This window comes from Hymenobacter sediminicola, assembly GCF_014250515.1.
GTDB classification, from domain to species: domain Bacteria; phylum Bacteroidota; class Bacteroidia; order Cytophagales; family Hymenobacteraceae; genus Hymenobacter; species Hymenobacter sediminicola.
The window spans coordinates 764,044-993,120 of record NZ_CP060202.1; the positions used below are offsets into that span (position 1 = coordinate 764,044).

Consider the following 229,077-nt stretch of genomic DNA (forward strand, 5'->3'; position numbering starts at 1 on the left):
CTGGGAGTTTGTGCTCGGCTATCAGAACGAGCTGACCAACGGCCTGACCTATACCATCTCCGGCAACCTCTCGACCTACCGCAACGAGCTGACGTTCCTGCCAGCAGAAGTAATCAACGCCTATGGTGGCAACGGCCAGGACGTCACGCGGCTGGGCCACTCCATCAACGCCGTGTACGGCTATGTGGCAGATGGTCTGTTTCAGAACGAAGGCGAGGTGACCGGCCACGCCACGCAAGTAGGCGCTGCTCCCGGCCGCATCCGCTACAAAGACCTGAACGGTGACGGCAAAGTGGACAACTTCGACCAAACCTGGATTACGGAAGGCGTCCCGGATTTCAGCTACGGCCTCAACCTGGGCGCCGGCTACAAGGGCTTTGACCTGCAGCTATTCTTCCAGGGCGTGCAGGGCATTGATGCCTTCAACAACGCCAAATTCCGCACCGATTTCGCCTCGCTGGCTTCCGGCGAAAACTGGGGCGAGCGGCTGCTGGACGCCTGGACGCCGACCAATACCGGCTCTACCATTCCGGCCGCCACGCTCATCAACACCAACAACGAGGGCCGCGCTTCCACCTACTTCATCGAAAACGCTTCCTACATGAAGCTGCGCAACCTGCAGCTGGGCTACTCGCTGCCGGCCAGCTTCGTGAGCCGCATTAAGCTACAGGGCGTGCGGGTGTATGTGCAGGGCCAGAACCTGTTCACAATCAAGAGCAAGGAATACACTGGCGCCGACCCCGAGGTGACCAACTACCAGTATCCGGTGCCCCGCATTTTCTCCACGGGTCTGAACGTTTCTTTCTAATCACTGCCAACACCACTTCCCATGAAACTCTTTAAATCCAGCGTGTTGGCCGTTTCCTTGCTCACGCTTTCCTTCGGCTGCTCCGACAAAGACTTCCTTGATGTGCAGCCCATCGGAGCCCTGAGCGACGAGCAGCTGAACACGCCTGCCAATATTGAGAAGCAAGTAATTGCGGCCTACTCGCAGCTCGGCAACGACGTGTACCGCGCCCCCTATACCAGCATGTGGCCCTACGGCAACGTGCGCGCCGGCGACGCCTACAAAGGCGGCAACGGCACCGCCGACGTAGACGCCTTCCACTTTTATGAGACGTTCAGCTTCAACCGCGTCGATGTGGGCAACACCGACGAGCTATGGTTTCTGATCTACATTGGTGTGTCGCGCTGCAATGATGCCCTGCGCCGCCTCGATGCCGTGGATGCTGCCGCCATGCCTACCAAGGCGGTGCGCCAGGGCGAGGTACGCTTTCTGCGGGGCCACTACTATTTCCTGCTGAAAGAGTTGTTCAAGCGGGTGCCCTACATCGACCAGACCGTGCCCACCGAGCAGTACGCCACGATTTCAAACGTAGCGCTAAGCAACGACGAGTTGTGGGGCAAGATTGCCGATGACTTCCGCTTTGCGGTGGCCAACCTGCCGGATACCCAGCCCGAAATCGGGCGCGCCAACAAGTCGGCGGCACAGGCCTATCTGGCCAAAACGCTGCTCTACCAGGCTTATGTGCAGAGCGACAACCACGCCGTCACTAGCATCGACCAAGTAAAGCTGAACGAGGTGGTGACGCTGACCAACCAAGTAGCTGCCTCAGGCAAATACTCGCTGCACGCCGACTACGCCACCAACTTCCTGACCGCCGGCGACAATGGGTCGGAGTCGGTATTTGCCATCCAGTTTTCGCGCAACGACGGAACCCCCAAGGGCCGCACCGACCGGGGCAACTGCCTGAATTACCCCATGAACCCCGACTATGGCTGCTGCGGGTTCCACCAGCCTAGCCAGAACCTGGTGAATGCCTACAAAACGGATGCCCAGGGCCTGCCACTGTTCACCACGTTCAACAACTCGGACCTGGTGACACCTGCCGACTTCCAGAACAACGCGGTAGACCCACGCCTCGACCACACCGTGGCCATTCCGAGCCACCCTTACAAGTACCTTCCCACGTTCGTGTTCGAGAATTCCTGGCTTCGCGACCCAAACACGTACGGCGTGTATATGTCGATGAAAGAGAATGTGTTGCCCTCGGATCCCAGCTTCCAGAAAACGCCGCCGTTCATGACGTCGTCGAAGAACTGGGCCATCATCCGCTACGCCGATGTACTGCTCTGGAAAGCCGAAGCCCTGATTGAGCTGGGCCGGCAGTCAGAAGCCTTGCCTATCATCAACCAGATCCGGCAGCGCGCCGCCAACAGCACCGCCCGCCTGAAAAACGCCAGCGGCGGCAACACCTCCAACTACCGCATTGGCCAGTATCCTTCCACCAACTGGACGCAACAGTACGCCCGCGAGGCCCTGCGCTACGAGCGTCGGATGGAGTTTGCCATGGAGGGTTTCCGCTTCTTCGACCTCACACGCTGGGGCATTGCGGCCAATACGCTGAACACCTATTTCGACCGGGAAAAAACCAAGCGCCTGTACCTGCAGACGGCGCGCTTCACACAAGGCCGCGACGAGTACCTACCCATTCCCATCAACCAGATCAACTTCAGCAAAGGCCTGTACAAGCAGAATCCGGGCTGGTAGTCAGGCTCTGATATATAGGTAGTGGCTTGCTGCAACACGCTGCTACCGGTATGCTCCACTGCTCCAGCCGCTTGGCTGGGGCGGTGTTGAGCTTCTCCTCTTACAAAGTTCAACCTGTGGCCTTCCATAAAGCTGCAGCCTAACATGACCGCCGTGAAAAACAGCAACGTATTCTTTTGGTCCCTGGTGGTGGCGCTGGGCGGCTTCCTGTTCGGCTTCGACACGGCCGTTATTTCCGGGGCCGAGAAAGCCATTCAGCAGCTCTGGGGGCTGAGTGCCGTGGAGCACGGCTTCACCATTGCCGTGGCTCTGATTGGTACCGTGTTCGGGGCCATCTTCGGCGGCATTCCGTCCGACAAGCTGGGCCGCCGTCAGACCCTGATCTGGATTGCGGTGCTCTATTTTGTGTCGGCCATTGGGGCAGCCGTTACGTCTAGCTGGGTGGCCTTCATGCTATTCCGGTTCCTGGGCGGGCTGGGCGTAGGCGCGTCGTCGGTGACGGCGCCGCTCTATATTTCCGAGGTGTCACCGGCCGAGAAGCGGGGGCAGATGGTAGCTATGTTTCAGTTCAACATCGTGTTTGGCATCCTGGCCGCCTACCTCTCCAACTACCTGCTGACCGGCGTGGGCGAAAACGACTGGCGCTGGATGCTGGGCGTGCAGGCCGTGCCGGCGCTGGCGTTTTTCCTGCTGCTGTTCCGCGTGCCCGAAAGCCCGCGCTGGCTGTTGGGGCAGGGCCGCGTGGAGGAAGGCCGCCAGGTTTTCCAGCGCATCAACCCCGCCACCGCCGACCAGGAGGTGACCAATGTGCTGACCTCCAACGCCTCCGACGATGCCATGGTAGGCGGCCGTTCGTTGTTTGCGCCGCAGTACCGCACCCCGGTTATACTGGCCGTGCTGTTTGCCGTCTTCAATCAGGTGTCCGGTATTAATGCTATTATCTACTTCGCGCCGCGTATTTTCGAAATGACGGGCTTGGGCCAGGGTGCGGCGTTGCTCTCGTCGGCGGGCATCGGGCTGGTGAACTTCGCCTTCACGCTGCTGGCCCGGCAGGTCATCGACCAGTTTGGGCGCCGCAAGCTGATGCTCATCGGCTCGTTTGGGCTGATTGCCACGCTGGGCCTGGTGTCGTGGGCCTTTTACACGCAGAGCTTCAGTGCCTTGAATGGCATGCTGGTGCCGGTACTGCTGTTCGTGTACATTGCCTTTTTCGCCTTCTCACAGGGCGCGGTTATTTGGGTGTTCATCTCGGAAATCTTCCCTAACACGGTACGCGCCAAAGGCCAGGCGCTGGGTTCCAGCACGCACTGGGTGATGGCCGCCATTATTGCCTTCGCCTTTCCGCCGCTGGCCGAGAAGCTGGGCGGCGGCCACACCTTCGCCTTCTTCTGCGGTATGATGGTGCTGCAATTGCTCTTCGTGTGGCGCATGATGCCCGAAACCAAAGGCACCAGCCTTGAACAGCTGGAAAAAACGCTCGTTATCCACTGAGTAGAGCTTAGAAGTGAGAACAAAGAGCTTAGATATCGTCGGTATTAGTCTCTGAATTCTCCTTTCTGCTCTTGCGTTTTCTAAGCTCTAAATTCTAATATCTCATGTCTAATAAGATAGCCTGCTTCGGCGAAATCCTGTGGGACGTGCTGCCAACCGGCAAGCAGCCCGGCGGCGCGCCCTTCAACGTGGCCGTGCACCTGCACCAACTCGGCCAGTCCGTGGACCTCATCAGCCGCGTCGGCGACGACGACCTGGGCTCGGAGCTGCTCGATTTTGTAGCGTCCAAAGGCCTTCGCACCGACTACGTGCAGCTCGGCAAAACCCACCTTACCGGCGTGGTGAAAGCCAATGTAGACGACGCCAACGAGGTGACGTACAAGATTGTACAGCCCGTAGCCTGGGACTATATTCAGTACGATGCAGAGCTGGAAACCCTAGTGGAGCAGGCTGAGGTGTTTGTGTTCGGTAGCCTTGCCGCCCGCCAAGCCGGCACCCGCGAAACGCTGTACCGCCTGCTCGAACACGCCAAGTTCAAGGTGTTCGACGTGAACATGCGCCCGCCGCATTACAGCAAGGAAGTGGTGAAATACCTGCTTGAAAAAGCCAATCTGGTGAAAATGAACCACCACGAGCTGGCCGAAATCATGGCGTGGTTTGGCGAAGAAACCGACCGGCCCACTGCTATGCGCTGGCTCGCCAACCGCTTCGATTTGCAAGCCGTGTGCGTAACCTGCGGTGCCGATGGGGCCCTGCTCTGGACCAACGACCAGCTCTACCGCGCCCCCGGCGTGGCCGTGGAAGTGAAGGACACCATCGGCAGCGGCGACTCGTTTCTGGCGGCGCTTCTCAAAGGCTGGCTGGCTGGCCAGGAGCCCGGCGAAATGCTGCGTTTCGCTTGTGCCACCGGCGCGCTGGTCGCCACCCACCAGGGGGCCACGCCTGCCTTCACCGAAGCTGCCGTGCAGGAGCTACTGGCCGCACAGGCGGCATAGCTCCTGGGAATTCCCAATAGCACATTCCAGTACCTCTCAATTCCCGCCTTCACCTATGAAATATCCGCTTCTCCTGGCGCTGGCCGCGGCCAGCCTCACCGCGTGCAACCCCGACACCAAAACGACTGACACGGCCGCCACGACACCCGTCGTCACTGCAAAGGCCCCAGCCGACTCAGTGCCACCTGCCACGCCACAGTACCGCCCGGCTTTCCATTTCAGCCTGGCCAAGATGTGGATGAACGACCCCAACGGCATGGTGTATCTTAACGGCACCTACCACCTGTTCTTTCAGCACTACCCCGGCGGCATGGAGTGGGGTCCAATGCACTGGGGCCACGCTACCAGCAAGGACCTGGTGAGCTGGCAGGAGCAGCCCATTGCGCTGTATCCCGATTCGCTGGGCTGGATATTCTCGGGCAGCGCCGTTATAGACAAGGATAACACGGCCGGTTTCGGCCAGAACGCCATGGTGGCCATATTCACCCACCACAACGACCCCGAGGAGAAAAAGAAAACCAACAAGCACCAGTACCAGAGCCTAGCCTACAGCCTCGACGAGGGCAAAACCTGGAAAAAATACGACGGCAACCCCGTACTGCCCAACCCCGGCATTCAGGATTTCCGCGACCCGAAAGTGAGCTGGAACGAAGTAGCCAAGAAGTGGGTGATGACCCTGGCCACCAAAGACCGGATTACGTTCTATTCGTCGCCTAACCTGAAAGACTGGACCAAGCTCAGTGAGTTTGGCGAGAAGCTCGGTGCCCACGGCGGCGTGTGGGAATGCCCCGATTTATTTCCGCTGACGCTGAACGGCAAAACCCACTGGGTGCTGCTGGTGAGCATCAACCCCGGCGGGCCTAACGGTGGTTCAGCCACGCAATACTTTGTGGGCCAGTTTGATGGCAAGACCTTCACGCCCACTACCACCACCCAGAAATGGGTAGACTGGGGCAAAGACGACTACGCCGGCGTGACCTGGGACGGTACCGGTGCCCGCAAAATCTTCCTGGGCTGGATGAGCAACTGGGAGTACGCCAACCAGGTGCCCACTTCGCCCTGGCGCAACGCCATGACCGTGCCGCGCGACCTAGCCCTCAAGCAAATCGGCTCAGAAATCTACCTGACGTCTACGCCGGTGAAGGAAGTAGCTACGCTAGGCCAAACCGGCCAGTCCCTGAAAAACCTAGTGGTGAAGTCAGAATTGAGCTTAACTGACAAAATCCCGACTCTGGCCCAACAGTTTCAACTGAAGGTGAGCACCAAGCAGCTCCAGGATTTCGCGCTGGTGCTGGGCAATCCCAAAGGCGAGGAACTGGTCATCGGCTACGACAAGCAGGCCAACCAATATTACATCGACCGGAGTAAAGCCGGCCAGATGGCCTTCAGCGACAAATTCGCGGGCCGCCACCCAGCCCCGCGCCTGGCCACAACTCCCGCCGCTGACCTTACGCTGCTCTTCGACGCTACCTCGGTGGAAGTATTTGCCGACGGCGGCCTTACCACCATGACCGAACTGTTCTTCCCCACGCAGCCTTACACTACGCTCAAGCTGAAATCAGCCAGCGGCCTTACCCTGGACAACCTGACGTACACTTCACTCAAGCCAGCTACGAAGTAACTTTTTCACGGAAGCCAGGTCCGATAGGGCCTTTCGTGGAATCGAGAACACATAAAAACAGCCACTCGCCTTTCGGGGCGAGTGGCTGTTTTTATGTGAGCGAGAAACGAGGTTCGAACTCGCGACCCTCAGCTTGGGAAGCTGATGCTCTACCAACTGAGCTACTCTCGCTAATGAATGTTGGTGAACAAAAGTACGTGGTGGAAATCAATTTGCAATCTTGGTTCGTATCACCCAATGGAACGGGTTGGCTTTTTAGCCTAACATACGTGTCGTTACGAAACAGCGTCTGACAGGTGCGGCGCAATCTTGATGCTCGGGTTCCTGCTTGACCACTATGCACGATGCCTGCCGCATCCCAGAGAAGGTATTTTATGGCTCCGTTACCCCCCGTTACCCGCCGGATTGTGGGTATGATGAACGTACTGGCTGGCTTTATGCTGCTGACGGCGCTGGCCCTGCGAATGGGCGTGACTTATGTTGCGTATCAGCAAGCAGGAATGGCCGCGCTGTACAATCAGCAGTTCTTTATCAGTCTATTGTTATTGGCTGGCGGCATGTTTCTACTGCGCTATGGCTGGCGGCTACTACGACGCAACAACAACATTATCGATTAGGCGGAATGGCTTGGCTGCTCAGGAAGGGTAGCAGATACGGCAGGACCCCGCTTACCTTTGTTGCTCCCCTTGCCTTCTGCGTATGTCTTCGCCGCTTACTATAACTCTAGCCAAACGAACCGCTGACGTTGCGGCGCAACTCGCGTCCATTGGCCGTCAGACCTTTCTGGAAACGTTTGCTGCTGACAATCAGCCAGCCGATATGGCGGAGTACCTAGAGGAGAATTTCACGCCTGAAAAGCAATTGGAAGAACTACAGGACGCGAATACCCTGTTTTTGCTGGCGCGTATGAACCAGCAGTTGGTGGGGTATGCCAAGCTGCGCCTGCACTCCCAACTAGGAAATCACCCTGACAGAACGCCAGAAGAGCGGCTAGAAATAGAGCGGCTGTACGTGCTGGAAGACTGGATAGGCACTGGTCTAGGGGCTACCATGATGTGCCGGGCGCTGGAAGAAGGGCGGCAAAACCGTTGCCGGGCCGTGGTGCTGGGCGTGTGGGAGAAAAACGTGCGCGCCTTAGAATTCTACAGGCGCTTCGGCTTTAAAGTCATTGGAGAGCATGAGTTTGTACTAGGAACTGATGTGCAGAACGACCTGATACTGCGTAAGGGATTGTAGCTGGTCAGGCAATGTGCCTGCCAAACGCCTCCCTATACCTCTTGCCGTATCTTCGCCTATTCGTCATTCAGTCGCCCGCGTGATTCCAGTCCGACCTTCCTTTTTTTTGCTCCGTATCCAGCCGCGCGCCTGGCATCTGCTACTGCCGGTGCTGGCCGGCGGAATACTGGGATGTTCGCCTGACTCGGGACAGAAAGCAGCAGTACAGCTGCCTACTGGGCACTACGAAGGAACCGTGGCGTATCAGGATACTGAGCTGGCAGTAGCACTGGACCTGCGCGAAGTAAGTCCAGGTCGGCTGGAGGCTGATGTGCGCTTTGCGCAGAACGAAGGGCTTAGCTTCCCGGCAGAAAACCTGCGCTATACTGAGCCGCAACTGCTCTTGGATAGTCCGGCCGGCGGAAGCAGCATTTCTGCCATCCGGGAAGGAGATTTTCTGCGGGGCGTATTCAGGCTAGATACCATTAAGGCCGACTTTGTGTGGGTGCGCCGTGGCAAAGCCTTGCCGCGTGCGTACCAGATAAAGCAGCTACCAGCCTCAGCCGCTGCTCAGGGCCTGCCCTCCCTAACGTTACTCATCCCGCAAGACACGCTGGCTACCCATCCGGCCGTAGCGTTGTTCGCAGAGCCGGCTACGCAGCCTGCTGCCAGATTACGGGCTGCACAGCTGGCCGGGCAAGGATTTGTTACTACTGTAATTGCGCTGCCCCACGCGCAGCAGCCCGCAGATTCAGCCATGTTGCAGTCGGCGGTACGCGTGTTGCGGGCACTGCGTCGGGAGCCTGCCGTAGATACTATGCGGATAGGACTGTGGGCGCGTGGAACTACAGCTGCTGTAGTTCCGGCAGCTGTGCTGGCGCAGCCCAAAGCCGCGTTTGTAGTGCTGGAAAATGCGTCTATCACCTCACTGGAAGAGGCCAGACCTTTCCAGTTGCTCAGCCGCCACAGAATACCGGTTCTGGGCCTATATGCCGCCGCCGATACGTCGCTGAATGCAAAGGACAGCGCCCGCCGACTACGAAATGCAGTGGGCAGCCGGCGTGGCACCCAAGTCCGGTCTTTCCCCAATGCGGATACACATTTCCTGCTACCTGGCCAAGGCAGTGCGGATGGCAAGTGGACCTGGCCAGCATCGGCCCCTGGCTACCTGCAATCCATTGCCGATTGGCTGAAATAGCACTAATGGCCGGCCATAATGCCGCGCCAGCTATGTAGGCAGAAGAGGGTGCTGAACCTTCCTCTATAATACCAGAAGCCCTTTTTCGCGTAGCAGCAGCCACGCCGCCGACTCCAGAAACCGCTCAAACGAGTGGCCGGTTGGAAAGGTGCGGGCAGCATCTTTGAGCAGCACTTTCGTGTCGTAGTCGGCTGTCAGGTCCGTGAGTAGCGTGTGTAGCCAAGGACCCACAGTTGCGGGTACGGACACTTCAAAATCTTCGGCCTGCTCGTAGAACGTCAGCACGGCCCGTGGGCCTTTTTTGCCATTCTCCTGCCGCAGTTCCGGCGCATTTCCGAGCCAAAACAGGCGCTGGTTTTGCTTGGCGAAGTCAGGTTTGGTGGGCTCCTGCAGTGCCTGCTGAACGAGTTGGCGCGGTACAGTAGGCTTGGGCACCCGGAAATCAAACCAGAAGCTGAGCGGCTCGTGCAGGGCCACACCGTGCAGGTAATTATAGAGGGCCTTGGCCAGCCCGGCCCCAAATTGCTCGTGGTTGGCGCCGGTAGGGTCGTCGTGCCACAGGTCGTTCCAGGCGAACGGGCCGGGCTCGGGGCCCACTGCCGCTACCTGATACTTCGCCGGGTTTTTGCCAACTGGTGAGTGAGCCGTCATCGAGAAGCGGTGCCAGTAGCCGCTTTGCACGATACCAGCCGCGAATAGCTGCCGCACCACTTCCAAGCTGTCCACCGTTTCTTGGGCAGTTTCGGTCGGGAAACCATACATCAGGTAGGCATGCACCATGATGCCGGCCTGCGTGAAACCGTCCGTCACGCGGGCTACCTGTGCAATAGTGACGCCCTTTTCCATCAGGGCCAGAAGCCGGTCGGAAGCCACTTCCAGCCCGCCGCTCACCGCAATACAGCCCGATGCGGCCAGCAAGCGGCACAGGTCGGGTGAGAATGTTTTCTCGAAGCGGATGTTGCCCCACCACGTGATGCTCACGCGCCGTTTCAGCAGTTCAATGGCTAGGTCACGCAGTGCCAGTGGCGGCGCGGCCTCATCTACAAAGTGAAAGCCAGTCTGGCCGGTCTGGGCAATGATTTGCTCAATCCGGTCGACGAGTAAAGCTGAAGGCGCGGTTTCGTAGCGCGAAATGTAATCCAACGTGACGTCGCAGAACGAGCAACGCTTCCAATAGCAGCCGTGCGCCACCGTAAGCTTGTTCCAGCGTCCGTCGCTCCAGAGCCGGTGCATCGGGTTCAGCACCTCAATCACCGATAAGTATTCGCTCAGCGGCAAGTCGGAGTAGTCCGGCGTGCCTACTTCAGGGTGCGGAATGTCAGGAAAAGGCTGGTTGATGTACTCTACTTCGCCCGCGGCATTGCGCAGAAAAGTGCGCTGGAAGGGGAGGGGTAGTGGCTTTGAAATGTTCGTCCGCTCTCTTATGCAGTCATGCTGAGCTTGCTGAAGCATGTCTACCGCTTCCCCTACCACGATTGAGTTAGTCAGAGGTAGAGATGCTCCGGCAAGCTCAGCATGACGATATACTGACTCCGGCTGACCTTCTTTTTCCTCGCCCAGCCATTCCAGCAACCGCAACCAGGGGCCTTCGCCGTCATCCAGCGTCAGAAAGTCAATATAGTCGAAGAAGCGGGGCTCCCGGATCTGGCGCAGCTCGGTGTTGGGGTAGCCACCGCCCATGAGTGTGTGGGTGTTCGGGCTGAGTTGCTTGATGCGCCCCGCCAGCCTTAAGGCTCCGTAGAGGTTGCCAGGGAAAGGAACCGTGAAGCCGACAACATTCGGCTCAGTACGGACCAACAACTCGTCCAGCAGTTCCTGCAGCATGCGGTCCAGCAGATTGGGCGGCGCCTGCAGTGCCTCGTGCAGCTCATCAAACGTAGTGGCCGACATAGCCAGCTTTTCGGCGTAACGCGAGAAGCCGAACTGCGGACCCACCGTTTCTTTAATCAGGTCACCCAGGTCTTCGAGGTAGAGCGTAGCGAGGTGGCGGGCTTGGTCGGTGAGACCCATCGTGCCGAAAGCGGCTTCCAGGTCGGCAACATTGTCGAAGCGGCTGGCTTCGGGCAGGAAGCGGCTATGGCAAATGCGAGGAGCCAGCGTATTATCCTTGTTCTGCAGAAAGCGCACAACAGGCCCGATGGTGCTCAGGTAGCTGTTTTTGAGCCGCAGCATCCGGCGGGCGTTGTTGCTCAACTCAAACGAGCCGGCTTCGATTTCCGTAAAAACCTGGCTCAGTCCCGCCTGCGAAAATAACTTCAGCACCAATTCCAAACCCAAATCAGCCTGCGCAACTTGGTAGCCGCGCCCACTTAGAAAGCCCTTGATGTAGGCCGTGGCCGGGTACGGCGTATTGAGCTGCGTGAGCGGCGGCGTAATGAGCAGGATGCGAAGCGGAGACGTAGACACGGGAGCAACAACCGCAACACTGCGGTAAAGGTGCCGCAAAGGTACGGCGGGCTTGGGTAGCACCTGCGGCGCAGGTAGGCTATCGGCTCATTTTCATCAACGAGGGGTTCAGCCGCAGATACACCTGGGCCGAAACGGGTGTTGAGCCGTAATACGCTTTGAGTTCAGCATCGGGGCGGTACACGGTGGCTTGGGCCCCAAACGTGAGGTCAGTTTTGGCTATCTGGGCCACGCGGTAGTTTGCTCCCAACGTTAGGGCATGTACGTTGTAGTTAGTGTGCCCTTCCTGAGCACCAAGGCGCGGAATCTGCAGTTCCTCGTCCGACTTCTGCACGAACTCATAGCGCCCGTACACGGCCGGCTTGCCTAGCTGCACGTTGGTTTCGGCTAGCACGGAGTGGGCGGCCGGGTCGGTGTGGCCGTCCGAAACGTGCTGGTTCATGCCCCATACCAGTGCCGATGTGATATATCGGTAGTCGCCCCATTGGCTGCTCTGGATGATGGATGCCGTGGTCCGCTTCACGTCTTCATCTACGTGCAATTCTTCGGGACTTTTGATGAAGGCTCGGCTGACCTGCAGCGCCAGCCCGGCCGTGGGGTTCCAGTTGAGGCGTCCAGCCCAGGAGTCCGCGCGGGGTTTGTCGAAGCCGTAGCGGTGCTCGTCGGGTTCCCGGCCTGTAAAGTTGGAGCCTTCCAGCTTAAACTGCTTATAGCGCACTCCCAGCGTAGCTACTCCAAAAGCAATGTGCGTGGCATCCTGCCAATGGTGGCCCAGCGCCGCGTCGGGGTTGGGCATGGCCGAAATACGGTGCATAAAGGCCACCGGCCCAATGGCCGGCTCGCCGGGGTAGCCAACGTACGCCGTCAGGTCCACATCATCCGACAAGGCCTGCGTGTAGCCTATGCTCAGCGCCGAAAACAGGTCGTGCGGGTGCTGGCGGTCAACCAGAGGCTGACCTTGATACGCTTCGCCGCTCTGGAACAACAAGGGGTAGCCATTGCCGCCTTCCGTGAGCGGGTCCAGCGAAATCATAGCCGTTAGGTTGAGCAAGCCTTTCTGCCCGATGGGACGCTGGGCCATGGTCATCACCCAGTTGGGCGCGTCGAAGGTGCTGCCGCCGCGCTGCCCACTGCTGCGGCCCAGGTTCTGGCGAGTGTAGCGCACATTAATGGCGCCGTGGTTCATCACCATCCAGCTGCCGTGGTGGCTCATCCACATGTACATGGGAGTATTGTCGGGGTTCCAGGCCGTGCCGGAGCCGTTGCGGCTCATCGGCAGCCGGCGCGAGTAGGCATGGCTCATTTCATCCATTGCCATTCCAGCGTGTCCCATAGCACCATGGTTCATACCAGCGTGCCCCGTGTCGCTGTGGTTCATACGGGTGCGGCTGGTATCGGTGGGAGTGGTGCCGGGCATCTGGTTGCCCTGATGCTGGCTATGGTCCATCGGCGCGGCGCGACGGGTGGTATCAGCAGATGCGGGCTTGGGCGGGGCCATCTGATGGCCTTCGTGCTGGCTGTAGCCCACAGTACTGGCGAATGGCAGCAGGGCTAGAAGAAACAGGGTGCGCTGGGAACAGGCCATAGAAAAACCGGGGTATTGCAGAGAAAGAACTCCTTGCAATACCCCGGTGGGCAGTCATTGGTTATACAGAATCCGGCTGCTGTGCGTACGAAACTCGGCAAGCCGGCTGTTGGGACGTTTTACGCCAGTTGGTCCAGCGAAAGGCGCTTGGGCAGCAACTCGCGGCGGAATTCGCTGACGGAACGGCCCGTTACCTGGCGGAACTGGTTGCTCAGGTGTTGGCCGGAGCTGTAGCGCATCTGGTCGGCAATTTCGCTCAGCGTCATTTCATTGTAGCTGAGCATTTCCTTTACCCGCTCAATTTTCAGTCGGATCAGGTATTTTTCAATGGTCAGGTTGGCTGTCCGCGAAAATACTTTGCTCAGGTGCGAATACGTAGCAGCAAATCGGTCGGTAAGAAATGCCGATGTGGTGAGCGGCATACGGGCCGTACGGAGGTGCTCCAGATATTCGACCAAGGCACCTTTAATTTGTTCGGTCATCTGCTCGGCCCGGCCCATCAGGACATCAAAACCTGCTTCGCGTAGCAGCGGAGCTACTGCGGCGGGGTCGGCGGGCGTATGCTCGTCGAGGTGGGCCTCGCCTAGCGTTACTTCGGTGGGGCGGTAGCCGGCTTTCTCAAGTACGGTACGGACGGCTTCCACGCAACGCGGGCAAACCATGTTCTTAATATGAAGCAGCGTTGTTTTCACGGGTTATGATGTTTTTCGGACCGCGTTACTGTACGCGTAGGTTTACGAACGGTTGCCGTTGCTACGGCAGGTCGGCGCTTCCGGTTGGTTTCCGGTGCAGATTCGGCCCAGCCTTTGCCAAACCAGTTGGCGGCTGCCCAGCTCACGAAAGGCACCACTCCCAGAAAAGTAACCGACAACAGCCAGAAAAATACGAAAAAAGCACCGAATAATCGCCCAAAGAATCCGTCGGCCGCGCCGAACAAGTACCCAACCAGCGCCAGCGCCATTGCAAGGCTCACGGCGGCTATAATCCCGGCCCGGCGCAGCAGGTGCGGGTAGTTGAAAGTAGGAGTGGGACGGGGTTTCATAGGCAACGCAAGGAAGGCAAATATACCAGTTCTGGTTTTTGGCTGCCAACTTGGCTGACAGCACCGCAACAACACGCGGCTGTTTCTGCCGTACCAACATTCGATTATCTTGCGTGCCAACCGCTACACTCTCCACTTCTTTCCGCTTATGAAACGTCCTCTGCTGCTCAGCCTGCTGGCTGCCACCACGCTGTTTTCCGCCTGCAACACCGGTACTTCTACTGGTGATACGAATGTGGAAACCGGTGCCTACAAGACCAAAAACCCCGACCCAGGCCAATCCACTTCCTCCGATTCGGCTACGGCCGGCCTGCAGCGCGACACCACCAACACCCCCACCGGCCGCCAGGTATATGAGAAGGCCGCCGATGCCAAAGACCGTAACCGCGACGGAATTGCTGATTAGCTTCTGCATTTCCCGCAAACAAAACAGCCGGCCCCTCAGGGGCCGGCTGTTTTGTTTGCGGGAAGCAAAAACCGTAGGCTAGTAAAACACGAAGCCGTTCGGGAGCAGGCTCACATTGAATGAGTCGATGGCAGTGCCTGTAGGCTGGTAGCGGATGAATTTGCCGGTGCCGCTGTAAGGCGCAATAGAACCGTAGATTGTGTTATCGGCTGGGTCGATGTTGAAGCCATAGAAGCTGCGCCGGATCAGGGGCGTGGTAGGCAGTGCAGCCGCGCCGGTGCTCATTTGGTACACAGCTCCTCTGTAGCGGTAGTAAAGCTGGGTTTTGGTGCTGTTCAAGCGTAGCTCCGAGGCGCCGCCACTAGTGAAGGGTAGTACCAGAGAAGCTGCCGGAGTAGTCGTATTGAGCTTTATCAGGTTGGCCGGAGTAGAGGAAAGCACCGGATAAGGCGCCGTAGTGCCGTAGCGCGTGATACCGCCGCATAGCACCCAAATGGCCCCCGTCTGGTCCTGTACCAAGCTAGTAGGACCGTCCTGCACTGGCAGCGTGGCTTCTACCACATCGGTAGCCGGATTGATTACGCTGACCGTGTTTTCGTCGGAGTTGGCCACGTACACTTTGCCGTTGGCTAGCAACATACCTTCAGGCTGGCGGCCTACTGCAATAGTTTTGGTGATGGTGTTGGTGCGCGTATCGAGTACGGCCACGCGGCCAGTGCCGCCTAAGGCTACCCACTCACTGATGTATACTTTGCCCGCGGCAGCGGCTATGGCATAACGCGGCTGTTCTAGTCCGGTTACGGTGGCAACCGCCGCAAACGTGCGCAGATTAATGACTTCTACCTTTTTGCTGTTGTTGACCACCACGTACCCCTGCTCGTCCACCACCAGCATCGACTGTACCACGTCGCCCAAGTCGCGCTGGTTCACGGTGCGGAAGGTGCTGTTGTCGATGACCGAGCGGGACGTTTTACTGAACAGGCTGACCTCGCCGTTGGGCGTGCCATACTGGCCTTCGTTCAGTACAAATACGTTGCTACCGTCTTTGCTGAGGTTATAGATAGGGGAGGTTTCGTCGTCGGAGTCGCAGCTGGCGAGGGCAAGGGCGCCAAAGCCGGCGAGGAACAGGCGGCTGAACAACGGAAAAGTGCGATACACTGGCAGCATAGAAAAGAAAGTTGGAATGAGAAAACTGGGTTAGCGCCACATCAGGCGTAGGCTCAGGCTGCCCCAGCGTGGAGGCATGGCCCGCGCTTCATACACTTGATAGTTGCGGTTCGTAAGGTTGAAGCCTTGAGCTGCTATCAGCAGGCCCAAAGAGGAACTGAGCTTTAGGGTGTAACCCATGGTGGCGTTCAGCAGCAGATAAGCCGGCAGTTGCTGGCCATTGCCCGAGTAAATGGAGCGTGAACCGGTGTAGCGCAACGTGGAAGAAAGCTGCCAGTTGCGCCAGTTCTGGTCGGTAGTGAGAGCCGCGCTGTGCAGCGGCACATAGGCCAGTTGCTTGCCAGGAGCCAGCTGGTCGGCCGCGTCGCCCTTGGTTTTCTCCGACTGCGTCAGGGCATAGCTCGCCCGGGTACTGAGGCGGTAGCGCCCCAACTGCCACTTGACCTGCGAACTGGCTTCTATGCCCTGCGCGCGTACCTGGCGTAGGTTACGAGGGGTGGTGTAGCCGGTGCGCGGGTCCGAGGTCCATTCTACCCAGTTGTCTACTAGCTGGCGGTAAGTCGTCAGCTCCGAGGTCAGGGCTAGCTGCGGGGTTGTTGCGTAGCTGTGCTGGAGGCCCAGTTCGTAACCGTAGCCACTTTCCGGAAGAAGGTTTGGGTCGCCGCCCTGGGGCCAGAACCGCTCATTTAGGGTAGGGGCACGGTAGCTGCGCGAGGTGCTGGCTTTGAGAGTAAGCTGCTGCCGGGTGGTCTGCCACACCTGCCATTCGGTGCCTAGTGTAGGCGTAAGTGGGACTGTGCGGCCCGGTAATACGGCTTGGCGCAGGTTGGCCGAGATACGTAAACCAGGGCGCGGGTCGTAGCGAAATAAGGCATAGCCAGCAAAGCGGTTTTCGGTTACTTCGCGGCGGTACAATTGCGGCTCCACAGCAAAATGCTGCGCTTCTACCCCGGCCCGCAGGCTGGCTCGGGTGCCAAAATTCACGGTGTGGTCGGCCTGAGCCTGGGTGGTGTGCACCGTAGAGTTGCTGCTCGTAGCGTCGTTACGGAAGTTGAGCACGTCTTCAAACCACGCTACTTTCACACCTGTCTCATGGCGGCTAGCCACGTGCCGGTAGCCGGCGAGTAGCCGCCGACTCTGGTCCCATTGCTGGGCGTGTGTATTGGCCGAGCCGATAGATGGCTGAATCTGGCGGTCGGCATCCGTGAGCCACGCCGAGGCCTGCACTTCGCCACGTTGGCCTACCCGCAGCACAATATCCTGCGCGAGGCTCCATTGGCGCAAAGCTGCGTTTTCCTGGCGGCGGCGCACTAGGCCGGTTATTTCGCGGGTAGAGTAGGGGAAATCATTGTCAGCAGTGCGGTACGAGGCCGCGGTGCGCACGGCAATGCGCTGGTTGCTGAAGCTGCCTTCCACACTACCCGCTTGCAAGCCGTAGCTGCCAGCATCGGCCTGGACCGTGCCTCGCAACCCTGCGCCCCATACGACCCCCGATGACAACAGCACCGTGCCACCCACTGCGCCCGTGCCATACGTAGCACCGGCCGGGCCGTGCTGCACTTCGGCGCGAGTATTTGCGCTCAGGGGTAATAGTGAAAAGTCCGTTTGCCCAAGTGTAGGCAGCATCACATTGAAGCCGTTCCAGAGCACCGCTGTATGTTGCGCCGCCGTGCCCCGAATAGAAATAGAAGCCAGCTGTCCTGGCCCGTATTCTTTCAGATACAGCGGCGTTCGGGAAGCCAATGCTTCTGCCAGCGTGCTGCCGGTCGGCAATACGGCGCCGGAATCCAGTACCGCTGTGACGCGGCTGCCCACTGCAAACCGGCTGGGGCGCACGCCCTGTACCCGCACTGCTGGCAGGCGCTGGACAGAATCGGTAAGAGGGGAGGAAGTTGGCTGCGCGAAGGCTACACCGGCAAACAGCAGAAGGCCTGCCAGCAGCAGCGCGCTTCGGTAAGGCTGGCACAACCAAGCCAGGCAGTGATGCCAGATACAGGACGCAAACACTCGAACCAAAATTTCCGAACCAGGAAAATTCAGTTCAAAACTTCAGGCAAGGAATTCCAAAGCCGGAACGCCACCCCAAAGCCGAGGCCGAAAACAGAAAATCAGGCTGCTACTAGAGCGGCCACTGCATTCATTCTCCGCCCTTCCACCGAAGGCGCTGAACATAGGAATTGCAAAGGCAGGTCTCCTGGCTTGCTTCGGGTACGCCGCCTTCCCATTTCTCGGGCCCGCACCAAGTGCAAGCTTTCTTCGAAACAGTGGCAGCTGAGGCGTACCAACTCATGAAGCGTACAGTTGCGGGGACAGCTCCGGAATTGAACCGGATTCCCTTTTCAGCCTCGCCCCGCAATTGGGGTCCGGCCACCTCTACAGCCGCGAAGGTAAGGCAATAAATTGGGAGAAATCAAAAAGCTGATGCGCGTAATGGCCAGTACTGACTTCCTACCGTACTGCCGTTGTTGTATTCTGCCTTCTTTATTCCCGTTTTTGCTTTGACCAAAATCCTGCCTCTCGAGTTTTACCAGCGCCCCGACCCTGTACAGATAGCACAGGACCTAGTAGGCAAGCACCTGTACACAAGAATTGATGGCGTGCTGACTGGTGGCCGTATTGTGGAGACGGAAGCATATGCTCACGTTAACGATTTGGCCTGCCACTCGCACTTGGGGCGCTATACTGCCCGCACCAAGGTGATGTATGAGCCCGGCGGCATAGCCTACGTGTACCTCATTTATGGCCGCTATGCCCTGTTCAATATCATCACCAACGAAGCTGGCAAAGCCGATGCCGTCCTAATTCGGGGGCTGGAACCACTAGAGGGAATCCCGGAAATGCTGTTGCGGCGCGGGTTGCCGGGCGTGCAGCGTAACCTCACGGCCGGTCCCGGCCTGCTGACCCAAGCGCTGGGCATTAGCACCAAGCACTACGGCACCGACCTTACCGGCGGCACTATCTGGCTGGAAGACGATCAGGAAGTAGTGCCCTCTGATCAAATTGTGGCCAGTCCGCGGGTTGGCATCGACTATGCCGGTAGTGATGCGGCGCTGCCTTGGCGGTTTCGGCTGGCAGGTAGTAAGTGGGTGAGCCCGGCGAAATAGAGGTTGTAGATCAGGAAGTCGGCTACTCAGATAAGGTACAGCGCCTCCTGCCGGCTCGCTGCTTTACAGCTTCTCGCACACCAGCACCATCAGCTTGCCCTCCAGATTGGTGGTGGCAAAAAGATAGATTTCACCTCCCTCACGAATGCCTGTGCGGTGCCGAAACTCCGCTACAGTATCCGGGAAGTTGCGGGTCGTCACGTGGGCACGGCCATCAGTACCTAAGTGCGCTTTGAGTGCCACACCATCATACTTTTCCACGGCTCGAATGCGGAATATGCGCCCCGGGAAGTCTGTGCGCAGTACGTCGGACGTGTAGAGGTGGCTGTGCTGGTGCAGCTTCAGCAGCTCAAACGCCGTTCCGACACTGCGAAAACCGCCCGCCTTCAGCACCGCCACATTGGGCTCGTAGAGGTACTGCTGCGGCTCGGCGTAGCGCGGTATAGCGCGGGCTTCACGGGCCCGGTTCATTCGGAATTCCTGCTGCGTACCGTCGCGGCGCAGGTTCACAGTGTAGCGCTCCGGGTCTACGGCTGGCTCAGGGCCCAGCTCATACAGTACTTCCTTGCACTCATTGTCCACGGCTACCACCCAAAGCCGCCGCACCTGCCGCAACTCCAAGATGGCCTGCTCTATATCGAGCATGGGGGAGGTTTTGAGCAATACCCGACGGCCCTTGTGCAGCAGCAGCGGCATCAGGCGCAGTACATCCGGCTCACAGTCCTGTAGCCGAAAAATCTTGCGTGCTGCCGTGTCGCGTCGGGCTGGGTCGAGGTAAATCCAGTCGAAGGTATCGGGCGTACTGCGCAAGAAGTTCACCGCGTCTACGGCATGGTACTGCACATTCCGGACACCCAAGTGGGTCAGGTTAAAGCGAACCACTTCCGCTAAAGCGGCATTGCGCTCCACGTAATGCACTTCTGCCACCTGCTCGGCGAAACACGACACATCTACCCCAAAGCCACCGGTAAGATCTACCAGCCGCTGCCCGCTCACCAACGACGCTTTGAAGGCAGCCGTGCGGGCCGAGGAAGCTTGCTCTACGGAGAGGGCCGGCGGAAAAATCAGGTCAGGATTGTCGGCCCAGGCCGGAACCTTGGGGCGGGCTTTTTGGCGGGCCTGAATCTGGCGAACCAGATCAGGGATAGGCAAACCCGGATAGCGCCGGGCCTGCAATGCTAATTGAGCGGGGTCGTCGTGCAGGTGTTCAGCAACATACTGCCGGGACGCCGCGGGAAGCGGAAATTCCATGAACTACTCGTACGAACAAACAAACAGGCGGTTCGCCTGAACTATGACTTAGCGTAGCTGCCAGCGCAATGCTAGTTGTGGCTGCCCGGTCGGAGCTACTGCCAATCCCACGCCTGAGGGCATCAGGCGCTGCAGCACACCGGTGTCATGCGCCGAAGATAGGCCAGCATTGTGTGCATCTACAGCCCGCTGGAAATGCTCGTTGGTGTGGCGCGTTATAAGAATGTTCGACAGCAGGCTGGCCGCGGCAATACCCACCGTCACTTTCTGCGGATTGCTGAAGTAATGCTGCTCACCACTTCCGCTAAATGTTTGGGCGCCATACACCGCAATAGAACCCACAAACGTCAGCCGCTCAGCCAGAAATATCCATTTCTGCCGACGGTAGCGGTTCAGGTTGCGCAACGCTTCCTGGTTGTCAGCCAAGTACGGCCGCAGTTTCTGGCCGAAATAGCCCGCGTTCTGGTAGTCAGAATCCGCCGGATTTGCCTTCGGTGAGAAATAAAAGTTCTTCTGAACCCCGTTCAGGCTTCGCTCCTTGTCTTCGGGGCTTAGCTGAATAGGAGTGCCTGTTTGCCCCATGGCGCTACCCGCCAACAGACTTAGCAACACAACCAAAGAAGGGCGGAATACCCGCGCCAGGGGCAAAGCAGAATGATACATAAAAGCAAATATAGTGAACTGCTACCAACCGGAATCATGCTGTTTAGCAGAAGATTCCGGAAGCCAACCCAACAAAAGTCGAGAGCGTTACGTTCTGTCGGCAGTCATTCAATCAACCGAACCTATGAAAACCCTCGTCCCTACCTTCCGACACTTGTTGCTGGCGGCTGCGCTGCCAGCTGCCTTTGCCTTCTCAGCCTGCGGCGATGATGACCCGGACCCAGTTCCGGTTGTAGATCAGGGCAAGGTGCTGATATCACACGCTGCCGCTTCGGCCAACACGCAAGTGAAAGCGCTGATTAATGATACGGAAGTTGGCCAGTTGAATTATGGCCAAAGCAGCGGCTATCTGAACGTGAATGCTGGAACGCCAACGCTGAAAATCAACAACAGCGCCAACCAAACGGCCGCTTCCCAGACCATTACTATTGCCAAAAACCTGAATTATTCGGCGTTTGCTTATGCCCCCACTGCTTCCACAGTAGGGCTGCTGCAGGTTACCGATGACTTGACCGCTCCGGCTTCTGGCCAAGCCAAAGTGCGCGTAGTGCATCTGGCACAGGGTGCTCCTGCTACAGTAAAACTCTCCCAACAAACCATAACTGGTCCTGTAGACATTCCAAGCGTGACGGCTACGTTCCCAGCATCGGCCACGGCCACCACGTGGGCATCCAGCTTCGTGTCGGTGCCGACTGGTACTTACAACTTGTTGGTTACTAGCGGCTCACCTTCGGTAACAGTGGTTGCTGTCGGCGACGGCACCGGCACAGGCGTGAATGGTACGGCTACGGCTACAGCTACCAAAAACTACGAATCCGGCAAGATTTACACGGTGCTTGTACGCGGTATTGTCGGTAGCATCGATCCGGCCCTGCAGCCCCGAGCTGTCGTTATTCAGCATAACTAGTTCTGGTTTCTCTTGTAATTGCTACAACCGGCTGCTCCTGTGGGGCAGCCGGTTTTGTTGTATAGCCGAACTAACATTTTGGATACCTTTGTAGTTGATTCAAAAAAAATCCAGCATCATGGTTGAGACCAAGACCACGGCCTACGTTCCGTATAAAGTAAAAGACATGAGCCTCGCTGAGTGGGGCCGCAAAGAAATTCGTCTGGCGGAGGCTGAAATGCCTGGCCTGATGGCGCTACGCAGCGAGTATGGTAACAGCAAGCCGCTGAAAGGTGCCCGCATTGCTGGCTGCCTGCACATGACCATCCAGACGGCTGTGCTCATCGAGACGCTGCAGGCGTTAGGGGCTGAGGTTACGTGGTCGTCGTGCAACATTTTCTCCACCCAGGACCATGCTGCTGCTGCCATTGCGGCCGCTGGCACACCTGTTTATGCTTGGAAGGAAATGACGGAGTCGGAGTTCGACTGGTGCATCGAGCAGACGCTGTTCTTTGGAGAGGACCGCAAGCCGCTGAACATGATCCTGGACGATGGCGGCGACCTGACCAACATGGTGCTGGACCGTTACCCCGAGCTGGCAGCCGACATCAAAGGCATTTCGGAAGAAACGACCACTGGCGTACTGCGCCTGTTGGAGCGCGCCAAAGCCGGCACGCTGCCTATGCCTGCCTTCAACGTAAACGACTCGGTTACGAAGTCGAAGTTTGACAACAAATACGGCTGCAAAGAGTCGGCAGTAGATGCTATCCGTCGTGCTACCGACGTGATGATGGCCGGTAAAGTTGCTGTTGTAGCTGGCTACGGCGACGTAGGAAAAGGTACGGCTGCTTCGCTGAGCGGTGCCGGTGCCCGCGTTATCGTTACCGAAATCGACCCAATCTGCGCGCTGCAGGCTGCTATGGACGGTTTCGAAGTGAAGAAGATGGAAAACGCCATTCCGCGCGCCGACATCGTCATCACTACCACCGGCAACTGTGACATCATTCGCGAAGAGCATTTCCGCGCCCTGCGCGACAAAGCCATTGTCTGCAACATCGGCCACTTCGACGATGAAATTGACATGGCGTGGCTCAACAAAAACTATGGCCACACTAAAGACACCGTGAAGCCGCAGGTAGATATCTACACCATTGAGGGCAAAGAGGTGATTATCCTCGCCGAAGGCCGTCTCGTGAACTTGGGCTGCGCCACCGGCCACCCCTCATTCGTGATGTCGAACTCGTTCACGAACCAGACGCTGGCCCAGCTTGAGCTGTGGCAGAATGCCGCTGCTTACGAAAACAAAGTTTACACGCTGCCCAAGCACCTCGACGAGAAAGTAGCCCGCCTGCACCTCGCCAAGATTGGGGTGGAGCTAGACGAGTTAACGCCCAAGCAGGCTGACTATATCAAAGTGCCGGTAGAAGGCCCGTTCAAGTCGGACCTGTACCGTTACTAAGCCACACTTTCAGACCAATTCGTTAGATTGTCTGAATAGCAATAAAAAAGGGCTGCCAGCAATGGCAGCCCTTTTTTATTGCTATTACATGTCTATTCTGCTGGTACTGCCACACCCAGGCGGGCACGCACCGCAGGAGCTACTACCTGCCCGAACAACTCAGTGGAGCGTAGCACCGCTTCATGCGGCATACCCTCCAGCATCAGTTGACCGATGAAGCGCGTATTCTGGAAAAGCCCATGCAGGTACACCAGCTTATCGGTGATTTCCTGCGGAGTTCCTACAAACAGCGGCCCTTGCGGACCACGCAGGTAATCGAACTGTTGCCGTGTCATTGGTGGCCAGCCCCGCTCGCGGCCAATACGGTTCATCACCGAGGAATAGGCTGGAAAGAACTCGTCGGCGGCCTGCCGGGAGTTTTCAGCAATATGAAAATGGCAATTCAGGCACAGCGGCAGCGCAGCTGTATAGCCAGCTTGCTGGGCGGCCCGGTGGTGCAGCTCGGCGAAGGATACGTACTGCGCCGGCGCGCCACCCAGGATGGCAATGGTCAGGCCCAACCCCAGCGAGCCAGTCCGGGCAGCCGAAGCCGGTGTGCCACCAACCCCAATCCAGATAGGAAGTTTGGGCTGCAAAGGGCGTGGGTATACGCCTTTGCCCGCAATGCTCGGCCGGAGCTTGCCCTGCCAGGTAATTACCTCCTGCTCGTTGAGTTGCAGCAACAGGCCCAGTTTCTCGGTGAACAGGGCGTCATAGTCGCTTAGGTCCTGCCCAAACAGCGGAAACGACTCAATAAAGGAGCCACGGCCCGCAATTATTTCGGCCCGTCCATTTGAAATCAGGTCCAGTGTAGCAAAGTTCTGGAAGGTCCGTACAGGGTCAGTGGAGCTGAGTACCGTCACAGCGCTGCTGAGTCGCACGCGGCTGGTAACGGCCGCCACAGCCGCCAGCACCATTTCCGGCGACGATACTACATAGTCGGCCCGGTGATGTTCCCCGATGGCCACAACATCCAACCCAGCCTCATCGGCGCGGCGGCCCAATGCCACAAGCTCCTGGGTGCGTTGGGCTGCCGCTGTGTCGCCGCCTGCTACATGGGCCGGTGTTACTTCACCAAAAGAGCTGATGCCAAGTTCCATAATAAGTCGAATGAGGTAGGTACATGAATTGACCCGATAACGCGGCTACCCGGCAAATAGTTTGAACGCCATCAGGCCTCACTTCTTCCTAAGGCCACCAAGTAAGCGCGAGTATGCTCGGCTACCGGCGCTCTGCTACACTGTTCCGGCACCAAACGCAGTACAAGCCAGCCGGTGGCCGTGACGCTCGCAATTACATCTACGGTCAGGCTGGAATAGATACTGCGGCAGCCAGTATCTTGTTTTCTGTACGCGAGCTATCAGTTTACACTTGCTAAAGCGTATGAGCAGCTGCGAATATCCTAGTATTGACGTCCACAGATGTTTCAGGCAGCTTGCCACGCCATCAAAATCCGGATATTTGCCTCGCCTATGCCCACTGTTCCGCTGTCCGTCGTCATCATCACCTTCAACGAAGAAGCTAATATTGCCCGCTGCCTGGAAGCAGTGCGCAGTATTGCCGATGATGTTGTAGTAGTCGACAGCTTCTCTACGGACCGGACTGTAGCTATCTGCGAGGAATTGGGTGCCCGGGTAGTGCAACACGCTTTTGAAGGCTATGTACAGCAAAAAAACTTCGCCACCGCCCAGGCCCACTACGATCATGTGCTACAGCTAGATGCCGACGAAGTCCTGACCGAAGAGCTACGCCAGAGCATCTTGGCCGCTAAAAACAATTGGCAAGGTGCCGGCTATACCCTAGCCCGCCTCACCAACTACTGTGGCTCCTGGGTGCGCCACGGCGGCTGGTATCCCGACCGTAAACTGCGCCTCTATGACCGGCGCCGTGGCCAGTGGGAGGGATTGTTGTTGCACGAGCGGTATGAAATGCAACCCGGGCAGGTCATCGGGGCTCTTCAGGGCGACGCCCTGCACTATTCCTACTACTCCATTGCCCAGCACGTCAGTCAGCTCAACCGTTTTACCAGCATTGCAGCCGACGAATTGTGGCTACGCAATAAACGGCGCGTGACGTGGTTCCATTTATTGCTCAAGCCGTGGTGGAAATTCGTTCATGGCTACTTTCTGCGGCTTGGATTTCTGGATGGATTTGCCGGCCTGAGCATCGCCCTGATTTCGGCCGTGGGGGTGTTTCTTAAATTTGCCAAGCTTAAAACCCGTTCAGCTGCTGCTGAGTAATACTTTCTGGCGGCTTTGGTCAGGTTCTTGTCTGCGTGGCGCTTCACTTAGTTTCGCTACATCCAAGAGCTTGCCGAAGCGGCACGTTGCATGAAGACAATCCTGATAAGCCGTACTGACGCCATTGGAGACGTAGTGCTGACGCTACCGGTTGCCGGGGAGCTGAAGCGCCATTTTCCTGGCTGTCGGGTGCTGCTACTGGGCCGCACCTATACGCAGGCCATTGCCGAAGCCTGCCCCTGGCTCGATGGTTTCCTCAACTACGATGACCTGCAGAAGCTGCCAGTCGCTGAGCAAGTAGCAACACTGCGCCGGCAGCACGCTGATGCCATTGTGCATGTATTCCCCAATAAAACCATTGCCCGCCTGGCCCAACAAGCCGGTATTCCTGTCCGTATCGGAACCCGAAACCGGTGGTTTCATTGGCTGACCTGCAATCGGCTGGTAGCCTTGAGCCGGCGGAACTCTCCGTTGCATGAGGCCCAGTTGAACCTGACGCTGCTCCAGCCGCTACTACCAGATGCGCTTCCGTCTCTGCACGAAGTAACCGCTTTGGTGCGACTCACGCCCCAGGAACCGTTAGCCACTGGCTTGCAGCAGGTGCTGGCTGCCAAGAGGCCCGATCAACTCAACGTGATACTGCACCCACGCAGCCGAGGTAGTGCCCGCGAATGGGGGCTGGAGCATTTCGGTATGCTGGCACGTTTGCTGCACCAGGCTGGCCATCGGGTATTCGTGACGGGTACGGAAGCGGAAGGCCAGGAATTGCAGGTGTGGCTTGCCGAATACCAACCCTATATAACTGCCGAATTAACGGGCCAGTTGACGTTGCGACAACTGCTGGCGTTCATCGGCTCCGCAGATGGGCTGGTGGCGGGCAGCACAGGCCCTTTGCACATGGCGGCCGCTCTCGGGCGCTATACGCTGGGATTGTATCCGCCTATCCGGCCTATGCACCCGGGCCGTTGGGCACCTCTTGGTCCACACGCCGACTATCTGGTGTTTGATAAACCTGCTTGCCAAGACTGCCGTCAGCAACCTGTTGCTTGCACCTGCATCAAAGCAATAGCGCCCCTGGCCGCTCTACAGCGGATAATTGCGTGGAATCCCTCTATCTTGTCCAGCTGAGCCAGCGTCTTTTTTCGATTTATGACTCAATCTGTTGCCTTCTCTTTTTCTCTGCGTCAGCTTTACCACGATGGCCGCCTGTCACAATACCTGCTGTTGCTGGCAAGCGTAGCGGCCGTTATTGGACTGTTTGCGTCGCGGGCAATGGTGTCGCTTAGTCCGGTCGTAGGGTTTCTGGCAGCAATGGCCCAGCCGCAACTAGCTGAGCGCCTACGAACCAGCGTACGTCTGCGTACTTGCTTGGCTATGGGGCTGTTGTACCTGTTTTGGCTTGTGAGTGTGGTATATACCTCTGAGCTGGCCATCTGGCGCCATGAAGTGTACCGCAAACTTCCACTTGTCATTGTGCCTCTGGCATTTGCCGTGGCGGTTCCCCTCAATCTGCGGCAGCGTTTCGGGATTGGTCTGCTGTACGTAGGGCTAGCCACTACATTGGCCCTAGGCACGTTAGGCCGCTACTTGCTCAATCCGGCCGAAGCCAACTACGAAATAAGCATCGGGCACAACGTGCCAGCCATTACGGGTATCTTTCATATTCACTTCAGCATCATGCTGGCATTGGCCTTCTTCTTTGCCTTGCTGATGCGGCGTAGCGCGCTAGCCTCATCGGCTCTGCGGTGGGGGCTGCTGGGCTGTGCTGTGGTGCTGTGCCTGATTATGCACGTGCTAGCTTACCGTACCGGGCTTCTAGTGCTCTACGGCATGCTACTACTGGATGCGGCCTTGCTGATTGTGCTGAAGCGGCGCTTCTTGCTCGGAGCCGTTCTGCTGCTAGGTCTCACAGTACTACCGTTACTTGCCTACTTCACCTTAGAGCCTATTCAGAGGCGTGTAAGCGTTTCTCTGGATGACCTGAACCAGTACAAATCGGGCCGCGACATCAACGACTATTCTATGGCAAAGCGGTTCGCTGCCTGGAAAACTGCTACCATCATTGCCAGCCAGCACCTGCTGGTGGGCGTTGCCCCCGCCGACGTTGACGCGGCCATGATAGACCAATACAGTTATCAGAACTTTGGCTTGTTGCCCAAAAACTGGGTGATGACGCACAATCAGTACTTGGAAGCCATTGTCGGAGGGGGTATTGTCGGCTTGCTGCTCTGGCTTTTGGTATTGTTTGGGCCTTTGCTGCAACCTGCCCTACGCCAAAATCCGTACGTTGTACACTTCCTGCTCATGATGGCCATTGCTAATCTGGTCGATTCGTTGTTACAGATGCAGACCGGTTTCAATATGTTCGTGTTCCTCTACGGCTTTCTGGTCGTCGATACCGAGCGGGCGGCCCGTCTCACGGCAGCCAATAGTGCCGTTTGAGTGCCATAGGATAATCAGTACATTTGTTTACACAGCATTTTTTTTCACCCCGCTGTTATTTGCCGCGCCCCCATATGAGCGACTCTCCCGAACGGGTTCCGAAGCTTAGTAAAGAAGAGAAAGACCGTCGGTTTCAGGCTGAATTAATGCCTGTAATCGATTCTCTGTACAATTTCGCCTTTCGTCTCACCTTGGACGAAGACGACGCCAATGACCTTGTGCAAGAGACTTATCTGAAGGCCTATCGGTTCTTCGAGTACTTCGAGCAGGGAACCAACGCCAAAGCATGGCTGTTTCGCATCCTGAAAAACTCGTTCATCAACGACTTTCGGAAAAAGAGTAAACAACCCGCCAAGGTCGACTACAGCGAAATTGAGGGCTACTACAATTCGGAAGACGTCGAGTCCGACAGTGACGCGGGTGGAACCTCGTCTGATATGCGGCAGCAAGCCGTGCGTGACCTCATCGGCGACGAAGTGGCCAGCGCACTTAACTCACTGCCCGTGGATTTTCGCACCGTCATCATCCTCTGCGACCTAGAAGGGTTCACCTATGAGGAGATGGCCAAAGTGCTGGATATCCCTATCGGTACAGTTCGCTCCCGCTTGCACAGGGCTCGTAATTTCTTGAAGGAAAAACTGGAAAAATATGCCCAGTCAATGGGATATGGCTCCGAAGCCGGTGCTACAGACACCGAGCTGGAAGAAGACGAAAACGAATAACCGTAACGCGTTTCACTTTATCATGGAAAAGACCTCTACTACCCAAATTCCATCTCCCACGCAGCAGGCCTCACCGCCTGCCGCCGACTGTGAACGCGTGAATACGATACTCGACCAGCTTGTAGTGGGGCAGCAACCCACCGTGGAAGACGAAGAATACATCGTTGACCATGCCGATGACTGCTCGCCCTGCTTCGACAGCATTGAAAAGCAGCGTGCCTTTATTGGCTTCCTCATGTCACATGTAGGGCGCAAAGGAGCGCCAAATTCGCTTCCTAACACCATTTTGTCGCGGTTGCAAACGGAAATGGCCTAATTTTGCCCGATGCAGGGTAAAATTATAGCGTTTTCGGCCCCTTCCGGTGCCGGCAAAACCACTATCGTCCACCGCCTGATGGCGGCCATTCCGGACCTGAGCTTTTCCATTTCGGCGTGCACCCGCGACAGACGGGGCCGTACCGAAACAAATGGAAAAGACTATCACTTCATTTCCGTTCAGGAATTCCAGGAGAAAATCCGCCACGATGAGTTTGTGGAATGGGAGGAAGTGTACGAGGGTGCCTTCTACGGCACGCTCAAGTCCGAAATTGAGCGCATTTGGGAGAGCGGCAAGCACGCCGTACTGGATGTAGACGTGAAAGGTGGCCTCAGCATCAAGGAGTTCTATAAGGACCGGGCCTTGGCAGTTTTCGTGAAGCCTCCTTCGTTGGAGGTGTTGGAAAGCCGCCTGCGCCACCGAGCCACCGATTCTGCTTCCAGCATTTCTGCCCGTCTGTACAAGGCCAATTTTGAATTGACCTTTGAAGACCGGTTTGATGTGACGGTCATCAACGATGACCTGGATGAGGCTACCGCGCAGGCTGAAAAGCTAGTGCGGGACTTCATTACGGCGGAGCCAGCTATACTATGATGGAGGCCGCTTCCGGCCACCCAACTAGGGTCGGGCTGCTATTCGGCTCCTTCAATCCCATCCATATTGGCCATTTGATATTGGCCGAGCACATGGCCACGCGCACCAAATTAGATGAGGTGTGGTTTGTCGTGTCGCCGCAGAGCCCTTACAAGGTAGGACAAGAGCTGCTGCCAGAGGCTGCCCGATTGGAACTGGTACAGGCGGCCATTTCTGATAATGAGCAGCTACGCGTGTCAGATGTAGAATTCCATTTGCCTCGTCCCAGCTACACCATTGCTACACTGGACGAGTTGCGTCAGCAGCATCCCGCCATTGCCTTTACCCTTCTCATGGGCAGCGACAATCTGGAGGGGCTGGCCGGCTGGAAGGATGCCGACCGTATACAACAGGAGTTTGACCTATATGTATACCCGCGGCCCGGTCATCCGGTAGATGAACAAGACCTTGGGTCACGTGTGCAGGTAGTTTCTGCTCCTCTACTAGACATATCCGCTACCTTCATTCGGCAAAGTATCCAGGCAGGACAATCCATCCGATATTTGGTGCCCACAGTTGTTGAGTCCTTGATCCGACAGCACCACTACTGGGTTACCTAGAAAGCAAAAACGCCCGCTCAACTTATTGAGCGGGCGTTTTTGCTTTCTAGGTAAGGGCTTAATCAGATGGTCATGATTTCAGATTCCTTCTTGCTCATCAGGCCATCAACCTGCGTGATATAGCTGTCGGTGGCTTTCTGCACCTTGGCTTCCGCATCCTTAATGGCATCTTCGGAGGCACCATCTTTCAACAGCTTCCGCAACGACTCGTTCACGTCCTTGCGGATGCTGCGGATGCGTACTTTGCCTGCTTCAGCCTCGTTTTTTACCTGCTTTACCAGTTCACGGCGTCGCTCTTCCGTCATGGGCGGAATATTCAGCCGTACTCCCTCAGCGTCAGACTGTGGGTTCAGGCCCAGGTCACTATTCTTGATGGCTTTTACTACTTCGGCAATGATATTCTTTTCCCAAGGCTTGATGAAAAGCGTGCGGGCATCGGGAGTCGAAACGTTGGCTACCTGTGAGATAGGCGTGGGAGTACCATAGTAATCAACCCGCAACGAATCGAGCATGGCCGGCGAGGCCTTACCAGCCCGGATACGGCTTAGTTCCAGGTTGGTGTGTTGAAGGGACTTGCCCATCGACTCTTCGGCTTCGCTCAGGTAAAACTGAATTTCCTCGTCCATGTGTGTAAGTGAATTAGAAATTGAAAATCAAAAATCAGGAATGCAGCCGTAAAAGCCAGTTGTTCAGCCTCGACTTACATCTTACCTGATGAATGATTCGGTTATGCTTGCTCAGTGGGAGTGTCTAGGCTAGGTTGCAGGCTGCTCTGCTTAGCATTCAGGGGCTGCGGCTCCGTTACTTTCATCGTAACCAAGGTGCCTACTGTTTCGCCATCAATCAGCCGTTGCAGGTTGCCTGCCTTGTTCATATCAAAAACAATGATCGGCAAGTTGTTTTCCTTGCACAACGTGAAGGCAGTCATGTCCATCACGTTCAGGTTCTTTTCCATCACTTCATCGAAGGTAATGGTTGGATAGCGCACCGCTGATGGGTCTTTCTCGGGGTCGGCAGTATAAATGCCATCCACACGTGTACCTTTCAGCACCACATCCGCCTCAATCTCAATAGCCCGGAGCGAAGCAGCAGAGTCAGTGGTAAAGTAGGGAGAGCCAATGCCGGCCCCAAAAATCACGACGCGTCCTTTCTCAAGGTGGCGTAGTGCCCGTCGCCGGATATACGGCTCACATACCCGTTGAATCGTGACGCCGGATAGCAACCGGGTATTTACATCCAGCTTTTCGAGTGCGCTTTGCAGGGCCATGGAATTAATGACCGTCGCCAGCATGCCCATGTAGTCGCCTTGTACTCGGTCTAGGCCAAACGCTTCGGCCTGAACGCCCCGGAAAATGTTGCCTCCTCCAATTACAACGGCTACCTGAGTGCCCGTTGCAGCTGCTCTCTTGATTTCCTCTGCGTATTGCATCAGCCGGATGGCATCGATGCCGTATTGCTGTTGGCCCATCAGCGCCTCACCGCTGAGCTTGAGCAGAATTCGTTTATACTTCAAAATCGGAGGAATTAAGTGAGAAATCGGAAAGGAGCTGGCAGTTGGAATTGTAATACCTGTACGATAGGGTTGCCCAGTAGATGCACGACTAGCCAGCACGAAACGGTTCTACTACTTAGCAGATACCACCGCCGTAGCAGTTAGGCGAATTGAATTAGCACCTGGCCTTTGTTGACATTGTCGCGGAGCCCGATTTTGATAGCTGCCACCGTTGCGTCACCGGGCGCCTTGAGTATGTTTTCCATCTTCATAGCTTCCAGAACCAGCAGTGGGTCGCCTTTCTGTACTGTCTGGCCCGGCTCTACCCGGATATCCACAATCAGGCCCGGCATGGGAGCTTTCAATTCGTTGACTTTGCTGACGGCGGCATTGCTCATCCCCAGCTTATCAAGCAGCAGATCAAACCGGTCTTTGGCCTGCAACTCCAGCAGCTGACCGTTAATCTTGAATTGAAACGTTTTGGCAGTATAGTCTGCCGATACTATTTCGGCCCCATACGAGCGGCCGTCATGCAGAATATGGAAGCGGCCCGGACCTACTACTGCCAAATCCCACTCAAACGGCTGACCATTGACAGAAACTGCGCCATTGGCACGATAGTCTACATCCCAGAAGTGAGTGGGGCTGGTGCTGACCTGTAGCATAGGGAAGGGGAGGAGTGAGCGGAAATGGGCTTAAAGATAGGCCAATTCTCAAATAATTTCGGAACTTGAGGACCCATATTCCTAGTGTATTTGCGCATGAAATACCCGATTTTCGGTATTCTGAGCCTCGTTCTGGCATGCCAGCTGGAAGCACCAGCTCAGGCGGTTAAGTCTGGTAAGCCCACCAGTAGCAAGGCCGCTACGCACAAAAAAACCGAGCAACCGGACACGCCTCCCGCTGCTACTGTAGGGGTAGTTGTGCCCTCTTGGTTACCACCCACGCATTCGGTAAAGCCGGCCGCCACCATCCTGTATGATCTGCTGGATACCAAGCTCGACGTTCGATTCGACTGGAACAAACAATGGCTGCTCGGAACGGCTGTACTTACGGTTCGTCCGCACTTCTATCCACAAAATCAGCTGCTACTTGATGCCAAAGGCTTTGAGGTGAAAAGTGTGAAGCTGCTCAACGGTAACAAGGAGAAAAACCTCAACTACACCTACGACAAAAAGAAGCTTACCATCAACCTGGACAGAGCCTACTCCCGCACGGAGCCTTGCCAGGTACGCATACAGTATGTAGCCAAGCCCAACGAACTGGAAGCCGGTGGTAGTGCGGCCATCACGCAGGACAAGGGGCTGTACTTTGTAAACCCGCTCGGTACTGATAAAACCAAGCCTCGCCAGATCTGGACGCAGGGTGAGACGGAAGGAAGCTCTTGCTGGTTCCCGACCATCGACAAGCCGAACCAGCGGATGACCCAGGAAATCAGCCTGACAGTAGAAGGAACGCTAAAAACGTTGTCTAACGGTCTGCTGGTTGGTTCCAAGAAAAACAGTGACGGCACTCGCACCGACACTTGGAAGCAGAGCCTGCCACACGCCCCTTACCTAGCTATGCTTGCCGTCGGCAACTTTGCCGTCGTGAGTGACACATGGCGCGGCAAGTCAGTTGAATACTACGTCGATCCGCAATATAGCAGCACCGCCAAAGCAGTATTCGGCAACACGCCCGAAATGCTGGATTTCTTCTCGAAGAAGCTGGGTGTTGATTTTCCATGGGAAAAGTACGCGCAGGTAGCCGTCCACGACTTTGTTTCGGGGGCTATGGAAAACACTACGGCCGTTACGTTCGAGCAAAGCTTGGTGCAGTTCACCGCTCGTGAGCTGCCCGATGTTGGCTACGATGCCGAGTCTACAGTGGCCCACGAATTATTCCACCATTGGTTCGGCGATTATGTCACGAGTGAATCGTGGGCCAACTTGCCCCTGAACGAATCCTTTGCTGATTATTCAGAGCTATTGTGGGCCGAGCACAAATACGGTGCTGATGCGGCGGCGCTGGTGCAGCAGGAGAAAATGGGCCGCTATTTAGAGGAAGCACAGAGCAAGCGTGAACCTTTGATTCGGTACCAGTATGCGCAGAACGAGGACATGTTTGACCGCCATTCCTACGACAAGGGTGGCCGGGTCCTGCATATGCTGCGCAAATACGTAGGGGACGAAGCCTTCTTCACAGCCCTGAACCGCTACTTGACCCAGAACAAATTCTCGGCCTCCGAAATAGCCAAGCTGCGTATTGCCTTCGAAGAAACGACCGGCGAAGACCTGATGTGGTTCTTTGACCAATGGTTTATGAAGCGAGGCCACCCAGAGTTGAAAGTAACTCACAGCTTCGCCAATGGCCAGGTAAGTCTACGTGTGCAACAGCTGCAAGACTCCACTTTCACCCCAATCTATCGGCTCCCGGTAGGAGTAACGGTGTGGGCCAATAACCAACCAACGGAACACCGCATCGTCATTACCAGAGCCGATCAAACCTTTCGGCTGCCTTCCTCCCAACGCCCTGCTCTGGTAAAGTTTGATAGCGACGCCCAACTGCTGGCTGAAATAGAAGAGGAACGGAGCCAGGAAGAACTTCTCTACCAGTTCAGTCACGCGCGCAACTACCTGCAGAAATACGAAGCCATTGACCGGCTTCGTACCAAAGGCGCCGACTTGGCAGTCAGCAGTATGCTACGAGCCGCTCTGAACGATAATTTCTGGGCTGTGCGTCAAACGGCAGTAGAAGCGCTGCGCCGCTATAAAGGGCCGGAGGGGGAGTCCGTCCGTAAGGAACTGCAGCGGGTAGCCGCCTCAGACAAAAAAAGCCAGGTTCGAGCCACTGCTCTTACAACGCTGTCTGCTTTCACGAATGAGAACTATAGCAGCCTCTACCTAACGGCGCTCAATGACAGTTCCTACAAAGTAGTTGGCGCAGCTATTCAGGCGCTGGCCAAAACCCCTACCGCCGATTCACAAGAGAAAATAACGGCTTTGCAGGAAACCAAGAGCCAAGAAGTGCTCAGTGCTATTTCTGCCTACTTTTCCTTGAATGGTAGCAGTACTGAGCAGTACCAATGGTTTTTGCGCCGGCTACCCGATGTAAGCGAGGCGGATCTGTATCGGAGCTATCTACCCAACTTTGCGACATTCATGCTCCGCATACCTCCCATAGAGCGGGAGAAAGGAATCCAGAAGCTGGAAAGTCTGGCTCGCAATGCCCCCAACAGTATCGTGCGATTGGGTGCCTACCGCGGCTTAAGTATTTTGGCTACCGGCATGCCTACTATCAAAACGGTTATGCAGGATATTCGCAGCAAGGAAAAAGATGAGCAGGTGAAGGCCTACTATGCGCTGATGCAATAGAAGCACGATAAATAATTCGCAACTATCTGTAGCTGCTCCTGTATGCTTTTACGCTAAGTAGTCAGTGGGTTAACTGTAGAAGTGCGAGGCATATCGAATCTAGTAACAAAAAATATTGAGCGTTTTTCAGCCTAGCGCTTGACTTGCATCGGAAAGCCACTAATTTTGCAACTCAATTCGACACAAGGGCTGCTCAGCAGGCCAGTTTTGAAGAGAGAAATTCTCTGCAGATGGCAGAGAAGTGCAACTGGGGGCGTCGCATAGCGGCAATTGCGGGTGACTGTAACTCACCTCCTTCGGGTTCAAAGGTTCGAGTCCTTTCGCCCCCACATTTATGCGTAACGACGGTAGCGAAATAGTCGCCACTTTCGTTATTCGCACACGCGGGAGTAGCTCAGTTGGTAGAGCGGCAGCCTTCCAAGCTGCAGGTCGCGGGTTCGAACCTCGTCTCCCGCTCAGTACAGTGAAGAAAAGGTAGAAGCTAAACTATCCGCTATTCGTTGTAACTTTGCCAAACAAAACCAGCCGTTTTAGCTCAGTGGTAGAGCACTTCCTTGGTAAGGAAGAGGTCATGGGTTCAAATCCCATAAATGGCTCACATTATACCCGATGGTGCAGCACGGCTGCTCTGTTTGGAACAGTCTGAAAAGAAAAGCGACGTGCAGTCCCCACTAAGCGGAGCTGCGTTTCGCTTTCTTTCAGTATAAGCACGTCGCGTTTTCCTCTTCACAACAAAGTTCCTTTAATCTCCTTTACAATGGCCAAAGAAAATTTTGATCGTTCCAAGCCGCACGTGAACATCGGTACGATCGGGCACGTCGACCACGGCAAAACCACCCTGACCGCTGCTATCACGATGGTACTGGCGAACAAAGGTTTGGCCGCCAAGCGTGACTTCTCGTCGATCGACAACGCTCCTGAAGAAAAAGAGCGTGGTATCACGATCAACACGTCGCACGTTGAGTACGCTACCGAAAACCGTCACTACGCTCACGTTGACTGCCCAGGTCACGCTGACTATGTGAAGAACATGGTAACGGGTGCTGCCCAGATGGACGGCGCTATCCTTGTGGTAGCTGCTACCGACGGCCCAATGCCCCAGACCCGTGAGCACATCCTGCTGGCTCGCCAGGTAGGTGTTCCTCAACTGGTAGTGTTCATGAACAAAGTGGACATGGTGGATGACCCCGAGCTGCTCGAGCTCGTGGAAATGGAAATCCGCGAACTGCTCTCGTTCTACGATTTCGACGGCGACAACATTCCAGTTATTCAGGGCTCGGCTCTGGGTGGCCTGAACGGCGACGCTGCTTGGGTTCCCAAGATCGAAGAGCTGATGGCTGCTGTTGACAGCTACATTCCGATTCCTGCTCGTCTGACCGACCTGCCCTTCCTGATGCCAGTAGAGGACGTATTCTCTATCACGGGTCGTGGAACGGTTGCTACCGGCCGTATCGAGCGTGGTATCATCAACTCGGGTGAGCAAGTTGAAATCCTCGGTATGGGTGCTGAAAACCTCAAGTCGACCGTAACTGGCGTTGAGATGTTCCGCAAAATCCTTGACCGTGGTGAAGCTGGTGACAACGTAGGTCTGCTGCTCCGTGGTATTGAAAAAGAAGCCATACGTCGTGGTATGGTTATCTGCAAGCCCGGTTCCGTTAAGCCTCACACCAAGTTCAAAGCTGAGGTGTACGTGCTGTCGAAAGAAGAAGGTGGCCGTCACACGCCGTTCTTCAACAACTACCGTCCTCAGTTCTATTTCCGCACCACCGACGTAACCGGCATCATCTCGCTGGGCGAAGGCGTGGAAATGGTAATGCCTGGTGACAACGTGACCATCTCGGTTGAGTTGATCAACTCGGTAGCTATGGAAAAAGGTCTGCGTTTCGCTATCCGCGAAGGTGGCCGTACCGTAGGTGCAGGTCAGGTAACTGAAATCACCGAATAGTTTCCCTAGTTTCTAGGTAATCAATACAATCCGCTCTCGATTTTTTCGGGGGCGGATTTGTTTTGTAAATAGAGTTCCATACATTTGCAGTCCCAATACAGCACCTCGCTGGTTTGGAGCGCATACACGGGCGTAGTTCAAGGGTAGAATAGAGGTCTCCAAAACCTTTGATGGGAGTTCGAATCTCTCCGCCCGTGCTTTAAAGTAAGTTGCTCAACCCGCAGCTTGCGTGAAATCAGAAGCCAATTATCAGGCGACGACAATGGATAAGAAACCGAATTACTTCCGCGACACCGTCGAGGAGATGCGCTACAAGGTAACGTGGCCTTCTCTCGAGGAACTCCAGAAGAGTGCCGGCTTGGTGCTCATTGGCTCGTTGGTATTCGCTGCTGTTGTTGGTCTGATGGACGTTGTGTTCAAAACAGGTCTAGAGGCGTTCTACAACTCATTCCATTAATCCGTAGCGAAGATGGGAGAGCTGAAGTGGTATGTGGTTCGTTCGGTGAGCGGACAAGAGAAAAAGGCCAAAACCTATCTCGAAACTGAAATCGGTCGTCACGGCCTGTCGGATTTGGTTCCGCAGGTATTGATTCCGGCTGAGAAGGTGTATGAGATGCGCAATGGCAAGAAGCGTGTGCGTGAACGGAACCTGTATCCAGGTTACATTATTATCCATGCTGACCTGACGCACGGCGAGGTAGACCACATTATCACTAGCACGCCCGGAGTATTGGGCTTCCTGAGTGATAAAGAGGGAAAGGCTGCCAACCAGAACACAAAGCCTATTCCTCTGCGTCTTTCTGAGGTAAATAACATCCTCGGTATTGTAGACGAAGCAGAAGAGCAGACAGCCACGCTGGAAACTCCCTTTGTAGCCGGTGAACTGGTGAAAATCGTGGATGGTGGCTTTGCTGGAATGCTTGGTACTGTTTCTGAAGTTTTCGAGGAGCGGAAGAAGCTCAACGTAATTGTTAAAATATTCGGCCGTAGCACTCCAATGGAGTTGAGCTACACACAGGTTGAAAAAGAATCATAGTAGAAAGTAAAATTGAGAGCTTAGCGCTCAGACGGCTAGTAAGTCTGGACGCTAAGCTCTCAATTCTACTCTCACAGCCAGAAAACGTCGTCGGTTATCGGCTCCGGACCGGCGGTGCTTCCACTCGGAGCAGTAAACTAAAACTGAGGATTTTGCGGGTTACGCCGTGACGTCCGAAGCCTTACAAACCAAATGGCCAAGGAAATTAGAGGTTATCTGAAGCTTCAGATAAAGGGAGGTGCCGCGAATCCCGCGCCACCGGTTGGACCTGCACTTGGTAGCAAAGGCCTTAACATCATGGAGTTTTGCAAGCAGTTCAATGCTCGCACCCAAGATAAGGCCGGCCAAGTTTGTCCTGTACTCATCACCATGTACACCGATAAGTCGTTTGACTTTGTGGTGAAGACTCCTCCGGTGCCGGTGCTCCTCATGGATGCTGCCAAGCTCCAGAGCGGTTCGAAAGAGCCGAACCGTAATAAGGTAGGGTCGGTATCATGGGACCAAGTGCGTACTATCGCCGAGACGAAAATGCCGGACCTCAATGCCTTCAAGGTAGAGTCGGCAATGAAGCAGGTGGCTGGTACGGCTCGCAGCATGGGCATCACCATCTCGGGTACTTCTCCCTTTGCTGAATAATCTAACGACGGAGAAGACACATGGCAAAGATTAGCAAAAAGCGCAAGGAAGCCCTTGCCAAGCACGACCTGACCGAAGTTCGGAATCTGGTTGAAGCGGCCAAAGTGGTAAAGGACATCACCTATACCAAGTTTGACGCCTCCGTAGATATCGACGTTCGTCTGGGTGTTGACCCCCGCAAAGCTGACCAGATGGTACGTGGCGTAGCTACGCTGCCCCATGGTACTGGCAAAACTGTTCGTGTTCTGGCCCTCGTTACGGCCGACAAAGAAGCCGAAGCTACTGCAGCTGGTGCTGACTATGTTGGGCTGGACGATTATATCGCCAAAATCGAAAAGGGCTGGACAGATATCGACGTTATCATCACGATGCCGTCGGTAATGGCTAAAGTTGGTCGTCTGGGCCGGGTACTGGGCCCACGTGGCCTGATGCCGAACCCCAAATCTGGTACTGTTACGACGGACGTAGCTAAAGCTGTTCAGGAAGTGAAGGCTGGTAAAATCGACTTCAAAGTTGACAAAACCGGTATCATTCACTGCTCGGTTGGCAAAGTGTCGTTTGACGACCAGAAGCTGGCTGAAAATGCCATTGAAGTAATTCAAACCCTTATCCGTTTGAAGCCTTCTTCGGCCAAAGGCACCTACATCAAGAGCATCACGCTTTCGAGCACCATGTCTCCTGCTGTTCCGGTCGACACCACGGTAACTTCCGCATAATTTAAATCAACACGACGATATGATCCGGGAAGAAAAACAAGCCCTCGTCGACGAGTTGAGCGAGAAGTTTCAATCGCACAACGCGTTCTACATTGCCGATGCATCGGGAATGTCGGTGGCGAAAATCAACGAATTCCGTCGCCTGTGCTTTACGCGCGGCATGGAGTTCAAAGTGTACAAAAACACGTTCATCCGCAAAGCTCTCGACACCCTCGGCGGCGACACTTCGGAGATGGATGCTGCGCTGAAAGGCCAATCGGGCATTCTGTTCTCGAAAGAATCGGGTAACGCTCCTGCCAAACTGCTGCAAGACTTCTATAAGTCGCAGAACTATGGCAAGAACGTAGAGCCGAAGCCTGCTTTGAAAGGTGCTTATGTAGATGCCGGCATCTACATCGGTGCTAATCAGCTCAGCGGCCTCAGCACACTTAAAGGTAAAAACGAGCTTATCGGTGACGTTATCGGTCTGCTCCAGTCACCTGCCAAGAATGTTATCTCTGCTCTGTCGAGCGGTGGCAACAAACTGGCTGGTATCATCAAAACGCTTTCCGAAAAAGAAGAGGTTGCAGGCTAACCGCTGCTCATCTTTTTCAACTTCAATTTCCTTCAACAACCCCCTTTTTAACAATCTACAGAAATGGCAGATTTGAAAGCATTCGCCGAGCAGCTCGTTAGCCTGACGGTAAAAGAAGTAAACGAACTGGCTACTATCCTGAAAGACGAGTATGGCATTGAGCCTGCTGCTGCTGCTCCGGTAATGATGGCTGGCGGTGGCGCTGCCGCTGCTGAAGCTCCTGAAGAGAAGACTTCGTTCGACGTAATCCTGAAGTCGGCTGGTGCTGGCAAACTGGCTGTGGTGAAACTGGTGAAAGACCTGACCGGTCTGGGCCTGAAAGAAGCCAAAGAACTGGTTGACGGTGCTCCTAAAGCCCTGAAAGAAGGTGTTGCCAAAGACGAGGCTGAAGGCCTGAAGAAGCAACTGGAAGAAGCCGGCGCTGAAGTAGAAATCAAGTAGTTTCTGCTGCCTGCTCTTAAAACCAGCAAATAAGGAGAGGCCTGGCAACTAAGCCAGGTCTTTTCCTGTTTGTAGGCAACAAACTAGTCGGAAGTTCGTTTGCACGCCGCTTTGCGGCTTTTCGTGCCTACGGACGCCAGAGGCGCAAGGTTCTGCTTTGCGCTTTCGTGCGCCCGAAACTTTCAAAATTCTTTCAAGGTAGTGGCTTTGCTGCTGCTCTGATATGGATTCTCCCAGTGTCCATTTCCTAACCCCACATACATTGGCTACACCGAAAGCACAGTCAGGTCTGCAAAAGCTGCAAGCTGCTGACGAGCGGATCAACTTCGCCAAGATTAAAAAGGTTATTGAGTATCCGGATTTCCTGGACGTGCAGGTTCGCTCGTTTATGGATTTCTTCCAGTTGGAAACGGCTGCCGAGAACCGTACCGATGAGGGCCTGTTCAAAGTATTCGCCGAGAATTTTCCGATTTCGGACTCGCGCGAAAACTTCGTGCTGACCTTTATTGACTACCACGTTGACCCGCCCAAGTACTCGGTTGACGAGTGCATTGACCGCGGCCTCACGTACTCGGTTCCGCTGAAAGCGAAGTTGCGCTTGGTCTGCAATGACTCGGACAACGAAGATTTCGAAACGATTGAGCAGGAAGTGTTCCTTGGGAATATTCCTTACATGACCGAAAAGGGCTCGTTCGTTATCAACGGCGCTGAGCGCGTTATCGTATCGCAGCTGCACCGCTCGCCGGGCGTATTCTTCGCCCAGAGCAAGCACACGAACGGTACCAAGCTGTATTCGGCCCGTATCATTCCGTTCAAAGGCTCGTGGATTGAGTTTGCCACGGACGTGAACAACGTGATGTACGCCTACATCGACCGGAAGAAGAAATTCCCGGTTACGACGCTGCTGCGCGCTATTGGCTACGGCACCGACAAAGACATTCTCGACCTGTTCGGTTTGTCAGAGGAAGTGAAGGCTGATAAAAAGAACCTCAAGAAAGCCGTTGGCCGCAAACTGGCCGCCCGGGTGCTGCGCACCTGGACGGAAGACTTCGTGGACGAGGATACCGGTGAGGTAGTTTCTATCGACCGGAACGAGGTGTTGCTGGAGCGCGACTCTACCATCGAGGAGGATGACATCGACACCATCCTGAATGCAGGTGCGAAGTCAGTGATTCTGCACCGCGAGAACGTAAACATTGCCGATTACGCAATTATTTACAATACGCTGCAGAAGGATAACTCCAACTCGGAGAAAGAAGCAGTGGAGCAAATCTATCGTCAGCTCCGGAACACGGAGGCTCCTGATGAAGAAACTGCTCGCGACATCATCCAAAAGCTATTCTTCTCGGACAAGCGCTACGACCTCGGGGACGTAGGCCGCTACCGTATCAATAAGAAACTGGGTATTGACACTGGTTGGGACGCCCGCGTACTGACCAATGAGGACATCGTTCTCATTGTAAAATATCTAATCGGTCTGATCAACTCGAAGGCCATTGTCGATGACATTGACCACTTGAGCAACCGCCGCGTGCGCACTGTAGGTGAGCAGCTCTACGCCCAGTTCGGCGTGGGCTTGGCCCGGATGGCGCGTACCATTAAGGAGCGCATGAACGTGCGTGACAACGAGGACTTCAAGCCGGTTGATCTGATCAATGCCCGGACGCTGTCGTCAGTCATCAACTCGTTCTTCGGCACCAACCAGTTGTCGCAGTTCATGGACCAGACCAACCCATTGGCCGAGGTGACGCACAAGCGTCGCGTATCGGCACTGGGGCCGGGAGGCCTGTCGCGCGAGCGAGCTGGTTTCGAAGTACGTGACGTTCACTACACGCACTACGGCCGCCTATGCACCATCGAAACGCCGGAAGGACCAAATATCGGTCTGATTTCGTCGCTCTGCGTGCACGCCCGGGTTAACTCGATGGGCTTCATCGAGACGCCGTACCGCACCGTAGAAAACGGCAAGGTAGATACGACGGAGAACGTGAAGTATCTCACGGCTGAGGAAGAAGACACCCACCACATTGCACAGGCTAACGCCCGTATCGATGAGTCGGGTAACTTTATTAATGACCTTGTAAAAGGCCGTTTCGAAGGTGACTTCCCAGTAGTAGGTCCCGGTGAATACAGCTACATGGACGTAGCTCCGAACCAGATTGTATCGGTAGCTGCTTCGCTGATTCCTTTTCTGGAGCACGATGATGCTAACCGCGCTCTGATGGGCTCGAACATGCAGCGCCAGGCAGTTCCGCTGCTGAAAGCCGAGGCTCCAATTGTGGGCACCGGTCTGGAAGGCCGCGTGGCTACTGACTCACGCACCTTGGTGGTAGCAGAAGGTAACGGTGTAATTGATTATGTCGATGCCAACCGCATCGTCGTGAAGTACGACCTGACGGAAGATGATATCCTCGTAAGCTTCGACGCTGAGAAGATTTCCTACGACCTAATCAAATTCCGTCGTACCAACCAGGACACCTGCATCAACCTGACGCCGCTCGTGAAGAACGGCGAGCGGGTGGTGAAAGGCCAAGTTCTGTGCGAAGGCTACGGCACCAACAAAGGTGAGCTGGCCCTGGGCCGGAACATGCAGGTGGCGTTCATGCCGTGGCAGGGTTACAACTTCGAGGATGCTATTGTCATCTCGGAGAAGGTAGTTCGCGACGACATCTTCACTTCGATTCACATCGAGGAGTTTGAGCTGGAAGTGCGCGAAACCAAGCGCGGCGAAGAAGAGCTGACCTCGGAAATTCCGAACGTGAGCGAAGAAGCTGTGCGCAACCTCGACGACAACGGTATCATCCGTTTGGGCGCTGAGGTGAAGGAGGGAGACATTCTGATTGGTAAGATTACGCCGAAGGGCGAAACCGACCCGACCCCGGAAGAGAAGCTGCTCCGCGCCATCTTCGGCGACAAAGCCGGCGACGTGAAGGATGCCTCGCTTAAGGCGCCACCATCCCTGCAGGGTGTAGTTATCGGTACCAAGCTGTTCTCACGTCCTAAGAAAGACAAAAACCTACGGGCCAAGTCGAAGAAGGAAGTAGAAGAGCTGAAGGAGTCATACGCTCGTGAGTTGCGTGGCATCAAAGCCGTAATGGTGGAGAAGCTGGTACAACTGCTGGAAGGCAAAACCTCTCAGGGCGTGAAGCACAAGTTCGGCGACGAAATCGTCTCGAAGGGAGTAAAATTCGGCAAGAAAAATATTGCTGAGAACCTCTTCCCAGAGAAGAATCCTTACAAGGACGAGAGCAACTATGCTGTGCCCGAGGAGGTGAACATGTTCAAAGACCTCGTGCTGGAAGGCTGGACCGCCGACGCCCGCGTGAACGGTATGGTGCTGCAACTGGTGAAAAACTACGCCAAGCGCCGCAACACCATAACGGCCCGCTTCAAGCGTGACCGGTTTACGCTGGAGGTTGGCGACGAGCTGCCCGCCGGTATCGTACAGCTGGCCAAAGTCTACATCGCCAAGAAGCGTAAGCTGAAGGTGGGTGATAAAATGGCTGGTCGTCACGGTAACAAAGGGGTGGTAGCCCGCATCGTGCGCGATGAGGATATGCCCTTCTTGCCCGACGGCACGCCAATGGACATCGTGCTCAACCCGCTAGGTGTACCAAGCCGGATGAACATCGGTCAGATCTACGAAACGGTACTGGGCTGGGCTGGCCTCAAGCTGGGCCGTACCTACGCTACCCCGATTTTCGATGGTGCTACCGAAGCGGAAGTATCAGCCGAATTGACGGAAGCCGGGTTGCCGACCTTCGGCCGCGCATACCTGCACGACGGCCTCACCGGCCAGCGTTTCGACCAGCCAGTAACGGTGGGTGTTATCTACATGCTGAAACTGGGTCACCTGGTGGATGACAAGATGCACGCCCGTTCTATCGGACCGTATTCGCTTATTACGCAGCAGCCGCTGGGTGGTAAGGCGCAATTCGGTGGTCAGCGCTTCGGCGAGATGGAAGTGTGGGCGCTGGAAGCCTTCGGTGCTTCCAACGTGCTGCAGGAAATCCTCACCGTGAAGTCGGATGACGTGGTAGGCCGCGCCAAAGCGTACGAAGCCATTGTAAAAGGCGACGTTCTGCCTAAGCCGAATATCCCCGAGTCGTTCAACGTACTCATCCATGAGCTACGTGGTCTGGCCTTGGAAATTACGCTTGACTAAGGTTTGAAAGTAGTGGCTGCTGATGCACAAGTATCGGCAGCCACTTTTCAAGTCTTAATCAATAGGCCAAATGAAAGAGCAGAGATTTTACTTCGACGACGAAGCAGAGGGATTGGCAATCCAAACCAGTCACCCTGATTTCACCGCTGTAGTAAAAGAAGAATTCTACTTCGACTGCGTTGACGATTTCTCTCCTTTCGGTAATGATGATGGTGCTGATGCTCTGCTTTCATTGACCGAGTGGTACCAAGAAACCAAAGGGAGAGATAAGATTATCAATTGGCTGTTCCAAACCATTGATGAATATGGGTTTGCCTATCAAAGCAAATGGGCTTCAGGCTTAACAGGTGCTGAGGAAATTCGGAAGCTTGAAGAGGAAGATCCAAGCTTCATTGGGTGCATGGACCGGACAATCATCGGCGTAGGATTTGGCCAATGCAAAATCACGGGAAGCATTAATGCAGAGTTGAAGCAGCTTGTAAAAACTGCAATTGTGCGGCAGAAAATGATTCACGAGAAAGATTTAGCGGAAGGCGAGCAAACGCAAGGTGATGTCGGGGATGATTTTGGAAACGATGAAAAGCTGCTTCAAGAATACCTAGACCGGCTTGCTATCATGGAAGGAGACTTAGCCGCATTCAAAGAAGCTTAATTGAAACACAGTAGTCATAGCTTAATAGACACTTCATATCTGATGTTCCGAGACATGGTCAGAACGTCGTCAGAGAAAATGAAATAGTCTTGCAAAGCTTGATTCGGAGTATAGACCTGGCGAAAAACTACTGCGTGGCGTACCTGTCCGACCCGCAGAGCACTTTTCGCAGAGTCGAACTGTTACGTTCTTTCCGACCATTCTTAAGACTGGCGGAACCAACGGACAGAAAACAAGCCACCAGCTAATAACAGCTACCCTACATGGCGTTTGCAAAAAACAAGAAACTGGTACAGGACTTCTCGAAAGTTACCATTTCGCTGGCCTCGCCCGAATCCATCTTGGAGCGGTCGAATGGTGAAGTAGTAAAACCCGAGACGATCAACTACCGGACGTACAAGCCCGAGATGGGCGGCCTGTTTTGCGAGCGGATTTTCGGTCCCGTGAAGGACTGGGAATGCCACTGCGGCAAATACAAGCGGATTCGCTACAAAGGCATCATCTGCGACCGTTGCGGCGTGGAGGTGACCGAGAAGAAAGTACGCCGGGAGCGGATGGGCCACATCGAACTGGTGGTGCCTGTTGCGCATATATGGTACTTCAAGTCCCTGCCCAATAAAATCGGCTACCTGCTGGGCCTGCCTACCAAGAAGCTCGACCAAATTATCTATTACGAGCGGTACGTAGTAGTACAGCCCGGCGTATTGGGCGAAGAAGGCGTGCAGCAGCTCGACTTCCTCACCGAAGACGAATACCTCGACATCATCGACAAGCTCCCCCGCGAGAATCAGATGCTGCCGAACGAGGACCCCAACAAGTTCATCGCCCGCATGGGTGCTGATGCCCTGCAACTCCTGTTGGAGCGCATCAACTTGGACGAACTGAGCTACTCGTTGCGTGACTCTGCCGCCCACGAAACTTCGCAGCAGCGGAAAGCTGAGGCGTTGAAGCGCCTGCGCGTAGTGGAAGCGTTTCGGGATGCCTCGACCCGCGTGGAAAACAAGCCCGAGTGGATGGTTATCCGCATGGTGCCTGTTATTCCCCCGGAGTTGCGCCCACTTGTTCCGCTCGATGGTGGCCGTTTCGCTACCTCCGACTTGAACGACCTGTACCGTCGCGTCATCATCCGTAACAACCGCCTCAAGCGCCTGATCGAAATCAAGGCCCCCGAGGTGATTCTGCGGAACGAGAAGCGCATGCTGCAGGAAGCCGTGGATTCGCTGTTCGACAACTCGCGTAAGGTGAATGCCGTGCGCGCCGAAGGTAACCGTGCCCTGAAGTCGCTGTCCGATATGCTGAAAGGCAAGCAGGGCCGCTTCCGTCAGAACTTGCTCGGTAAGCGTGTCGATTACTCGGGTCGTTCGGTTATCGTGGTAGGTCCTGAGCTGAAACTGCACGAGTGCGGTCTGCCCAAGAACATGGCCGCCGAGCTGTTTAAGCCGTTCATCATCCGCAAGCTCATCGAGCGCGGCATCGTGAAGACGGTGAAATCGGCTAAGAAGATTGTGGACCGCAAGGATGCTGTGGTATGGGACATCCTGGAGAACGTGCTGAAAGGCCACCCAGTGCTGCTCAACCGGGCTCCTACGCTTCACCGTCTGGGTATCCAAGCATTCCAGCCGCGCCTCATCGAGGGCAAGGCTATCCAGCTGCACCCGCTCGTTTGTACGGCCTTCAACGCTGACTTTGACGGTGACCAGATGGCTGTGCACGTTCCACTCGGACCGGCCGCTATCTTGGAAGCCTCCATGCTCATGCTGGCGTCGCACAACATCCTGAACCCTGCCAACGGCGCGCCTATTGCGGTACCGTCGCAGGACATGGTTCTGGGCTTGTACTACGTAACCAAAGGAAAGCGCAGCACCGAAGAGGAAAGCATCCAGGGCGAAGGCCGCATCTTCTACTCAGATGAAGAAGTGGTTATTGCCCTTAACGAAGGTCAACTGTCGAAGCACGCCTATATCAAGGTGCGCACGCAGGTTCGTGATGAGGAAGATAACCTTGTGACGAAGATCATCGAGACGGTTGCCGGCCGCGTGCTGTTCAACCAGCTTGTGCCTACAGAAGTAGGTTTCGTAGATGAGCTGCTGACCAAGAAAAAGCTACAGCAGATCATTTCGATGGTGTTCAAGCGTACGGGCATGGCTCGCACGGCACAGTTCCTCGACGACATCAAGACGCTGGGTTTCCAGTCGGCTTACAAAGGTGGTCTGTCGATGGGGCTGGGCGACATCCAGATTCCGAAGGAGAAGGACGCTCTGATTGCGCAGGCGCAAGCCGACGTGAAAGCCGTTACTCAGAACTACCAGATGGGTCTGATTACCGACAACGAGCGTTACAACCAGGTTATCGATATCTGGACCCGCATCAACAACCAAATCACTGAAACCCTCATGGGTCGCCTCGAAAAGGAGAACCAGGGCTTCAACTCGATTTACATGATGATGCACTCCGGTGCTCGTGGCTCGCGTGAGCAGATTCGTCAGCTCGGCGGTATGCGGGGTCTGATGGCTAAGCCACAGAAGTCGCTACAGGGTTCGGTAGGTGAGATTATCGAAAACCCGATTCTGTCTAACTTCAAAGAAGGCCTGGACGTAATCGAGTACTTCATTTCGACTCACGGTGCCCGTAAGGGTCTGGCTGACACGGCTCTGAAAACGGCCGACGCCGGCTACCTGACCCGTCGTCTGGTAGACGTATCGCAGGACGTAATCGTGAACGAAGTAGACTGCGGTACTCTCCGCGGTATCGAAACCTTCGCGTTGAAAGACAACGAGGACGTAGTAGAGCCGCTGGCTGAGCGTATCCTGGGCCGCGTAGCGGTGCACGATATCATCGACCCGCTGACGGATGAAATTATCCTGACTGCTGGTGATGAAATCACCGAGGAAATCACGCGTCGCATCGACAACACCAGCATCGAATCGGTAGAAATCCGTTCGGTACTGACCTGCGAGTCGAAGCGTGGTATCTGCGGCAAGTGCTACGGCCGTAACCTGTCGTCGGGCCGCATGGTACAGAAAGGGGAGGCTGTCGGCGTAATTGCTGCCCAGTCTATCGGTGAACCCGGCACCCAGCTGACCCTGCGCACCTTCCACGTAGGTGGTACAGCATCCAACATTGCGGTTGAAGCCAGCCTGAAGGCGAAATTCGCCGGTGTAGTAGAGTTCGAAGACATCCGGACTGTAGAAACCGCCAACCCTGATGGGGAGCCGGTGAAAGTGGTGATGGGTCGCTCGGGCGAAATCCGCATCGTAGAGAAAGGCACGGGCAAAGTGTTCATCTCGAACCACGTGCCGTACGGCTCGTTCCTGCTGGTAGAAGAAGGTCAAGAGGTAGAGAAGGGCGCGGAGCTGAACAACTGGGACCCTTACAACGCCGTTATTCTGGCCGAGTTTGACGGTACCGTTCAGTATGACGCCATTACGGAAGGCATTACCTACCGTGAGGAATCGGATGAGCAGACCGGTCACCGTGAGAAAGTAATTATCGAATCGAAGGCGAAGGATCAAAACCCTGCCATCATCGTGCGCCCTGGTAAAAAGGGCGACATGGAAGGTTCGAAGGGCTACTCTATCCCGGTAGGCTCCCACTTGAACGTGGAGAATGGCGAGAAAATCAAGGCTGGTCAAATCTTGGCTAAGATTCCGCGTGCCGTGGGCAAAACCCGCGACATTACCGGTGGTCTGCCCCGTGTTACGGAGCTTTTCGAAGCGCGTAACCCCTCGAACCCGGCTGTTGTGGCTGAAATCGACGGTGTAGTAACCTACGGTACGGTGAAGCGTGGTAACCGTGAAATCTTCGTGGAGTCGAAAGACGGCGTCAAGAAGAAGTACATGGTGCCGCTGTCCAAGCACATTCTGGTGCAAGACAACGACTTCATCCGCGCTGGCTCACCGCTTTCAGACGGTGCCATCACGCCTTCGGATATCTTGAGCATTCAGGGCCCAGGTGCCGTGCAGGAGTACCTCGTGAATGAGATTCAGGAAGTATACCGCTTGCAGGGTGTGAAAATCAACGATAAGCACATCGAAGTGGTAGTTCGCCAGATGATGCAGAAAGTTGTAATTCTGGACGCCGGCGACACAACCTTCCTGGAACACCAGGTAATCGACAAGATTATCTTCATGGAGGAAAACGATACCATCATCGACATGAAGGTGGTAACGAATGCCGGCGACTCGACCAACCTGAAGCCTGGCCAGATTGTAACGGCTCGTCGCCTGCGCGACGAGAACAGCAGCCTGCGCCGCCGCGACCTGGCCTTGGTAGAAGTGCGCGACGCACAGCCTTCGGTATCCCGTCCTACGCTGCAGGGTATCACCCAGGCTTCGCTGGGTACTCAGTCGTTCATCTCGGCCGCATCCTTCCAGGAAACGACCAAGGTGCTGTCGGAAGCTGCCATCCGTGGCAAAGCCGACGAACTGTTGGGTCTGAAGGAAAACGTAATCGTAGGTCACCTCATCCCGGCTGGTACCGGTCTGCGCGAATACACGCGTCAGATTGTGGGCTCGAAGGAAGAGTTGGAAGCCCAACAGGCTGCCAAAACCGACGATACGCCAGCTCCAGCCAAACGGGCTTCGCGCGCACCCCGCCGCGAGTCAGTTTCGGAATAAGCTAGAAGCTGAGTAAACAGGAGAAGCCGGTCGAAGCAATTCGGCCGGCTTTTTCTTTTACTTTGTTCCCGACCTACGCCTAGAGTTATACTTGTGGATAGCATAAAACAGCTTTTTGACAGACTGCCAGAAATAATTCAAGTAGTCTTTGGGATCTGCTCCGTAAGCTTCTTATTGGTGCTGGTCTGTAAAATGCTTTCGTGGTTCTGGAAAGGAGCCAGCCACTTCGCTTGGGTAAGACAAACAGAACAGTGGCTATTTCCGCGTCACCCAAGTGACCTGCAAATTATTCTTCAAGCAAGTGCCCCATTCATTATAGTAGTAGCCATAGGCATATATTCGTACATCCGCCAGAAGCCAAATCTTGACTAACCACTTCATGAACCAACCCACCCAACCCGACGCCGAAGCGCCACAACCGCAAGATCCAAACGCCATCAACATCGAGCTGTCGGAAGATATTGCCGAAGGCGAGTACGCCAACTTGGCTATGATTGCGCATAGCAGCAGCGAATTCGTTATCGACTTCATTCGGCTGATGCCCGGCCTGCCGAAAGCCAAGGTAAAATCCCGCATCATTCTCACGCCCGAGCACGCCAAGCGGCTGGTAGCAGCCCTGACAGAAAACATAGAACGGTATGAGCAGGCCAATGGCACCATTAAGCAGCAACCTGACTCCCCAATGTATCCGATGGGATTCGGAGGGAAAATAGGAGAGGCGTAATTATTGCCATAGTACCACATAAGCCAGGGCTTTTATCGGGAAGATAAAGGCCCTGGCTTTTTTAGGTGCAATTTGCAGCCAGCACATAAGCGGCATGCAATGTTCAACATGCAGAAGGATGATTGGACTGAGTGAAGCAGCTGTTGTAGGTCCAAAAACCACCTGAAACAGCTTCGGGCCCGTCTCTAAAACAAACTATTCCAACTCGTTTGCTATTTCATCCTGACTTTTCTACCTTTGCAAGCCTAATTTTTGGGAGAGAACCCTCCTTGACAAAACATACCGTAGATGCCTACCATCAACCAGTTAGTACGAAAAGGCCGCGAGAAGCTGACGACGAAGTCGAAGTCGCCGGCTCTTGACTCGTGCCCGCAGCGCCGTGGCGTTTGCACCCGTGTGTACACCACCACGCCTAAGAAGCCGAACTCGGCTATGCGTAAAGTGGCCCGTGTGCGCCTCACCAACGGCAAAGAAGTTAACGCCTACATCCCAGGTGAAGGCCACAACCTGCAGGAGCACAGCATCGTGCTGATCCGTGGTGGTCGTGTAAAAGACCTTCCCGGTGTACGTTACCACATCATCCGTGGTGCTCTTGATACCGCCGGTGTAAACGGCCGTCTGCAGCGCCGCTCGAAGTACGGTGCTAAGCGTCCGAAGCCAGGCCAAGCCCCTGCAGGCAAAGGTGGCAAACCCGCTCCCGGCAAGAAAAAGTAATTGAAACCGAGTGAGGTAGTGCGAAGTGCTGGATAGCACATGGTTCTTATCCCACTTACCCGCTACCTCAGCTCATTTCTACACCCATGAGAAAGTCAAAACCAAAGAAGCGCATCCTCCTGCCCGACCCCAAATACAAGGAGACGCTGGTAACCCGTTTCGTCAACTACATGATGTATGACGGGAAGAAAAACCTTGCTTACACCATTTTCTATGATGCCTGCGAGCTTGTTGAGCAGCGCACCAAAGAAAGCGGCGTGGAGATGTGGCGCAAAGCCCTGAACAACGTAATGCCGACCGTAGAAGTGAAGAGCCGCCGTGTAGGTGGTGCTACCTTCCAGGTTCCAATCGAAGTTCGTCCAGACCGTCGTATTGCTGTAGGTTCGAAGTGGCTGATTCAGTACGCTCGTCGTCGTGGTGAGAAGACCATGAAGGACAAGCTGGCTGGCGAAATCATTGCTGCTGCCAAAGGTGAAGGTGCTGCCGTTAAGAAAAAGGACGACACGCACCGGATGGCGGAAGCCAACAAGGCCTTCTCGCACTTCCGCTTCTAATCAGACATGGCAGGGGCTTTAGAAGTCCGAGCTTCGTCGGGAATGAGAAAAGTGATTTTCACGTTCTGCTAGCTCAACTTTTAACGTTCCTCCGTCACAATAAAGCAATGGCTGTTAACAAAGACCTGCAATACCTCCGGAACATCGGGATTATGGCGCACATCGACGCCGGTAAGACCACGACTTCGGAGCGCATTCTCTATTATACCGGTAAGACCCACAAAATCGGGGAAGTGCACGAAGGTGCCGCCACGATGGACTGGATGGAGCAGGAGCAGGAGCGGGGTATCACCATCACTTCGGCTGCTACCACCACGTTCTGGAACTACCCCACCGATGCCAACGGTGACCCAACGCCAGACACCAAACAGTACAAAATCAACCTCATCGATACTCCCGGCCACGTTGACTTCACGGTAGAAGTAGAACGCTCGCTGCGCGTACTTGATGGTGCTGTTGCTCTGTTTTGCGCTGTGTCGGGTGTTGAGCCTCAGTCCGAGACTGTATGGCGTCAGGCTGACAAGTACAAAGTGCCCCGCATTTGCTTCGTCAACAAGATGGACCGTGCCGGCGCTGACTTCTTCAAGGCAGTAGCCGAGATTAAGGACAAATTGGGTGCAAACCCAGTGCCGCTGCAAATCCCGATTGGTGCTGAAGATACCTTCAAAGGTGTTGTCGATCTGCTGACTGGCAAAGCCATCGTATGGGATGATGCTACGCAAGGCAAATCGTACCACGAAATTCCGGTTCCCGAGGATTTGGTGGAAACGGTAGCTGAGTGGCGTCAGAAGCTCATCGAGAGCGTAGCTGAGTACGATGACCGTCTGTTGGAGAAATTCTTCGAAGATCCAGAAAGCATCACCCGCGACGAAATGATGGTCGTTATCCGCCAGGCGGTTATCGACATGAAGTTCTCGCCCGTAATGTGCGGTTCGGCGTTCAAAAACAAAGGTGTACAGTCGATGCTAGATGGCGTAATGGCATACCTGCCGTCGCCGCTGGATATGCCCGCCATCATCGGTACCAACCCCGACACCGGCGAGGAAATCGAGCGTCATCCGGACAACGCGGAGCCCTTCACTGCGCTGGCGTTCAAGATTGCCACCGACCCATTCGTAGGTCGTCTGTGCTTCTTCCGCTGCTACAGCGGCGTGCTGGATGCTGGTTCGTACGTGCACAATAACCGCACGAACAAGAAGGAGCGTATCTCGCGTCTGATGCAGATGCACTCCAACAAGCAGAACCCCATCGACAAAATCCAAGCTGGTGACATTGCTGCCGGCGTGGGTTTCAAAGACATCAAAACGGGTGATACGCTGACCGACGAAAAGTCGCGCATCGTACTCGAGTCGATGTCGTTCCCTGAGCCGGTTATCGGCTACGCCATTGAGCCTAAAACTCAGGCGGACGTGGATAAGATGGGTATGGCAATTGCCAAACTTGTGGAAGAAGATCCTACCCTCGTAGTTCAGACTGACCCCGAGACGGGCCAGACGGTACTGAAAGGCATGGGCGAGCTTCACCTCGAAATCATCATCGACCGTATGCGTCGTGAGTTCAAGGTGGAAATCAACCAGGGCGCCCCAATGGTAGCCTACAAGGAGATTCTGACCAAGAAGGTAGAGCACCGCGAAACCTACAAGAAGCAGACGGGTGGCCGTGGTAAATTCGGCGACATCGTATTCGAACTCGGTCCGAAAGAAACCGATCCGGAGAAACCAGGTCTGGAGTTCGTGAACGACATCACCGGTGGTGTTATCCCTCGCGAATTTATCGCCCCAGTTCAGAAAGGCTTCGAAGAGGCAATGAAGAACGGTCCATTGGCTGGCTTTCCTATCGAAGGCATGCGCGTGCGTCTGTACTACGGTTCCTACCATGATGTTGACTCGGACGCCCTGTCGTTCGAACTCGCAGCTCGTGGCGGTTTCCGCGAAGCAGGCAAACAAGCTGGTCCTAAACTGCTCGAGCCGATCATGGCTGTAGAAGTAGTTTCTCCTGATGAATACACCGGCTCGGTAACGGGTGACCTAAACCGTCGTCGTGGTATCATGAAGGGTATGGACACGAAAGGTGGTGCCAACGTTATCAAGGCTGACGTTCCGCTGTCGGAACTGTTCGGCTACGTAACGACCCTGCGTACCATCTCGTCGGGCCGTGCTTCAGCTTCGCTGACGTTCTCGCACTACGACCAGGTGCCCAACAACCTTGCTGAGGCTATCATCGCCAAGCAAAAGGGTAACGCCATTCGCTAATACCGCTTTCATTCAATAGACATGAACCAGAAGATTCGCATCAAACTCAAATCCTACGACCACAACTTGGTGGACAAATCGTCGGAGAAGATCGTGAAGGCGGTGAAGGCTACGGGCGCTATCGTTAGCGGTCCTATTCCCTTGCCGACCGTCAAGGAAAAATTCACTGTACTTCGTTCGCCCCACGTGAACAAGAAGTCGCGTGAGCAATTTCAGCTCTGCACTTACAAGCGTCTCGTGGACATCTACTCGACTTCGTCGAAAACGGTAGATGCACTGATGAAGCTAGAACTGCCCAGCGGCGTTGACGTTGAAATCAAAGTCTGAGGACTGATTTTAGCGAATAGCTAACAAAACACCCCACTGGTTCTACGGAGCTGGTGGGGTGTTTTGCTTTTGGATACTCCTTAAAATGGTAAAAGCCAATTTTCATAGGCAATTGATCTGGAAGGGGAAGGGCAAATGAAGGCTAAAGCTGTGACACTGAAAATATTTCAGAAGGCAGCTAGAATATAACATAACAATTTCCTAGCTTTGCACTCCCATTCCGAAAACGCCACTTGGGCGTTTTCGTGTGCGTCTTTTACTAAACCCCAACAGAATGCCTGGCATCATCGGTAAAAAAATCGGTATGACAAGCCTCTTCACTCCGGACGGGAAGAACATTCCTTGCACGCTCATCGAAGCGGGCCCGTGTGTAGTGACGCAGGTTAAGACTATCGAAACGGACGGCTACACAGCTATCCAGCTCGGTTACGGCGAGAAGAAGGCGAAAAACACCACCAAAGCATTGGCTGGTCATTTCGCTAAAGCCGGAACTACTCCCAAAAGAAAACTCGTTGAGTTCCGTACCGACGAGGTAGCTAGCTTCACTGCCGGCAGCGAAATCAACACTTCCCTTTTCGAGGAAGGTGAATTCGTTGACGTAGTAGGCACCTCAAAAGGTAAAGGCTTCCAAGGCGTTGTGAAACGTTACAACTTCGCCGGTGTAGGCGGGCAGACGCACGGCCAGCACAACCGTGGCCGTCACCCCGGTTCTATTGGTGCTTGCTCGTGGCCTTCGCGCGTATTCAAAGGAATGCGCATGGGTGGCCGTATGGGTAACGACCGTGTGAAAGTGCAGAACCTGAAGGTTATGCGCATTGTAGCCGACAAGAACCTCATCGTGGTGAGCGGCTCGATTCCCGGTGCCAAGAATTCATTCGTGGTCCTGGAAAAATAACCTTGAAGATGGAACTGTCAGTATATAACATCAAAGGCGAAGACACCGGCCGCAAGGTTACGCTGTCTGACGCCATCTTCGGTCTGGAGCCGAACGAGCACGTGATGTATCTCGACGTGAAGCAGTACCTGGCCAATCAGCGCCAAGGCACGCACAAGTCGAAGCAGCGCAACGAAGTGCACGGCACCACCAAGAAGCTGAAGAAGCAAAAAGGTACGGGCGGCGCTCGTGCTGGCTCGATGAAATCGGGCGTATTCGTAGGTGGCGGCCGGATTTTTGGTCCTGAGCCCCGCGACTACGGCTTCAAGCTGAACAAGAAAACGAAGCGTCTTGCTCGTCTGTCGGCTCTCTCGACGCTGGCCAAAGACGGCAAGGTGGCTCTGGTAGAGAACATCACTCTGTCGGCTCCCAAGACCAAAGACTTCCTCAACATCCTGAACGGTCTGAAGCTGAACAACGGCAAAAAGACCCTGCTAGTAACTGGCGAAGTAGACAAGAACGTGGTGCTGTCGGCGCGCAACATTCAGAAAATCACCGTGGCTACGCCCGTTGCTCTGAACACGCACGACCTGTTGAACACCGACACGCTACTGCTGTCGGAAGCGGGCCTGACGGCATTGGAACAACTCTATACCACTGCTGAATAATGAGCACGCTGAAAAAACCCATCGTGACCGAGAAGGCCACGGGCCTGAACGAGAAAGGCCAGTACGTTTTCGAAGTAGAGCGTACCGCCAACAAGGTTCAGATCAAAAAGGACATCGAGCAGTTCTATGGTGTGACGGTAACGGGCATCAGCACGATCCGCACCAATGGAAAAGTGAAGTCCAAATTCACGAAAGGTGGTTCGGTATCGGGCCGTCGCGCACATGGCAAAAAAGCCATCGTGACCGTGAAGGAAGGCGAGGTTATCGACTTCTACAGCGGCATCTAAGCTGCGCCCTTTTCTGCATAAGAGCATTTCCTAAGCAAGAGTAATGGCACTCAAAAAACTAAGACCAACATCACCGGGTCAGCGCTTCCGCATTGCACCGGCCTTCGACGAGATTACGACGTCGACGCCGGAGAAGTCGCTGTTGGCACCCATGAAAAACTCCGGTGGCCGCAACAACTCTGGTAAAATGTCTAACCGCTACATCGGCGGTGGGCACAAAGCCAAGTATCGTATCATCGACTTCAAGCGTGACAAGGCCTCGGTGCCGGCCACGGTGAAAACGATTGAGTACGATCCGAACCGTACGGCCCGTATCGCCCTGCTTCAGTACGCCGATGGTGAGAAGCGTTACATCATCGCTCCTGCGGGCGTTGAGGTAGGTGCTACAGTCGTATCAGGTTCGGGTGTAGCCCCGGAAGTAGGCAACGCCCTGCCGCTGCGCGAAATACCGCTCGGTACCATCGTTCACAACATCGAGCTGATGCCCGGTAACGGTGCCGCTATGGCCCGCTCCGCTGGTACGTACGCTCAGTTGGTTGCTCGCGAAGACAAATACGCCACCTTGAAACTGCCTTCCGGTGAGATGCGCATGGTACTCGTTACCTGCATGGCTACGGTAGGCACCGTTTCGAACGGTGACCATATGAACGTACGTCTCGGCAAAGCCGGTCGTAACCGTTGGTTGGGTCGTCGTCCGCGCGTTCGTGGTGTCGCTATGAACCCTGTCGATCACCCAATGGGTGGTGGCGAAGGCAAATCGTCGGGTGGTCACCCACGTAGCCGTAACGGTATCTTCTCGAAAGGTCAGAAGACCCGCAACAAGAATAAGTACTCGGAGCAGCTCATCGTTAACCGCAAAGGCAAGAAGTAAACAATGGCACGTTCACTAAAAAAAGGGCCGTACATTGACTTCCGGCTCGAGAAGAAAGTAACGGCAATGGATGAAGCCGGCAAAAAATCGGTGGTGAAGACTTGGTCGCGCCGCTCGATGATTTCGCCTGATTTCGTTGGCCACACCTTCGCCGTTCACAACGGCAATAAGTTCATCCCGGTATATGTGACGGAGAACATGGTAGGACACAAACTCGGTGAGTTTGCTCCGACCCGGAACTTCCGTGGACACATTGCCAAGAAAGATAAAGGCAAGCGCTAATCATGGAAGCAACCGCTAAACTCCGCAACGTCCCCACCTCGCCGCGCAAGATGCGCTTGGTGGCCGACATGATCCGTGGTCAGAAAGTGACCCGTGCGCTTGGTCTGCTGAAATTCGAGGCTAACTCGGGTGCTGCACGCGTTGAAAAGCTTCTCCTCTCGGCTCTGGCCAACTGGCAGCAGCACAACGAGGAAGAGCGTATCGAAGACGCTAACCTCTACATCAAGGCTATCTTCGTGGATGAAGGCCGTCAGCTGAAGCGCCTGCGCCCCGCCCCCCAGGGCCGTGGCCACCGCATCCGTAAGCGCAGCAACCACGTGACGCTGGTGATTGACTCGAAAGTAGAACCGCTGGGCAGCAAAGCTGCTGCTAAGCAGGCTGCTGAAACGAAAACCACCGACGCCGCTGTTGAAGCCAAGCCGAAGACACGTCGTAGCTCGGCTAAGAAATCCACTGAAACCAAGGCAGAAGCCTCCGCATAAGCACTATGGGACAGAAAGTAAATCCGGTTGGCTTCCGTCTGGGCGTCATTAAAGGATGGGACTCGAACTGGTACGGCGGCAAGGACTTTGCTGACAAACTGGTGGAGGACGAAAAAATCCGCAAGTATATCATGGCTCGTATCCCGAAAGGTGGCATTAGCCGCATCGTGATTGAGCGTACACTGAAGCGTATCACCATTACCATCAATACGGCTCGTCCGGGTGTAGTAATCGGTAAGGGTGGCGCTGAGGTTGATAAGATCAAGGACGAACTGAAGCAGATCACCAGCAAAGACGTTCAGATCAACATCTTCGAAATCAAGCGCCCGGAACTCGACGCCAAGCTGGTAGGTGAGAGCATTGCTCAGCAGCTGCAGGCTCGTATCTCGTTCCGCCGCGCCATGAAGATGTCTATCCAGGCTGCTATCCGCGTTGGTGCCGAAGGCATCAAAATCCAGTGCGGTGGTCGTTTGGGTGGTGCTGAAATTGCCCGTTCCGAGCAGTACAAAGAAGGTCGTACGCCGTTGCATACGCTGCGCGCTGATATCGATTACGCTTTGTCGGAAGCTCAGACCGTGTATGGCAAAATCGGCATCAAAGTATGGATCATGCGTGGTGAAGTGTTCGGCAAGCCCGACCTGTCACCTAACCAGGTTCCTGCTAACCAAGGCAACGACAGCCGTGGTGGCGACCGTGGCCCACGCGGTGAGCGTGGTGACCGTGGCGGCGACCGTGGCCCGCGTCGTGACCGTAACGACCGTGGCGGTGAGAACCGTGGCGGTGGTGACAACCGCGGTGGTGCCGCTGGTGGCCAGCGCCGTGGCGGTGGTGCCCCAGGTGGTGCTAACCGTGGCGGCCAGGGCGGTGGCGCTCCGCGTCGCTAGTCGTTTCTTTTCTTCAGAAATTCAATTTCAATAACTCATGTTACAACCGAAAAGGACCAAGTATCGCAAGATGCAAAAGGGTCGCGTAACAGGCCTTGCCTACCGCGGCAGCTCCATTGACTTCGGTTCTTTCGCTATTAAGTCGTTGGAAGTGGCTTGGATTACGGCTCGCCAGATTGAGGCAGCCCGTATCGCCATGACCCGCGCCATGAAACGCGAAGGGCAAGTTTGGATCCGCATTTTCCCCGACAAGCCAATTACCAAGAAGCCTGCCGAGGTGCGGATGGGTAAGGGTAAAGGTTCGCCCGAGTATTGGGTAGCCTGCGTGAAACCCGGCACTATCATGTTCGAGTCGGATGGCGTTACGCTGGAGGTGGCTCAGGAGTCGCTGCGTCTGGCAGCTCAGAAGCTGCCCGTACGCACTCAGTTTGTTGTTCGTCGCGACTACGTAGAAAGCAAGTAAGATGAAGAACGCCGATATCCGCGCCCTCTCCGTTGAGGACCTGAAAACCCAGATCAAGACCGAACAAGCCTCTGGCCAGTCGCTGCGCTTCGCGCACGCTATTTCGCCTTTGGAAAACCCGATTCGCCTGAAGCAAAGCCGCAAGAACGTCGCCCGTCTGTTGACCGAGCTGACCCGTCGCGAGAACGAGCAGGCTAATAACACTGCTAATTAACGATGGCAAGCAACGAAGAACAGCAGGCTACCTCCGCCGTTGAGCGGAACCTGCGTAAAGAAATCATCGGGCGCGTTACCTCCTCCAAAATGGACAAGTCCATTACAGTGATGGTAGAGAGCAAAATGAAACACCCGATCTACGGCAAATTCGTTACCAAGTCGACCAAATTTATGGCCCACGACGAGAACAACGAATGTGGCGAAGGCGATACGGTTCGCATTATGTCGACCCGTCCGCTGAGCAAGAACAAGCGGTGGAGACTGGTAGAAATTGTAGAACGCGCCAAGTAAGATGATACAGCAAGAATCCCGTCTGACCGTCGCTGATAACAGCGGCGCCAAAGAAGTTCTCTGCATTCGTGTCCTCGGTGGCACGGGCAAGAAATACGCTAGTGTTGGCGACAAGATTGTAGTAGCCATCAAATCGGCTATTCCTTCCGGCAACGCTAAAAAAGGCACTGTATCGAAAGCAGTTGTAGTTCGCACGAAGAAAGAAGTACGTCGTAAAGACGGTTCTTACATTCGTTTCGACGACAACGCTGCCGTACTGCTCAACAATAACGACGAGCCCCGCGGTACCCGCATCTTCGGCCCAGTGGCCCGCGAACTGCGCGAGAAGCAGTTCATGAAGATTGTTTCGCTGGCTCCTGAAGTTCTCTAAGCAATGGCAACGAAAACGAAAGCAGCACCCGCGAAACTGCACGTGAAAAGCGGCGACACCGTTCAGGTGATTGCCGGCGACGACAAAGGCAAAACCGGCGTTATCAAGTCGGTTAACCGTTCGACGCAGCGCGTTATCGTGGAAGGCCTGAACCTGGTCACCAAGCACAACAAACCTAGTGCGAAGAACCCCCAGGGTGGCATCACCAAGATCGAAGCTGGCATTCACGTGAGCAACGTGAAAGCAATTGACTCGAAAAACGCCTAACCCGGTACGACGACAATGGCTCGACTCAAAGAGAAATATAAAAAAGAAGTAGTACCGGCGCTCCAGGAGAAATTCCAGTTCGAGAGCATCATGCAGGTACCGCGCATCACCAAGATCTGCATCAACCGTGGTATCGGTGCGGCTGTAGCCGACAAGAAGCTGGTTGATAACGGTGTGGATGAGCTGACGACCATTGCTGGTCAGAAAGCAGTAGCCACTATCGCCAAGCGTTCGGTGTCTAACTTCAAACTGCGTGAAGGCATGCCCATCGGCGCCCGCGTTACCCTGCGTGGTGAGCGGATGTACGAGTTCATGGATCGTCTGCTGACGATTGCTCTGCCCCGCGTTCGTGACTTCAAAGGCATCAACGACAAAGGATTTGACGGCCGTGGTAACTATACCTTGGGCGTTAAGGAGCAGATCATCTTCCCCGAAATTTCGATTGACAAAATTAAGTCGATTTCGGGCATGGACATTACCTTCGTAACGACGGCCGAAAACGATGAGCAGAGCTATGAGCTCCTCAAAGCTTTCGGTATGCCGTTCGCTAACGCCAAGAAACAAAACTAATGGCTAAGGAATCCGCTAAAGCAAGAGCGCGCAAGCGCATCGCTACGGTTGCCCGTTATGCTGAGAAGCGCAAAGCGCTGAAAGCTGCTGGCGACTATGAAGGTCTGGACAAGCTGCCCCGTGACGCTTCCCCCGTGCGCCTGCACAACCGGGACATGATTGACGGCCGTCCCCGTGGTTACATGCGTAAGTTCGGCATCAGCCGGGTACGTTTCCGCGAAATGGCGCTGGCTGGCAAAATCCCCGGCGTAACGAAGTCGAGCTGGTAGTTCGACATGTTGCCAGATAGCCTCGGCTGTTGACGCAACATTACTTGGCAGGTTGCCGAGAGAAACCATTGGCCGCATTCGAGTCAAGAAGTCTTAATCGAAAATTTCGCTGCCGCATTTCTGTGGCGGCGAAATTTTCATATCTTTGCGGCTCCCTAAAAAAGGGTGGCGCTTTTACTAAGTCACATGAACACAGATCCAATTGCTGACTACCTGACCCGGGTACGCAATGCCATCAAGGCAAATCACCGGGTAGTGGAAATTCCGGCCAGCAACATCAAAAAGGAAATCACGAAGGTGCTCTACAAGAAGGGCTACATTCAGAGCTACCGTTTTGATGATGCCGCTGTACAAGGCACGATTAAAATCGCACTGAAGTACAACCCGGTTACGAAACAGCCTGCTATCACCAAACTGGAGCGTGTAAGCACGCCAGGTTTGCGTCAGTATGCTCACGTAGAAAACCTGCCTCGCGTACTGAGTGGTCTGGGTGTTGCCATCCTGTCGACTTCGAAAGGGGTGATGACGGAGAAAGAGGCGAAAGCCGAAAACGTGGGCGGCGAAGTGCTGTGCTACGTCTACTAATCTGAAAGGAAACCGAGACTATGTCACGCATTGGTAAACTGCCCATCAGCCTGCCCACTAACGTGCAGATTGAAGTGAGCAACGAAAACACGGTAACCGTGAAGGGCCCGAAGGGTACTTTGCTGGTTCCAGTTGACCGCGACATTACTGTAGCAACCGAAGACGGTCAGCTAGTAGTTACGCGCCCAACTGAGCAAAAGCGTCATAAAGCCATGCACGGCCTCTACCGTTCACTGTTGAACAACGCCGTAAATGGTGTTAGCAACGGTCTGGAAGAGAAGCTTGAGTTGGTAGGTGTAGGTTACAAAGCTTCTATGGCTGGTACCACACTCGAACTGTCGCTGGGCTATTCGCACAATATCTTCCTGGCTCTGCCGAAGGAAGTAACGGCTACTGCTGTAACAGAGAAAGGTAAAAACCCTATCGTTACGCTGACCAGCATTGATAAGCAGTTGCTTGGTCAGGTAGCAGCCAAAATTCGCTCGTTGCGCAAAGTTGAGCCTTACAAAGGTAAAGGCGTGCGCTTCGTGGGTGAGCAGATTCGTCGTAAGGCTGGTAAAACAGCTTCGAAATAACATCACACCATGGCTTTCGATAAAGCAACTAGAAGAAAACGGATCCAGCGCATCATCCGCACTAAGGTGGCTGGCACGTCCGAGCGTCCACGTTTGTCGGTGTTCCGCAGCAATACGGGCATTTATGCTCAGATTATTGACGATACTACCGGCCGCACGCTGGCGTCTGCTTCCTCGAAGCACGTTTCGGTGGAAGGGGGCAACGGAGTCGCCCTCGCTGCCGCAGTCGGCAAAGAACTTGCTGCCCGTGCTACAGGAAAAGGAATTTCGAAAGTGGTATTTGACCGTTCCGGTTACCTCTACCACGGCCGCGTAAAATCATTGGCAGAAGGAGCCCGCGAAGGCGGCCTCAATTTCTAAATCATCATGGCAGAATTTAACAACGGCCCTCGTGGTGGTAGCGGCGATAACCGTGGCGGTGGCAATGACCGTCGTGGTGGTGGCAATGACCGTCGCGGCAACGACCGTAAGGAAGAATCCCGCACCGGCGATTCCGACCTGAAAGAGAAAGTGGTTGCTATCAACCGCGTAGCCAAAGTAGTAAAAGGCGGTCGTCGCTTCAGCTTCTCGGCCATCGTAGTAGTAGGTGACGGCAACGGCACTGTAGGCTACGGCCTCGGCAAAGCCAATGAAGTAACCGACGCCATTGCCAAAGGCATTGACGACGCGAAGAAAAACCTGGTGAAGGTGCCGCTGTACAAGCATACGGTTCCCCACATTATGGAAGGCAAATACTCGGGCGGCTTCGTGCTGGTTCAGCCAGCTGCGGCTGGTACGGGTGTAATTGCTGGTGGTGCTATGCGTGCCGTGTTCGAAAGCGCTGGCATCAAAGACGTACTCGCCAAGTCTAAAGGTTCGTCGAACCCACACAATGTGGTGAAGGCTACCTTCGACGCCCTGCTGAAAATGCGCGACCCGATGCAGATTGCACAGGCTCGTGGCATCACCCTCGCTCAAGTTTTTAACGGTTAAGAGACGATGGCGCAGATCCAAATCAAACTTGTAAAAAGCGTTATCGACCGCCCCGAGCGTCAGAAGCGTACTGTGCAGGCCCTTGGCCTCGGCAAAATGGGTAGCACCAAGAGCGTGGAAAACACGCCTCAGGTTGCTGGCATGATCAAAGCCGTTCAGCACCTGTTGGAAGTAACCGAACTCTAGGAATCTCCCGAAAATGAATCTCAGCAATCTCAAACCTGCCGTAGGCTCTACCCGCAATGTCAAGCGCATTGGTCGTGGTACGGGTTCCGGCCGTGGCGGCACTTCGACGCGTGGCCACAAAGGTGCCAAGTCCCGTTCGGGTTACTCCAAGAAATCGGGCTTCGAAGGTGGTCAAATGCCACTGCAGCGCCGTGTACCAAAATTCGGCTTCAAAAACATCAATCGGGTAGAGTATAAAGCTGTCAATCTTGACGTACTGGCTGCTCTCACTGAAGGTGGCATAACGACGCTGGATAATGCGTTCTTTGTGAATGCTGGTCTGGCTTCTAAAAGCGCTAAAATTAAAGTTCTGGGCCGTGGTGAAATCACTACGGCACTAGAAGTACATGCCCATGCCTTCTCGAAATCGGCTGTTGAAGCTATTGAGAAAGCAGGTGGTAAAGCAGTGACGCTGTAAGTATTTGTGGCGATGAAAAAGTTTATCGAAACGATAAAGAACATTTTTGCGATTGAAGATCTGCGTATGCGGATCTTCAACACGCTTTTTTTCATTGCCATCTACCGGTTGGGGTCTTTTGTGGTGCTGCCGGGCGTCGATGCTACCCGTTTGAAAAGCGGGGGAGCATCTGGGGTGTTCGGTATTCTGGATACTCTGCTTGGCGGTGCATTCAGCAATGCTTCCATCTTTGCGTTGGGCATCATGCCTTACATCTCGGCTTCTATTGTACTCCAACTGCTAACTATTGCAGTTCCGTATTTCCAGAAGCTACAGAAAGAAGGAGAATCAGGCCGCAAGAAGATTAACCAGTACACGCGCATTCTCACAATTCCGATTGTGATGGCGCAGTCGGTTGGCTTCATTGCTACCATCAACGCGGATGCTATTATGGCTCCGGGCACGTTCTTCACGATTTCCACAATGCTGATCATTACAGCTGGCACACTCTTTTGCATGTGGCTAGGTGAGAAAATCACGGATAAAGGTATCGGAAACGGTATCTCCATGATTATCATGATTGGGATTGTGTCGCGCCTACCCGGTGCTATTATCGGCGAGGCTGCTGCCAAGGGCATGCGAGGCTCACTGATTTTCCTGATTGAACTGGTAGTACTGTTCCTCGTGGTAATGGCCGTTATTGTCCTGACGCAGGCTGTTCGCCGGATTCCGGTACAGTATGCGAAGCAGGTAGGTAGTACTGCCCAGCTAAATGCTCAGCGGCAGTTCATTCCCATGAAAGTGAATGCAGCAGGTGTTATGCCTATCATTTTCGCTCAGTCACTTATGTTCGTGCCAGCTATTTTGGCTTCGGTGTGGCAAAATGACAGCGATGTGGCAAGCTACATTGGAGTGAAGTTTTCGGACTACACTTCATGGCAATACAACGCTGTATTTGCTCTGCTCATCATTGTGTTCACCTACTTCTATACAGCCATCAGCGTTAATCCTAACCAGATTGCTGATGATTTGAAACGGAGTGGTGGTTTCGTACCCGGTGTTAAGCCAGGTCGCGACACCTCAGAGCATATTGACGAGATTCTAACTCGCATTACCCTTCCTGGTGCGGTGGCTTTGGCCCTAATTGCCATCTTCCCTGCATTGGCGTTACTCGGTGGTGTTACGCGTCCGTTCTCGGCTTTCTACGGTGGTACTTCGCTTATCATCATGGTAGGTGTAGTATTGGATACGCTGAATCAGGTGGAAAGCTACCTGCTGATGCGTCACTATGATGGCATGATGAAAACCGGCAAAGTACGTGGCCGTTCGCAAAACATTGCAATGGCTTCGTAAGCAGCTATGCTAGTTTACAAAACCGAAGAAGAAATCGAATTCATGCGTGCCAGTGCGAAAGTATTGGCCCAAGCCCACGGAGAAGTGGCCAGCATGATCCGAGAAGGAATTACAACGCGAGAGCTGGATCAGCGCGCTGAGGAATTCATTCGGGACCATGGTGGGTCACCATCATTCAAAGGGTACAATGGATTCGAATATAGCCTCTGTATCTCTCCTAATGCGGTAGTGGTACACGGCTTTCCTAGCGACTATACACTGAAAAGTGGTGACGTCGTTTCGGTTGATTGCGGAGTTCTACTCAATGGCTATCATGCCGACAGTGCTTACACTTATCCGATTGGAGAAGTTGCACCAGAGGTATTACAGTTATTAGAGGAAACTAAAAAGTCGCTGTATCTCGGTATCGAGCAGGCAGTGGCAGGCAATCGGATGGGTGACGTCAGCTACGCCATTCAGAACCATGTTGAAAAGCAAGGCTACGGAGTGGTGAGGGAGCTAGTCGGCCACGGAATTGGCAAGAAGCTGCACGAGCGGCCGGATGTACCGAACTACGGTAAACGTGGTTCAGGGCTGAAGCTGCAAACAGGGCTCACACTTGCCATTGAGCCTATGGTGAATCTGGGAACAAAGAATGTGGTTCAGGAAAAGGATGGTTGGACTATCCGTACCAAAGACTTCAAACCTTCTGCCCACTTTGAGCACACAGTAGTAGTACGAAAAGACAAGGCGGAAATCCTTACCTCTTTCGAATACATAGAAAAAGCCTTACAGTAGCCATATGGCCAAACAAACTTCCATTGAGCAGGACGGAGTCATCCTGGAAGCCCTTTCCAACGCCATGTTCCGTGTGGAGCTGGAGAACGGTCACCAGTTGATTGCCCACATTTCGGGCAAGATGCGGATGCACTACATCAAGATTCTGCCGGGAGATAAGGTAAAGTTGGAAATGTCGCCCTACGATCTGTCGAAGGGACGAATTGTGTACCGTTACAAATAACCCGACGACATGAAAGTCAAAGCGTCCGTCAAGAAACGTAGCGTTGATTGCAAAATCATCCGCCGCAAAGGCAAACTCTACGTCATCAACAAAAAGAACCCGCGCTACAAACAGCGTCAAGGGTAGTAGCACCAGACTTTTTTAAAAAAGCACATGGCTCGTATTGCAGGGGTAGATATCCCAGACAACAAGCGCGGCGAAATCGCGCTGACCTACATTTTCGGCATTGGCCGTCCTTCTGCTCAGCAGATCCTCACCAAAGCAGGCGTTGACCTGAACAAGAAGGTGAAGGATTGGACTGAAGCTGAAGCCGGCGAAATCCGTAGCGTAATTGCTGCCGAATTCAAAACCGAAGGTGTGCTGCGCTCAGAAGTGCAGCTGAACATCAAGCGCCTCATGGACATCGGTTGCTACCGGGGTCTGCGTCACCGCAAAGGTCTGCCAGTTCGTGGTCAGCGCACCAAGAACAACTCGCGTACCCGCAAGGGTAAGCGTAAGACCGTTGCTGGCAAGAAAAAGGCTACTAAATAACCCGTAGTGGGAATCGTTGCCTGCTCTGATACGTTCAGGGCAGGCAACAACACCTCCCGCATATTTTTGCGATAACCAAATGGCACAAAAGAGAAAAGACAAAGCCAAGAAGCGCGTTGTCGTTGTCGAGCCGGTAGGCCAGGTTCACATCAAGGCCTCGTTCAACAACATCATCATTTCCATCACCAACAACAATGGCCAGGTTATTTCCTGGGCTTCGGCTGGTAAGATGGGTTTCCGCGGCTCCAAGAAGAACACGCCTTACGCTGCTCAGATGGCTGCTACCGATTGCGGTAAAGTAGCTCATGACTTAGGCATGCGCAAAGCTGAGGTGTTCGTGAAGGGCCCGGGCGCAGGCCGCGAGTCGGCTATTCGTACGCTGGGTAACGTGGGTATTGAGGTAACGACCATCAAGGACGTGACGCCGCTGCCCCATAACGGCTGCCGTCCTCCCAAACGTCGTCGCGTTTAGTTTATTGAACAGGCTGGCTCTGCCGGCCACCGGTGTCGGGTTTCTGATGCGCCTTTTCACCCCTGCAAGGTGCGCCTCCGGAGCCCGACACGCGCGGTTCAACCCCCTCAACACTCAACAACCCCGAAATGGCACGTTATACTGGTCCTAAAACCAAGATTGCCCGTCGCTTCAATGAGCCGATCTTCGGCCCAAGCAAGGCACTCACCAAGAAAGCATATCCCCCCGGCCAGCACGGCCGTGGCCGTCGTAAGAAGCAGAGCGAGTACGCTGTCCAGCTGATGGAGAAGCAGAAAGTGAAGTACATGTACGGCGTACTGGAAAAGCAATTTGAGAACCTGTTCCACAAAGCTGCTACGCTGCCCGGCATTACCGGCGACAACTTGCTGGCCTTGCTGGAGTCGCGCCTCGACAACACGGTGTACCGTTTGGGCATTGCCCCAACGCGCCGGGCTGCTCGTCAGCTCGTTCTGCATAAGCACATCACCGTTAACGGTGACGTGGTAAACATTGCTTCGTACAAACTGCGTGCTGGCGACGTTGTGGCCGTTCGTGAAAAGTCGAAGTCGCTGGAAGCTATTACCACGAGCCTAAGCGCCCGCAACGCGCGTGCTTTCTCGTGGCTGGAGTGGGACGGCAAAGACATGGTGGGCAAATTCATCAGTGCCCCCTCGCGTGACCTGATTCCGGAGAAAATCACGGAACAGCTCATCGTCGAGCTTTACTCGAAGTAATAATAAGAACGGCCCGGACGCCCGGGCCGTTCTTCTGCTTCGACTTTTTAAAAGGATTCAGGTATTGGGTAATGGGTATCAAGACACTCTGAGAGGTCTTTTTACTCACTACCCATTACTCAATACTAAAAACCGCCCCACTTATGTCAATCTTAGCTTTTCAAATGCCGGAGAAGGTGGTAATGGAGAAATCCGACGACTTCTACGGAACGTTTGAATTTAAACCGCTGGAGAAAGGCTACGGCGTCACGATCGGCAACGCTTTGCGCCGCATCCTGCTGTCGTCGCTGGAGGGCTATGCCATCACGTCGGTTCGCACCAGCAGCGTACTGCACGAGTTCATGACCATCGAAGGTGTGATTGAGGACATGTCCGAAATCATTCTCAACCTGAAGCAAGTGCGCTTCAAAAAGGTGAGCGACGCCATCGAGGACAAAATCACGGTGCGCATTAAGGGTCAGGAAACCTTCACGGCTGGCGACATTAGCAAATTCACTAATGGCTTCCAGGTGCTAAACCCGGACCTAGTGATTTGCCACGTGGACGCCAACACCGAGCTGGAATTCGAATTCACGATCCAGAAAGGCCGTGGCTACGTTCCTGCAGAGGAAAACAAGCCTGCCGATCAGGTTTTCGGTCAGATTGCCATCGATGCCATTTTCACGCCAATCAAAAACGTGAAGTACAGCATTGAAAACACTCGTGTTGAGCAGAAGACCGATTACGAGAAGCTTCTCATCGAGATTCACACGGACGGTTCTATCCACCCGGAGGATGCGCTGAAAGGTGCCGCCAATATCCTGATTCAACACTTCATGCTGTTCTCCGACAGCACCATGACTTTCGAAACAGCCAAGGCTGAAGAAGAGGAAACGGTAGACGAGGAGACGCTGCACATGCGCAAAGTTCTGAAAACGCCACTGGCGGATATGGACCTGAGCGTACGTGCGTACAACTGCCTCAAGGCTGCCGACATCAAAACCCTCGGTGATTTGGTGCAGCTGGACATGGCGGATATGATGAAGTTCCGCAACTTCGGCAAGAAGTCGCTCACCGAGCTGGAAAACCTTGTAGAAGAGAAAGGCCTGAACTTCGGCATGGATCTGAGCAAGTATAAGCTCGACGAAGAATAGATAGGAGCATGAAAATGTGCTGAATGTGGTTGATGTGCTAGGCACATATTCCACTTCAGCACATTTTTTATGCCTGTACATTCTGTACCTTTGCACTCCATTTTCATACTTTCATAACCAGTGAGCCCGAAGGGGCGACGGTTCTAATGAGAAAGGTGCTTCATAGCAGCTTTTCCGCCGTGGTCGTCGTCCGCAAGTTCACACATCTTCTTTTTTATGCGTCACGGTAAAACCATCAACCACCTCGGCCGCACGGCCTCGCACCGCAATGCCATGCTCGCAAACATGGCTTCGTCGCTGATTATGCACAAGCGTATCTCGACGACGGTTGCTAAAGCAAAAGCTCTTCGCAAGTTTGTAGAGCCTCTGCTGACCAAGTCGAAGAACGACACCACGCATTCGCGTCGTCTGGTGTTCTCGGTACTGGAAAACAAAGAAGTTCTGAAAGAACTGTTCGGTGAGGTAGCTGCTAAAATTGCTGGCCGTCCCGGTGGATACACCCGCATCATCAAGCTCAGCGACAGCCGCCTTGGTGACAACGCTGAGTTGTGCATCATTGAATTGGTTGACTATAACGAAACGCTGCTCGAGGCCAAAAACGCTGGCGAAGCTAAAACGACTACTCGTCGTTCGCGTCGTAGCGGTGCTAAGAAGGCAACAACTGGTGAAGGTCAGTCGTCGGCTGAAGTAGTTGCTGAGGCTCCGGCTGCTGCCACTACCGAAGTATCGGCTCCAGAAGACACGGCTACAGAAACGCTGAAAAACGGCGAAACCCGCGAGGAGAAAGCCGCTGAGTAATCTGAAGTTGGAAGACTATACTTCCACGACGAAGGGGACGTGCCGTAAGGTGCGTCCCCTTTTGCTTTCTCGGTGATTAATAGAAAGGAATAAACCGCACAGCAAGACGGTTAAAAGCTGATTATGCCCGATTCGGCGGATTCTACCCGCGGTTCGTGAAATAGCACTTAGCTTACTCGAATAAAAGAGGGTGCTTCAGGTCTTCTGTTCCTGCAAGCCGATGTATTACGCTGCTGGTCGCTACCCGATAGGCTACTTCAAAGTGCGTTGTGTTAGTGCTCTTGCGGTAACTGCTTCGGACACTTAATCCTAAGCCAAGCCAGTCTCAATTTCACCTGTGCTTTTCAATGCCATGCTGATTCAACGCCCTTCCAAGTCCGACTTCGCTGCAATAGTAGTCTACTGGCTGCTCGCTGCGCCTGTAGTGATGTCGGCGTACGTCTACGAATCTGGCTGGGCACGGGCGTGGATAGGGATGGGCTATACTATTGTGCTCGACACAGCGGCTGTACTCTGTCTCGTATTTCTAATTTTGCCCAAGGCGTTATCAGGGAAGCACTGGCGGAGTGCCGTAGGGGCGCTGCTCGTGTTTATGGTGGCCAGTAGCGTACTGTACCGGGAAGGCTATGGATTGATTTTCGGTAAGCCAACAGCCTGGACTATGATGGGTATGGTGGCCGGGATTCTGCGACATGCGGTCAGCTACGGTCTGTTGGGGATTTTTCTGACGGTTAAGCGCTATTTTGAGATACAGAAGCGGCTAGTGCTGATGCAAAAGGCGCAAACTGAAAGCGAATTGCGCAACCTGAAGGCCCAAATCGACCCTCACTTCCTCTTCAACAATCTGAATGTGTTGCGCGGTCTGATCCAGCAGGATCCGGCGACGGCCAACGAGTACCTAGACCGATTTGCGTCGCTGTATCGTTTTCTGATTCGACACAAAGACGAAGACTTTGTAAGTCTGGCCGAGGAACTGCAGCTTGTAGATGAGTATGTCTATCTGCTGCGCCACCGGTTTGGATCTGCGTACGACTTTCGCCGGGAGCTTCCGGTGGGCATTGATCTGAACCAGCTGCTCGTGGTGCCGGGTACGCTGCAACTGCTGCTTGAAAATGCTATCAAACACAACGCTGGCAACGAAGAGAACCCGCTCACTGTCGTTATTGAGGCCACAGAAACAGCGCTTACTGTACGGCACGCACGCCGGCCAAAGCTGACCTCGATAGATTCGATGGGAACAGGGCTGGCCAATCTGCGTGAGCGGTATCGGTTGCTGTTCAACCGCGACATTGTAGTGGTGGATACAGCAGCGCTTTTCTCAGTGTCGGTGCCAGTGCTACGGCAGTTGCAGCGCTGGTCAGCTGCATAATTAATGAGTGCCTCACTTTAGCTCTGCTCCCTTATCTGGAGCACGTTGACTCAGTTGCAGTATGCGTATTCTACTTCTAGAAGATGAAGAGCCCGCCGCCCGCCAGATGCTCCGGTTTCTGGAGCAGGCAGGAGTAACAGCCGAAACGCCCCCTGTATTGCGGAGTGTGGAAAAGGCGCTGGTGTGGCTGCAAACCAATTCGATGCCGGACCTCATTTTTTCCGATATCGAGTTGCTGGATGGCAACGCTTTCACGCTGTACGAGCGGTTCCGCGTGACCTGTCCTATCATCTTCACGACTGCCTACGACCAGTTTTTGCTGCCAGCTTTCCGAGGAAACGGAATTGCTTATCTGCTCAAACCTTTTAGCTACGAGCAAGTGCAGGAAGCGCTGGAAAAGTATAAAGGGTTGCGTGCTAGTCTGGCGGGTGGTGCTTCCGCGCCGGCCGCGCTCAGCATGGAAGTGGTGGAGGAGTTGCGCACTGCCTTACGCCAGAATGCGCAGCCACACTATAAGCAGCGCTTTTCCGTGAGGATGCGCAACAGTTTCTATGTGCTGCAGACCCACGACATAGCGTATGTACAGGCCGATGAAGGTGTGACGTTTGCCGTGGATGCGGCCGGTACGCGGTACCCGCTCAGCGGTACACTGACGGAACTGGAACGCCAGTTAGATCCGGCGTGCTTTGGCCGTCTAAACCGCTCGGAGTTGGTGAACATAGCTTTTGTGGAGCGAGTGGAGCCGTACTTCAACAACCGCTTGGTGGTAAAGCTTAGGACCGGTGGTGCTACTCTCACCACCAGCGCAGCCCAGACTCCTGAGTTCCGGCGCTGGCTGGAAGGGTAGGAGCTACGGAAGCTGGCCAATACTCCGGCAGCTTCCGTTGGCCTAGCCTAGTTAGCGGCTGGAGTATCAGGGGCAGGGGCTGAAAGGTCGGGGCTAATTTTTACCTTGCGGCGCAATGGCCAGCACCGGCCATTACCCGTACCTGACAACTGTTCAACCCCATATTCTTCCTCATGAGCATTATCACCGAAATTCACGCCCGTCAGATTTTTGATTCGCGCGGCAACCCGACCGTGGAAGTGGACGTGACTACTGATAGCGGCACGGTAGGCCGCGCCGCCGTGCCTTCGGGCGCCAGCACCGGCAAGCACGAAGCCGTGGAACTGCGCGACGACGACAAGAGCAAGTACATGGGCAAAGGCGTGCTGCAAGCCGTTGAGAATGTAAACAGCAAAATTGCCGAAGAACTGATTGGCTTTTCAGTGTTCGAGCAGGGCTTGCTCGATAAAATCATGCTGGAGCTGGATGGCACGCCGAACAAAGCCAACCTGGGTGCCAATGCAATTCTAGGGGCTTCGCTGGCCATTGCCCGCGCCGCTGCACAGGAAGCTGGTATGCCACTGTACCGCTACGTAGGCGGCGTAAATGCCACTACGCTGCCCGTGCCGATGATGAACATCCTGAATGGTGGCTCGCACGCCGATAACAGCATCGACTTCCAGGAATTCATGATTATGCCCGTGGGCGCTCCTTCGTTCTCGGAGGCGCTGCGCTGGGGTACAGAAATCTTCCATCACCTCAAAAACGTGCTCAAAAAGCAGGGTTTCAGCACCAACGTAGGGGATGAAGGCGGTTTTGCTCCAAATATCAAATCCAACGAAGACGCCATCAAGATTGTGTTGCAGGCCATTGAAACGGCTGGCTACAAGCCCGGCGACGACGTGATGATTGCCATGGACGCGGCGGCTTCGGAGTTCTACTCCGATGGCCACTACCACTTCAAGAAGAGCACCGGCGACAAGCTGACTTCTTCGGAAATGGTGAGCTACTGGACTGACTGGACCAAGAAGTATCCCATCATCAGCATCGAGGATGGCATGGATGAGGACGACTGGAGCGGCTGGAAAAACCTCACTAACAGCATCGGCAGCACCACCCAACTGGTAGGCGACGACCTATTTGTGACCAACGTAAACCGCCTGCAGCGCGGCATCGATGAGCAGATTGCCAACGCCATCCTCATCAAGGTAAACCAGATTGGCACGCTCACCGAAACCATTGATGCCATCAACCTAGGCCGCCGCAACGGCTACAAGAGCATCATGAGTCACCGCTCGGGCGAAACCGAAGACAACACCATTGCCGACCTGGCCGTGGCCCTGAACACCGGCCAGATCAAGACCGGTTCGGCGTCGCGCTCCGACCGGATGGCTAAGTACAACCAGTTGCTTCGTATCGAGGAAGAGCTGGGAGAAGTAGCGTACTTCCCCGGCCGTAAGATGTAGGCATTTACTGCCCCTGTGTTATCAAAAAGCCCGTCCAAATTATCCTGGGCGGGCTTTTTGGCGCGGTGCTACCCGCACCCAGCAGCTAATGGGAAGCTGAAAAAGGCATCAATGATTTCTGGTTGCTCAATAAAATTTTGTCAGATCTTTGCCACGTGTTTGGCAGTTGTTTATTGATGTTACCCATGAAGAAATTACTACTCTTGTGCTGGCTGCTGGTCGGGCTCGTTGTTTCATTGAAGGCTCAGACCAGACCCGATTTGATAGTTGTCGCACCATTTTCCTTGCCCACTGTTGTGCAGGCCGGGGGTACTTATTCAATGTCGGCACATATCCGCGTCAACGGAAATCCGGGTGCAGGCGCACAGTTCAACTGCGTTGGCTACTATCTGTCTACTAACTCTACCTGGGATGCTACTGATGCCTATCTGGGCAGTAGTTGCCAGAGTCTGCTGATGGCCGGCCAGTCTGGGCCCACGTCTATAACGGCTATCATTCCTGCCCTGACGAGCCCCGGTGGCTACTATCTGGTACTTGTGGCCGATCCTCTGAATGCCGAGCTGGAATCAGATGAGACCAACAATGTGGTGACGTTTCCGGTACAGGTAGCTGCGGGAAGCCCGGCGTTACCGGACCTGGAATTGTGGCGGCCTTCTATTTCCTTCAGTACTGTGCCGGCCGGCGGTAATACAGGTGCCTTTTCTTTCATTTTTAACCGGGGTGCTGGTGCTGCCAGTGCATATGAAGTAGGCTTTTATTTGTCGGCAGACACTGTGTTTTCGGCGAGTACGGATGTATTTATGGGGCAGATTACGGGCGGTAGCCTACCTGGGGCCCTCAATGGGTCAACGGGTGCTGGTACAATCTTTTCAGCCCCTTTGCTGGCTGTACCTGCCACTACGGTGCCCGGCAACTATTATCTGCTGCTGGTTATAGACCCACGCAACCAGATAGCCGAATCGAACGAGAATAATAACTCACGTGCTCTGCGCCTGATAGTGGCCGGCGCTTTGTCTGCTACGGCTGCTACGTCGTCCGATGATGCCTTACTGATATATCCTAATCCTGTAGCCCGAGGCAATAGCTTAATAATCCATACCGGAGCAGCCGGACAGGCAGCTAAGCTGACGCTGGTTGATGCTATGGGACGAGCAGTAGTGCAGCAAACGCTACGACCGACTCAAACCGAAACCTCTATCGACACCCAAAACCTGCCGGCTGGCATCTATCTGGTGCGGATGACTGTAGCAGGCGCAGAGGTTACACGCCGCGTCCTCATAAATTAAGTCGAAGCCTAAAACGGTACTTCACCTTTGAGTGAACGGCTTACGGTAGAGACCTGCCAACGGCTGCCAAAAACAGCGTCATTCATTGAGCTACATTCTTATCTTTGGCTATGCAACTCACTGACCTAACCGCCCGTGTGCCACGCTTTCTGCGCAGCTTCTATTTCTACACCGGCATGGGATTTCTGGTCTGGATGTTCCTCTTCGACGCCAACGACTTCGTGAAGCAGTACGATATGTACGCTAAGTGGCAGGAGCTGCAAACCGAGAAACAATACTACCTCGACAACATTGAGGTGGTGAAGCGTGAGCGAGCCGAGTTGCTCAGCAGCCCCGAACTATTGGAGAAGTTTGCCCGCGAAAAATACATCATGAAGCGCCCCGGCGAAGATGTTTTCGTGCTGGTACCACAGCAGGAAAACTAAGGATACTTCGTGGCTGCACCCACTGTGGCGTCAGATTTGCCGTAAGCAGATCATGCCGCAATTCCACCCCCATTGGCTTCGTTCCCCTTCCGGTTTGAGTGTAGCTCGTCGGCTGGTACTAGTCTGCCTTCTGCTCTGCCTACCGTTATCCGGAGCTTTTGCCCAGAAATCACCTTCGCAAGTACAGGTGGCACGCCAGTTTCTGTTGGCGGTGCTGGCCGGCAACTATCCGGCTGCCTATGCACTTTTGGCTCCCGAAGTAAGCGCTGCCGTACCGCTGGCACAGTTTCAAGCGGCAGCGCAGCCGTTGCAGCAGCAGGGCCTACAGCGCCAGCGTACCATCGACCTGTACAAGCTGGGTTACCGCATCAGTGACAACACTACAACCCGCTCTTTCGTGGCCTTTATGTTCCGGAGCGACACGCTGCTACCGCGCCCACAGGTGCAGCTTGATGTAACGTTCCGCGACAGTACGGCTCGGCAGGTTCTCAGCTTTGGGCTGGTTCCGGCCCCGCAATCGGTGAAATAGAAGGCTACTGTACCCTCAAGCCTGTTTCTGCAGGCTGCTGGTAAAAGGCTAAGTAGGCCAGGAAATTTTGCCCATGCTGACGGCCGGTACCCGCTGCCTGCCTGCTCCAATACTGATGGGCTGTCCCGCCACGGCTTCGTTGGCCAGCACGGCAAACAGTATGGCCTCTTTAGCGTCGGGCAGTATGCCCAATACATCTGTAGTAGCGAAGCGGCAGGCTGGCAGATGGCGCGCCAAAGCAGCCCGCAGCACAGTGTTATGCGCGCCGCCACCGCTGGTGTACACGGCCAGGGCCGGCTGAGGCCCGAATACTTGCTGTGCTGCCCGCGCTACTCCAATGGCACTTAGTTCGGCCAGAGTAGCCAGTAGATCTTCAATGCCCAGCGCCTGAGTGCCAGTGTATTCCTGTGCTTGCCGTAGATAAGTGGCGCCAAACAGTTCAGGCCCGGTGGTTTTGGGCAAGGGGGCCGCAAAAAACGGATGCTCTAGCAGCGCAGCTAATAGTGCGCTGTGTATAGTTCCGGCTGCTGCCAGACGGCCATCCTCATCGTAAGCAAGGTTTGGATAGTGGGCGCGCACCGTAGCATCCAATAGCGTGTTGCCGGGGCCAGTGTCGGTGCTGAAAGCAGTGCTGCTGTCTTGGCCGGTGCGGGGCAAGTAGGTGAAGTTGGCAATACCGCCCAGGTTGAGCAGCAGCCGCTCCTCTTCAGCACTGCTGAGGAGCAGGTAGTCGCCGTAGGCAGCTAGCGGAGCACCTTCTCCGCCGGCTGCAATATGCTTTTGCCGAAAGTCGCTGAGAGTGATAATACCGGTGCGTACGGCCAGTTGGTCGCCGTCGCCAAGCTGCAGAGTGGCATCCTGCCCCAGAAAATCAGGGTGCTGATGCTGATGTGCCGGCGCATGGTAAACGGTTTGGCCATGGCTAGCCAGCAGATCTACTTCGGAGGGCTCTACTCGCCACTGGCGCAAACAATCCAGAACCATATCGGCGTGCAAACGGCCCAGCCACGGATTCAACAGGGTCAGGTACTCCAAACTGACCTGTCCTGTTCCGCCCCCCGCAAACACCTGTCGGACGCGGCGCCGAACATCCTCATCGTACGGCACCGTTGCAAACTGCTCCAGTTCCAGCCGAGTGGCTGGCCCGTGCCCGTATAGCCGGCACAGCACCACGTCCAAGCCGTCCAGTGAGGTACCCGACATCAAGCCGATAATGCGGCGACTAGGCTGCTGGGCAATATGATGTAGGCGAGCAAGTGCTGGATTCATGTTATTTGTGCCGTTTACAACTACTGCAGAGTGGATTATCAAGCCAAAAACGTTTTTTGTACCGTTTATTACTACAGGCTCGGCAATGGCAGCGGGGAATTAACTACCGTAAATAAAGCAAAAATGCCCTACCACGCGTTGGTAGGGCATTTCGGAAGGTATTGTGCGAAGTGCTCAACGGCTACAGAGTAAGCCAACGTGACTACTCGATTTTTTTGCCGGTCATGGCCTGCTTGATGGAGATGTTCATTACCCGTTCGGCGTAAGGGCTGGTCAGGGCCTCCAGTTCATCTACCGCCTTGAGGATCGTGTCTTTATCTTTCGTCTCGAGCGACTCGCGCAGGAGTTGAGTAGCCGCCGCCGTATGCGTGATTTCGTCTTCGGTGAGATGCTGGTGGTTTTTTTCCACAAAACGCTCCACCTGATAAATCATCTGCTCTGCCACGGTACGGGCCTCAATCACCATGCGTGCCGCTACGTCTTCGCGGGCGTGCGTGAGGGAATCCATCAGCATTTGCTCTACTTGCTCATCAGTAAGGCCATACTGCGGCTTTATTTCGACGGAAGTACGGGTGTTGGAGCGCAGTTCGACGGCTTCTACTTTCAAAATGCCATCGGCATTCAGAATGAAGTTTACATCGACTTTGGGAAGGCCGGCCGGCATGGCTGGGATACCGCGCAGGTCAAATTCAGCCAGTTTGCGGTTTTCCTGCACCAAGTCCCGCTCACCCTGATACACCGAGATTTTCAGGTTCACTTGCCCGTCTATACTGGTGGTGTACTGGCGGCCAGCTTTGGTCGGGATTTTGGAGTTGCGCGGGATGATGGGGTCCATCAGGCCGCCCAGGGTTTCAATGCCCAGCGTTAGGGGCGTCACGTCGAGCAGGAGCACGTCGCGGCGGTTGCCGGCCAGTATGTCGGCCTGGATGGCGGCACCAAGGGCTACCACTTCATCGGGGTTGAGCGAGTTGTTGGCGGGCTGCTGGAAAAACGCCGACACCGAATCGTATACCAGAGGCACCCGGGTGGAGCCTCCTACCAGCAGCACCGCATCAAGGTCGGCAGGAGTGAGCTTGGCATCAGCCATGGCCCGGCGGCAGGAATCTATGGTGCGTGCTACCAGAGGGTCGGCCAACTCATTGAACTTCGCCTTGCTGAGCGGGAGCAGCGTGCCCTCGAAATCGGCTTCGAAGGATTCGTTCTGGCTGAGCTGTACTTTGGCTTCCTCCGCCAGCAGGCGTAGTTGCTGCTGCGTCTCGGGGCTCTGGTACAGCAGCGTGGAGAGCTGGTATTCGGTAGCCCAGTATTCGTAGATGGCGTAGTCGAGGTCGTCGCCGCCGAGGTATGTATCGCCGTTGGTACTCAGTACCTCGAAGATGCCCTGCTGAATGCGCAGGATGCTTACGTCGAACGTGCCGCCGCCCAGATCGTACACGGCCACGGTTTTTTCCTCGTCAGGCGAAAGGCCAATGCCGTAGGCCAAAGCCGCTGCCGTCGGCTCGTTCACGATGCGCAGCACCTCTAGGCCGGCTAGGCGGCCCGCGTCGCGGGTGGCCTGCCGCTGGGAATCATTGAAGTACGCTGGCACCGTAATAACGGCTTTGTTGACGGGCGTTTTGAGGGCGTGCTCGGCGCGGGCGCGCAACTCCCGCAGAATCTCCGCCGACAGCTCGATGGGAGAATAGAACTTGTCGCCAACCCGGATTTTAACCAAGCCTTCAGAGTTGTCATCGATGACTTTGTAGCCCAGCTCGCGGGCATGCTCGCCGAGGTCCTTGTAGCTTTTGCCCAGCAGGCGCTTCACCGAATAAATGGTGTTTTCAGAGTCGGTGAGCAGGTATTGCTTGGCTTCAGTGCCGACTATCGGCGTTTCGCCGCCCTGCGGAAAATGCACCACCGATGGCACGATGGTGCCGCGCCCCTGGTCGTTGATGGCGCGGGGCTGGCGGGTATCGGGCTGAATGTAGGCTACCAGCGAATTGGTGGTGCCTAGGTCGATGCCAACGATGATTTCTTCCTGCTGTATGCTCCCCGTGGAGAGGTTAATTGCGACTTTGGCCATAGCGAAAAGGCAGCGTACCGACGAGCGGCGCGCGGTGAGCGAAACGAATGTGGAAGGGCATAACCACCCAGATCCGCAAAGGGCACAAAAGTAACGAAGAAAACCCGGCCACGGCCGCCGATAAAAGGTGTGGTTTTTTATCGGCTGCTGCTCTCTCCTGAGTACCTTGCCAGCATGCGTATGCTTGTTGGGAAAATGCGGGGCATGCTGTGGCAACTGGTAGCCGGACTACTAGTAGGGCTCGGCCTGAGCGGGTGCCACGCTTCTGCTTCCGAAACCAAGGCCTTACCGGCTGCTATAGTTTCTGCTCCTAATACCGCTCAAACCCAGTCAGGAGTAGCCGTAGTGCCCGACTCGTTGCGCCTGACACCTATAGTGCCTCTGGCCAACGTTTCGGATTCGCTGCATCAGGCTGTGCAGCAATTGCGCGCCAAACTAGGGCCTGAGGCCGCTGAGTTGCGCCTGGAGGTGCTGGAGCGGGCCTGCGTAGGCTACCTGACGCTGCGCCAGGCCCGAAAAATCAGCCAACCTGGCATCCTGGCTGTGGCCGATATGGATTTGCCTTCCTCTGAGAAGCGTTTGTGGGTACTGGATTTGCAGAAAGGCGAAGTGCTGCACCGAAGCCATGTGGCCCACGGGCGAGGCTCGGGCAAGCTACGCGCCCACCGCTTCTCCAACGTTATGAAATCGGCGTGCACAGCGCTGGGCTTCTACCGCACGCAGGACACCTATGGCGGCAAGCACGGCCTCTCGCGCCGCCTCCGCGGCCTCGACGCAGGCCAGAACGACAACGCCCTGCGCCGCTATGTGGTGCTGCACGCCGCCGACTACGTGAGCCGCCAGCACCTGCAGCGCCACGGCCAGGCCGGTTATAGCCGCGGCTGCCCCGCCCTACCCCCCGACCAGTACCGCGCCATTATCCGCACGGTGGGGGAGGGTGGCTGCCTCTACCTCAGCGGCCCCGGTTTGGAATCAAAGTGGCTGGATGCCGCCGCCGCCGCCCGGCAATTGGCAGCGCGAGGGTGGCGGTAATTCATTTTATCAAGGTATAGCAAGATGCGTACTAGGTATAAAACCAGTATCCTGTTGTTCTGTGGCACTGTCGTCGCCATCCTCATCGACTTTACATTGTTCATGCCGGCCCGCCTCGACGATGCCAGTTGGGAAGCCTATAGCGGGCGTGATTTCACTATAGTGCACGAAGACCCTCTGTCGACTGCAAAAACAAGTAGACACGGACGGTTGATACAGCTACTCCGGACCGGCCAGCAATTCACAATCCTGTACTGCCTTGGGGGGCATGTCTGGCTAAGAAATGACAGTACCCGAGAGGTAGCGCATTACACAGAGTTATAATCTTCTCAGGAAGTGCTCTGGTGATTGAAAAAAAAGAGGCTCCCTATAACAGGGAGCCTCTTTTTGTGCCTTTATGCAATAAAGTTGATAACCTACTTCACTACCACTTTGCGGCTCAGGTGCAGTTCGGGCACATTCAGCAGGTACACGCCGGCCGGAAGGGCGCGAGTTACGCGCAGGCGCTGCTCGGTGGAGCCGGGGTACAGGCGCACCGACTGCTCGTGCACCGGGCGGCCCAGCAGGTCAACCAGCCGGAGTGTAGCCATCAGTTCCTTCGGCGACTGCAGCACCACATCAATCCGGTCAGAATTGGTGGGGTTGGGGTATACCATCAGGTCGGCGCTAGCCAGAGCCGACTGCGCTGTGGCAGCCAGCGTGCTGGCTTCGCGCAGGGCAGTAGAGGTCAGCACAGCAGGAGCCGTATAGGTGGCTTTGATGAAGGCTCGCTGACCAGGATTGGCTGCTACGGAGTTTTTAGCCCGTAACGTAATCCAGCCGGTAGCGGTAGGGGTGTAGGTTCCGGTGAGGTTGCCGGTGCCGGTTCTGCTAGTCAGAATGGTGCTTGTACCACTCACCAGCTCCACCGTGAGGCTGCGGGTGGCATCCGTCGGGAACAGGGTGTAGGTAACCGCTTTGCCTGACTCCACATAAATGCGGCCCGCCGTGCGGTAAGCTGTAGAAGAAGCCGGTAGCTGCCCGCCCTGCTTCAAGGACGACGCATGTGAGTCGCCGAGGTCATCGGCCAGTTCCCATTCCTGGGTGGTGGCCATGGCGGCGCGGGTATAGTTGGTGCCGATGCCAGTAGGAGCCCATACTGAGTAGCCACGGCGGCCGCCAGTGGCTGTGCCGTTACAGGGAGGTGTATTGATAGTTACGGTCTGCGAGCCGCTTACTGTCACAGTAGCCGTGCCATTGGCGCCCGAGTAGTCCTTCAGCACTGTGCCAGGCGCGAAATCACACGAAACCGTGCTGTTCTGCCAAGTCGAGAAGTTGTCGTTGATGCCAATGAGGGCCTTGGTGCTACGCTCAATTACGAGGTGGTCGGCGGCTTGCCAGCGCACTTTGTAGGCACCATCCTTGAAACGCAGGTTTTGGTGGCACCAGATCAGGTTTTCGATGTCGGAACGCTGAGGCAGATCCGTGGCGCTGGTAGGCTGGTGGGAATACCGCTTGCCCGTGTTGCCGATGTTAAACAGGTCTTCAAAAAAAATCTGTGGCGAGCCGTCAACAGCTAGAGCGGCGGCATACGTAGCCGACAGCCGCGGATCGAATGGGTCGATGTGTGGGGCCAGTTCCGAACCCGTGTTCCAGCCGGTGTAGTTGCCGGTACTGCTCACTTGAGGTCGGAAGGTGTCGTGGTTGTTCACGAAGGGTACCGTGCGGTGCACGTACTGCCCATTGATCTGCACCACGCGTGTGCCTTGCTGGTAGCTGGGTAACGAGCCCAGATCAAAGTTGCCACCTCCGCTCACAATGCTGTATAAGCCGTTGCGCAACGAAAAATCGAAGGTGCCGGCGCGGTTCTGCACATTACTTACCCAGCCGTCCATCTGCCCCGAGGAACCTACCCATTCGCCCACGGCGTACATGGTGGCGCCGCCATTTGCCCAGCCGGAGTTGCTCTGCATGTTGTAGAGAAAATCTTCCATGGCAAAGTCGGGGAAATGCTTCACGGCATCTAGGCGTACGCCATCAAAGCCTTCCTGCTTCTTGTACCACACCAGCCAGTTGCGCACGTTGTTGCGCATGTAGTCGGCGCTCTGGGCCGGGTTGAAAGTGGCATTGGAGCTTTGGCCATACGAGCCGCTGTAGTAGCTCACGTCGGGCCCGAAGTACACCGCATTCCAGTCGCCGGAGGTGGAGTTGTTGCCGGGGTTTGGGTTGAAGTTCTGCCAGTTTTTGGGGAAGCGGCCATTGCGGGCTAAGTAATTAGCTGCGGTTTCATCAGTGGCAGGCTTGCTGTAGCTCACATACCGGAAGTTTTTGTATTTGCTGGTCGAGCCATCTTCCCAGGCCGCTGGGTCCTGGCCGCCCGCACCGCTCTGGGAGCCGGCGCCATCATTATGATTCAGTACAATGTCCTGCACTACCTCGATGCCGTTGGCATGCAGCACCGCCACGGCCCGCAGTAGTTCATCTTTGTTGCCAAGGCGGGTGGCCGTGAAGCCCTTTTGGTACTTATCCCCTAGGTCGTAGTTGTCGAAGGGAGAGTAGCCGTTGCCTTGGTTACCGTTTTTGATGCTCGGCGGCAGCCACACGGCATCAATGCCCATTGCTTTCAGGCGCGGAGCCAGCAGCGCAATGTAGTTGGCCCAGCCATTGGGGTAGTTGGTGTTCCAATAGTCCCACCAGTAGCCTTGAAGCACTACTTTTTGGGCTTTGGCAGGTTGGCCGCCCAGAACCAGAAGGGCAGCCGCAGCCAGGGTGAGCTTGCGCCACCAGGAGTTTGTACCGTTGTACATGAGAGAATGTGGGAATTGGTTGGAAAGAAAAACGACGACTATTCTTCGCCGAAAGGAGCGGATTATAGGATTACAAAGTCGATAAATAAATGGTAAAATATTGATGGTGTATTAGCTAGTTATGGTTCTGCTTTTGCCAGTTTTCCAGGTGGCAAGGAATTTATATAGCGAAATCGGCATTATATTAGATATCAGCTAACGGGGTTCCGATGTATCTGGAATGGTCCGGTTCCCGTAAGACCACACGTAACACGGCTACTCATCCGAGCGGCCGTTTATCTGCAACCGAAACTGACTTGTGTCGATGGAAAATCAGAGTGTAGTTCATCGCCTGCGGCTGAAGCGCCGGGCGCGCCGTATGGCTCGTCGTATATTGCCTTTCGTCGCGTCGTTGTTTATGGCCACACCGCTGGCCGCGCCGGTTGTCAACAGCAAGGCCAATGCGGCTAGCATGTCGAATGCCCTGCCGTCGGCTAAAAGCCTGCAGGCTGCTTTCTTCAGTCAGCAACTGCATGATATGTACCGCGACCTGAATGTGGAAGCACAGGGCCTGCGCTACGAAGTATTTGAAAAAGCCATGACCGGCTATCTGAATCTGCAGCACGACGGCCAGCTTTCCGATGATAAGCAGTTGCTGACGGTAGTTGACTTTGAGTTGCCTAGCACCGAAAAGCGCCTGTGGGTGCTTGATCTGGAAGCTAAGCAGGTCAAGTTCCACACGCTGGTAGCACACGGCCACAACTCCGGGGAGAATGTAGCCACCAACTTCTCTAACCAGAACGAGTCGAACATGAGTAGCCTGGGCTTCTATGTGACGCAGGGCGAATACGTTGGTAAGCACGGACGCTCACTCAAGCTCAATGGCGTAGACGAAGGCTATAACACCAATGCACTGGCTCGTTCTGTGGTCATGCACGGTGCCGATTACGTGAGTGAGGAGTTCATCCAGCAGTATGGTCGCCTGGGCCGTAGCCTCGGGTGCCCGGCCTTGCCCATGGATCAGAAGGACGAAATCATTGAAGCTGTAAACGGCGGCACCTGCCTGTTTTTGAACGGCCCCGACCAATCCTACTCCTCGAAGTATTTGGACGAGGACGTAGCCATGAACACATTGCTGTCGGCCAATAGCTAACAGCCGTTCATAAAGAATAAAAAAAGGCCCGCTGACATGATTTGTCAGCGGGCCTTTTTCTGTTTGGGGTATCAAGAAGGGCCTTAAAGTTTCACTCCGAATTTGTTGCCCACCGTTTCCAGGTCTTTAAGTACTGGCTCCAGCAACGGAATGCCTTCCAGCAGTCGTACGGCAGAGGTTTCACGCTCCGGGTCACCGGGAATAAGCACGTGGCGACCTTCTACTGCCTGCGCGGCCCGGAACGTAGCAATCCAATTGTCCATGTGCGCCTTAAACTCGTCAGCCGGGCGGAAGGCATCCACGCGCATAGCCCCGAAAAAGTGGCCCAGACCCTGGCCCACGGGGTTCTCGGAAGGCTGTAGGAAGACTACGAATGGCGGCACCCATGGTCCGTAGTTCGCGCCACTCAGCACGGCGGAGAATATGTCTACCACCGCGCCCAAGCCATAGCCTTTATGCGAGCCAGTAGCGCCGCCGAGCGGTAGCAGCGCACCACCGTTTTTCACGGCGTTAGCGTCAGTGGAGCCAGTGCCAGCAGCATCCTGCGCCCAGCCTTCAGGGATTGGCAGATTTTTGCGCTGCGCAATTTCCAGCTTGCCATTGGCGGCGGTAGTCGTGGCCATGTCCAGCACAAAGTCGGGCTGCTCGCCGGCGGGCACAGCCACTGCAATAGGGTTGGTGCCCAGCAGGCGCTCCAGCGAGTAAGTGGGGGCAACCAGTGGCGAAGCGTTGGTCATGGCCACTCCAATCATGTCGTGGGCCAGGGCTTTCATTGCGTGGTAGCCCGCAATGCCGAAGTGGTTAGAATTCTTCACCGAAACCCAGCCCGACCCCACTTGTCGGGCTTTATCCATGGCTACCTGCATGGCGCGCGGCCCCACCACCAGTCCCAGGCCTCCGTCGCCGTCTACTACGGCGGTGCTGGGCGTTTCGTAGGTCACGCCCACACGGGGGGCGGTATTGATGCGGCCGGCCTCCCAAAGCCGCACGTAGCCAATCAGCCGAGCTACTCCATGCGAGTCGACACCGCGTAAATCGGCGGAAAGTAAGGTTTCGGTGGCCAGCGTGGCATCGTCGTCGGGGCAGCCCATACCGCGAAACACGGCTTCCGTGAAGGTGAAGAGCTGGTTGTAGGAGAGGGTTGTCGTCATAAAGCAGATGATACGCTACTGCCCATTCACAGGGTGGACCCCTGAGTTACAGAGCAGTCGGTATGTAAGAAACAGGGTGAGGAAGAGTAGCGCTGCACGTCATCAGGCCTGAGAAGGCGACCGTAGCATTTCGGCCAGCAGCCCTTCCTTCAGAGCGTAGGCGGAAGTACGTAGGTGCGTAATGCCCGTCAACTCCAGCACATAATCGGTAAGGATGGCGGCCACCACCAGCATGTCGGCGCGCATGGGCAGGATACCGGGCAGCGTTTTGCGCTCTTCATGCGGCAGGCTCAGTAGCTGTGTGTAGCTGCGGCGGAAACTTTCCAGTGCCAATTCAGTGCTGGGCGGCAGCTCGGCTTCGGTGCGGAGCCGGCCCAGCTGCATATCGGCCAGGCTGTCGAAGCTGCCGGATGCGCCAATCAGACCCACCGGCCGGAACTCGTCTACGGCGGCAGCCAGCGGCGTCAGCACCGTGCGCAGGTAGGCTTTTTCGGCGGCTACGGCCTCAGTAGAAATAACACCGCTGGCATCGGGAAAGAACTGGTCGAGCAGCCGCTGCGCCCCGATTTCAAAGCTTTGTTTCCAGAAAATGGTCTGCTCATTGGCAATGATGAATTCCACCGAGCCCCCACCAATATCCATGATAAGGTGCGGCTCCGGGCCCAGCGGTACGGCTTGGCGCACGCCGGCACAAATCAGCTCGGCTTCCCGGTCGCCGGCAATGACTTCTACCCGGATGCCGGTCTGCTCGAAGATGTCCTTTACCAGCTCCGGCCCGTTGGCCGTGACCCGCATAGCGCTGGTAGCCGTGGCGCGCACATCCGTTACTTGGTGCAGCTCCATTTCTTCCTTGAAGCCAGCCAACGTGTGCAGGGCCCGCGCATACGGCTCCGGCGCAATATGTCCCTTACTGATGCCGCCTTCACCAAGCCGCACGCCTACTTTGGTGCGCAACAGTACCACCGGCTGTGCGTGGCGCGCCTCCGGCAGTTCCACAATCAGCAGGTGAAACGTGTTGGTGCCCATGTCGATAAGGGCCAGCCGGCGGTGCGGCGAGTGATGCAGTGAGGACATGGACCAGGATAATAAGGTGGTAGGGTAGTGAGGCAGTAAAGGAAACACTATCGTCCTGCGCTTGCGAAGAACCCTAGTAGGATTTGCGCAATAAGCAGAAAGCAGCCTTGGTAACAGTTCATGCTTAGAGAATAAAGCTCAGGTCGACATGACCTTGTGCATCACCTAAACGAACTAGGTAGCGAACCGGCAGAATGTGCCCAGCGGCAGTTTGCGGGCGGCTTGGTCGTGCAGGTATATTTCCCCGATTTCGCGCTTATCGCGCATGTTCGGGAAGATTTCACCCACTAGATTGTCGAGAATAAGGGCTGAAAATCCCAGCGAGTACAGGTTGACGAGGAAGAAGTGGTCCTGCGGGTCGAGCAGTTCTTTGCAGAGCTTGAGCATTTCGTTAAGCTCGTCTTCCAGCTGCCACTTCTCGCCGTTGGGGCCGCGGCCGTAGGCGGGCGGGTCAAGAATGAGGCCCTGGTACTTGCTGCCGCGCTTCACTTCGCGCCGCACGTATTTCATGGCGTCTTCCACCAGCCAACGCACCCCATCTAGGTTGCTGGCTTCCATGTTGTCGCGGGCCCAGAAATTGACCTGCTTCACCGAATCCAAGTGCGTAACGTCGGCGCCGGCGGCGCGGGCAGCCAGCGTGGCCGCGCCGGTGTAGGCAAACAGGTTGAGCACGCGCGGTACGGCCGCCTTGCGCTTGCGCGTCTGGTTGTAGATGAACTGCCAGTTGGGGTCCTGCTCCGGAAACAGCCCCACATGCTTGAACGACGACATACCCAGCCGAAACCGCAGCTTCAGGCCGTCGGGCCGCTCGTAGCCAATCAGCCACTGTTCAGGTGTACCGGGCTTGATTTTCCATTGTCCTCGTTCCTGGCTGCCTTTCTCACGGGTGAACGTGGCGTTGGCGCGCTGCCATTCTGAAGCCGGCAGATGCGGGTCCCAGATGGCCTGGGGCTCGGGCCGGGCCAGAATGTGCTGGCCGAAACGCTCCAGCTTCTCGAAGTTGCCGGCGTCAATCAGCTCGTAATCGGCCCAGGGGCTCGTGGTCAGAAACGTGTACATAGAACTACTTTTAGGCTGCCGGTAGGCAGGCGGGCAAAGGTACGGCATGGCGCAGTTTCGGCCGGCACCGTATATGGCCATAAAAGAAGCAGACTGAAAATCATGCGCGAAACTCAACGAATAGCAGACCAGTTGCGGCGTGCTTTTGATGGTGATGCCTGGTCGGGGCCTTCACTGCAGGCTACACTAGCCGGAACGTCGGCCGCACAAGCCGCGGCGCACCCACTGGCCGGCGTGCACAGCATCGGGGAGTTAGTGCGACACTTGGCCACGTGGGCTGGCACCGTGGCTTGGCGTGTGGAGCAACAGCAGCAAACGCCGCTTACCAATGAGGATTGGCCGGCTTTTGCAACGGACCCCGATGAAAGGCAGTGGCAGCAGGCACAGCAGGAACTCCAAAGTGCCCACCAACGGTTACTAGCTGCCACCGAGTTCCTGACTGATACTTCGCTGGAAACCAAAGTGTTGCAAGCAGGCGGCTCCGAAGTGACGCTTTATGTGCTGCTGCATGGTAGTGCGCAACACTACCTTTACCACGCCGGCCAGATTGCCTTGCTGCGCAAATTTCTCTGATTACACCTCTGCTTCCGTGACGCTTCCCTTCTTCAAATACCAAGGCACCGGCAACGATTTCGTGATGATGGACGACCGTTCTCATCAGTTCGACGAAACCAACCACACGCTGGTGCGCCACCTCTGCGACCGGCGCCGCGGTATCGGGGCCGACGGGCTGATTCTGCTCCGCCAGCATCCGCAGTACGATTTTGAGATGGTGTATTTCAATGCCGACGGCTACTTGGGCTCTATGTGCGGCAACGGTGGGCGCTGCACCGTGGCGTTTGCGCGGCAGTTGGGCGTCATCAAAACCGACACCACATTTCTGGCCGCCGATGGCCCCCATAAGGCCCGGATAGATGCCGACGGGACCGTGCACCTGCGCATGCAAGACGTGCTGGGCCAGCAGGAAATAGAAGACTGCGGCGTGTTTCTGGATACTGGCTCGCCCCATTTGGTGCGTTTTCAACCCGCCAGTACCCTTGCTGAGCTTGATGTGTTTTCGGAAGGCCGCTCCATTCGCTACAATGAGCGTTTCCGGGAAAAAGGCACTAACGTAAATTTCGTGGAAGCTCCGGCTATAGCTGGCCAGCCCTGGCAGGTGCGCACCTACGAGCGGGGCGTAGAAGACGAAACCCTGAGCTGCGGCACCGGTGTCACGGCAGTGGCATTGGCAGCTTCGCGGCGCGGCGCGGCCAGCCCCGTGCACCTGCGCACGCCTGGCGGCGACCTGCGCGTTACGTTTGAGGCGCACCCCGACGGTACCTTCACAAACATATTCCTCAGCGGCCCTGCCACGCGGGTCTTTGAAGGGAAGGTGGAGGTATAAGCCAATCTGCTGCCGATTCTGAAATGAGGGCGTACGTCCTGCTTTCCTCTTGCGCTTATGCTCCGTTCCGACTTGGTTTTCCTGCGCCCATTGGAAGCCGAAGACCTAGAATTTCTGTACGCGCTGGAAAATGATCCGGCCGTGTGGAGCGTGTCGGATACGCTGGCGCCGGTGTCGCGCTACACGTTGCGGCAGTACCTCGACAATGCCGCTGCCGACTTTCATGAAGTGCGGCAATTGCGGCTGGTACTGTGTGCCACCGCTACGCAGGAGGCAGTCGGAACCCTCGATCTATTCGGGTTTGAGCCGTTGCACCAACGGGCCGGGGTGGGTATCATGGTGATGAGCCGGCACCAAAGGCAGGGGTATGCCCGAGCGGCGCTGGAGCTGCTGCAGCTCTATGCCCGGCAGGTATTGCGGCTGCACCAGTTGCACTGCACCATAGCTGCTGATAATACTGCCAGTTTACAGCTATTTAAGGCTGCTGGTTACAAGCGAGTAGGAGTGAGGCTGGAGTGGTTGCGTACGGCCGACGGCTGGCAGAACGCCGTGGAAATGCAGCAGTTACTGTGATAGCACAGTTGAGCTATTGGTTTTAGTGAACGAATGCCATTGTAATTAGCGTTAGCTCGTCAATATCCTTTTAAATACCCGGGCGTATAGGGTATTGTGTGTGCCAGCTAGTAGTTGCCTCTCGCGGGCAACTGGGCTTCATGTTACATCCATCTCTACTCCAATTATGCCGCTGACTCCGCCAGTGGGCTCGAAGGACTATGCCTTTGATCCTGAACCAGCTACCACTTCCGTTTCTGACGCTTCTGCTGTACCTCTCCGCTCCGCTCTACCCGATTTAGTTTGTTTTGCCCATTTGCACTGGGACTTTGTGTGGCAACGTCCGCAACACCTGATGTCGCGCTTTGCACAACAGGGTCGGGTTTTTTATGTGGAAGAAGCGTTTTTCCACAACGATGATCTGATTGAGCCGCATATAGAAGTGAAAGAGCGCCAACACGGCCTGAAAGTACTGGTCGTGCACCTGCCTGCCCGTCTGCGCACCGATGAAGCGGCTGCCGAGCAGGTTCAGTTTGAAGTGCTGAGCCGTTATTTTGATGAGCAGGGCGTCGACAACTTTATCGGCTGGTACTACACACCCATGGCATTGGGCAAGTCGCGCTTTTTCCAGCCGTCCCTGACCGTGTATGACTGCATGGATGAGCTGGCCGCTTTCAAGTTTGCGCCCCCCGCACTGCGGGAGCGTGAGCAAGAGCTGTTTGCAAAAGCAGATTTGGTATTCACTGGCGGCCACACACTCTACGAAGCCAAGCGCCAGCAGCACCCCGATGCCCATCCGTTTCCGAGTAGTATCGACAAAGACCATTTCGGACAGGCACGTGGCGAAATGACTGAACCTGCCGACCAGGCTGGCATTGCCTCTCCCCGCGTTGGCTTTTTTGGGGTAGTAGATGAGCGGCTTGATATTGAGCTGCTGGGACAACTGGCCGACGCGCACCCGGAATGGCAGTTCGTCATCATCGGGCCGGTGGTCAAGATTGATCCGGCCACATTGCCGAGCCACCCCAACATCCATTACCTCGGCGGCAAAGACTACCAGGAACTACCTGCCTACCTGCGGGGTTGGGATGTAGCTACGCTGCTATTCGCCGACAACGAAAGCACTAAGTTCATTTCGCCCACCAAAACGCCGGAGTACTTAGCTGCCGGCCGGCCGGTCGTCAGCACCCCCATCCGCGACGTGGTGCGCCCATATGGTGAGCTGAACCTCGTTCAGATTGCCGCTACCGCCGATGAGTTCGGCCAGGCCATTGACAAGGCCCTTACGCAAACCCGCGACGCCGACTGGCAGCGCCGCACCGACGAGTATCTGGCTACTATCTCCTGGGACCTGACCTGGGAGCAGATGGTAGACCTCATGCAAAGCCGCCTTCAGGCTAAAACTACGGCTGCGCCCGGCGCTGCTGCTTCCACAGTGTCTGTTTCCTGATTCTTCTTTCTATCAACCACAACACGCTTAAAACTATGTTTGATTACCTGATTGTTGGGGCCGGTTTTGCCGGTAGCGTGCTGGCGGAACGGCTGGCTACCCGTTCGAATAAGAAAGTTCTCGTTGTGGATAAGCGCAGCCATATTGCCGGCAACGCCTACGACCATTACAACGAGGAAGGCATCCTGGTCCATAAGTATGGTCCGCATATCTTCCATACCAACTCGAAAGACGTATTCGAGTACCTCTCTAATTTTACTGATTGGCGCCCCTACGAGCACCGCGTGCTGGCTTCCGTAGACGGACAGCTGGTGCCCATGCCCATCAACCTCGACACCATCAACAAGCTCTATGGCCTCTCGTTGAATAGCTTTGAGGTAGAGCAGTTTCTGGAGTCGCTGGCCGAGGAGGTGCCCGTTATCCGCACTTCCGAAGATGTGGTAGTGAGTAAGGTAGGGCGGGAGTTGTACGAGAAGTTCTTCCGCAACTACACGCGCAAGCAGTGGGGCATGGACCCGTCGGAGCTGGACAAGTCCGTGACGAGCCGCGTGCCTACACGCACCAACCGCGACGACCGGTATTTCACCGATACCTACCAGGCCATGCCGCTACACGGCTACACCCGCATGTTCGAGCGGATGCTGGACCATCCCAACATCAAGGTGATGCTCAACACCGACTACCACGACATCATCGACTTCATTCCCTTTAAGGAAATGATTTTCTCGGGGCCGGTAGACGAGTATTTCGACTTCAAATACGGCAAGCTGCCCTACCGCTCCCTGGAGTTCAAGCACGAAACTCTGAACCAGGAAAGCTACTTGGCAGCTCCCGTCGTGAACTATCCCAACGACAACCTCTACACGCGCATCACCGAGTTTAAGGCCCTAACCGGCCAGAAACACCCCAAAACGGCCATCGTGTATGAGTACCCGAAAGCCGAAGGCGACCCATACTATCCTGTGCCACGCCTCGAAAACGCTGAGCTGTACAACAAGTACAAGAAGCTGGCTGACGAAACTCCAAATGTACATTTTGTGGGCCGCTTGGCTACCTACAAGTACTACAACATGGACCAGGTAGTGGCACAAGCTCTCACGCTCTACAAAAAGCTGACAGAGAAGAGCGAAGAAGCTGTAAAAGCGAAAAAGCCTGCTATTACGGGCTCCGCTTCCATCATGGATAAGCTGGTGCCGCGCGACCCGGCCAAGGAGTAGAAGAAATGCTCTGACAAGCAGCGCACTGCCATAAAAGGCACACAGTTCTGCTTTTCCTCTTCCTGCCTGCCAAGTTCGCCGCTTTCCGAAACCCCGCACACTCTTTGAGGTAGCGGGGTTTCGTTGTTTCGGGGGTCGGGGCGACGTAAGGCGGTCTTTCGCCGGGAATTTCCCGGAAAACCCCTTAAATTTGAGGTACGCCCCGGCGTTTCAGTTAAAAATAAACAGCATGTTTGACTTTCTAGGGAAAACCGTCGCCAAGATTTTCGGAACGAAATCGGACCGGGACTTGAAGGAGATTATCCCCTACGTGGCGCTCGTAAACGCCGAATATGCCAAACTGGCACAACTCTCCGACGACCAGCTGCGCGAGCACACCAACGAGGTACGCGCCCGCATTGATGAGCGTCTGAAAAGCATCGACGACCAGATTGCCGGCCTGCACGCCCGTGTCAACGAGGACACGACGCTTGACATCGGGCAGAAAGAGCAGCTCTTCGATCAGATTGATGAGCTGGAAAAGCAGCGCAATAAAGATCTGGAAGTGGTGCTGATGGAGGTGCTGCCTGCTGCCTTTGCTACAGTGAAGGAAACGGCCCGCCGCTACAAGGAAAACGGCCAGTTGGTGGTAACCGCCACCGATTACGACCGGGAGTATTCCAAGCGCAAAAAGAACGTCACCATCGACGGCGACAAAGCCATCTGGAGCAACAAGTGGTTGGCGGCCGGTGCCGAAATCACCTGGGACATGGTACACTACGACGTCCAGATCATCGGGGGCGTGGTGCTGCACCAAGGCAAGATTTCGGAAATGGCAACGGGTGAAGGCAAGACTCTCGTTTCGACGCTGCCGGCCTTCCTGAACGCACTGTCCAAGCGCGGTGTGCACTTGGTAACCGTCAACGATTACTTGGCCAAGCGTGACTCGGAGTGGAATGCGCCGCTGTTCGAATTCCACGGCATCACCGTAGACTGCATCGACAAGCACCAGCCCAACACCGACGCTCGTCGCGCCGCCTACGCCGCCGACATTACCTACGGCACCAACAACGAATTCGGCTTCGACTACCTGCGCGACAACATGGCCCGCGAAACCGGCGAGCTGGTGCAGCGCAAGCACCACTACGCCATGGTGGATGAAGTGGACTCCGTGCTGATTGACGATGCCCGGACGCCGCTCATCATCTCCGGTCCGGTGCCCCGCGGCGACGTGCACGAGTTCTACCAACTCAAGCCCCGCATTCAGCGCCTCGTAGACGAGCAGAAGAAGCTGGTGCAGCAGTACTTGGTAGAGGCCCGCAAAGGCATCAAAGAAGGCAAAGAAGGCCCAAAGGAGGGCGAAGCCGGCCTCGCGCTGTTCCGCGCCTACCGCGGCCTGCCTAAGAGCAAGCCGCTCATCAAGTTCCTGTCGGAAACGGGCATGCGCGCCATTCTGCAGAAGGTGGAAAACCACTATCTCGCCGACAACTCGCGCCAGATGCCGCAGGCCGACATGCCGCTGTTCTTCACGATTGACGAGAAGAACAACCAGATTGAGCTGACCGAGAAAGGCATTGACCTGATTACGGCGCAGGGCGAAGACCCGCAGCTGTTCATCATGCCCGACATCGGGGTGGCCATTGCTGAAATCGAGAAAAGCACCACGCTCAAGGACGACGAAAAACTGCACCAGAAGGAACATCTGATGCAGGAATATCAGGAGAAGAGTGAGCGGGTACACACCGTGAATCAGCTGCTGAAAGCCTACACCCTGTTTGAGCGCGACGACCAGTACATCCTGACCGACGACGGCAAGGTGAAAATCGTGGATGAGCAGACGGGCCGTGTGATGGAAGGCCGCCGCTACTCCGACGGTCTGCACCAAGCCATTGAGGCCAAGGAAAACGTGCGCGTGGAAGACGCCACCCAGACCTACGCCACCGTGACGCTGCAGAACTACTTCCGCATGTACCACAAGCTGGGCGGCATGACGGGTACGGCCGAAACCGAAGCCGGCGAGTTCTGGGACATCTACAAGCTCGACGTCGTCGTTATTCCGACCAACCGCGGCATCCAGCGCAAAGACGAGCACGACAAGGTCTACAAGACTGTGCGCGAGAAATACAACGCCGTAGCCGAGGAAATCCAGACGCTGGTGCAAGCTGGCCGTCCGGTGCTGGTAGGTACCACGAGCGTGGAAATTTCGGAACTGGTGAGCCGTATGCTCAACCTGCGCAAGATTCCGCACCAAGTACTGAACGCCAAGCAGAACCAGCGCGAAGCCGAAATTGTGGCCGGCGCCGGCTACCCTGGTACCGTTACCATTGCCACCAACATGGCCGGCCGTGGTACCGACATCAAGCTGAAGGAAACCTCTAAAGAATCGGGTGGCTTGGCCATTATCGGTACGGAGCGCCACGAAAGCCGCCGCGTAGACCGGCAGCTGCGGGGCCGCGCCGGCCGCCAAGGTGACCCGGGTTCTTCGCAGTTCTTCGTAAGCCTTGAGGACAACCTGATGCGCCTGTTCGGCTCCGACCGGATTGCCAAGCTCATGGACCGCATGGGTCTGGAGGAAGGCGAGGTAATTCAGCACTCGATGATTACCTCCTCGATTGAGCGCGCGCAGAAGAAGGTGGAAGAAAACAACTTCGGCCAGCGCAAGCGCCTGCTCGAGTACGATGACGTGATGAACGCCCAGCGCGAAGTGGTGTACAAGCGCCGCCGCAACGCCCTGTTCGGTGAGCGTCTGGAGCTGGACGTATGGAACATGATTTACGACGTAGCCGAGGACATTGTGGCTAGCCACAAGATTTCCAACGACTACGAAGACTTCAAGCTGGCCATCATCCGCGTGTACGGCTACGATACCTACATAACGGAAGCCGAAATGAAGAGCATGGCGGCCGGCCCGCTGGCCCAAAAGCTCTACGATGAGGCGCTGGGCTACTACCACAGCAAGAATGACCACATTGCCAGCAACGCAATGCCGCTCATCAACAGCCTGCTGGAACAGAATGCCCCCTTCGAAAACGTGGCGGTGCCCTTCACTGATGGCCGCAAGCAGGTGTCGGCGGTAGCTGGTCTGCGCCGCGCCCAGGCCACGAGTGGTCATGAAATCATCCGGAGCATGGAGAAAGCCGTGGTTTTGTCGACTATCGACACGGCCTGGACCCAGCACCTGCGCCAGATGGATGACCTGAAACAGGTGGTGCAAAATGCCGTGTACGAGCAGAAAGATCCGCTGCTGGTGTACAAGTTCGAGAGTTTTGAGCTGTTCAAAGGCATGATTGGCAAGGTCAACGAAGACACCCTGTCGTTCCTGTTCCGCGCCGATATTCCGGTGCAGGGCGGCGCGCAGGGCACCGACGAGTCGGAGTTCTATATCGAAGACGAGCTGCCTACGCCGGCCCCTATGCCCAAGCTGAAGGCCGAGAAGGAAGTATCGTCGGTGTCGTTGGGCGCTGGCCCAGAAGACCTGGACCAGTCGGCCGCCGAGCCGCTGGTGAAGCAGACGCCGGCCCGCTCGCAGAAAGTGGCCAACCGCAACGAGAAGGTGACCGTGCAGTACATGGACGGCCGCATCGTGAGCGACGTGAAATATAAAACTGTAGAAGACGACCTGCTCAACAACCGCTGCGTGCTGGTAGACGAAGCGTAGTTTTCTTCTGATTTAGTAGCTTGAGGCAGTGGCAGACGACATTCGTCTGCCACTGTTTTTTTGTGGCGCGCTGCTTGCTCCGTCGGCGCTTTCTACCTTTGCCTCACCTATGAATCTCGCTCCTTATATCGACCACACACTGCTGCGGCCCGAGGCCACGCCGGCCCAGATTCGGCAACTGTGCCAGGAAGCGGCCGCGCAGCAGTTTGCCAGCGTATGTGTGCCGCCCTGCTACGTGCGGCTAGCCACCGAAACTCTGCACGGCAGCGGCGTGCCGGTCTGTACTGTCATCGGGTTTCCGCTGGGCTATTCGCTGGCCAAAGTGAAGTTCTTCGAAGCGCATCTGGCGTTGGCCGATGGCGCTACGGAACTAGACATGGTGATAAACGTGGGCGCGCTGAAAGCTGGCGAACTGGCGGAAGTAGAGGAGGAAATAGGGCAGTTGGCCGAGCTATGCCACTTTCGGGGCGCTATTATGAAAGTGATAATCGAAACGGCGCTGCTGACAGATGAGGAAATTGTGACGGCGTGCCGACTGTGTGCCGAAGCCGGAGCCGACTTCGTGAAGACGTCCACAGGCTTTGCCAGCCGGGGCGCTTCGGTAGCTGATATTACGCTGATGCGCCAGTCGTTGCCAGACAGTATCCGTATCAAGGCAGCTGGCGGGATTCGTACGCGGGCTGCGGCTCTGGCGCTGGTAGCGGCCGGTGCCGACCGACTCGGCTCGTCCAACAGTCTGGCTTTGCTTCAAGAAGATGATGAAACCCTACCTGCGTAACGTGCTGCTGTTTTCTGCTTTTCTGGCCCTTGGGGCGTGTGCGGCTACCGCGCCAGCCTCCACCGGCACCACGGCCCCCGTCGATACGGCTAAAACGAAGCCTGCCCAGCCACTACCCGCCGAAGACCTAGGCCGCTACCGGCCGGTATTTGTGGCACCGAAGGAGGTGGCCGCTCCGGTGACAAAACCGGCGGTAGCACCCACCAACCACGTAAACCCGCAGATTGAGCAACGCCTCCGCGACCAGGCGTACACCAACCAGAACGTGAAATATGCGCAGGGCTACCGCATTCTAGCCTACGTGGGGCTGGAGCGCGACAAGGCCATGAGTATCCGCCGCTCCGTCATCAGCCGCTACCCCGACGAAACCGATTACCTCACATTCAAACAACCCGTATTTCGCCTCTATATCGGCGACTACCTCACGCGCCTCGATGCCGAGCAAGCCATGTTGCGCATCCGGCCGCTGGCCCCGAAAGCCGAGCTGGAATCAGCACAGGTTGTACTGAACAAAACTGCGTTTTAGCCGTGGCTACCATTCGGGAGTTGCAGTGGGAGGAGCTGGACCTGTTGCAGGCGCTGGAAATAGTACCCGTAGACAACGATAACGGAGGTATCGAGTGTCGGGTAGACCAGCAAAACCTCACGCTGCACCTGACGCTGTGGCCCTACGCTGGCGTGGTAGACCTGACGCTAGTGGAACAAAGCAGCAAAGCAGTTTTGCTGGATTTCACGGTAGCCGTGCGCGGCCGCATCCGCTACAACAACGACAAGCGTGGCCAGTATCTGGAGTTTCCGGATTGCGTGCTGGTGAGCCGCATTTCCGTCTCCTCAGAGCAGGACGAGGCCGCTTTCAGTCCCAACACGTTTGGCCGGCCCATGCTGGTTGCCATTCATCCGCGCCTGAGCGTACTATTCGAGTAGGCGCGTTTTTTCTGACTATGCAACATCTTCTGTCCCGCATCAAGACCCTGGCCGCCGAGCATGCCGCCGATACAGTGGCGTTGCGCCAGCACCTGCACGCCCATCCCGAGTTGTCGTTTGAGGAGCACAACACCGTGGCCTTCGTGACAGAGCAGCTGCGTAAGATGGGCCTCAAGCCCCAACCCATTGCCAACACCGGCGTGGTAGCGCTTATCGAAGGCCGCAACCCCGGCACCCGCACCGTGGCGCTGCGCGCTGATATGGATGCTCTGCCCATTACGGAGCAGAATGAGGTGCCCTACAAATCCACGAACCCCGGCGTGATGCACGCCTGCGGCCACGATGTACACACCTCATCGTTGCTGGGGGCGGCCCGCATTCTGACGGAGCTGAAAGACGAGTTTGAAGGGACCGTGAAGCTGATGTTTCAGCCCGGCGAAGAGAAACTGCCCGGCGGTGCTTCGCTCATGATTCAGGAAGGCGTACTCGAAAACCCCAAACCAGCCAGCGTACTGGGCCAGCACGTATTCCCGATGCTGCCGGCCGGCCAGATTGGTATCCGGCCGGGGCGCTACATGGCCAGCACCGACGAGCTGTATCTGACCGTGCGTGGCAAAGGGGGCCACGGCGCCATGCCTGAAATGAACCTCGACCCAGTGTTGGTAGCCGCCCACATTATTGTGGCCGCGCAGCAGCTGGTGAGCCGCCGCGCCAATCCCAAGCTGCCCACGGTGCTGTCGTTCGGCAAAGTCATTGCCAACGGTGCCACCAACGTCATTCCGAACGAAGTATACCTGGAAGGCACGTTCCGGACGCTGAACGAGGAGTGGCGCAATGAAGCCCACGGCCACCTGCGCCGCCTCTGCGAAGGCCTGGCCGACGCTATGGGCGCGACGTGCGAGCTGGAAATCCGGCGCGGCTACCCGTATCTGGAGAACGAGCCTAAGCTCACGGCGCGGGTCCGGGAGGCGGCCGAACAATATCTGGGCGCTGAAAACGTAATTGAGCTGGACCAGTGGATGGCGGCCGAGGATTTCGCCTACTTCTCACAAGCCGCTGATGCCTGTTTCTACCGCCTCGGTACGCGTGCTCAGGATGGCCGCTTCGCCTCGTCGGTGCATACGCCTACCTTCGATATCGAGCCCCAAGCCCTAGAAACGGGCCCCGGCCTGATGGCTTGGCTTACGCTGCAGGAGTTGGCCGTTCACTAAGACTGTCTAATTTTTACTTCCTATTGCTCCGATGTCGTATCGTCTTTGCCTGCTATTAGCCGCTTGCGGCCTGCTTTGCACCACTACTGCTACCGCCCAGCGCCGCTACCACCGCGACCTGATTGTCATTCCTGAGTTGCAAGCCGAGTGGGCATTGAAAGGCAATGATTACATCGTCACTTCCTTCAATCTTCGTAGCCTGACCGGTCCATCCAGCCCGGGCGGTACGTTCGCCGGCGCGCAGCTCTTCGCTGGCTACGAGCACTGGCTGTCCGAAAAGTGGAGCTGGGGGCCTACGCTCCGGCTACAGGGCGGCGACTTGATTGGGTTTGCGGGAGAAGGGTTAGGCTTGGCCGGCGAAATATCGGCGGGCGCGTTGTTGCGCCACACCGGTACTATCGGCTCATTCCGCTTCAGCCAGCGGCTGGGCGTGGAATACAGCGTACCGCTAGATGAGTACATCGAAGACCGCGCCCTGTCGCGCCTACGCCTGGAGGTGGACCGGCTGTTTCCGCTAACTGAAAAAATGGTACTACGCCCACGCATTGCCTACGAAGCTGCAGCCTACGTGCGCCTGCAGCGCGACGAAACCGACCTGAAAGAGCGGGTAATCGACTACGGAACACTACGCGGGGAAATTGGCTGGCGCGTGTCGCCGCGCTTCGATGTGACGCCGTGGCTGGCCTCTCAAACCATATACTATAATGCGCTGCCGCAGTACAATTCCGATGGGGTAGAAGTAAGCGGCGGCCGTTCCAATCTGGTCGGTCCGGTAGCTGGCTTGGATGTGCGCTTCACATTCCTGGGCAAAAACGCCTCCGTTGAACGCCAACAGCTTCCCACGCAACACTAATCCTTTACCAACAGCCTGTTTTGAGGCTTCTATTTGGTGCATTTCTATGTGTGAGGCGTAGAGAGTGACCTTTTGTCTGATTGCAAAAAGTGAGATTGGGGCTGATGAGTGCTGGTTTGTTAGATTCGGGTAAGTTGTAGCAGTAGTAGACTAAGTTCGATAAAGACATTTTGTCTGCTTTGGATCGTATTTTTGTGTTGGTACAGATTTTATGGAGTAACAGTGTGCCCATCGGGCATTATTTCAACTTCTGACTCCAACTAAAAACATCTGTACCCATGGCAACTCTGCTGTATAACAATCGTCCTGCTTTGCGTCCGTCACGTGCTTTCAACTCCGTGCTAAACGAAATGCTGCGCGACACACTACCCATCACCAATCAGCCGTCTAAGGTGTTTAACCCGGCCGCCGATGTGCTGGAATCGGAGCAGGGATTTGAACTGCAACTCGCGCTGCCCGGCGTAGCAAAAGAGGATGTGAAAATCGACTTTCAGGAAGGTCAGCTAATTATCAGCGGTGAGCGGAAAGCGCCGGAAGCCACCGAAAACGCCCCCAAATTTCACCGCGCCGAAACCGGCTACGGCAGCTTCTCCCGGAGCTTCCGCCTACCCGATACCGTGGATGTAACCGCTATTGGCGCTGAACTGACGGATGGGATTCTTCGCGTAAGCTTGCCTTTTGACAGCAAAAAAGTGACGAAACACCATATCGAAGTGCGCTAAACCCTACGGGTTCTGAAAAAAGGCATCCGTCTGGGTGCCTTTTTTGTTGGCTCGCGTGTTGCTAGAGAACATGCACGAGCCCAAGCGCAGATTGTAGCCTTTCTGTCGACTAACCGGCTCTACTCATCGACCTGATGCAACCAGATACCAACTGACTCGCATCTTTCGTTTCAGGAAGCGCACGACATGTGCGTTTCATCTTGTTTTGTAAATTCGGTCATCTTCTTTTTCCCTTCATTATCATTTCTTACCCATGCAAGCAAAACAAATGATGCTCGGTCTGCTCGGTTCCGCCGTATTGGGTGGTGGCGTGGCAGTGGGTGGGTACAAGCTGCTGGAACCAGAGCGCGCCAACGCGCCTCAGGTAGTAGCCGCTGACCCCAACATACGGTACACGAGTGAGCTGCGCAGCAGCAATTACGTGGTGCCCGAAGGCCTCAACTTTACGGCTGCAGCTGCGTCCGTGACGCCGGCCGTGGTACACGTCATGACGGAATATGCCCCGAAGGCCAGCCAGAGCGGCGGTGCCCGCATGGACCCGTTTCTGCGCCAGTTCTTCGGCGACGAGTTTGAGCAGTATCAGCAGCCCCAGCGTGGCCCACAGCAGGGTTCCGGCTCGGGTGTTATCATTGCTGCCAACGGCTACATCGTCACGAACAACCACGTAATTGACAAGGCCGACAAGATTGAGGTGGTGATGGACGACAAACGCAAGTTTGAAGCTGAGTTAGTCGGCACCGACCCCACCACCGACCTGGCCCTGCTGAAAGTGAAAGCCGATAACCTGCCTTTCATTCGCTACGGCAATTCTGACCAGGTGAAAGTTGGGGAGTGGGTGTTGGCCGTTGGCAACCCCTTCAATCTGAACTCCACGGTTACGGCCGGTATTATTTCGGCAAAGGGACGTAACATCAACATTCTGCGCGACCAGCAAGGCATGGGTATTGAGTCGTTTCTGCAGACGGATGCTGTGGTGAACCCTGGCAACTCTGGTGGTGCCCTCGTGAACCTGAATGGTGACCTGATTGGCATTAACTCGGCCATTGCTTCGCAGACCGGCTCGTTTGTAGGCTATTCCTTCGCTGTGCCCAGCTCCATCGTGAGCAAGGTGATAGACGACTTGCTGAAGTATAAAGTGGTGCAGCGCGCTCTGCTAGGAGTGCAGATCCGGGAAGTAGATGCCACGCTGGCCTCGGAGAAGAAGCTGAACTCGCTGAGTGGCGTTTATATCATGGGCCTGAGCAAAAACAGCTCGGCGGCTGATGCCGGCTTGAAAGAAGGCGACATCATCACCGAAATTAACGGTGCCAAGGTCAATACGTCGTCGCAGCTGCAGGAGCAGGTAGCCCGCTTCCGCCCCGGCGACAAAATCAAGGTGACCTACCTGCGCGGCAGCGACACCCGCACGGCTTCGGCCACGCTGCGCAACTCCACCGGCACCACCGACATCATTCGGGAAGAGCTGGCGAAGGCCATCAAATACGAAGGCGCGACGCTAGCTCCGGTGACGAAGCAGGAAATGAACAAATTGGGCCTGGAAGGTGGCGCCAAAATCAGCGGCATTAAGGGCTCCAACTTCCGCGAAACCGGCATCGACGACGGCTTTATCATCACCCGCATCGACAAGAACAAAGTGACTAAGCCACAGGACGTGCAGCAGTTTCTGGAAGCAGCCAAAGAAACCCAGGGCGCGCTGGTAGAAGGCGTGTACCCCGACGGCCGCAAAGCCTACTACCCAATCGGACAGGCTGAGTAAATAATTGCCTCAATCATGAAAAAGCCCCCGCCTTTCTGGTGGGGGCTTTTTTGTTGAGTATGAGGGAGTAGGCTAGCGGATTTCAGATTTTACAGCGAAAGCAGACAAGCCGGAATTATAGTGGCAACGTTGCCGGCAACGTTGTCGGCAACGATTGCACAAATAAAGGCAGCCAGCGAAGGATAAGCCGGCCGGCACAGGCAGTAATATCGTGGTAGTTCGATGGTGGCAGGGTTGCCGGTGGGCCAATGAGCCACGCCGCCGCCTGTGCCGTCGCCGAGCCAATTCCCACTTCTACCGTTCTGTTTCATGTCGAGATTTTACGCCGCTCACCTCTGGCAAAGAGGTGGTCTGGCACTATTGGCCGTTCTCACGGCGGCCAGTGCCCAGGCCCAGGTGCCCTCCTTTCCCAGCGCCGAGGGCGCGGGCAAATTCACGTCCGGCGGCCGGGGCACGGTGGCGGTGCCTACCACGGTATTTGAGGTAACTAATCTCAACGACGACAACCTGCCCGGAAGCCTGCGTTACGCGCTTACTACCGCTGCCACGCATCGCACCATTGTATTTCGGGTTTCGGGCACCATTCATCTGCTGTCAGAATTGCGCGTAACTCGCGCCAATACCACCATTGCGGGCCAGACGGCCCCCGGCGACGGTATCTGCCTAGCCGACTATCCCTTCACCATCAGCGCCGACAACGTCATCATTCGGTTTGTGCGCTTCCGGATGGGCGACAAAAACCAAAACCAGGGCATGGTGAATGGCAGCGGTAGCGGTGATGCTTTCGGCGGCCTGAGCCGTAAAAACATTATGGTGGACCATTGCACCATGAGCTGGTCGTCGGATGAGGCCTGCACGCTCTACCGCGGCGACAGCACGACGCTGCAGTGGAACCTCATTAGTGAGCCCCTGGACTACTCTTACCACTTCGAAACCGGCGACACCGACTTTGAACGGCACGCTTATGGCGGCATCTGGGGCGGGCGCACGGCCTCGTTCCACCACAACCTGCTGGCCCATATGCGCGGCCGTATGCCGCGCTTTGATGGCAGCCGCAACCTGACGCCCAACACCGCCGGCCAGGAAAACGCCGATTTCCGCAACAACGTCATCTATAACTGGGCCAGCTACAACGTGAACGGTGGCGAAGGTGGCAACTACAACATCGTCAACAACTACTACAAGTCGGGGCCGTCTACGCCTACCAGTTCCTCGAGCGGCGTGCCGATTCGGAGCGAGGTGCTGAACCCGTACAAGCAGACTTCTTCGCCGGTACTGCCCTACGGCAAGTTCTATCTGACCGGCAACTACGTGGATGGCTACCCGGCCGTGACGGCCCGCAACTGGCTGGGCGTGGTGATGAGCGGCGGTACCCGCGCCGATACGGCCCAAGCCAAGGTAACGACGCCTTTCCCGCTGCCCGCCGTGCCTACGCACACGGCCCTTGATGCCTACACAGCCGTGCTGCAGAAGGCTGGCTGCGTGCTGCCCACCCGCGACGCACTGGACCAGCGCATTGTGCAGGATGTTATCAACCGCACGGGCAGCCTGATTGATGTGCAAGGTGGCTTCCCGCACGGCACGCCCTACGCGCAGACTACCGGCTCTTGGCCCGTACTCAACTCGTTGCCGGCCCCTACGGACACCGACCACGATGGCATGCCCGATGCTTGGGAGCTGGCCAACGGCCTCAACCCCAACAACGCCGCTGACCGCAACAACCGGGGCGCTTCGGGCTACACAGCCCTTGAAAACTACCTGAACGGCCTGACGGCAACCGTGCTGTCGGCTCCGGCCACAGTAGCGGCTACCGCGCTGCAGCTGTACCCGAACCCGGCGCAGGAGCAGCTTATGCTGGCTCATCCGCAGGCCGCCCGTGGCGCGCAGGTGCAGGTATATAGCCTGGTGGGGCAACTGTTGACGACCGTGCCCGTCGAGCCCGGCTCGCTGGAAACGCAGGTATCCACGGCGGCTCTGGCGCCTGGTAGCTACCTGCTCCATTACACCGACGGTGCCGTGCGCCTTTCGGCCCGTTTTGGCCGGCAGTAGCACCGCCTTATAGTACAGGAGCCGGCCTATCAGGTCGGCTCTTGGGCTTTTAAGCCCTGATTTCGCTGCTCTTTCTTACCCAAAATTCCCACTATATGTCCAACACTTTTACGCTTAGAGGCTGGCTCATGACCTGTTGTGTCGTGCTGCTCAGCGTGCTCGGGAACCGGGCTTTTGCCTACGATGTGGTAGTCGCCAAAGACGGGACCGGCAACTTCACTACTGTGCAGGCCGCCATCAATGCCGCGCCTACGGGCCGCACTACAGCCTACACCATCTTCATCAAAAACGGCCGCTACAAAGAGAAAATAGCGGTGCCCAGCAACAAGCCGTTTCTGCAGCTGGTGGGCGAGAGTGTAGCCAATACCATTCTCACCTACGATGACGGTGCCAGCACGCCCGCCCCTGGCGGCGGTACCATCGGTACCCAGAACTCCGCCAGCTTCAGCATCAGCGCCGACGACTTCTCGGCCCTGAATATCACCTTCGAAAATTCCTTTGGGGACGGCTCGCAGGCGGTGGCTGTGCTGGTGAATGCCGACCGCGCCGCCTTCAAAAACTGCCGCTTCCTCGGCAACCAGGACACACTCTACACTAAAGGCAACGGCACGCCCCGCCACTACTTCCGCGACTGTTACATTGACGGCAACGTGGACTTCATCTTTGGCAGCTCGGTGGCGCTGTTCGAAAACTGCGTGGTGTATGCCAAGGCCCGCACCTCTACCGGCAGCTCGTTTATCACGGCTGCCAACACGCCCGCTGGCCAGACCTACGGCTACGTGTTCAAGAAAACCAAGCTACCGGCCAACACTGGCGGCACCCTCTACTATCTGGGCCGGCCGTGGCAGAACTCTACCGGCAGTTCACCGCTGTCCAACAACAAAACCGTGTTCATCAGCAGCACGGTGGGCGCCAACCTCCTGCAGCCGGCTGGCTGGGTAACCTGGGATGCGGGCACCAACACCAGCCTCATCACCTACGCCGAATTCCGGAGCCGTTACTACTCCGGCAACCTGATGCCCACGACTTCGCGCGTGTCTTGGTCGCAGCAGCTGACCCCAGCCGATACGGCCATCTACAACCGCAGCGCCATGTTTGGCACCTGGGACCCGTGCACGGTGGCCACCGGCTTCTGCGCCAGCACCACGCCTGATATTGCGGTTTCTAACCTGCGGGCCGTGAAAGGTGCCACGCAGGCTACTATCAGCTGGAACATCAGCTGGGCCATGGATCAGATCAAGTATGAACTGTTCCGCTCCGCCGATAACACCACGTTCAGCAAAGTGTATGAGGTGACGGCCGCTACCGACTCGCTCGTAAACTTCCAGACCACCGATGCGCTGCCGGCCGCCGGCACGGCCTACTACTATTACATCCGCGCCTCGAAAGCCGGCCTGACCACGCATACCACCGAGACCATTCAGGTTTCGAGCATCCAGACGCTGACTGCAACCGGCACGCTGGGGGCTTTCACGCAGTATGCCGGCACTCCTTCCGCTACGCAGAGCTACAGCCTGAGCGGCGCCAACCTTACCGGCAACGTGACCGTGACGCCTCCAAGCGGTTACGAGGTATCTGCCAACGGCGGCACCAACTGGTACACAAGTGCCACGCCACTGGTACTCACGCCCGCCAGCAACACGCTACCGGCCACTACCATTAGTGTGCGGCTGAATGCGGCGGCTGCGGGCACGTATGCCGGAAATATCACACACACGAGCCCTAACGCCACGTCGGTTTCGGTGGCCGTGACGGGCAGCCGCGTAACGGGTAGCGCCCCGGTTTCGGCACCACTGCAGTGGTGGCCGATGAAGGTCAATAATCAGGACAGCGTGGCTGTGCGTTCGGCAGGCGTAACCCCCAGCGTTGCCGTGCTACGCAACCTGTATGTATCTAATGGCACGACGGTACCCGCCATCAAGGCCTATTCCAACACTTTTGGGCAGGCGTTCGGTGTAACGGCTAATGGCGACGGGTCGTGGGGGACGGCTGCGGGTGGCCCCGGTGGCAACCTGAGCCGCCGTTTTTACGAGCAATTTACGGTGACAGCCGCTGCTGGCCAGACTCTTCGGATTGACTCGCTGCTGTTGACGTCTGCTTTCTATAACACGTCCAGCAACACGAAGCTGGCCGTGGTGTATTCCCGTAGTGGTTTCGTGAGCGACTCGGCCGATGTGATTGGCGGGCGCGGCCCGGCGGGCGGCCTGTTGAGCACCGCCAACGGTGCTTTCGCCACCCCAATTCTACTAGCCAACCAAACTGGCGGACCTACGAATACCTACCGCCTCGTCTTCAGCTCAGCAGGCGTGACGCTCACGGCCGGCCAGACCCTGACGTTCCGCTTATACTTCAGCTGCGGCAGCTCCAGCACTGGCCGCTACGCGCTGCTGAAAAACGTATTGGTGACGGGCGAGAATACCACACCTGTAGCCTGCAACGCAGCTTTCACGTACGCTGCGGCTACATATTGCCAGAGCAGCGCCAACCCTTCGCCGACCATTACGGGAACCAGCGGTGGCGCCTTCACCTCGACGGCTGGCCTGAGTCTGAATGCTGCTACCGGCGAAATCAACCTGGCGGCCAGTACAGCCGGCACCTACACCATCACTTACACCAACAGCCCTACCTGCAACGCCACGGCTACCGTTTCCATCACGGCACCCGCTACGGCCGGATTCACATATCCCGCCACGGCCAGCTACTGCGCGGGTAGCACCAGCACGGTAGTGGCTACGCTGGCTACCGGTGCCACGGCTGGCACGTTCTCGTCTACGGCGGGGCTGACCATCAATGCCAGCACCGGTGTCATCAATCTGGCAACCAGCACGGCCGGTACTTACACGGTTACCAACACGGTAGCAGCCGCCAGCGGTTGTGCCGCGGTAAGCAGCACCGCCACGGTCACCCTCAACGCCACACCTACGCGGCCCACAGTGACGCCAGTATACAACGGCGCTACCACCACGCTCAGCAGTTCCAGCGCCACGGGCAACCAATGGTACCTCAACAATACCCTCATCAGTGGGGCTACGGCCCAGACGTATGTGGTGAACTCGGCAGCGCAGTTTGGCACGTATACCGTCGTGACGACCGGAGCGGGTGGATGCGCTTCGGCGGCTTCTCTGCCCCTGATTGTGAGCTCCAGCGCCAAGCCATTGGCTGGCTCCTCGCTGGCTGTGTTTCCGAACCCCACGCTTGATGGCAACGTGATGTTGGAACTGACCGGCTACCGTAAGCCGGTACAGCTGACTGTACTGAACGCCATGGGCCAGACCGTGCAAATCCGCACGGTGCCTGCTGGCCAGCGCCAGCAACTACTTGACCTGAGCAACCTGCCCGCTGGCGTATACATGCTACGCGCTGCTACAGAAGGCGGTATCGACATGCGCCGTATTGTGCGGCAATAAACTGGCAATAAGCCGACGCACTTGGAGTTGATCAAAACGGCCCGCTGGTACTACCAGCGGGCCGTTTCACCTTTTATGTTTTTGCCAATGATTTCTGATTTTTTGCCTCGTAGTGGGGGAGTAGTTGTGGTAGCCGGACTGCTACTACTGGTAGGCACCTCGGCCTGCACGAAGAAAATAGCTGCCACGGCAGAGGTGCCCGGCTCCGGTACGCCAGCTGCACCAGCCGTAGCTGCGCCTGCTGAGCCGGCTCTGGCTTCCACGCCTGCCAGTACAGCCGCAGAAACCGGGCCGATAGGCTATGCTGCCGAAAACGGGGGCACCACGGGCGGCGCCCAAGGCCGCACCGTTACGGCTACCACGCTAGCCGAGCTGACAGCCTACGCTACCAGTGCGGAGCCTTTGGTGATTCGGATAGTGGGTACTATTTCGGGTGGAACAGACGGAGCAGAGCTACGGGTGAAATCCGACAAAACCTTGCTGGGCGAGGGAAAAACCGGCTTTCTGGAAGGAATTGGGCTGAATATCAGCAGCCAGCGCAATATCATTATCCAGAACCTGAAGTTCACCATGTCAACGGTGACCCGTACGGCCGTCAACAGCGAGAAGCGCCCGCAGGTAGTAGCCAACGACGGCGACTGTATCACGATTCAGGGTAGCAGCCAGAATATCTGGGTCGACCATTGCGAGTTCTTCAACCTCGACCCCGTGGCCCAGCCCAACCAAGACCTTTACGACGGCCTCGTGGATGCCAAAGCTGGCAGCGCCTACATCACGCTGTCGTGGAACTACTTTCACGATCATCACAAGTGTCACCTCATCGGCTCTTCGGACAAGGACAACGGCGACCGGAAGATGACCTTTCACCACAACTATTACTACAACATCACGGAGCGGGTGCCGGTGTACCGGTTTGGCACGGCGCACCTCTTCAACAACTACTACCGGCATGTGTATGGCACCGGGATAAACAGCCGTATGGGAGCCTGCCTGCGCGTTGAAAAGAACTACTTCGAGGATGTGAAAAATCCGGTCATCAGCAAAAACAGCAGCGTGCCAGGGCAGTGGGACGTGGCCGACAACTACTACGCAGCCTGCACTGGCAGCCAGCCCACAGCCAGTACCTGCACCCTCACGCCGCCCTACCGCTACACCAGCAGCCTGACCCCTACCGCCGACGTGAAGGCCGTAGTGGTGCAGGGTGCGGGCGTTGGCAAGATCAGGGAAGCGCAAAAGTAGAAGGTTAGGAAATTCATTTGGGCATCAGGAACCAAACGAACCAACTCCACACAGAAAAAGGGCCGCCGGAACTATCCGGCGGCCCTTTTTCTGTGTGGAGTTGTGCTGACTATTGCTTGGCCAGCTTGGCAATGCGCCGCTCAGTAGCGGTGCGGTATTCTACCTGGTAGAGGCCGGCGGGCAGGCTGGGCAGATCCAGCACGGTGCTGCGGGTGCCAGGGCGTACGGCCACCGTGCTCAGGTGCTGGCCAGTGAGGCTATACACCTGCACGGTGGCTGCCTGTGGAGCTGCTTCATGAGCTACCGTAATGGCCTGCCCGAATGGGTTAGGATAGGCCGTAAGCGGCTGGCTGGCTACGGCCGCCTTGGTACCCAAGGTTTGGCGGCCTTTGATGATGACATTTTTCAGCAATGCGTAGCGGCCGGCGCTGGAAGAGCTGCAGCTTACGTAGAGGCGTACCGTCAGGGTCTGGCCTGCTGTGAGCGTTACGCCGGTAGCGCCGTTCAGCGCCAGACGGTAAACGTTGCTGTTCGGAGAGCCGGACGATACCTGCGTCAGGGCCACGGGGTTGGTAGGGCCGCCGGTAGTGGGAGAGGCGAAAACCCCACCCGGACCTTTGCCGCCCGTCACTTCGGCCGAGTCGGCGGCGAAGTTGCTCAACGAATAAGCAGCAGCCAGCAGCGTGCCGCTCTGCGAGGCGTAGAAGCCCGCCGTCACAATAACTGAGTCGGCGCGGCCGGTAGAGCCGGCAGTGGTAGTCACGGTGAACTGCTCATAGAAGCCGCGGCGGATGCTGCCACCCGTGCCGCCTGCGCTGGTGCTCCAGTTGCCGCCGGCCGCATTCACTCCAAACGACTGCCCGTAGAGCGTAGAATAAGCCGGAATTACGGACCCATCACCTACCACAAACTTGCGGAACGTAGTGGCACCGCCGGTTACGTTGGCGGAGCGTACAGCGGCGCTGTCCTGGTTGTTGGCACGCATGGGCCAATGCTTATAAACCGGCGTGGCCGTTTGGGCCAGGGCAGCGGTGCTCAGGCAACCAGCGGCCAGCAGCAGCGCAAAACGACGGAAAGCGAAAGGTCCCCGAAAACGTAGAGGTGTAAACATGGAAAACAGAAAAATGGTGGGAATTGATAGATTGGCACGCGCCTGATTGACTTACAGTTGCCAGAGCGCGGAGTGAAGTTTCAGAATCGGGCTGCCAAATGGAAGTAGTAGTCAGGGTTTATCTGTGCAAACGTTGTCGGGAACGTTGCCGGAAGTCGACAGTAGGCATTGTAGTGGAAAAACGCGGCCGTAAGATTCGTCCGGACTACGGAAGAGGGCCCCGGTTCTAATTTCTTAGCTTTGCTAGTCAGTAGGCTACCATTCTCTTTTCATTCATCCCACCCATGAAACAAGCCCTCGAAGAAGCCACCGCAACCGGCGCCGATGTACAGGAACACGACCACCACGGCATTCGGCAGGTACTGCGGGAATTAGGCGTCGAAAACACCAACCAAGCCTGGAGCACCGGCTTGCAGTGGGGCGGCGGCACCAACGATACGGTTCGCGCCATCCACTCGCCCGCCGACAGCCGCCTGATCGGCTCCGTAGCGTTTGCTACTGCTCAGGACTATGAGCAAGTAGTGCAGAAAGCGCAGGAAGCTTTCCTGATCTGGCGCACCGTGCCGGCGCCCAAGCGCGGCGAAATCGTGCGCCAGATTGGCAACAAGCTGCGCGAATACAAGGAGCCACTGGGTAAGCTGGTGAGCTATGAGATGGGCAAAATCCTGCAGGAAGGCCTCGGCGAAGTGCAGGAAATGATTGACATCTGCGACTTTGCGGTGGGCCTTTCGCGCCAGCTCACGGGCTTCACTATGCACTCAGAGCGCCCGGCGCACCGCATGTACGAGCAGTACCACCCGCTGGGCGTGGTCGGCATCATTTCAGCCTTCAACTTCCCGGTGGCCGTGTGGAGCTGGAACGCCATGCTGGCCGCCGTTTGCGGCGACGTAAGCATCTGGAAACCTTCAGAAAAGACGCCGCTGGTGGCCGTGGCTGTGCAGCACATCATCAAGGACGTGCTGCAAGAAAACGAGCTGCCCGAAGGCATCTTCAACCTGATTATCGGTGACGCGGAAATTGGGGCGGCTATGGCCGCCGATACGCGCGTGCCGCTGGTGTCGGCTACGGGTAGCACCCGCATGGGCAAGAAAGTGGGCGAAGTGGTGGGCGGCCGCCTGGGTCGTGCCCTGTTGGAGCTGGGCGGCAATAACGCCATCATTCTCACCGAGCACGCCGACCTGGATATGGCCATGCGCGCCGTGGTATTCGGGGCGGTAGGCACAGCCGGGCAGCGTTGTACCACCACGCGCCGCCTCATCATCCACGAGTCCATTTTCGAGGACGTGAAGGCCCGTCTGCTGAAAATCTACCCCAACCTGCCTATTGGCCACCCGCTGCAGGAAGGCACGCTCGTGGGCCCGCTCATCGACAAGCAGGCCGTGGAAAGCTTCACCAATGCTCTGGCTGCCGTGCAGGCCGAAGGAGGCAAGCTGCTCATCGGCGGTGAAATTCTGGAAGGCGCCGGCTACGAAACCGGGACCTACGTGAAGCCCGCGCTGGTAGAAGCCCGCAACGAGTACCACACGGTGCAGGAGGAAACTTTTGCGCCCATCCTGTACCTCATCAAATACAGCGGCGGCGTGGAAGCAGCCATTGCCGTGCAGAACGGCGTGCGGCAGGGCTTGTCGTCGAGCATCTTCACCCTGAACATGCGTGAGTCGGAAGCATTCCTGGCGCATGGCGGCTCCGACTGCGGCATTGCCAACGTGAACATCGGAACCAGCGGCGCAGAAATAGGCGGCGCATTCGGTGGCGAGAAGGAAACCGGCGGTGGCCGCGAGTCGGGCTCCGATGCGTGGCGCGTGTACATGCGCCGCCAGACCAATACCATCAACTACTCCGACCAGCTTCCCCTGGCTCAGGGTATTAAGTTTGATGTGTAAGTAGGGTGTGGAATTTGTAACGAAAAGGCCCGTCCGGTATTCCGGACGGGCCTTTTCTTTGGCGCTGGAGCCAGTTGTTACATGCCTATTTTAATATCACCGTGGCCTTTGTAGTAGAGCGCCGAACCGTCCCGGAACACATAGTATAGGCGGTAGAGTTTGCCCTGCTGAAAAGCACTGTCGCTCACGTCCAAGCTAAATGACAGGCCACTGCTGGCAGTGGAGGTTTGCAGCGGCCGCACCACTTGATACTTCTCATCAACTACCACAATGCTGCACGTAACAGCTGTGGGCGCATTAAAGTGAAAAATTGCTCGGCCAGCTCCCACGGGGTTAGGGTAGGTGCTGAGGTTGGAAACGGTGCCGGTAGCAGCGGCATTCAGGTCGAGGCCCAGATCCTGAAATAGGCCGCGCTCCTGCGCATTCCAGGCTCCGTCCAGCGTCCAGTCCGTAGGGTCGGGGGTAGACATGGGGTAGTTGTTGTGGTCGCGCATGGCAATTCCGCCGTTCGGACCAAAGTTGATGGTGGGGTCTTTCTTTTTGCAGGCAGACAGGGCCAGCACAAAAAACAGGGGGACAAGAAACTTCATAGAGACGGAATAGCTTACTTACAGCAGGCCAGCACAACGTGCGGCAGCAAAGCTACTGGCTAGCTGCTGGAAAAGTAAGCGTCAGTGCAACCTCACCTTGTTGAGCCTGTCTTTTATCTGCTTGCACGCTAGGTGTTAGCAGCTTCGCCCGGAAAGTCGGATATTTACCATCTTCCCTTCCGCTTCACCTCCCGCAACCCGCTCTATGGAAGCTTTTGCGTACACTGATATCAACGCCCCGCTGGTCGAGCGGTGCCGCCTGGGCGACCGGCGGGCACAGGCCGAGATTTATAAACGCTACTCCAAAGCCATGTTCAATGCCTCGCTGCGTATCACCGGCGACTACGCCGAGGCCGAGGACGTGCTGCAGGAGGCTTTCCTAAGCGCCTTCCGTGAGTTGCATAGCTACAAAGGCGACTCCTCATTCGGCTCGTGGCTGAAGCGCATCGTCATCAACAAAAGCATTAACTGCCTGCGCAACCGTCGGCTGCAACTGGTGCCTTTAGGAGAGCAGCACGATGCCGCCGGCCCCGAAACGGCCGACTTCGGGCCCGAAAACGAGGAAACGAATTGGCGTGCTGATGTGGTGCGCCGCTGCGTGCAGGAACTCCCCGATGGCTACCGCGTAGTGCTGAGCCTGTACCTGCTGGAAGGCTACGACCATGCCGAAATAGCCGGTATTCTGGGTATCACCGAGTCCACGTCGAAGTCGCAGTATAGCCGGGCCCGCAAAAAACTACTGGAACTAGCCCGCCAGCGCGGCCTTTCGTAAAAGCAACTAGATCATTCCGTCTTCGGACGCCGCGCACCGCCCACCCTGTACCGGGGCGCTGCGGGCCGAGGAAAGCCATGTGCGTAGTACCACCCCTGACATGAACGAGAAAAAAACCGGTCTGGAGAATTTCGTTGAGCGGCATCTAGCCGACTTCGACGCGTTTGAGCCGCGCCCGGATTTGTGGGACGACATCGAACAGAAGCTGGCCGCACCCACGGCCGGCGCTGCCACTGAGCAGGAAGAAGAGCATGCCGCACCACTACGGGTAGTAAAGCTGTACCCTACTGCCGATACATCGGCGGCGACTGCGCCATCGGCCCGCTGGGCTGGCTGGCTGCCGCGCCCCAAAATGGCGGCGGCCTTAGCGGTTCTGATGCTGGCGGGTGCCGGCGCCATCTGGAGCAACGAACATCGGCCCGCTACTTGGACCAGCAGCACCGCGCCGCTGGTACTGGCCGCGCCTACTGTAGAAGACGCCACCGAAGCCAATTCCTTTGGATTTGATGCTGCACCGGTAGCCGCTACCGCCGAGTCGCCGGTGGCCCGCTTGAGCCAGGAAGTGCGCCGCATGGAAGGCTATTACGCCGTGCAGATCAATGAGCGGCAGGCGGAATTGCAGCAACTGGAAGCCAAAACCGCTTCTGCCGGTGCCCCCGCCGACTGGCAACGGGAACTGGCCGCGCTGGACTCTACCTACAGCCAGCTAAAAACCGAGCTGTACCGCAATCCGGAGCCGGCTGTGGTGCTTGATGCCATGAACCGCAACCTGCAGATTCGCCTCGATATTCTGAACCAACAAACCCGCACCCGGGAGCAGATTCAGGAATACTATGCGCAGCCGCCGGTAGATGCCGATAACCAGCCTAAGCCATGAGCCAGCGCCTTGCCCTATATGGTCGTGTGCTTTTGACTGGCGCCATGCTGCTGGCTGGCTCTGCCGTGAGCTACGCCCAATTGGTGCCCATTGCTACCGCGGAACACTACTACAGCCTGCCCAGCAACGAAGCGGCGCCGTTACCCTTGCAGGGTGGCCCGGCTGATGGCCAGAACGGGCAAGGGCCACAGCCTACTACTCCACAGGGCCCGCAAGGCCCGCAGGAAGAAACGTCGGTTGCACCCGCTATTGAGAAAACCCGCCGCCTGAGTCGCACTTTTGCAGTGCCTGCTGGCAAACCCTACGCGCTGGATACTCGCTACGGTCGTGTGCAGGTGAATGTGTGGAGCCGCAACGAAGTGCGTACCGATGTTGACATCATTACTCGCGCCGATACGGAAGACAAGGCGCAACTGCTCCAGGACATGATTCAGGTGCAGCTACTCGAAAACGACCCTGTAACTGGTGGCGTTTCGGCCCGCTCTCGGTTTGGAGCTATGCCGAGCGGTTGCTGGAGCCGCACCAAGCTCTACGAAGTAAACTACACGGTGTGGGTGCCCAAAAACACGCCGTTGCATGTATTCAATACCTTCGGCGACGTGACAATTAGCGGCGACCTGACTGGCCCGACTGAGCTGACCGTGGAATACGGTACGTTGCGGACTGGCCGCCTCGACGGCGGGCAGAATCTGGTACGCGTTGGTAACGGGCAGGCGTCGGTAGCGTACACGCGCCGCGCCAGTATCGATGCCTCGTACTCGCGCCTTCGCCTCGATGCCGGACAGACCGTGGACCTGCGCAACAACTACTCCGACATCGACATCGGGACAGTGCAGGACCTGACCGTACACAGCAAATACGGCGACGTGGCACTGGGCACCGTGCGCAACCTGCGCGGCACTTCCGGCTACTCCAAGTTCAGCATCGATAAACTGTCTGACAAGCTAGACATGACGGTGCAGCATTGCCCCAATTTTGAGGTGCGCAACACCGGCCGCAACTTCAGCGTCATCAACCTCGACGGTGGCTACAGTACTATCCTGCTCAACTTCGCCGATGATGCCGGGTTTAATTTCGATGTGAACACGCAGCATGGCAAATTGCTCGTGGATAAGAAGCTGGTGCGTGTAGATTCGGAAGAAAACGGCCCTGCTTCCAGCGACATGCAAGGCACGTTTGGAGTCGCCAAAGCCCGTCCGGCTGCTGGCAACGTCAACATCAAAGTGCGCTACGGCAACGTCAGCTTCAACCGCTAGGCGTCTGCCATCTAGGTTTTACAAAAGCCGGCCCTAGAGCCGGCTTTTTTGCGTTTAGCCCATTTCATACGGCTGCCGGCCCTACCTTTAGCGCCACTCACTTTCTGCCCTATGAACCGCCTGCTACTCCTGTTGCCGCTGCTGTTGGGTTTCGGCGGGCCGGGGGCGCTGGCCCAGCAACAACCGGCCATGCCTGCCTCTACTTCGACCCCTACCGCGCTGCCAACTGCCATGCGTACCTATGCCCTGCGTCTAGCGCCTGGCCAGGACCTGCGCCAGCAGTTGGAGGCCTTTGTGCAGGCTCACCAAATCAGGGCCGGCGCCATCGTAACGTGCGTGGGCAGCCTCACGCAGGCCACGTTGCGGCTGGCCAACCAGGAAGGACCCAGCGTGTATCGGGGCCACTTCGAAATCGTGTCGCTGGTGGGCACGCTATCCACCAACGGCAGTCACGTCCACCTCTCGGTTTCTGACTCTACGGGTCGTACGTTGGGCGGCCACTTGCTCGCGGGCAACATCATTTACACCACAGCGGAGCTGGTGCTAGGCGTGCTGGATGACGTAGAGTTCCGGCGCGAAACCGACCCCACCTTCGGCTACCGCGAGCTGACGGTGCACCCGGCCCAACCGAAAGGCCCGGCCAAAAAGCCTGGTCGGCGCTAAACCGGATGAGGCCGCAAAATTAATTTCGGCGGGCGCAGGCGCTCTGTTTCAGGGCGGGGTTGCAATGTGTATTATTGTAGGAATATCCGATAGACTCCCGCCGTGCGGGCAGCTATGGCTTGCTTCTTTACTTATACTGCTTGATGCAACTTTACCCTTACGGCCTGGCGCTGGCGCTGCTAGCCGCCGCGCCCGGCGCGACCCTCGCCCAAAAAACTGTTCAGTCCACACCTGTTGCCGCTACTCTTCCTCCGCTAGTTGATTCGTACCAGGCTCTGAAGGAAGGAGTCGAGCTGCACGATAAGGGGGAGCATGAAGCCGCCATTGCCCGCTACCGCGCCGTTACGCCCGGCGACACACTGTATCCGGCCGTACAGAGCGAGCTGGCCAACACGTATCTGGCGGTGCAGAAATACCAGGAGGCCGTAGATGCCGCCAACCGCGCCTTGGCGCTCCACTACATTGATCCGCAGCCGTACATAGCGCTGGCCTGGGCTGAGGAAGAGCTCAAGCACCCCGACAAAGCCCAAGCCGCCTACGACGCCGGCCTGCAGCGCTTCCCGTACCACCAGATGTTGTGGTTCAATCAGAGCATCATGCAGGTGGAGGCCAAACGGCTGGAAGAAGGGTTTCGTAGCCTGCAGCGCAGCTTGGCACTGAAGCCTGCTCATGCCAGCAGCCATTTCCAGCTGGGCAGCCTGGCCGTGCGCCAGGGGCAGACCAGCCACGCCATGCTCAGCATGCTTGCGTTCCTGCTCATCAGCCCCGATGGCTCTTCGAGCCACGATGTGCTGGTGTCCTTGGAGCAGCAGGCGGCGCGTGCCGCCACGGTAGAAGAAGCCCGCAAGCTCACGTCTTTCACGCCCAACGAAGCGTTCCAGGAACTGGACCTGCTCATCGAGTCCAAAGTAGCCCTGCGCAAAGAATACGTTTCCAAGGTGAAATTCGACGCGGCGCTGGTAAAACAGGTGCAGCTGCTGGTAGAGAAGTTTCCGGCTACTGCTTCCGACGACTTTTGGGTGCGCCTCTACGGCCCGCTCGTGGAGCAGCTCCGCCAGGGCGACAACCTTACCACCGCCACTTACCTCGCCCTTACGTCCGCCGACGACAAGAAAGCTACGCAGTGGATAAAAGGCAACAAGAGCAAAATCGAGAAGTTCTACGCCGCCATTACGCCCGCTTTGCTCCAGATTCGGGAGCAGCAGCCTGTAATGCGCGAGGGAAAAACGGTGCTCACCAAAGCCTGGTTTGATGATGAAGGCCGCATAAACGGCCTCGGCGAAGGTACTGTGCAGGGCGAGGAGCGCCGCTTTACGGGCCCCTGGGTATTCACTGCCGGAACTGGCGCGGTAGAGCAGGAGGGAAGCTACGGTCCCGACTTCAAGCACACCGGCCCCTGGCGCATCTATCATCCCAACGGCCAGCTGCAGCGCACAGCCACCTACCGCAACGGCGAGATGGAAGGCCTCGTGCGCGACTACCACGACAACGGCCAGCTAGCCGCCGAAATGCTGATGGCGAAGGGCAAAGTGGAAGGCGTAATGAAGCTGTTCAACTACTGCGGCGAGCTGACCGAAACCCGCACCTTCCAGGCCGGCGACCTGAACGGGCCGTACGCTACGTTCCACCCCGGCGGTAAGCCCAAAATGCGCGCCGAGCTGCGCGCCGATAAACAGCAGGGGCTGCAAACGTACTTCTACCCCGACGGTGCCAAGGAGTATGAGTACACCTACGTCGACGGCAAAAAGCAGGGCCCGTTTCTGGTAAACTATACCGACAACGTACCCGAAAAGCGCGGCACCTACGACCAGGACGAGCTGCACGGCACCTACACGGAGTATTTTTCCAATGGCCAACTGCAGAACACCGGCACCTTCACACGCGGCAAGCGCACGGGACCTTGGAAAGAGTACTTTGCCGATGGCAAGCTGAGCGCCGAGCTGAACTACGATGAGGCCGGCGAGCTGCACGGTATCTACCACGATTATAACTACCAGGGCAAGCTCTATTCCGACTTCGACTACGACCATGGCCGCCTGACGCGGCTCCGCTACTACGACCCCGCCACCGGCCGCACTCTGCAGGATACGCCCATCAAGAAAGGCCGCGTAGCAGTCCAGCTCTACGGTGCCGACGGCCTCACCACCGGCACGGGCACTTACCTCGACGGTAAAATCGAGGGCGAGTGGCGCTGGCAGTACACCAACGGCATGCTTCAGCAGATCCGTAGCTACAAGCAGGGCCAGCTCGATGGGAATGCGGTGGAGTACTACGCCAACGGCCAGCTCAAGCAGCGTACTTCTTATGCGGAGGGCGTACAGGAGGGTGCCTACGAAGGCTTCCTGCGCGACGGCCAGCGCACCCAAACCGGCTACTACCGCGCCGGCCAGCAGCAAGGCCCTTGGCGCGACTACTACGCCGACGGCCAGGTGAGCGAAGAGTACGAAATGCACCAGGGCCAGAAAAACGGTGTTTCCCGCAGCTTCGCCCCCAATGGCAAGCTTACTGAGTCGCGCGTGTATGAGTTTGGCCGCAAGCTGACGCTGACCACCTACGACACGCTGGGCCGCACCGTCAGCCAAGTCGTGCAGAAGCCCGATACCAAGGAGTTTACTTTCGCTTATCCTGGCGGCAAGGTACTGTACCGCACGGCCGTGTCCTGCTACGAAAACCGGGGTCCGGCCACTTGGTACTACCCTTCCGGCAAAACGGAGGTTGCCTTCGGCTATGAAGCCGACAAGCGCCATGGTCCTTACAAATCGTTCTTCCAGGATGGCAAAACCCGACTGGAAGGCGAGTTCCGCAACGGCGAGCGGCACGGCGAATGGAAGGAATATTACCCAACCGGGCAGCTACATTCCTCCATCAGCTACCGCCATGGCAGCTGGGTGGGCGAAACCCGCTACTACTTCCCGAACGGCAAGCTGGAAACTGTGCAGAACTACCTCTATGGTACGCCCGAAGGCCTTTCGCAATATTACAACCCGGCTGGCGAGCTGCTGGAAGAGCGCCTCTACGAACACGGCAACCTCGCCGCCTTCCGCGACGGCCGCGACCAGTCGGCACCCTGGCAGCGCATCGAAAAGCTGACGGGTACCATCAAAACTAACTTTGCTAATGGCAAGCCCGCCGCTGACGAAACCGTACGCGGCGGCATGCTCGACGGGGCCCGCACCACCTATTATAGTTCAGGCCAAGTGTTTCGCCGCATGAGCTTCAAGGAAGGCCTGCTGACGGGCACACTCACCGGCTACCACCCCAGCGGTAAGCTGATGGAGGAAGAGCAGTATTTGCACGGTGAATTCCACGGACGCTGCCGCTACTACCGTCCCGATGGCACGCTGGAGCGGGAAGAGTCGTACCGGAGTGGCGAAAAGCTGGGCCCGACTGTATATTACGATGTGAAGGGCAAGCCCACCAAGACCGAAGTGTACTGGAACCAATACGTGTATGAAGGCAAATAAATGGTCTGGTGGCGCGCTGGCGCTGCTTTTGTGGATTGGCTTCACGCTGCCGTTGGCTTACGCCCAGCAGCCCACGCAGCTCGTGGCCGAAATGCAGGCGAAGTTTCCGGGCGAAAAAGCCGTGTACCTCGACTACCGCACCGACCTCACGCTGGAAGCCAAAGGCGACTCGGTAGTGGTGCTGGCCCGTCACCACCAGGACATGCTGCACCTCGATGCGCAATCGGTGGCGTACGTCAATGACAAGGTGTTCAACTCGCACTTCAGCCGCCTGCAGAAGCTGGATGCCCGCACCATGGTGCCCAGCGGCAACAGCTACAAAACCGTGAAGGTGACCGACTACAAGGAGAAGTTCGAGCTGCAGTCGGGCATTTTCTACGATGATACGCGTTCCACTACTTGGACCTTTCCAGCCGTAGCGCCCGGCGCCCGCACCGTCACGGATTACACCGTGCGCCACCCCGATCCGCGCTTCCTCAACCCGTTCTACTTCGGGTCTTACGTGCCCGTGCGCCACGCCGAGCTGACCATCACGGCCCCGCGCAATATCAAAATCAGCCACCGCCTATTCCACACCGAAGGGCTCAATATCAACTTCAGTAAGCAGGAAAAAGGCAACACCGTCACCTACCGCTGGACCTCCGACAACCTGCCCAGCCCCCCGCGCGACTCCGACGGCCCCGAGGCCGCCTACTACCTGCCGCACCTCGTGTATTTTGTGGAGGAAGTGCCTTCTGCTGATGGGCAGGCCCGCAAAGTGCTGGCCGGTGTGCCGGAACTCTACAACCTGTATTCCGGCTTTGTGAGCAAGCTCGACCCGCAGGAAAGCCCCGCCCTACGCCGCGTGGTAGACTCTTTGGTGGTGAGCGCCAAAACTGAGCAGGACCGGGTGCAGCGCGTGTACTACTGGGTGCAGGACAACATCCGCTACGTGGCCTTCGAAAACGGCATGGGCGGCTTTATTCCGCGCGACGCCGGGGCCGTGTACGCCAAGCGCTACGGCGACTGCAAGGATATGGCCAACCTCACCCGCGAGATGCTGCGCATGGCCGGCGTGAAATCCTACCTCACCTGGATTGGCACCCGCGACCTGCCCTACCGCTACTCCGAGCTGGCCACGCCCGGCGTCGATAATCACATGATTACAACCTACGAGGCCAGCCCTGGCAAGTACGTTTTCCTCGACGCCACCAACAAATACATGCCGTTTGGCATGCCCTCGGCCTTTATTCAGGGCAAAGAGGCCTTGATGGCTATTGACGGCAAAAACTGCAAAGTGGTGGATGTACCCATCATGAGCCAGGACCGCAGCCCCGTGTCCGACGTGTCGGCGCTGACGCTGGACGACAAGGGCGGGCTGCGCGGCAAAGGCAGCCTCAAGCTGGCCGGCTACCCTAAGGTCATGCAGAGCTACGCCCTTGACGGCCTCGACCAGACCGAGGAAACTAAGTACATCAAGGCCCTGCTGGAGCGCGGCAACAACAAGTTCTTCGTCGACAAATACAGCGTCAGTCACCTTGATGCGCGGGACCAGCCGCTCACCATCGACTACGAGTACCGCTTGCAGGACTATGTGCAAAAGCTCGACGACGAAATCTACGTGAACCTGAACTTGGAGCAGCCCTACGCCCACGACCGGATTGACGCCGAAAAGCGCCGCCTGCCCCGCGTAAACGAGTACGCCCACCAGAACCACACCCGCACCGAGCTGGAAATTCCGGCCGGCTACGACGTGGAATACCTGCCGCCTGTTGCCGAAATGACCGACCCCGTGTTCGGCTTCAAGGTGAAGTATGAGCGCCAGGGCAACAAAATCGTGCAGGACAAGCAGGTCTACATCAACTACCTGCTGCTCCAGCCCAAGCAGTTCGCACAGTGGAATGCCGTGGTAGACAAGCTGAACGCCGCCTACCGCGAAACCGTGATTCTAAAGCGGAAGAAGGCCTAAATGGCCGGCTAGTCGCGCTATATTTTCCTTATGACTTTCCTTTCCGCCGCCCGCGCTGCCACGGCCGCGCTGCTGCTCGCCACCGCTGCTACACCCGTCTGGGCCCAGCAGATACCCAAAACGCTGCAATACGCCACCTACAGCTGGGACGCCAAGCGCACCAAGCGCCTGCCCGTCTCGGAAGAGGAGGCCAAACAGCCCGCCCTGGTGCTGCGCGACTTCACGGCCCACGAGTACATGTTCAGTGAGCAGGACAAGGCCATCAAGCTCTATTCCACCGAGCACCGCATTCTACGCGTCAATACCTCCGACGGCATCGAGCGGTTCAACAAAATCTATATCCCGCAGGACGGCGGCCAGCTGCTCTACCTGAAGGCCCGCACCATCAGCCCGCGCGGCGAAGTGGTAGAGGTGAACGAAGGCAGCATCAAGGAACTGAAGGATGAAGACGGTGGCCGCGGCTTCAAAATTTTCGCGGTGGAGGGCGTGGAGAAAGGCTCCGAAATTGAGTATTTGTTTCTGCGCGAGCGGCCAGCCAAGTTCTTCGGCCGCGACTACCTGCAGAGCACCGTTCCTACCCGCGACGTGTCGTTTGAGCTGATTTCGCCCGAGGCCCTCACCTTCGATACGCGTGTGTATCATGGCCCCGCCGCCTCGCCCGATACAGTTATTGCCGGCAAGCACCATATCAGAATGAAGCTGGCCAGCGTGCCTGCCGCCCGCGAGGAGACTTTCGCGCAGAGCAGCGCCGAGCGGATGCGCGTGGAATACAAGCTGGCCTACACCGCCCAGCGCGGCCGCACCCGCCTATTCACGTGGGCCGATGCCAGCCAGTATCTGCACGGCACCATCTACACCCTGGCCAAAGACGAAACCAAGGCCGCCGACAAAGTCCTGCGCGACGCCAAGCTGCCCGCCAGTGGCGACTTAGCCAGCCGAGTTCAGGCCCTGGAAAACTACCTCAAAACTAGCTTCAACATAACCGAAGGCGGCGAGACCAATCTGAGCCGGATTGCGGCCACCAAAAACGCCTCCGAGCTGGGCATGACCCGCCTGTTTGTGGCCCTGCTGCGCCGCCTGAACATCGAGCACGAGCTGGTAGTTACCACCGACCGGAGTGACGTGGTGTTCGACGACACGTTTGACACCTGGAACTACCTTGACAACTACGCCCTCTATTTCCCGGAAACCAAGCAGCTGCTGGCTCCCGCCCGCCCCGATTTCCGCTATGGCATGGTGCCGCCCGGCTGGACGGCCAACAAAGGCCTGTTCATACGTACTGTAAAGCTGGGCTCCACTGAATCGGCGGTAGGTGTGGTGCGCGACGTCCCGACGCTAGCCGCCGAGCAGAGCCCCAACGACCTCGACATCAAGGTGAAATTTGCGCCGGAGCTGGATAAGGCTTTCGTGGATATCCGGCAGGTGCTGGGCGGCTACCATGCGCAGGCCATCCAGCCGTTCTACTCCCTGATTCCGGAGGAAAAGCGCACGGAGGTGATGCAGTCGTTGGTGAAAGGCAACGTGCCCGACGCCACCTTCAAAAGCGTGAAAGTAACCAACGGCGAGGCTGGCCTGAGCCCGCTCAGCAAGCCGTTTCTGGTAGATGCCAGCGTAGAATCGGCGGCGCTGCTCAACAAAGCCGGCCAACGTTACCTGTTCAAAATCGGAGATTTGCTGGGGCAGCAGTCGGAGCTGTACCAAGCCGAGGCGCGCCAGTACGATGTGGAAAACGACTTCAACCGCCGCTACAACCGCGTCATCACGCTGGAGCTGCCTGCCGGCTACCAGGTGCGCAACCTCCAGGACCTGAACGCCGACGTGAAAGCCGGCTCCGATGCCAAAGACCCGCTCTACTATTTCAACTCGAAGTATGCTGTGCAGGGCCAGACCGTGACGGTCACCATCACGGAAGCCTACCGCCAGATTCGCTGGCCTAAGAAGGATTTCGAGGCCTTCCGCGACGTGGTAAATGCCGCCGCTAACTTCAACAAAGTGGTGCTGGTACTGGAAAAGAAGAGCTAGACCGACTTCTCAGGCATCCAAGCCGCCCCACGTTCCCAGAGCGTGGGGCGGTTTGCGTATCACGGCCCAGGAAAGCGTAATGAAAATGCTCGGCATGCCGAATAATTTATGTTCTTTGTAAGCTTCACGCTCCAACGCTAGCCGCCATGAACCAGCCCGCCGCCACTCCCGCGCCTCTCGCCGATACCGCTGCTGCAGCGGCGTTCCGGCGCACTATTTCCAGCCCGCTGAAACTGCGCCTATTTATGCTGCGTAGCCTGCCAATGGCGTATTTGGCGGGGCTGCGGCTACGCGAAATCACACCGGCGCGGGCGGTTATCACGGTGCCGTTTAAGTATCTCACCCAGAATCCGTTTCGCAGTATCTATTTCGCCTGCCTAAGTATGGCGGCCGAAATGGCCAGCGGCATTCTGGCCATGATGAATATTCAGGGCCAGGGGCGCGTTTCGATGCTGGTGGTGGGCCTGGAAGCCGAATTCACGAAGAAAGCCGTGGGCCTGATTGCCTTTACTTGCGAAGACGGCCTCCGTATTGCGCAAGCCATTGCCGACAGCCGCGCCAGCGGCGAAGGTCGCACCGTAGTCTGCACCAGCACCGGTGTAGACGAAGCCGGCGACACGGTGGCTGTATTTCGTATCACGTGGTCGTTCCGGGCGAAGTAAATGGGTAGCTCTTTAGTTCACTTAAATATGCTTTCTGATGAAGACTATTCTATTGTTGGCTGTGGCCGTTCTGCTTCACGTCTCAGTTGCGCAGGCCTGTTCCTGCGTCACTACGGGCAAATCTGAACGGCAGAAAATTGCGGATGCCTACCGGCAGGATGCGCTAATTTTCGTGGGCCGGGTGGTCAGAGTCGATACGGTAACTACTACCGATACCGTGCGGGTTTCGGACACGGGGCCCGCCGCACAGCAGTTCCAGCTTATCCGGCGCGAGAAACTGCGCTACACGTTTGCCGTTGCGCGGCAGTTCAAAGGAACGCCTGCGGGCCCCACCGTGCTGGTAGCCAGCGAAACCTCCAGTGCCGCGTGCGGCAAGCAGTTTGCGGTAGGCTCCGAGCAGCTAGTCTACGCGTTTCTGGTGACGCAAAAAGAATCAGTTTATGGCGGCGAGCTAGAGGATATCACGCCGTATTATGCCACCAGCCTCTGCAACCGCAGCCAAGAACTGAAATCCGTGAAGCGGGCCGAGCTAAAGCAACTGGCAAAGGCCAGCAAGTAAGCCGGCCTTAGTTGTCGTCTTCGAGCCGCTCTTTCGTAATGACGTCCACGAGTCCGTCTTCGCTCACCACAATGGCCAGGCAGGGGTAAGGCGAGGTTTCGACGTAGCGGATGGCGGAGTTGTAGCGGGCGCCGCGGGTGCTGGTGCCGCGGCCCATGGAGGCTTTGCCGTCCAGAATCACCCCAATGGAGTAGCAGTACGATTCGGGGTCGAGGAGCACCGCCCCATCAATAGCCGTAACGAGGCGCGTAATGAGCGGCGTAAGTGGCACCGGCTCAATGAGGGTGCATTGCAGTTTCAGGCGGTCGGCTTCGGCCAGGGCTTCGGTGGTAATAACGAGCAGCGTACCGTGCTTCTGGCGGCTAGCCTCCAGCACTACTTCCCAAAGCCGCTCAATCTTGGCGGGGTCAGTGAGTTGGAAGGTGCGCTTAAGGTCCTTGCGGAACTTCGTGCGGTTGAGGCGCGGCCGGGGCAAGCTGGGCTGGCCATACTGTGTGCGCATCAACACCTTGCCATCGTGCTGAAACTCCCAGGAGTAGTGGTTGATGAACTCGATGACGAATAGGTCTTCGCGGCTGGCATCATAAGGGCCAACGAGGCGACCCAGCGCATACACATTTTCGCCGTCGGCAAGCAGACTAACGTCGGGCGTGGTCATCTCCAGCAGCTTCCGCACGGCGCGGTAGTCAGTGAGCGGCGTAGGGCAGGTAAGGGCAAACACCTCCTGCAGGTTAGGATGATGGCGCCGGGCCAGCAGAAGCTTCCCTACACCCTCGGCGCCTTCGTAGCGGAGGCTGGAAATGGTGTTGAGCGTGTGAAACAGCCGGGCCGCACCGGGCTCAGTACCCAGGGCCTGGGCAGGCGTATCGAGTAGGCTTTTGCCGGCGGCGCGCAACAATTCTTCGGTTTCGCGGGGGCGTGCCAGCAGGCCCGAGCCAGGCTCCGGCTCATTCAGCAGCTTGATGCACTCTTCCTGAAAGCGCAGAACGGACGCCACCAGCAACGACGGCAGCAGCGGCTTGCCATTGGTGTAGAAGCGGCCAGTACGCAACGACGGATACGCCCGCAACGGCTTGCGTTGCACTCGCAGCACAGTCATCACGAAAAAGCCGTTGATTTCAGAAGGCCACCCGCAGAAATGCTGGTAGTGCGAGTTGGCGTCGAGCGTGTCGAGTACAGTTTGCACGGCCATCCGCACGCCCTGGCCTTCGTGGCGGCGGCGCACCAGCTCCGGGCTGACATCGTCGCGGCCGGGGTAGGGAGGCACGGTGCGAGTCTGGAGCCGACGCCCTTCCGCTACCGCATCCTCAAACAACCTGCTTTCCAGGCCACATTCGGCTGGTTCCAGACATACCGTCGGAACATCGGCCACGGTACCTGAGAGTGTGGGCAATGCCAGCAGCAGCACGTAGGGCTCCAAGTCTTCATCAAGTGCCCCAAACAGGCTGTCTGCCATTACCTGCGTGGCCTGCCGGAAGCGGGCCTGGTGCGGCCATACCCGAAAGGCATCGGAAACAGGCGCGGCAAAAGTAGGAGCTACGGGCGGCGCAGAAAGCAGGGGTAAGGGGGAAAGCATGTTCTCAGGGCGTAGGGAAGCGGGGGCGGCAGCAAGAAAGGGGCGGCGAGAAAACTGCCGAAGCGGAGCACCAGTACACAGAGTTGCTCAGTAGCAAAAAAGACGTACGGGGGCGGCAAATATTTTACAGCTGGAATAGAACAGGCAAAACCATCTTTTGCTTTACCGGCTGCCCCTGGTAAGTAGCAGGGCTCCATTTTGGGGCGGCTTTAATGAGGCGCAGGGCCTCCTGCTCAAGACCGGAGCCGAGCAAGGGCTTCAGCACGTCGATGTCGGTGAGAGAACCGTCTTTCTGAACGATAAACTCCACCATCACGCGTCCCTCCAGCTTGCGCTGGCGTGCCAGCGCCGGGTATTTCTGATTTTTCTGAATCCAGTCAAAGAAGGCTTCCTCGCCTCCCACCGGCCGCGCCGGGTGGTCGGCCTTCACGACGGTTGTACCGGCCGGAGTGCCCGGTGCGGTGGGGGCCGCCGTGCCCGCCGTAGGTATGGCTTCGTCGGCGCCGGCCGGAATCTGAAACGAAATAGGCACCGTTACGCGCTGGCGCACTTTGGCGCCTTTGTGCTGCGCGGGCGTCCACTTAGGGCCGGCTTTGATAAGGCGCAGGGCCTCCGCATCCAGGTCAGGGTCGAGGGGCGCGGCCACTACCGGACCGGAAATGACGCCGCTTTTTTCCACCACAAACGTGACCGTGACGGTGCCTGCTGCACCGCGCTGCAGGGCCGCCGTAGGATATTGCTGGTGGTCGGCCAGATACTGCGCGTAGGCTTCCACACCGCCCACCGGCACGGCGGGCTGCGCCACGGCGTCATAAATCTGGTCGGGCTGCGGCTTGGGGTACTTCAGCTTCTGCTGAGCGTGGGTGGCAGCGGGCAAGGCAAGGGCGGCCACAAGGGCCAGACGGCGGAGAGTAGAGCGCATAGCAGCAGATAGTAGGCAGATACAGAGTTGGGCCAGTTCAACAACCGCACCAGCCGCCGCTCTGGTTCAGCCTCGTACGCATCAACACCAAAAAACGGCTATTTTTGACGTATGGCACCTGACACTACTTCCGCCGATACCGGCAATCTGGCTTCTTCGGCCGCTGCTGCGTCTTCTTCTATTGCCCATAACTCCAGCCGTGCTCCGGAGCCGGTGGGCCTCTATCCGCACGCCCGGCGCGTAGGCAACCTGCTGTTTTTGTCGGGAGTGGGCCCGCGCCAGCGGGGGCAGAAACATGTGCCCGGCGTGGAGCTAGACGAGGACGGCAACATCCTCAGCTACGATTTCGAAAGCCAGTGCCATGCCGTATTTCAAAACGTACGCTACATTCTGGAAGAAGCCGGCTCGCGCTGGGAAGACCTCGTGGACGTGACGGTGTTCCTGACTAATATGAAGGACGACTTCTCTACTTATAACCGCCTCTACGCCGAGTATTTCCAAAGCAACCAGCCCTGCCGCACCACCGTCGAAATCAACTGCCTGCCCACGCCCATTGCCATCGAGCTGAAATGCGTGGCGGCCATCGGTTAGCAGTATGGGCATAACATGCGGGCTGATGAAGGCTGGTAGCCTGCTTCTGCTGCTCTTCGGCAGCGCGTGGCCGGCCAGTGCGCAAGCTCCCCCCGATGGCACCCCCTTTGCAGTTACGTTCAGTGACGTGCAGCGGCTGGTGGGCACTTATGAGGGCACCCTGGATGGCAAATACCGCATCCGGCTGCAGCTCAGTGGCCACGACTCGGTGCTGACCGGGCAATACTACTACCTCTCAAAAGGCCAACCGCTACAGCTGCGGGGCCAGCTAAACGGCAGCGGTATTGTGCTGCTGCGCGAAACTGTAGGCGCCGACACAGTAGCTACCGGCTGGTTTTCGGGCAAGCTGGATATCGGTCTTCTGCTGGCCGACCAGTGGCTGCGCGGGGAGTGGTACAACCGCTCGGGCACTACGCTCATGCCGTTTCAGCTGCAGCGAATGGATGGTTCGGCCCGGCCCACCACAGCCAAGGCCCGCATTAGCTCCAAAACCTATCTGTCGTCATTTCAGGGGCCGGTCGTGACGGTGCCCGATGCGGGCGTGACGAAGCTGTTGGCGCAATGTTTTTCGCTGGAAAACCTGATTGGCCAAGAACTCGCCAGCCTGCGGGCGGAGCAGGCGTACAAGCGTCAGGAGGGCGTGAGTGGCGGCACCGAACAGCTGGACTACACCGTGAACTACAACGCCCGTGGCCTGCTCAGCATCACCACGCAAACCACCGGTACTGGGGCCAGTGTATGGTATGACCACCGCACCCAGAACATTGACCTGAATACCGGCTTTCCTGTGGTGCTGGAAGACGAGATTCAGCCCGAAAGGCTGGCGCAGTTTCTGGCGCTGGGGCAGCAGAAGATGCAGAAAATAACGCGGGCCTACGAGCAGGACGAATTCCTTTCCGAGGAAGACCAGCAGGGCGTACTCGGCCAGCAGTTCGGCCTGAACAGCACGCGGGAATTTACCATATCGGCGACAGGCTTGGCTTTCGACCACCCAGTGAGCTATGATGGGCTGTCGAATTTTGTCTGGAAAGTGTTGACGGGTAATTTTCAGGTAGAATTCACCCACGCAGAGCTGGCCCGCTTCCTGAAGCCTGAAAGCCCGCTGCGCCGCCTTGCTACCCGCTGATGCTGCTGCGTAACTGCTCCTTGTTTCTGCTGCTAGCCGCCTGCTGGAGCTGCGACCAGAAAGCCCCGGCCACTAGCGCCGCTCCGGCAGCCATCAATTCGCAGGTTCCTGAGGTCACTGCCCCGCGCCCATCGGTAGCTGCCGTCCTCGGCGACTACGAAGGCACGATGGCCGGTAAGTATGCGTTTCGGCTGTCCATCACGGCGCAGCAGCCCGATTCGCAGCTGGTAGGCATGTATTACTACCTCAGCCAGCACAAACCCATCGAGCTGCAGGGCTTCGTGGCTCCGACGGGTGAAATCTGGCTGCGGGAGTTTGCGGGCCAGTCGTCGGGCGAGGAGCTGGAACGGCCCCCCGGAAACGAGGCGCCTACTCCGTCAAGGCAGCCGTCTGCCCGCTTCATGGTGCGCCGTAGTCCCGATGGCAGTTTGGCAGGCACTTGGCAGGAGGCTAACTCGGAGCGCAGCTTGCCGGTGCAGCTTACGCGTTATCCGTCTCCCAACTTGGCCCGGCAGACCCCCACAGGCTTACAGGCGCACGTGGGGCAGCAGGTGTACTTCGAAGAGTTTACGGTACCAGTTTTTACGGTGCCAAACCCTGGCGTGACGCGTCGGCTACACGAAATCTTCGGGGTGGAGCAGCTCACCGAAATGACGCTGGCGGAGCTGCAGGAAGAGCACCAGCAACACCAGGCAGCCGAGTACGCGCAGGGCTTTGCCGGCGTAGATGCGGAAGTGACTCACAACAGCCAAGGCCTGCTGAGCGTGAACCTGCACAGCGAATACACCGGTGCCAACGTGAACCACAGCTACCGCACGGTGGTAGTGGATCTGCACACCGGCGAGCAACTGACCGACGAAATTAACCCGGCGCGCCAGCCGCAGTTTCTGGCTGCTTGTGAGCAGAAACTTCAGGCCAAACTGGCCACCTACATCCGCGAGGAGTACGGCCAGATGATGGCGGGCATTCCACCGGAAGAAGATGAAAACCTGGCGGGTCTGCGCAGCCAGCACATCAGTCTCCAAAACCAGCCTGACGATATGAGTATCGAGGCCGGCAAAGTGCTGTTTCACTACCCGGTGCAGTACGAGGCTATGTCCAACCTGATGTTCAAGCAGTTTCAGAGTCAGTTCTGGCTGGATTTCAGCTTCGCCGAGCTTCAGCCGTTTCTGCGGCCTAGTAGTCCGCTGCGGCGGCTCACGCAGCGCTAAGCAGGAAGCAGCGTAAGGCGTATTATGAAAATATAGTATATTCATAATGTAGGCATTGGCCGAGTGCCGATGTTGGCCAGGAAGTCTGAGCGGGCAGATAGTGGAGGCGAAAATCGGACGACTTGAGAACCGCTTGCCGTGTTTCCCACCTTCTAGTGCTCTGCCACAATGCGCCGTCTGTCCCGCTTCCGCTTCCTGACGCTGGCTGCCGTAGCGCTGCTAGCGGGCTTGGTGTCGTGCCATTACTACCTCGACCACCATTTCCGGGCTACGTACCAGGATGCCAATGCCCTGTTGCACGCCAGCGCCCGGCAGAAGCCCTATCTGAAAGCGCACCTGCGCAACGGCAGCGTGTATGTGTTTGACTCCCTATGGCAGTATGTGGCAGGAACCGACGTGGTGAGCGGCAATGCCGTCCGCTACGATTTCAATCGGCGGGAGCAAAGCCGGGGACCGGTGCAGTTGCCCGTCGATTCGGTCGCAATATTTGAATCCAACCGGCCGGTGCCGTCTAAAGACGCTGGCCGGGTGGCGGCGCTGGCCATTCTGACCGGCGCTGACGTGGCGCTGGGAATAGTGTGCATCACAGTGCCCAAGGCTTGCTTTGGCTCGTGCCCTACATTCTACTATGAGCAGGAAGATAATGTGAACAGTGCCAATGCGGAAGGTTTTTCCAGCGCCATTGCACCAGCTTTCGAGACTGCCGATGTAGATGCGCTGCATAATCCTTCGGTACGCGGCCAAACCACGTTTGGGCTGACGATGAAAAACGAAGCTCTCGAAACGCACGCCGTGAATGCTGTGCAGCTGCTGGCAGTGCCCCGCGGCCCAGGCCAGCGCGTGTTTCATGATGGCGAAAATGGCTTCTACCTCACCGAGCAACTCACGCCCATCACAGCAGCCCGCTGCGGCCCGGAAAAACTGACGGCCGCTCTGGCCGAGGCCGGCGACGACCGGGAGTGGTTCAGCCCCGCCGACTCTACCGACCTAAGCACCCGCGAAACCGTTGAGCTGACCTTTGAGCACGCGCCAGCTGGCCCGGTGGGACTGGTGCTGAATTTTCGACAGACTCTGCTCACTACATTCCTGCTGTATAGTGCTTACGGCTATATGGGCAACGAAGTGGGCGACCTGTTTGCCCGCGTCGAAACCGACCGTACCGTCCGCAATTCCCTCACCAATCCGTATGGTTTGCTAGGTGGTATTGACGTGAGTTGCCTGGATGAACGTACCGGCCGTTGGGTGCCCGCTGCCACACTCTATGAAACGGGGCCTATCGCCCGTAATCTGCAGTTTGTGCCGCTGCCTGGCGCCCAGAGCAGCGGGCCACTGCGCGTGCGGCTACAAGTAGCGAAAGGTCTGTGGCGCCTCGATTATGCCGCTTTGGCTACCGTGCGCGGCCGTGCGCAGCCGCTGGTGCTGGACGCAGGTCTGGTCACGCGCGCCGGCCGCTCCGACGACGAAGCCCGCCAGCAGCTTGCCGCCGATGACCGCAGCTACCTCACGGCTCTGCCTGGCGAGGCCTGCCGGCTGCACTTCAAACTGCCCGACCCAGCCCGTGACTACGAGTTGTTTGTACGCTCCAAGGGCTACTATCTGGAGTGGATTCGGCAGGACTGGCTGCGGGAGAAAAATCTGCCCAAGCTGCGGGGTATGCTCACCAATAATCCGGCTACCTGGGCAGAGCTGGCCCGGGAATTCAAAACCGCGGAACCCCGCATGGAAGCTATTTTCTGGAACAGCAAAATCGTGCAGTAGCTATGCAAAAGGCTCTTCTTGTACTGTTGCTGGCACCATGTCTGCTGGCGGGCTGCCGCGTCAATAAGGCCGTGCCGCTGGCCAGAGAACTGCCGGAGTCGCCGCGTGGCGTGGAACTGATACAGCTGGACAAGCGCAAAACACCGCTGCAGCAGGGAGAACTGCTGGCCCTGACTCCGGACACGGCCTACGTGCTGACTACGCAAGGCCACGTGCTGCACATTCCGAAAACTGCCATTGAGACGGCGCAGCTCAACATTGCCCTGACCAGCAACCAGCCTGCCAGCTTACGAGCTTGGGCCGGCCTAACCAACCTGCTGACCCTCTCGCACGGGCTTTTTATGGTCTTTACGCTGCCGCTGAATATTGGCATAACGTCGGCTGTAGGCACCGGAGCAGGACGAGCCTACCAGGTAGACTATCCGCAACAAATCAACTGGGAGGAAATGAACAAGTTTGCGCGTTTTCCGCAGGGGCTGCCGCGTGGTGTGCCGCTGAGCCAACTGCGCTGACTAGAGCAGCGGGCTTGATGAGTAGTTTGAGAGAGGGGGCCGTACCTTCGTGGGGTCCACTTGTTTTGTCGCCGTGCCCGTTTCTGCTGCTATTCGCCCGCTTACTGTTTCGCCTGCCGAAGTCTTCACCGAAAACCTGACTACCCACACGGCGCAGGAGCAGCACTACGCCAGCCGCCACCAATTGGGGGGCTGGCTGCGGGTGGTACTGTTTGGGGGCGGCGCGTTCGGCGCGTGGTGGCTCTTTTCGCAGGGGTACCTGCTGCCGGGTATTGCATTTGTAGCAGCGGTATGGCTGGCCTTCATGGCAATGGTGCGCTGGCATGGCCGCATGAGCTACCAGCGCGAGCATCACCGCCTGCTGGCCCGCCTCAACCAAGACGAGCTAAACCGCCTGGCCGGCAATCTGGACGGCTTCGACCCGGGCCTGCGTTACCTCGATACACAGCATCCGTACGCTGCCGACCTCGACGTATTCGGCGCCCACTCGTTGTTCCAGCTGCTCAACCGTGCCTCTACCCGGCTGGGCCAAGACTGGCTGGCCGGCTGGCTGCTCCGGCCCGCCCTGGCCGATGTGGTACGTGCCCGCCAGCAAGCCACCGCCGAGCTGGCCCCCGATGTAGCCTGGACCCAGGAGTGGCAGGCGCGCGCCCGTCATTTTCCGCGCCAGCAAGCCGACCCGCGCGAATTCAGCGCCTGGCTGGCCCACCCCGATTTCTTTGCCGGCAAGCCTTGGCTGAAGCCGTTGCTGGTGCTGCTGCCACTGCTGTCGGTAGGAGCTATGGTGGCTTGGGGACTAGGAGCCGGCTTCTATCCATTAGTAGTGGTGCAGTTGGCTATTGGAGTGCTGAACGGGCGGCTGGCGCTAGCTCGTACAGAATATGCCGAGCAGGCCACCGCCATGCGCGACGCGCTACGGGCCACACAGGCCCAATTGGCGCTGTTCGAGGACGAATCGGCCCCGGATTGGCAGGCGGCGCGGCTGCGGCAGCTGCGCGAGACGCTGCGGGCAGCCAGCCACGGCACTGCTGCCACGCGCCGCCTTGGGCAGCTGGCCACGGTAGCCGGTCTGTTCCGGGGGCGGGAGCATCCGTTGGGGGCACTGCTCCTGAATAGCTTATTGCTCTGGGACTTGCATGCCATGTGGCAGTTGGAGCGCTGGAAGCGCGACTTGGGTCCGGAACTGACTACCGTGCTGGAAGTGCAGGCCGAGCTGGAAGCCCTCATCAGCCTTGCCGGCTGGCAATTCGGCAACCCCACCTATACCACTCCTGAGCTAAGCAGTGCGCCCCTCGAAGTGACAGCCGAAGCTCTGGGCCATCCGCTCATCTTCGCGGCACGCCGCATCACCAACGATTTTCAGACCAGTGGCTACGGTCAGACGGCCGTTATTACGGGCTCCAATATGGCCGGCAAAAGCACGTTTTTGCGGACTGTGGGCCTGAACATGGTACTGGCCCTGGCCGGTGGGGTTGCGTGCGCCCGACGCTTACGCCTCAGTCCGGCCCAGGTGTTCACGGCCATGCGTACCCAGGACAATCTGGCCGAAAGCACCTCTTCCTTTTACGCCGAGCTGAAACGGCTTAAGCTGCTACTGGACCTGAGTAATAACGAAGATGCCAGCCACGGAAACAACCAGCAGGCACCCGTAGCGGATGCGTTGCCGGTGTTTTATCTGCTCGATGAGATTTTGAAAGGCACCAACTCCCTGGACCGCCACCGCGGAGCCCGGGCGCTGTTGCGGCAGTTGCACCAGCGCCCTGCCGCCGGGCTCATCAGCACCCACGACCTGGAACTGGCAGCTCTGGAAACCGAATGGCCAGACCAAGTGCGCAACTTTAGCTTCAACAGCACCTTCAGCGGCGGCGAAATCCACTTCGACTACCACCTTACGCCCGGTGCCTGCCGCGCCTTCAATGCCAGCCAGCTTATGCAGTTGATGGGAATTGAGGTTGACGGGTGAAGGAATTTGGTTGAAAATCTGCGCGGTGTATGCCTTATTGCGGCCAGAACACAACTTATAGCCGCGTATTGTGGTAAGCTGAACAGGCTTATTTTGCCTGCACTTCACACTTAATTTTCTTCTTCGTGTATATCCGCAAGAATCTTCGCTGGCGTGTAATCTGGAAATTCGCCTGGCAAGGACTGGTCGTATTTACGCTGTATTCCGTGCTGGTCTGCATTCTGTATCGGCTGGTTGGGTTGCGCTCCGTATCTATTCCGTGGCAGCCAGTAGCCACGCTAGGTATAGCGGTGTCGTTCTACATCGGCTTCAAAAACAACGGCTCATACGACCGTTTCTGGGAAGGGCGGCAGCTATGGGGAAGCATCGTAAACTACAGCCGCACCTGGGCTATACAGTCGCTGGAATACGTGACGTCGGTAGTGGACGCGCCGGGGGTTGATGCCCCTGCCGCCTCTCGTGCCGAGCTGACACTGCGCCACCGCCGGCTGGTATACCGCCAGATTGCCTGGTGCAATGCCCTACGACTGAACCTACGGCGCCAAAACGACCAGTGGGACGAGCAGGTAGCGCCTTTCCTCGACCCTGCCGAGTCGGCGGAGATGCGCCGCAAACAGAACCCACCTGCTCATCTGCTGCGCCAGCAGGCCGCCGACTTACGCATCCTGCGCGAGGAACGCGGGTTGCTGAACGATTTTCAGCACGTGAACATGATGACCAGCATCGAGCAGTTCAACAACCTGCAGGGGGGCTGTGAGCGAATCAAGAATACCCCATTTCCGCGCCAGTATGCCTTCTACAGCTTCATTTTTGTGTGGCTGTTTGCCGCACTGCTGCCGCTGGGCCTAATTGGGGAGTTTGAGAAAATGGGCCCCGACCATATCTGGCTGACCGTGCCTTTTTCGGTGCTGGTGTCGTGGGTGTTTAATACCATCGAAATAGTGGGACATACCAGCGAGAACCCCTTCGAAAACGAGATGAACGATGTGCCGATGACGGCCATCTGCCGCACCATCGAAATTGACCTGCGCGAGATGCTCGGCGAAACTCATCTGCCGCCTAAGCTGGCCCCAATCGACGATATTCTATATTAAAAAGAGTAAAGCAGCGCACTGTTGAGCTTGCTGGCTCCGGGCACTGGGCCAGAGGAAGTTGCCTTGCAGACAGAAGAGCTACAGCCAGCGAGTCAGCTGATTCGCCTTCCTGTTTGACCAAAGCTGGGCATTAACTAACGTAGCGGGGCCGGCGTAAGCACAGAACCCTTCGTATCCCACGCTGCTATGGCCAAACGCCCTAATTCTAGCTCTACGGCCGGTGCTGCTACCGCCCGCAAAAAAAGCACTGCGCCCCACCATCCGGCTTCTGCTAACTGCCCGCATCCGAAGGGCATCCTCATTCCGATAGGTGGGGCCGAGAAACGAGGGGTTGATGCGCAGAAAACACCGACTTCTGATGACATGGCGTCGGAGTCGATTCTGCAGCGTTTCGTGAATGAACTGCCGAATAAAGGGCCCATACTCGTGATTCCCACGGCCTCGGAGAAAGCGGAGGAAGCAGGTAAAGAGTACGTGGACATTTTTAAAAGTTTGGGAGCTAGCCGCGTCGATGTGCTCCATATTGAGTCGCGGCAGCAGGCCAATGCGGAAGAAAGCCTGCAGCTGCTGGAAAAAGCCGAAGGAATCATGTTTACGGGAGGCGACCAACTGCGCCTTACGGCTCTGCTGGGTGGCACGCAGCTGCAGCGGCGCATCAAGGAGCGCTACACGCACGAGCGGTTTGTAATTGCGGGAACCAGCGCTGGGGCCACAGCCATGAGCACGCCCATGATTTACCAGGGCCGCAACGACGCCGGCATGCTGAAAGACGAAATCCACATCACCACCGGCCTGGAGTTCCTGCACGATGTGGCCATTGACACGCACTTTGTGGCCCGCGGCCGGATTGTGCGCGTCGCACAGATTATTGCTACCAACCCGGCCTGCGTCGGGCTAGGTTTGGAAGAGAATACCGGTGTTGTCATCACCAAAGGCCGCGAACTGGAGGTAATCGGGGAGGGCATTGTGGTGATTGTGGACGGCACTAGCTGTTCTTCCACGAATATTCACGAAATCCAGCCTGGGGAGCCATTTACCATCCGCGACTTGCGGGTGCACCTGCTCAGCCGGGGCGAGAAGTACACGCTGCCCATACTGGAGCAGATGCACGTGTAGCCCGCTAAAAATGGCAGCAGAGTAACTACCTGCAGGCAAGAGCCGAGAACAGAAACCGAAGCACGGCGTTAGTATTTGCGGTAGCTTGGCGGCGGGTGCAGGTTCAGCGACGGACGGCTTATTGCCGTATAGGCGCAGCAGAACCCGCCTCCGCAGTCCGCTGCTATGAATACACACGCCCGTAAGCTTCGCTATTTCTTCTTTAGTCAGGACTTCTCCGATGGCCTCCGCATTACGTTGGCAGTATTGCTGCCTGGTATTTTGCTGGGGTGGCTGGGGCACTTGGCAGTAGGAATAGAAGTAGCACTGGGGGCGCTTTGCGTGAGCATCACCGATTCGCCGGGCCCGGTGGTGCACAAGCGCAATGGGATGCTGGCGGCCGTGGTGCTGCTACCGGTGCTGGCGCTGCTCACGGGCCTGGTCCAGCCACATCTTTGGTTGCTGGGGCTGGAAATTGGGGTATTGAGCTTCGTGTTTACACTGTTTCTGGTGTACGGCAACCGTGCCGCTTCTGTGGGCACCGCGGGCCTGCTGCTCGTTATTCTGATGATGGACCGCAGCCTCACCTTGCGGGAGCTGATAGAATATGTGCTGCAGGTCACGGCGGGTGGCATCTGGTATATGCTGGTGAGTCTGCTCTGGTATCAGATCCGGCCCTATCGGCCGGCGCAGCAGGCGCTGGGCGAATGTATCCGGGCAGTTTCGGGCTTTCTGCGCCTAAAAGCAGAATTCTACCGCACCGGCACCAGCCTCGACGATGACTACCGCCGCCTGATGGCGCAGCAGGTAACTGTGAACGAAAAGCAGGATGCCGTGCGCGAACTGCTCTTCAAAACCCGCCAGATGATGAAAGAATCAACGGGCACCGGACGGCGGCTGGTGCTCACCTTCGTAGATCTGGTCGACCTCTACGAGCATATCACTGTCACCTATTACGACTATGCCGCGCTGCATGCCCGCTTCGAGGCCACCGGCGTGCTTGATGCCATTGCGGAATTGGTGGAACAGTTAGCGGCTGAGCTGGAACGCATCGGGTTTGCTATTGAAGCCAACCACGGCCATACTTCCCGCGTGGACCTGGCCGCTGGCTTGGAGTACCTGAAAGCCCGCATCGACTCGCTCGAAGATGCCAGCCAGCCGGGCCATACACTGGTGCTGAAGAAAATTCTGGTGAACCTGCGCAACCTCACCCAGCGAGTGCAGGATATCCAGGCCTATTTCGATGCCACGGTGCCTGCTGCCTCGGGGCGGGAGCTGGAGTTTGGGCGTTTTGTAGCGCATCAGAGCTTCGGGCTGGGGCAGCTGCGCGACCATCTCACGCTCAGCTCGGGCATTTTCCGGCACGCCGTCCGCATGATGGTGGCTTGCCTGGCCGGTTTTGTAATAGCCAAAGTGCTCCTGCCGGGCCATCATAGCTACTGGATCATCATGACGACGACCTACATGCTCAAGCCGGCGTTCAGCCTCACCAAGCAGCGCAATATTCATCGGGTGCTGGGCACGCTGGTGGGCGGCGGCATTGGGGGGCTGGTACTGTTGCTGATACACGACCGAACTGTGCTGGTGGTGTTGCTGGGCCTTTTCATGCTGACTTCTTTCAGCTTCACGCGCAGCAATTACATTGTAGCCGTCACGTTCATGACGCCTTTCGTCCTGATTCTGTTCAGCTTTTTGGGGCTGGGGTATCTGCAGGTAGTGGAAGAACGGATGCTGGATACTGTGCTGGGATGCCTGCTGGCATTTGCGGCCAGCTACCTGCTGTTTCCGCGCTGGGAGTCTGACCAGCTACAGGACTACATGAAGGCCGTGCTGCGCGCTAATCTGCACTATCTCTACACGCTACAGGAAAGCCTCACCGGTTCTCCCGTGGCCGTAGTCGACTATAAGCTGGCCCGCAAGGAAGTGTACGTCAGCTCCGCGAACCTGGCCGCCGCGTTTCAGCGCATGATGTCGGAGCCTCGTGGTAAGCAGCATCGGCCCACCGAAGTGCACGAGTTTGTGGTGCTAAACCATATTCTATCTTCCAATGTGGCCTCCATCACCTCTGGTTTGCTGGCAGGCAGCAGCCGGGTAGAGCAGCCCGGAGCCCTGCTACGCTTGGTGCGTCAGTCGCAGCAGGCCCTGCACCGCAGCCTGCGCCGCCTCGATCCGGCCGAGCCCGAAACCATTCCGGAACCCGCTTCTGGGCTGCCCGCGCCCAAGCGGCCTGAGGCAGCTGCCCCTGATCCACAGCTGTCCGAGCAGCTGGATTTTATTCAGAAAATCAGCAGCGACATCAGTAAAGTAACGGAGGAGGTGCTGGTATAGGGCGCCGTGCGTGCATCATAGCCCATGCGTGTGCGCAAACTGCACGAGTACCGCTACGTTGTGCAGCTCTAGCTTGTGCATGATGTTGCGCCGATGCGTGCTCACGGTGAATTCGGACAAGGAAAGCTGCTCCGCAATATCCCGGGTGGTGAGTCCAGCCCGAATCAGGCTCACTATTTCCCGTTCCCGAACCGAGAGCCGCTGTAGTAAAGGCGAGTCAGCGGGGGCTACTGAGGCTTTGCGCTCCGATTTTGGAAAGACGCTTTGGCCTTCGTACACGGCACGGATAGCAGCCAGCAGTTGGTCAGCATCCGCCGATTTGGGCACGAAGCCATTGGCCCCGGCCTCCGCTACCCGCGTTAGTAGTTCGGGGGTAGCCGCTGTGCTAAATACCAAGATGCGCAGGGCCGGCCACTGTCGGCGCAGCATCGGCAGCAGCGTAAGGCCATCAGGAGCCGGTAGCTGCAGGTCCAGCAGCAGAACGTCGGCCGGAGCCGGGCCGGCAGTAGGCAGCCACGCCAGCAAGGCGTCTCCTGTGCCAAACTGGCCTGCCACTTCCAGGTCCGGCTGCTCGGCCAGTAGCAGCGCCAGGCTTTGGGTCAGCATCAGATGGTCATCCAGGATAAGTAAGCGGCAGGACATAAGCGGGCAAGTGAAACGGTGGATGCGGCAGTAGCAAGTGCCGGAGCAATCTGAGCGAATTATGCAGCTATGAAAAGCAGGTGCGGCACCAACAGTTCAGCTTGTTTTCGAGAGTAGTCGGGGTAACACACTTAGCATGGCAACCGCACAACGATGGTGGTGCCTTTGTCGGAACTGTCGATATGTACCTGGCCGCGGAGGTATTCGGCGCGCGCATACACACCGCGCAAGCCAATGCCGGAACCCGATTTTGTGTTTTTAAAGCCGCTGCCATCATCTTCCACCAGAATTTCGAGAGTGGCAGGCAGCCGCAGCAATTGCACCTGCACAGCCGTGGCGCTGGCGTGCCGTACGGCGTTGTTGAGCAACTCGGCGGCAATACGGTAGGCGGTCTGCTGCAGGGAAGGCGAAAGTTGGTCGAGGCCTTCGTCGCAGTAGGTATGCACTACAGGGGTGCCGTAGAGATTAATCAGCTCCGCCAGTGCGGCAACAGATTCCGACAGCGTGCCCAGCCCCGGTTCGGCGGGCAACACGGCGTGGCTAAACGTGCGCACCTCGTCGCGGAGGTGGCGCAGCAGCAACTCAGTGTGGCGGCCCGCTGCTGCGGCTTCCGGCGAGGTATTCATGGCCTGCTGTACAGCTTGGCCCTGCCAGGCCATGTGCAGCGCCGCCAGGTTGGGGCCCAAGGCATCGTGTAGCTCCCGGGCCAGCTGTTCCCGTTCTTCTTCCTGCGCTGCAATGAGGCGTGCGCCTTGCGCATTGCGCTGCCGAAGCTGCCGGATACGGAGTTGGGCGTTCTGGCGCAGCGTATGCTGGAAGCGGCCTGTAAGCAGCGCGCTCAGTACCAGCAGCTCCAGCAGCAGCCCCCACGCCAGCGGATTGGGATAGATAGGATTGAAGCTGCTCAAGCCGACGTGGTTGCTCCAGAAAACGGCAAACCCACTGAAAAAGAACAGATAGGTGAGGGCATAATATGCCGCAAGACGGCGGCGCTGGCTGGACTGAAACACCTGAAACAAGACCACCCAGCCATACGCAAACAAGCACAGCAGCAGTAGCTCACGCATGGTATTAAGTACCTGCAGAAAGCCCAGGCTATGACGAACTGCCCACGGAAACAGCACCGCATAGAGCACCACAAAAACTACTCCCATACCTGCCAGCCAATTGCCAGCCTGATGCAGCCGGGGCCACCCGCTGCGCAGCCGCAGAAACAACTGCATTATCCGGATACCTGCTGCCGATGCCAGCAGCATAAAGTTGAACTGTCCGATGGTCCAGATAATCTGGTAAGGCAGACGTGGCAGCAACATGGCATCCAGCCCGTCTTCCATCATCAAAAACAGCGTAACGCACGCCACGTAGGCCACATACCACAAGTGCACCCGGTCGCGCAGAAAGGCATACAGCACCAGATTGAACAGGGCGCTACTCAGGTAAAAGCCCAGCATCCAGACCCAGTGCCGCTCGAATGGGAAGTTCATTTCCCAGCCCAGGAAGTGTTCGGCAGTTTCAATGTACGTGGGCAGATACAGTGCGCCGGCGTGCAGGTCGATGCGCAGGTAAAGCACCGCTGTTTCGTTGGCTTCGAGCACAAACGGAAAGCTCAGCGACCGGGCCGGAAACGCTCTTTCGGCTGCGGGCACCCAAGAGCTTGCCGCGCCCAGCTGCCGAAACTGGGTTTCGCCCTGCCGCCGACAGTACAGCGCGGCGCTGTCCGTAAAGTTGAAGATGCTCCAGAGGTAGCGTAGGCGTTGCGGCTCTATGTTGCGGACCACCAGCCGCATCCACACCCGCTCATGCAGCAGGCCCAGGTTGAGGGTCTTATGCCACGGGCCGGTTCGGAACTTGCCCGCCTGCCACTGCGCTTCCACCTGCTCCGGGTCAGGGACTATGTCAAAGGACTCGGTGTAGTAGCGGTACGCCTCCGAAATATGCGGCCCTTTGGGGTCCTGCAGCAACAATGTGTCGCGCACCACCTCAGGCGGCGCCTCGGCAGCACAGGCAGACATGGTGCCGACCTGCCAGCAGACGAACACCATGGCAATAAGGGAGCGAAACCACATAAAATAGCTAAAGGAAGAGCAGGTGCTGCAGTAAATAAATACAATTTGATATAGTTAAAAAATAAAATACCTCTGGCATCTGCCAACTGGATAAATGCCATGTTCTTTCCTGAAGCATCATGCTGCTTTGGCCGACGAGTCCAGGTGGTGGTAGTCAGGTGGTAGTAGGTTTACATGGTTGAGCTTTCAGCACTGGTCTTGTTGCTGATACACTCTTGTTGGAATAAATAAAAAGGCCCACCTAAAGGGTGCGATACATCTGCGCACGTATGGTTTTGCGCGAATTTCGTTTCAGAACCTTACGGGCCTGAACACTAAAAAGCCCGCCCGAAGTAGTTTCGGACGGGCTTCGCTATAGGTCGTGTCTATTACTTGGCTGCCTGGCCTTCCGGCTTCAGCGAGCGGGCCAGCCAGTCGAAGAACACCCGGTTCCAGAGCACCGAGTTCTGGGGCTTGTTTATCCAGTGGCCTTCGTTGGGGAAGTACAGAAAGCGGCTCGGGATACCGCGCAGCTGCGCCGTTCCGAAGGCCTCCATGCCCTGGTCTTCGGGCACCCGGAAATCTTTGCCGCCGTGAATGACCAGGATAGGCGTATCCCAGTTTTTAGCAAACAGCTGTGGGTTGAATTCTTGGTACGTGCGGGCTACGCTGGCCTTGCGGCTGGCTTGCGCCTGCGCGTCCTTCATTCTGGACTGCGCCGCCAGCGCATCACCGCTGTCGGCGCCATCTGCCATAGCTTCGGCCGTAGCATCGGCTGCGTCTCGTACTGCATCAGCAGCTTCTTCCATAGCATCGGCTGCCTCTTCACCTGACAAAGACTTGGTTGGAACGTCCCACGGTGCGCCGCCCAAATCCTGATTCGCAAAGAACATTTCTTCGGTGGTAGGGTACCAGCTGGTCAGGTTGTAAAGGCCACAGTGGGCAATGAAGGTCTTGAAGCGGCCTTCGTGCTTGCCGGCCAGAAAGTACACGGAGTAGCCACCGTAGCTGGCCCCCACGCAGCCGCGCCGGTCCTTGTCCACGTAGGGCTCCTGGCTCACGGCATCAATGGCCGACAGGTAGTCCCGAATCGGCTGGCCGCCCCAGTCGCCGCTGATGCTGTTGTTCCACTCCGTGCCGAAGCCGGGCAGGCCGCGCCGGTTGGGAGCTACCACAATGTAGCCGTTGGCGGCCAGCAGCTGGAAATTCCAGCGGTACGAGAAGCTCTGCGTGATGGGGCTTTGCGGCCCGCCCTGGCAATAAAGTAGCGTCGGGTATTTCTTGCTCGGGTCGAAATCAGGCGGATAGATAACGTACACCTGCATCTGCTTGCCGTCGGTGGTTTTCACCATGCGGGCTTCGGTACGGCCGGTTTTTACACCCGCCAGCTCCTGTTGGTTGATGTTCGTCAGGGGCGTTTCGCGGCCGGTTTTCAGGTCTACGCGCACGAGGTCGGCGGGCTGGGCTTGGGTGGTTTTGTTGGCTATTGCTACGTCTTTGCCCGCCAGCTCGAAGCCATTGTAGTTGAACGCCCCCTTGGTCAGTTGCTTACTGCTGCCGCCTTTGCTTGGTACCGCAAAAATATGCTCTGTACCGGCCAGCACGCTCACGAAATAGATGGTCTTACCATCGGCGCTCCAGCGGATGTTGCCGGCCGCCTGCTCCGAGCCGGCCGTAATATCCTGCCGCTTCTTCGTTTTGAAGTCATACACCACAATGCCGTTGCGGTCCGACTCGAAGCCGGGCGTGGCCATGCTTAGCCAGGCTACTTTCGAGCCGTCGGGCGAGAAGGCCGGTTCCGTATCGTAGCCGCCCAGGCCGGCGCTCAGGTTCTGCGTCTGCCCGGTGCGTACGTCGTAGAGGTAGATGTCGGAGTTGGTGCTGGTGGCCTCGGCTTTGCCCGTAAACTTGCGCGACGTGTAGGCCAGCCGGTAGCCATCCGGCGCTAAGGCCAGCTGCTCGGAGCCGCCCATAGGCTGTAGCGGCGAGTCGAACTTCTCACCGCTCATCACATCCTTGCCGTAGCCGGTGGGCTTGCCATCGTCCCCGATAGGCTGGAAAAACACGTGCGACACCTTCAAATCGTCCCAGGCGTTCCAGTGACGGTAGTTCAGGTCGTCGATGATTTTGGCGTCGGCTTTGGGCAGATCGGGGTACCAGTCCTGCACCGATTTGCCGGTTTTTACGTCCTGCGTATACAGAATAAACTTGCCGTTGGGCGCGTACTTCAGGTTTGCCAGGCCTTCTTCCGGAAAGCTGCTCAGCAGTTGCTTGCCGCTGCCATCGGCATTCATTACATAGAGCTGGTCGGTGCCACTTTCCCCGCTCAGGAAGGTCAGCTTACCATCGGCACGCCAGTTAAGAGTGTTTTCGGAGCCGGGCGTATTCGTAAGCTGGCGCGCCGCACCGCCTACTACCGGCACTACCCAGATGTCGGTGTTGCCTTGGTTTTCGCTCAGGTTGTAGCGCGTTACGGTGTAGGCCACCGTTTTGCGGTCCGGCGACACCTGCATTTCGCCAAGGCGGCCCAGCTTCCAGAGCAGCTCAGGTGTGTATACTGTAGCTTGTTGGGCTGAAACGGCCAGCGGCAACAGCGCCAACACGGTCAGGAAAGATTTTTTCATACAGTAAAAAGTGCGCTACACGCACCGGAAAAGAGTGGGAATAGTGCCGAACAATGAAGTAGGCCAGCGCAAGGTAAAAAACCTACTGCCTTGTTTGCGTACTTCGCCCACCGCACCACTGCCAACACTGGCGGGCGTGTGCCATGCGTTCTGCTATGCCCGATTTCCGTCTTCGCGTTTTCCAGTCTGTGGCCCGGCACCTGAGCTTCACCAAAGCGGCGCAGGAGCTGTTTATCACTCAGCCGGCTATCACCAAGCATATCCGGGAACTGGAGCGCAGCTACGGGCAGCGGTTGTTTGAGCGGCGCGGCAACCGGGTCAGCCTCACCGAAGCCGGCCGCCTGCTGCTGCTACACGCCGATGAAGTGGAGGCGCTGCACCAGCAGCTCACCGACCAACTCTACGCCCTCCATGACGAAACCGCGGGCCGTCTGCGCCTGGGCGCCAGCACCACATTGGCCCAGTACGTGCTGCCGCCCATTCTGCCGGGTTTTCAGCAGCGCTATCCGCAAGTGCAACTCAGCTTGCTCAACGGTAACTCCGAGCAGATTGCCGAGGCCCTGCTCCACGGCCACCTCGACCTGGGGTTTGTGGAAGGGCAGGTGCGCAGCCGCGACCTGCATTACGAACTGCTGCTGCACGATGAGCTGCAGGTAGTGCGCAAAGCCACCCCGCTAGGGCCGCCCACCGAGCCGATGCCGCTGGCCACCATGCTGCAGCAGCCACTGGTGCTGCGTGAGCGGGGCTCCGGCACCTTGGAAGTGCTAGAGTTTGCACTACGTGAGCATAACATTAAGCCATCAAGCCTGCGGGTTGCCTTTTACTTAGACAATACCGAAGCCATCAAGTCCTACCTCGAAGCATCACCCGATTGTCTGGGAGTCGTGTCGAAACGGGCGCTGGCAAAAGAGGTAGCCGCCGGCTGGCTGGAAGTGGTTCCGGTACAGGACCTGCATCTGCCGCGCCACTTTGATGCGGTGTGGGTACAGGGGCAGCCATTATCGGCCCAGGCACAACGCTTCCTCAGCTTTGCTCGCAAGCAGTTGGAGACTGCTGAGTAGAGACTTACAGGTGCAATTGAACTCTGGCTCATATAACCTGAAGTAATAGCTGATAAACATTATTGATTATCGGTAGGGTGGGGGACTACGTACCTTTGGCTATGCTTACCAACGGTCCACCCGCCGTGAAAATCACCCACCCCGCTCCCCAATACGCACCCACCCGCTCGGAACGCGCGCAGAGTATTTCTGCCGCGTTCCTCTCGCGGAGCTTCGCACTGGGCCCACTGCAGCTTACGCCCCGGATACTCGTGTTTCTGGCCGCCTTGGCTATTTGTGTGTCGCCGTGGGGCTCGCCGCCGCTGGCGCTAGCGTTGGGCCTGCTGGTGGCACTCGCCATTGGCAACCCATTTCCGGCCCAGAGCAAGCGCTACACCAGTAAGCTGCTGCAATGGTCAGTAGTAGGATTGGGCTTCGGAATGAATGCGCAGCAGGCGTTGCAGGCTGGTTGCGAAGGACTGCTGTTTTCGGTAGCTTCCATAGTGGGTACGCTTACACTGGGCTATTTTGTGGGCCGCTGGCTGGGCATCGACCGGAAAACGTCCCACCTGATTTCGAGTGGCACTGCCATCTGTGGTGGCAGCGCTATTGCGGCGGTAGGGCCTGTGCTACGGGCCGAAGAAGGCCAGATGTCGGTAGCGTTGGGCACGGTGTTTATTCTGAATTCGGTGGCGCTGTTTCTGTTTCCGGCCATCGGGCATGGGCTGCACCTAAGCCAGAATCAGTTTGGCCTCTGGGCCGCCATTGCCATTCACGATACCAGCTCGGTGGTAGGAGCAGCCAGCCATTACGGCAGCGAAGCCCTACAGATTGCTACCACTATAAAGCTGGCCCGCGCTCTCTGGATTATTCCGGTGGCGCTTGGCACGGCCTTCCTATTCAAAACGCCGGGTGCCAAAATCAAGCTGCCCTATTTCATTCTTGGCTTCATCGGAGCCATGCTGCTCAATACCTACGTGCCGGCGCTGAAGCCACTGGCGCCGTATGTGGTGCAGCTGTCCAAAATTGGGCTGACGCTGACGCTGTTCCTAATTGGAGCCGGGCTGTCGGCACCGGTGCTGCGCTCCGTGGGGGTGCGGCCGTTCGTGCAAGGCGTTTTGCTCTGGATAATCATTTCCAGCGCCTCGCTCTGGGTAATTCTACGCACTGTAGTATAGCCGCCAACCAGTATTATAGCTGAAATCCGCGGCTTCGCCTGACTAAATTCAGGTGAAGCCACGGATTTTTAGTTGTGAGCTGCTATAAACTTATTTCTTGCGGCCAGAGCCGCTCTTTTTACCGCCGCCGTCCTGCTTGTTGACGGTAGCCCAGGCGCGCTTTTCGGCCTCGTCTTCCGATACGCCGCGTTTCTCGTAGCTTTCTTCGATGTGCTCAGCCTGCCGCTTCTGCTTGTCGGTATAGGCCGATTTGTCTCCTTGGGGCATGATGAAGAAAATGAAAAGTGAAACAAGAAGTTGTTTGTTGCTCTACGCGCCGCCCGGGCAGGTGTTATGATGAGCTTACGTGGGTCGTTGCGCCGGGCTACCTATCTTCGCCACTCCTAAGCCCACACGTTTACCATGCGCCAGCTAGCCGATATTCCGCACCCCGAAGCCAAAATCACGCTTTTCTCCTGGAACGGCAAGTACCTGATTAAGCTGGAAAAAGGCCAGCTGGAGCAAACCTACAAGGTGAGCGAGCTAGACGTGACCAGCGACGAGGACGTGCGTGAACTGCTGGACAGCGAGTTTCTGCAGGCTGCCATATCCCGCTTCGCCCAAATGCGCGACGACCTGCAGGCTTCCTTCGACCGGCACGGTCTGTAAGCCAGGCGCTACCGCAACTCTTTATAGCTGATTTTTCCTATATTCCCTGACATGAAAAACTCTATTCTCTGTCTTCTGCTGCTAGTGGTGGCCAGCGTTACACAGCCGGCTGCCGCGCAGCTCTACGATGTGCGCCAAAGCAGCATCAACCACGAAAAGCGGGAACGGTCGGCGCTGAAAGTACAGATAGATGGTACGCCGGAATGGACGCGTGACTTCTGGCAGTCCTGGCTGAAAGACACCTACAATATCAAGGTGAAAGGCAATGGCCTGCTGGGCGTGGGCAAGCGCGACATTCTGGTGGCCAAGCAGGTGCCGGCGTCCAGCGTCTCGGGCAAGCTGATTGATCTGTACGCACTGGTAACGGCTCCTTCCGACACCGTTACTGAACTGGCCGTATTCGCAGCTTTCGACTCCGACACCTATTTCGACCCCGAAAAAACGCCCAGCGAGTACGCGGCGTTGCGCAATATCGTTACCAACTTCGCTTCGGCTGCGCGCTTGAAGGCTTACCGTGAGCAGATTGCGGTGGCCGAAAAAGAACTGCGTGAAACCGAAAAAGAGAAGGAGCGCCTCGAAAAGGAGCGCGTGAGCCTGAGCGCCAACACGCAAAGCAACCTCGACAAGATTGAGGCCCTGAAAAAGCAGAATGCCGAGAACAAGGTCAAATCCAGCCAGGACTCGGTGCAGCTCATTACAAATGCGCAGCTGCTAGAAACCCGCAAAGCCAAGCTGCAGCGCCGCCGCGACCGGCTTTCCACACTGGACAAGAAGTAGCCGGTGCCAACGCCTGCTCGACAATATCCCCGTTATCTGCTGGGCAGGTATCGGGGATATTGTGCATTGAAGCTGCTACCCGGTTGCTTCACCCAGACGGGTTGTTATGCGTAGAAGCGGCAAGTGAGTGGCTGGCCAGTTGGCCGGCGTATCTGTAAAGTCAGTAGTGAAGAATATGGAAAAAGACCCGTCGCCGCTCGATACCCTGCGGCAACTCAAAGAGTGGCTTGATGCCGGTACTATCACGCCGCAGGAGTTTGCTGCCCTCAAGCAGAAGCTGCTGTTCAACGAGGCGGGCAGCACCCCGACTTTGCCGGTGGCCGCTACGCCCGAGCCGACCACGATAGCGCCGGTAGGAGACCCTATGCTGCCACCAGTAGTACATCATACTACCCCCGAGCCATTGCCTCCTATTGGGGCACCGTCTGCCCCGGCTTCGCCTTCCGAATCAATAAGCCGACCCATCATAGCTGGCCGGCCCGAAGCCTCGCCTTCAGCTGCTGAGCCAGAGCCGTATTCGGCCGCCGCTACCACCGACACCGACGAGGTAGAAGACGCACCTTACACTGCGCCCGCCAAAAGTCCGTTAGGAACCATCCTCATTATTGGTGGTATCGTTGCCTTGTTGGCTTTGGTTGCTTACCTAATGCTAGGTAACCGTGAGTCGGAGCGCCTGACCAGTACTTCTCAGACGGCTGCCGACTCATTGGCCGTGACACCTGACGTAGGACCCCAGGCCGAGCAGATAGACTTGCCGCCTGCTGCCGTGCCCGAAACGGTGCGCGTGGCGCCTGTGCTGCCGCCTGTTGCTCCGCGTGATTCAGTCGCCACCACACCAGCCCCGTCAGCCCCCACTGAAACACCCACTGCCGCAGACGAAGCGGGGAGTGAAGCGCGTGTGCAGCAGACACTGGAGGCCTATTACACGGATCTGCAGGCAGCTCCTTTTAGTGCCGCGCAACACTTTGCTCCTAACGTAGAGCGGTTTTATACCCTGTCTGGCACTACTCCTCAGGCTATTGAGGCGGAGTTAACCCGGACGCACTTTCCGGAGTTCACAGAAGCTTCCACCCAAATTGAGCCCGGCAGCCTGAAAGTAGGACCCGTAGCCAACGATGGGTCTCGCTTGATTACGTATCTGGAGAAGAGCCAAGCCTTCCGGCAGTCGTTGCAGAAGCACCAGCAGACGACGGCGCAGGTGCGGGTGCGGCTCGATAAGAACCTCAAAATCGTGTATCTGCGGCAGGAAAAGCTGCTCGAAAATACGTTCACCGACTAGCCTGCCGTACCTTTGCGGCCGCCTACCGGACGCGCGTCGCCGAAGTTCGGTGGCGCGCGTTTGTGTTCTGTATGTTCCCGTATGAAGTACGTTGCTTTTCCCCGTACAGGCCTGCTGGTCCTGCTTTTGCTGCCGTTGCTGGGCTCCTGCCTGAAAGTTATTAAGCCGAGCCGCGAATTTGCGCGCTACCCCACACCTACCGCCCCCGACTACGCCCAGCCCGACAACTGGGCCGCACTGCCCACCCGCCGCGACTCCGCCGATGCCGTGCCCTCCCGTACCAGCCTTCGCGACCAGCAGGCCAGTGCCTCTGTTGACGTGTTTTTCGTGCATCCGACGACGTATTACCGCCGTGGTTCCTGGAACGCCGATGTGGCCGATGCCCGCGTGAACCAGTTCACGGACCGCAGCACCATCCGCAAGCAGGCTTCGGTGTTCAACAATGTTGGCCGCATCTACGCGCCGCGCTACCGGCAGGCCACGTTGTTTTCCTTCTTTGATGAAAACAGTGAAAACGGCAAGGAAGCACTGGAACTAGCATATAGCGACGTAAAAGCCGCTTTCGAGTACTACTTGGCGCACTACAACCAAGGCCGGCCGTTTATTGTGGCGGGCCATAGTCAGGGTACTTTTCATGCCACGCGTTTGCTGCGCGAAATGGTTGATCAAAACCCGAAGCTGCGTCGCCACCTGGTGGCGGCTTACCTCATTGGTTTCAACGTGAAGCCCACCGAGTACCAACTCCTCAAGCCCTGCGAAGACTCCACCCAAACCGGTTGCTATGTGGCCTGGAACTCTGTGGAGTGGGGCAATGACTATCCACCGTTCCAAGGCGGCGTAGCCGTAAATCCGCTCACGTGGCGCACCGATACGGTGGCCGCACCTACCTCGCTCAACCTCGGTGGCACACCCTACGAATTCAACCGGATTGATACCGCCGTAGCTGATGCCAAGGTGCACGACGGTCTTGTATGGCTGCATACTCCTAAGCCCAGCGGTTACCCCCGCTTCCTGCTGCCCGGCCGCCCCGAGTTGCGTCACTCCTTTCACATCGCCGACTACGCGCTGTATTACCTGAACATCCGCCAGAACGCAGCCGCGCGGGTGCGGGCGTATACCAGTCAGGCTCACCGCCCGTAATCATACCTCATGAAAAACATAAACTGGCCCCGCACCCTGATTGGATTGCTGTTCTTCATACTGCTAGCAGTGCTGGCCAAGAACTTAATAGGAGGCGCTAGTCGGCGGAAGACTTTGCCCCCAGCTACCCAGAGCCGCTAGTTGTTCAATTGATTCTACCTTCCAGAAACATGTCAAATACTTTCCGGAAGTGACTTAGGTAGCCTTTGGGGCCTATTTGATTGTAGGCTTCGATGTTTGTCCAGAACCCTTCTTCATCGAAGCCAACGAAATCTGTAGCGGCCTGCAAAGCAAAATTATGCAGCAGATAGGCCACCGAACCGGAATACCTGAGTTGATTATCCCGCAGCTCAGCTGTTCAGTCAGTAGGTAAAGCCGATTCAAAAATCGGAGTAGTCCGAATGTCAAGCAGAAACTGATACAGCAAGTACCGGTACGCATTCTTTCTTCTCTCTGCCATAGCTGCTTTTTGAATTGTAAATAAACAAAAAGCCCCGCTGGCACAATGCCAGCGGGGCTTTTTGATAGGGCTAAGCGGGGAGCTTAGGCACCAATAGCAACACGCTTGAAGTCCGTTACCGTCATGCCTTTCGACGTTTTGTCGAGCAGCTGGGCAATGGTCATCGAACTGTCTTTCACGAACTCCTGGTTGAGCAGGGTGTTCTCTTTGTAGAACTTGTTCAGCTTGCCCTGCGCAATTTTCTCCAGCATCGCCTCGGGCTTGCCTTCGGCACGCGCCTGCTCTTTGCCGATTTCAATTTCGCGCTCCGTAACGGCCGAATCCACACCGTCTTTGTCAACGGCTACGGGCTTCATGGCTACGATTTGCATAGCTACGTCGCGGCCTACGGCAGCAATGTCAGCACCACCTACGTTCTTCAGGCCTACGAGTACGCCTTTCTTGTTATCGGAGTGAATGTAGGAAGCAACTTTCTCAGCCGTCAGCGTGGCGTACGTTACGTCCAGCTTCTCGCCGATTTTGCCCATCAGGTCGGTGATGTGCTCCTGAATAGTCAGGCCATCTTCTTCCTTGGTAGCCAGCAGATCTTCTTTGGTAGCAGCGTTCGTGCGAACGGCAGCGTCCAGAATACGCTGAACCAGCTCACGGAAGTTAGCCACTTTCGCTACCGATTCGGTTTCGCAGGCCAAGGCTACTAGTTTGCCGGTCGTGCCGTCTTCGCTTACGCTCACGGTCACAAAACCTTCCGACGTTTCGTTTTCAGCGCGCTTGTCAGCAATTTTCTGACCCTGCTTGCGCAGAATGTCGCGGGCTGCTTCGAAGTCGCCATCGGCTTCGGTCAGCGCTTTTTTGCAATCCATCATGCCTGCACCGGTCATGGTGCGGAGCTTGTTCACGTCTGCGGCGGTAATTGCTGCCATTGTTGTGAGGGTATATGAGGGGTGAGGGTTATAATCAGGGTTGATGCCGGCTAGCTAGGTAGGGAAGCCGACAAAAGAAAAGGGAACACCGGAGCCGAGTGCTTCGCATGTTCCCTTTTCGAAGGAGGGGCGATGAGCCTATTCTTCGGCGTTCTGCTTCTCCTGGATGCCTTCGTCTTCGGCCTGCTTCTTGTCGGCATCTTCTTTGTCGACCTTACGCTCCGAAAGACCTTCTTCGATGGCCTTACCAATCACGCTCACGATGAGCTGGATTGACTTCGAGGCGTCGTCGTTGGCCGGGATTGGGAACTGCACCAGCTCGGGGTTCGAGTTCGTGTCGCAGATAGCGAATACCGGAACACCCAGTTTCTGGGCTTCTTTCACGGCAATGTGCTCACGTTTTACGTCTACTACGAACAGAGCAGCAGGCAGGCGGCTCAGGTCGGCAATGCCACCGAGTACACGCTCCAGCTTCTCCCGCTCGCGCGACATCATCAGTTTCTCACGCTTAGCAAGTGCCGCGTAAGCCGTATTTTCCTTCACCATCTTGTCGATGGTGCTCATTTTCTTCAACGACTTGCGCACGGTAGCGAAGTTGGTGAGCATGCCGCCCAACCAACGGTCGGTTACGAACGGCATTTTCAGGCGGGTAGCCTCTTCCGTTACGATTTCCTGCGCTTGTTTCTTGGTAGCCACGAACATCACCTTACGGCCGCTCTTAGCAATGTTGCGGATAGCCGCAGCAGCCTGGTCGAGCGAAACGAGGGTTTTGTTCAGGTCAATAATATGGATGCCGTTCTTCTCCATGAAGATGTACGGCGCCATTTTCGGATCCCACTTGCGCGTAAGGTGACCAAAGTGGGCACCGGCATCAAGCAGTTCTTTATAGGTGGTGGACTGAGCCATAATAAGTTTCCTCTGGGATTAGCGTTTCGAGAACTGGAACGAGCGACGTGCTTTGCGCTTGCCGAATTTCTTGCGTTCCACCATGCGCGGGTCACGGGTCAGGAAGCCTTCTTTCTTCAGCGCTGGGCGAACCTCAGCGTTGTCGCCTACGAGAGCTTTCGAGATGGCCAGACGGATGGCTTCAGCCTGAGCCGAGATGCCACCACCGCGCACGTTTACCTTAATGTCGTACTGGCCGACTTGCTCGACAGTAGCCAAAGGCTGGTTCACGATGTTTTCCAGGAGCTCATTGCTGAAGTACGCTTTGATGTCCCGGCCGTTGATAGTGATATTCCCTTGCCCGGCCTGCATGTAAATGCGGGCCACCGAGGTTTTTCTTCTACCAGAGGTGTTGGAGATTTCCATTAAGTGAAGAATTAAAGAGAGGCCGAATTCGGCTTAGAGGTTTTTCAGTTCAACAGCTTTGGGCTGCTGGGCTTCGTGTGGGTGCTGGTCGCCTTTGTACACATACAGGTTGCGGAACTGCTCGGCACCGAGCTTGTTGCCCTGCAGCATGCCTTTCACGGCGTGCTCAATCACGCGGGTTGAGTCCTTGGCTTTCTTATCGCGCAGGTTGATGCGCTTCTGACCGCCGGGGTAGCCCGAGTGGGTGATGTAGATTTTGTCGGTCAGCTTCTTGCCCGTAACGTAGAGCTTGTCGGCGTTCAGAACAATTACATTGTCGCCACAATCCGAGTTAGGAGTGAACGAAGGTTTGTGCTTGCCACGCAGCATGTTGGCAATCTGGCTGGCCAGACGGCCCAGCGGCGCAACACTGGCATCAACCACGACCCATGCCTTATCGGCGTTGGCTTTGTTGACGGATACCGTCTTGAAGCTCAGATGATCCATTGGGGAGGAGGGTAAGCGTTTGGAAATGAGGAGAAACCGGATACGGTCCGGGAAAAACGGACACAAAGTTACCGCCTTTCAGCGTATTTGCAAGGGCAATAGTAATATTTGTGCCTGAGTAGCACCTACTTTAGTATCAGTAGCAGGATACCAAAAAACCGCTAACCCAGCCTGTGCTACTCGCTTTTTGAGCTTACTGATACTGCCGAAGCGTATCCACCAAGACCCGAAAATCCTTGGGGTAAGGGGCTTCAATGGTAATGCTTTCACCATCCATTTTGGCGAAAGTGAGGCTGGCGGCGTGCAGCGCGAAACGCTTGATGAAGGGTTGTTCCTCCTCGCCCTCCTTCATGTTGAACTTCTTTTTCAGCGAAGACAAATAGAATTCTTCGCCACCGTACATCGTGTCGCCGATGATGGGAGCCTGCAGATAGGCTAGGTGCAACCGGATCTGGTGCATGCGCCCCGTGATGGGCTGGCACTCCAGCAACGTGTGCTTGGCATAGGTTTCCAGCGTGCGCACTAATGTCACGGCGGGCTTGCCCTTGAATGCCAGACGAGCCTTTCCTTTGGTGGTTGTTTCAATGCTTCGCTCCACGCGCAGACCTTCGTACTCATGTACGCCCCAAGCAGCGGCGTGGTACACTTTCTTCACCTTGCGGTCTTCGAACTGCATAGCCAAGTGGCGGTAGGCCGCCGGGTTCTTGGCTAGCGCCAGCGAGCCGCTGGTTTCCTTATCGAGGCGGTGGCAGGCTTGCACATCGTCGTATCGCTCGCGGGCCAGACGCAGGATATTGGGCGCACCGCCAAACCGTTCGTCGAGCGTGGCCAGAAAAGGAGGTTTGTTGATGACGATATAGTCTTCGTCTTCGAACAGAATCAGGTCTTGGAAATCGGGTAGCTTCATAAAGAGGCCACAAAGGTAATGGATTGAGAGGAGCGGGAAAGCACCTTGGTATGCGCCAAGTGTCCGTTCCTGCTCTATAGCTATTCACCTATGACCTTATCGGCAGGTATCTGGGGCGGTGCCGGGGTGCGGGGTTTGGGCAGTTTGAACTCCAGCGTGGTGCCCTGCCCCATTTCGCTTCGCACCCGAATGACGGACTTGTGCGCCTCCACGATGTGCTTGCTGATGGCCAGCCCGAGGCCCGAACCGCCGGAGTCACGGGAGCGGCTCTTGTCAATACGATAAAACCGCTCAAAAATGCGGTTGAGGTGCTGTTTGGGAATTCCTTCGCCATCATCACGGACACTGATACGGACGCTTTTGCCGCTTTCCACGAGGCTCACGACTACATGACCGTTTTCGCGCCCATACTTAATGGCATTGTCGATGAGGTTGATAAGTACTTGCCGGATGCGGCTACGGTCGGCCAGTACCCGAACGCCGGTTTGCGGCGCAGTAGGCGGGAATATTTCCAGACGCACGGCCCGTTGGCTTGCTTTCAGTTCCAGTTGTTCGAAGATGTCCTGCACCAGTTCTGCCACGTCAAAACTCTGGCGGCGCATCCGGACTACCCCCTTTTCCAGCTGCGAAATGGTTACCAAGTCTTGTACCAGCGTGTCAAGAGCATCGAGGCTGGTAGCGGCTTTACGGAGGAATTTGGTGCGTACAAACTCGTCGATGTCATCATCATCCAGCACGGTATGCAGAAACCCCTGCGCCGCGAATATGGGCGTTTTGAGTTCATGCGAAACGTCGGCCAGAAACTCGCGGCGCAGGGCCTGCAGGCGCTTCAGTTCATCTATTTCCTGCTGTTTGCGCTGGGCCATGTCTATAATTTCCTCTCGCATGCGCTTGAGGGGTTCCGGGCGGAACAAAAACTTGTTCGACATGCGGCGGAACTCCTTGCGCTTAATTTGCTCCAGACCGGCGTAGATGTTGTTGATCTCCCTGAAAATAAGGGCTTCAAACATCAGGTATATCAGTAGAAAACAGGCTGCCATGGTGATGCCGGCTGCCAACACGCCCTGTTGCAGCGGCAACGTTGGTGCCACCCACGCCAGCGCCGTGAGTACGCACGCCACCAGCATCGAGAGCAGCAGGGCAATGGTACGGGAGGAAATAGTGAGGCGCATGCAGAAAGAAAGTAAAGCGCATCAAGGAACGTTATGCAGCGCGAAACGGAGCACTTTGCCAGTGCAACAAATAACCGCGCTGGCAAAGTGCTCCGCTTTTACATGACGTAGACCTAGTTGTCGGTGTTGAATTTATATCCGACGCCCTTAATGGTCTGAATGTGGTGGTCGCCGACTTTTTCGCGCACTTTGCGCACATGCACATCCACGGTGCGGGCCAGCACAAAAACGTCATTGCCCCAAATATTCTGCAGCAATTCTTCGCGCCCGAATACTTTATGCGGCGTGGCTGCCAGAAAGGCCAGCAGTTCAAACTCCTTTTTGGGTAGTGTGATTTTGCGACCCTCCTGATACACGGAAAAGGCCGTCCGGTCAATAGTTAGCCCGTTGATTTCGATGGTGTCCTGCACGGACAGTGGGTCCCGGTCGCGTCGCACGAAGGCGGCCAGACGACTGAGCAGGGCCCGCGGCTTGATGGGCTTGGCAATGAAGTCGTCGGCCCCGGCTTCGAAGGCTGCTACTTCCGAAAACTCCTCGGCGCGGGCCGTCAGGAAAATGATGTAGGTGTCCTTGAACTTGGGCTGTTCCCGAAGCTGGCGGCAGGTGGCTATACCATCTAGATGCGGCATCATTACATCGAGCAGAATGATGTCGGGGCCGAACTGTGGGGCAATTTCCAGGGCTTTGCGGCCATCGGGGGCTGAAGCCACCATGTAGCATTCTTTGCGCAGGTTGTATTCCAGCAACTCCACAATGTCGGGGTCGTCATCGACAACAAGAATCTTGTACGCGTTGGGGTTGGCAGGTGCTTGCACAGCGTAGGGTGTTTGGGGGTAAAACAGGATGCGCGAAGACAAAAGTACCGCCGGCCGGGTGCTCCGGTATGTTACGTTTTTGTGAACCACACTTCAGGAACCGAGTACTTCGCCAGCAGGCGAGGCCGAATAAAACAAAAAAGCGGCCCCTGTCAGGGGCCGCTTCACACACTATTAGTTCTGGGCTACCAAGTTCAGCCGGTTTTTCAGGCCACGATATTTATACATATCCACTTTCACAGCTCCTACAAACAACTCGGCCTGGATCAGAACCGGGACTTTGTTTCGGTCGTCGGAGAGGTAGACGGAAATAGCGTTTTCCCCTTTGAAAAGCTTGTTGCTGGGCATTTTTGGTACCAGCTTGATGGCACGAATGGTGCCGGCTTTGGTCGTTACAGTTTCGCGGCCCTTGTACATTACGTCCATCGTAAATACATCTTCATCGAAGAAGCCCTGTACCCGAATGACTTCGCCGATGCGGCGCTGGTCGTAGTTGAGGGTACGTAGGTAGTAGAAGCCACTCACCAGGTCCTGCACGTTGTCGGGGACTTTGTAAGTGCCGCGCTTCACGTCGTCCTTGTCCTTGCCCCGCTTCTCGACTTCTGCCACGTCTTTGATATGGTCGAAATCAACGGTTTCCTTCTTGCGGTAGTGGTTTTCCTCGATGTTGCGGAAAAACTTCTGCGGCAGAATACTGGTCGTGTCGATGTAGGAGCGCCAGGTATCCCGAATGCGCAGAAAGAAATCGAATGACCCGGTGGTGCGCCCCGTAACGGTGGCTTTGTAACATGGCCGCTCGTTTATGCGGTGCAGATCATCGGATACCTCGATAGTAGCTTCGGCCGCGTTAATCAGTCCGTAGTGCACTTTGTACTGCAGCACTTCGCCGGACGTGAAGCTGTGATTGGGAATGGAGCGGAGCGAATCAGAAGGCCCGAACGCTAGCAGGCTCATTGCCGGCAGCACAAGAAGAGTAGAAAGAAGCCAGCGGCGGTTCATAAAGCGAAAAAAGCAGGAAGTAAACTCCTGACACTCCAGACAAAAGCGGTGCCAGCAAATATACTCGTAATAGATGGTTGGGGTGCTATACGAAGTAGAGAACGAAAAAGCCTCCCCGGCAAACCGGGGAGGCTTTAATTCGCTGGACAACGTCAGCAGGAGTGCTTCTTACAGCGCGTCCTCGTCCTCGTCGGTGCTGCGGTCTTCCGGAATAGCAGCCAAGGCAGTTTCTGGCTCACCTTTCACCATAGCCCGGATCTGAGCTTCAATTTTGTCGGCCAGTTCGGGGTTGTCCTGCAGAATGGTTTTTACCCCTTCGCGGCCTTGGCCGAGACGGTCACCGTTGTACGAGAACCACGAGCCTGACTTGGCAATAATGCCCATATCAACGCCGAGGTCGAGGATTTCGCCGACTTTGCTGATGCCTTCGTTGTAGATAATATCGAACTCAATCACCTTGAAAGGCGGCGCTACTTTGTTCTTCACCACCTTCACTTTGGTGCGGTTGCCGGTCACGTTATCCTTATCTTCTTTGATCTGGCCGATACGACGAATGTCGAGGCGAACCGAAGCGTAGAATTTCAGGGCGTTACCACCGGTAGTCGTTTCAGGCGAACCGAACATCACACCGATTTTCTCACGCAACTGGTTGATGAAGATGCAGCAGCAGCCGGTTTTGTTGATGGTGCCGGTCAGCTTCCGCAGAGCCTGCGACATCAGACGGGCATGCAGACCCACTTTCGAGTCACCCATGTCGCCTTCCAGTTCGCCTTTCGGTACCAGAGCCGCCACGGAGTCAATAACGATGATATCGATGGCGCCGCTGGAAATCAGCTGGTCGGCAATTTCGAGGGCTTGCTCGCCATTATCAGGCTGGGCAATAAGCAGGTTTTTGGTGTCGATGCCGAGTTTGGCAGCGTAAGCCGGATCGAAGGCATGTTCGGCGTCGATGAAGGCCGCCATGCCGCCTTTCTTCTGCGCTTCCGCAATGCAGTGCATTGTGAGGGTAGTTTTACCCGATGATTCCGGACCGTAGATTTCTACGACACGGCCCTTAGGCAGACCTCCTACGCCCAGCGCAATGTCAAGGCCAAGCGAACCGGTGCTGATGACTTCCACATCCATCACCTTGTTGTCGCTCAGTTTCATGACGGTGCCCTTGCCATAGGCTTTGTCGAGCTTATCCAGCGTCAGCTGAAGGGCTTTCATTTTCTCAGTGGCGTTGTTAGCCGTCTTGTCTGCCTTTTCAGCTTTGTCAGTGGTGGTTGCAGCCATTGGAATGAGGTTGTTGGGAAATGCTTAGGTTTGGTGAATGTAGGCGTTTTCAACGGCCTGCGCAACCCACAAAGAGCTGTGCAAAGCCGTACCGTCGGAGCCTTTCCGGGTCGGCTAGTGGTAACGCAGCCGGCCTATATTTTGTGCCCACAATGCTAAAAAAATTCGTTGAATTCGCCGCTATTTTTCCATGCTAAAATATTTGGCAAAAAGCCGCTTTTCTATTGTCCTGATCCTGACGCTCGTAAGCTGGCTGAACGGTGCGCCTTCGGCACAGGCCCAGCTGGATAACCGGGCTTTTTTACATCCGCTGGTAGTGGGGCCGCAATACGAGCGGCAGCTTCGGCTCGATGTGCAGGCCTTTTTATTCAACAAAGACAACGAGTATTTCAACAAGCTAGAAGATGGCCGCACCTACTTCGGGGCGCAGCTGCTGCCACGGCTGGTGTATTTCCCGAGTGCCAATTTGCGAGTAGAAGCCGGTGTTTTTCTGTGGCGAGACTATGGTACGCCCCGGCTGCGGCAGGTACGGCCGCTGCTCACGGTGAAGTACCAGAACGGTCCGCACAGCATTCTGTTCGGCAACATTGAAGGCAACCTGCACCACGGCTATATCGAGCCGATGTTTGACTTCGAGCGGGTGATGACCAACCGATTGGAAGAAGGAGTGCAATACAAGCTGCAGAAGCCCCGCCTGAACCTGGACGCGTGGGTAGACTGGCAGCGGCAGCAGTATCGGTTCAGCAATTTTCAGGAAGAGGTGGCTGGTGGCCTTTCTACGGAAGCAACGCTACTCGGCGACTCCAGCAGTCTGTGGCTGCGGGTGCCGTTTCAGTTCACGGGTACTCACCGCGGCGGCCAGATTGATACCGTGCCTACGCCCCTCCAAACCCTGTTCAACCTAGCCAGTGGTATTCGGGTGCGCAAGCCGCTCACGTCCCGGTTTTTCCACGCAGTACATGCTGACGCTTACTTCACCTATTTCCATGACTATTCTTTCACGTACCAGCTGCCGTATCAGAGTGGTACCGGCCTGTATTTGAATGGCGGCGTAGATACGCATCTGTCCAACGTGCAAGTGGCCTACTGGCGCGGTAACGGTTATATCTCACCCTTAGGCGGAACGCTCTACCGCTCCATTTCCAACTCCGTCAGCGACCCGCAGTATCTGGAGAAAGACCGGCAGCTGCTCATCGTGCGGTTCCTGAAGGATTACCGGCTGCCCGGCAACCTCATCATGACCACGCGCTTCGAGCCGCTCTATGACCTCAACAACGGCCTGTTTGACTTCTCTTTCGCGCTGTATTTCAACTTCAACCAGAGCTTCCTGCTAACTACCATACGCAGGGGCGTGGAATAGGAGCGAGAAGGAATTCTACCGCTCCAGACGGTAATGTGTAATGTCGTTGTCGCCGGTGCGTAGGGACAAGAGCCGCCTTCGAGCTACCACTGGCCGGAATCCTACATGCTCGGCCACTGCCATGCTACGGGGATTGTCGCGGCGGCTGCGGAGGGTGAGGCTACCAGCCCGCAGCGTCTCGCCAAACCCAAACTGTACGGCGGCCGCCAGCGCCTCACGCGCATAGCCGTATCCTTCGGCCTCGGCCGCCAGATAATACCCTATTTCAGCACTAACAGGCGTACTCCAGGAAGGCCGCAGGCTGATGTCGCCGAGGTAGGCGTTGGTTGCCGTGTGCCAGATACCGAACACATAGAGCCGGCCGGTGTGCCAGTCATGTGCAAACTGGGCCAATATCCTGCCGGCATCAGCTGGCGTGCGTACGGCGGCAACCCGCGACGGAAAAGCCGGCTCCAGCCGCTCTCGGTTTTGATTGAGCAGAGTGAAAAAGCTGGCCTGATCGGTAGCCTGATACGGGCGAAGGGTAAGCCGGGCAGTAGACAGCGACGCCGAAGGCGGCGCACAGGGAGGCGACGGGAAGGAGTACATGATTTTGGGCGCTGATGCCTGTACCTACGCGTGGGTGCCGCAGAATGGCTGAAAAGCCTCAGCAGCTACTAGCCCAACGATAACCCACTGCATAAGATGTCGTTTAGCCAGAACGCTGACGCAGCTCTATAGTCCTATCTACTGTGCCGGCTAACTTCTCAACAAAATTCTCTGATAACATGAAAAGAAGACTGGAAGGCAAAGTAGCTATTGTGACAGGTGGTGGCTCAGGTATCGGCGAGGCCATTAGCAAGAAATTCGCGGCGGAAGGAGCCTCAGTAGTTGTCTGCGGATTGCCCAGCGACCCGGTGCGCAAAGTAGTGGACGAAATTCAGGCCAGCGGCGGCAAGGCAATAGGTTATCTAGGTGACGTCTCGATAGAAGACAGCGCGGAGGCCTGTGTACAGCTCGCCCTCGATGATTTTGGCAAGCTGGATATCCTGATCAATAATGCTGGCGTGTTTCCGGCCACAGCCGAATTGGACAAGTATCCGGTTGAGGCATTCGAATACATGATCAAAAACAACATCTACACCGCCTTTATGATGAGCCGGGCAGCGCTGCCGCACCTGCAAAAAACCAAAGGCAACATCGTGTCAGCGGGTTCAGAGGCCGGCCAGATGGGCTCGCCTATGATTACGCCCTATGGCGGCACCAAGGCTTGGGTGATGACATTCTCGCGCGGTCTGGCCGTAGAGCAGGCCAAGCATGGAGTACGGGTAAACTGTGTGGGGCCGGGCCCCATTGACACGGCCTGGACGCATAAGGAGACCGGCCCTATGGATAGCAAAATGGAAAAGAACACGGTGAACGGAGTGCCACTCGGCCGCCGTGGCACTCCCGAGGAAGTAGCCAACGTATACCTGTTCCTGGCCTCGGATGAAGCCAGCTACGTAACGGGCGCCACTTATTTCGTGGATGGCGGCGTAACGCTGTCCAAGAGTCTGTCTGGTGAGGAGGTGCCTGCACACCTGAAACAGCAGCCAGCCGGCGACCTGCACCTCAACCATGGCAAGGAAGGCCACGCCAAAATTCGGAAGGAAGCCACCGGCACCATGACTGTCTGAAACGCCAAGCCCTGATTTCAGAACTTCTGAAGCACCTAAAACGAAAAGAGGCTTGCCGTTAGGCAAGCCTCTTTTTCATGAAGTATATAACTGGAGGTGAAGATTCACCTAGTCACGCATTTAGGGCAGATGGCAGGCAATTGCGACTGTCTACTTCTGAAGCGCCGCTCCTATACCGGATTTATGCTGATCGGGGCTGCCGAGGGCTTGCTGGGTACGCATCACGTTTACCTGGCGGGCGGCCTCGTTGAAATATTCGAGACGACGAATCAGCATTTCTTTGGTCAAAACGCGGCCTTCGGGCGTCCGCATCATGGCACGATGATCAGCCAGCAGACGTACCATAATGGCTTCCGTTGCGGCTTTCTGTGGCTCAAACTGTGCCAGAAATTCGCCTACTCGTTCTACGCCTTCCGTAGTGAGCCGGTATTGGGCGCCGCCCTGGTTCAGGACTTCGCACAAAACGTAGATTTCCAGCGGTAGAGAGGTGGCAAGCGCCGTAGTACGCAGGTCGAGACCAACTCGCAGTGCATCGAAGATGATGTCGATGTTGCGCTCAAACTGCTGATAGTAGCCAGAAGCTTCCATGGTATTTTCGTAATCTGCCGTGTTGCAACATGCGCAACGCGGCGGTTAAAACTGACTTACAACAACTCCTTTACAATCTGCTCTACCGTTACCCCTTCGGCTTCCGCCTTGAAGTTGCGAACCAAACGGTGGCGCAAAATAGGCAGCGCTACGGCTTTCACATCCTCGATATCGGGCGAGTATTTGCCGTTGAGCAGCGCATTGCACTTGGCGCCTACAATCAGATGCTGCGAAGCACGCGGACCGGCGCCCCATTCGAGTAGCTGCGTAGCACGGGCTGCGCCCCGCTCGGTGCCGGGGCGGGTTTTGTGCACCAGGCTCACGGCGTATTCTACCACATTGTCGGCCACGGGCACGCGGCGCACCAGGTGCTGGAAGGCCTGGATTTCGTCGGCGTGCAGAATCTTATTGACCGTGGGCTTGGTATCGGAAGTCGTGTTCTTCACGATTTGCAGCTCTGCTTCATAGCTGGGGTAGCCCAGTTCTATGTTGAACATGAAACGGTCCAACTGTGCTTCAGGCAGCGGATAGGTGCCTTCCTGCTCAATCGGGTTCTGGGTAGCCAGCACGAAAAACGGGCGCTCCAGTGGATAGCGCCGGCCAGCTACCGTCACGGCGTATTCCTGCATGCTTTCCAGCAGTGCTGCCTGAGTTTTGGGCGGCGTCCGGTTGATTTCATCCGCCAGCACAATGTTGGCGAAAATCGGGCCCGGCACAAAGTGGAAGTCGCGCTGCTGGTTCATGGTTTCCGAGCCCACAATGTCAGAAGGCATCAGGTCCGGCGTGAACTGCACACGGTTGAACGAGAGGTCAAGCGAATCGGCAATAGTCTGGATAAGCAGCGTTTTGGCCAGCCCCGGCACACCTACCAGCAGGCAGTGGCCCTGCGAAAACACGGCCGTCAGCACCAGCTTCACCACCTCATCCTGTCCGATAATGACTTTGCCGATTTCCTGGCGCAAAGCGCGGTACGATTGGGCCAGTGCGTCGGCGGCTTCTTTGTCGGAAGAGAATGTGCGCATTCTAGGATGGTTAGTTGGCTTCTCCCAACAACTGCATACGTGCAGTTGTTGGCGTGAATAGGAAAGACGTATAGTCTAGCAGAATGTCGCCTTGCTCGATATAGAAAAGATGCAGGTTGCGCATTTACCCGTTGTGGTGGGTTGTCGGCAAGATGAGTAATGCACGTCCCATTTCACATACGAGCGTGTTGAGTTCGTCACTACATGTGATGATAGTTTCGAATTCAGAGCTGGAAATACGCAGCGCAGTAAACCAAGCTGCTTTTGTGGCCTAGTTGGTCACGTCCAGCAGCTTGCAGTCGGCGTACTGCGGGTCCACTTCGATGTACACACTGCCGCGGTTCTGAGAAAACCACTCGTCCAGGGCCTTGTTTTTCTTTTCAGCCAAGGCAGCGGCAGCTAGTTTCTGATAGTCGTCCTTGAAGTTGGCCTGATGGGGAGGCGTGTTCGACTTCAGCCAGATGATGCGCACGGCGTCCTTGCCATCATCGGTGCGGTAGGGCATGGGCGGCGTAACGTTGCCCACTTTCATCGTGTCGATGGTGAAGAAAATGGCTGGGTCCAGCTTGTCGAGCGGCAGGTAGGTGCTGCCATCTTCGCGGTTTTGAAGCAGGCCACCGTTTGCACCAGTCTGTTTATCGTCGGAGTTGTCCTTGGCTGCTTTAGCAAACGTGGTGCTGTCGGACAGGATGCGGCGGCGCAGCTTCACGAGTTCCTTCGCCGATTCGTTGGCGTCGGTAGCGCCGGTGGCGGGCTTGAGCAGAATATGGCGGGTGCTGTACTTGTCGCCTTTGCGCTCAATCAGCTGAATCAGGTGAAAGCCGAACTGCGACTCCACAACCGGCGACAATTGGCCTGGCTCTAAACGCAGTGCGGCGGCCTCGTACTCCGGCACCAGCTCTTTGCGTCCGAAAAAGCCCAGGTAGCCACCCTGGGCCCCCGAGCCGGGGTCCTGGGAATACTGCTTGGCCAACTCCTCAAAACTCTCACCAGCCAGAATCCGGGCTCGCAAATCATTAAGCTGTGTCTGCGCGGCTTGCTTGGCGGAGGAGTTTACCTTAGCGTATTTGATAATCTGGCCTACTTCTACCTCTGTGGAGTAGTAGGGGAGGCTGTCCTTCGGAATGCGGCTGAAATACTGGCGCACCTCGCGGGGCGTTACTGTTACTTTGCCGGCAATCTGGTCCTGCATTTTCTGCTGGGTCAGCTGCTCACGCACCTGCGGCCGCAATTCTTCCTTAAGCTGCTTGATGGGCTTGTTGTAGTACTCTTCCAGCTTTTTCTCAGAGCCAATCTGCTGCGCGAAATAGTTCATGCGGCGGTCTAGCTCGTTCTTCACCTGCGCATCTTCCACTACCACCGAGTCGGTTTCGGCCTTAGCCAACAGTAGTTTGTTCAGAGCGAGGCTTTGTAGGATACGGCACTTCAGGTTGGGCGGAAGTGGCTTACCTTCGGCGCGGGCGACTTCCTGCGCATAAATGGCCTCCAAATCAGAGCGCAGCACAATCTGATTATCAATCTTGGCAATGATACCGTCGACGATCTGGCGGCCAGCGGGACGACCAATGCCGAGCTGAGCAAAACTAGAGGCAATGGTACCGGCCAGCAGCGCGAGGGTCAGCAGCGCGGCTCGCTTCGGCAAACGAAGGAAATGGGTCATGGAATCTTCAATGTATACGGCTAGCGCAGCCCAAACGGCCTGACTACCCCCGACACTTGGCTGAACGCACAAAGTCGCCGGTAAATTTCAACATAAATCCTTTCTCCGGCAAAAACGACGCTGCCACGCCGGGTCAGGACAGGGAGTCTGAAAAGCCGGCCAGCGTTGCAAGGCCGTAGCGCGCAGCTGCAATTCAGCTACTACAGCAACAAAAAGCCCCGGCCGAAACCAGGGTTTTTTGTTGCTGTGGTAGCTGAATTGCCTTATTTGGTTACCAGCTTATCTACTTCTGCTTGGTTGATCTGCACCGGATACTTGGCGCGGAGCTGGGCAATCCACTCTTTTTCCAGATAGTTCTGGTAATCGGAGGTAGCCTGGCCGCGGGCTTCAGCCAGCGTTTTGGGGCCAGCCGGCAGCACTTTATCAATCATAACGGTGTAGTAGCGGCCGTCTTTCTGTACGTCGTAGGAGCCAGGGCCGCGCGCCATCAGCTCGTCCACCACTTTGTTGTCGCCTTTGGCAAACGCCTTCTGCGTGATTTGTACCGACAGCGGATTCTGGGCATTCAGCACTTCTTCCAGTGCCGTTGTGCTGGTGCTGGTTACGGCAAGCACGGTGGCTATTTCGGTTGAGGCTTTGGCTTGCGTCGTCTGTCTGATGCGGTTTGCCGGAACTCCTTTGGCCGTCAGGTAGGTAGCGGCGGCAGCGGCGCGGCGGCGGGCCATGGCCGTTTCACCTTTCTTAGCGCGGCCGGTCAGCGTTACGCTCAGAGTAGTATCAGCCTGCATCACGCTGGCCAGCCGGTCCAGCATCAGCTTAGCGCCTTTCAGCAGCTTGTCGGTGCCGGGCGAATAGCCAACTGGCACTGGCGTCAGGCGCGCTACATCGTAGCGGCCCACTTTCAGCTGCTGCTTGGCTTTGGCCAGCAGCTCCGGCGAAGCGGCGCTGATAACGGTGCCTTGGGCGCGGCTGTCCCACTGGTATTTGCTCTGGTTTTCGGCGAAGTACTTCTGCAGGCCTACCGTGTCTTCAATGGCTTTGCTCCATACTTTTTCATCCATCAGCTGGAATAGCAGAATACCGTCGCGGTACTCTTTCACCAGCATGCGGTAATCTTCGTATTTGCCTTCGAGGTTGTCTTTCTCAAAGTTGGTCAGGCTTTGCTCCACATATTGGTCGTAGAGCTGCTGAGCCACAAAGCTCGGTTCGGCGCCGGGGCGGGCCCGTTGGTTCTGCTGCGCGTAAGTCAGGAAATCAGCTACCGTGTAGGGCTTGTCCTTGATGGTGAAGAGAGTTTGCGCATCACCTTCAGCTTTTTTGGCGTTTTTGCCGGTAGTGGCCGACGCAACTGGGGCCGTGTACTTGAAGCGGCCATTGACCAACGACGTATCCGCTTTGCCTAGCACATAGTCTTTGGCACTCTTATTCTCGGTGAACTGGTTTTCGGTGCGGATGCGCTTCAGGAAAGCCGCTTTATTCAGCTCCGAGCGAGAGTCCTTGGCCACTTTGCTTTTCAGCGTGGGCTCCATGGCTTCAAACGTCGGCACTGGCTGCTTCTCAATCAGTTTGATGATGTGCCAGCCATAAGGGGTCTGCACTGGCTGCGAAATCTGGCCGGGCGTAGTCAGCTTGAACGCCACTTCCTCGAAGCTCGGAATCATACGGCCCGTGCCGAAAGGGGGCAATTCGCCGCCGTTGGCCGCCGAGCCGGCATCTTCCGAAAACTGCGCTACCAGCTTATCCCAAGGCTCTTTGCGCTGGGTCAGGCGGCTGTGCAGCTCATCTATCTTCTTTTTGGCCGTTACCGAGTCGGCTTTGGGCATGCCGGGCGTAGAGCGAATCATCAGGTGAGCCACCTTGATTTCGCCCTGCGCCGGCCGGATGTCATTTACCTTAATAATATGGTAGCCGAAGCGGGTGCGCACTGGCTGCGACACTTGGCCTACCTGCGTTTTGAACGCCGCCGACTCAAACGGATACACCATCTGCATGGCGGTGAAATAGCCCAGACGGCCGCCGTTTTCGCGGGCCGAAGGGTCTTCACTTACCTCGCGGGCTACCTGCTCGAAGTTTTCGCCGCTTACCCGCTGGCGCAACGCCGTGATTTTCTGGAAAGCAGCCAGCGTATCCTTGGGTTCAGCATCGGGAGCCATACGAATCAGGATGTGCGAAGCATTTACTTCTTTGCTCATCCGCTCGTAGGCTTCGCGCACCAATTGGTCGGTCACGCTCTTTTCCGTCAAATACGGCTGTGCCAGCTGCTGCTTATAGCCGTCGAGTTCCCGCTTGAAAGCCTGGGTGGTGTCGAGGCCACGCTGCTCCGCCTCCAGCACCTTCAGCTTGAAATTGGTGTACAGGTCTAGGTACTCCGTAACGCTGGGACGGGTGCCGAACTCCGGTGCCGAACCGTTGTTTTTGCGGTACACGTAAGCAAACTCCCCGGCTGGCACTTGCGTGGTGCCAAGCGTTTCAATGACAGGCTGCTTAGAAGCGGTGGTAGGTTTAGTAGACTGGCAAGCTGCCAGCAGCGCTACGGCGGTAGTGCCGGCGTACAAAATGCGTTTGTGCATACAATAGATAAGAAACTGCTATGCGCGGCAGTTGCTCCCTGGCCAAGCCAAGCGTAGCATACTGCCTGACGCAATTTTACGGATTTTTTTCGGGGGTTGAGTACTCAATAGCCAGAACGAGGCTTAGGCAGTGAGACTAAACGCTACAGCAGTATTGGTAGAATACAAACGCCCTGATGGTCAGAGTTGACTATCAGGGCGTTTGCTGAAGTGGTATAGACGGCTACTAGGTAAAGCAGGGGCTCAGAGCTGCTTATAGAGCCGGCATACGTTGCGGCGGCCCTGGGTGCTGAACTCGACCCGGTCCATAATGCGGTTGACCAGCGTCATGCCCACGCCGCCTTTACGACCTTGCCGGATGTATTCCTGCAGATCCGGCTCATGGTAGGTAGCAGGGGCATAGGAACTGGTGGCATCATCAAATATTTCAATGCCAAACTGCTTGTTATTTACATCCAAGGCCAGATCCAGATGCTGCGACTCATCTTCGGAATTGGCGTGGATAATCAGGTTTGCTACTACTTCGTCAACGGCCAGCACAATCTGGTTGAGCTGGAGGTCGGGGAGTTGGTAGGCCTTCAGGTAATCCGTCACGAAGTCGCGCACAACCTTAAGGTTGTGGCGGCTACAGCTGATCCGGAGTGCATTTTTCATCCTGCGGGCCTGTCGAAAACCGACAAGTGATTAAAGAGCGGTGGCTTCTGCCTGGGAGGGCACAATGGTCATCAGTGCGTCGAGGCCCAGAATTTCGAATACGTTGTGCACTTTATCCTGCATGTTGAAGAATACCAGCTTTACGCCAGCGTCCTGAAACTGCTGCAGATGCGAGATAAAAACGCCCAAACCGGCCGAAGAAATATAATTCAGGTTACGGCAGTCGATGAGAACCTTCTCAAACTGCAGCGTTTCAGGCTTAGCCAGTTCAGAATCGAGTAGCACCGAAGAACTAGCGTCCAGCTCACCGTCGAGGCTTAGCGTAAGAGTATTGGCGGAAGAGTGTTGCGTTATTTTCATAAGTCCACAGTACGTCAGTTAGGAGAGCCGGGTTGGGCCGACTTGAACTTGACGACCAGCAAGGTCTGGTCGTCGTGCATAGGCTGGCCGAAGCTGAACTGTGCCAAATCGTCTAAGATCTGCTGCTTTATTTCGTCGGCGTCGAGGTAATACGTCTTTTCCAGCATCTGGTGCAGTCTTTCCTCCCCATACTCTTCTTGCGCCGCATTGCGCGCTTCCACAATTCCGTCGGTGTAAATGACCATTACGTCGCCCGGATTATAATCGTAGAACTGGTTCTTGATGTGCTTTTCGTAGGTCTCGTTCCGGATAATGCCCAGCCCCAGGCCGGCCGTCTGGAAATACGATACCTCTTCTTTGATGGAATGGTAGTAAAGGGTATGGCAATGCCCGGCCCGCGCAAACACGAACCCACCATTTTCATAGTCGATGATGTAGAGAGACGCCGTAATAAATGCCGATTTCTCTAAGCACCGGGCCAGGGCATGGTTGGCCTGTGCCATAAAGCGGCTAGGCACCGGAAACCGGTCACGCTCTGACTTTGCCAAGGGATTTTCCTGCATCAGCGCATGAAAAATGCCCTTCATTTGAGCCACATGGAAGGCCGCCGTTACGCCTTTACCACTCACGTCGCCGATGAGGATGGCCAACCGGCGGCCTGGTAGATGTAGAAAGTCGTAGAAGTCACCGCCTACTTCCTTGGCTGAAGCCGCGAAAGAACTGATATCAAACCAGCTGTCGATGGGCAGGTTCTTGGGGATAAGACTATCCTGAACCGCTGAAGCAATTTTCAACTCTTCCTGCACGCGCTGGTTTTCCAGCGACACATTCATCAGATTCAGGTTCTCGATACTGAGTACCGTCTGGCTGGCGAAGGTCTGCAGAATACTCAGGTTTTCCCGGTCGAAACCCTGGCGCGCCTGTTTCAGCATGTAGAGCGCCCCATAGTGCCGTTTAGCTGAGCGCAACGGCATCACAATGAGAGAGCCGTACGGCAGGTTCAGGTCGCGGAAGCCGCTGCTGCCTTTCAGGTCGTTGTTGAGGTATTCGATGTGCTGCAGGTTGTGCTCCTGCAGCAGCTGATGCACGGCGGCCGTCTGCTCCGGCGATACACGGTAGTGCTGGCCCTGCCGGGTGCCGGTTTCGTCTTCCAGCATAATCCAGGCCGCATCGGCATCCACGGTCTGTACTGCCGAGTCGAAGAGCATGGTGTATACTTCCTCCTCGCTCTGACCCCGCTGAATGAGCTGGGTAAGGCGCTGCAGACTCAGGATTTCCTCTCGTTTCTGCTCAAAAATCCCTGCGGTAGGCAGGTTGAACAGCGTTACTAATAGCCCCATCAGGGCATAGAAGCCCGCGAAGAAGACCGTAAGCAGCAAAAATGCCTGTTGTGGAGCCGGTGCTACCAGATTGGGGTCGTGCTCGATGCGTAGGAAATACGACACAAACACCGCCATGGAGAGCAGAATGGCAATCTGCAGCAACACGGCTTCCCATTTCTGGCGGCGGCTGAGGTAGGCTACCCACTGTTGGTTGCCACTTAGGTACACACCAAAGACGGCCAGAAAACCCAGAATCAGGTAGTCGAAAGGATGAGGCGGCACCCAATTGAGTAGCCGAAACAAAAGGGTAGAGCCTAGCAGAACCTCAAACCATATCCACTCCCGTTGAATACGCGGCTTTGCCCTGAACAGCACTAGGCTACGCCAGGAATAGTTGGTATTAGCCAAGAATACGACGAACAGCCCCAGGTTAACAGTGTAAATCACCGCCAGTAGCGTCCGGTCGTTGGTTGGCAGCTTGTACTGCAATGCCCGTTCCACAAGGTGCAGGCCCACGCAAACGGTAGCCAGCATACCTGGCCCCAGCACCAAACGGCGCATCATGCCCACAAAGTCGTTGCCGACAAGCGGCTCGGTGCGGCCTCGCTGATATATGAAAACACCCGCCGCAAAAAGAGCCTGTGCAACAAGCGTTACCCAGGTAGGCCAAGGGCCACCCAGCCAGTCAGCTGCTCTGCCCTGCGTATTGCTAAGTGTACTAAGCAATAGCAGCAGCCAGCTGAATATACTCAGCGGAAACAGTACGGCTTTTAATCGGTGACGAAAGGACATAGAAGCGGAATGGTGTCCCCTGTGTTCCGCGAGAAGTATAGGCGCAGGGGCAAAACGGACCGCTAAGATAAACAGGTATTCTAATGTGGAAAATGGAAAGAATCCGCCGGACCCAACACGAAAAAAGCAGCAGCAGCAGAATCCTGGCTACCTGCCATTTCTGCTGCTGCTGCTTTTCTTTTGCAGTGTGCTTACTGTCAGCCTACTTGCTGCTATAGTTGGGGGCTTCCTGCGTAATCTGCACATCGTGCGGGTGCGACTCGCGGAGGCCGGCCCCCGTGATGCGTACGAAGCGGGCCGTTTGCAGCACTTCTATAGTAGCCGCGCCACAGTAGCCCATGCCGGCCCGCAGGCCTCCGGCCAACTGAAACAGCACCTCGGAGGCCAAGCCTTTGTAGGCTACGCGGCCTACAATGCCTTCGGGCACCAGCTTCTTTACGTCGTCCTCGGCATCCTGGAAATAACGGTCCTTGGAGCCATCTTCCATAGCCTCTACGGAACCCATGCCGCGGTAGCTCTTGTACTTGCGGCCTTCGAACAGGGTCACCTCGCCAGGAGCTTCTTCGGTGCCGGCCAGCAATGAGCCGACCATAATAGTAGAAGCGCCAGCAGCCAGCGCCTTCACCACGTCGCCGGAGAACTTGATGCCGCCGTCGGCAATGAGCGGAACCCCGGTGCCCTCCAAGCCACGAGCCGCTTCCAGCACCGCCGACAGCTGCGGCACACCGATACCGGCAATGATACGGGTAGTGCAGATGGAGCCCGGGCCTACGCCCACTTTCACGGCGTCGGCACCGGCATCGGCCAAGGCGCGGGCCCCTTCAGCGGTGGCGACGTTGCCAGCTATTACTTCGAGGTTGGGATACTGCTGCTTGAGGTTGCGCACGGCATCGAGCACACCTTTGCTGTGGCCGTGGGCCGTGTCTACACTCACCACGTCGACGCCGGCTTCTACCAGTGCGGCTACGCGGTCCAGCAAATCGGCCGTGACGCCCACGGCAGCCCCTACGCGTAGGCGGCCGAATTTGTCTTTGCAGGCGTTGGGCGTGCGGCGGCGCTTCCGGATGTCCTTATAGGTAATGAGGCCTACGAGGCGGCCGTCGGTATCTACCACCGGTAGCTTCTCTACTTTCGAGTCCTGCAGAATGTCTTCGGCATCGGCCAGCTCGGTGCCGGCTTTGGCCGTTACGAGGGGCGTGGCCGTCATCACATCGGCTACGGAACGGGTCATGTCCTTCTCGAAACGCAGGTCGCGGTTGGTGAGGATGCCCTTGAGGCGGCGCTGCTCATCCACAATCGGAATGCCCCCGATGTTGTTGGTGCGCATCAGCTTCTTGGCATCGGCGAGGGTGGCGGTTTCCTCCAGCGTAAACGGGTCGAGGATCATGCCGCTTTCCGAGCGTTTCACGCGTCGCACCAGTTCGGCCTGCGCCCGGATGCTCATGTTCTTGTGAATGATGCCGATGCCGCCTTCCTGGGCCATGGCAATGGCCATTTCGGCTTCGGTTACGGTGTCCATGGCCGCCGAAACGAAAGGTAGCTTAAGCCGGATGTTGCGGGTGAGCTGGGCGCTCGGGTCGGCGTCGCGGGGCAGTACTTCCGAATAACCGGGTAGTAGCAGGACGTCGTCGTAGGTTAGCGCCTCGAAGGCAATTTTGGCAGCGTAGTCGGCCATGGCAACAAGAAGATTAGGTGCTACTTATTGCCAGACAAAGCTACGGCGGAAAGTTGGGTTCTGTGTTATCGGGCGGTTGTATTTCGGGCTATGATAGAAGAATGGCTGGTTTTCTTTAAACCGAGCAAGGCAAAAACCGATGCCCGCCAAAACCGGAAAGCCGCTTCGGGAGTTACACCTGCCAGCCGCCGGAACTCCGGTCGGTCTTAACCAACCACACCTAGCACATGGCAACCACCAAACATTGGTTTATTACCGGCGTCAGTACCGGTTTTGGCAAAGAGCTGGCCGACTACTGCCTCCGCAACGGCGACAAAGTAGCCGCTACCTTCCGCAAGCAGGAGCAAGCCGACGAATTCACGCAGAAGGCCAGCGAAAATGGCCGTGGCTTCGTGGTAGAAGTAACCGACGAAGCGCAGGTGAAGCAGGGCATTGCCGATGCCATCCAGCATTTTGGTCACCTCGACGTAATCGTGAACAATGCCGGCTACGGCTCCTTGGGCAGCATTGAGGAAATTGACGCCAAAGAAGTGCAACGCCAGTTCGACGTGAACGTGTTTGGGCCGCTGCACGTACTGCGGGCCGTGCTGCCGCACCTGCGCGAGCGGCGCAGCGGCCACATACTCAACATCACTAGCATCGGGGGCCTGAAAACATTTCCCGGCGTGGGCGTCTACAATGCCAGCAAGTTTGCCCTGGAGGCCATCGGTGAAAGCCTGAGCCAGCAGGTAGCGCCGCTTGGTATCCACGTCACGAACATCGAGCCCAGCGGCTTCCGCACCGAGTGGGCCGGCAGCTCGGCCACCTACGCCGATACGGCCATTGAGGACTACCGCGCCACGGTAGGCGAAAACCTGAAAGGCATTCAGGGCTACAGCGGCCGGCAGCCTGGCGACCCGCAACGCGCCGCCAAAATCATGTTTGAACTGGTGCGTCAGGAAAATCCGCCGCTGCACCTGCCGCTTGGCAAAGCAGCCGTAAAAGGCGCCCGCGAAAAATTCACCGGGCTGGTAAAAGAGCTGGAACAGGTAGCCGACCTCGGCGACTCCGCCGATTTTCCGGCCGGCGAGTAGCAGCCGAAGTAGCTGGAAATAGCATGGGCAGTTGCGCTTTGATAGGGCGCGGCTGCCCATTTTGGCATCCTGCCTGCGTATCTTGCCTACCCACTCAACTCTTCAGCTAGCCGTGCCAGCCACTCCCAACGACCTCGAAGTAACTTCCTGGACTGACCTACAGCAGGCCCTGTTTCAGGGAACCTGGGACGGCCGTATCGGCCGGTTTCGCTCGCCGTTCGTGTACCGGGGGCTGCGCTCCGAAACCTGGCCGCTCACGACCAGCCTGCAGCGCCTTGGTGGCGAGTATCACCTGCTGGAAAACCATTTGCTGCGCAATTTCCGCAAATACGCCCGCGACTTTAGCCAGCCCGGCACGTCGGTGTGGAACTGGCTGGCACTGGCCCAGCACCATGGCCTGCCCACCCGCATGCTCGACTGGACCTACTCGCCCTACGTGGCCCTACACTTCGCTACCGACGACCTGGAAGCCTACGACCAACCGGGCGTTATCTGGGCCATCGACTACGTGAAAGCTGCCGAGTTCCTGCCACCCAGTCTGCGGGAAGCGCTACGCTCGGAAGGCTCCAACGTGTTTACGCCGGAGTTGCTGGAGCCGCTTTGCAGCACCCTGCGCGACCTGGAATTGCTGCAGCGGGAGCCGTTTCTGCTTTTTCTGGAGCCGCCTTCCCTCGATGCACGCATTGTGCACCAGTACGCCCTGTTTTCGCTGATCAATACGGCGCAGGATACCCTGCACGAGTGGCTAGAGCAACATCCGGAGCTATATTTTCGCATCATTATTCCGGCAAATCTGAAGTGGGAAGTGCGCGACAAGCTCGACCAGGCGGGTATCACGGAACGGGTGTTGTTTCCGGGATTGGGAGGCCTGAGCCGCTGGCTGCACCGCCACTACACGCCTACTCCCGGCCAAACTGCTGCCGAACTGCTCGACGACCAGATTTCCGGCTAAAGCGGAGCTTACTCAGTGGCCGGTACTGGCTGTGGATCTGCCTGACGCCGGAAGTCAGGGTTGAAATTCAGTCCAATCTGAAGGGTGTGGTTGTGCTCGAACACAATGCCGTTGCCCTGCTGCACAAGCTGGTGCAGGTAGCCGACTTCGACTGAAGTAGCTTTGGAAAACTGATAACCACAGGCCAGTGAAGCACGATTCTGGTCGAAAAAGTTGTTTGCTACGTTCCGTCCGAAATTCACAAACACCTCATTGGCGGCTGCCAGATACGGCGTGTGCGGCTGCAGCTGGCCCGTGCCGTTGAGCGGCAGCATCAGGCGCAGCTGGTAGCGGGTGCGGTTGAGATAGGTGAACTGGTCGTTGCCGGGGCGGCGCAGCCAGCGCTGCTCCTGCCGGTAGCGGTGCGACACCTGCACCCGGCCTAAGGCATCGCGCAACAACACCTGCTGATAGATGCGGTGCTCAGGAAAGCGGCTGGCCGCCGGAAACTCACCATACGGGTGCGTAAGGGCAAATGCGTAGCCGCCCGTAAGCATCAGACGAGGGCCCGCATAGTAGTTGATGCCCGCCCGCACGAAGTCCTGCTGCGAGCCGGCCAGCACTTCGCTACGCCGCCACTGTGCCTCTGTGTGCACGCCCCAGCGCTCCGAGAGGCGTGCGTCGCTGAAGTACATCAGCCAGGTATGGGCGTTGTGGTCGTTGACGCGAGCCGGCGTGGTTTGGGCCTGTACTCCTAAAGTGGCAGCAAGAAGTAGAGCGGTGGTGGCAGGAAGAAAGCGCAAAAGCAAAAACTGTGGGTGGGAATAGGCCTATGTTACGCTAATGTTACCAAGGCGGTTCCTGGCAGACGAAAAGCGTATCCCAGTACCTGTAAAGTCTAGGATTGGCCGGCTTCGAAACGCTTCTTAGTGAGCTTGGTTGGAATAGCCGAGAGCGGGTCGTCGGGCCAGGGGTGTTTGGGGTAGCGCCCGCGCAGGTCTTTGCGCACCTCAAAGTAGCCGTGTTGCCAGAAGCTGCGCAAATCCCGCGTGACTTGGGCCGGCCGGCCGCCCGGCGAAAGCAGATGTAGGGTGAGCGGCACTCTTCCTTGCGCAATACGCGGCGTATCGAGCAGGCCAAACACTTCCTGCAGCTTCACAGCTAATACAGGCGCAGCAGCATCAGAATAGTCCAGCGCAACATGGGAGCCGCTGGGAACTTCGAGGTGAGAGGGCGCGAGGCGGTCCAGCTCCTGGCGCTGGTTCCAGCCGCCGGGCAACCGCTGCAGTAGGAGCTCCGGCCAATTCAGCCGGCTCACTTCCTGCAGACTTTTCAGGCCCATGAGCTGCGGTTCCAGCCAGTCCTCCAGCTCCGCCAGCAACGTTTCGTCCGACACATCGGGCCAGGTATCCGAAAACTGCTGATGCAGAAACGCCAGCCGCTCCCGTAGCGCGGTGCCAGCCTCACTCCAGGGTAGCCGCGCAATGCCTTCGGTGCGCAGCGCCTCTAGCAGCGTTGCGGCTACCAGGGCCGGATCGGGTTGGGGCAAGGCTACATCTGAAAGAACCAAGGCGCCCAATCGGCGGCGGCGGCGGGCCAGCACGCGGCCCGTAGCGGCATCCCAGCGCACTTCGTCTGTGGCTTCAATCTGCTCCTTAAATAATTCTTCCAGTTCCGGCCGGCTCACGGGGGCCGCCAGCGCGGCGCGTAACTGGTGCGGTGGCCCATCGAGGTAGGCAACGGCCAGAAATTGGTCGTCGCGGCCGAAATGCTCGGCGGGCAGGGCCACGCGCTGGCCGGTGGCCAGGCGCACCCGGTCAGCGGTTTCGCGCTGCGCCACCCGGTCGGGATAGGCGAGGGCCGTAAGCAGACCGGCTGCATCGGCATCAGCAGAAGTAGCATTTTCCCGGATTCCGGCGCGCTGGCGCAGGTTGCGGGCGGCATCACGGACGCGGTGCAGAATGTGGTGCTGCACCAGCAGGCCTGGTAGCGGTGCCCGGCCGTGCGCAATGGCCTCGAAGCGCAGACGCAGGTCGGGTGGGGTGGGGTGGGCGTCGGCAGCCCGCAGCACGTCGCGCTCCGAAAGCAGCGCCGCCAATGCGGCAGCGGCCGGACCGTGACCCAGCTCATGCCCGCGCACTACCAAGTGGCCGAGCCGCGGCGCCAGCCCCAGCCGCGCCAGCGCCCGACCATGCGGCGTAGGCTTTTGGGGAGGTGAGCCGGGCGATTCACTATTCACTCCATCACCATTTACCTCATCACCCATAACCGCTCCCAGACGGCGTAGCAGGTCGTTGGCGAGGGCCAAGGCAGGAGCGGGCGGCGCATCGAGCCAGCGCAGGTTTTGCGGGGCAGAACCCCAGAGGGCCAGCTCCAGGGCCAGGCTGCTAAGGTCGGCAGTAAGAATTTCGGGCGGCAGGTAGGCCGGTAGCGCGTCGTGCTCAGTGGTAGTCCAGAGGCGGTAGCAGGTGCCGGGGCCGAGGCGCCCGGCGCGGCCCCGGCGCTGATCGGCAGCAGCCTGGCTCACGGGCACAGTTTCGAGGGTGCTGAAGCCGGTGCGGGCCTGAAAGCGCGGCACCCGCGCAAAACCACCGTCAATCACCACTTTCACGCCCTCAATGGTGAGGCTGGTTTCGGAAATGGCGGTGCTGAGCACAATTTTGCGCTGCCCAGCCGGCACGGGGCGCAACGCGGCATCCTGCTCGGCCAGCGGCAGCTCGCCATGCAGCAAGTGCAGGTGCACCTCATTGGATAAAGTCGATTCCAACTTTTCCGCCACGCGGCGCAGGTCGGCGAGACCAGGCAGGAATACCAGCAGGTCGCCGTCGGGGTGCTGGCGTAGGGCTTCGCGCACGGCCGTGGGCACCAGCGTAGCCAGCCGCTCGGCGGGACGCGAGCCGCCGGCCGCTGCTTGGCGCGGGCTCAGATAGTGCGTCTCCACTGGAAACAGAAACCCGGCGCTGCTCACTACCGGAGCCTGCAGCCAGGTGCCCATCCGCTCGGCTTCCAGCGTGGCACTCATCACCAGAATCCGCAGTTCGGGCCGCAGCACGGCCTGCGCATCGAGGGCCAGCGCCAACCCCAGGTCGGCGCGGAGGCTGCGCTCATGAAACTCGTCGAAAATAACGGCCGCCACGCCTTCCAGCGCCGGGTCGTCCTGAATGAGGCGCGTCAGGATGCCTTCCGTAATGACTTCGATGCGGGTGCGGGCCGATACCTTGCTTTCTAGCCGCACGCGGTAGCCTACGGTTTCGCCCACCGGCTCGCCCAGCAGCTTGGCCAAGCGAGTAGCGGCGGCGCGGGCCGCCAGCTGCCGCGGCTCCAGCATCAGGATTTTGCCTCCGTCCCGCCACGCGGCATCCAGCAGCGCCAGCGGTACCACGGTGGTTTTGCCGGCGCCAGGCGGAGCCTGCAGCACTACTCGCTCATGAGCAGCCAGCGCCGTGAGTAGGCCGGGCAGCGCGGCTACTATCGGGAGGTCGGGGAAGTTCATGGCAGGTGAAATAAAGCTCAATAAACAGCCACCGAGGGGTCTACCTGCAGGCTCCAGGCATGAATGCCGCCGCGCAGATTCAGCAGGTTGGTCAGTTCGTGGCGGTGCTGCAGGTAGGCCAGCGCCTGCATGGAGCGCACGCCGTGGTGGCAAATGAGCACTACGGGCCGGTCGTCGGCTACTTCGTCGGCGCGGCGGGCCAGCTCGCCCAGCGGAATCAACTCACTACCCTCGATGCGGCAGTAAGCGTATTCTTCCGGCTGCCGCACGTCCACGAGCTGGATATTTTCGCCGCTCTGAAGGCGGGAATGCAGTTGTTCGGGCGTGAGTTCGGGCAGCATACGACGTGAGAAGGCAGATGAAAGGCAAAATTAGGCGCTAGCTCGTTAGCTTTGGCCGTAGTTTGCGCTGACTGGGGTTCAGTAACAGACATTTCGCCTTTTCGCCTTCCGCCTTGCTGCATTCGTTCTACGAGTTCTGGACCGCCGCCGTCGGCAACACGCCGCTGGAATGGGTGGCTGTGCTGACCGGCTTTGCCTGCGTATGGCTGGCCGCCCGCGAGTCGTTGTGGAACTTCCCGGTGGCCATTTTCAGCTGCGCCCTCTACATCGTGGTGTACTATGGTGCCGGCTTGTATTCCGATTCGCTGCTGCAGATTATGTTCATTCTGTTGAGCCTGTATGGCTGGTATGAGTGGCTGTATGGCGGGCGCAGCAAAACCGAGCTGCCAGTGTCGCGCACGCGGCGCTGGGAATGGGTAGCCTGCGCGGTATTTATCGTCACGTTTACCACCGGTTTCGGTTACTACCTGGAGCACCACACCGATGCCACGCTGCCGCACTGGGACAGTTTCACGACGGCCGGTAGCCTGGCCGCGCAGTTTCTACTGATGCGCAAGCGGCTCGAAAACTGGTGGCTCTGGATTGTGGTGGACCTGCTGTACGTGCCGATTCTCTGGTACAAACAGCTGTACCCGACCAGTGGCCTGTATGCGCTGTATCTGGGGCTGGCCGTGTATGGCTACCTGGAGTGGCGGAAATCAATGAAGAAGGAGCAGGCGGCCGACTCTTCGGCGGTTGCGCAGCATAGTCCTACCGTCTAATTCTAAGGCCCCATTTTTATGCTGCGTGTTGCTCTCACTGGCCCCGAATCGACGGGCAAAACCACCCTTAGCCGCCAGCTGGCCGCGCACTACAACACCAGTTGGGCGCCCGAATACGCCCGCGCCTATTTGGAACTGCACGGCCCGAAATACACCCTTGACGACCTCGAAACCATAGCCCGTGGTCAGTTGCGGGCCGAAGCCGAAGCCGAAATACAAGCCATTCAGATGGACCGGCCAGTCTTTTTCTGCGACACAGATCTGCTGGTCATTAAAATCTGGTCGGAGCACGCGTTTGGCCATTGCCCTGACTGGATTCTGGAGCAGATTGAGCAGCAGCATTACGATTTGGTGTTGCTGCTGAACGTGGATCTGCCCTGGGCGCCGGACCCGTTGCGCGAGCATCCGCACCTGCGCCAGCAATTCTTCCGGCTGTATCAGCACACGCTGCAGGAGCAACTCTCGCACTTCGCCGAAATAAGCGGCCCACCGGCTCAACGCCTAGAGCAGGCCTGCTACCACGTGGATGAGCTGCTAATTCAGGCCGAATAAACGGCTGGCGCAGGTGCCCGCAGCCGTGTGCTTTTGCGTATAGGGGCCACCGCAACCGGAATTTTTACCACAACATGGTGGCGGGCTCTATCCATTTCCCCCATGACCTATACCCTCGAAAACGAGCTGTGCCGCGTGCAGGTGCAGGCCCACGGCGCCGAGCTGAGCAGCTTCGTCCGCAAAGACCTTGACAACCTGGAGTACATCTGGGAAGCTGCCCCCGCTGTGTGGGGCCGCCACGCGCCGGTACTTTTCCCGATAGTGGGCCGCCTGCTTAACGACACCTACACCCACCAGGGCCAGAGCTACCGCCTCACTCAGCACGGTTTCGCCCGCGACCAGGTATTCACGCTACTGCGCCAGACCGCCGCCGAGCTGGTGCTGGAATTGCGTGCCACCGAGGCTATCCGCGTCCCGTTTCCCTTCGAGTTCAGTCTGCTGATTTCGTACCGGCTGGCGGGGCCGCAACTCACTATTGGCTGGGAAGTGCACAACGCTGGCACCGACGAGCTACTGTTCAGTATCGGGGCGCATCCGGCGTTTCGTTGTCCGCTGCAGGATGGTGAGACATTTGAGGACTACGAATTTGTGTTCGACCACCCCGTAACAGCGGAGCAGCACCTGCTGGAAGGTGGCCTGCTCACCGGCGAAACCGAAGCGCTGCTCAATGAGCAAACCACACTGCCACTTAGCTACAAGCTTTTCGAGCGGGATGCGCTGGTGCTAAAGCACTTCGATTTCACGCACGTCACGCTGCGAAGCCGCCGGTCCGGCCGGTCAGTGCGCTTGCGCTTCGATGGGTTTCCCTACCTCGGGCTCTGGACCAAGGGCGAAGGTGCCCGATTCGTGTGCATCGAACCTTGGCATGGCATTACCAGCTCTGTTGGCGACACCGGGGAGCTGGCCGATAAGGAAGGTATTTTGGCGTTGGAGCCGGGCCAGAAGTTTGCAACGTCCTATAGCATCACGGTAGAGTAGCCATGTCTGCTCTGCCCGCAATCTGGGCCATAGCGCCCAGCCACACCTATCTGCTGCGCCACGAGGTGCTCTGGCCCGATATGCCGCTGGACTACGTGAAGCTGGAAAACGACGCCGAAGGCTACCATTATGGCACTTTTCAGGACGACCAGCTGGTAGCGGTTATTTCCCTTTTTGTGGAAGGGGAGGAGGCCCGCTTCCGCAAGTTCGCCACCGACCCGGCCTACCAGCGCCAGGGCATCGGCAGCGCGTTGCTGCACTACGTACTAGCCGAAGCGCGCCGCCTGGGGGCCCGCCGCCTCTGGTGCGACGCCCGCCAAGACAGTGCTGCTTTCTACGCTCGTTTCGGGATGCACCCGGAAGGTGAAGTATTCTATAAGGGCCCTATTGCCTATGTGCGCATGGCCCGCGACTTATAGCAAGTACATCAGACACACAGCGGCCCTTCCGGCTGGCCCTTTCGTTGTATCAGCCACGATGCACAACAGGGCGGGCCGGAAGGGCCGTTGGTTTACAAACCGTTGTTGCGGCTACATCAACATAGGTTCGGTGGGGCGCACAGGCGTGCGGGGCCGGCGGTTATAGTCCGGTTCCCAGTCGTTGATGGGGCGCGTGATGCCAGGCGGCAGGTCTAGGTCGGGCAGGCCGTCATCGAGCGGTTCGCCCCCATCGTCGTCGTTGTCGGGCTGGGGTGGGGAAGGGAAGCGGCGCCGTGGAATCACTACGAAATACACGGCAATAGCCAGAAGCAGAAGCAGGTAGACGAGGGGAGTCATGGCCGGGAGAGCTGAAAGACAAACGAACGGAGTAATCCGACGGCAACCAGATAAGTAACGGAGCCAGCGCTGCCGTTGTTTTGGTAAAAGTGCGGCTGCTATATACCGCAGTAGAATTCTAAGTTAACTGATAATCAGCCGAAAGTAAAGGGCTGCTGCGGCCGGCTTGCAAGTAGCGGTTTGCGGTCTACCTTTGCAGCAGAAGTTTAGGGGTGCCCCAGGCCGGGAGTGGCAGGGGGCTGAGATCATACCCATTGAACCTGCCCGGGTAATGCCGGCGAAGGGAACAAACGATCCGCGAGCGACAAGCCGAAGGCACCGACCCCTGGTGTCCGGTCCGTTCCACTTTTTCTTTTTCAAACCCTTGAAAAATTTCCTGGTATCCGGGGCTGCGCTATTAGCGCTGCCTCTCTCGGCATGGGCGCAAGGCCCCGTGTCCGGTACAGTCACTGATGTCCGCACGGGCACGGCGCTGCCTGGCGCCACGGTGTACTTGGATGGTGCCGCCAGCGCTGCTACTGATGCGGCAGGCTCCTTTTCGATTTCGGCGGTACCTGCCGGTGTGCACGAGTTACGCATCACCTTCGTCGGGTATGAGCCATTGGTGCGGCAGGTGCAGGGCCAGCAGGCAGCGCAGCAGCTAAACAGCACGCTCCGGCCCGGCGGCGTGCTCACCGGCGAGGCCCTCGTGACGGCCTCGCGCGCCAACGATCGGACGGCCACCGCCTACACTAACCTCGGCAAAGAGGATCTGGCCAAGCGCAATTTCGGGCAGGATTTGCCTTACCTGCTCGATCAGACGCCTTCGGTAGTAGTAAATTCCGATGCCGGCGCGGGCGTGGGCTACACCGATATCCGCATCCGGGGCACGAGCAACACGGGCATCAACATGACCATCAACGGCGTGCCACTGAATGATGCCGAGTCGCACGGCTCGTTTCTGGTGAACCTGCCGGATCTGGCTTCGTCGGTGAGCAGCCTGCAGGTGCAGCGCGGCGTGGGCACCAGCCAGAACGGTGGCGCGGCGTTTGGGGCCAGCATCAACATCAGCACCCTGGACAGCCGCCCCGAGGCTTACGGCGAAACCCAGAACAGCGTCGGCTCCTTCAACACCTGGAAAAACAACGTGCAGTTCGGGACCGGGCTGCTAAACGGGCACTTCACGGTGGACGGCCGCCTCTCGCGCATCAGCACCGACGGCTACATGAACCGGGCGGCATCGGATCTGAAGTCGTACTACTTCGCAGCGGGCTACCAGGCCAAGAACACGCTGCTCAAGTTCATCACCTTTTCCGGCCGCGAGAAGTCATATCAGGCCTGGAACGGCGTGCCCGAACCCGCCCTTACCGGCAACCAAACCCTGCTCCAGAACTACATAGCCAACGGCGAGCTGAGCGAAGCCGACGCCGAGCGGGTGCGCCAGGAGGGCCGCCGCTACAGCTACTACACCTACGACAACCAAACCGACAACTACCAGCAGAACCACTACCAGCTGCACCTCTCGCAGGGCCTCGGCGACGACTGGAACATTGGGGCGGCGTTGCACCTCACGCGCGGCTTCGGCTACTACGAAAGCTACCGGGCCCGCCGCAAATTCGCGGATTACGGCCTGCAAAACGCCATTATCGGCGGCGATACGCTCACGCGCACCAACCTGATTGACCGGAAGTGGCTGGATAACTATTTCTACGGCGGCACTTTTGCACTGAACTACCAGCCCAAGCAGAACGACAAGTTGCAGGCCACCCTGGGTGGCGCCTGGAATCGGTTCGAGAATGACCACTACGGCGAGATTATCTGGGCCCAATATGCGGCCAACCTGGCGCCCCGGCAGCGCTTCTACTTCAACGAAGCCCGCAAAACCGACTACAACGGCTACGCCCGCGCTACCTGGCAGGCACTGCCAAAGCTCGGCGTCTACGGCGACGTGCAGGTGCGCCACATCGAATACACGATTGACGGCGTGGAAGACGAACAGAACGACGTGACGACCCGCGCCAGCTACACCTTCTTCAACCCCAAAGCCGGCGCGACCTTCACTCTGGCTGAGGGCCAGCAGCTCTACGCCAGCTTCGCGGTAGGCCAGCGCGAGCCGGTGCGCGCCGACTTTACAGACCGCCCCGCCGGTGACCAAAGTGCCAAAGCCGAGCGTCTCGAAGATTTTGAAGGCGGCTACCGCCTCACCCGCACCGACCTCAGTCTGCTGGGGCCGCGCACGGCCGTGCGCTTCGAAGCCAACGGGTTCTACATGAACTACCGCAACCAGTTGGTGGCTACCGGCCAGCTGAATGACGTGGGAACTCCGCTACGCACCAACGTGGCGCGCAGCTACCGCCGGGGCGTGGAACTGACCGCCTTCATTTCTGCGGATGACAAAATCAGCCTAAGCAGCACCCTAACATTAAGCCGCAACCGCATCCTGAACTACCGCGACGTGACGTATGACGCCGATTATAATCCGGTAGTGGGTGAGGCGCGCACCAGCACCATTTCCTACTCGCCCAATACGGTGTCGGCGCACACGCTGGAGGGACAGCCACTGAAAGGCCTACGCCTGGCGCTGCTCTACAAAACCGTCAGCCGCCAATACCTCGACAACTCCGAGAACATAGCACGCAGCATCAAGCCCTATCAGGTCCTCGATTTCCGGGTGCGCTACAGCATCAAGCCGCAGTTTGTGAAGGAAATCGAGCTGGGCCTGCTGGTCAACAACGTGCTCAACCGCGAGTACGTGGCCAACGGCTACACCTACAGCTACCTCGGCGCCAGCGGCGGCCTCGACACCTTCAACTGGTACTTCCCGCAAGCTACCCGCAATTTCCTGGCCTCGGTGGGCGTCAAGTTCTAAGCTGCCGTTTGCCTACTAAACGGTTCGTAAAGACGCATACTTGCTCCTCGTCGTTGAACAGCCGGTTCTGTGCCGACTGAACAACACTAGCAACGACGAGACGCAAGTATGCGTCTTTACGCACCCTCTGGGAGCCAGAGACAGGTAATCAGATGATAAGCCGGACACCGCCCAACTCGGAAATCTGGTAGGGAAACCTGTCGCCGGGGGAGCCGATGAACATGAAGTTTTTAGGGATATTCCACTCTTTGGACAGCCGGTCAATCAACTCCGGGCCGAAGTGGCCGTCGAGGGTCACGAAATCCACTTCAATCTGCTCGTAGGCGCGGTCCAGCACCCGGATATCGGTCAGCAGGTCTTCGGGGTAGACTTCGCCCTCTTTGAGCAGCGTCACGATTTTGAGTCGGTTCGTCGATTCGTTTTCTACCACGTAGGCCATCACCTTATTCAGGTTCGATACATTGTCGCCTTTCGTGAAAAACACAAATTCCTGCCGGTGTAGCTCCCGCAGCTGGCGCCGGATATTGAGCTGCGTGAGTACCGAAACCCGGGGCGAGTGTTTGGCAAACGACTCGGCGGCGTGTAATACCAAGTTGAAGATGGCCGTGCGGTTGAGCATTGCCGACACGATAAGCATAGCCGGAATGAAGTATTGCAGGAACACAATCAGGTAATCGGGCCGGATGCGGATGTTGCCGTAGAGAGCGGCCAGCACGCCCAGCAGCGCCAAGGATACCGTGAGGATGCCCGCATACACGGGGCGCGGCAGCTTGGGGCGCTTGCTCTTGAGCAGGAAGTTGCCGAGCGCAAAAAAGGCCATGACCGACAAAAACGAAATAGTATACACCCCAGCCAGCGGCCCCAGTTCCCCGTTGGTAATCAATAGTACTGAGAGGCACAGCAGGAAAAAGGTGATTAGGATGAGGTAGTTACTGCCGCGTTTGTTTTCCTTCAGAAAAAACTGGGGCAGAATCCGGTCCAGCGTCATGCGTTTCATCAGGCCGCTCACGCCCACAAAGCTCGTCAGCACGGCCCCGCTGAGCACGGCTACGGCATCCACGGAAATAAGCGTGGCCAGCCAGGGGCCGCCCGTAGTCTTGCCCAGGTGCGAAAGGAGCGTCTCGGTATGTTGGCCAACTTCCACCAGCGGCAACGCTGCAATGGCCAGAAATGCCAGCAGCGGATTAAACACCGTCACGACCACCCACATATTGCGCAACGTTTTCTGAAACACGCCGCGTGCTTGCTCTTCTACAAAGTTGGCAGAGCTTTCAAAACCCGAAATGCCCAGCATAGCGGCACTGAAACCCAGAAACAGGGCTGTGGTCAGGCTGGTTTTCAGGGGCATGTGCCAGTTGGCCAGCAGCGTGTCGGTGCCGTGCGTGAAAAGGTACCACACCGTGACGCCCACCAGCAGCGTGAGTGAGAACAGGTGCAGCAGGAAAATGGCCACCGCCACCACCGCCGACTCTGAGATGCCCAGAATGGTGAGCAGTAGAAAGAAGCCCAGCAGCAGCATGGTGGCTGGAATAATGGGCAACCCGTGCCAGAGCGTGTGCAGATAGTGCATGGCCTCCGACGCCGAAATAACGGCCGTGGCCATGTACGACAGAATAGTGAGGCAGGCCGCCACCGCCGCGTTGCGCTTGCTGGTCGTGTTGAGGAGCACGTTGTAGGCGCCGCCATTGAGCGGCAATGCGCCCACCACTTCGCCATAAATACGGCGAAACAGATACAGTACCGCGCCCACTACCAGCAGCGCCACCCAGGCGTATTGCCCGGCATACGCAATGGCCAGCGCCGACACATACAGGCACGACGAGGAAATGTCGTTGCCGCAAATGGAAGTGGCCTCCAGTTCGTTTAGTTTTTTCTCGTGGCTCATGGTGGGGTAAGCAGGCAGATAAGGAGCAGATGCGGTATCTACGAAGGAAGTCTCATCTTGAATGACCCGCTGCTCAAAATACCGGTGCACGGCAATTCGCCGGTTGGCCAGCGGCCCATAAAGCAGGGACAAACCTGCTGCGCGCCGCCTGAACCATGGGCTGCAACTACCTGTTTCGCATTCTGAAACTACTATCTTTGAATCTGATTCCCACCCAACAACTTCCCATGTCTTCGCAAGCTGACGTTCTCTCGCCCAAGGCCAAAGCCGCCAACCACCACGGTTCTACCAACGCCGCCGGCTTCACCGATTACTTCGACCTCGACGGCCTGCTCACCGAGGAGCACAAGCTCATCCGCCAGAGCATCCGCGACTTCGTCAAGAAGGAAATCAGCCCCAATATCGAGAAGTGGGCCCAGAACAATCATTTCCCCTCAGAAATCGTCAAGAAGTTTGGTGATGTAGGTGCGTTCGGCCCGACTATCCCCACCGAGTACGGCGGCGGCGGCCTCGACTACATTAGCTACGGCCTGATTATGCAGGAAATTGAGCGCGGCGACTCCGGCATGCGCTCCACGGCCTCGGTACAGGGCTCTTTGGTGATGTACCCGATTTACGCCTATGGCTCGGAAGAGCAGCGCAAGAAATACCTGCCCAAGCTGGCCTCCGGCGAGTGGCTGGGCTGCTTCGGTCTTACGGAGCCCGACCATGGTTCGAACCCTGGTGGCATGACCACCACCATCAAGGACATGGGCGACTACTACCTGCTCAACGGCGCTAAGCTCTGGATCAGCAACTCGCCCCAGAGCCAGGTAGCGGTGGTGTGGGCCAAAAACGACGAAGGCCGTATCCGCGGTGTCATCGTGGAAAAAGGCATGGAAGGTTTCACCGCCCCCGAAATCCATAACAAATGGAGCCTGCGCGCCAGCATCACCGGCGAACTGGTGTTCGACAATGTGAAGGTGCCCAAGGAAAACCTGCTGCCTAACGTAGAAGGCCTCAAAGGCCCGCTCGGCTGCCTCGACTCGGCCCGCTACGGCATTGCCTGGGGTGCCATCGGCGTGGCTATTGACTGCTACGAATCGGCGCTGAAGTACTCGCTGGAACGGGAGCAGTTCGGCAAGCCAATTGCCGGTTTCCAGTTGCAGCAGAAGAAACTGGCCGAAATGATTACGGAAATCACCAAGGCCCAGCTGATGGTGTGGCGTTTGGGCGTGCTCAAAAACGAAGGCAAAGCTACCAGCGCCCAGATTTCGATGGCCAAGCGCAACTCCGTAGAAATGGCTCTGCACATTGCCCGCGAAGCCCGCCAGATTCATGGCGGTATGGGCATCACCGGCGAATACCCCATCATGCGCCACATGATGAACCTGGAGTCGGTTATCACCTACGAAGGCACCCACGACATCCACCTGCTCATCACGGGCGCGGATATCACCGGCATTCAGGCTTTCAAGTAAGGTTGAATTCGTATCAGAAAAACGGCCGCTCTGCAATCAGGGCGGCCGTTTTCAGTTGTTGAGGTAGCAGTAAGTGTGTGTGGAAAACAGCTATGCAGTACTCAGAAACCAAAAGCCTGTCTAGGCTGCCTTATCCGGCTGGGTAGGGAGTAGCAGTAACGGAACGGGGCTGCGTTCCAGCAGGTGCGCCGTAACGCTCTGGTGAAACAGCTCGGAGAAGTAGCTGCGCTGGCGGGCCAATAGCACCACCATATCGGCCTGCGTGTCGCGAATGGCTTCGAGAAGGCCGGTGGCGTAGTCGGTTTGCTCGTAGCCACGCAATTCAGGTACAGGCAGGCCTTCGGTCAGGCCGCTGGCTTGCACGGCACGCAGGGCCGCCCCGCAGCCAGCATCATCCTCGATACCGGACACATGCGCCACCACTACGGTTGTGCCCAGCGTAGTCAGCAGGCGACGAAGCGGGCGGGCAGCCGGAGTCAGTTGGAATGGTTCCTGGTCGGCGGCCACCAGAAAGTGGTGGGGCAGGCCAGCAGGAAATGTAGTAGCCGGAACCAGCAGCAACGGATACTGTCCGGCCCGAAGCAGCTCGGCGCAGTCGGCTACAAGGGTGGTAGCCGTGGGATGGCCGGGCTCGGGGTGGCCCAGCACAAACAGGACGGACCCGTAGCGGGCGGCCAGATCTTGGGCCACAGTGGGCAGCAAGTCGGTGGTTATTTCAATGGCAGCAGGCGTACGAAGGGTTTCAGCCTGGCGGTAGAGGGCGGCGGCCGTGTCGGTTTGGCGGTCTAGCTCTTCCTGGCGGTATACCTCACCCACCAACTCATACGGATCGAAAACCGACACCCGGTTGACGTGCAGCAGCACCAGTCGGGCATCAAGGGCCTGCGCCAGCATATCGGCGTAGTGCGCAGCGTGGCGGGCAGCAGGATAAAAACCGGAGAGGGAAATGAGGGTGAGCGACATGGCAGCAAGGAAATAGAATTACACGGCAGAGGCTAGTCGGCACTGGATTCAAGATGGGCGGCCAGCAGCAGCACCGGCACCTGCGTATGGCGCAGAATATGCTCCGTAACGCTGCCATAGAAGATTTTATGAAGCCAGCCGTGGCCTTGGTCGAGAAGGGCCACTACATCAGCCTCCACTTCATCAACGCCCTGCAGAATGCCGGAGGCCGGCAATTCTCGTATCACTTTGTGCAGGCCGCAACGGGGTATAGCACCAGAAAGGCCGCATTGCTGGGCCGCCTGCCGCCCACGCCAGCCTCCAAACCGTTCTTCGTACGGAAGTACACAAACTGGTATTACTTCGGTGCCGAGGCTATCCAACAGCGGTGCTATGGCACGCGTTTGGGGCTCGAGGTGGAACGACGCGTCTTTTATAGCCAGCGCAATGCGCCGGGGCGGGTGCAGAGCCGCAGTAGGCAAATGCTCGGGTATCAGCAGCAGCGGGTAGCCGGTACTATGAGCCAGCGGCAACGCACGGTTGCTCATCCATTCGTCCAGTAGGCTGTCGGTGGCCGTGAGGCCGGCAAGAAGGGCCAGTGGCTGATACCGTTTCAAGGCCTGCTCAACGGCATCCTGCCAAGTGGTTTCCAGTACCTCGGCAGTAGCGGGTTGCGGCATCTCGGCGGCCAGTATTTCCAATGACTGGCGGGTTTCCTGCACGTAGCGTGTGTAGGGCACAGGCAGCGTAGTGCCAAAATCAAGAGGTACTGCCTGCGGATAATACACATGTACCAGATGCACTTCAGCCTGCAACGGGGCAGCTAGAGCGGCAGCGTAAGCCCGCGCCCGCTCAGCTGCCAGCGAAAAATCAGTTAGGACTACCAGATTGGGTTTCATTGCAAAACGGATTCTAAAGAAAGAAAAGCAGCAATCAGGTCATGGTAGGCATCCAGCGAGGTAAGTCCGTAGTTGAAGCGGGCAGTAGGAGCACCGGAATGCGGCAGTTGCGCAACACTTCCATCGTAACACTATGGTGAAAGAGCCGCCCCATAAAACTGCGGGGGCGTGCAATGAGGATGAGTAGGTCGGCCTGCGTGTCTTCGAGGGCCTGAAGCACACCTGCCGCTGGCAGCAGTTCACGCTCCTGGTAGAGCTCCAGCGGCGTGGCGGCGGGCAGCAGCTTGCTATGGCGCACGTTGGTCAGGGCGCGCTGCCCCGCAAAGGCTTCTTGTTCCTCTGGGGCTGCTACATGCACTACCGTGTAGGCCGCCTGCCAGCTGGCTAGCAGCGAAACCAGCGCTTGGCTGGCTATACTTGGGCAAAAAGGATCGGCATCGACGGCCAGTGCCACGCGGTGTGGCAACCGTGGTAGTGGCCCGTTCTCAGGTACCAGCAGCAACGGGTGGTGCGTGGCGCGCAGCACAGGAAGCATTTGGTTATGCAGCAGTCTGTCCAGCAAATCGTGCTCCTTGCTTAAGCCCATACTCAGCAGCAAGGGTTGGTAGTGGTGCAGGGCCGCCTGCACCGCCTCGCTCAGGGCGGCAGTTGAGGTGGTTACTTCGGCTGGCAGCGCCAAACGCTGCGCCAGCGCCTGTAGAGAAGCCGCGGTTTCAGCCTGCGTGCGGTAGGCCTGCGCCGTAGTGATTACGACCAACTCCGGATCCAGCAGCGGGTCATGATAGAGGTGCAGCAACACCAAGCGCATATGCAGCGGCAGCCCCAGTATTGCTGCCGTCTGTGCGGCCCGTTCTGCTGCGGCCGACAAGTTGGTGAGCATCAGAATGGCCGGATTCATGGCAGAGGCTAAAGTGGGGGTGGGTGGAAGCCAGTACGGGCCAGGCTAGTCTTCGGCGGGCAGCAGCAATACCGGAATGGGGCTTTCCTGCAGCAGTTGGGCCGTGATACTGCGGTGAAACAGGCTGCCGAGCAGGCTGTGGCGCCGGGCTACTACTACCAGCATGTCGCCTTCGAGACGGGCCGCTTCCTGCAACACGCCTCCCACAATGGTGGGTTGGTACAGGTTATGCAGGGCAGTAGCTGGCAGCGGGTCTACCATATCGTTGGCCCGGATGCTGTCGAGGATGGCACCGGCGCTGGTGCGCATGTGCTCGTCATCAGTAACATGGATTACTTCCACGCTACCCTGGGTGGCACGTAGCAGCTGGCGCAGCACATCATGGTGAGGACAGAGCTGGAAGGGCTGCCCATCCACAGCTAGCAGCAGACGGCGCGGTGGAAATGTATCCCAGCCAACGGTTGGAACTATCAGCAGAGGATGAGGCGCGTGGCGCAGTAGGTCCATGGCCGTACTCACCACCACTTCTTCGGGTGTGGTAGCCGAGCCGGGCCTGCCCAGTATCAGCAGCAGAGGCTCGTGCCGGCGCACGGCTTCGGCCACAGCATCGGGCAGGTATTGCTCCGACACGTCTACTTCGGCCGGTACGGGCTGGCGGGCGGCCAGGTCCAGCAGGGCATAGTCGGTGCGGAACTCGCCGGGTGGTGTATGGCGGCTGGCATATTCAGCGGGCGAAAGCAGGCCGTCGTGGCGCACATGCAGTAGCACCAGATGTGCGTGCAGCGGCATTGCCAACCCAGCCGCATAGGAAAGCGCCCGGTTCGAAACAGCGAAGAAATCAGTCAGGACAACCAGGGAAGGACTCATGGCAATCAGGAAAAAGGCGAAAGACTAATCAGGCTTAGTGGTTCAGTAGCGTGGCAGCGGCAGCAAATCGGCGGGAATACTGGTCGCGGGCCAAGTCGCCGGCTGGTAGCGGGGAGGTGTACAGGCCCCACATATCGAGTGCAAGCTGCTGGTCAGCTTCCTGCGCAGCCTGCCGGGTGTCGTTGCTCACCGACAAGGCCGATACGGTAGCTCCCAGTCCATCATAATGGGGCAAGCCCAACGAGAATTTGCGGGTTTGGCTTTTCATAGCGGAGGGGGAAGTAAGAGGCTTCTATTAGGAAGTAGGCCGGCCAGTACCGTGGCGGTAGGCGCTGGCCACTGCTAGTGCCGTGAGCAGCAGCACCGAGAACATCAAAAGGGGAATAGCCATGGGAATGAGGGGTCAGACCTTTGGAAAGAGCGTTGAGCAGTGAGCTACTTCAAAAGTCAAGATTTGCAAGCCTCGATGATGTGATGCGCATCAGGCCGAAAGATGACATTGGTCATGCTGGCGGCCCGGGGTGTACGCTGCAAAAGCCTCATCTGGGCAGTGGCATGTAGGGGTATAGCTAAGGTGCTGAACGGCACCGGCCCTCACCGCTTTTCACGCTGATCAACAGAGGGAAGAATGCAGGCCGCGGGCCCGACATAAGGCTGCCTTACTACAAGGCAGCAGCCGCTTTGAGCAGCCCACCTGAGCAGGTGGTGAGCCAACAGGAACGCCAAGGACAACCCCTGAAAACCACCGGTATCCGGTGGCAGGCGGTGTACCTGAGCCGCATGCGAGGCCACAACGAGTACTATACGCTGCGAGCGGCACATTCTGCGGTATAGTAAATATAAGTATTATTTAATATAAAGAACAGACAATACTTTGGCATTACTTACTTTTTGATGCGCAGTGGGTTGAGTAGGGCACTGGGTTTCCATCAGGCCTTCACGACACTTAGCATGATCTGGCGCTAATGCTACCCAAGCCACACATGCGATCTACCGTAGGGCATCAAAAGCGTACTGCGCATTGCTCCAAAACTCATCCAGCGCCATCAGGCGGGGCTTGAAGAAGGAAATCAGGGCGGGCCAGTCGTCGCGGCTGAACAGGTTGACGGGTGTCAGCTCAGTGAAAATGCGGCTCAAAGGTTGGCCGTTGGCATCTACGGTGTCGGCTTCCCAGCGCCAGGTTTCGCCCAGGGTTTCATGCAACAGCGTTTTTAGCTCCAGAAACTGCTCGAAAAACAGCTCCCGTACACCCGCATCGGGGTGGGTGAACTCAATGCCGATGGAAGCACGGCGGCCATCGGCCTGCATCCGAAAGTAAACATGCTTGAGGCCGGTTTTATAGTTTATCCAGTTCGTCGGGACTCCTTCGGCCGAAGGCACCGGAGCCATATATTGCCCAAATGTGGTCCAGAAAGCCTGACGTAGTTGGGTTACTTCTGTTTTACTGTACATCACGCAAAAATACGGTCCGCGGGCTATGTAGCCGCAAGAAGCCGCTGTCATTGCCTTCAAGCAGGGGCAGCACAAGCGGATTTCCGGTAGTAGGCAGTGGTAAGCTGGGCGTATGCGTGTTATGTTTACGCCTCCACCAAGATTTTCACGTGCTATGGCCGATGCCTCCGCCCTTGTTCTGCTCGAATGCCTGGTAGCTGGCACTACGCACCGCCCCGGCCTACGCGACTATGAGCCGCAGCTGAAGCCTGGCCAGATGCTGGCGCTCCAACGGGAAGCCGATAGCGCCTACGACGACTGGGCCGTGCAAGTACACACAACTGCCCCCGATGCCATGTGGCTGGGCTACTTGCCTGAAGGACGCAACGAAACCATTGCCCGGCTGCTGGATGCTGGCTTTCCCCTCTCGGCTCGCCTTACGCACAAGGCTTGGGAAGATGACTGGCTGCACTTGGAAATAGAAGTGCTGCTACCAACGAAATAAGTGGGTGGGTTGATGGCAAAAGACTACGCTAACGCAGCTGCAGGCCATCAATCCACTAGTTAAAGAGCATCGGCGAGGGCCAGCACCTGCTGCCGGGCCTGCTGCAGCGCGGGCTCCTGCGGAAACGTGTACTGCACCCAACGGGTAAAGCCACTCACTATTTCGCCCACCGCCTGCCGTCCGCTGGGCTCTGTTGCACCTGCTGAAGCGGCCCGCTCATCGGTGGGTACCGTGGGGAATACGCTGCCCAGCCCCACCTTCTCCAGCACCTCCGACACGAACACCATACCGCATACCTGCATTGCCTGGTACAATTGCACCAGCTCCGGCATCGTCACCGCAAAGTCTTCGGCTGGTTCCAACGTTCCTAGGCGCTCTATCATGGGTTCTAGCGCGACCGGCCGCAGGGTTGCCAGCTCTGCCACTGCCTGCAGAAACGGGTGCTCACCAGCCTCGGGTAGAGAATGTACCAGCAACAAAGCCAGCCGCATCATCTGTAGCTGTGGCTCCGTAAACCGGATGGTAGCGGCCGTTGGCTCAGGGCCCGGATGCAACGCCACATATTGCCCAAACGCTTCCTCTACCTGCAACCGGTGCAGCCCCAGGCTGGGCGTAGCAGGCAGATGTTCTTCCAGTAGCGCCAGAAAGGCCCCACTCAGCTCTAAGCAATATATTTTCAACTGCTGGAGCTGAGCCGCATCAATATGCATTTGCTGCTGCACGTACCGCAAAACAGGGGCAGCCAGACTGGTTTCGAGGCTAAGACGGCCCAGCAGCATCAGGTTGTAGAGGTGGTGGGGCTGCTGCTCCAGAGCCTGTAGCAACTGGTCGTGGTCGGCAATGGTATTCAACTCAGCCACCCGAATGGTATTTAGCCCGGTGAGGGCCATAAGCTGTAACAACTGCGTTTCCTGCGGGCGGCTCAGCAACTCGGCGCAGGCCATACCATGCAGGCTCAGGCAATGCGCCAGTTGGTCGTACAAGTCGGCAGGAATGGTATGTAGCCAGTCGTTGGAGGGCATGGACGGAAGAAGGGGATGAGCAGAAAAGCAGCTGGTGCAAAGAAACAGCATTTCGGTCGTACCACTTTCAACGCCCATGTGGCGGTTGGGGCTTTACCGCAGCAGGGTATAGCCTATGCGTAGCGCCGCGGCCGGTGCTATGCGCGTGCTGCGGCCAGGGTCAGGTGTGGCGGCCAGGAAGTTCTGGTTGGGCGCATCGAAAAGAGGGTCTGCCGTACGCTCGTTCAGCGTTTGGTAGCGTACCTCGCGCTGCCGGATTCCCAAGCCTAGCGCCATATCCAACCACAGCCGCTGCCCCAGCCGTTGCATAAGGCCTGCTTTCAGGGCAACTCCGCGTACTTCCCGCTCAATATGCGCGCCGTCATACGCCCGCCGCTCGTCACCTCGCTCGTAAGTGCCACTTTTCAGATCGTAGCTCTGCGGTACATAAAATGCTTCTGCCGCTACGTACCACTGCTTCCGTTCCGAGCGGGGAATGTAGTAGCGGCCTTCCAGCTTGATTTTCTGGTAGCGGATGTTGTCTTTGTTCTGGTTCCAGTAGAAAAGCTGCAGCGGCGAAAACCGAAAGCCATAGTCGAGCTCCAGCCCAATACGCGGCACCGGCCGAAACTCCAGACCCAGCATCAGGGCGCTGGTGCTGGGGTCGAAAAGAGTAAGAGGTGCTGTTTTAAGCAGAAGCCGGTCGGGGTGTAGCTGCGGAGCCGCCACCTGAGCGTAGGCAGCGCCAGAAAGGCCCAAGCCGGTTATCAACAGAAAAAAGGAACGCATCATCAGCAAGACTCTCGGGTGGTAAGGCGGCACTAGGCCGGCAACCAAATATATCAGTTTGGACGCGTTAGGTCACTCGCCCGTCGATTTTACCAGCGAAAAAAACCGATTTGCTATTGGTATTAGCAATATAGGGGTGTGGCGTTATTTTTTTGCTAAAAATGGGACAATCTGCCCGGTGCAGGTGTTACCTTGCTGCTACCAACTTTACCCCTCCGCACTATGCGCGAACCGTTTCTAACAGGCGGCAACGACCACATGGACGCCACCGAAAAAGACATTGATAAGGCACTACGCCCTCTTTCCTTCGATGATTTCGCAGGGCAGGATAAAGTAGTTGAGAACCTGAAAGTATTTGTGGCGGCAGCCAAGCAGCGAGGTGATGCCTTGGACCACGTGTTGCTGCATGGCCCTCCCGGCTTGGGCAAAACCACCCTTTCGCACATCATTGCCAACGAGCTGCAGTCGGGCATTAAGATGACCAGCGGCCCGGTGCTCGATAAGCCTTCGGACCTGGCCGGCCTGCTCACCAACCTGGAGACGCACGATGTGCTGTTCATTGATGAGATTCACCGCCTGAATCCGGTAGTAGAGGAGTATTTGTACTCGGCTATGGAGGATTACCGCATCGACATTATGCTCGATTCAGGTCCGAATGCCCGGTCGGTGCAGATTTCGTTGTCGCCGTTTACGCTGATTGGGGCTACTACTCGCTCCGGCATGCTCACGTCGCCGCTGCGGGCGCGTTTCGGCATTAGCTCCCGCCTCGAGTACTACGATTCCAAGCTGCTAACCAGCATCGTGCAGCGCTCTTCCGAAATCCTGGGCACCCCGATTTACGAAGATGCCGCCTACGAAATAGCGCGCCGCTCGCGCGGTACGCCGCGTATTGCCAACAACCTGTTGCGCCGTACCCGCGACTTTGCCCAGATCAAAGGGGATGGCAGCATTACGATGGATATTGCTCAGTTTGCCCTCAATGCCCTCGACGTGGATGCCCGTGGCCTCGACGACATGGACAAGCGTATCCTGACTACCATTATCGATAAGTTCAAAGGTGGTCCGGTGGGTATCAGCACTATTGCCACGGCTTGCGGCGAAGAGGGCGAAACCATTGAGGAAGTGTACGAGCCGTTCCTGATTCAGGAAGGCTACATCAAGCGTACCAGCCGCGGCCGCGAAGCTACGGAAGCAGCTTACCTGCACTTAGGCCGGGCTATGCCGCAGCACCTGCGCGGTAACTCAGCTACTGGGGAGCTGTTTAGCTAAAGCACTACACTTTTCATCCTAAGCAGAACGAAGGACCTTATTGCGTTACTGTAAGTTGTCGTCAAGATGGCTGACGGTATCGTGGTAAGGTCCTTCGCTCTGCTTAGGATGACGTATTTTTGTGGTTCATATTCGTTGCTTCCTAATGCTCCCAACCGCTCACTATACTGCCTTTATCAAGCGCCGCGCGGCAGAACTGGGCTTTATGTATTGCGGCATTTCGGAGGCGGGCTTTCTGGAAGAAGAAGCGCCGCGGCTTGAAAACTGGCTGAACCGCAACATGCACGGCCAGATGAGCTACATGGCTAACCATTTCGACAAGCGCCTTGATCCGCGCCTGCTCGTGGACGGAGCAAAATCAGTCATCTCGCTACTTCTGAACTACTACCCGCCTCAGGAAACCCAGCAACCCGACGACACGCTTAAAATTAGCAAGTACGCGTACGGCCGCGACTACCACTTCGTCATCAAAGACAAGTTGAAAACGCTGCTGGCTGACATGCAGGCGGAGATTGGGGAAATAGGGGGGCGGTGTTTCGTGGATTCGGCGCCGGTGCTGGACAAGGCTTGGGCCCGCAAAAGCGGCGCGGGTTGGGTAGGCAAAAATTCCAACCTGATTACGCCCGGCGTGGGCTCATTCTACTTCATTGCCGAACTGATTGTGGATGTGCCCCTCGACTACGACGGTCTTATCAAGGACTATTGCGGCACCTGTACCAAATGCGTGGACGCCTGCCCCACGCAGGCCATTACCGAGCCCTACGTAGTGGATGGCAGCAAGTGTATCAGCTACTTCACTATCGAGCTGAAAGACCAGATTCCGCGGGAGGTAGAAGGCAAATTCGGCAATTGGGTATTTGGCTGCGACATCTGCCAGGATGTGTGCCCCTGGAACCGCTTCTCCAAGCCCCACCAAGAGCCTCAATTCAATCCGCACCCTGGCCTAAAGGATATGACTGCGTCTGACTGGCAGGAGATTACGCACGAACTGTTTTCGGAGCTGTTCCGGCAGTCGGCAGTAAAGCGCACTGGCTATGCGGGGCTCATGCGCAACATTCGCTTCGTAACAGAGGAGTAGCCTAAGTCGATAAAAAAGTCCGCCGGGGCCGCAGTGTATGCTGCGGCCCCGGCGGACTTTTTTATTAGTCACTTGGGTGCGCTATACCGCTGCTGCCGATTGGGTGAAAACCCGGTTCAGAACGCGGCGGTACAGGGTAGAAAATTTCTCGTAGCACCATTCCTTAAGCTGCAGCAACTCGGCGGGCAGCAGCATCCGCAAGGCCTTGCGTAACTCCTTCTCGAAGAGGATTTTGTCGAAGCTTACTTTAAGTAGGATGGTCTTTGCGTATTCCAGCATTGTTGAAAAGCCTGTTTTCGGGTGGGTTAGGGCGGAAAATGGGTGCAAAGGGAGTATACGGAACAGAGTAAAATAGTCTATTCCGTAGCAGAACAGTCGGTGAATTTTACTGAAAGTTACAAAAAATAATTAGTTGCGTTATAAATATGTGGAGCGCTGAAAAGGTTCACGGCTGATAGAATTGTGTTAAAAACAAAAAAGAGGAACGGGGACTCCGTTCCTCTCTTTTACGAGCAGTATGCCTGATCATCTAATAGGTGAAAAGGGCTAGAAGTGCAGTAGCCTGAGCCGAAGTCAGAGGCTCGTCAAACGCCTCGGGTACGCCCTGCGTCAGGACAGTGGAGCCAGGGAATCCGATGGGAAGTAGCTGGAACGGTACCGGACGGAAATCGGGCAGGTACTGTTGTAGGGCGTCTTCGCCGGCATAAGCAATGTCGGTTTTGCCCACTACCGTAATGCTAGTATCGGTAGGGCTGGGCCAAGGCTTCACGGTAGCACCACGCTGCTTACGCATCATTCGGATGCGGGCGGCGTGGCGGGCTTCGGTAGCATGGAGTTGCAGAGCAGTCTGCAGGATAAAATCATTCGTGCTCAGAAATTCCACCTGGCCTTTGTAAGCACGTACGCCGGCATCTTCCAGCAGCTGTGCCAAGCGCAGAAACTGGTCGAAATCGGTGAATACATCGGCAAATAGGGCTGGCTGGGTGCCGTTTTTAGTGCCCGTGAAATCGTAGTTGGCGGGAGCTGAAGCAGTACTGCCTGAGGCGGCAATAGCATCTGTCAGTAGCACGATATGCTGCTGCTGATGGCGCTGCATTGCCAAAATAGAGGCTCGGAAAGTAGGGTCGGCAGGGAAGAAAGCACCCGTAACCGCCAATGCACGGGTATAAAGTGCTTCCTGCAGCCGCTCCAATTGCAGAGCTAGGTCCAGAGAATCGAGGATGGTGAGCGTTGTGCGGGCCTGAGCTGGCAGAGTAGCCAGCCCGAAAGGCAGTGCTGCAGCCAGCGCTTTAGCGCTGAAGCGGCCCAGGCTTTCCAAGGCAGCCCGCCGCGGAGCCGACTGCTCCAGCTGTTCCGGGTTTGTTTCGGCCAGGTTGGCCAGAAGTTTCAGAATATTCATGGCAGGCAAAGCCTTAGGTAGTTGGCAGGTATGCCGTGGATATTTCTATTGGCACGAAAGGCTGAATAAGCGCCACAACCTCTAGTGGCGTTTTGGCGGCATCAAGACCGGTAGTGCCGATAGTGGCGGCCCAGGAACCAGCCTGCAGCACCTCGTGAGCCAATGCCGCATGGCGGGCTTCTACAGAGGCCAGTTTCGCCAGCATCTTCAGGTAGCCAGTGGTGGTAATGTGCTTGGCAACGCCATTATAGGCTGCCACACCAATGTCTTCCAGCCGTTGAGCAGCCGTCCAGACGCCCTGGCGCGTGGTGAGCGTGAGTGAGGAAAAATCGAACGCAAACTGCGTTACGAAGCTGGCATCATACGCATTAGAGCCCAGAGCAACCTTCAGATACTCGCGGTGAATAAGCTCATGGTCGCGCAGATCCGTCAGATAAGCCAACTCACCGGGCAGCAAATCGGCGGGCGGCGTGGTCACTACCTTATCATAGAAGGCGGCTTCCAGTTGCTCCAGCAGGTAGGCATAGTTCAGAACAGTGAAATTTACACTATCTGCCTTGCCAATAACCAATTGCTGGTTGATAGGGGTAGGGTTATTATCTTCTTCTTTGGCGCAGCCAGCCAGCATCAGGGCCGAAGCAGCCGCGCCGGCCCCGGCTACGCGAAAGAAAGAACGGCGGTGGATAGTACGCGCCAGAAAAGAGTTGTCGTGCATAAGAAAGAGGTCGGTGGGGCAGACCAGAAAACGCCCGGCACCGAGTCAACAAAGATAGCCTGTTAAGATGGGATGCTCTAACCTGAAATAAGGTTGCACAGAAAAGCCAGTCTGGCCTACCGTACTGCTCGCAAGCCGGGCCACCTGAAAAATAAAAATGGGCGGCTCACACGAGCCGCCCATTTCAGTGTTGCTTAGGCGTAAAACCTAGAAGCTGTTGCCAACCACAAAGTTGAGGGCAATGTTAGTTACAGTAGTTGCATCCAATGGCTCATCGAAGGCTTCTGAGAAGGCCGAAGCCGGGAAGTTCAGGCTGGCCAGCGCCGTTTGCAGCTGAATACCGCCCTGCGTCACGTTGTCTTCAGCGGGGAAGTTACTGGCGGGGTTGCCAGCGCCATAGATGGCAGCCGTAGCAGCGCCACCAGCGCCACCACCTTCAGTACCAGTAATCCAGCTTTTAGGCGAAGCACCGGTGCCGGCACCGGCCACCGTAGGACCACCGCGGCGCATGAGGCGCAGGTGAGAAGCATGGCGTGCCTCAACCGAGTGAATGTTGAGAGCCGCCTCCAGAATAGCGTCATTGGCTTTCAGGCCAGCAGCACCACCTTTATAAGCACGTACCCCAGTGTCTTCAAACGACTGTGCTACTGCCAGGAAAGTCTGGTAATTCGAGAATACATCGGCGAATAGTGGGGCACGAGTGCCGCCCTTGGAGCCGGTGAAGTCGAAGAAAGAATCTGTGAGAGGCGCAATGGCCTGTGAGCCCAGCAAGCCGCGCAGTGCTGCTACGTGCTTGTTTTCGTCGTCGCGGATGTTCGTCAGCGCCGTCAGGCCGGCACCTGCCGGAATCAGACCTGCAGTGGCTACACCTTTGGTATAAAACAGTGCTTCCAGATACTCTAGCTTCAGAGCGAAGTTGAGGATGGCAGCAATATCAGATGGCAGAGCCGTGCCCTGGCCGTAGGCCTTGCTGAATACCGAAGCAAAGAAAGCGGGCACAGCAGCAGCAGCTACTTTGGTGCCAACACCTGTGAGGTGCTTAAACACCCGGCGCCGCGAATCAAGACGGTCGTAAACCTCGGGGTCTACTTTCTCGATATCAGAAATGAGCTTGAAAATATCCATGAGAAGCGAAAATTAGAAGTTGGGAAGAGCGACGGCAGCAGCCGATTACTTAATGTTCGAAACGTTGAGTTTCGAGCCGTCCTTGAGGAACGTGTTGGCCGTTTGCACTACCACCGAAGGCTCCTTGGATTTCTCCAGCGCAGTGGCACTGTCAATGATGTCGGTGCCAACGAACGTGCCGTTCGAAATAAGGTCGCGGATGAGGGCGGCGTGCCGTGCTTCTACGGATACAATCTTGCCGGCCAGCGTCAGGTATGCAGAGTCGGTGATGTATTTGCCAGCGCCGTTGTAGGCTGCTACTCCCAAGTCTTCGAATGCTTTGGCAGCATCCAGTACGCCCAATTTGGCAGCACCAGCGGCAGCCGTACGCACCCCGAAGTCAATGCCGTCGAAGTTCACTTCCAACCCTTTGATGGCATTGCCAGCCAGCAATGCTTTGAAGGCTTCGCGGTGAATCACCTCATGGTAATACAGATCATCAAGAGCCGACTTTTCGGCGCTGCCGGCACCAAGGCCGGTATAGTAGGCACCTGTGCGGAGCGTAGTATAGAAAGCGGCTTCCAGCTGTTCCAGTGCATAGGCGTAGTTCAGCACACCCGTATCACCGGAGCCCACATCCACCGTTCCGGGTGACATATTGTTGTCATCGTCGTCATCATCGCAGCCCGAGAGCAGCAAAGCCGTAGCGCCTGCGGTGGCGCCAGCATACATAAAGAACGAGCGACGCTTGATAGGGACCAGAAGCGGCTTAGCAAACTCTGCTTCGTCACCACCGTTTTGAAGGTTGTTTGACATGGGAAGGAAGAATTAAGGTAAAGGAGAAAGTGTAGGCAATACGAAGCCGTCACGACTCAAAAAGTCGTTTTTCAAAAGAACCGGCAATTGTTTGGGGGTATTTGAAAGGCACTTACGGCGCCCATCCGAACTGGGATTTCAGAAAGCCATAATTATGTTATACCAAGCTCGGTTGTCTGTACCGGCTCAGGTACTGATTATAGGTAAGCTCCAACTTCCGGCACCGACCAAAACCCGGTTGCTTCGGTGCGGGAGGCTTTTTGTGTAGCTTTGGCTAAGCTCTCTTGTGCGGTATGCGTCGGTTTCTGTTCTGGATTCTTTTTTTTGTGTTTTGCGGCTTCATGCCGCAAAACGGCTATGCGCAGCCAGTAGCAAAGGCTCCTATTGCCACAGAAGATGCCCAGATAGAACTAGAACTTGGCGCGCCGGTATTCCCTGTAACAGAGTATTTCACCATCAGCTTCCGGCTCCGCGGTGGGCGTCTGGAGCGATACTCGGCCTTCCCAGACCTGGAGGGCTTCAAGAAAAGCGGCAAATCGAGCACCACTACCACTCGTATTGTAGAGGGCCGCACCACTACCGAGCTTATTATCACGCAGCGCTACGCGGCCTACGCCGAAGGTGACTATGTGGTAAAGCCCTTTACGATGACCGTGAACGGGCAGGTGGTGCGCTCGGCCGGAGCTACGCTTAAAGTGGGTCCGGCACCTACGGCTGCAACGCCCGGTACGCCGCCCGCAGGTGGCGGGCTACAGGGGATGGGGCTGCTCGATCAGCTGTTTGGTAAGCCCAAGCCGCAGGAATACGTGGAGCCTAAAGACAATGCCTTCCTGGCTCTGGTGCCTGACAAGACCAGTGTGTTTGTGGGAGAAGGCGTACACATAGGGCTGTATTTCTACCTGACGCCGACTGACCAGGGCCTGCTGGACTTCTACAACTTTGCCGGACAACTACCGGGCATTCTGCGGCAGTTGCGGCAACGCACGGCCTGGGAAGAACCCTTTGATGAGCAGGAGATTCTGCCGGAAACGGTAACGATGGGCGGACGGCAGTTTATCCGGTTCCGGCTCTACGAAGCCGAGTACTACCCTCTAAATGCAGAGCCGCTAATTTTTCCGGCGGTAGCGCTGCAGATGGTGAAGTACCGGGTGGCCAAAAAACCCGCCGAAGGCCTCGACAACCGGCTGGAAGGTTACAAAACCTACCGTACCGCTGCCCGCTCTATCCTGGTAAAAACGTTGCCCCCGCACCCATTGCGCGACCAGGTGCCAGTGGGCAGCTACCAGTTGCGGGAGGCCATCGACCGGACTGCATTTCGGACCGGACAGGCTTTCACGTACATTTTTGGGGTGGAAGGGGAGGGTAACTTGGCAGCCCTGAACGCGCCAGTTCTGCAGCCGCAGGCGGGCCTGGAAGTATATGGTCCCGATGTGCAACAGGAGCTGACCCGCCAGGGTGGGCGCGTGGGCGGGCGCAAAGTGTTTCAGTACCGATTTGTAGCGCGGCGCCCCGGCGCGCTGCCTCTCGACAGCCTGCTGGCTCTGGTGTACTTCGACCCGGCTACCGGCCGCTATGATACCCTGCAGCCAGAGCTACGGCCGGCTGTACGAGGCCCTGTGCGGAGTGCTGCCACGTTTCGGGCCCGCACCGACGACCCGTTTTATCAGAACGTGCTGTTTGATGCCAATAGCACGATGCAGCCGCTCGAAGCCTACCGCGACGTGAGCCGCTACGCCAACTACATTCTGCTGGCGCTGCTGGCCGGTGCTGCCTGGGGCTGGTGGCGGGCCCGCAGCTAAGCACGTCCGAAGTAGGTGCAAGCTCCGCGGCCTCTGTGTGCCGGTCGGCCATGGTACCTCGCATGCGCACACAGAAGAGCTACCTTTGCGGCCTGTCGCGTTTTACCCAGGCACCTACTTTCCTATATGAATACTTTTGGTACCCTATTTCGGATTACTACGTTTGGCGAATCGCACGGGCCCGGTATTGGCGTGGTAGTAGATGGCTGTCCAGCTGGTCTGGCGGTTTCTGAGTCCGATATTCAGGCGGCATTGGACCGCCGACGTCCCGGGCAAAGCGACCTGACCACGCCCCGCAAAGAAGCAGACCAGGTAGAAATACAGTCGGGTATTTTCCAGGGCCAGACTACGGGCACGCCCATCAGCCTGTACATCCGCAACCAGGACCAGGCCAGCCACGACTACTCGCACATCGAGCACGCCTACCGCCCCTCGCACGCCGACTATACCTATGACCAGAAGTATGGCCGGCGCGACTACCGGGGCGGCGGCCGCAGCTCGGCCCGCGAAACAGCTGCCCGCGTGGCCGCCGGCGCCATTGCCCAGCAGCTACTCACGCAGCACGGTATCCGGGTGCAAAGCTACGTGTCGCAGGTAGGGGCCGTGGCCGTGCCTGTGGGCTATGAGCAGCTCAATCTGAACCTCATCGACTCGAACCCGGTGCGGTGCCCACACCTTGAAACGGCGGAGCGCATGGCGGACCTCATTCGCCAAACCCGTGACCGGCACGACACCGTGGGCGGCCTCGTAACAGGCGTTGTGACGGGAGTGCCGGCTGGCCTCGGCGAGCCGGTGTTTGATAAGCTGCACGCAGAGCTGGGCCGCGCTATGCTGGGCATCAATGCTGTGAAAGGGTTCGAATACGGCTCTGGTTTCGCGGGCACGCTGCTTTTTGGTTCTGAGCACAACGACCAGTTTTATACCGATGAAAATGGCCAAGTGCGCACTCGAACCAACCATAGCGGCGGCATCCAGGGCGGTATTTCCAACGGACAGGATATTTATTTCCGCGTGGCGTTCAAGCCGGTGGCCACCATTCTGCAGCCCCAGGCCACCATCAACGACCAAGGCGAGGAAATAACGCTGGCCGGCCGGGGCCGCCACGACCCCTGCGTGCTGCCCCGTGCCGTGCCTATTGTAGATGCCATGGCCCACCTGGTGCTGGCCGATATGCTGCTGCGTGCCCGCGCCAATAAGGTAGGGTAGCAAGTGGCTGCTACCATAGTACAGGCATACTTCGCTACCTTTGCAACTATTACCGCCGTGCGCGGTTTTATGTGTCAGGCCGACTGAAAGCGGCCGACTTTCTCCCGCTTGTCTCCAAGTCTTTCAAACATGGCTGAACAACTCACTGCCCCTGCTGGCCCGGTTTCTATCTACGCCGAAGCCTCGCCCAACCCCGAATCCATGAAGTTCGTGCTCAACTCGCAGCTGCTGGCTGATGGAGTAAGCGTGGACTATCCTAACCTAGAAGCCGCTGCTAACTCGCCGCTGGCCCAGGAGCTTTTCAACTTCGATTATGTGGGCCGCGTGTTTATTGCCCAGAACTTCGTCACCATCACCAAAACCACCGAACATCAGTGGGCTCAGCTCATTCCAGAGTTGCGCACCTTCCTGAAATCGTACGTGGAGGCGGCTGGTCCTATCTTCACCGTCGACCCTGCAGCGGAGCAGCGCGCCGCTCAGCAGGCGGCCGCCACCGGCGACGCTTCGGAAGCTGATCAGCAGACCAGCCAGAAAATTATCGACCTGCTTGATAACTACGTGCGTCCCGCCGTGGAGCAGGATGGTGGCAACATTACCTTCAAAAGCTACCAAGATGGCATCGTGACCGTGAACCTGCAGGGTTCGTGCTCCGGCTGCCCTTCGGCTACCGTTACCCTGAAGTCGGGCATCGAAAACCTGCTCAAGCGCATGGTGCCAGAAGTAAAAGAAGTGGTAGCAGAAGGCGTTACGGCATCGTTCTAAGCCTGCTTCTTACTCGCACAAAAAAGCCCTGGCCACACAGCCAGGGCTTTTTTGTGCGCAATAGATTCGGCTAGCTACCTGCTGGCCCCAACCCGGTCAGAGGTCAGAATCTCTGACCGGGCTCCTCGCTGGGCATAATAGGCCCGGTGGGCAGCTTGGTCCTCCTCTCTGAACCAAGCCGGGGAGCAGTGCCCCGCTACAGACGGGGCTTGAGCGTGAAATTGCGCGCCACGTTGAAGCCGAAATAGATGTCGCCATCGAAGAAATTACCGTAGGTCTGCGTCATGAAGTGCTTTTCAATCATACCCTGCGAATTGGTAACGTGCAGCTGAAACACGTGGCCGCCAGTTTCAATATCGAAGCCGGCGGCAATGGCATTGCGGGTGCCGGGGTCTTCGGAAGTAGGCAAGCGGTAGTAGTACTCCAGCATCAGGGCGGTGCGTTTGCTGAGTTTCTGGCGGCCGGCTACGCCCAGCGCAACTACGTCGTTGTGCATCTGGCGCGTGTCCACAAGGTTGCGGTGCACCACTGTAGGGCTGAGCTGGACGGAGAGGTTGGGACTAAACTTGCGCGCTATCATGGCCTGATAGGTGTATGTGAGGCGGCGTGGCAGCGTATAATCAACCCCATCGGTATAGCGCAATGTGTTAATGGCCGAGCTGGCAAATAGCGTTATGCTGACGGGCATAGGGCGTGCGCCGGACGTTTGGCGCAGGGCCCGGTATTTCAGGAATCCGTCGTAGGTTTTTTCCAGTGAGCTGCGCCCAACTCCTACAGTCAGCCGGTCGTTCAGCCCATACTCCAGCCCCAGCCTGATGGTCGCTTGGTCGAGGCCGAAGAAATTATAGGCGCCGCTGTTGAGTGTGCCGAAGCGGTGCGAAATCAGGAAGATGAGCGTGCCTGCGCCCGGCGTCTCCACGGAGTGGCCATTGATGATGCGCGTGCCTTTAAAAGTAGCCTGCACCGTCTCGCGGCGTAGCGTATCGGTGGTCTGGCGCTCCAAGTCGCTGAGCAAATCGGGAGCTGCCGGAGGGGGCACATCTTGGGCCGCGGCAGTTGCCACGCACAGCAAGCCCACTATGCTCATCACCGCAGCGCGGAACCCGTAGGAATAGAAATGCAGCATGTGAAGGGAGGAATAAGAGGAGATGCAGAAACTAAGGGCGAGCGGCAGCCGGCAGGCCTGCGGTCTCGCAACTCATGGCCACGCGCACACTTACTATTTTGGCAATATGGTCGCGCACCAGTGCCGGAATCTCAATCTTATAGTCGGCGGGCGCTACCGGAAACGTAGCATGTACCACCAAGCGGCCGTTCTGCAGCTCCAGCGTACCTGGCACCTGCACGTGCCGGGTCACGCCATGAATCGTCAGGTCGCCTTCAGCCGTTACCTTCTGCGGGCCGCCGTTGCGTAAAGCCTCAGCATCAACAGCCGTCAGCTTGCCCGTGAAGGTGGCTTTGGGGTAGCGGTCCGATTCCAGGTAGTTTTCATTGAAATGCTCCTGCATTAGTGTCCGCTTAAACTGAAACGACTTCACGGGAATGGTAAAGGCTAGTTGCCGGGTCTGCAGGTCCAGAATGGCGGCGGTCTGCTGCGAGCGGGCCTCTATATCTTCTACCGGGCTGGAAGAAAAAAACGTTACCACGCCTTCGCGGGTCATGTAGCGGCTTTGGGCACGTGCCCCGGCGGCAAGCAGCAGCAGGCTTAATAACAGCAGCCAAGCACTGGCACGCATACGGTGAACGAGGAGCGTCATAAGGTGCGCCGGTTAGTTATTGAGGGCCCCGGCATCTACCCAGCGCCGGATGTGGTCAATCTCACAATCAGAAAGCTTGGGCTCACCTTGCGGCATGGGCTGGAAACCGGCCGCATGGCTCACCGCTCCCACCAGACGGCCGCTAAAGGCCACAGCCTGCGTCTGCGCATGGTTTTGCAGGCTGATGTTGCCACTACGGAAACCATCGTTATGGCAGCTGCTGCACCGCTGCTGCAACAGCGGTGCAACGGTGGCAGCATAGGTATTGGCCGTAGAGTCGCAGGTGGGAGCGGGCGGGGTGTTGCCCAGCAAATCTTCGTTGTTGTCGTAGGCGCAGGCCGTGAGCAACAGCGAAAAAGCCAGCGTAACCAGCCCCGGAAGAGCTGTGCGTGGTAGCAGCGTCATAAGCGTAAACCCTAAATGAAGAGAAGTGAGGCAGTGCCCAACAGGCTACTAGCTGATCAGATGTGCCAGAAACTAAGGCTGAGTATGAAGCAGAAAAAGAATGGAGTAACTGGCTTCTCAGGGCACAAGCTGGGCCGTCTGAGGCCGGAGAAGACCGTATTTTAAGCCAAAAGAAACCCCGGCACTACGCAGATAAATCTTGCCAAATCCTACGCCTCCGAGGGGTAGTTTCAGAAACGGCTCGGCCTGCGCGGCCCAGCGCGCACCTAGGTTTCGCTCGTAGCCAACCGACAGATTAAGTATACTGAATGGATGCTTACCACCCCCGGCATAGCTCCAGGTGCGCTCCGTATACTGTCCGTTCAGGTCGTATTTGTAGGTGTACTGCTCGTTGCGCATAACCAGCGAGGTAAGGCCGGCACTGGCAAATACTGAGTAGGTGGGCCGCTGCAGCAGTTCATAGCGCAGGTCAACCGGTATTTCCAGGATGCGGCAGTCCGCCTCAATTTCGTCTACCGGTGTGCGCCATGTCCAGTAGGAGGAGGGCGGCTTGTAATCGGTGCCTCGGGCTGAATAGAGCTTCACACTACGAAGCAACCCACTACGAACGCGCCACCGTGGTGCAAACCGGTACTCTATCATCACGCCCACCGTAGTGCCGGGCCGCGTCAGGTCTGTTGGGTGCACTGCTGTCAGTTCGGGCGCGCCCACCACTCCCAGCAGCACCCGATACGCTGGTCGTTCAGGCGCTTGTTTCTTTGCTCCCGAATCATTGGTAGTGTCAGCAGTTGGTACAAGTGTAGAGTCATTTGGGGTGCTCAGCCCAGGTAAGGAAGCCACAGGTTTCGCAGCAGTTTCCTCTGGCTTCGTTGGCGTCTCAGAAGTAGCACCAGCTGCGAAGTTTACCGCATCAGCTGCTTCCTTGGTGGTAGCCTGAGCTTCCGACGCAGTATGGCTTACTAGTGACCTTGCTGACTGCTGGACAGCGTTTCCGCCAGCAGATTCTGGGTCTGATATAAAGGCCTTGCTGGCAACTCCATTTACCACACGCTCAGGGAGTGGGAGAAACAGGGACTTTTTGTTCCTGCGTTGCTGGGCTTCCGATTTGCTTAGCGCAATAGTGCTGCCTCCGAGTACAGAGTTTGCCTCATGCTTGGCAAACAATCGGGAGGAAGAAACAACGGGCGGACGTTCCAACTCTGGCAGTTCCGTAGTCACTGGCTGCGGCTTTGCGGACATGGGCGCTACCCTTGCGGTTCCTGCCTGATTCTGTCGGGACAGGGTGGCCTGTGTTGCAGGCGAAACGGCCTTTTCAGGCGTAGGGGAAGTCTTTTTAGTTGCCGAGCGAGCCGTACCACTGTTCAGCTGATTCGGGGTAGCAGGTGGCACCGGCCGAGCTTGCCACCACCACAGTGCCAAGGCCACCAGCAACAGTTCCAGCATAAAAAGCCGCCGTACTTGCTGCTTCACGCGCTGCTGAACCTGCTGCTGCATGGTAGCTTCGTTGAGCTGGTCTTCCATGAGCAGCCAGGCCCCTAGCGGTACCTCGTCGGGGTACGCTTCGGCGCTGCGCCGGACTAATTCGTCCAGCTCTTCATCCGACATAGGTGGCGTACGCATGGTGGTTGCTTTTTTTGAGCAAGGCCCGCAGGTGGGCACGGGCCTTGGAAAGATTGGATTTGGAGGCTCCTACCGAAATGCCGAGCTGCTCGGCTATTTCCTCATGGCTATAGCCATCAATGACAAACATGTTGAACACAGCTCGATACGCCGGAGTCAACTGTCCTATCACCTGCAGTAGCTCCTCAAAGGAAAGCGTGTCCAGCGGCGACTGGCCGCCATCAGCGTGAAACGGTGCTACTGCGTCCAGGTCTGTTTGGAAGACGTGGCGGCTGCTGGCCCGAAACTGGTCGATGGCCGTGCGTACCATGATGCGGCGTATCCAGCCCCGCAACGAACCGGCCAGATCAGAGTAGCGGCTGGTATCAAAGCGCGGAAGCTCCTGAAACACCTTCATAAAGCCGTCGTTTACGGTTTCCAGCGCTACATCCCGGTCGTGGAGGTAGCGTAGGCACACGCTCAGAGCGTAGCTGTAGTACTGCAGATACAGATGCCGCTGGCAGCCACGCTCCTGCCGCTGGCAGCCCGCCAGCAGGTTCAGAAGCAGCGCAGAATCCAGGTCGGGGCGAGCCACGGCAGTGAGAGGAAGTACATAGGCCCACTCGGCGGTACCTCAAAAAAGGTTGCCTGGACTTCAGGAATTTACAATAAAAAAAGCCCGGCCAAATAGCCAGGCTTTTTTGAGTAGAACAGGAAAGCGGTGCCTTCCTCGTCTATAAGTTAAACCTGTGCAGTCGACAGTTTAGGTGCGTCGGTGCCGTCGTTGATATGCGTCGACATATCAGTGCCGCGCTGTTTGGCGTCTTTGCGGCCGTAGGTGTCGAGGATGATTGGCGTTGCAATGAACAGCGACGAGTACGTGCCGAGTACGATACCTACCAGCATAGCAAACGAGAAGGAACGGAGCGTTTCACCCCCGAAGATGTAGAGCACCAGCACCACCAGGAACACCGTAGTGGAGGTAATGATGGTACGCGAGAACGTGCTGTTCAGAGCAGGGTTGGCTACCTGCGCAAACGTCAGCTTGGGGTTCTCGTGCATATACTCCCGGATTCGGTCAAAAATTACCACCGTATCGTTCATTGAGAAGCCCAGCACGGTAAGTACAGCTGCCACGAAAATCTGGTCCATTTCGTAGTTCAGGCCAAACAGACGGGCAATTGGGTAGCAGGCTACCACCAGCAGCACGTCGTGGAACAATGAAACCACAGCTGCCAGCGAGAACTGCCACTTCTCGAAGCGGAACAGTACGTAGATGAAGATACCCAGCAGTGTCAGGCCCAAGCTCAGTACCGAGGTACGCTTGATGTCATCGGCGATGGTAGCGCCTACTTTCGAAGTAGACTTTATAACCGGGGCGTCGGCAGCGAAGTCGCGCTTCAGCTCCGTCATCATGGCAGCTTCTACTTTCTTGTCGGCTACAACCGTTTCATCATCGGCCAAATAGCCGGTTGTGATGCGCAGACGGTTAGGCGAACCAAAGGTTTTAACCTCCGTGCCAGCGCCCTGGAAGCTGCGTTCTACCAATGCGTCGTGCACTTTGGAAGCATCCATCGACTTGTTGAAGTCAACGATATACGCACGGCCACCGCGGAAATCGACACCCAGGTTAGGGCCACCCTGTACGGCCATCAGCACAAATCCCGTGACAATGAAGAGGGTGGAAACAGCGTAGGCAATCTTACGCTTGCCCACGATGTCGAATTTAGGGCTTTTGAAGAGTTGACGCGAGAGGAAAGTCGAGAAGGTGATTTTGCTCGTTTCCTTGCCTTTCACCAGCCATTCAATGATCAGGCGCGAAATGAATACGGCCGACAGGAACGAGGTGAAAATACCGATGAGCAGCGTTACGGCGAAGTTCTGCACCGGGCCCGTACCGAAAACAAACAGCGTCAACGCAATAATCAGGGTCGTAGCGTTAGAGTCAAAAATGGCCGAGAAGGCGCGCGAGTAACCTTTATTGATGGCATCGTGCAAACCCAGGCCGTGGTCTAGTTCTTCCCGGATACGCTCGAATATCAGTACGTTAGCATCCACCGAAGAGGCAAATACTAGAATCAGACCCGCAATACCGGGCAGCGTGAGAGCGAAGGAGAACTGCGCCAGTACACCCAAAATCAGGAACATGTTGAACAGCAGGGCGGCATCGGCTACTAGGCCGGCGCGGCCATAGTACACAGCCATGAACACCATGATGATAACCAGACCCGCCAGCGACGAGTACAGCCCTTGGTTGATAGCCTCCTGACCCAACGACGGACCTACTACTGCTTCTTCCACGATGCGCGTTGGAGCAGGTAGTTTACCGGCTTTCAGTACGTTGGAAAGGTCCTGGGCTTCTTCAATGGAGAAGCTACCCGAAATGCTGGTGTTGCCGCCGGCAATTTCCGACTGCACCACTGGGTCTGAATACACGTAGTCATCCAGCACGATACCTACCTGGCGGCCGATGTTGGCGCCGGTCAGTTTCTGCCATTTTTTAGCGCCCGAAGGGTTCATGGCCATGCTCACTTCGGGGCGGCCGCCTTGGTCGTAATCCTGGCGGGCATCAGCTACTACCTCGCCACCTAGTGGAGCCTCAGCACCGGGAGCTTTACGAATGGCCGTAATCTTCAAGTATTCCTGACCTTCGATGGTTTCAGGCTTCACATTCCAGAGGAAGGTGAGGTTGGGAGGCAGAATAGCGCGGGCTTCGTCGGAACGCAGGATAGTGTTCAGGCGAGCCGTGTCGCGCACGTTTACGCCCAGCTGGCCGGGAACCGGCATCGTGAACAGACGGGCCAGTACCGAGCCCTGCTGGGCTTTCGACGAGTCCGTTTTGGCAGCTGCAGTAGCGTTTTTCTTTGCCAGTTGGCTGGCTAGTGAGGTAGAGTCGCCGGCGGTAGCAGTAGAATCGGTGGTGGCTGCTACAGCAGGGCTGGCCGCTTTTGCAGCGTCCGTGGTTTTCTCTTTTGCTATCAGCGCCTGGTCGAGCTGCTGGAGGTATGGGCCGAACTCATCCTGGCGCCATACTTCCCAGAACTCCAGCTTAGCCTGGCCCTGCAACAGCTTGCGCACACGGTCCGGGTTGTCTACGCCGGGTAGTTCCACCTGAATGCGGCCGGTGCCTTTCACGCGCTGAATGCTGGGCTGGCTCGTGCCGAATTTGTCAATACGGGTACGCAGGATGTTAAAAGAACGGTCAATGGCTTCTTCCACTTCCTTGTTGATGGCGCCGATTACTTTCTCGTTGGTCGAGTTGATGTCGATGCCGCGGCTCTTGTTAGTGGTGTTGGCGAAGATGCGGGCCAGGTTTTCACCGGGTGCTACCGTCTGGTAAGCCTGCGCGAAGAGCGTGGTGAAAGGCGTCGAAGGGTTAGCCTTCTGCGCCACCTGCGCCTGCTCCAGCGCCTGGTTGAACTTGGGGTCTTTGGAGTTGCTGCTCATGGCGCGCACAATCTCCACTGGCGATACTTCCAGCGTCACGTGCATGCCGCCTTTCAGGTCAAGGCCTAAGCCCAGCTCCGACGAGCGTACGTCACGGTATGTATAATCAACACCCAGCAGGCTGGTAACCGGAGCACGCCACACCGAGTCGAGGTAGTGCTGGCGCTGCTTCTGGTCTACTTTGCCGTTTTTGGTGGCATATACCACGGCATCGTTCTGCACGCGCCGCGAGATGAACGTGAAGGTCAAAAAGTAAATACACAGGGCCGACACAATGATGGTCAACCCAATGATGAGTCCTTTATTACGCATTGAAAAAAGTAAAAAAATGAAGCTTGGGAAGAGGGACCCGATGAATGCAGGCCAGCAGAAAAAGCTGTGCCGCTACACACTCTAAGAGGTCAGCAAGTGGGCTGGCGCGAATACGTGCGCTGCGGCCCTGCAAGGCCGCGTTAGGGAGCCTGCGGCGACAGGGCCGCTACCAGCAGCCGAGTGCGGTACACTGCCGCCGGCTGAATACCAGATAATGGGCGCGGCGCTACCAGTGCCCGGCGCACAGCCGGCAGCCAGCTATGCGGAGCAGGCCAAGGTAGCCACGCCTCCAGGTTGGGCGCTACATGCAGTACCAGAGGACCGGTAGCTTCCAGCGTCACTTTCTGCTTTACCACTGCCACACGGGTTGGCAGGCCAATGCGCGTAGTTTTGCCGGCCGGCACCCGGAAGGTGGCCACGGCCTGGTGGTTCAGCGACAGCACAAACAGCACAGTGGCTGTGAGCAGCGCAAAACGCACACGGGACAAAAACTGGGTAAAAAACAGGTGCATGGAAAGCCTAAGAGCTACAAATATAGCCAAACGCACCGGGCGAGGCAACGCTCCCGGAGGGCTTCTAAGGCAATAAGTCAGGCCAACGCATAAAAAAAGCGTGCTGCCGGTTTGGCAACACGCTTTCCAAAGCTGGAGTCCAACAGACTACTGAACCTGTGCGCTGGCTGCTACCTTGCTTTTCAGGAACGAAACCAGCACTTCCAGTGCCCTATCGAAGTGGTGATTATTGGGAATGATAATATCCGCGTCGTTTTTGTAGGGCTTGATGTACTTGTCGTAAGTAGGCGCCACATGGTTGACGTAGCGGTACAGCACATCCTCTAAGTCGTAGCCTCGTTCGTCCCGGTCGCGCACAATGCGGCGCAGCACCTTCACGTGTTCTTGGGCATCAATAAACACCTTTAGGTCGAGCAAACGAGCCACTTCCTCGAAGTGAAATACAAAAATGCCTTCTACCACCACAATAGGGGCGGGCCGGAACACCAGTTCCGTCGGAGCCGCCGTCGGGTTATTGAACGTGTATTCGGGCCGGCGGACTTCCTGGCCTTTGCTGATGCTCAGCACATCGGCCGCGTAAGCCGCCGAATCAATCGACGTAGGAAGGTCGAAATGCGTAACGCCCTGCTCGTCTACGAACTGGCTTTCCCGTGGATGGTAGTAATTGTCCTGCGAAATCAAGCAGATTTCTTCTTCGGAAAACGAAGCCAGCAGCCGGCGCAGAAAAGTAGTCTTGCCGGAGGCGCTGCCGCCCGTGATACCGACGATGAAAGGATGTTGCATGGTGTGGAAAAACGGCCCGTACCGGCGGGGCCAACCCTGCAAAAGTAATGAATTAGGGTGATGAGAGGAGAACGTAAGCGGGTAATCGAGTAGTAGAATTAGGGAGGCTCTCCGTTTTACCTAATAAATTACTTGCTCTGCTCTAGAAAGGCTACCAAGCCTGCCACGGCCCGCGCCCGGTGGCTGATGTGGTTTTTCTCGGCGGTTGTCATTTCCGCAAACGTGCGGCCGTCGCCCTCCAGAGGCTGAAATACGGGGTCGTAGCCGAAGCCGCCGGAGCCGCTTGGCGTTTCCGTGATGCTGCCTTCCACCACTCCCACAAACTCATGCACTGCGCCATCAGGCAGCACCAGAGCCACCACCGTCCGGAACCGCGCCGACCGGTCGGGCTGGCCCTGTAGCTCCTGCAGCAGCTTCTGCACGTTGTCGGCGGCTAGGCGCTGGGGGCCAGCATAGCGGGCCGAGTACACACCAGGGGCACCGCCCAACGCTGTTACTTCTAGGCCGGTATCGTCGGCGAAGCAGGGCACGCCAAAATGTTCCCACACATAATTGGCTTTCTGGCGGGCGTTGCCTTCCAGGGTGTCTTGGGTTTCGGGTAGTTCCTCGTGGCAGCCAATATCAACGAGGCTCAGTAGTTCAGTGCCCGCGGGCAGCAGCGGCCGGATTTCGTCGAGTTTATGGGCGTTGTTGGACGCAAAACAAATACGCATCTGATAAATGGTTAAATGGTCGAATCTGGGAATGGCTGTCAGGACTGGAAGCCCGCTGCAACTAGATGGGACGAATGAAACGCAAAGGCACAAAAAAAGCCGTACTAGCCGGCTACGAAGAACAATCAACCAAAGAATAATTCGCCTGCTTACCGAAACATCGACTTGATGCTGCCCCAGGAACGTTGCACGGCGCTGGGAGTCTGGCCCAGGGTGCTGGTGTAGCTTTGGTCCCCGGTAGTGGTGCGCACCGTGAGACGGTAGGTATAAGGGCCTCCGCCCTGCGTGCCACGGTACACATCCGTATCCAGATATTGATAGCGCATCTGGCCAGAAGGCGACGTAGTGCTTATTCGCCCGAAAGCCGGCTCGTTGTTGGCTTTGCGGTAAAGCTCGTAGCTCTGAACCCCAGCCTCATTGGCTACTTCCCAGGTTACCCGCACATTTGAGCCATCGAAAGCAGCCTGAAACAGCGTGATTGTGGCACTCAGAGCCACCGTGGCGCACAACAGCACCAGCAGCATTAGCGGAAGAGTAGCCTTACGAAACATGGGTGGTGGGTAAAGTAGATCGATAGGCGATAGAGGAGGGGCAGGGTTTCAAAAATAAACAAATTCCGTTAGCTCGCACTGATTATAGGGATAAATGCAGAAAAGGACCGGTAGAGCTTTTGAAAGTTGAGCGTAACGTGTACTTTTGCAGTCCCTTCCGCAAAATCGGCAGGCAACCAGGTACAAACGGCATTCCGACCATGAAAAAAGACATCCACCCCGAATATCGCGAAGTGGTATTCCAGGACAGCTCCAGCGGCTTCAAATTTGTAACCCGCTCGACGATGAACTCCAACGAGACCATCACGATGGAAGACGGTAAGACGTATCCCGTGATTAAGGTGGAAGTTAGCTCGGAGTCGCACCCCTTCTACACCGGCAAAAACGTACTGCTCGACACGGCTGGCCGCGTAGAGAAGTTCATGACCCGCTACAACAAGAAGAAGTAATTTCTGAGTCATTCAGTTGGGGCTCGGCAACCGCCTGCCGCCGCCTGAACCTCACGAAACTCCCGTTGGCCCTGCCAGCGGGAGTTTTTGTTTTTAAACTTCCCGCAGAAGGCGACCTTTGCATCTCATCCTGGCGAGGCTTGCTACTGACTAGCCGCGCGCAACCCTTTCAACCGACTCATGCACGTTCTGCTCTTCGACGACCCGGCCATCCGGCCTCACTTGCTGCCGTTCACGTTCACGCGCCCGGTGGCGGCACTTCGTTGCGGTATCCTGACGATTGCCGAAAAGTGGCAGCACCGGCTGGGGCAGGCCGTCGGCTACCTGACCGAGCCATATCTACAGGGTAAGTATCCGGCCGGAGCCACCCAGGGACCGGCGCTGGTTATCAACGGCGCCGTGTGCCCTGATGACGTGCTGGTGCGGCAGGTGCAGGCGCTGCAAACCGGCGAGGCCCTGTTCTGCGACCAGACGCTGGTAGCCGCGCACTTGGCCGACGCTACACAGGTAGCCGAGCTGATTCAGGATGGCTTTCAGAAAACCCGCGACGTAGCCGAGCCCGTTACCGTCATCCGGGAGGTGTGGCACCTATTTCTGCGCAACGGCGCCGAAATCCGCCGCGACTTCGACCTGCTGACCAAAGGCCGGCAGTCGGCTCCTATCGGTGATGCGCATACGATTGTGTACGCGCCGGAAAACGTGTTTATCGAGCCTGGCGTGAAAATCAGGGCCGCAATTCTAAACGCGGAAAACGGGCCAATTTATCTGGGCCGCAACTCGCAGGTACACGAAGGGGCCATCATCAGCGGACCGTTGGCGCTCTGCGAAGGCAGCCACATCAACGCCGGGGCCAAAATGCGCGGTGACAACACCGTGGGGCCTTTCAGCAAGGTGGGCGGCGAAGTTGGGAACAGCATTTTGCTGGGCTACTCTAATAAGGGCCACGACGGCTACCTCGGCAACTCAGTGATAGGGGAGTGGTGCAACCTGGGCGCCGATACCAACACCAGCAACCTCAAGAATAACTACGCACCGGTTAAAATCTGGAGCCATTCGGTGGGCCGTTTCGTGAACACCGGCCAGACCTTCTGTGGCCTGATGATGGGCGACCATAGCAAGTGTGGCATCAATACCATGTTCAATACGGGCACGGTAGTGGGCGTAGGTGCCAATATTTTCGGGGCAGGCTTCCCGCGTACGTTCATCCCAAGCTTCAGCTGGGGCGGCGCCGCCGGCTTCGAAACCTTCAAGCTTCCGAAGGTGACCGAAGTAGCGGAACGCGTCATGGCCCGCCGCCAACTCACCTACGACCAGACGGAGCAGGCCATCATGCAGCACGTGTACGAGCAGACAGTGAAAGACCGGGTGTGGGAAAAAACCGCTCCTGCAGCGCCGGAAGCCGGTGTGGAGCTATAAACCCGAATTACATAGTGTTGGCGAGTCGAAAAACTGGGTTCTAGCCTGTCAGCGCTTATTATTAGCAACTGAAAAAGGATGCGTTTCTCCGACATTCCCGGCCAGCAGCAGGTCAAACAACTGCTCATACAGAGCGTACGCCGCAACCACGTAGCGCACGCGCAGTTGTTCCGTGGAGCTGAGGGCTCGGCAGCGCTGGCGCTGGCGCTGGCTTACGCCACGTTTCTGAACTGCGAAAGCCGCACGCCGGAGGCCGAGGATTCCTGCGGGCAGTGCCCCAGCTGTCAGAAAATTGATAAGCTGATTCATCCTGACCTCAACTTCATCCTCCCCGTCACGGCTACTAAGGCGGTGCCCAAGGATGCTACCAGCAGCAAGTTTGCGGCGGAGTGGCGCGGTTTCGTGCTCGAAAACCCTTACCAGGGCTTCAACGACTGGATGCAGCACATCGGGGCCGAAAACAAGCAGGGCAGCATTTCCAAGGAAGAAAGCTTGCAGCTGCTGCGGCTGGTATCGTTGAAGGCGTTTGAGGCGCAGTTCAAGCTCGTGATTATCTGGCTGCCTGAGCTGATGCACCCGGCCGCGGCCAATGCCGTGCTGAAGCTGCTGGAAGAGCCGCCACCCGCAACTGTGTTTCTGCTGGTGAGCTTCTCGCCGGAACTGTTGCTGCCTACCATCATTAGCCGGGTGCAGCCGGTGGTGGTGCGCCCGCTGTCGGAAGAAGAACTGACAGTCTGGCTGCGCGATGAGCACCAGGTACCCGAAGTAAAGGCCCGGCAACTAGCCCAGCTGGCCGAAGGCAACCCCGGTATGGCCCTGGCGGCGCAGAATTCCAATTCTGCCGACCACGACTACTTCGATTTGTTTGTGAGCTGGATGCGCACCTGCTTCAGCAATAAGGTAAGCGACATTCTGGAGAAGAGCGACGAGTTTCAGAAACTGGGCCGCGAAAACCAGAAGGAGTTTCTGCAATATGCTCTCACACTGTTGCGCAAGGTGCTGCTCTTTGGCCTCGACCCAAAGCTGGTGCCGCACTTATCGGCACAGGAGCAGCCGTTTTTGCAGGGTTTTAGTCGCTTCGTAACGCCGCGCAACGCCGACCCGCTCACCCGCGAACTGAACGAGGCGCACTACCACATCGAGCGAAATGCCAGCCCCCGCATGGTGTTTGTGGACACTTCACTGCGGGTCGCAGAGCTGCTGAAAATGCCAGCGTAGTGTCTGCAAAGGCAATAAATATAATTTGGTAAAAAGCTATAGTTAGTGCTAAAACTGCTATAGCCGCTACAGCCCAACAGGCGGCTGTACCTTTGCCCAACGCAAGAAAATAAAATCTCCGCGATGCACAACCGTTGAAGCACTTGCTTTTGCGGCTTGGCAACGCAACCAGCGGCACTACAAAGCCGGCAGAAACAGCATAGAACATGTCTCGTACTATTCGCATCGGCACCCGCGGCAGCAAGCTGGCGCTGTGGCAGGCTCACCACGTAGCAGACTGCCTGCAGCAGGCCGGCTTGGCCACTGAAATTGTCATCATCACCACTAAAGGTGACGTGGTGCTGGACCGCTCCCTCGATAAAATCGGGGCGAAGGGCGTGTTCACGGAAGAACTGGAGGTTGGGCTACGCACGGGGCACATTGATATTGCCGTGCATAGCGCCAAAGATGTGCAAAGCTCCATCCCCGAGGACTTGGAGCTACTGGCATTTATGGAGCGGGAACAGGTAAATGACGTGGTGGTAAGCTTCCACGCTGACCTTGACCTGCAGCGGCCCGGCTTGGTACTAGGCACCAGCAGCACCCGCCGCAAAGCCATGCTGAAGCGGTTTCTGCCCAATGCCACTACTGCTGAAGCCCGTGGCAACCTCCAGACCCGCCTGCGTAAGCTGGAAGAAGGGCAGTACGATGCTCTGGTGCTGGCCTACGCTGGCGTGCACCGTATGAACTACGACGGTCTTATCCGCCACGTGCTGCCTGAAACCCGGTTTGTGCCGGCTACGGGGCAGGGCAGTGTAGCCATCGAATGCGCGCGAAGCCTGGAGCCAACACTCAAAGCCGAGTTGCACCACGCCCTCGACCACCCCGCCACACACTTGTGCCTAGCTGCCGAACGAGCTTTTCTGCGCACCATGGAGGGCGGCTGCAGCATTCCATCCTTCGCTCTGGCCACGCTGGATGCCGCCGCTGGTACTGTGCACCTACACGGCGGCCTCATTAGCCTAGATGGGGAGCAGTTTATTGAAGAAATGCAGCACGCTGAAGCCAGCCAAGTAGAGGCTTTGGGAATACGGGTAGCCGAAAGCGTACTGGCTCGTGGCGGCCAGCAGATTTTGGAAACCATCCGGCTGCAGCGGAACGAAAGCGCCGCCTAGGATTCTACTGTTCGACTATTCGGAGCAATAAAAGAGCCCTGCTACCAAGGTAGCAGGGCTCTTTTATTGAAAGCATGTACTGATTTATGCCGACTTTGAGTTGCGTCCGAACAGGGCATAAAGCAGAAGTGCGAAAACAGCGCCGCTAGTATCAGCTAACATGTCCTTCTGCGCGTCCCAGATGTCACCCTGGCTACCGAGGAAGGCGGCACCGGCATCGCCACCGGCTACTTCCGCATATACCCATTCAATCAACTCGTAGGCCATGGCCACTGTGCCAATTACGCATAGCGGAAATAGGTAGCTGATGGTTCGGTTACGAATGGTACCGTAGCGGTCCGTTAGTTCAATGATAGCATAAGCGTAAAATCCGACGGAGAAGTGTGCCACCCGGTCATACATGTTGCGTTTGAAGCCAAATAGCTGATTAAACCAGTCAAAGGGTACTTTCTCGAATGTGTAGTGGCCGCCTATAGTGTGCATAAAAATCAGCACGCTCATAAGCGCGTAGGCGAGGTTAGAAAACCGGGTGCCGCGCACGTACAGCACCACCAAGGCTAGTACAATCAGAAAAATCGGCACGTTCTCGGCCCACCACGTGCCCCGCTCGGCGGGGCTGATACCCAGCACCACAAATTCAAGCAGATATACAGCCAGCAGCAGCTTTGGGAACCAGTGCGACGAGGCCGCAGCCGGCATAATGAGGGAAGATGTGGAGTTCATGCAGGAGAAATTAAGCGCAATACTGGCGCACCATACGGCGTTTTGGCACGCAAGGCGAAACGGATGAAGAAATATAGTGCTTTAGGGCTATGCTTCTTTTTGCCCGAACAGTGCAGCATTAGCCCTGATACCCGGTAAACGTCTTAATTTCGCCGCCCAACCTCTGTGTGTTTTTCTATGCTTTCCGTTTCTCGTGTTTCTGCGCTGCTGAGCGCCCTGTTGCTCCTGCTGACTTCTATGGCTGTTGCCGCCAAGGCGCCCAAACCCAGTAAAAAAGACCAGCTTGTAACCATCAGTACTTCGCTCGGCGACATCAAGATGATTCTTTTTGATGCTACGCCTCAGCACAAGGCCAACTTCCTGAAGCTGGCGGAAAGCGGCTTCTACAACGGGACTACCTTTCACCGGATCATCCCCAACTTCATGGTGCAGGGTGGCGATGCCAATTCCAAAGACGCCGACCCCGCCAATGATGGCATGGGCCAGCCCAACGAGCAAACCATCCCGGCTGAAATCCGGCCGGAACTGAAGCACAAGTTTGGCGCGCTGGCTGCTGCCCGCCAAGGCGACTTCGTGAATCCACAGCGCGCTAGTAGTGCGTCGCAGTTCTACCTCGTGCAGAACCACCAAGGTACTTCTCACCTTGATGGGCAGTACACAGTGTTTGGGCAAGTGGTGAGTGGGCTTGATGTAATCGATAAGATTGCCACGCAGCCCAAAGATGACCGTGACCGGCCCCTGACTGATCTTAAAATGACGGTGAAAGTAGAGAAGCTGAAGAAGAAAAAAATCACGGAACTCTACGGCTACGCCTATTAGCGCCGCCTGCTTTTCTAGCCTAGAGTGGCTGCCACTATGCGAATTCTCGTCACCGGAACCAACGGCCTGCTAGGGCAGAAGCTGGTAGCACTTCTGCGCAACCAGCCAGAAATAGAACTGGTTGCCACTTCTCGCGGCCCTAATAAGCTGGCAGCACTGTATCCGGAAGTGCAGTTTTTGTCACTGGATGTGACCAGCAAGTCAGAGGTTTCGCGGCTGATAGCGCAGGTGCAGCCCACTCACCTCATCCACACCGCCGCCATGACCAATGTGGACGAGTGTGAACTGAACCGCGAAGCGTGCTGGCTACACAACGTCACGGCGGTAGAGCATCTGGTGGCGGCCTGCGAGGCGCACCACGTGCATCTGACCTTTCTAAGTACTGATTTCGTGTTCAGTGGCGAGCAGGGGCCGCTGGCTGAAGGTGCGTTACCAGCGCCTGTCAATTTTTATGGCGAAAGCAAAGTGGCGGCCGAGGAAATTGTGCAAGCTAGCCGCATACCCTGGGCCATTGTGCGTACGGTGCTCGTGTACGGCACGGCCCACAACTATGGCCGCACCAATATTGTGCTTTGGGTACGCGACTCGCTCCGGGCCGGCCGCCACATCCAAGTAGTCAACGACCAGTTTCGCACTCCTACGCTAGCCGAAGATCTGGCGCAGGGCTGCTGGCTGGTAGCCCGCCAGCACGCTACCGGTATCTACCACATCAGCAGCGACGAACTGCTGACGCCTTATCAAATGGCACTTCGGGTGGCAGCATATTTCCAGTTGGATACGTCTCTCATTTCGGAAGTGAATGCCAGCACGTTTTCGCAGCCTGCCCAGAGGCCGTTGCGTACGGGCTTTGTTATCAGCAAAGCACAGCAGGAATTAGGCTATCAGCCTCATTCTTTCGATGAGGGAATTGCACTGCTGGCAAAACAAGTAAAATAGCAGGAAGCTGGCCCTAGAAGCATTATTGCTAAACGCAAAAACCCCGCAAGCAAAGCCAGCGGGGTTTTCACACACCTATTGCAACATTGTTCACCAGTTAGCTTTGCTCCCTTAGCAAAACCAACCTTTATAAAAAATCACATTAATCCTTGTATCGTTTTTTAGTTTCGAGTAGAAATGTTCCCACCAGAAGCCCACCCACCAGTACCGCAGTGCCCGTGCGCAGTGCTTGCTGTCCGACATCATAGGGTATCACTTCTCCGTCAATAGTCTGAAAACCGGCCAGCGTTTTCGCGGCTCGTTGGCAAGTGGCCATTTCCAAAAGCAAGTAACGCAACGCGTATCCCTGCCGACGCTTGAGTAGTAGTGAGGCCATGAGGAGCCAGAGGCAACATCTTGATACGTGTTTGCAGATTCCTGTAAATCCCCAAGCACATATCAAAAGTAGGCTGAAGTACAGCCGCTGTAAAGGACAGTTAAGGGTAAAATGTGACAGGTAAAATACTGCCGGTGCGACCCTGCTATGCTTACTTGTAGCATACCAGATTCGCTCCGTTGGCAATCAGGTATTCGCTTATTTACAGAGCTTTACCTGATATGTTTCTTCCTGCTTAGCGCTAGCTAATTGACGAATATTCTGCGTGTGTTTTGTTGATTTGTGACATTAGGATGCCTGCAATACCCGACTGTAGGGTTCCGGCGCGGATACAAGCCGGCGCAGGGATAATGCAGTCAGAAGCAGTGCTACGGTCGGGAATACAATAAGCCACCAAGAAGATGGTGCGACTCTACCAGCAGCCAGTATTCGGCCCCAACTAGGTACTTCAGGCGGAAGTCCTACTCCCAGAAAGGATAACGTTGTTTCGAGGCTGATAATTGCGGCTAGGCTAAGTGGTAGAGCTGTGCGTACCACTTGCCAGCAATTGGGCAGAACATGGCGAAAAATAATCTGCCGTGTCGGCAGGCCCAAGGCAGTAGCAGCTTCGAAGTAAGGTAGCCAGCGAATCCGGCGTACTTCAGCCCGCATCAGCCGGGCACTAGGTACCCAGAAAGTGAGAGTAAGCAACAGGACAAGGGTTGCAACGCTGGGCGAAACGGCTGTGGCCACCAGCACTACCAGCAACAGCCGCGGCAAAGCGGCCAGAAATACAATAGCTGCCGAAACCAGCGAATCGATGGGCAGCGCTACAGTAGCCCGCCACTGCGAAAAGCGTGACAGAATAGAGCCAAGCACCAGCCCGCCCCCGGCCAGACACAAAGGCCACCATCCAGCCAAAGGGCTGCTTGCCGGGGCTGTGAAGAGAGCATATAAGGCCAAAAAACAGGCTAGCGAAATCAGCCACGCCTTCGGCAGCCGCATACGCGAATTGCCCCAATAGCCAGCCGCAACTCCCAGCGCAGTGCCCAGTGCACTAGCAAGTAGAGTAGTTGGTACACTTACTAGCAACGCTGTACGGGCGCCATACAGCATGCCCCGCAAAACATCCTGGCCCTGCGAATCAGTGCCTAGTAAATGGCCGGAGGCAAGCGGAGCAGCGTTGATCTGCAGCAAGTCAGGACTGGGGGGGAAGGAGAAAAAATCAGCGAATAGCGCAGCCGCAGCCAGTAGCAACAGCCAGCCGAGGCTAAGACGCCAACTCCAGCTGCGCTTGGTGTAGGCAATGGTAGTGCTCATGCCGGGCGGTTTCTAAGCCGTGGATCGGAGAGCAAATACAGCGCCTCCGCCAGCCAAAGCGAAATCTGGCGCACCACTACTACCAGTGCCGTGCCTGCAAGCAGTATCGGAAAGTCGCGGGAAGCCGCCGCTTCTGCAAGCAGTCGGCCTAAGCCAGGCAGGGCAAAAATCAATTCCACTACCACCGAGCCCGCCAGTAAGCCAGGAAGCAGATCGGTGAGTAAGGTAATGCTGGGAAGCAAGGCATTGCGTAGCGCATGGCGGCGCAGTGCCTGAGCTGCCGATAATCCTTTGGCCCGCGCCGCCAACATATAGTCTTTGTTGGTTTCTGCTTGCAGGGCGCCCGCCAGCTGCACGGCTGGTGCTGTGATGCCAGTCAGCACTAGACTGGCTACCGGCAATACCAGATAGCTCAGGTAAGTTGCTGGTGCGTTCCAGAAAGATGCCTCATCTGAACCAAGACCGTACGCCGGAAACAGGGCCAGCATATCCGGATTGGCCAGCAGCAGCAACAGCAACAAGGCTACCACAAACAGTGGTAGGGTATCCAGTGCAAACAAAGCAACCAATGCCACATTTCGGCCTGATGCAGCTAGCCAAATGCCCAAGGACAAAGATACCGCAACTAGCAGGGCCGCAGCTGCTAGTGTGAGAGGCAATGTATGATGCAAGGCGCTGCGTAGCAGGTCACTCACCGGTTCGCCGGTTCGGTGAGATTGACCGGCATCACCCTGGAGCAGATTGCTCAGCCAGCGGTGGTACTGGTTTCTGGTACCGGTCCAGCGCCAGCGAGGTGCCAGCCAAGTAGTAGAAGTGGCAGTTTGGGTCAGGTAGAAGAGAGGAATATCCAGCCCCAAACGATGCCGGACCTGTTCTTGGGCTGCCTGTAGCTGTTGGGTGGAAGCGGAGAGGGCGACGGTGGAAGACGTAAAGCGCGCCAGCAGATCCTGCTCATCTGGCAGAGTGCGCGTAAGCAGAAACAGTAAGGTTATGATCCCCCAGCTGATAAGCAGCGTCTGACCCAGTTGAGAGAAGAAACGCCCTGCCATATGTTAGGGCTTGGTAGAATCTAGTTGTAGGCTCAATACATCGTAGCCGGGGCGCACGCTCAGCATCCGCACCGATGCCATGCGGCGGGTTGTGATAAGTCGGTTGCGCGTAAAATACAGCACTACCAGTGGCGACTCGCGCCGTAGCAGCACTTGGAAACGCTTCAACAGCCGGGCATGGCGTTGCGGGTCAGGCTCGGCCGTAATAGCTTCTATAAGCCGGTCGGCTGCTGGCTGGCTGAAACGGCTGTAATTAACCAACCCAATGCCACGCGTATGTAGCAAAGGCATAAAATTATAGCCGAAAGGATTCCCTGAGGTTTTACGGACGAACATATCCATGTCGCCGGTGACCAACTGCCGCTGCAGCAAACTCGCCTCAGCAGGGCGTAGCTGCACTGCAACCCCAATGCGTGCCGCCGCCGCCTGAAACTGCAGCGCAACAGTTTCATGCTCAACGGCACCCGCATGGTAACTAATATGCAGAGCCAGTGGCCCCATATTGCCATTCCACCAGCCGCCTGCCGGGCGCAGCTGCCAGCCAGCGAGGCGGAGTTGGCGCTTGGCTTCGTTCAGAGAAAAAACCAAGTCAGGCAAACTGTCTTGGTAGGCCAGCCGGTCGTGCGGATTAATCAGGCTTACACTTCGATACGCCAGTCCTTGATGCGTTGCCTGCATCAAGTCCGGAATGTTAAACAGAAGGCTGAGTGCCCGCCGGGTGGCGGCAGTGCGCAGCATAGGACGTTGCGTATTAAACCCGGCCACTAGCATATCGTACGAATCGGCAGTGTAAAACGCCAGTCGTGCAGTGTCCGCAGAAGCCCGCAGTGCCGTGAAGTCACGCGCAGTAGGCATTGGATACAGGTCCAAGCTGCCGCGCCGCAGGGCTAGCAAAGCGGTAGTGTTGTCGGGAATTATTTGATAAGCAAGCCGTTCAGGTTTGGCTTGCAACCACGGCGGCTGGTTCTGCAACCGGCTGGCCCACCAACCCGATTTGCGCTCTAGCATCATATACCGGTTACTTTCCCAGCTTGTAAGCCGGTAAGGGCCACAACCAGGAAGCCGATCTGGATGCCGAGACAGTTGTGCCTGCCGGTAGCGGGCTGCAAAAGTGCGGAGTGCTGGATGCCGCCTGACAGCTTCTGTTGTGTCAGTGCGTAGCAGAGCGAGTGGCACATCCCGCAATGCGCCCGACGGATCAAGAGCGTATTCTGGCAGGATGGAATAGTCGCCGGATGCTAATACAATATCCGGCGAAGAGCTGCTGCAAACCAGGGTGAAGCGCTTAGGATCAGTGGAGTCCAGCTCTATTTCCTGCACAAACCCATATTGAGTCCGGGCAAACTCAGTGGGAAGACCTGGGCAATGCATCACCCGAAGTGTAAACGCTACGTCGCGGGCCAGTACAGGCTGGCCGTTGTCCCAGGTAGCTTCTGCCCGGAGTTGGTAGGTGAGGCGGGTGAGTGAGTCGCGCCGGCTGATTTGTGGTAACGCCTCTGCCAGCCAAGGTACTATTTTTAATTGCTCCGGGTTACTAGTCAACAAGCTGCAATGCAGTAGGTTGATAGCCTCAAGAGCCTGCGGAGTACTTACCAAGAGTGGATCCAGCGTTTCCGGGTCACTAGGCCAACGGATGCGAATGGTATCCGAGGAGTCTGTGGGGGTAGTACAGGCAGTAAGTGCGCCACAAAGGGCTAGCAGAAATACTAAGCTCGGAGGAAGCCTCATGGATGCGCAGCAGGCAGGTTGGACCCGCTGGGCAAGTTAGCTAAGAATTCCGTCGGCACGTATTCGGCTACCATCAAGTACTACTTGCCCGTCCAGCCGCCCGAGCCGTGGTCAGCGTCAATGCCCGTCCAGCCACCCGAACCATGGTCAGCGTCGATTCCGGTCCAGCCGCCCGAGCCGTGGTCTTCGTCAATGCCTGTCCAGCCACCCGAACCATGGTCAGCATCTGCTGACATAACGGTAGGAGTACCGGTAGGATAGATAGTAGCTGCAGGGTTAGAGAAGCTGCTGATCTGGAACAGGGCGAGGGCGAATAATTCTAACATGGCGCTGAGAGTTTGTGTCGTTCAAGTGATTGATTGACACAAAGGTGGGTGCAAACTCAAGCCGCGTAAAGGAAAGAAGAGTAGGAAAAGTGATTTGTATAAAAATTATAATTTGTTTAATATAAACTATAGTTCAGAATAGATAAAGTTGGATATCTCCTTATTGTAAAGCTAGCTGATGTGGCGGAAGTTGCTCAAAATGCCTTAAAATGTGACATCTTAGCTGCGAAAAAAGTCCATTTCTTCATTACAAAGGTCTGGACATATACCTGTGCCTGTAAAGGAAAATATGCGTTGTTTTGTGACAGTGTTTTAGCTGGCAGAAAACAACGATAGGGCCGCCCTACAGCCTTTATTTCGGTTTTTAGAATGGATGACCTGACAAATTTGGCTCGTATTGTGACAGACAGGAAGCTGAAAGTCCTTCCTCTGCTGGATTTTACTGCCCGGAATTCGTCCAATAAGGAAATGCAGTTGGTACGGCTGCTCACCGATAACCAGTCAAGAACACAACAGCAGATTATTAAGTCGCTGTACAGCAAGACGGATAAGGTGCGGCAGACGGCTTTTCGTAAACTTAAGTCACGGGTACAGCAAAAGCTACTGAATCACCTCTACTTTTTGGACGAAACTGATCCTCGGCATTTGGTTTCGCGGCGGTATGAGCATCAGTTTCTCGGCTTGTATCTGCAGGTTAATACCCTGTATTCAGAAGGCGAACTAAAAGCAGCTGAACCACTATGCCGAAAAGCCTTGCGCATAGCTCAGACGCAGGAAATGACCCAATACACCGTGTTGTGTGGTCAACTGCTGCGTAGTATCTATGCCGATATGCGACTGCCGGTGCGTTATCAAGCCAATAAAGAACTCCTTGCCAAAAACCAGCAACTGTTAGCGCTGGAAGAAGAAGCCGCCCAGATCTATTGGGATGTAAAGGCAACTATTGCCTATACCGTGCGTACACGCCGCTCGATTCTGGAAAAGATGGAGGTGCACGTGAAGCAGCTAGAGCACCTGCACCGGCAAGCCGGTTCCTACGCTACCTTCCTCTACCACTATCGTACCCGCCTGATTCAGGAAGAACTAATAGGAAACTATGAAGCTGTTATACAGATAACAGCGGATACTGCGCAGCAACTGGAGCGGGGCAAGATAAATGACAAGCGGTTTGATAAGCGTTTCAACGCATACATGAGCGTTTATGCGCATTTCCGGAGCCGCCAAGCCACTAAGGGGCTGAAACTGGCCGAGGAGTATGCCAAGGACTTTCACTATTCGTCGGTCAACTGGCTGTACTACCTGGAGATTTATCTGCTACTAGCCATCCATGCCGGGCAATATGGGCAGGCGCTGGAGTTGATGGAAAGTGCCCGCAAAAACGTCCATTTTGCAAAACAACGCGCCTTGGCTCAGCAGCGGTGGGACCTGTACGAAGCCTACCTGCAGTTTGTGCGTCCGGAAATGTCGCCGGTGCGGATGCGCAACTTCACCACCTTCGTGCAGACCATCCCGGACCATAGCCGGGATAAGCAGGGTTACAACGTAGCCGTACTTATTCTGCAGTTTCTGCACTTTCTGCGCCAGCGAGATATAGAAAGCATCCTGACACGTCTGGAGGGCTTGCGCAAGTATCAGCAGCGACACCTGCGGGAGTCGGGAAACCTGCGTAGCCAGTTGTTTTTTCGGATGCTGGCCGTTACCGTTAAATCGGATTTTGACCCCACACGTAGCCAGCAGAAAGCGGAGCCCCTGCTGAAGAAACTACAGGCTGCCCCGCCACCTGGTGAGGCGTTTGCTGAAATTGAAATAGTACCCTACGAGGAGCTTTGGCAGATAACGCTAGAAATTCTGCGCGTTACAGCCCTCTACAATGCCTTGCAGGATAAGCAACTACGCTAGTGGCCTGCCGTTTTGGTAGGCACTGCCGCTGGCTTGCTGCTGGACAGGGAGCTTTGCGCAGGCACCGCCGACGCCAGGTAGCGCTGGTATTGGGCTTCGGTTAATACGGTTTTCAGCTTCTCAGCATACTCTTGCTCGACTACCCGGAGCTTATTCTGGCGCATCGCTGGGTCGTCGCCGTACATGGTGTTGATCTGGCTTTCCTGCACAAGCCGGTCGTAGGTAAGGCGGCGTACCTGCACTGAGCGAGCATCATCGAGGGCGATGTGGCTAGCCAGATGGCGAGTTACTTCCATAGCCTCTGAGCGAAGCTTGTCGGTGCCTTGCTGGGCTAGCGCAGAGAAAGAAAGCAGGCTGCAGCCGCCAACAATCAGTAGGGAAAATAGTTTTTTCATATCAGAGCGGAAAAACGGGGTTGCCGTATTTAGTACAAAGAAAGCAATGTTTTATATGATTAATGCTGCACTATGTAATTATTTTGAAATATGTCAAGAACAAGTAGCAATACGATTGGCAATGTATGTGCGTACCGTGTTTGCGCTACGGTGCGACTGTGACGGTAATAATTCGACTTACGCAGTGGCTGTCGGGGCAGGAGCCCGGGCCGTTCCCACGCAATGCCATCCGGACCGGATATTGGCCCGGGCGCCGGAAGTAATGTTCTACACGTCTTCCATTGGCAACGGCCCCATCCCGGAAGTCCCATAACACTACTACGTTTTCGCAAAGCGGCAACTGGGAGTCAACAGCATCGAACACGATGGGTTGGCCGGGGTGTATGACAGCTGGAGTGGCTGAGAAATTGAGTACTATTTCCTGGGTGAAATCGATAGGCAGAATCTTCTCAGCAGTTCGGACTTCACCGGTTTTCTCATCTACTACGTCCAACTGTACGGTGTAGAGGCGGCGGGCCGCATAGCAATGCGACACTTTCGTGCCCGTCAGCGTCGTGCCGTCGCCCATCAGCCAATGGAAGGTGAGTGACCCCGCTGCCGAATCAACAGAGGAACTGGCATCCAGCTCCACGCAAAGCTCAGCAATGCGCGGCTCCGGGCACGCTACGCTTGTGGTGTCGCCGGCGCGCTGGGCGGTAGCTTTGGCAGCGGGAAACAAGCAGGCCCCCAGCAGAAACAAGAGTGCTGGAAGCAGAAAAGAACGTCTCATGCACGCTAAATTCTTAGAATGGGCCGTCAGGTAATCAAAACTTATTGAGCCGCTGGAGAACGTCCCGCAGATATGTCTGGCCGATAGGAATGTGCTTGCCAT

Annotated in this window: 216 protein-coding genes, 5 tRNA genes, 3 pseudogenes and 2 riboswitches (2 of these 226 cut by a window edge); of the genes and pseudogenes, 142 read left to right on the plus strand and 82 right to left on the minus strand. The window is 56.9% G+C overall.

Annotated elements, in window-relative coordinates; all coding sequences use genetic code 11:
- The 5 genes from H4317_RS03210 to H4317_RS03230 form a co-directional block, all read left to right on the plus strand.
- A protein-coding gene (locus H4317_RS03210) for a SusC/RagA family TonB-linked outer membrane protein (RefSeq protein ID WP_185888747.1) crosses the window boundary here: on the plus strand, positions 1 to 808 show its end. It extends 2,348 nt beyond the left edge of the window; 808 of the gene's 3,156 nt are visible here — the last part of the coding sequence; its start codon lies beyond the left edge, outside the window; it ends in the stop codon at positions 806 to 808.
- A 21-nt stretch (positions 809 to 829) separates the two neighbouring features.
- Positions 830 to 2,551 carry a RagB/SusD family nutrient uptake outer membrane protein gene (locus H4317_RS03215; protein WP_185888748.1) on the plus strand — a complete coding sequence of 574 codons (1,722 nt, stop codon included), beginning with the start codon at positions 830 to 832 and terminating at the stop codon, positions 2,549 to 2,551.
- Positions 2,552 to 2,695: 144 nt separating this feature from the next.
- Positions 2,696 to 4,042, plus strand: coding sequence for a sugar porter family MFS transporter (locus H4317_RS03220; protein ID WP_185888749.1), 1,347 nt, complete (start codon positions 2,696 to 2,698; stop codon positions 4,040 to 4,042).
- A gap of 104 nt (positions 4,043 to 4,146) precedes the next feature.
- Positions 4,147 to 5,037 (plus strand): carbohydrate kinase family protein, encoded by an 891-nt coding sequence (locus H4317_RS03225; protein WP_185888750.1) that lies wholly within the window; start codon positions 4,147 to 4,149, stop codon positions 5,035 to 5,037.
- A 55-nt stretch (positions 5,038 to 5,092) separates the two neighbouring features.
- On the plus strand, positions 5,093 to 6,658 hold the full coding sequence (locus H4317_RS03230; protein ID WP_185888751.1) for a glycoside hydrolase family 32 protein: 1,566 nt from the start codon (positions 5,093 to 5,095) through the stop codon (positions 6,656 to 6,658).
- Positions 6,659 to 6,756: 98 nt separating this feature from the next.
- Here H4317_RS03230 and H4317_RS03235 read toward each other — a convergent pair.
- Positions 6,757 to 6,829, minus strand: a tRNA-Gly gene (locus H4317_RS03235).
- A 203-nt stretch (positions 6,830 to 7,032) separates the two neighbouring features.
- Between H4317_RS03235 and H4317_RS03240 the strand changes: the two genes are divergently transcribed.
- The 3 genes from H4317_RS03240 (at position 7,033) to H4317_RS03250 (ending at position 9,071) form a co-directional block, all read left to right on the plus strand.
- The gene (locus tag H4317_RS03240) at positions 7,033 to 7,275 is read left to right on the plus strand and encodes a hypothetical protein (RefSeq protein WP_185888752.1); all 243 of its coding nucleotides are present in this window, start codon (positions 7,033 to 7,035) and stop codon (positions 7,273 to 7,275) included.
- 82 nt (positions 7,276 to 7,357) lie between these two features.
- Positions 7,358 to 7,894, plus strand: coding sequence for a GNAT family N-acetyltransferase (locus tag H4317_RS03245; RefSeq protein ID WP_185888753.1), 537 nt, complete (start codon positions 7,358 to 7,360; stop codon positions 7,892 to 7,894).
- Between the two features lie 106 nt (positions 7,895 to 8,000).
- The gene (locus tag H4317_RS03250; RefSeq protein ID WP_185888754.1) at positions 8,001 to 9,071 is read left to right on the plus strand and encodes a hypothetical protein; all 1,071 of its coding nucleotides are present in this window, start codon (positions 8,001 to 8,003) and stop codon (positions 9,069 to 9,071) included.
- Positions 9,072 to 9,134: 63 nt separating this feature from the next.
- Here the strand turns inward: H4317_RS03250 and H4317_RS03255 are convergent, their stop codons facing one another.
- From H4317_RS03255 to H4317_RS03270, 4 genes are all read right to left on the minus strand, one after another.
- Positions 9,135 to 11,477, minus strand: coding sequence for a B12-binding domain-containing radical SAM protein (locus tag H4317_RS03255; protein ID WP_260625800.1), 2,343 nt, complete (start codon positions 11,475 to 11,477; stop codon positions 9,135 to 9,137).
- Positions 11,478 to 11,556: 79 nt separating this feature from the next.
- Complete coding sequence (locus H4317_RS03260) at positions 11,557 to 13,062, minus strand: hypothetical protein (protein ID WP_260625801.1); 1,506 nt, start codon at positions 13,060 to 13,062, stop codon at positions 11,557 to 11,559.
- A gap of 119 nt (positions 13,063 to 13,181) precedes the next feature.
- Positions 13,182 to 13,754, minus strand: coding sequence for an AraC family transcriptional regulator (locus H4317_RS03265; RefSeq protein ID WP_185888755.1), 573 nt, complete (start codon positions 13,752 to 13,754; stop codon positions 13,182 to 13,184).
- The gene (locus tag H4317_RS03270) at positions 13,751 to 14,104 is read right to left on the minus strand and encodes a DUF502 domain-containing protein (protein ID WP_185888756.1); all 354 of its coding nucleotides are present in this window, start codon (positions 14,102 to 14,104) and stop codon (positions 13,751 to 13,753) included. Before H4317_RS03270 ends, H4317_RS03265 begins: the two co-directional genes overlap by 4 nt.
- A gap of 148 nt (positions 14,105 to 14,252) precedes the next feature.
- Between H4317_RS03270 and H4317_RS03275 the strand changes: the two genes are divergently transcribed.
- Positions 14,253 to 14,510: a hypothetical protein gene (locus H4317_RS03275; RefSeq protein ID WP_185888757.1), complete on the plus strand. Its 258-nt coding sequence runs from the start codon at positions 14,253 to 14,255 to the stop codon at positions 14,508 to 14,510.
- 78 nt (positions 14,511 to 14,588) lie between these two features.
- Here the strand turns inward: H4317_RS03275 and H4317_RS03280 are convergent, their stop codons facing one another.
- Together H4317_RS03280 and H4317_RS03285 are read right to left on the minus strand one after the other, a co-directional pair.
- Complete coding sequence (locus H4317_RS03280) at positions 14,589 to 15,677, minus strand: YncE family protein (RefSeq protein WP_185888758.1); 1,089 nt, start codon at positions 15,675 to 15,677, stop codon at positions 14,589 to 14,591.
- Between the two features lie 30 nt (positions 15,678 to 15,707).
- Positions 15,708 to 17,645, minus strand: a complete 1,938-nt coding sequence (locus tag H4317_RS03285) for a TonB-dependent receptor plug domain-containing protein (protein WP_185888759.1) — start codon at positions 17,643 to 17,645, stop codon at positions 15,708 to 15,710.
- Between the two features lie 199 nt (positions 17,646 to 17,844).
- A riboswitch (cobalamin riboswitch) is annotated at positions 17,845 to 18,067 on the minus strand.
- 108 nt (positions 18,068 to 18,175) lie between these two features.
- Between H4317_RS03285 and H4317_RS03290 the strand changes: the two genes are divergently transcribed.
- The gene (locus H4317_RS03290; RefSeq protein ID WP_185888760.1) at positions 18,176 to 18,781 is read left to right on the plus strand and encodes a DNA-3-methyladenine glycosylase; all 606 of its coding nucleotides are present in this window, start codon (positions 18,176 to 18,178) and stop codon (positions 18,779 to 18,781) included.
- A gap of 63 nt (positions 18,782 to 18,844) precedes the next feature.
- Here the strand turns inward: H4317_RS03290 and H4317_RS03295 are convergent, their stop codons facing one another.
- Together H4317_RS03295 and H4317_RS03300 are read right to left on the minus strand one after the other, a co-directional pair.
- Entirely contained in the window at positions 18,845 to 20,032 is a 1,188-nt protein-coding gene (locus H4317_RS03295; protein WP_185888761.1) for a THUMP-like domain-containing protein, read from the minus strand.
- A gap of 48 nt (positions 20,033 to 20,080) precedes the next feature.
- Complete coding sequence (locus H4317_RS03300; protein WP_185888762.1) at positions 20,081 to 20,695, minus strand: hypothetical protein; 615 nt, start codon at positions 20,693 to 20,695, stop codon at positions 20,081 to 20,083.
- 124 nt (positions 20,696 to 20,819) lie between these two features.
- On the opposite strand from H4317_RS03300, the gene H4317_RS03305 reads away from it, so the two are divergent.
- Both H4317_RS03305 and ahcY read left to right on the plus strand, forming a co-directional pair.
- Positions 20,820 to 21,602, plus strand: coding sequence for a DUF4397 domain-containing protein (locus H4317_RS03305; protein WP_185888763.1), 783 nt, complete (start codon positions 20,820 to 20,822; stop codon positions 21,600 to 21,602).
- A 118-nt stretch (positions 21,603 to 21,720) separates the two neighbouring features.
- A complete protein-coding gene (gene ahcY / locus H4317_RS03310) occupies positions 21,721 to 23,040 on the plus strand; it encodes an adenosylhomocysteinase (RefSeq protein ID WP_185888764.1) in 1,320 nt (439 codons plus the stop codon).
- A gap of 92 nt (positions 23,041 to 23,132) precedes the next feature.
- On the opposite strand, the gene H4317_RS03315 is transcribed toward ahcY, so the two are convergent.
- Complete coding sequence (locus tag H4317_RS03315; protein ID WP_185888765.1) at positions 23,133 to 24,179, minus strand: LLM class flavin-dependent oxidoreductase; 1,047 nt, start codon at positions 24,177 to 24,179, stop codon at positions 23,133 to 23,135.
- 372 nt (positions 24,180 to 24,551) lie between these two features.
- Between H4317_RS03315 and H4317_RS03320 the strand changes: the two genes are divergently transcribed.
- The 7 genes from H4317_RS03320 to nadD all read left to right on the plus strand — a co-directional run bounded on the left by H4317_RS03320 (position 24,552) and on the right by nadD (position 29,992).
- A complete protein-coding gene (locus H4317_RS03320; RefSeq protein ID WP_185888766.1) occupies positions 24,552 to 25,319 on the plus strand; it encodes a glycosyltransferase family 2 protein in 768 nt (255 codons plus the stop codon).
- A gap of 90 nt (positions 25,320 to 25,409) precedes the next feature.
- Positions 25,410 to 26,447: a glycosyltransferase family 9 protein gene (locus tag H4317_RS03325; protein ID WP_185888767.1), complete on the plus strand. Its 1,038-nt coding sequence runs from the start codon at positions 25,410 to 25,412 to the stop codon at positions 26,445 to 26,447.
- Between the two features lie 21 nt (positions 26,448 to 26,468).
- Entirely contained in the window at positions 26,469 to 27,761 is a 1,293-nt protein-coding gene (locus H4317_RS03330; protein ID WP_185888768.1) for an O-antigen ligase family protein, read from the plus strand.
- A gap of 74 nt (positions 27,762 to 27,835) precedes the next feature.
- Complete coding sequence (locus tag H4317_RS03335) at positions 27,836 to 28,483, plus strand: sigma-70 family RNA polymerase sigma factor (RefSeq protein WP_185888769.1); 648 nt, start codon at positions 27,836 to 27,838, stop codon at positions 28,481 to 28,483.
- Positions 28,484 to 28,505: 22 nt separating this feature from the next.
- Positions 28,506 to 28,799, plus strand: a complete 294-nt coding sequence (locus H4317_RS03340) for a hypothetical protein (protein WP_185888770.1) — start codon at positions 28,506 to 28,508, stop codon at positions 28,797 to 28,799.
- 9 nt (positions 28,800 to 28,808) lie between these two features.
- A complete protein-coding gene (gene gmk / locus H4317_RS03345; RefSeq protein ID WP_185888771.1) occupies positions 28,809 to 29,393 on the plus strand; it encodes a guanylate kinase in 585 nt (194 codons plus the stop codon).
- Positions 29,390 to 29,992 (plus strand): nicotinate (nicotinamide) nucleotide adenylyltransferase, encoded by a 603-nt coding sequence (gene nadD, locus H4317_RS03350; protein ID WP_260625802.1) that lies wholly within the window; start codon positions 29,390 to 29,392, stop codon positions 29,990 to 29,992. Before gmk ends, nadD begins: the two co-directional genes overlap by 4 nt.
- 62 nt (positions 29,993 to 30,054) lie before the next feature.
- Here the strand turns inward: nadD and frr are convergent, their stop codons facing one another.
- From frr to H4317_RS03365, 3 genes are all read right to left on the minus strand, one after another.
- Positions 30,055 to 30,618 (minus strand): ribosome recycling factor, encoded by a 564-nt coding sequence (gene frr / locus H4317_RS03355; protein WP_185888772.1) that lies wholly within the window; start codon positions 30,616 to 30,618, stop codon positions 30,055 to 30,057.
- 101 nt (positions 30,619 to 30,719) lie between these two features.
- The gene (gene pyrH / locus H4317_RS03360; protein WP_260625803.1) at positions 30,720 to 31,505 is read right to left on the minus strand and encodes a UMP kinase; all 786 of its coding nucleotides are present in this window, start codon (positions 31,503 to 31,505) and stop codon (positions 30,720 to 30,722) included.
- Positions 31,506 to 31,645: 140 nt separating this feature from the next.
- Complete coding sequence (locus H4317_RS03365) at positions 31,646 to 32,149, minus strand: acyl-CoA carboxylase biotin carboxyl carrier protein subunit (protein ID WP_185888773.1); 504 nt, start codon at positions 32,147 to 32,149, stop codon at positions 31,646 to 31,648.
- Positions 32,150 to 32,245: 96 nt separating this feature from the next.
- Here H4317_RS03365 and H4317_RS03370 point away from each other — a divergent pair, with 96 nt between their 5' ends.
- The 56 genes and pseudogenes from H4317_RS03370 (at position 32,246) to H4317_RS03640 (ending at position 75,659) form a co-directional block, all read left to right on the plus strand.
- Positions 32,246 to 34,837 (plus strand): M1 family metallopeptidase, encoded by a 2,592-nt coding sequence (locus H4317_RS03370; protein WP_185888774.1) that lies wholly within the window; start codon positions 32,246 to 32,248, stop codon positions 34,835 to 34,837.
- Positions 34,838 to 35,086: 249 nt separating this feature from the next.
- A tRNA-Tyr gene (locus H4317_RS03375) sits at positions 35,087 to 35,166 on the plus strand.
- A gap of 54 nt (positions 35,167 to 35,220) precedes the next feature.
- Positions 35,221 to 35,293, plus strand: a tRNA-Gly gene (locus tag H4317_RS03380).
- Between the two features lie 68 nt (positions 35,294 to 35,361).
- Positions 35,362 to 35,433: transfer RNA gene (locus H4317_RS03385), tRNA-Thr, on the plus strand.
- A gap of 161 nt (positions 35,434 to 35,594) precedes the next feature.
- Complete coding sequence (gene tuf / locus H4317_RS03390; RefSeq protein WP_185888775.1) at positions 35,595 to 36,782, plus strand: elongation factor Tu; 1,188 nt, start codon at positions 35,595 to 35,597, stop codon at positions 36,780 to 36,782.
- A gap of 126 nt (positions 36,783 to 36,908) precedes the next feature.
- A tRNA-Trp gene (locus H4317_RS03395) sits at positions 36,909 to 36,979 on the plus strand.
- 65 nt (positions 36,980 to 37,044) lie between these two features.
- Positions 37,045 to 37,239 (plus strand): preprotein translocase subunit SecE, encoded by a 195-nt coding sequence (gene secE, locus H4317_RS03400; RefSeq protein WP_185888776.1) that lies wholly within the window; start codon positions 37,045 to 37,047, stop codon positions 37,237 to 37,239.
- A 12-nt stretch (positions 37,240 to 37,251) separates the two neighbouring features.
- Positions 37,252 to 37,818, plus strand: a complete 567-nt coding sequence (nusG, locus tag H4317_RS03405) for a transcription termination/antitermination protein NusG (protein ID WP_073281268.1) — start codon at positions 37,252 to 37,254, stop codon at positions 37,816 to 37,818.
- Between the two features lie 192 nt (positions 37,819 to 38,010).
- Positions 38,011 to 38,454, plus strand: a complete 444-nt coding sequence (gene rplK, locus H4317_RS03410) for a 50S ribosomal protein L11 (RefSeq protein WP_045688441.1) — start codon at positions 38,011 to 38,013, stop codon at positions 38,452 to 38,454.
- A gap of 20 nt (positions 38,455 to 38,474) precedes the next feature.
- Positions 38,475 to 39,170, plus strand: a complete 696-nt coding sequence (gene rplA, locus H4317_RS03415) for a 50S ribosomal protein L1 (protein ID WP_073281270.1) — start codon at positions 38,475 to 38,477, stop codon at positions 39,168 to 39,170.
- 19 nt (positions 39,171 to 39,189) lie between these two features.
- Entirely contained in the window at positions 39,190 to 39,744 is a 555-nt protein-coding gene (gene rplJ / locus H4317_RS03420) for a 50S ribosomal protein L10 (protein WP_185888777.1), read from the plus strand.
- 63 nt (positions 39,745 to 39,807) lie between these two features.
- Positions 39,808 to 40,185, plus strand: a complete 378-nt coding sequence (rplL, locus tag H4317_RS03425; protein ID WP_073281272.1) for a 50S ribosomal protein L7/L12 — start codon at positions 39,808 to 39,810, stop codon at positions 40,183 to 40,185.
- 223 nt (positions 40,186 to 40,408) lie between these two features.
- Positions 40,409 to 44,350: a DNA-directed RNA polymerase subunit beta gene (gene rpoB / locus H4317_RS03430; RefSeq protein WP_260625804.1), complete on the plus strand. Its 3,942-nt coding sequence runs from the start codon at positions 40,409 to 40,411 to the stop codon at positions 44,348 to 44,350.
- 70 nt (positions 44,351 to 44,420) lie between these two features.
- Positions 44,421 to 45,002 (plus strand): hypothetical protein, encoded by a 582-nt coding sequence (locus tag H4317_RS03435; RefSeq protein ID WP_185888778.1) that lies wholly within the window; start codon positions 44,421 to 44,423, stop codon positions 45,000 to 45,002.
- Positions 45,003 to 45,265: 263 nt separating this feature from the next.
- Positions 45,266 to 49,618, plus strand: a complete 4,353-nt coding sequence (rpoC, locus tag H4317_RS03440; protein WP_185888779.1) for a DNA-directed RNA polymerase subunit beta' — start codon at positions 45,266 to 45,268, stop codon at positions 49,616 to 49,618.
- Between the two features lie 379 nt (positions 49,619 to 49,997).
- Positions 49,998 to 50,342, plus strand: a complete 345-nt coding sequence (locus H4317_RS03445) for a DUF3467 domain-containing protein (RefSeq protein ID WP_185888780.1) — start codon at positions 49,998 to 50,000, stop codon at positions 50,340 to 50,342.
- Positions 50,343 to 50,630: 288 nt separating this feature from the next.
- Positions 50,631 to 51,056, plus strand: a complete 426-nt coding sequence (rpsL, locus tag H4317_RS03450; RefSeq protein WP_073281276.1) for a 30S ribosomal protein S12 — start codon at positions 50,631 to 50,633, stop codon at positions 51,054 to 51,056.
- An 86-nt stretch (positions 51,057 to 51,142) separates the two neighbouring features.
- The gene (gene rpsG / locus H4317_RS03455; RefSeq protein ID WP_073281277.1) at positions 51,143 to 51,610 is read left to right on the plus strand and encodes a 30S ribosomal protein S7; all 468 of its coding nucleotides are present in this window, start codon (positions 51,143 to 51,145) and stop codon (positions 51,608 to 51,610) included.
- 107 nt (positions 51,611 to 51,717) lie between these two features.
- Entirely contained in the window at positions 51,718 to 53,862 is a 2,145-nt protein-coding gene (gene fusA, locus H4317_RS03460; RefSeq protein WP_185888781.1) for an elongation factor G, read from the plus strand.
- Between the two features lie 21 nt (positions 53,863 to 53,883).
- Positions 53,884 to 54,189, plus strand: a complete 306-nt coding sequence (gene rpsJ, locus H4317_RS03465; RefSeq protein ID WP_073281279.1) for a 30S ribosomal protein S10 — start codon at positions 53,884 to 53,886, stop codon at positions 54,187 to 54,189.
- A 274-nt stretch (positions 54,190 to 54,463) separates the two neighbouring features.
- The gene (rplC, locus tag H4317_RS03470) at positions 54,464 to 55,084 is read left to right on the plus strand and encodes a 50S ribosomal protein L3 (protein WP_185888782.1); all 621 of its coding nucleotides are present in this window, start codon (positions 54,464 to 54,466) and stop codon (positions 55,082 to 55,084) included.
- Between the two features lie 8 nt (positions 55,085 to 55,092).
- Entirely contained in the window at positions 55,093 to 55,731 is a 639-nt protein-coding gene (gene rplD, locus H4317_RS03475; RefSeq protein WP_073281486.1) for a 50S ribosomal protein L4, read from the plus strand.
- Complete coding sequence (gene rplW, locus H4317_RS03480; protein WP_073281281.1) at positions 55,731 to 56,018, plus strand: 50S ribosomal protein L23; 288 nt, start codon at positions 55,731 to 55,733, stop codon at positions 56,016 to 56,018. Before rplD ends, rplW begins: the two co-directional genes overlap by 1 nt.
- Positions 56,019 to 56,061: 43 nt before the next feature.
- Entirely contained in the window at positions 56,062 to 56,889 is an 828-nt protein-coding gene (gene rplB / locus H4317_RS03485; protein ID WP_073281282.1) for a 50S ribosomal protein L2, read from the plus strand.
- Between the two features lie 3 nt (positions 56,890 to 56,892).
- Positions 56,893 to 57,171, plus strand: a complete 279-nt coding sequence (rpsS, locus tag H4317_RS03490) for a 30S ribosomal protein S19 (protein ID WP_073281283.1) — start codon at positions 56,893 to 56,895, stop codon at positions 57,169 to 57,171.
- A 2-nt stretch (positions 57,172 to 57,173) separates the two neighbouring features.
- A pseudogene (gene rplV, locus H4317_RS03495) lies at positions 57,174 to 57,518 on the plus strand (50S ribosomal protein L22); the annotation flags it as partial.
- Between the two features lie 140 nt (positions 57,519 to 57,658).
- The gene (gene rpsC, locus H4317_RS03500) at positions 57,659 to 58,537 is read left to right on the plus strand and encodes a 30S ribosomal protein S3 (protein WP_185888784.1); all 879 of its coding nucleotides are present in this window, start codon (positions 57,659 to 57,661) and stop codon (positions 58,535 to 58,537) included.
- Between the two features lie 37 nt (positions 58,538 to 58,574).
- A complete protein-coding gene (rplP, locus tag H4317_RS03505; protein WP_073281286.1) occupies positions 58,575 to 59,000 on the plus strand; it encodes a 50S ribosomal protein L16 in 426 nt (141 codons plus the stop codon).
- 1 nt (position 59,001) lies between these two features.
- Positions 59,002 to 59,214 carry a 50S ribosomal protein L29 gene (rpmC, locus tag H4317_RS03510; protein ID WP_185888785.1) on the plus strand — a complete coding sequence of 71 codons (213 nt, stop codon included), beginning with the start codon at positions 59,002 to 59,004 and terminating at the stop codon, positions 59,212 to 59,214.
- Positions 59,215 to 59,216: 2 nt separating this feature from the next.
- On the plus strand, positions 59,217 to 59,507 hold the full coding sequence (rpsQ, locus tag H4317_RS03515; protein ID WP_185888786.1) for a 30S ribosomal protein S17: 291 nt from the start codon (positions 59,217 to 59,219) through the stop codon (positions 59,505 to 59,507).
- 1 nt (position 59,508) lies between these two features.
- Positions 59,509 to 59,877: a 50S ribosomal protein L14 gene (gene rplN / locus H4317_RS03520; RefSeq protein ID WP_044003245.1), complete on the plus strand. Its 369-nt coding sequence runs from the start codon at positions 59,509 to 59,511 to the stop codon at positions 59,875 to 59,877.
- Between the two features lie 3 nt (positions 59,878 to 59,880).
- Positions 59,881 to 60,135 (plus strand): annotated as a pseudogene (gene rplX / locus H4317_RS03525) (50S ribosomal protein L24); the annotation flags it as partial.
- A gap of 24 nt (positions 60,136 to 60,159) precedes the next feature.
- Entirely contained in the window at positions 60,160 to 60,714 is a 555-nt protein-coding gene (rplE, locus tag H4317_RS03530) for a 50S ribosomal protein L5 (RefSeq protein ID WP_073281290.1), read from the plus strand.
- Positions 60,714 to 60,983, plus strand: a complete 270-nt coding sequence (gene rpsN / locus H4317_RS03535) for a 30S ribosomal protein S14 (protein WP_073281291.1) — start codon at positions 60,714 to 60,716, stop codon at positions 60,981 to 60,983. The genes rplE and rpsN overlap by 1 nt, the downstream gene beginning before the upstream one ends.
- 186 nt (positions 60,984 to 61,169) lie before the next feature.
- A complete protein-coding gene (gene rpsH, locus H4317_RS03540) occupies positions 61,170 to 61,568 on the plus strand; it encodes a 30S ribosomal protein S8 (RefSeq protein WP_073281292.1) in 399 nt (132 codons plus the stop codon).
- Between the two features lie 20 nt (positions 61,569 to 61,588).
- Positions 61,589 to 62,143, plus strand: a complete 555-nt coding sequence (gene rplF / locus H4317_RS03545; RefSeq protein WP_185888787.1) for a 50S ribosomal protein L6 — start codon at positions 61,589 to 61,591, stop codon at positions 62,141 to 62,143.
- Between the two features lie 9 nt (positions 62,144 to 62,152).
- Complete coding sequence (rplR, locus tag H4317_RS03550; protein WP_185888788.1) at positions 62,153 to 62,503, plus strand: 50S ribosomal protein L18; 351 nt, start codon at positions 62,153 to 62,155, stop codon at positions 62,501 to 62,503.
- Positions 62,504 to 62,509: 6 nt separating this feature from the next.
- The gene (gene rpsE, locus H4317_RS03555) at positions 62,510 to 63,115 is read left to right on the plus strand and encodes a 30S ribosomal protein S5 (protein WP_044016044.1); all 606 of its coding nucleotides are present in this window, start codon (positions 62,510 to 62,512) and stop codon (positions 63,113 to 63,115) included.
- Positions 63,116 to 63,121: 6 nt separating this feature from the next.
- On the plus strand, positions 63,122 to 63,301 hold the full coding sequence (gene rpmD, locus H4317_RS03560; RefSeq protein ID WP_044016046.1) for a 50S ribosomal protein L30: 180 nt from the start codon (positions 63,122 to 63,124) through the stop codon (positions 63,299 to 63,301).
- A 13-nt stretch (positions 63,302 to 63,314) separates the two neighbouring features.
- Entirely contained in the window at positions 63,315 to 63,758 is a 444-nt protein-coding gene (gene rplO, locus H4317_RS03565) for a 50S ribosomal protein L15 (protein WP_185888789.1), read from the plus strand.
- A gap of 12 nt (positions 63,759 to 63,770) precedes the next feature.
- A complete protein-coding gene (gene secY, locus H4317_RS03570) occupies positions 63,771 to 65,090 on the plus strand; it encodes a preprotein translocase subunit SecY (protein ID WP_185888790.1) in 1,320 nt (439 codons plus the stop codon).
- Between the two features lie 6 nt (positions 65,091 to 65,096).
- Positions 65,097 to 65,867: a type I methionyl aminopeptidase gene (gene map, locus H4317_RS03575; protein WP_185888791.1), complete on the plus strand. Its 771-nt coding sequence runs from the start codon at positions 65,097 to 65,099 to the stop codon at positions 65,865 to 65,867.
- A gap of 4 nt (positions 65,868 to 65,871) precedes the next feature.
- Positions 65,872 to 66,090: a translation initiation factor IF-1 gene (gene infA / locus H4317_RS03580; RefSeq protein ID WP_022822146.1), complete on the plus strand. Its 219-nt coding sequence runs from the start codon at positions 65,872 to 65,874 to the stop codon at positions 66,088 to 66,090.
- A 9-nt stretch (positions 66,091 to 66,099) separates the two neighbouring features.
- Positions 66,100 to 66,216, plus strand: a complete 117-nt coding sequence (rpmJ, locus tag H4317_RS03585) for a 50S ribosomal protein L36 (RefSeq protein ID WP_045688470.1) — start codon at positions 66,100 to 66,102, stop codon at positions 66,214 to 66,216.
- Between the two features lie 27 nt (positions 66,217 to 66,243).
- A complete protein-coding gene (gene rpsM / locus H4317_RS03590) occupies positions 66,244 to 66,621 on the plus strand; it encodes a 30S ribosomal protein S13 (protein ID WP_044016055.1) in 378 nt (125 codons plus the stop codon).
- A 79-nt stretch (positions 66,622 to 66,700) separates the two neighbouring features.
- Positions 66,701 to 67,093, plus strand: a complete 393-nt coding sequence (rpsK, locus tag H4317_RS03595) for a 30S ribosomal protein S11 (protein WP_022822149.1) — start codon at positions 66,701 to 66,703, stop codon at positions 67,091 to 67,093.
- A gap of 128 nt (positions 67,094 to 67,221) precedes the next feature.
- A complete protein-coding gene (gene rpsD / locus H4317_RS03600; RefSeq protein WP_073281299.1) occupies positions 67,222 to 67,827 on the plus strand; it encodes a 30S ribosomal protein S4 in 606 nt (201 codons plus the stop codon).
- Between the two features lie 143 nt (positions 67,828 to 67,970).
- Complete coding sequence (locus H4317_RS03605) at positions 67,971 to 68,960, plus strand: DNA-directed RNA polymerase subunit alpha (RefSeq protein WP_185888792.1); 990 nt, start codon at positions 67,971 to 67,973, stop codon at positions 68,958 to 68,960.
- Positions 68,961 to 69,176: 216 nt separating this feature from the next.
- On the plus strand, positions 69,177 to 69,758 hold the full coding sequence (gene rplQ, locus H4317_RS03610; protein ID WP_185888793.1) for a 50S ribosomal protein L17: 582 nt from the start codon (positions 69,177 to 69,179) through the stop codon (positions 69,756 to 69,758).
- Between the two features lie 352 nt (positions 69,759 to 70,110).
- Positions 70,111 to 71,127, plus strand: coding sequence for a sensor histidine kinase (locus H4317_RS03615; protein ID WP_185888794.1), 1,017 nt, complete (start codon positions 70,111 to 70,113; stop codon positions 71,125 to 71,127).
- 61 nt (positions 71,128 to 71,188) lie between these two features.
- The gene (locus tag H4317_RS03620) at positions 71,189 to 71,974 is read left to right on the plus strand and encodes a LytR/AlgR family response regulator transcription factor (protein ID WP_185888795.1); all 786 of its coding nucleotides are present in this window, start codon (positions 71,189 to 71,191) and stop codon (positions 71,972 to 71,974) included.
- A 173-nt stretch (positions 71,975 to 72,147) separates the two neighbouring features.
- Positions 72,148 to 73,419, plus strand: a complete 1,272-nt coding sequence (gene eno, locus H4317_RS03625; protein WP_185888796.1) for a phosphopyruvate hydratase — start codon at positions 72,148 to 72,150, stop codon at positions 73,417 to 73,419.
- A 185-nt stretch (positions 73,420 to 73,604) separates the two neighbouring features.
- Positions 73,605 to 73,733 (plus strand): annotated as a pseudogene (locus H4317_RS19515) (hypothetical protein); the annotation flags it as partial.
- A gap of 6 nt (positions 73,734 to 73,739) precedes the next feature.
- Entirely contained in the window at positions 73,740 to 74,705 is a 966-nt protein-coding gene (locus tag H4317_RS03630; protein ID WP_260625807.1) for a CARDB domain-containing protein, read from the plus strand.
- A 110-nt stretch (positions 74,706 to 74,815) separates the two neighbouring features.
- A complete protein-coding gene (locus H4317_RS03635) occupies positions 74,816 to 75,130 on the plus strand; it encodes an FtsB family cell division protein (protein ID WP_185888798.1) in 315 nt (104 codons plus the stop codon).
- A gap of 187 nt (positions 75,131 to 75,317) precedes the next feature.
- Positions 75,318 to 75,659: a hypothetical protein gene (locus H4317_RS03640; RefSeq protein WP_185888799.1), complete on the plus strand. Its 342-nt coding sequence runs from the start codon at positions 75,318 to 75,320 to the stop codon at positions 75,657 to 75,659.
- 48 nt (positions 75,660 to 75,707) lie between these two features.
- Here H4317_RS03640 and H4317_RS03645 read toward each other — a convergent pair whose 3' ends face one another.
- Positions 75,708 to 76,928 (minus strand): anhydro-N-acetylmuramic acid kinase, encoded by a 1,221-nt coding sequence (locus H4317_RS03645; protein ID WP_185888800.1) that lies wholly within the window; start codon positions 76,926 to 76,928, stop codon positions 75,708 to 75,710.
- A 202-nt stretch (positions 76,929 to 77,130) separates the two neighbouring features.
- Entirely contained in the window at positions 77,131 to 78,990 is a 1,860-nt protein-coding gene (hscA, locus tag H4317_RS03650) for a Fe-S protein assembly chaperone HscA (RefSeq protein ID WP_185888801.1), read from the minus strand.
- Between the two features lie 180 nt (positions 78,991 to 79,170).
- Here hscA and H4317_RS03655 point away from each other — a divergent pair, with 180 nt between their 5' ends.
- Positions 79,171 to 80,022 (plus strand): murein L,D-transpeptidase catalytic domain family protein, encoded by an 852-nt coding sequence (locus H4317_RS03655; protein ID WP_185888802.1) that lies wholly within the window; start codon positions 79,171 to 79,173, stop codon positions 80,020 to 80,022.
- Between the two features lie 416 nt (positions 80,023 to 80,438).
- On the opposite strand, the gene H4317_RS03660 is transcribed toward H4317_RS03655, so the two are convergent.
- The gene (locus H4317_RS03660; RefSeq protein ID WP_185888803.1) at positions 80,439 to 82,808 is read right to left on the minus strand and encodes an alpha-amylase family glycosyl hydrolase; all 2,370 of its coding nucleotides are present in this window, start codon (positions 82,806 to 82,808) and stop codon (positions 80,439 to 80,441) included.
- A gap of 358 nt (positions 82,809 to 83,166) precedes the next feature.
- Here H4317_RS03660 and H4317_RS03665 point away from each other — a divergent pair, with 358 nt between their 5' ends.
- On the plus strand, positions 83,167 to 83,940 hold the full coding sequence (locus H4317_RS03665; protein WP_260625808.1) for a murein L,D-transpeptidase catalytic domain family protein: 774 nt from the start codon (positions 83,167 to 83,169) through the stop codon (positions 83,938 to 83,940).
- A gap of 83 nt (positions 83,941 to 84,023) precedes the next feature.
- Here H4317_RS03665 and H4317_RS03670 read toward each other — a convergent pair whose 3' ends face one another.
- The 3 genes from H4317_RS03670 to H4317_RS03680 all read right to left on the minus strand — a co-directional run bounded on the left by H4317_RS03670 (position 84,024) and on the right by H4317_RS03680 (position 87,224).
- A complete protein-coding gene (locus H4317_RS03670) occupies positions 84,024 to 85,091 on the minus strand; it encodes an Ldh family oxidoreductase (protein ID WP_185888805.1) in 1,068 nt (355 codons plus the stop codon).
- A 102-nt stretch (positions 85,092 to 85,193) separates the two neighbouring features.
- Positions 85,194 to 86,165, minus strand: coding sequence for a Ppx/GppA phosphatase family protein (locus H4317_RS03675; RefSeq protein WP_185888806.1), 972 nt, complete (start codon positions 86,163 to 86,165; stop codon positions 85,194 to 85,196).
- 174 nt (positions 86,166 to 86,339) lie between these two features.
- Complete coding sequence (locus tag H4317_RS03680) at positions 86,340 to 87,224, minus strand: class I SAM-dependent methyltransferase (RefSeq protein WP_185888807.1); 885 nt, start codon at positions 87,222 to 87,224, stop codon at positions 86,340 to 86,342.
- A gap of 102 nt (positions 87,225 to 87,326) precedes the next feature.
- On the opposite strand from H4317_RS03680, the gene H4317_RS03685 reads away from it, so the two are divergent.
- The 16 genes from H4317_RS03685 to H4317_RS03760 all read left to right on the plus strand — a co-directional run bounded on the left by H4317_RS03685 (position 87,327) and on the right by H4317_RS03760 (position 108,403).
- Entirely contained in the window at positions 87,327 to 87,797 is a 471-nt protein-coding gene (locus tag H4317_RS03685) for a DinB family protein (protein ID WP_185888808.1), read from the plus strand.
- Positions 87,798 to 87,813: 16 nt separating this feature from the next.
- A complete protein-coding gene (gene dapF / locus H4317_RS03690) occupies positions 87,814 to 88,608 on the plus strand; it encodes a diaminopimelate epimerase (RefSeq protein WP_185888809.1) in 795 nt (264 codons plus the stop codon).
- A 57-nt stretch (positions 88,609 to 88,665) separates the two neighbouring features.
- Positions 88,666 to 89,181 carry a GNAT family N-acetyltransferase gene (locus tag H4317_RS03695; RefSeq protein WP_185888810.1) on the plus strand — a complete coding sequence of 172 codons (516 nt, stop codon included), beginning with the start codon at positions 88,666 to 88,668 and terminating at the stop codon, positions 89,179 to 89,181.
- Between the two features lie 166 nt (positions 89,182 to 89,347).
- The gene (locus tag H4317_RS03700) at positions 89,348 to 90,610 is read left to right on the plus strand and encodes a glycosyltransferase family 1 protein (RefSeq protein WP_185888811.1); all 1,263 of its coding nucleotides are present in this window, start codon (positions 89,348 to 89,350) and stop codon (positions 90,608 to 90,610) included.
- A 35-nt stretch (positions 90,611 to 90,645) separates the two neighbouring features.
- Positions 90,646 to 91,827 (plus strand): UDP-galactopyranose mutase, encoded by a 1,182-nt coding sequence (gene glf / locus H4317_RS03705; protein ID WP_185888812.1) that lies wholly within the window; start codon positions 90,646 to 90,648, stop codon positions 91,825 to 91,827.
- 229 nt (positions 91,828 to 92,056) lie between these two features.
- Positions 92,057 to 95,464, plus strand: a complete 3,408-nt coding sequence (gene secA / locus H4317_RS03710) for a preprotein translocase subunit SecA (RefSeq protein WP_185888813.1) — start codon at positions 92,057 to 92,059, stop codon at positions 95,462 to 95,464.
- A 109-nt stretch (positions 95,465 to 95,573) separates the two neighbouring features.
- Positions 95,574 to 96,242, plus strand: coding sequence for a deoxyribose-phosphate aldolase (gene deoC, locus H4317_RS03715; RefSeq protein WP_185888814.1), 669 nt, complete (start codon positions 95,574 to 95,576; stop codon positions 96,240 to 96,242).
- Entirely contained in the window at positions 96,220 to 96,768 is a 549-nt protein-coding gene (locus H4317_RS03720) for a sporulation protein (protein ID WP_185888815.1), read from the plus strand. Before deoC ends, H4317_RS03720 begins: the two co-directional genes overlap by 23 nt.
- 2 nt (positions 96,769 to 96,770) lie before the next feature.
- A complete protein-coding gene (locus H4317_RS03725; RefSeq protein WP_185888816.1) occupies positions 96,771 to 97,166 on the plus strand; it encodes a hypothetical protein in 396 nt (131 codons plus the stop codon).
- A gap of 17 nt (positions 97,167 to 97,183) precedes the next feature.
- Complete coding sequence (locus H4317_RS03730; protein WP_185888817.1) at positions 97,184 to 98,377, plus strand: M20 metallopeptidase family protein; 1,194 nt, start codon at positions 97,184 to 97,186, stop codon at positions 98,375 to 98,377.
- Positions 98,378 to 98,408: 31 nt separating this feature from the next.
- Entirely contained in the window at positions 98,409 to 99,230 is an 822-nt protein-coding gene (locus H4317_RS03735) for a hypothetical protein (RefSeq protein ID WP_185888818.1), read from the plus strand.
- 278 nt (positions 99,231 to 99,508) lie between these two features.
- Positions 99,509 to 99,952, plus strand: coding sequence for an Hsp20/alpha crystallin family protein (locus tag H4317_RS03740; protein WP_260625809.1), 444 nt, complete (start codon positions 99,509 to 99,511; stop codon positions 99,950 to 99,952).
- Between the two features lie 253 nt (positions 99,953 to 100,205).
- Positions 100,206 to 101,708, plus strand: coding sequence for a Do family serine endopeptidase (locus tag H4317_RS03745; protein WP_260625810.1), 1,503 nt, complete (start codon positions 100,206 to 100,208; stop codon positions 101,706 to 101,708).
- A gap of 309 nt (positions 101,709 to 102,017) precedes the next feature.
- The gene (locus H4317_RS03750; RefSeq protein ID WP_185888819.1) at positions 102,018 to 103,757 is read left to right on the plus strand and encodes a T9SS type A sorting domain-containing protein; all 1,740 of its coding nucleotides are present in this window, start codon (positions 102,018 to 102,020) and stop codon (positions 103,755 to 103,757) included.
- 95 nt (positions 103,758 to 103,852) lie between these two features.
- Positions 103,853 to 107,164, plus strand: coding sequence for a pectinesterase family protein (locus H4317_RS03755; protein ID WP_185888820.1), 3,312 nt, complete (start codon positions 103,853 to 103,855; stop codon positions 107,162 to 107,164).
- Positions 107,165 to 107,251: 87 nt separating this feature from the next.
- Positions 107,252 to 108,403 (plus strand): pectate lyase family protein, encoded by a 1,152-nt coding sequence (locus H4317_RS03760; RefSeq protein ID WP_185888821.1) that lies wholly within the window; start codon positions 107,252 to 107,254, stop codon positions 108,401 to 108,403.
- A gap of 109 nt (positions 108,404 to 108,512) precedes the next feature.
- Here the strand turns inward: H4317_RS03760 and H4317_RS03765 are convergent, their stop codons facing one another.
- Positions 108,513 to 109,514: a T9SS type A sorting domain-containing protein gene (locus H4317_RS03765; RefSeq protein WP_185888822.1), complete on the minus strand. Its 1,002-nt coding sequence runs from the start codon at positions 109,512 to 109,514 to the stop codon at positions 108,513 to 108,515.
- Positions 109,515 to 109,798: 284 nt separating this feature from the next.
- Between H4317_RS03765 and amaB the strand changes: the two genes are divergently transcribed.
- Positions 109,799 to 111,397: an L-piperidine-6-carboxylate dehydrogenase gene (gene amaB / locus H4317_RS03770; protein ID WP_185888823.1), complete on the plus strand. Its 1,599-nt coding sequence runs from the start codon at positions 109,799 to 109,801 to the stop codon at positions 111,395 to 111,397.
- Positions 111,398 to 111,474: 77 nt separating this feature from the next.
- Here amaB and H4317_RS03775 read toward each other — a convergent pair whose 3' ends face one another.
- Positions 111,475 to 111,987: a hypothetical protein gene (locus H4317_RS03775; protein ID WP_185888824.1), complete on the minus strand. Its 513-nt coding sequence runs from the start codon at positions 111,985 to 111,987 to the stop codon at positions 111,475 to 111,477.
- A 205-nt stretch (positions 111,988 to 112,192) separates the two neighbouring features.
- Here H4317_RS03775 and H4317_RS03780 point away from each other — a divergent pair, with 205 nt between their 5' ends.
- The 9 genes from H4317_RS03780 to H4317_RS03820 all read left to right on the plus strand — a co-directional run bounded on the left by H4317_RS03780 (position 112,193) and on the right by H4317_RS03820 (position 124,210).
- Positions 112,193 to 112,759, plus strand: coding sequence for an RNA polymerase sigma factor (locus tag H4317_RS03780; protein ID WP_185888825.1), 567 nt, complete (start codon positions 112,193 to 112,195; stop codon positions 112,757 to 112,759).
- 100 nt (positions 112,760 to 112,859) lie between these two features.
- Positions 112,860 to 113,636, plus strand: a complete 777-nt coding sequence (locus tag H4317_RS03785) for a hypothetical protein (RefSeq protein ID WP_185888826.1) — start codon at positions 112,860 to 112,862, stop codon at positions 113,634 to 113,636.
- Positions 113,633 to 114,892: a hypothetical protein gene (locus H4317_RS03790; RefSeq protein ID WP_185888827.1), complete on the plus strand. Its 1,260-nt coding sequence runs from the start codon at positions 113,633 to 113,635 to the stop codon at positions 114,890 to 114,892. Before H4317_RS03785 ends, H4317_RS03790 begins: the two co-directional genes overlap by 4 nt.
- 111 nt (positions 114,893 to 115,003) lie before the next feature.
- Positions 115,004 to 115,555, plus strand: a complete 552-nt coding sequence (locus H4317_RS03795; protein WP_260625811.1) for a PPC domain-containing DNA-binding protein — start codon at positions 115,004 to 115,006, stop codon at positions 115,553 to 115,555.
- A 143-nt stretch (positions 115,556 to 115,698) separates the two neighbouring features.
- Positions 115,699 to 119,019 carry a hypothetical protein gene (locus H4317_RS03800; RefSeq protein ID WP_185888828.1) on the plus strand — a complete coding sequence of 1,107 codons (3,321 nt, stop codon included), beginning with the start codon at positions 115,699 to 115,701 and terminating at the stop codon, positions 119,017 to 119,019.
- The gene (locus H4317_RS03805) at positions 119,006 to 120,967 is read left to right on the plus strand and encodes a DUF3857 domain-containing transglutaminase family protein (RefSeq protein WP_185888829.1); all 1,962 of its coding nucleotides are present in this window, start codon (positions 119,006 to 119,008) and stop codon (positions 120,965 to 120,967) included. The genes H4317_RS03800 and H4317_RS03805 overlap by 14 nt, the downstream gene beginning before the upstream one ends.
- A gap of 30 nt (positions 120,968 to 120,997) precedes the next feature.
- On the plus strand, positions 120,998 to 122,989 hold the full coding sequence (locus H4317_RS03810; protein ID WP_185888830.1) for a DUF3857 domain-containing protein: 1,992 nt from the start codon (positions 120,998 to 121,000) through the stop codon (positions 122,987 to 122,989).
- Between the two features lie 146 nt (positions 122,990 to 123,135).
- Entirely contained in the window at positions 123,136 to 123,651 is a 516-nt protein-coding gene (locus H4317_RS03815; protein WP_260625812.1) for a DUF4442 domain-containing protein, read from the plus strand.
- Positions 123,652 to 123,712: 61 nt separating this feature from the next.
- Entirely contained in the window at positions 123,713 to 124,210 is a 498-nt protein-coding gene (locus tag H4317_RS03820) for a hypothetical protein (protein WP_185888831.1), read from the plus strand.
- 7 nt (positions 124,211 to 124,217) lie between these two features.
- Here the strand turns inward: H4317_RS03820 and H4317_RS03825 are convergent, their stop codons facing one another.
- Together H4317_RS03825 and H4317_RS03830 are read right to left on the minus strand one after the other, a co-directional pair.
- Entirely contained in the window at positions 124,218 to 125,786 is a 1,569-nt protein-coding gene (locus tag H4317_RS03825; protein ID WP_185888832.1) for a DNA integrity scanning protein DisA nucleotide-binding domain protein, read from the minus strand.
- 124 nt (positions 125,787 to 125,910) lie between these two features.
- A complete protein-coding gene (locus H4317_RS03830; RefSeq protein WP_185888833.1) occupies positions 125,911 to 126,708 on the minus strand; it encodes an energy transducer TonB in 798 nt (265 codons plus the stop codon).
- A gap of 111 nt (positions 126,709 to 126,819) precedes the next feature.
- Between H4317_RS03830 and H4317_RS03835 the strand changes: the two genes are divergently transcribed.
- The 9 genes from H4317_RS03835 to H4317_RS03875 all read left to right on the plus strand — a co-directional run bounded on the left by H4317_RS03835 (position 126,820) and on the right by H4317_RS03875 (position 138,386).
- Complete coding sequence (locus H4317_RS03835; RefSeq protein WP_185888834.1) at positions 126,820 to 127,299, plus strand: RidA family protein; 480 nt, start codon at positions 126,820 to 126,822, stop codon at positions 127,297 to 127,299.
- 4 nt (positions 127,300 to 127,303) lie between these two features.
- Positions 127,304 to 128,425 carry a hypothetical protein gene (locus H4317_RS03840; protein ID WP_185888835.1) on the plus strand — a complete coding sequence of 374 codons (1,122 nt, stop codon included), beginning with the start codon at positions 127,304 to 127,306 and terminating at the stop codon, positions 128,423 to 128,425.
- Entirely contained in the window at positions 128,425 to 129,636 is a 1,212-nt protein-coding gene (locus H4317_RS03845; RefSeq protein ID WP_185888836.1) for a hypothetical protein, read from the plus strand. The genes H4317_RS03840 and H4317_RS03845 overlap by 1 nt, the downstream gene beginning before the upstream one ends.
- A 168-nt stretch (positions 129,637 to 129,804) precedes the next feature.
- Positions 129,805 to 131,394, plus strand: coding sequence for a hypothetical protein (locus tag H4317_RS03850; protein ID WP_185888837.1), 1,590 nt, complete (start codon positions 129,805 to 129,807; stop codon positions 131,392 to 131,394).
- A gap of 2 nt (positions 131,395 to 131,396) precedes the next feature.
- Positions 131,397 to 131,906, plus strand: coding sequence for a hypothetical protein (locus H4317_RS03855; protein ID WP_185888838.1), 510 nt, complete (start codon positions 131,397 to 131,399; stop codon positions 131,904 to 131,906).
- A 73-nt stretch (positions 131,907 to 131,979) separates the two neighbouring features.
- A complete protein-coding gene (locus H4317_RS03860) occupies positions 131,980 to 133,869 on the plus strand; it encodes a MutS-related protein (protein ID WP_185888839.1) in 1,890 nt (629 codons plus the stop codon).
- A 125-nt stretch (positions 133,870 to 133,994) separates the two neighbouring features.
- Complete coding sequence (locus H4317_RS03865) at positions 133,995 to 134,963, plus strand: bestrophin family protein (protein WP_185888840.1); 969 nt, start codon at positions 133,995 to 133,997, stop codon at positions 134,961 to 134,963.
- A gap of 186 nt (positions 134,964 to 135,149) precedes the next feature.
- Positions 135,150 to 136,079 carry a cyanophycinase gene (locus H4317_RS03870; RefSeq protein WP_185888841.1) on the plus strand — a complete coding sequence of 310 codons (930 nt, stop codon included), beginning with the start codon at positions 135,150 to 135,152 and terminating at the stop codon, positions 136,077 to 136,079.
- Positions 136,080 to 136,244: 165 nt separating this feature from the next.
- The gene (locus H4317_RS03875) at positions 136,245 to 138,386 is read left to right on the plus strand and encodes an FUSC family membrane protein (RefSeq protein WP_185888842.1); all 2,142 of its coding nucleotides are present in this window, start codon (positions 136,245 to 136,247) and stop codon (positions 138,384 to 138,386) included.
- A gap of 15 nt (positions 138,387 to 138,401) precedes the next feature.
- Here the strand turns inward: H4317_RS03875 and H4317_RS03880 are convergent, their stop codons facing one another.
- The 3 genes from H4317_RS03880 to H4317_RS03890 form a co-directional block, all read right to left on the minus strand.
- Positions 138,402 to 139,028 carry a response regulator gene (locus tag H4317_RS03880; protein WP_185888843.1) on the minus strand — a complete coding sequence of 209 codons (627 nt, stop codon included), beginning with the start codon at positions 139,026 to 139,028 and terminating at the stop codon, positions 138,402 to 138,404.
- 131 nt (positions 139,029 to 139,159) lie between these two features.
- Positions 139,160 to 141,094: a sensor histidine kinase gene (locus H4317_RS03885; protein ID WP_185888844.1), complete on the minus strand. Its 1,935-nt coding sequence runs from the start codon at positions 141,092 to 141,094 to the stop codon at positions 139,160 to 139,162.
- A gap of 368 nt (positions 141,095 to 141,462) precedes the next feature.
- Complete coding sequence (locus tag H4317_RS03890; protein WP_185888845.1) at positions 141,463 to 143,697, minus strand: S9 family peptidase; 2,235 nt, start codon at positions 143,695 to 143,697, stop codon at positions 141,463 to 141,465.
- A gap of 155 nt (positions 143,698 to 143,852) precedes the next feature.
- On the opposite strand from H4317_RS03890, the gene H4317_RS03895 reads away from it, so the two are divergent.
- Together H4317_RS03895 and H4317_RS03900 are read left to right on the plus strand one after the other, a co-directional pair.
- Positions 143,853 to 144,758 carry a LysR substrate-binding domain-containing protein gene (locus tag H4317_RS03895; protein ID WP_185888846.1) on the plus strand — a complete coding sequence of 302 codons (906 nt, stop codon included), beginning with the start codon at positions 143,853 to 143,855 and terminating at the stop codon, positions 144,756 to 144,758.
- A gap of 101 nt (positions 144,759 to 144,859) precedes the next feature.
- Positions 144,860 to 145,915: a YeiH family protein gene (locus H4317_RS03900; RefSeq protein ID WP_185888847.1), complete on the plus strand. Its 1,056-nt coding sequence runs from the start codon at positions 144,860 to 144,862 to the stop codon at positions 145,913 to 145,915.
- 90 nt (positions 145,916 to 146,005) lie between these two features.
- On the opposite strand, the gene H4317_RS03905 is transcribed toward H4317_RS03900, so the two are convergent.
- Entirely contained in the window at positions 146,006 to 146,182 is a 177-nt protein-coding gene (locus tag H4317_RS03905; RefSeq protein ID WP_185888848.1) for a hypothetical protein, read from the minus strand.
- Between the two features lie 135 nt (positions 146,183 to 146,317).
- Here H4317_RS03905 and H4317_RS03910 point away from each other — a divergent pair, with 135 nt between their 5' ends.
- From H4317_RS03910 to H4317_RS03925, 4 genes are all read left to right on the plus strand, one after another.
- Positions 146,318 to 146,563 (plus strand): hypothetical protein, encoded by a 246-nt coding sequence (locus tag H4317_RS03910; protein WP_185888849.1) that lies wholly within the window; start codon positions 146,318 to 146,320, stop codon positions 146,561 to 146,563.
- A gap of 51 nt (positions 146,564 to 146,614) precedes the next feature.
- Positions 146,615 to 147,340 carry a hypothetical protein gene (locus tag H4317_RS03915; protein WP_185888850.1) on the plus strand — a complete coding sequence of 242 codons (726 nt, stop codon included), beginning with the start codon at positions 146,615 to 146,617 and terminating at the stop codon, positions 147,338 to 147,340.
- Positions 147,341 to 147,515: 175 nt separating this feature from the next.
- Positions 147,516 to 148,619 carry an SHOCT domain-containing protein gene (locus H4317_RS03920; protein ID WP_185888851.1) on the plus strand — a complete coding sequence of 368 codons (1,104 nt, stop codon included), beginning with the start codon at positions 147,516 to 147,518 and terminating at the stop codon, positions 148,617 to 148,619.
- A gap of 81 nt (positions 148,620 to 148,700) precedes the next feature.
- Complete coding sequence (locus H4317_RS03925) at positions 148,701 to 149,759, plus strand: DUF3089 domain-containing protein (protein ID WP_185888852.1); 1,059 nt, start codon at positions 148,701 to 148,703, stop codon at positions 149,757 to 149,759.
- Positions 149,760 to 150,302: 543 nt separating this feature from the next.
- On the opposite strand, the gene tsf is transcribed toward H4317_RS03925, so the two are convergent.
- The 9 genes from tsf to recA all read right to left on the minus strand — a co-directional run bounded on the left by tsf (position 150,303) and on the right by recA (position 158,038).
- Positions 150,303 to 151,139: a translation elongation factor Ts gene (tsf, locus tag H4317_RS03930; protein ID WP_185888853.1), complete on the minus strand. Its 837-nt coding sequence runs from the start codon at positions 151,137 to 151,139 to the stop codon at positions 150,303 to 150,305.
- Positions 151,140 to 151,277: 138 nt separating this feature from the next.
- Positions 151,278 to 152,045: a 30S ribosomal protein S2 gene (rpsB, locus tag H4317_RS03935; protein ID WP_185888854.1), complete on the minus strand. Its 768-nt coding sequence runs from the start codon at positions 152,043 to 152,045 to the stop codon at positions 151,278 to 151,280.
- 18 nt (positions 152,046 to 152,063) lie between these two features.
- The gene (gene rpsI, locus H4317_RS03940; protein ID WP_185888855.1) at positions 152,064 to 152,450 is read right to left on the minus strand and encodes a 30S ribosomal protein S9; all 387 of its coding nucleotides are present in this window, start codon (positions 152,448 to 152,450) and stop codon (positions 152,064 to 152,066) included.
- Positions 152,451 to 152,483: 33 nt separating this feature from the next.
- Positions 152,484 to 152,936, minus strand: coding sequence for a 50S ribosomal protein L13 (gene rplM, locus H4317_RS03945; RefSeq protein WP_185888856.1), 453 nt, complete (start codon positions 152,934 to 152,936; stop codon positions 152,484 to 152,486).
- 193 nt (positions 152,937 to 153,129) lie between these two features.
- Positions 153,130 to 153,843 carry an RluA family pseudouridine synthase gene (locus tag H4317_RS03950; RefSeq protein ID WP_185888857.1) on the minus strand — a complete coding sequence of 238 codons (714 nt, stop codon included), beginning with the start codon at positions 153,841 to 153,843 and terminating at the stop codon, positions 153,130 to 153,132.
- A gap of 80 nt (positions 153,844 to 153,923) precedes the next feature.
- Positions 153,924 to 155,015 carry a sensor histidine kinase gene (locus H4317_RS03955; RefSeq protein ID WP_185888858.1) on the minus strand — a complete coding sequence of 364 codons (1,092 nt, stop codon included), beginning with the start codon at positions 155,013 to 155,015 and terminating at the stop codon, positions 153,924 to 153,926.
- 113 nt (positions 155,016 to 155,128) lie between these two features.
- Entirely contained in the window at positions 155,129 to 155,830 is a 702-nt protein-coding gene (locus H4317_RS03960; protein ID WP_260625814.1) for a response regulator transcription factor, read from the minus strand.
- Positions 155,831 to 156,004: 174 nt separating this feature from the next.
- Positions 156,005 to 156,829 (minus strand): DUF3108 domain-containing protein, encoded by an 825-nt coding sequence (locus tag H4317_RS03965; protein ID WP_260625815.1) that lies wholly within the window; start codon positions 156,827 to 156,829, stop codon positions 156,005 to 156,007.
- Positions 156,830 to 156,997: 168 nt separating this feature from the next.
- Entirely contained in the window at positions 156,998 to 158,038 is a 1,041-nt protein-coding gene (recA, locus tag H4317_RS03970; RefSeq protein ID WP_185889933.1) for a recombinase RecA, read from the minus strand.
- A 256-nt stretch (positions 158,039 to 158,294) separates the two neighbouring features.
- On the opposite strand from recA, the gene H4317_RS03975 reads away from it, so the two are divergent.
- Positions 158,295 to 159,464, plus strand: a complete 1,170-nt coding sequence (locus H4317_RS03975; protein ID WP_185888859.1) for a lipid A deacylase — start codon at positions 158,295 to 158,297, stop codon at positions 159,462 to 159,464.
- A 15-nt stretch (positions 159,465 to 159,479) separates the two neighbouring features.
- Here H4317_RS03975 and H4317_RS03980 read toward each other — a convergent pair whose 3' ends face one another.
- A complete protein-coding gene (locus H4317_RS03980) occupies positions 159,480 to 160,052 on the minus strand; it encodes a GNAT family N-acetyltransferase (protein ID WP_185888860.1) in 573 nt (190 codons plus the stop codon).
- A 179-nt stretch (positions 160,053 to 160,231) separates the two neighbouring features.
- Here H4317_RS03980 and H4317_RS03985 point away from each other — a divergent pair, with 179 nt between their 5' ends.
- Positions 160,232 to 161,119 (plus strand): SDR family NAD(P)-dependent oxidoreductase, encoded by an 888-nt coding sequence (locus H4317_RS03985; RefSeq protein WP_185888861.1) that lies wholly within the window; start codon positions 160,232 to 160,234, stop codon positions 161,117 to 161,119.
- A gap of 150 nt (positions 161,120 to 161,269) precedes the next feature.
- On the opposite strand, the gene H4317_RS03990 is transcribed toward H4317_RS03985, so the two are convergent.
- The 8 genes from H4317_RS03990 to guaB all read right to left on the minus strand — a co-directional run bounded on the left by H4317_RS03990 (position 161,270) and on the right by guaB (position 171,762).
- Positions 161,270 to 161,707 (minus strand): hypothetical protein, encoded by a 438-nt coding sequence (locus H4317_RS03990; protein WP_185888862.1) that lies wholly within the window; start codon positions 161,705 to 161,707, stop codon positions 161,270 to 161,272.
- 56 nt (positions 161,708 to 161,763) lie between these two features.
- On the minus strand, positions 161,764 to 162,729 hold the full coding sequence (locus H4317_RS03995; RefSeq protein ID WP_185888863.1) for an AAA family ATPase: 966 nt from the start codon (positions 162,727 to 162,729) through the stop codon (positions 161,764 to 161,766).
- 271 nt (positions 162,730 to 163,000) lie between these two features.
- The gene (locus H4317_RS04000) at positions 163,001 to 164,389 is read right to left on the minus strand and encodes a peptidylprolyl isomerase (RefSeq protein ID WP_185888864.1); all 1,389 of its coding nucleotides are present in this window, start codon (positions 164,387 to 164,389) and stop codon (positions 163,001 to 163,003) included.
- Positions 164,390 to 164,652: 263 nt separating this feature from the next.
- Complete coding sequence (locus tag H4317_RS04005) at positions 164,653 to 166,959, minus strand: peptidylprolyl isomerase (RefSeq protein ID WP_185888865.1); 2,307 nt, start codon at positions 166,957 to 166,959, stop codon at positions 164,653 to 164,655.
- A gap of 243 nt (positions 166,960 to 167,202) precedes the next feature.
- Positions 167,203 to 167,613 carry an ATP-binding protein gene (locus H4317_RS04010; protein WP_185888866.1) on the minus strand — a complete coding sequence of 137 codons (411 nt, stop codon included), beginning with the start codon at positions 167,611 to 167,613 and terminating at the stop codon, positions 167,203 to 167,205.
- A gap of 30 nt (positions 167,614 to 167,643) precedes the next feature.
- The gene (locus H4317_RS04015) at positions 167,644 to 167,973 is read right to left on the minus strand and encodes an STAS domain-containing protein (RefSeq protein ID WP_185888867.1); all 330 of its coding nucleotides are present in this window, start codon (positions 167,971 to 167,973) and stop codon (positions 167,644 to 167,646) included.
- A gap of 14 nt (positions 167,974 to 167,987) precedes the next feature.
- Complete coding sequence (locus tag H4317_RS04020; RefSeq protein WP_185888868.1) at positions 167,988 to 170,087, minus strand: PP2C family protein-serine/threonine phosphatase; 2,100 nt, start codon at positions 170,085 to 170,087, stop codon at positions 167,988 to 167,990.
- Positions 170,088 to 170,289: 202 nt separating this feature from the next.
- A complete protein-coding gene (gene guaB / locus H4317_RS04025) occupies positions 170,290 to 171,762 on the minus strand; it encodes an IMP dehydrogenase (protein WP_185888869.1) in 1,473 nt (490 codons plus the stop codon).
- 227 nt (positions 171,763 to 171,989) lie between these two features.
- On the opposite strand from guaB, the gene H4317_RS04030 reads away from it, so the two are divergent.
- Positions 171,990 to 172,835, plus strand: a complete 846-nt coding sequence (locus H4317_RS04030) for an oxidoreductase (RefSeq protein ID WP_185888870.1) — start codon at positions 171,990 to 171,992, stop codon at positions 172,833 to 172,835.
- Positions 172,836 to 172,947: 112 nt separating this feature from the next.
- On the plus strand, positions 172,948 to 173,787 hold the full coding sequence (locus H4317_RS04035) for an FRG domain-containing protein (protein ID WP_185888871.1): 840 nt from the start codon (positions 172,948 to 172,950) through the stop codon (positions 173,785 to 173,787).
- A gap of 8 nt (positions 173,788 to 173,795) precedes the next feature.
- Here H4317_RS04035 and H4317_RS04040 read toward each other — a convergent pair whose 3' ends face one another.
- From H4317_RS04040 to H4317_RS04050, 3 genes are all read right to left on the minus strand, one after another.
- Complete coding sequence (locus tag H4317_RS04040) at positions 173,796 to 174,569, minus strand: DUF2490 domain-containing protein (RefSeq protein ID WP_185888872.1); 774 nt, start codon at positions 174,567 to 174,569, stop codon at positions 173,796 to 173,798.
- A gap of 95 nt (positions 174,570 to 174,664) precedes the next feature.
- Positions 174,665 to 177,259 (minus strand): ATP-dependent helicase HrpB, encoded by a 2,595-nt coding sequence (gene hrpB / locus H4317_RS04045; protein WP_185888873.1) that lies wholly within the window; start codon positions 177,257 to 177,259, stop codon positions 174,665 to 174,667.
- Between the two features lie 17 nt (positions 177,260 to 177,276).
- Positions 177,277 to 177,600, minus strand: a complete 324-nt coding sequence (locus H4317_RS04050) for a rhodanese-like domain-containing protein (RefSeq protein WP_185888874.1) — start codon at positions 177,598 to 177,600, stop codon at positions 177,277 to 177,279.
- A gap of 113 nt (positions 177,601 to 177,713) precedes the next feature.
- On the opposite strand from H4317_RS04050, the gene pnuC reads away from it, so the two are divergent.
- The 4 genes from pnuC to H4317_RS04070 all read left to right on the plus strand — a co-directional run bounded on the left by pnuC (position 177,714) and on the right by H4317_RS04070 (position 180,310).
- Positions 177,714 to 178,361 (plus strand): nicotinamide riboside transporter PnuC, encoded by a 648-nt coding sequence (gene pnuC, locus H4317_RS04055; protein ID WP_185888875.1) that lies wholly within the window; start codon positions 177,714 to 177,716, stop codon positions 178,359 to 178,361.
- Between the two features lie 18 nt (positions 178,362 to 178,379).
- The gene (locus H4317_RS04060) at positions 178,380 to 178,913 is read left to right on the plus strand and encodes an AAA family ATPase (protein WP_185888876.1); all 534 of its coding nucleotides are present in this window, start codon (positions 178,380 to 178,382) and stop codon (positions 178,911 to 178,913) included.
- A gap of 102 nt (positions 178,914 to 179,015) precedes the next feature.
- Positions 179,016 to 179,891 (plus strand): aldose 1-epimerase family protein, encoded by an 876-nt coding sequence (locus H4317_RS04065; protein ID WP_185888877.1) that lies wholly within the window; start codon positions 179,016 to 179,018, stop codon positions 179,889 to 179,891.
- Positions 179,892 to 179,893: 2 nt separating this feature from the next.
- A complete protein-coding gene (locus H4317_RS04070; protein WP_185888878.1) occupies positions 179,894 to 180,310 on the plus strand; it encodes a GNAT family N-acetyltransferase in 417 nt (138 codons plus the stop codon).
- A gap of 111 nt (positions 180,311 to 180,421) precedes the next feature.
- On the opposite strand, the gene H4317_RS04075 is transcribed toward H4317_RS04070, so the two are convergent.
- Entirely contained in the window at positions 180,422 to 180,667 is a 246-nt protein-coding gene (locus H4317_RS04075; RefSeq protein WP_185888879.1) for a hypothetical protein, read from the minus strand.
- 198 nt (positions 180,668 to 180,865) lie between these two features.
- A riboswitch (TPP riboswitch) is annotated at positions 180,866 to 180,972 on the plus strand.
- Between the two features lie 59 nt (positions 180,973 to 181,031).
- Between H4317_RS04075 and H4317_RS04080 the strand changes: the two genes are divergently transcribed.
- Positions 181,032 to 183,515 (plus strand): TonB-dependent receptor, encoded by a 2,484-nt coding sequence (locus tag H4317_RS04080; RefSeq protein WP_185888880.1) that lies wholly within the window; start codon positions 181,032 to 181,034, stop codon positions 183,513 to 183,515.
- A gap of 148 nt (positions 183,516 to 183,663) precedes the next feature.
- On the opposite strand, the gene H4317_RS04085 is transcribed toward H4317_RS04080, so the two are convergent.
- Positions 183,664 to 185,532 (minus strand): APC family permease, encoded by a 1,869-nt coding sequence (locus tag H4317_RS04085; RefSeq protein WP_260625816.1) that lies wholly within the window; start codon positions 185,530 to 185,532, stop codon positions 183,664 to 183,666.
- 95 nt (positions 185,533 to 185,627) lie between these two features.
- Between H4317_RS04085 and H4317_RS04090 the strand changes: the two genes are divergently transcribed.
- Positions 185,628 to 186,860: an acyl-CoA dehydrogenase family protein gene (locus H4317_RS04090; protein ID WP_211538876.1), complete on the plus strand. Its 1,233-nt coding sequence runs from the start codon at positions 185,628 to 185,630 to the stop codon at positions 186,858 to 186,860.
- A gap of 120 nt (positions 186,861 to 186,980) precedes the next feature.
- On the opposite strand, the gene H4317_RS04095 is transcribed toward H4317_RS04090, so the two are convergent.
- The 5 genes from H4317_RS04095 to H4317_RS04115 are packed head-to-tail and all read right to left on the minus strand — an operon-like array spanning position 186,981 to position 190,734.
- A complete protein-coding gene (locus tag H4317_RS04095; protein WP_185888881.1) occupies positions 186,981 to 187,823 on the minus strand; it encodes a universal stress protein in 843 nt (280 codons plus the stop codon).
- Between the two features lie 32 nt (positions 187,824 to 187,855).
- Complete coding sequence (locus H4317_RS04100; protein ID WP_185888882.1) at positions 187,856 to 188,701, minus strand: universal stress protein; 846 nt, start codon at positions 188,699 to 188,701, stop codon at positions 187,856 to 187,858.
- A 34-nt stretch (positions 188,702 to 188,735) separates the two neighbouring features.
- Positions 188,736 to 189,599 carry a universal stress protein gene (locus H4317_RS04105; protein WP_185888883.1) on the minus strand — a complete coding sequence of 288 codons (864 nt, stop codon included), beginning with the start codon at positions 189,597 to 189,599 and terminating at the stop codon, positions 188,736 to 188,738.
- A 45-nt stretch (positions 189,600 to 189,644) separates the two neighbouring features.
- Positions 189,645 to 190,466: a universal stress protein gene (locus H4317_RS04110; protein WP_185888884.1), complete on the minus strand. Its 822-nt coding sequence runs from the start codon at positions 190,464 to 190,466 to the stop codon at positions 189,645 to 189,647.
- 34 nt (positions 190,467 to 190,500) lie between these two features.
- Positions 190,501 to 190,734, minus strand: a complete 234-nt coding sequence (locus H4317_RS04115) for a hypothetical protein (RefSeq protein WP_185888885.1) — start codon at positions 190,732 to 190,734, stop codon at positions 190,501 to 190,503.
- A gap of 413 nt (positions 190,735 to 191,147) precedes the next feature.
- Between H4317_RS04115 and H4317_RS04120 the strand changes: the two genes are divergently transcribed.
- A complete protein-coding gene (locus H4317_RS04120; RefSeq protein ID WP_185888886.1) occupies positions 191,148 to 191,300 on the plus strand; it encodes a hypothetical protein in 153 nt (50 codons plus the stop codon).
- Positions 191,301 to 191,456: 156 nt separating this feature from the next.
- Here the strand turns inward: H4317_RS04120 and H4317_RS04125 are convergent, their stop codons facing one another.
- Entirely contained in the window at positions 191,457 to 191,918 is a 462-nt protein-coding gene (locus H4317_RS04125) for a DUF4268 domain-containing protein (protein ID WP_185888887.1), read from the minus strand.
- Between the two features lie 154 nt (positions 191,919 to 192,072).
- On the opposite strand from H4317_RS04125, the gene H4317_RS04130 reads away from it, so the two are divergent.
- Positions 192,073 to 192,402 (plus strand): HIRAN domain-containing protein, encoded by a 330-nt coding sequence (locus H4317_RS04130; RefSeq protein WP_185888888.1) that lies wholly within the window; start codon positions 192,073 to 192,075, stop codon positions 192,400 to 192,402.
- A gap of 59 nt (positions 192,403 to 192,461) precedes the next feature.
- Here the strand turns inward: H4317_RS04130 and H4317_RS04135 are convergent, their stop codons facing one another.
- Together H4317_RS04135 and H4317_RS04140 are read right to left on the minus strand one after the other, a co-directional pair.
- Positions 192,462 to 193,424 carry a hypothetical protein gene (locus tag H4317_RS04135; protein WP_185888889.1) on the minus strand — a complete coding sequence of 321 codons (963 nt, stop codon included), beginning with the start codon at positions 193,422 to 193,424 and terminating at the stop codon, positions 192,462 to 192,464.
- Between the two features lie 93 nt (positions 193,425 to 193,517).
- Positions 193,518 to 194,195, minus strand: coding sequence for a DUF3575 domain-containing protein (locus tag H4317_RS04140; protein WP_185888890.1), 678 nt, complete (start codon positions 194,193 to 194,195; stop codon positions 193,518 to 193,520).
- Positions 194,196 to 194,414: 219 nt separating this feature from the next.
- Between H4317_RS04140 and ruvB the strand changes: the two genes are divergently transcribed.
- The gene (ruvB, locus tag H4317_RS04145) at positions 194,415 to 195,461 is read left to right on the plus strand and encodes a Holliday junction branch migration DNA helicase RuvB (RefSeq protein WP_185888891.1); all 1,047 of its coding nucleotides are present in this window, start codon (positions 194,415 to 194,417) and stop codon (positions 195,459 to 195,461) included.
- Positions 195,462 to 195,606: 145 nt separating this feature from the next.
- Positions 195,607 to 196,539, plus strand: a complete 933-nt coding sequence (queG, locus tag H4317_RS04150) for a tRNA epoxyqueuosine(34) reductase QueG (protein ID WP_185888892.1) — start codon at positions 195,607 to 195,609, stop codon at positions 196,537 to 196,539.
- 81 nt (positions 196,540 to 196,620) lie between these two features.
- On the opposite strand, the gene H4317_RS04155 is transcribed toward queG, so the two are convergent.
- From H4317_RS04155 to H4317_RS04175, 5 genes are all read right to left on the minus strand, one after another.
- Positions 196,621 to 196,818, minus strand: coding sequence for a hypothetical protein (locus tag H4317_RS04155; RefSeq protein ID WP_185888893.1), 198 nt, complete (start codon positions 196,816 to 196,818; stop codon positions 196,621 to 196,623).
- A gap of 250 nt (positions 196,819 to 197,068) precedes the next feature.
- Entirely contained in the window at positions 197,069 to 197,938 is an 870-nt protein-coding gene (locus tag H4317_RS04160) for a ferritin-like domain-containing protein (RefSeq protein ID WP_185888894.1), read from the minus strand.
- A gap of 13 nt (positions 197,939 to 197,951) precedes the next feature.
- The gene (locus H4317_RS04165; protein ID WP_185888895.1) at positions 197,952 to 198,653 is read right to left on the minus strand and encodes a ferritin-like domain-containing protein; all 702 of its coding nucleotides are present in this window, start codon (positions 198,651 to 198,653) and stop codon (positions 197,952 to 197,954) included.
- 207 nt (positions 198,654 to 198,860) lie between these two features.
- Positions 198,861 to 199,778, minus strand: coding sequence for a ferritin-like domain-containing protein (locus tag H4317_RS04170; RefSeq protein ID WP_185888896.1), 918 nt, complete (start codon positions 199,776 to 199,778; stop codon positions 198,861 to 198,863).
- A 45-nt stretch (positions 199,779 to 199,823) separates the two neighbouring features.
- Positions 199,824 to 200,573 (minus strand): ferritin-like domain-containing protein, encoded by a 750-nt coding sequence (locus tag H4317_RS04175; protein ID WP_185888897.1) that lies wholly within the window; start codon positions 200,571 to 200,573, stop codon positions 199,824 to 199,826.
- Between the two features lie 293 nt (positions 200,574 to 200,866).
- Between H4317_RS04175 and H4317_RS04180 the strand changes: the two genes are divergently transcribed.
- The 3 genes from H4317_RS04180 (at position 200,867) to H4317_RS04190 (ending at position 204,340) form a co-directional block, all read left to right on the plus strand.
- A complete protein-coding gene (locus H4317_RS04180) occupies positions 200,867 to 202,372 on the plus strand; it encodes a BatD family protein (RefSeq protein WP_185888898.1) in 1,506 nt (501 codons plus the stop codon).
- Positions 202,373 to 202,498: 126 nt separating this feature from the next.
- Positions 202,499 to 203,578, plus strand: a complete 1,080-nt coding sequence (gene aroC / locus H4317_RS04185; protein ID WP_185888899.1) for a chorismate synthase — start codon at positions 202,499 to 202,501, stop codon at positions 203,576 to 203,578.
- 129 nt (positions 203,579 to 203,707) lie between these two features.
- Positions 203,708 to 204,340 (plus strand): NifU family protein, encoded by a 633-nt coding sequence (locus H4317_RS04190; RefSeq protein ID WP_185888900.1) that lies wholly within the window; start codon positions 203,708 to 203,710, stop codon positions 204,338 to 204,340.
- A gap of 196 nt (positions 204,341 to 204,536) precedes the next feature.
- Here the strand turns inward: H4317_RS04190 and H4317_RS04195 are convergent, their stop codons facing one another.
- From H4317_RS04195 to H4317_RS04240, 10 genes are all read right to left on the minus strand, one after another.
- Positions 204,537 to 205,466 carry a DUF5777 family beta-barrel protein gene (locus tag H4317_RS04195; RefSeq protein ID WP_185888901.1) on the minus strand — a complete coding sequence of 310 codons (930 nt, stop codon included), beginning with the start codon at positions 205,464 to 205,466 and terminating at the stop codon, positions 204,537 to 204,539.
- Positions 205,467 to 205,497: 31 nt separating this feature from the next.
- On the minus strand, positions 205,498 to 206,097 hold the full coding sequence (locus H4317_RS04200) for a YceI family protein (protein WP_260625817.1): 600 nt from the start codon (positions 206,095 to 206,097) through the stop codon (positions 205,498 to 205,500).
- 12 nt (positions 206,098 to 206,109) lie between these two features.
- Positions 206,110 to 206,502, minus strand: coding sequence for a hypothetical protein (locus H4317_RS04205; protein WP_185888902.1), 393 nt, complete (start codon positions 206,500 to 206,502; stop codon positions 206,110 to 206,112).
- Positions 206,503 to 206,619: 117 nt separating this feature from the next.
- Complete coding sequence (locus tag H4317_RS04210) at positions 206,620 to 208,122, minus strand: hypothetical protein (protein ID WP_185888903.1); 1,503 nt, start codon at positions 208,120 to 208,122, stop codon at positions 206,620 to 206,622.
- On the minus strand, positions 208,097 to 208,696 hold the full coding sequence (locus H4317_RS04215; RefSeq protein WP_185888904.1) for an RNA polymerase sigma factor: 600 nt from the start codon (positions 208,694 to 208,696) through the stop codon (positions 208,097 to 208,099). Before H4317_RS04215 ends, H4317_RS04210 begins: the two co-directional genes overlap by 26 nt.
- A 146-nt stretch (positions 208,697 to 208,842) precedes the next feature.
- The gene (gene secDF, locus H4317_RS04220) at positions 208,843 to 211,860 is read right to left on the minus strand and encodes a protein translocase subunit SecDF (protein WP_185888905.1); all 3,018 of its coding nucleotides are present in this window, start codon (positions 211,858 to 211,860) and stop codon (positions 208,843 to 208,845) included.
- A gap of 140 nt (positions 211,861 to 212,000) precedes the next feature.
- Positions 212,001 to 212,372, minus strand: a complete 372-nt coding sequence (locus tag H4317_RS04225) for a hypothetical protein (protein WP_185888906.1) — start codon at positions 212,370 to 212,372, stop codon at positions 212,001 to 212,003.
- Between the two features lie 147 nt (positions 212,373 to 212,519).
- Positions 212,520 to 213,155, minus strand: coding sequence for a uridine kinase (gene udk, locus H4317_RS04230; protein ID WP_185888907.1), 636 nt, complete (start codon positions 213,153 to 213,155; stop codon positions 212,520 to 212,522).
- 128 nt (positions 213,156 to 213,283) lie between these two features.
- Positions 213,284 to 213,868: an RdgB/HAM1 family non-canonical purine NTP pyrophosphatase gene (rdgB, locus tag H4317_RS04235; RefSeq protein ID WP_185888908.1), complete on the minus strand. Its 585-nt coding sequence runs from the start codon at positions 213,866 to 213,868 to the stop codon at positions 213,284 to 213,286.
- A 149-nt stretch (positions 213,869 to 214,017) separates the two neighbouring features.
- On the minus strand, positions 214,018 to 214,419 hold the full coding sequence (locus tag H4317_RS04240; RefSeq protein WP_185888909.1) for a hypothetical protein: 402 nt from the start codon (positions 214,417 to 214,419) through the stop codon (positions 214,018 to 214,020).
- Between the two features lie 200 nt (positions 214,420 to 214,619).
- Between H4317_RS04240 and H4317_RS04245 the strand changes: the two genes are divergently transcribed.
- The 4 genes from H4317_RS04245 (at position 214,620) to hemC (ending at position 218,656) form a co-directional block, all read left to right on the plus strand.
- Complete coding sequence (locus H4317_RS04245; protein ID WP_185888910.1) at positions 214,620 to 214,868, plus strand: type B 50S ribosomal protein L31; 249 nt, start codon at positions 214,620 to 214,622, stop codon at positions 214,866 to 214,868.
- 180 nt (positions 214,869 to 215,048) lie between these two features.
- Positions 215,049 to 216,284 carry a GlmU family protein gene (locus tag H4317_RS04250; RefSeq protein WP_185888911.1) on the plus strand — a complete coding sequence of 412 codons (1,236 nt, stop codon included), beginning with the start codon at positions 215,049 to 215,051 and terminating at the stop codon, positions 216,282 to 216,284.
- 78 nt (positions 216,285 to 216,362) lie between these two features.
- Positions 216,363 to 217,502, plus strand: coding sequence for a DNA polymerase III subunit (locus H4317_RS04255; protein WP_185888912.1), 1,140 nt, complete (start codon positions 216,363 to 216,365; stop codon positions 217,500 to 217,502).
- A 206-nt stretch (positions 217,503 to 217,708) separates the two neighbouring features.
- Positions 217,709 to 218,656, plus strand: a complete 948-nt coding sequence (gene hemC, locus H4317_RS04260) for a hydroxymethylbilane synthase (protein WP_185888913.1) — start codon at positions 217,709 to 217,711, stop codon at positions 218,654 to 218,656.
- A gap of 84 nt (positions 218,657 to 218,740) precedes the next feature.
- On the opposite strand, the gene H4317_RS04265 is transcribed toward hemC, so the two are convergent.
- Positions 218,741 to 219,379 (minus strand): DUF2238 domain-containing protein, encoded by a 639-nt coding sequence (locus tag H4317_RS04265; RefSeq protein ID WP_260625818.1) that lies wholly within the window; start codon positions 219,377 to 219,379, stop codon positions 218,741 to 218,743.
- A 177-nt stretch (positions 219,380 to 219,556) separates the two neighbouring features.
- Between H4317_RS04265 and H4317_RS04270 the strand changes: the two genes are divergently transcribed.
- Positions 219,557 to 220,198, plus strand: coding sequence for a peptidylprolyl isomerase (locus tag H4317_RS04270; protein ID WP_185888914.1), 642 nt, complete (start codon positions 219,557 to 219,559; stop codon positions 220,196 to 220,198).
- 36 nt (positions 220,199 to 220,234) lie between these two features.
- Complete coding sequence (locus tag H4317_RS04275; RefSeq protein ID WP_185888915.1) at positions 220,235 to 221,134, plus strand: SDR family oxidoreductase; 900 nt, start codon at positions 220,235 to 220,237, stop codon at positions 221,132 to 221,134.
- A 142-nt stretch (positions 221,135 to 221,276) separates the two neighbouring features.
- Here H4317_RS04275 and H4317_RS04280 read toward each other — a convergent pair whose 3' ends face one another.
- From H4317_RS04280 to H4317_RS04300, 5 genes are all read right to left on the minus strand, one after another.
- On the minus strand, positions 221,277 to 221,510 hold the full coding sequence (locus H4317_RS04280; RefSeq protein ID WP_185888916.1) for a hypothetical protein: 234 nt from the start codon (positions 221,508 to 221,510) through the stop codon (positions 221,277 to 221,279).
- Positions 221,511 to 221,798: 288 nt separating this feature from the next.
- Entirely contained in the window at positions 221,799 to 222,809 is a 1,011-nt protein-coding gene (locus H4317_RS04285) for an ABC transporter permease (RefSeq protein WP_185888917.1), read from the minus strand.
- Positions 222,806 to 223,858, minus strand: a complete 1,053-nt coding sequence (locus H4317_RS04290; RefSeq protein ID WP_185888918.1) for an ABC transporter permease — start codon at positions 223,856 to 223,858, stop codon at positions 222,806 to 222,808. Before H4317_RS04290 ends, H4317_RS04285 begins: the two co-directional genes overlap by 4 nt.
- Before the next feature lie 3 nt (positions 223,859 to 223,861).
- Complete coding sequence (locus H4317_RS04295) at positions 223,862 to 225,403, minus strand: ABC transporter substrate-binding protein (RefSeq protein ID WP_185888919.1); 1,542 nt, start codon at positions 225,401 to 225,403, stop codon at positions 223,862 to 223,864.
- 263 nt (positions 225,404 to 225,666) lie between these two features.
- Positions 225,667 to 225,912 (minus strand): hypothetical protein, encoded by a 246-nt coding sequence (locus H4317_RS04300; protein ID WP_185888920.1) that lies wholly within the window; start codon positions 225,910 to 225,912, stop codon positions 225,667 to 225,669.
- Between the two features lie 369 nt (positions 225,913 to 226,281).
- Between H4317_RS04300 and H4317_RS04305 the strand changes: the two genes are divergently transcribed.
- On the plus strand, positions 226,282 to 227,811 hold the full coding sequence (locus H4317_RS04305) for a hypothetical protein (protein ID WP_185888921.1): 1,530 nt from the start codon (positions 226,282 to 226,284) through the stop codon (positions 227,809 to 227,811).
- Here H4317_RS04305 and H4317_RS04310 read toward each other — a convergent pair.
- The 3 genes from H4317_RS04310 to H4317_RS04320 all read right to left on the minus strand — a co-directional run.
- Positions 227,808 to 228,206: a hypothetical protein gene (locus H4317_RS04310; RefSeq protein WP_185888922.1), complete on the minus strand. Its 399-nt coding sequence runs from the start codon at positions 228,204 to 228,206 to the stop codon at positions 227,808 to 227,810. The two genes, H4317_RS04305 and H4317_RS04310, sit on opposite strands and share 4 nt — an antisense overlap.
- A 145-nt stretch (positions 228,207 to 228,351) precedes the next feature.
- Entirely contained in the window at positions 228,352 to 228,975 is a 624-nt protein-coding gene (locus tag H4317_RS04315; RefSeq protein ID WP_185888923.1) for a PKD domain-containing protein, read from the minus strand.
- Between the two features lie 34 nt (positions 228,976 to 229,009).
- On the minus strand, positions 229,010 to 229,077 hold the 3' end of the coding sequence (locus tag H4317_RS04320; protein WP_185888924.1) for a LytR/AlgR family response regulator transcription factor. The gene runs 652 nt beyond the window's last position; the window shows 68 of its 720 coding nt (coding positions 653–720); the start codon falls outside the window, past its right edge — the gene reads right to left on this strand; it ends in the stop codon at positions 229,010 to 229,012.

Bases quoted from the DNA above. Each gene is read 5' to 3' on its own strand.
- H4317_RS04280 (WP_185888916.1), bottom strand. From the start codon at position 221,510: ATGGCCTCACTACTACTCAAGCGTCGGCAGGGATACGCGTTGCGTTAC.
- H4317_RS04310 (WP_185888922.1), bottom strand. From the start codon at position 228,206: ATGAAAAAACTATTTTCCCTACTGATTGTTGGCGGCTGCAGCCTGCTT.
- H4317_RS04115 (WP_185888885.1), bottom strand. From the start codon at position 190,734: ATGAAAAGCCAAACCCGCAAATTCTCGTTGGGCTTGCCCCATTATGAT.
- udk (WP_185888907.1), bottom strand. From the start codon at position 213,155: ATGCAACATCCTTTCATCGTCGGTATCACGGGCGGCAGCGCCTCCGGC.
- H4317_RS03920 (WP_185888851.1), top strand. From the start codon at position 147,516: ATGGAAAAAGACCCGTCGCCGCTCGATACCCTGCGGCAACTCAAAGAG.
- H4317_RS04225 (WP_185888906.1), bottom strand. From the start codon at position 212,372: ATGCACCTGTTTTTTACCCAGTTTTTGTCCCGTGTGCGTTTTGCGCTG.
- H4317_RS03760 (WP_185888821.1), top strand. From the start codon at position 107,252: ATGATTTCTGATTTTTTGCCTCGTAGTGGGGGAGTAGTTGTGGTAGCC.
- rpsC (WP_185888784.1), top strand. From the start codon at position 57,659: ATGGGACAGAAAGTAAATCCGGTTGGCTTCCGTCTGGGCGTCATTAAA.
- H4317_RS03305 (WP_185888763.1), top strand. From the start codon at position 20,820: ATGAAAACCCTCGTCCCTACCTTCCGACACTTGTTGCTGGCGGCTGCG.
- H4317_RS03880 (WP_185888843.1), bottom strand. From the start codon at position 139,028: ATGTCCTGCCGCTTACTTATCCTGGATGACCATCTGATGCTGACCCAA.
- H4317_RS04100 (WP_185888882.1), bottom strand. From the start codon at position 188,701: ATGAAACCCAATCTGGTAGTCCTAACTGATTTTTCGCTGGCAGCTGAG.
- H4317_RS03445 (WP_185888780.1), top strand. From the start codon at position 49,998: ATGAACCAACCCACCCAACCCGACGCCGAAGCGCCACAACCGCAAGAT.
- infA (WP_022822146.1), top strand. From the start codon at position 65,872: ATGGCCAAACAAACTTCCATTGAGCAGGACGGAGTCATCCTGGAAGCC.
- H4317_RS03870 (WP_185888841.1), top strand. From the start codon at position 135,150: ATGGCCAAACGCCCTAATTCTAGCTCTACGGCCGGTGCTGCTACCGCC.
- H4317_RS03885 (WP_185888844.1), bottom strand. From the start codon at position 141,094: ATGTGGTTTCGCTCCCTTATTGCCATGGTGTTCGTCTGCTGGCAGGTC.
- rpmC (WP_185888785.1), top strand. From the start codon at position 59,002: ATGAAGAACGCCGATATCCGCGCCCTCTCCGTTGAGGACCTGAAAACC.
- H4317_RS03895 (WP_185888846.1), top strand. From the start codon at position 143,853: ATGCCCGATTTCCGTCTTCGCGTTTTCCAGTCTGTGGCCCGGCACCTG.
- secA (WP_185888813.1), top strand. From the start codon at position 92,057: ATGTTTGACTTTCTAGGGAAAACCGTCGCCAAGATTTTCGGAACGAAA.
- H4317_RS03665 (WP_260625808.1), top strand. From the start codon at position 83,167: ATGGCTCGTCGTATATTGCCTTTCGTCGCGTCGTTGTTTATGGCCACA.
- rplW (WP_073281281.1), top strand. From the start codon at position 55,731: ATGAGCACGCTGAAAAAACCCATCGTGACCGAGAAGGCCACGGGCCTG.
- H4317_RS03270 (WP_185888756.1), bottom strand. From the start codon at position 14,104: ATGAAACCCCGTCCCACTCCTACTTTCAACTACCCGCACCTGCTGCGC.
- H4317_RS04175 (WP_185888897.1), bottom strand. From the start codon at position 200,573: ATGTCAAACAACCTTCAAAACGGTGGTGACGAAGCAGAGTTTGCTAAG.
- H4317_RS03655 (WP_185888802.1), top strand. From the start codon at position 79,171: ATGCTTGTTGGGAAAATGCGGGGCATGCTGTGGCAACTGGTAGCCGGA.
- H4317_RS04240 (WP_185888909.1), bottom strand. From the start codon at position 214,419: ATGTTTCGTAAGGCTACTCTTCCGCTAATGCTGCTGGTGCTGTTGTGC.
- H4317_RS03915 (WP_185888850.1), top strand. From the start codon at position 146,615: ATGAAAAACTCTATTCTCTGTCTTCTGCTGCTAGTGGTGGCCAGCGTT.
- H4317_RS03900 (WP_185888847.1), top strand. From the start codon at position 144,860: ATGCTTACCAACGGTCCACCCGCCGTGAAAATCACCCACCCCGCTCCC.
- H4317_RS04200 (WP_260625817.1), bottom strand. From the start codon at position 206,097: ATGACGCTCCTCGTTCACCGTATGCGTGCCAGTGCTTGGCTGCTGTTA.
- H4317_RS03800 (WP_185888828.1), top strand. From the start codon at position 115,699: ATGCAACTTTACCCTTACGGCCTGGCGCTGGCGCTGCTAGCCGCCGCG.
- H4317_RS04070 (WP_185888878.1), top strand. From the start codon at position 179,894: ATGTCTGCTCTGCCCGCAATCTGGGCCATAGCGCCCAGCCACACCTAT.
- H4317_RS04265 (WP_260625818.1), bottom strand. From the start codon at position 219,379: ATGAACTCCACATCTTCCCTCATTATGCCGGCTGCGGCCTCGTCGCAC.
- map (WP_185888791.1), top strand. From the start codon at position 65,097: ATGCTAGTTTACAAAACCGAAGAAGAAATCGAATTCATGCGTGCCAGT.
- H4317_RS03790 (WP_185888827.1), top strand. From the start codon at position 113,633: ATGAGCCAGCGCCTTGCCCTATATGGTCGTGTGCTTTTGACTGGCGCC.
- rpmD (WP_044016046.1), top strand. From the start codon at position 63,122: ATGGCGCAGATCCAAATCAAACTTGTAAAAAGCGTTATCGACCGCCCC.
- hscA (WP_185888801.1), bottom strand. From the start codon at position 78,990: ATGGCCAAAGTCGCAATTAACCTCTCCACGGGGAGCATACAGCAGGAA.
- H4317_RS03245 (WP_185888753.1), top strand. From the start codon at position 7,358: ATGTCTTCGCCGCTTACTATAACTCTAGCCAAACGAACCGCTGACGTT.
- H4317_RS04140 (WP_185888890.1), bottom strand. From the start codon at position 194,195: ATGATGCGTTCCTTTTTTCTGTTGATAACCGGCTTGGGCCTTTCTGGC.
- H4317_RS03965 (WP_260625815.1), bottom strand. From the start codon at position 156,829: ATGAACCGCCGCTGGCTTCTTTCTACTCTTCTTGTGCTGCCGGCAATG.
- H4317_RS04030 (WP_185888870.1), top strand. From the start codon at position 171,990: ATGGCAACCACCAAACATTGGTTTATTACCGGCGTCAGTACCGGTTTT.
- H4317_RS04205 (WP_185888902.1), bottom strand. From the start codon at position 206,502: ATGACGCTGCTACCACGCACAGCTCTTCCGGGGCTGGTTACGCTGGCT.
- H4317_RS03315 (WP_185888765.1), bottom strand. From the start codon at position 24,179: ATGGAACTTGGCATCAGCTCTTTTGGTGAAGTAACACCGGCCCATGTA.
- rpsN (WP_073281291.1), top strand. From the start codon at position 60,714: ATGGCTAAGGAATCCGCTAAAGCAAGAGCGCGCAAGCGCATCGCTACG.
- H4317_RS04075 (WP_185888879.1), bottom strand. From the start codon at position 180,667: ATGACTCCCCTCGTCTACCTGCTTCTGCTTCTGGCTATTGCCGTGTAT.
- H4317_RS03815 (WP_260625812.1), top strand. From the start codon at position 123,136: ATGAACCAGCCCGCCGCCACTCCCGCGCCTCTCGCCGATACCGCTGCT.
- rpsD (WP_073281299.1), top strand. From the start codon at position 67,222: ATGGCACGTTATACTGGTCCTAAAACCAAGATTGCCCGTCGCTTCAAT.
- rplK (WP_045688441.1), top strand. From the start codon at position 38,011: ATGGCCAAGGAAATTAGAGGTTATCTGAAGCTTCAGATAAAGGGAGGT.
- H4317_RS03890 (WP_185888845.1), bottom strand. From the start codon at position 143,697: ATGAAAAAATCTTTCCTGACCGTGTTGGCGCTGTTGCCGCTGGCCGTT.
- H4317_RS04300 (WP_185888920.1), bottom strand. From the start codon at position 225,912: ATGTTAGAATTATTCGCCCTCGCCCTGTTCCAGATCAGCAGCTTCTCT.
- H4317_RS03845 (WP_185888836.1), top strand. From the start codon at position 128,425: ATGCTGCTGCGTAACTGCTCCTTGTTTCTGCTGCTAGCCGCCTGCTGG.
- rpsM (WP_044016055.1), top strand. From the start codon at position 66,244: ATGGCTCGTATTGCAGGGGTAGATATCCCAGACAACAAGCGCGGCGAA.
- H4317_RS04020 (WP_185888868.1), bottom strand. From the start codon at position 170,087: ATGTCCTTTCGTCACCGATTAAAAGCCGTACTGTTTCCGCTGAGTATA.
- rplJ (WP_185888777.1), top strand. From the start codon at position 39,190: ATGATCCGGGAAGAAAAACAAGCCCTCGTCGACGAGTTGAGCGAGAAG.
- H4317_RS04170 (WP_185888896.1), bottom strand. From the start codon at position 199,778: ATGGATATTTTCAAGCTCATTTCTGATATCGAGAAAGTAGACCCCGAG.
- rplP (WP_073281286.1), top strand. From the start codon at position 58,575: ATGTTACAACCGAAAAGGACCAAGTATCGCAAGATGCAAAAGGGTCGC.
- H4317_RS04285 (WP_185888917.1), bottom strand. From the start codon at position 222,809: ATGAGCACTACCATTGCCTACACCAAGCGCAGCTGGAGTTGGCGTCTT.
- H4317_RS03750 (WP_185888819.1), top strand. From the start codon at position 102,018: ATGTCGAGATTTTACGCCGCTCACCTCTGGCAAAGAGGTGGTCTGGCA.
- queG (WP_185888892.1), top strand. From the start codon at position 195,607: ATGCTCCCAACCGCTCACTATACTGCCTTTATCAAGCGCCGCGCGGCA.
- H4317_RS03340 (WP_185888770.1), top strand. From the start codon at position 28,506: ATGGAAAAGACCTCTACTACCCAAATTCCATCTCCCACGCAGCAGGCC.
- H4317_RS04250 (WP_185888911.1), top strand. From the start codon at position 215,049: ATGCACGTTCTGCTCTTCGACGACCCGGCCATCCGGCCTCACTTGCTG.
- rpsS (WP_073281283.1), top strand. From the start codon at position 56,893: ATGGCACGTTCACTAAAAAAAGGGCCGTACATTGACTTCCGGCTCGAG.
- rplF (WP_185888787.1), top strand. From the start codon at position 61,589: ATGTCACGCATTGGTAAACTGCCCATCAGCCTGCCCACTAACGTGCAG.
- rplC (WP_185888782.1), top strand. From the start codon at position 54,464: ATGCCTGGCATCATCGGTAAAAAAATCGGTATGACAAGCCTCTTCACT.
- rpsI (WP_185888855.1), bottom strand. From the start codon at position 152,450: ATGGAAATCTCCAACACCTCTGGTAGAAGAAAAACCTCGGTGGCCCGC.
- H4317_RS03780 (WP_185888825.1), top strand. From the start codon at position 112,193: ATGGAAGCTTTTGCGTACACTGATATCAACGCCCCGCTGGTCGAGCGG.
- H4317_RS03325 (WP_185888767.1), top strand. From the start codon at position 25,410: ATGAAGACAATCCTGATAAGCCGTACTGACGCCATTGGAGACGTAGTG.
- H4317_RS03695 (WP_185888810.1), top strand. From the start codon at position 88,666: ATGCTCCGTTCCGACTTGGTTTTCCTGCGCCCATTGGAAGCCGAAGAC.
- rdgB (WP_185888908.1), bottom strand. From the start codon at position 213,868: ATGCGTATTTGTTTTGCGTCCAACAACGCCCATAAACTCGACGAAATC.
- secDF (WP_185888905.1), bottom strand. From the start codon at position 211,860: ATGCGTAATAAAGGACTCATCATTGGGTTGACCATCATTGTGTCGGCC.
- rplL (WP_073281272.1), top strand. From the start codon at position 39,808: ATGGCAGATTTGAAAGCATTCGCCGAGCAGCTCGTTAGCCTGACGGTA.
- H4317_RS04090 (WP_211538876.1), top strand. From the start codon at position 185,628: ATGTCTTCGCAAGCTGACGTTCTCTCGCCCAAGGCCAAAGCCGCCAAC.
- H4317_RS03300 (WP_185888762.1), bottom strand. From the start codon at position 20,695: ATGTATCATTCTGCTTTGCCCCTGGCGCGGGTATTCCGCCCTTCTTTG.
- H4317_RS04255 (WP_185888912.1), top strand. From the start codon at position 216,363: ATGCGTTTCTCCGACATTCCCGGCCAGCAGCAGGTCAAACAACTGCTC.
- H4317_RS03280 (WP_185888758.1), bottom strand. From the start codon at position 15,677: ATGCTGCCAGTGTATCGCACTTTTCCGTTGTTCAGCCGCCTGTTCCTC.
- H4317_RS03675 (WP_185888806.1), bottom strand. From the start codon at position 86,165: ATGTCCTCACTGCATCACTCGCCGCACCGCCGGCTGGCCCTTATCGAC.
- rplA (WP_073281270.1), top strand. From the start codon at position 38,475: ATGGCAAAGATTAGCAAAAAGCGCAAGGAAGCCCTTGCCAAGCACGAC.
- H4317_RS03730 (WP_185888817.1), top strand. From the start codon at position 97,184: ATGCAACATCTTCTGTCCCGCATCAAGACCCTGGCCGCCGAGCATGCC.
- H4317_RS04270 (WP_185888914.1), top strand. From the start codon at position 219,557: ATGCTTTCCGTTTCTCGTGTTTCTGCGCTGCTGAGCGCCCTGTTGCTC.
- H4317_RS03905 (WP_185888848.1), bottom strand. From the start codon at position 146,182: ATGCCCCAAGGAGACAAATCGGCCTATACCGACAAGCAGAAGCGGCAG.
- H4317_RS04015 (WP_185888867.1), bottom strand. From the start codon at position 167,973: ATGAAAATAACGCAACACTCTTCCGCCAATACTCTTACGCTAAGCCTC.
- H4317_RS03735 (WP_185888818.1), top strand. From the start codon at position 98,409: ATGTCGTATCGTCTTTGCCTGCTATTAGCCGCTTGCGGCCTGCTTTGC.
- H4317_RS03835 (WP_185888834.1), top strand. From the start codon at position 126,820: ATGGCACCTGACACTACTTCCGCCGATACCGGCAATCTGGCTTCTTCG.
- amaB (WP_185888823.1), top strand. From the start codon at position 109,799: ATGAAACAAGCCCTCGAAGAAGCCACCGCAACCGGCGCCGATGTACAG.
- H4317_RS04190 (WP_185888900.1), top strand. From the start codon at position 203,708: ATGGCTGAACAACTCACTGCCCCTGCTGGCCCGGTTTCTATCTACGCC.
- H4317_RS03825 (WP_185888832.1), bottom strand. From the start codon at position 125,786: ATGCTTTCCCCCTTACCCCTGCTTTCTGCGCCGCCCGTAGCTCCTACT.
- H4317_RS03260 (WP_260625801.1), bottom strand. From the start codon at position 13,062: ATGGCCTGTTCCCAGCGCACCCTGTTTCTTCTAGCCCTGCTGCCATTC.
- H4317_RS04165 (WP_185888895.1), bottom strand. From the start codon at position 198,653: ATGCACGACAACTCTTTTCTGGCGCGTACTATCCACCGCCGTTCTTTC.
- H4317_RS03740 (WP_260625809.1), top strand. From the start codon at position 99,509: ATGGCAACTCTGCTGTATAACAATCGTCCTGCTTTGCGTCCGTCACGT.
- H4317_RS03765 (WP_185888822.1), bottom strand. From the start codon at position 109,514: ATGTTTACACCTCTACGTTTTCGGGGACCTTTCGCTTTCCGTCGTTTT.
- H4317_RS03670 (WP_185888805.1), bottom strand. From the start codon at position 85,091: ATGACGACAACCCTCTCCTACAACCAGCTCTTCACCTTCACGGAAGCC.
- H4317_RS04000 (WP_185888864.1), bottom strand. From the start codon at position 164,389: ATGACCCATTTCCTTCGTTTGCCGAAGCGAGCCGCGCTGCTGACCCTC.
- rpsK (WP_022822149.1), top strand. From the start codon at position 66,701: ATGGCACAAAAGAGAAAAGACAAAGCCAAGAAGCGCGTTGTCGTTGTC.
- H4317_RS03785 (WP_185888826.1), top strand. From the start codon at position 112,860: ATGAACGAGAAAAAAACCGGTCTGGAGAATTTCGTTGAGCGGCATCTA.
- rpsH (WP_073281292.1), top strand. From the start codon at position 61,170: ATGAACACAGATCCAATTGCTGACTACCTGACCCGGGTACGCAATGCC.
- rpsQ (WP_185888786.1), top strand. From the start codon at position 59,217: ATGGCAAGCAACGAAGAACAGCAGGCTACCTCCGCCGTTGAGCGGAAC.
- H4317_RS03335 (WP_185888769.1), top strand. From the start codon at position 27,836: ATGAGCGACTCTCCCGAACGGGTTCCGAAGCTTAGTAAAGAAGAGAAA.
- H4317_RS03275 (WP_185888757.1), top strand. From the start codon at position 14,253: ATGAAACGTCCTCTGCTGCTCAGCCTGCTGGCTGCCACCACGCTGTTT.
- H4317_RS03910 (WP_185888849.1), top strand. From the start codon at position 146,318: ATGCGCCAGCTAGCCGATATTCCGCACCCCGAAGCCAAAATCACGCTT.
- tsf (WP_185888853.1), bottom strand. From the start codon at position 151,139: ATGGCAGCAATTACCGCCGCAGACGTGAACAAGCTCCGCACCATGACC.
- H4317_RS04275 (WP_185888915.1), top strand. From the start codon at position 220,235: ATGCGAATTCTCGTCACCGGAACCAACGGCCTGCTAGGGCAGAAGCTG.
- H4317_RS04180 (WP_185888898.1), top strand. From the start codon at position 200,867: ATGCGTCGGTTTCTGTTCTGGATTCTTTTTTTTGTGTTTTGCGGCTTC.
- rpsE (WP_044016044.1), top strand. From the start codon at position 62,510: ATGGCAGAATTTAACAACGGCCCTCGTGGTGGTAGCGGCGATAACCGT.
- rplB (WP_073281282.1), top strand. From the start codon at position 56,062: ATGGCACTCAAAAAACTAAGACCAACATCACCGGGTCAGCGCTTCCGC.
- hrpB (WP_185888873.1), bottom strand. From the start codon at position 177,259: ATGAACTTCCCCGACCTCCCGATAGTAGCCGCGCTGCCCGGCCTACTC.
- rpoC (WP_185888779.1), top strand. From the start codon at position 45,266: ATGGCGTTTGCAAAAAACAAGAAACTGGTACAGGACTTCTCGAAAGTT.
- H4317_RS03680 (WP_185888807.1), bottom strand. From the start codon at position 87,224: ATGTACACGTTTCTGACCACGAGCCCCTGGGCCGATTACGAGCTGATT.
- H4317_RS03985 (WP_185888861.1), top strand. From the start codon at position 160,232: ATGAAAAGAAGACTGGAAGGCAAAGTAGCTATTGTGACAGGTGGTGGC.
- secY (WP_185888790.1), top strand. From the start codon at position 63,771: ATGAAAAAGTTTATCGAAACGATAAAGAACATTTTTGCGATTGAAGAT.
- H4317_RS03240 (WP_185888752.1), top strand. From the start codon at position 7,033: ATGGCTCCGTTACCCCCCGTTACCCGCCGGATTGTGGGTATGATGAAC.
- H4317_RS04135 (WP_185888889.1), bottom strand. From the start codon at position 193,424: ATGCCCTCCAACGACTGGCTACATACCATTCCTGCCGACTTGTACGAC.
- H4317_RS03700 (WP_185888811.1), top strand. From the start codon at position 89,348: ATGCCGCTGACTCCGCCAGTGGGCTCGAAGGACTATGCCTTTGATCCT.
- H4317_RS03435 (WP_185888778.1), top strand. From the start codon at position 44,421: ATGAAAGAGCAGAGATTTTACTTCGACGACGAAGCAGAGGGATTGGCA.
- H4317_RS04005 (WP_185888865.1), bottom strand. From the start codon at position 166,959: ATGCACAAACGCATTTTGTACGCCGGCACTACCGCCGTAGCGCTGCTG.
- H4317_RS03220 (WP_185888749.1), top strand. From the start codon at position 2,696: ATGACCGCCGTGAAAAACAGCAACGTATTCTTTTGGTCCCTGGTGGTG.
- H4317_RS04160 (WP_185888894.1), bottom strand. From the start codon at position 197,938: ATGAATATTCTGAAACTTCTGGCCAACCTGGCCGAAACAAACCCGGAA.
- rplD (WP_073281486.1), top strand. From the start codon at position 55,093: ATGGAACTGTCAGTATATAACATCAAAGGCGAAGACACCGGCCGCAAG.
- H4317_RS03365 (WP_185888773.1), bottom strand. From the start codon at position 32,149: ATGCTACAGGTCAGCACCAGCCCCACTCACTTCTGGGATGTAGACTAT.
- rpsJ (WP_073281279.1), top strand. From the start codon at position 53,884: ATGAACCAGAAGATTCGCATCAAACTCAAATCCTACGACCACAACTTG.
- H4317_RS03370 (WP_185888774.1), top strand. From the start codon at position 32,246: ATGAAATACCCGATTTTCGGTATTCTGAGCCTCGTTCTGGCATGCCAG.
- H4317_RS03950 (WP_185888857.1), bottom strand. From the start codon at position 153,843: ATGAAGCTACCCGATTTCCAAGACCTGATTCTGTTCGAAGACGAAGAC.
- H4317_RS03295 (WP_185888761.1), bottom strand. From the start codon at position 20,032: ATGGAATTTCCGCTTCCCGCGGCGTCCCGGCAGTATGTTGCTGAACAC.
- rplM (WP_185888856.1), bottom strand. From the start codon at position 152,936: ATGGATCATCTGAGCTTCAAGACGGTATCCGTCAACAAAGCCAACGCC.
- H4317_RS04095 (WP_185888881.1), bottom strand. From the start codon at position 187,823: ATGTCGCTCACCCTCATTTCCCTCTCCGGTTTTTATCCTGCTGCCCGC.
- H4317_RS03830 (WP_185888833.1), bottom strand. From the start codon at position 126,708: ATGCGCTCTACTCTCCGCCGTCTGGCCCTTGTGGCCGCCCTTGCCTTG.
- gmk (WP_185888771.1), top strand. From the start codon at position 28,809: ATGCAGGGTAAAATTATAGCGTTTTCGGCCCCTTCCGGTGCCGGCAAA.
- H4317_RS03795 (WP_260625811.1), top strand. From the start codon at position 115,004: ATGAACCGCCTGCTACTCCTGTTGCCGCTGCTGTTGGGTTTCGGCGGG.
- H4317_RS03850 (WP_185888837.1), top strand. From the start codon at position 129,805: ATGCGCCGTCTGTCCCGCTTCCGCTTCCTGACGCTGGCTGCCGTAGCG.
- hemC (WP_185888913.1), top strand. From the start codon at position 217,709: ATGTCTCGTACTATTCGCATCGGCACCCGCGGCAGCAAGCTGGCGCTG.
- rpsB (WP_185888854.1), bottom strand. From the start codon at position 152,045: ATGGCTCAGTCCACCACCTATAAAGAACTGCTTGATGCCGGTGCCCAC.
- H4317_RS03660 (WP_185888803.1), bottom strand. From the start codon at position 82,808: ATGTACAACGGTACAAACTCCTGGTGGCGCAAGCTCACCCTGGCTGCG.
- nusG (WP_073281268.1), top strand. From the start codon at position 37,252: ATGGGAGAGCTGAAGTGGTATGTGGTTCGTTCGGTGAGCGGACAAGAG.
- frr (WP_185888772.1), bottom strand. From the start codon at position 30,618: ATGGACGAGGAAATTCAGTTTTACCTGAGCGAAGCCGAAGAGTCGATG.
- fusA (WP_185888781.1), top strand. From the start codon at position 51,718: ATGGCTGTTAACAAAGACCTGCAATACCTCCGGAACATCGGGATTATG.
- H4317_RS03230 (WP_185888751.1), top strand. From the start codon at position 5,093: ATGAAATATCCGCTTCTCCTGGCGCTGGCCGCGGCCAGCCTCACCGCG.
- H4317_RS03995 (WP_185888863.1), bottom strand. From the start codon at position 162,729: ATGCGCACATTCTCTTCCGACAAAGAAGCCGCCGACGCACTGGCCCAA.
- H4317_RS04305 (WP_185888921.1), top strand. From the start codon at position 226,282: ATGGATGACCTGACAAATTTGGCTCGTATTGTGACAGACAGGAAGCTG.
- eno (WP_185888796.1), top strand. From the start codon at position 72,148: ATGAGCATTATCACCGAAATTCACGCCCGTCAGATTTTTGATTCGCGC.
- H4317_RS03745 (WP_260625810.1), top strand. From the start codon at position 100,206: ATGCAAGCAAAACAAATGATGCTCGGTCTGCTCGGTTCCGCCGTATTG.
- rpsL (WP_073281276.1), top strand. From the start codon at position 50,631: ATGCCTACCATCAACCAGTTAGTACGAAAAGGCCGCGAGAAGCTGACG.
- recA (WP_185889933.1), bottom strand. From the start codon at position 158,038: ATGAAAGCCCTTCAGCTGACGCTGGATAAGCTCGACAAAGCCTATGGC.
- H4317_RS03635 (WP_185888798.1), top strand. From the start codon at position 74,816: ATGCAACTCACTGACCTAACCGCCCGTGTGCCACGCTTTCTGCGCAGC.
- H4317_RS03855 (WP_185888838.1), top strand. From the start codon at position 131,397: ATGCAAAAGGCTCTTCTTGTACTGTTGCTGGCACCATGTCTGCTGGCG.
- H4317_RS03975 (WP_185888859.1), top strand. From the start codon at position 158,295: ATGCTAAAATATTTGGCAAAAAGCCGCTTTTCTATTGTCCTGATCCTG.
- H4317_RS04060 (WP_185888876.1), top strand. From the start codon at position 178,380: ATGCTGCGTGTTGCTCTCACTGGCCCCGAATCGACGGGCAAAACCACC.
- H4317_RS03225 (WP_185888750.1), top strand. From the start codon at position 4,147: ATGTCTAATAAGATAGCCTGCTTCGGCGAAATCCTGTGGGACGTGCTG.
- H4317_RS04245 (WP_185888910.1), top strand. From the start codon at position 214,620: ATGAAAAAAGACATCCACCCCGAATATCGCGAAGTGGTATTCCAGGAC.
- H4317_RS03320 (WP_185888766.1), top strand. From the start codon at position 24,552: ATGCCCACTGTTCCGCTGTCCGTCGTCATCATCACCTTCAACGAAGAA.
- H4317_RS04315 (WP_185888923.1), bottom strand. From the start codon at position 228,975: ATGAGACGTTCTTTTCTGCTTCCAGCACTCTTGTTTCTGCTGGGGGCC.
- H4317_RS03805 (WP_185888829.1), top strand. From the start codon at position 119,006: ATGAAGGCAAATAAATGGTCTGGTGGCGCGCTGGCGCTGCTTTTGTGG.
- H4317_RS03925 (WP_185888852.1), top strand. From the start codon at position 148,701: ATGAAGTACGTTGCTTTTCCCCGTACAGGCCTGCTGGTCCTGCTTTTG.
- aroC (WP_185888899.1), top strand. From the start codon at position 202,499: ATGAATACTTTTGGTACCCTATTTCGGATTACTACGTTTGGCGAATCG.
- rplO (WP_185888789.1), top strand. From the start codon at position 63,315: ATGAATCTCAGCAATCTCAAACCTGCCGTAGGCTCTACCCGCAATGTC.
- H4317_RS03645 (WP_185888800.1), bottom strand. From the start codon at position 76,928: ATGAATCCAGCACTTGCTCGCCTACATCATATTGCCCAGCAGCCTAGT.
- H4317_RS04125 (WP_185888887.1), bottom strand. From the start codon at position 191,918: ATGTACAGTAAAACAGAAGTAACCCAACTACGTCAGGCTTTCTGGACC.
- rpoB (WP_260625804.1), top strand. From the start codon at position 40,409: ATGGATTCTCCCAGTGTCCATTTCCTAACCCCACATACATTGGCTACA.
- deoC (WP_185888814.1), top strand. From the start codon at position 95,574: ATGAATCTCGCTCCTTATATCGACCACACACTGCTGCGGCCCGAGGCC.
- H4317_RS03330 (WP_185888768.1), top strand. From the start codon at position 26,469: ATGACTCAATCTGTTGCCTTCTCTTTTTCTCTGCGTCAGCTTTACCAC.
- H4317_RS03875 (WP_185888842.1), top strand. From the start codon at position 136,245: ATGAATACACACGCCCGTAAGCTTCGCTATTTCTTCTTTAGTCAGGAC.
- rpsG (WP_073281277.1), top strand. From the start codon at position 51,143: ATGAGAAAGTCAAAACCAAAGAAGCGCATCCTCCTGCCCGACCCCAAA.
- H4317_RS03810 (WP_185888830.1), top strand. From the start codon at position 120,998: ATGACTTTCCTTTCCGCCGCCCGCGCTGCCACGGCCGCGCTGCTGCTC.
- rplE (WP_073281290.1), top strand. From the start codon at position 60,160: ATGGCTCGACTCAAAGAGAAATATAAAAAAGAAGTAGTACCGGCGCTC.
- nadD (WP_260625802.1), top strand. From the start codon at position 29,390: ATGATGGAGGCCGCTTCCGGCCACCCAACTAGGGTCGGGCTGCTATTC.
- H4317_RS03955 (WP_185888858.1), bottom strand. From the start codon at position 155,015: ATGCGCCTCACTATTTCCTCCCGTACCATTGCCCTGCTGCTCTCGATG.
- H4317_RS03615 (WP_185888794.1), top strand. From the start codon at position 70,111: ATGCTGATTCAACGCCCTTCCAAGTCCGACTTCGCTGCAATAGTAGTC.
- rpmJ (WP_045688470.1), top strand. From the start codon at position 66,100: ATGAAAGTCAAAGCGTCCGTCAAGAAACGTAGCGTTGATTGCAAAATC.
- H4317_RS03840 (WP_185888835.1), top strand. From the start codon at position 127,304: ATGGGCATAACATGCGGGCTGATGAAGGCTGGTAGCCTGCTTCTGCTG.
- H4317_RS03685 (WP_185888808.1), top strand. From the start codon at position 87,327: ATGCGCGAAACTCAACGAATAGCAGACCAGTTGCGGCGTGCTTTTGAT.
- H4317_RS03980 (WP_185888860.1), bottom strand. From the start codon at position 160,052: ATGTACTCCTTCCCGTCGCCTCCCTGTGCGCCGCCTTCGGCGTCGCTG.
- H4317_RS03775 (WP_185888824.1), bottom strand. From the start codon at position 111,987: ATGAAGTTTCTTGTCCCCCTGTTTTTTGTGCTGGCCCTGTCTGCCTGC.
- H4317_RS03990 (WP_185888862.1), bottom strand. From the start codon at position 161,707: ATGGAAGCTTCTGGCTACTATCAGCAGTTTGAGCGCAACATCGACATC.
- H4317_RS03215 (WP_185888748.1), top strand. From the start codon at position 830: ATGAAACTCTTTAAATCCAGCGTGTTGGCCGTTTCCTTGCTCACGCTT.
- H4317_RS04050 (WP_185888874.1), bottom strand. From the start codon at position 177,600: ATGCTGCCCGAACTCACGCCCGAACAACTGCATTCCCGCCTTCAGAGC.
- H4317_RS03755 (WP_185888820.1), top strand. From the start codon at position 103,853: ATGTCCAACACTTTTACGCTTAGAGGCTGGCTCATGACCTGTTGTGTC.
- ruvB (WP_185888891.1), top strand. From the start codon at position 194,415: ATGCGCGAACCGTTTCTAACAGGCGGCAACGACCACATGGACGCCACC.
- tuf (WP_185888775.1), top strand. From the start codon at position 35,595: ATGGCCAAAGAAAATTTTGATCGTTCCAAGCCGCACGTGAACATCGGT.
- guaB (WP_185888869.1), bottom strand. From the start codon at position 171,762: ATGGCCGACTACGCTGCCAAAATTGCCTTCGAGGCGCTAACCTACGAC.
- secE (WP_185888776.1), top strand. From the start codon at position 37,045: ATGGATAAGAAACCGAATTACTTCCGCGACACCGTCGAGGAGATGCGC.
- H4317_RS04195 (WP_185888901.1), bottom strand. From the start codon at position 205,466: ATGCTGCATTTCTATTCCTACGGGTTCCGCGCTGCGGTGATGAGCATA.
- rplN (WP_044003245.1), top strand. From the start codon at position 59,509: ATGATACAGCAAGAATCCCGTCTGACCGTCGCTGATAACAGCGGCGCC.
- H4317_RS04130 (WP_185888888.1), top strand. From the start codon at position 192,073: ATGGCCGATGCCTCCGCCCTTGTTCTGCTCGAATGCCTGGTAGCTGGC.
- glf (WP_185888812.1), top strand. From the start codon at position 90,646: ATGTTTGATTACCTGATTGTTGGGGCCGGTTTTGCCGGTAGCGTGCTG.
- H4317_RS04105 (WP_185888883.1), bottom strand. From the start codon at position 189,599: ATGAATCCGGCCATTCTGATGCTCACCAACTTGTCGGCCGCAGCAGAA.
- H4317_RS04290 (WP_185888918.1), bottom strand. From the start codon at position 223,858: ATGGCAGGGCGTTTCTTCTCTCAACTGGGTCAGACGCTGCTTATCAGC.
- H4317_RS03630 (WP_260625807.1), top strand. From the start codon at position 73,740: ATGTCGGCACATATCCGCGTCAACGGAAATCCGGGTGCAGGCGCACAG.
- H4317_RS04155 (WP_185888893.1), bottom strand. From the start codon at position 196,818: ATGCTGGAATACGCAAAGACCATCCTACTTAAAGTAAGCTTCGACAAA.
- ahcY (WP_185888764.1), top strand. From the start codon at position 21,721: ATGGTTGAGACCAAGACCACGGCCTACGTTCCGTATAAAGTAAAAGAC.
- rplQ (WP_185888793.1), top strand. From the start codon at position 69,177: ATGCGTCACGGTAAAACCATCAACCACCTCGGCCGCACGGCCTCGCAC.
- H4317_RS04065 (WP_185888877.1), top strand. From the start codon at position 179,016: ATGACCTATACCCTCGAAAACGAGCTGTGCCGCGTGCAGGTGCAGGCC.
- H4317_RS04210 (WP_185888903.1), bottom strand. From the start codon at position 208,122: ATGCGTACGCCACCTATGTCGGATGAAGAGCTGGACGAATTAGTCCGG.
- H4317_RS03605 (WP_185888792.1), top strand. From the start codon at position 67,971: ATGTCAATCTTAGCTTTTCAAATGCCGGAGAAGGTGGTAATGGAGAAA.
- H4317_RS03720 (WP_185888815.1), top strand. From the start codon at position 96,220: ATGATGAAACCCTACCTGCGTAACGTGCTGCTGTTTTCTGCTTTTCTG.
- rplR (WP_185888788.1), top strand. From the start codon at position 62,153: ATGGCTTTCGATAAAGCAACTAGAAGAAAACGGATCCAGCGCATCATC.
- H4317_RS03620 (WP_185888795.1), top strand. From the start codon at position 71,189: ATGCGTATTCTACTTCTAGAAGATGAAGAGCCCGCCGCCCGCCAGATG.
- H4317_RS04110 (WP_185888884.1), bottom strand. From the start codon at position 190,466: ATGAGTCCTTCCCTGGTTGTCCTGACTGATTTCTTCGCTGTTTCGAAC.
- H4317_RS04010 (WP_185888866.1), bottom strand. From the start codon at position 167,613: ATGAAAAATGCACTCCGGATCAGCTGTAGCCGCCACAACCTTAAGGTT.